Source organism: Aquirufa novilacunae, assembly GCF_045310505.1.
Lineage (GTDB): Bacteria > Bacteroidota > Bacteroidia > Cytophagales > Spirosomataceae > Aquirufa > Aquirufa novilacunae.
Genome location: NZ_JBEWZG010000001.1, coordinates 351321 through 582006, shown reverse-complemented (window position 1 = coordinate 582006; position 230686 = coordinate 351321). Strand labels below are relative to the sequence as shown.

Sequence of the window (230686 nt, the reverse complement as noted above, 5' to 3'; positions counted from 1 at the left end):
TATTTTTGAAAATATTTGGGGCATGTTTGGGGGTATTTGGACGTAAAATTATCATTTTTGTAGCTAAATCGATGGAAATAATTTGAGTACCCTACAAATCGAACGTATTGACACCTTTTCAGGACATCGTGGTCCTGTTTACGCCCTTGAAACGGGGGAGGATTCCTTGTTTTATTCTGCGGGATCCGATGGCTGGGTGGTTCAATGGAATTTAGCGAAACCTGACTTAGGCAAGGTAATTGCCCAAGTAGAAGGTTCGGTTTATGCCATTAAATTAGATTCAGAAGGTATTTTATGGATAGGTCATAATTACCAAGGTATTCAGGGCGTTCGAGTCGCAGATCAAAGCTTGGTTTTTTCCATTCCTACCACTGGCTTTTCTATTTTTTCCATTGAATTTGTGGGTTCCACGGCTTGGATAGGTCATAATGATGGTTTGATAACGGTGATTGATCTAGCCACAAAGGCGGTGCTGAAGCATGTCAAAGCGAGCGAAAAGAGCGTTCGATCAATACTGCAATTAGCTGATAATAAGATTGTTGTAGGTTATTCTGACGGTTTTATTCGAATTTTTGATACAGGTTATCAATTAGTAAAGGCATTTCAAGCACATGAATCTTCCGTTTTTTCGCTCGCAGAGAGGGGAGGGGTTTTGTATTCCGTAGGTAAAGATGCTCGAATTAAGCAGTGGGATGCTGATTATGCGCTTGTAAATGAGGTGGTTGGACATATTTATGCCATTCATGATTTACAATTTTCACCGGATGGGAATTGGTTAGCGACAGCAAGTATGGACAAGACGGTAAAGATTTGGGAAACACAGGGATTGAAATTGCGCAAGGTGTTGGATGCATCAAGACATGGGGGGCATAAGAATTCGGTTAATAAACTAATCTGGAGCTCATTCGACAATTTACTGATCTCAGCATCGGACGATAAAAATCTTTCTATTTGGAAAATTCACTAAAATTTTTCCTATTTTAGCATTTGTATACCTAAATCTATCAATATTGGAAGCTTCCTTTTCAAAATCATTTCGCGGTTATGATGTCTCAGAAGTAGACGCTTACGTTCAAAGTGTGCAGAACTTTGAGACCGAATCCCAAAATGCTTTGGCAAAATCGAATCAAAAAACAGCGGAATTAGAGGCTGAAGTGGTTCGATTAAGAGAAATTGAATCAAGTCTATTTAGAGCGTTAAAGTTAGCGGAGGAAAGTCAACAAAACTTTTCCGCAAAAATGGAAAAAGAAGCCAAATCCATTCTAGATAAGGCCAATAAAGAGGCAGAAGCGATCAAAAAGAAGGCAGATTCAGATGCCCAAAAGCAAGCTTTGTTGACAGAAAATGAGCGTAAACAAACCTTAGCGCAAGCTAATCAAGAGCTAAAAGAGCAAGAGCGCCAATTACGTAATCTACAAGAAGCTCAGAAAGAGATAGCTTCACAATTAAAGTCTATTTCGGAACAAACCTTAGGGTCCATTGCGAACTGGTTAACGACTGATTTAGTAGCCCCTATAGCTCCATTAACACCTGCTGCACCTAAACTTACCTCTAAAAGAGGTCGTAAGCCAGGTGTGAAAAATAAGCCGAAAACGAAAGCTAAACCTACCGCTAAATCAGTGGCAAAAGTAAAGCCGGCTCCTAAGGCAAAACCTGCTACGAAAGTAGTGGCAAAAGCAAAACCTGCGGCAGTAGCAAAACAGGCCGATAAAGCAATTCCTGCGAAAAGAGGACCTAAACCAAAGGATAAAACAGCTGCCGTTAAAACTGAAAAACCGACACCTGCAAAGCGTGGTCCAAAGCCTAAAATTAGTCTAGAAACAGTTTCTGATGAGGGTTTGCCAACGTTAAACAAGGTTTTAGAGGCCTACGCAAAATCATCTGGGCCTCGTGGTAAAGTAGGGGAGATCAACTAGCACATGGCGAATTACCAGGTTTCTATTGAAGATATTCGGATTTTTGCTTTTCATGGATTGTATCCAGAGGAGCGTATTTTGGGGAATTGGTATACCTTAGACGTGATAGTAGAATCTGAAACCCAGCCTAATTTTTCTGACGACATTGCCAATACCATCGATTATTCTCAGATATATGCCATTTGCAAGCAGATAATGGCTATTCCGGTGGATTTATTGGAGACGGTAGCTGAAAAAATTGCACAGAAAATTCGGGATGATATTTCAGAAGAAGTGTCCATTCTAGTTCAAATTTCAAAGGAAAACCCACCTATGGGACTTTCTTCAGGTAGAAGCACTGTCGTTTATCGCCTCGATTAATTTTTGTATAGATTTATTGTTTAAATTTGGCATAGTTAAACTGAATTTATGCGTCACCAAGTTACCATCAAAGATATTGCCAAACAGCTGGGAGTTTCAGTTGCGACCGTATCGAGGGCTTTACGTGATTTGCCAGATATTCATCCTGATACGAAGAAAATGGTTTTGGATTTAGCCAAAGAGCTAGATTACCAACCCAATGTACTCGCCACCAGTTTAGTTAAATCGAAGACCAAAACACTCGGTCTCATCGTCCCTGATTTAGGTTATTATTTCTTTTCTACTGTCGTAAAAGCCGTAGAAGACGCCGCAATCGCTGCAGGATATTCCCTTTTGATCGCTCAAACACAAGAGTCATTTGAACGTGAATTAACGAATATTCAAAACCTTTCTCGGTCTCAAGTAGAAGGGATTATTATCTCCTTATCGCGAGAGACTGTCAATTTTGATCATTTAACTCGCTTGCAGAGACGTGGGATTCCTCTTGTATTCTTTGATCGCGATAGTGACGAAATTGATGCGTCTAAAGTGATGGTGGATAATGAGCAATCAGCTTATGAAGCAGTTAAACATCTGATTGAGAATGGTTGCAAGCGCATTGCTTTTTTAGCAGGGCCCAAAAACGTATCTGTCAGTAACCAGCGTCGAATGGGTTATTCCAGAGCCTTACAAGAAGCAGGAATTGAATCAGATCCTTCCTTAATTATTCATAGTGATTACTTCCAAGATTCCGCGATTGCCAAAACGCATCAATTGATGAAGGAAGCAAATCGTCCTGATGGGATTCTGGTGGTTTCTGATCGTTTGGCAATCGGCGTATTGATTGCTCTTCGAGAATTGAATATCTCCGTTCCGGATGAAGTAAAAATGGTTAGTTTCAATAACGAACCGATCTGTTCTTTAGTTTCTCCTACGATTTCTTCAATTGCGCAGCCTTTGGAAGAAATAGGCCGTTTATCTGTAGAATTATTGCTTGAACAAATCGAGCATAAAACCGATAATCCGACCCCGAGAGTGGAAGTTTTAAAGACAAAATTGATTGTACGGGAGTCTTCTGTTCAGAAAAAATAAACCCCATTTTTTACCCTCATTTTTTCTTGGAAAAATAGGCAAAATTTAAGATATTTGTTCTATTGAAAAATACCGCTTTTCGCTGTGTTTTTCTCTTGAATCAAAACAGTTTTTATGTCATTACAAAGCAATGTTATCCCTATAAACATCGAAGATGAAATGAGGGGAGCGTACATCGATTATTCGATGTCAGTTATTGTGTCTCGTGCGCTTCCAGACGTACGTGATGGATTAAAGCCAGTTCACAGAAGGGTGTTATTCGGAATGGAGGAACTGGGAGTTAGTTACAACAAATCCTATAAAAAGTCTGCTCGTATTGTCGGAGAGGTACTCGGTAAGTATCACCCACACGGTGATTCTTCTGTATATGACACGATGGTACGTATGGCCCAAGATTGGTCTTTACGTTATCCTTTAGTGGATGGTCAAGGTAACTTTGGCTCAGTGGATGGTGATTCTCCGGCAGCGATGCGTTACACGGAGGCTCGTTTGAAGCGTATTGCGGATGAGTTGCTTTCTGATTTGAACAAAGAAACGGTTGATTTTCAGCCTAACTTTGATGATTCCCTAGAAGAACCGACGGTTTTACCAGCTAAGATTCCTAATCTATTATTGAACGGTACCTCCGGTATCGCGGTAGGTATGGCGACGAATATGGCGCCACATAACCTAAACGAAGTAGTGGATGGTATTTCAGCCTATATCGATAATCGGGATATTACGATTTTAGAGTTGATGCAATACATCAAGGCGCCAGATTTCCCTACGGGTGGAACAATTTATGGTGTTCAAGGTATTCGCAATGCTTTTGAAACAGGTCGTGGTCGTATTGTGGTTCGTGGAAACGCGACTTTTGATACATCGAAAACGGGGAAAGAGCAGATTGTCGTTTCCGAGATTCCGTATATGGTTAACAAGGCGTCATTAATCAAGCAATGTGCTGATTTAGTGAACGATAAGAAGATCGAAGGTATCTCTGAGATTCGCGATGAGTCAGACCGCCAAGGTATGCGTATTGTATTCGATTTAAAGCGTGACGCAGTAGCGAATGTGGTATTGAATAACTTGTACAAGCATACGGCGCTACAATCATCGTTCTCGGTGAATAACGTTGCCTTGGTGAAAGGACGTCCAATGATGTTGAATCTGAAGGACTTGATTCATCACTTTGTAGAGCATAGAAATGAGATTATCGTACGTCGTACACAATATGATTTACGTGAGGCACGTAAGCGTGCTCATATTTTGGAAGGCTTTATTATTGCCCTAGATAACCTAGATGCAGTGATTAAGTTGATCCGTGAGTCGAAAGATCCGAATGCGGCTCAAGAAGGCTTGATGTCTAAATTCAACTTATCAGAGCTTCAATCGAAAGCTATCCTGGAGATGCGTTTACAACGCTTAACTGGTATGGAGCGGGAGAAGATCATGAATGAGTTCGCTGAGATTATGAAGTTGATTGAAGATTTGGAAGATATTTTGGCCAAACCTGAGCGTCAATTACAGATCATCAAAGACGAATTAAACGACATCAAACAACGTTATGGCGATGATCGTAGAACGCAAATCAACATGACGGATGAGGAATTCTCTGTAGAAGATATGATTGCGGATGACGAGATGTTAATCACCGTTTCTGCACAAGGTTATATTAAGCGTACGCCGATCACAGAATATCGTTCACAATCGCGTGGGGGAGTAGGTTCTCGTGCGGTAGCTACGAAAGATGATGATTATACCGAGCATTTGTTCTCTGCAACGATGCACAATTGGTTATTGTTCTTCACTGAACGCGGTAAATGCTTCTGGTTACGTGTTTACGCGGTTCCAGAGGGCTCTAAAGTATCAAAAGGTCGTCCTATCCAAAACTTGATGAATATCGAGAACGGTGACACGATCAGAGCCGTTATCAACGTGAAGTCAATCACAGATCCAGATTACATTGATAATAACTTCATTGTGATGTGTACGGAAGACGGTACAATCAAGAAAACATCTCTTGAGGCTTATTCTCGTCCGCGTCAAAACGGTATTATCGCGATCACGATTCGCGAAGGAGACCGTTTATTAGATGTAGCCTTAACAAATGGTAACAACCAAATCGTTATCGCTACGAACACGGGTCGTTCTGTTCGTTTCGAAGAAACACGTGTTCGCCCAATGGGTCGTTCAGCCGCTGGTGTGAAGGGAATTTGGATCGATGAAGACATCCCGACGGAGAAAGTAATCGGAATGGTTTGCGTTTCTGAGCCAGAAGTACAGCAATTGTTAGTGGTTTCTGAGAAAGGTTTTGGTAAGCGTTCTGAAGTAGAAGATTACCGATTAACGAATCGCGGTGGTAAAGGGGTTAAGGCCTTAAATATCACAGAGAAAACGGGTAACTTAGTCGCTATCAAGGAAGTAAATGATAATAACGACTTGATGATTATTACCAAAGCTGGTATTTTAATCCGTACAAGTGTCGCTGAACTTCGTGTGATGGGACGTAATACGCAAGGGGTTAAATTGATTCGCTTGAAGAATGAATCTGATGAGATTTCATCTGTAACGAAGATCGAAAAAGAACCAGAGCCAGAAGAGGTAGAGGTTGTAGACGGTGTTGAGTTAGTGGATGGCGTTGAGGCAACTAGTGCCGTAACTGAAGCTCCAGAAGGAGGGGAGGAGACTGCATCTGAGGCATCTGCTGAAGAAGTAACTGAAGAATAATTTTACAGGCTCGTATGAAAATACGAGCCTTTTTTTTAATTAAATAAAACAATGAAAAAACTACTTTTATCCCTGTTTACGGTGGCTTTGGCGATGAATGCTTCATTTGGCCAAGCAGAAAAAGCATTAGTTGATGCACAAAAGAAAAGCATCAGCGACGCAATTAAGAAATCTGACGAAGATGTAAAGAAAGCCCCTACAAAAGCTCGTTTATGGTTGACTCGTTCTCAAGCTTATTTGGATTTAGCTTCTTTCCCTGATTCAACATTCGCTTTAACGAATCCAGAGGCAGCTTTCCAAGCTTTGGAATACGCTAACGAAGCTATCAAATTAGACACAAAAGACGGCAAAAAAGGTTCTGTAGCAAAAGAAGCAGACCAAATGATGGTAGAGAAGAAATTCTCTAACGCTTTCTTAAACATGGGTGTAGTGAAATACCAAGGTAAAGACTATAAAGCTTCTTTACGCTACATGTCTAAAGCTTCTGAAGTAGCTCCCAATGACACCATTACAGCGATGTACACTGGTGTAACGGCGCAATTATGCCAAGAAGATAAGATTGCTCAGGCAGCTTATGAAAAATATATGTCTATTGGCGGTAAAGACTTAGCCATCCTGTATGGTTTGTCTCAAATCTACAAAAACAACAAGGATGAAGACAAAGCTTTAGGTATTATCGAAAAAGCCATTTCAATTTATCCAGCAAACAAGGACTTGAAAGGGGAGAAGTTCAATATGTTAATTGCTTTCAATCGCATCGATCAAGCTATTACACAATTAACTCAAACAACTGCGAATGATCCTAAAGATGGTATTTCTTGGTTAAACCTAGGTTTATTATACGAAAACAAGGTTTCAGGTATAAATGATGAAATCAGAAAGATTCAAGATAAATCATCTAAGGTACAAGAAGTAGAACGTCGTTTGACTGCTCAGAATGATCAAATCTCTGCTTTCCAAGATGAAGTTAAGCGTACAAAAGCGAAGTTGAAAACAGCAACGACACCGAAGGCAAAAGCTTCAGTCAACTCACAAGTGGCAAGTTTAGAGGCTAAAGTGAAGGATTTAAATGACGTATTAAAAGGTATTCAAGACGAGAAAGCTGCAGCTGTTGCTGCTGCTGGTGATGCTGCTGCTAACAAGGCTAGAATCGATGAATTGTCTGCTAAAGTGAAGGAAATTCGTACAAACTTGCCTACTTATTATACAAAGGCATTAGAAGCTGATGCAAACAATTATGACGCTTTATATCAAATGGGTGCATACTATTATAATGACGCTGTAGAAATCAAACGTCAGGTGAATAGCATGGATATGAACGAATACAAGAAGACTGGTAAAGATTTAGAAGCTAAATTAGCCGTTAAATACAATGAGGCTTTGCCGTACTTTGAGCGTGGATTTAAAGTGAAGAAAGACGAAGACTTGAAGGAAATCTTGAAGCAAGTATATCGTGAATTGAAAGACGAAGCTAAATTAGCTGAGTTAGAGAAATAAGTCACTAGTTGAGAGTCGCTAGTCACTAGTTGATAATGGAAAGGGCTGCTTAGAAATAGGTAGCCCTTTTCTTGTGGTTTATATTCTATTTAACATAATATAAATTATATAACATTTAGTCGCTAGCTGTCAGTCGCTTGTCTAGAGCGGTTTAATTATATATTCTCTCAGTATTCTAGTGACTCTCGACTAGAGACTAGAGACTAGAGACTAGCGACTAGCGACTAGTGACTAGCGACTAGCAACTAGTGACTAGCAACTGAGAAGCTCACCGTAAACTCCGTAAACGAATCAGGCACAGAAACTACAGAGATTTGGCCATTGTGAAGTTGAATGATGCGTTCTACGAGTGATAAACCAATGCCATAACCCTTAGAGGATGCGGTATTTTCGCCTCTAAAGAATGGTTGGAAGATATAAGGTAAATCGTTCGCTGGAATGCCTTTTCCTTCGTTTTTGACGAAAATTTGAATGGAATTACCGGAATTTTTGAAGCTAACTTGGGCTGATTTTGAAGGGCTGAATTTGCAGGCATTCTCCATTAAATTCTTCAAAGCCGTTAAGATGAGCTTATCATCGCCTTTTACCAATAACATTTCTTCGTCCTCTGGCATGTGTGAAGTATCGATGCTGACCTTGTAAGCGCTGTTTAGCTTTTGGGTTAAGCTTCTCGCTTCCCAAAGTATTTCATCAATTCTCCACTCATTAAAGCCCGCCTGGCTGTCAGAAAGGCTTAGTTTGTTGAGTTCTAAGAGTGATTCAGTGATGGCAGCTAAATCCTGGGTGTCTTCAAGTACCGAGCTGATGGTTTTTTTGTAATCACCTGTTTCTCTTTCCTTTAGTAAACTCACTTCTAATTGGGAAGAAATTTTGGTTAATGGATTCTTTAACTCGTGCGAAACGTTAGCGATGAATGTTTTTTGCAATTTAAAGGCGTTTTCGATACGTTCTAGTAGTCGATTGACTGTAGACACCATCTTCCCTATTTCGTCCTCAAAATCAGGCGATTTCAGGCGTTCTTCTAGACGTTTTGGTGATAACTTATCTACTTGTTGGATTACTTCTGAGATGGGATTAACGGCTTGTCCGGCAAAAAACCAGCCTGAGAGCACTACAATGAGGATAAATAAGAGGAATAAGGCGATGAGGATGTTCTTTAGATCTTTGGCATTTTCCGCGGAATACTGATCTACAGCACCTGCAAAAACGACCAAACGACCTTGTGGTGTCGCAAAAACGGTTCCTAAAACCTCGATATCCTCGCGTTGGAAGCGTATTTCTTGCTTTTGGCGTACTTGTTTAATTAAATCTACATCAATATGTAAATTGATACTATCGTTTGAAGCATAGATACGTTCGTTGCATAAATCATACACTAAAATGCTTTCTCGGTACAGTAAATCACGGTTTGTTTGACCGATGATCCCCATTAATTTGGAGTCAACCTGGTTTACGTTGACTAATAACTGGGCAGTGGTGTTCGCTTTTTGGCGTAAACGACTATAAAATTTATCCTTGTAATTTTCTTGAGTGAAAATGTAGATAATGAAATAAGATACGAATAGAATCGCAGAAACGAGGTAGGTAAACTGATAAGTCAGCCTGGATCTAATCTGCATTTTATTCGTTTTTTAAGATATAACCTCTGCCAAATTGGGTGTGAATTAACTTACTCGCAAAGCCTTTATCGACTTTCTTACGCAGGTAATTAACATATACTTCAATCAAATTGGAGCTATTTTCATCTTCTACTTCCCAAATATTCTCCGCAATTTGTGCCTTCGAAATAACCATCTCTTGGTTACGAAGGAAGTATTCCAATAGTTGAAACTCCTTAGAAGTTAAGTTAATCGACTGACCAGAACGAGTTACTAATTTGGAAATAAGATCCATTTCTAAATCAGCAAATTTTAACGTTTGGGCGTCTAATTGGGTTTGGGAGGAACGCTTTAATAAGGCCTTTATGCGAGCTAAAAACTCCTTGAAATCAAATGGTTTACCTAAATAATCGTCAGCACCTGCCTCAAAACCAACCAATTTATCATCCGTTGTACTCAAGGCGGTGAGCATTAATATGGGGGTTTGAATCCCCTCAGCTCTTAATTGTTTACAAAGTTCAATACCATTGATACCTGGTATAATGATGTCGGAAACGATTAATGAGTAGGTATTTCTCAAGGCTAATTGCTTCGCGATGGTACCATCATAAGCTACTTCTACCTCATAGTTGTTCTCTTCTAACCCTTGTTTCAAGGATTGAACCGTTTTCGGTTCGTCTTCTATGAGGAGTATTTTAATCATTATTTTAAGATAGATAGTAGATCTGCAGGCGAGTAATTGATGGATTTCAATACTTTATTATCTGAAATACGATAGACCTTCCAAACCCCATTCTCTTCCTTAATTTCTGCCTCTGTGCCATCTTTATCCCGGTAAAATTTCACCGTATTTTCGGCTTCTTCTAGGCTAGCGCATGCTTTGGACATATTAGAACGTTGCACCTCATTGAATAATTCGACGAATTTTTCACCCATTCCAAACTCTAAAACAGCCCCTGATAATACATATTGTAAGTCACAAAGCGCATCTGCAATCTCTACAATATCATTTGCTGCAATGGCTTCCTTTAATTCATCCAACTCCTCTGCTAGTAAACTAACGCGTAGATTACAACGTTCAATTGCAGGGATTGTGGGTTGAGCTAAAATAGGAGCTCCAAAAGTCTGGTGGAATTGCGCCACCTGGTTTAATGAATCTAATTTTTCCATATCAATCATTCAATTTATTAAAATTAAACAATTAATCGGGCTCTTACAATATGAAGGGAAAGGTCGATTTTCGAAAATACAATTGTGCACAAGTGTGGATAACTTGTGGATAACTTTAAGAGATTATGTGGATAAGTCCCGTTTTGTTTACATTCCTTAATTACAAAGGTTTGCTTTCGGTGAATGTTCCATCAGTATAAAAGATCAATACTCGCTCAATTTTCTTAGCTAGGTGTGCGGTTGTAGCAGGTGCTACTGCTGGAACCACCGTTTTTGGACTGCTTTCTCTAGGCCGTCTGAGATTCGATTGTACGATCGTTTGTTCAGCTAAAGAATTTTTAGGCGATTCTGAGGCGCTAGGAATTACGGCATCAAAAAGTGAGGGAGTAACAGATGTCGGAGTGCTTGTCACCTTGGGTGCAGAAACAGTAATTGACAAATCTCTTTTATCGTCTAATAATTCCTCTGCAGGAATTTCAGGGAAGGCGATGAGAATCTTTTGTACAACATCTAAGCTAGGTTTGTTTCTCCCTGAAAGAATATGAGAGATACTGCTACGAGGAATACCTAAGGTATCAGCAAATTGAGAGGCACTTAGTTTCTTTGCCTGAATTAACAATTCTATTTTAGCGCTTAGATTCATTTTTGTAAACAAGATTGTTGTATTACAAAATTAACCAAAAGCGAATTATTTACAAATCTTAATTCAAGAAAATATAAGTTTACAAAAGTGACACACAATCAGAGTGCAATGTAATCAGTTTACTTTTGTACAAACCACCAATCGCCTTTTTGAAGTCCTTCTTCGACATACCTAATTGATCATAGATATCTTCAGCAGGGCTTTTATCATGCAGGTAAAGCACGCCATTATTATCTTTAATTGCCTGCAATACTTTCTCCACTTGTGAATCCAAACGCAACCTTCCTACCGGTTCCAAACGTAAATCAAGGCGTCCATCTTCACGTAAGTTTTCGATGTACACAAATGTACTTTGGCCTAATATTACATTTGTAAATATTTCATTTTTGAATAGCATCCCAATTTTACAATTGTCAACCAAGCATTTTATACCTAAGTCTGTGTATTCAAATGGAACAGCTTCGATCTTAGTTCCTGCTGCAAAGCGATTCTCTTCGTCTTCAATAAAAGCAGGTAGGAAATTCTCGATTCTAGCTGAGGCTACGATTCGATCTGTTTGGGCATCTAAATAAATATAGACTAGGTAGGATTTCCCAACCACCATTTTTTGGTATTGCTGGCTAAATGGAACAAAAAGGTCTTTTGCTAATCCCCATTCTAAGAAAACGCCCAAAGGAGTAACGGATTTTACTTCTAAATAAGCGAACTGCTTAATCGTTGCAAAGGGTTTTAATGTCGTTGCAATAATTCGGTCTTCTGAATCACGGTAGATGAATACATCTATATAAGCATCGATTTCATACGTTTCAGGCACGTATTGCAAGGGTAATAAGATTTCGTCCTCATAGCCATCTAAATACAGGCCAAAAGGTACTTCTTTAATGATGCGAAGATGATTGTACTCACCAATTCTTAATTCATTTTCCATAAAAAAAGCCCGGCTATAAACCGGGCATTAATTCGTTGTGATGTGTTAAACGACTACGTTATTCTCTCTTAACGCTTGGTTAAGCGAGGTTTTTAAGTCTGTACTCTCTTTTCTTTTGCCAATAATTAAAGCGCAAGGAACGCCATAAGTACCTGCAGCAAAGGTCTTTTGGATACTACCAGGAATCACTACTGAGTTCTCAGGTACATAGCCGATGTATTCCACTGGTTCAGGGCCCGATACATCGATAATCTTAGAAGACCCTGTAATGGTTACTCCAGCGCCTAAAACGGCTTTTTTGCCGATATGTGCTCCTTCCACTACGATACAACGTGAACCAATAAATGCTCCGTCCTCAATAATCACTGGAGAAGCTTGAGGTGGTTCTAAAACGCCGCCGATACCCACACCACCACTTAAGTGTACGTGTTTACCGATTTGCGCGCAAGAGCCAACTGTTGCCCAGGTATCTACCATGGTTCCCTCATCTACAAAAGCACCAATATTTACATAAGAAGGCATCAAGATCGTTCCTTTCGCTAAGAAAGCACCATAACGGGCTACAGCTGGAGGAACCACACGAACACCTAATTCTTTGTAGTTTGATTTTAAACGCATTTTATCGTGGAATTCGAAAATACCCACTTCTGATACGGACATTTGGCGAATAGGGAAATACATCACAATAGCTTTCTTAACCCATTCGTTTACTTGCCAGCTTCCATCTGCCTTAGGCTCAGCCGTGCGTAACTCGCCTTTGTCTACTAAATCAACGACTTTTTCAATCGCTTCGATCGTCTCAGCTTGTGAACGTAGCTCTGTATTGTCCCAAGCGGCGATGATTATTTTTTCTAGAGAATTCATAAAAATGGTATGCAATAAATGAAGATGCAAATTAATCAAAAAAGCCTTGGCTTCCCGAGATTGGACGAAATAAAATACAGGTCCATTGCCTAGAACACGGGAAAATGCTCTAAAATTCAGGATTAATTTAACTTTAACTTTAATAAGTCATTTAACTGATTATCAATCAGTTGCACTCGATTGCAAAATAATATTTCGGTAAATTTCGCTAGAAAATTAGCTAAAAAGACAAGTGACATTCTGTCACTCTCCTACCCCATCGATCTAGAGCAATGATTTCTTATACAAATATGCGAAATATTTTTGAATAAAAAACGTATCCGAGTGATTTTTATGTAAAAATCATTTAATTAGCAATAAAGCTAAATTAAAATATCCTGATTTACTTTTGTAAAATAGGCCTTTTAAACGTTTAATAACGTTTATTTAATCCTATGGTTCTTGGAATAATACATTTTAAATGCTATATTTGGTCTTTGTATGAAATCAAATTAATTTATTCAATGAAAAAAATTAAAGTTGCTATTAATGGTTTTGGTCGTATCGGTCGACTTACTTTCCGTCGTTTATTGGAAAAAGAAAATGTGGAAATCGTTGCTATTAACGATTTAACTGACAATGCTACTTTGGTACACTTACTAAAGTATGATTCAGTTCACGGTCGTTTTAATGGAACTGTTACTTCTGATGCTGACAGCATTACTGTTAATGGTAACGTGATTAAGGCTTTCGCTGAGCGTGATCCTAAGCAATTGCCTTGGGGTGCTTTAGGAATTGATGTAGTTTTAGAATCAACTGGTCGTTTTATCGATCAAGATGGTGCTGGACAACACTTAACTGCTGGTGCTCGCAAAGTAATTATCTCTGCTCCTGCTAAAGGTGATATTCCTACAGTTGTTTTAGGTGTTAATGATGATACATTAACAGATGACATGACAATTATCTCCAACGCTTCTTGTACTACTAACTGCTTAGCTCCAATGGCTAAGGTATTAGATGATGCGTTTGGTATCGAAAAAGGATTTATGACAACTGTTCACGCTTACACAGCGGATCAGAATTTACAAGATGCACCACACTCTGACTTGCGTCGTTCTCGTGCTGCAGCTTATTCAATTATTCCTACTTCAACTGGTGCTGCGAAAGCAGTAGGTTTAGTTTTGCCTCACTTAAAAGGTAAATTAGACGGAAACGCGATGCGTGTTCCTACACCAGATGGATCTGTAACTGACTTTACAGTAGTTTTAAAGAAAGAAGCTACAGTGGCTGAAATTAATGCTGCTTTAAAAGCGGCTGCTGATGGTCCAATGAAAGGTATCCTAGAATTTACAACTGATGAGATCGTTTCTATCGATATTATCGGAAACCAACACTCTTGTATCTTAGACTCTAAGTTAACAACTGCGATGGGTAACCTAGTGAAAGTGGTAGGTTGGTATGATAACGAGTTTGGTTATTCTTCTCGTGCAGCTGATTTAATCGCTCGCGTAGGATAATCTGATTAGCTTAAATTGAAAAAGCCTCTCGAAAGAGAGGCTTTTTTTATTTAGTGTTAGTAGCTCTGAGGTAGTTGATGTTGAAACCTTTTTCGTAGAACATCTCCTCAAATCGAGTTTTGATGCCATAATGATCATCCATCCATTCGGAGGTATACAGATCATTCGTTTTGGCGATAATTTTCCAGTCATTCTCCGCAAGTGATCCTTCTGAAAATTCAAAGAAGGGCAAAGAATCTGTTTTTAGGTGTAACACTCCACCTGGCTTTAAAATCCTTTTATAACGGTTCAAAAAGGTATGGAAGGTAAGTCGACGTTTCTCATCGCGATCTCGTAGACGGGGATCTGGGAATGTAATCCAAATTTCGTCAACTTCGTTTTCCGCAAAATGCTCATCAATCACTTGCATATGAATGCGCAGAAACGTCGTATTCGTTAATTCCATTTCCCGAGCTGCTCTTCCTCCTTGTGCTAATCGATCTCCTTTTACATCGATTCCCACAAAATTCATATCCGGGAAAAGCTTTCCTAATCCATTGGTATATTCACCCCTGCCGCATCCAAGTTCTAAAACTAGTGGGTGGTCGTTTTTAAAGTAAGCTGATTTCCATTTGCCCTGAAGATTTCCCCATATGGGTTTCGGGCTTTGGATGACATTGTCTAATTCGATAGCCAAATTGTATTTGGCTGTTTTTCGTCTACTCAATTTGAACGCTAATTAAAATTTATTTCACCTATTAAATACGTGCTCCCGCAAATGAGAATTCCATCAGCCGGACCTGCTACTGATTTAGCACGCGCTATAGCTTCGTTTACGTCGGTAATGACTTCTCCTTGAAGGCCTTTTTCCAAGGCAAGTTTTTGTAAGTCCAAAGCTGAGATGGCTCGCGGATTATTCGCTTGGGAAAAAAAGTAGGTGGCTTCTTTAGGGAATAAGGACAAGACGGAGTTTATGTCTTTATCAGCTACCATTCCTAGAATGATATATACATGGGAGAAGGACTCTTTTTCAATTTGTTGAATGATCTCGCTAACTCCGCTATTATTGTGACCAGTGTCGGCAATGATTTTAGGTCTATCACCTAAAATTTCCCAACGGCCTTTCAAGCCAGTATTTAATCGAGTTTGTTCGATTCCAGATTTGATTTTGGCCGCCTCCAAAGGAATGATGGATTGAATCTGCTCACACCAAGCTAGTACGCCTCGAATGTTTTTTTGTTGGTATTGTCCTTGATAGGGACTTTTGATGGTCATTTCTCCCCAGGTGGGACTTGTAAATGTGAATCCAGAGGCGCCTATCCGATCAGCTGCAAATTGTAGAGGGGCGTTGACGGATGCGGCTTTGGCCATAAAAACCGCTGACGTTTCCTCTTGCTTTTCGCTAATCGTAACCGGAGTATTGTTTTTAATGATACCCGCTTTTTCGGACGCAATTTTCTCTAATGTATCCCCTAGTAAATCCTGGTGGTCAAAACTAATGTTTGTAATCAAGCAAGCCAAGGGCCTAATGATATTAGTCGAATCCAATCTTCCTCCTAAACCTGTTTCAATGATGGCATAATCCACTTTTTGTTCCTTGAAATAGGAGAAAGCCATGATGACCGTCCATTCAAAAAAGGAAGGTCGTACTTTTTCAATCAGGTGTAGGTGCTCCGTTACAAAAGCAGCTACCCATTCCTCAGGGACCTCGTTACCATTTATTTTTATCCTTTCCGTGAAGGAGTGCAAATGTGGAGAGGTATATAATCCCACCTTAAATCCATGTTCCTGTAAAATAGAGGCCATAAAATGGGAGGAACTCCCCTTTCCATTTGTTCCGGCTATATGCAATGATTTAAAGGAATGCTCTGGATGACCAATCAGGTCACAAAGTGCTTCAATGTTATCTAAACCTGGTTTATAGGCCTTTGCTCCTTCTCGGTGAAAAACGGGAAGCTGTGCATACAAAAAGGAAATAGACTCTAAATAATTCATGGAATGCCTATCTTTCTCCTACTCGGAAGGTGATAGACCCGGTCGCTTCCTTTGGACTAGGTCCGGAAGAGGTTTTGATGAATTTTGATTTCTCGATGGCTCTTTTGTATTTCTGTGCCAAAGAATTAGAGAATGAGTTCTCCGCTATCACTAATTTGATAATATTACCGTCTTCATCGATTTTAATCGTAAATCGAATCATACCCGTTTCGCCTGTATCGTCTTTTACATTTGGACGATTAGCAATTCTCCAGCCGGAGATATTTACCGAAGAGCTACCAGAGCCCTCGCCAAAGCCTCCGTTGCCAGAATAGTTAGTTGAATTATTGATGGTTCCGTTTCGGCTTCCCTTGTCTCCTATTTTACCTGCATCAGGTCCATTCGAATTTCCTCCGGGATTCGGATTCGTGCCTCTGGTTCCGTTACTCGTAGTTTTCTTTTTAAATAAAGCGCCTTCGTCGATCTTTTCCTCTGGTTCAGGTGTTGGTTTGGTTGAAACCACGGCAGTCTTTTTCGTATTCTCTGAAATACTAACAGGGCTTTTCACCACCGATGAAATAACCGTTTCCTTTGAGCTAGGTGTTGGCTTCGCTTTCGTTACAGAAGCTACTTCTGTTTCTTTCTCTGCCGGTTGAGACTCGTCATTATTAGGAAGGTCACTCGCTTGATTATAGGATTGAACGTTTCCGCCACCTTCATCATCTGTCCCATAATTCACTTCGAAACCTGGTTCAGGCAATTCCAGCTTCATTTCTTCGGCAGACCAAATTTTCGCATACCAAAACAGTAAAAACAACAACCCTTGAATCACGAGCGTGATCGCTAACGCTTTGCGTTGGTTTTGTTTTTCTACTCGTTGTTGTTCGATGCGTTGGTTCATTTCTTATAGTGCCTTATAAACCCAGATATCAACTTTCTTTGCTGCCTTCAATTCTGACGCTTTCGCATAACCCGCATCCATAGAATGCTCCGTTCCAAGTGAAATTCGATAGAATTTCGTCTGTTCATTTTTTAGAATAATCTCAGCTTGATTGAAACCACGTGATTTAAACTCTTTTAAGCCTTTTTCCGCCTGCTTCAAGGATTGAAAACTAGCCGCTACCAAGTAAATGACGTCCTCATCATTAATTTCTGGCGTATTCAAAGGTGCTACGACAGGTTCTTCAATTGTTTTAACAGATAAAGTATCCACCACCGCTGGAGCAACCGTTTTCGCGGGAGCAACGTCTACCTTTTTCTCGATTTTAATCGGGTTTAGGGAACTTTGCGATTGATTCGTGGCAGGTGCTGTTAAAAAGAAGGCACCCAATCCACCTATTAAAAAGGCTAATAAGGCATATACATAAACTGACTTGGTCAATTTTACCTGTTGATGTCCTGTAGAACTGATTTCTGGTAAATCTTCAGTCGTAATGGCTGGAATAAGTACGGGTTTCTTCTCTACTCGCGCAGGAATTTGCCCTAATCCTACTGGAAATAGGCCAAAAACAGATAAATCAGCATTAAAGTCTGGATTAGGCAAATATGAAATACGATTTTCTTGATTCAGTGTAAAGGTACCTAATACGCCTAATTGAACTGTACCGGAAGAGGTTAGTTCGCTTTTTATACGTTTGCTTAGCTCAGCAATCTCTAATGACGCTTCTTTCAATGAAATGGCTCTTTTCTTAGCCCATTCCGTACTTAATAAGCGATCATCCGTTTTAAGTTTCTCATTAAATGCCACATACTTTTTCTTAGGATAAATTTTTCCCTCCTGTTCATTGAACGTAAAGTCTTTTGCATTTACAACGAAACCACCCAATTGCGGAATAATCACGCATTCGTTTTCGTATAATAAGTGCTCAAGAAAGGAATAAAATTCAGTCATTATTAGAATGAGTATGCTAGAGTTGCTGTAAAGTTAAAACCTTGTGTCGGATAAAATAAATATCGTTGGTAATTTTTTCCTAGGATATTATTTGCTGATAATGAGGCAGTGAATTTCTCCGTAATAGCATACTCCCCTTTTACATTGATATCTAGGATGTTATCCAAGGTGCTTGCTTTTTGAGTTCTTGGATTAAATCCATAAAGGCCACCTAAATAATATAGCTCAGGTAATACGTTGAATTTTGGAAGTACTTTAATCGTGTTTTTTAACGCGATTTGGATATTAGGACGGTGGTAGGCGTATAATAAGTTTCCTAGGTTAGCGTAATTCGTATATTGAACATTCAGGTCGGATTGAATTTTATCTGTAATGGACATCTTAACATCTGCTTGTAGATCTAGCACTGAAATAGCGGCATCTGCATTTGAATAAGTTATATCGAATTGGGATAAGTCTGCAGCAGATGAAGTAAAGAAGGCCATTTTAGTATACTCACCGTAGGAAGCTTTTAATTCATACGATACGTTTCTTTCATTGCTACCCATTAATCCACCTGAGACCATCCATTTTTGCTGCGTATTTTGAAGCGTTACAGCTTGGGTTAACCAAGGGTTAATTTGTAAGCTGCTGTGGTAAGAATTGAATTGGGTATTTCCTTCTAGGCCTGCAAATAATCGGATAAAGTCATTTGCTCTATATCGAACTTGTACATTCGGATATAAGCGTAGTTCATCATCTTGTACTGCATTTAATCCAGCGACTAGGTTCAAACGAGGTAAAACATCGTATGAAATGCTAGGCTGTAAGCGGAAGAATTGGCGATTAGTGGAGGTGTTGCTAGTAAAATTCGAAAGGATAGCTTCCCCATTAACACGTAAGGCAAGTCCTGAGCTGATGGCATAGCTTGATCTCACATAGTTTTTAAATAACCATTCTTTAGGAGCAAGATTCCCAGATAAAGAGGAAAACTCAGTGCCCGCTTGGTAGCTAAACTTCTTACCTTCTGTTGCGCTATAGATGTCGCCGTTGAACTTTAATTGGTCATAATGAACTCCATAGGCATCTTCAGGTGTATTCGCCGGGAAGCTTTCTTTGCCATAGAAATTAGTGGCCGTACGGCGGTAATCAAGCGCCCCTTTTAATAAGGCTTTTGACCAAAGCGATTGGCTATACACCTTTACTTCATTCTCAGAACGGCTAGAAAAGGCATTATCCGTAGGTCCGTTCGAGTTTGCATCGTGGTTGATGTAAATTCCTCTTGATTCTTTTTCAGTCGGATTATAGCCAAAATGGCCATTTAGAAGGTTGTGGCCGTAATTACCCGCTCCGATTTTAATGGAGTTTTTTGCCTTAGCGCCGTAAAGAGATTTTAAATCCTCTCCTGCTCTTGGGCCTATAATGTTCGTTTTAATGCTCGGCAATAAGAGGGATTGCGGCTTATCGATCGCAAAATCATAGTCTATTTTGTGATCCTTACTGTAATCCGGTACTTCATTAAGTGCTTCGAAAGAGCGACTCATCGTAGGTTGCACTTCGATTTTACGCACTTTTTCAGTAACGAATTCTTCGTTTTGAATGGTACCTTCCTTCTTCTGTTGACCATAACTTATCATGGAAACCAGGCTTAATGAGGATGCAATTACGATCTTATATGGGAATCTCATATGCATTATTTAGGGAAATAGGTTTTCAAAAGGGCTTTTGCTGCTTCTACGCTTTCTTTGTCCTCTGAATTATCAATGATGGATTTTAAGGTAGCTCTTGTTTGAGCTAGGTTTTTCAACTCGAATAAGTTTTTAGCTAATAAGAGATAGGCCTTACCTAAGGTGGCATCTGAAACCTCTGCAAACTCATTTCTGAATTTATCTAGGATCATTTCATTCGAGGTGGCATAATTTCCTTTGGCATTATTTAATTGAATAATATCGAGGTACAATAAGGCAGCTTGTTCTACGCTTTCAGCCTCTTTTCCTGCACTTGCTTGGAACTCTTGGTAGGCAATCAGGGCTGAATCTAATTCACCAAATTTTAGGTAAGATTCTAAAATGCGTTTGTTTGCGCGTTGAATTACGGTAGAGTCAACACCTTTCTCTTTTAATAGACGGTAATGACCGATGGCTGGTGTGTAAGCTGCTGAATCAAATTCGATATCAGCTACTTTAGCAATCACTGAGTTAAGCGAAGGATGAACGTTTTGCTCAATCACCTTTTTATAGAATTCGAAAGCTAACGCCTTGTTATTTGATCTATTCGCTGCATCTGCGATTAGGTAGGTTACTTCACTTACGCGTTCATCTGCTGGGAAGTGAGCCACGAAGTTTTTCAAAGGTTCGATTGCCTTATCGTATTTCTCCCCTAAATAGATTCCTTTAGCAGCTTGGTACTCTAAATCTATTTTTTCCTCTTCATTTAAGTTCCCATTTTGGTACATACTTAAATAAGCCGTCATTTCCTCTGGTCGCCCTACCCCATTCAATTCTTCCTGTAAACCAGCCACTGCATCTTTGGCAAATGCCTCTTTTGCATACTTTTCAATCACGATTTTATAATCAGTGATCGCTTTTTCTGGTTGTTTCGCATTTGAATACGACTGAGCTCTTTTCAGAATCGACTCAGCGTAGTATGGACTATTTGGTTGATTATTAATCAGTTCGGTGAAACCATCAATCGCCTCTTGGTATTTGCCCGTGCGGAAGGATATCAAGTTTTCTTGGAAGCTAGCATCGTCTCCAAACTTCGTGTTCGGATACGACTTCTTTAATAATTGGAAAGTTGCTTTGGCTTCTGCATCGCGTTCTAAATAGACAAGCGTGATCCCTTTTTGGTACAAAGCATAGTCTTTTTCCGTTTTAATATTTTCGATAGCTTGATTATAATAGGTCAAAGCTTCGCTGTAGTTTTTTGCAACTAAATAGGTGTCTGCTAGACGTAAAAGCGCGTTAGCATTCGCTTTGCCTGTTGGATTAGCCTTTAATTGATCTACATAGGTTTTAAAGTATGTATTCGCATTCGTGAATTCCTTAACAGAGAAATAGGCATAGGCGATACCGATGCGGTTTCTTTGTAAGAAATCCGATGAATGTTTTCCACTTAGTAATGGCTTGTAGATCTGAATGGCTGCTTCAAAGTCTTTTAATTGAGAAAGACATTCCGCTTTACCGAAGGAAGCTTCGTCTGTCAAATTTTGATTCGCAGCCTGTGCAATCGCTTGATCGAAATAAGTAATAGCCTCTTTGTATTGCTCCTGATTGTAGGCCTTGATTCCTAAATTATAGGTTAGGGTTTGATAGGCTACTTTCATCTCTTCTGACACTGGAATGCCTGATTTGATAAGTGTTGTCGCTGGTTTTAAGGCAGGTAATTTAAGGATGGCATCTGCCGCAAAGCTTTGGTAAGCTGCAGTGAATGAACTTTTCGGATAGGTTTTCCCAAATCGCTCAATGGCCAAAAGACTCTCAGACCACTTACCTATATCCACAGAAATAGAGATCGATTTAAATTGTGCTTCTTCTTGTTGTGAAGCATCGAATGCTAGGGCACCTGATTGAGTGAAGCTGGCAGCAGCTTCCATTTTCTTACCTAGTTTTAAATTGGCTAATCCTTGCAGATAATAGGCTTTTTGGCCTAATGAATCCTGTTTTAATAGACCCGATATGGCTTTGATTGCCTCTTCGAATTTATCTACTGAATACAAGGCATAGCCTTTTTTATAGCTGGCTGCCTCATTTTTATGTTCTTTTAAATAATCATCAAAGCTTTTAGCTGATTTTGCGTACAAGCCTTTCTTGAATTGAACCTCGGCTACTAATAAGGCCAAATCCGGATGTGTTGAGATGATAGGCTCCGCATATTTTAATAATTCATCCCATTGAGCCGTTTGTTGGTAGGAAGAAATTAACCAATAAGGTAGGTCTTTGCGGTATTTTGAATGGCCGTTGGACTTTTTGAAATCAGCAATCGCGTTTAGGTAGTTTTTTTGCTGGTACTGAATAACACCCGCATAATAGGCTGCAGAAAAGGCATATTCCTCGTCTGGATCTGTTTTTACTTCATTGAATAAGGCTAATGCATTTTCAAAATCCTTTGTCTCAAAATAGGCAACCCCTAATTTATACCGAGCCTCTACATTCCCCAAAGAGGAATTTTCTAAGTAGCGAATGGATTTAGCGTAATTAGCGATATCATAGAAGTACAAACCTATTTTTCTGAACAATAAATTACTCTGAGGGCTATTCGGGTGATTTAAGTTAAAATGATACCCTAAAACGTCAATTTCTGGTTGATTTAGATAAAGTGAGCATAAAACTTGGTAGTATTCCGCTAGAATTACCTCATTTTTTTGCCCATCCGATTGTCTGCTTACATAATTAGCAAATTCTTCGCGCGCTGCCACATAGTTTGCCGCTTCAAAATACTCTTTCCCCTGATTGAAATGAATCAAGCTATTCTCAAAGGCAATGGATTGCTGGGAAAATGACGAGAAAGTTAGCGAAAGAAATAAGACGAGGAAGTAAAAGGATGATCTAAATACCATAGGTTTATTGTCAATTATCACGACTAAACAATAATACGATTTTTATGTTAAATAATTGTCTAGTGATTTAGAATTATTTGGAAAAAAATAGCATATGCTAGACTATACGGCTGATTTTTATAATTTTACTAAAATCTATTTCTCAACAAATATTCCAATGAATATAAAACTTCTATTATTCAGTGTGCTTATGTCATTCTGCACGCTAGCAGGGCCTATCAAGCACCAAATCAGTATGTCAGAACCGTTTTCTCATTATTTTGAGGTAAAAACGACGGTTGATGTCAGTAAAGAGACCAATTTTATTGACCTTAAAATGGCTGCTTGGACGCCAGGATCCTATTTAATTCGTGAATTCGCGAAAAATGTGGAATCCGTAACGGCTGAATCTAACGGTCAAAAAATCGCCATCTCGAAGATCAATAAAAACACGTGGCGCGTTGCCTTGACAGCGGGAATGAAGCAAATTTCGGTGCATTACCGTGTTTATGCTTATGAAATGTCTGTTCGTACGTCGTTTTTAGATGATGCACATGGCTACATAAATCCAGCGAGTGTTTTGATGTATGCCCCAAAATTCGCTGCAGGACCGCAGGAAGTGAGCATTATTCCACATAAAGATTTCAAAAAGGTTTCTACTGCGATGAAGAATGTAGGCGGCTTCAATTACATCGCGAAGAATCTAGATGAATTGATTGACTCCCCTATCGAGATTGGAAATCACAAGGTTTGGGACTTTAAAGTGAATAATATTCCTCATCAAATTGCCTTTTATGGTCCTGCTAAAGTCGATTCTGTGAAATTCTTAGCGGATGTGCAGAAGATGGCAGAGGAAGCCCAAAAAGTGGTAGGAGAACATCCTTGCGATCATTATTTATTCATTATTCATAATTTAAATCGCGGTGGTGGCGGTTTAGAGCACTTGTATTCAACGACTTGTCAAGTCACTCGTTCTAGCTATGAAACGCCGAAAGGCTATCAAGGTATTTTGAACTTATTAGCGCATGAGTATTTCCATTTATGGAATGTGAAGCGTATTCGCCCGAAGGCTTTGGGACCATTCGACTACGAAAATGAGAACTACACACATAATTTATGGTTCTCAGAGGGCATCACGAGCTATTATGCTGACGTGATTAATCAGCGTACGGGATTAGTTTCTACATCGGATTATATCAAAGGTTTAGGCGACGATATTTCTGGAGTAGAAAATACGCCTGGGAATCAGGTAGAATCTGCGGCTGAATCTAGCTGGGATGCTTGGATTAAGTATTACCGTCCGAACGAGAACTCGCGCAACGCGTCTGTGTCCTATTATGACAAAGGGGCTTTATTAGGAGGAGTTTTAAATATGTGGATCATTCAACAAACGAAAGGAACTAAATGCCTAGATGATGTTTTCAAAATGTTATACCAAACATATTACTTGAAAGCTGGGCGTGGCTTTACGGATCAGGAATTAGAAGATGCCTTCTCTAAAGTAGCGGGAACTTCTGCTGCTGAGTTCTTTAAAACACATATTTATGGGGTGAAGACACCAGCGTATGCTTCTCTATTTAAGGCTTTTGGCTATCAATTTACGGATGCGAATCTAGCTAAAACAGTTCCGTATATTGGTGTGACTGTAGCAGGTGGACGTGTAACCTCCGTTTATAAAGGTGGTGCAGCGTATGTGGCCGGCTTAAATGTGGGTGATGAAGTGTTAAAAGTGAACGGAGCTGATTTTCCGGGAATCGATAAATTGCTAACTGATAAGAAACCGGGTGATTCTTTGGTGTTCTCTGTTAAAAGAGATGGCATAGAGCGTACGTTCTTAGTGGCTGTGCAACAAACTCCCTTAAAGGCTTTTGTGATTGAATCGGAGGCTAGTCCTTCAGAGGCGTCATTGAAATTACGCCACAAATGGTTAGGAGGTAATTAAAAGGTATGTTTTGCCATTTCGGCATACATATTTTTGAAGGTCTGTAAGACGAAATCTTGAAAGGAGGAGCTGGATACCAGCTCCTCTATTTCTTTTTGGGAGGAAAAGTCCAAAACAGAATACTTGTAGCTCTGCTCTAAATGAGGAGTCTCGAACTTCACAATGTATTTCGAATTCCACTCAAAAAGTGAGATTCGCATCTGTGGATGGGTTATTTCCTTGATAAAATGCATTAGTCTTGAATGATTTTAACGCTTTGGATTTTATCTCCTTCACGTACTAAATCAATAACTTCTAAACCTTCTACTACTTTACCAAAACACGTGTGGCGACGGTCTAAATGTGCCGTGTTGTTACGTGAGTGGCAAATAAAGAATTGAGAACCACCTGTGTTAGGTCCACGGTGTGCCATAGATAAAACGCCACGGTCGTGGAACTGGTTATTGCCTGTTAATTCGCAAGGAATCGTGTAGCCTGGGCCACCTGCTCCTGTTCCGTCTGGGCAACCTCCTTGAATCACGAAATCCGCGATAACACGGTGGAATGAAAGGCCATCATAAAAGCCTTTTTCAGCTAAGTCGATGAAGTTTTTAACGTGGATTGGTGCATCCTCTGTGTAGAATTCGATTTTCATTAACCCTTTGTCGGTTAACATTTCTGCGTATGCCATAATTTTACATTTAATTAAGCTACAAAGATGCGAATGAAATTTGAATTATTTAAATTGAACTTTCTTTTAGATCGATGAAATACCTACTATTCTTTTTTGCCTCTTTCTTCCTTTTTGCCTGCAGTAACTCTTCTGAAGAGGAAAAGCGGGAGTCGTCTGCGTTCTTCTTGCGAGGTAATGCAAAATGGAAGGAAAAAGAATACCACGAGGCTATTAAATGGTATTCCGAGGCGATTGAGAAGCGTCCTGATTTCTCGGATGCGTATTACAACCGAGGTTTAGTCTACCAAAGTTTAGAGAAAAATGACGAAGCCTTAGCGGATTTCTCCAAAGCTGTTGAATTAGATCCCAAATTTGCCCCTGCCCTTTTCAAAAAGGCCGAATTGCTTCAGACCTTGACTCGTTTTGATGAAGCTTTAACTAGTGTGAATGCGCTGGTGAAGACTTTCCCTGATTCTGCGGCTAATTGGACTTTAAAAGGTGATATTCTGTTGCAAAAAGAGGATTTAAATGGCTCTCTCGCCTCTTATGAGCGTTCTTTATCGATTGATTCTTCCCTGATAGAAACCTTGATTAATAAAGGGGTGGTTTTACAGGAGATGAATGAAATTGATCTAGCGGAGCAGGTATTTCAAAAAGCGCTTAAAACTGGGAAATACACCGATTTACTGTATAATAACCTGGGTTATTTAGCAATTCAGCGGATGCAATGGGATTTAGCGGCGTCTTATGTGAAGAAAGCGCTGGAGAAAGATCCTAAGAATGAGTTGTATTTGAAGAATTGGGCCAAAATTCAGGCTAAATCAAGCCTTAAATAAGGCCATATACTTTTTCAATTCGGCTGCATTTTCGATGGAGTTCGTGTGAATTTCTAATAATGCGGCACCCTTATTGTTAAAAAAGGCATTCAGATCTAATTCTTTCTCGTTCTTTGCTGAGAAATAGCTGATATGCGCATCTTTTGCCGTATTCTCGGCTGTAAAACCTTGCTGCGTTTCCATGAATTCATCTAGTTCAGGCAGATTTTTTGCCCCTTCTAGATTTCGGAAAATGCCCCCACCTCCATTATTGAAGACGATGATGCGTAAATTATCTGGGATGTATTTGTTCCAAAGTGCGTTCCGATCGTATTGAAAGGCCACATCTCCGATTAACGAAATACATAATTTATCCGTTTTTTGCGCAGCTCCTACCGCCGTACTTAAGCAACCATCAATTCCTGATGTACCCCGGTTTGAAAAAACTTCTGTTTTAGTAAATTTTGCCAAAGTCCAATTTATGTACCTCACAGCCAATGAATTAGCTACATGTACTTCCGCCTCTTGTTCTTCAATGGCTTCGGTGATTGCTTGGTAAATATGGATTTCTGTCCAATTTTTTTCAGCAAAAAAAGCTGATTGCTTTTCTTCTACATTTATATCCCAAGCCGTCCAGTTTTTCTTCGTCCAGTTTACACCCGCTAAAAAGTTTTCAGCGTTCGTGTTTATTACGTGGCTTAAACACAAGAAGGGATCCGGTCTTCCGATGGGATTAGGATGAATGAGCCAAGATTGCTTTGGCTTGTGTGAGCGCAAAAACTGTTTAATTCGCTTAGAAACGAATGATTTACCGAAATGTATGTGTAATTCGGGTTGCAGTGAAGGCCACCTAGATTCGTCTGCTAACAGTAAATCATGCGCAATCGTACTTCCGCAATTCGACGTGGCATCCCCTATGACAGGAATTCCATAGGCTTTCAACGTTTCGAAGATCGAATTGTCTTCCATTTGACCTACTGTAACTAGAATTTTCTGCGCTGATGCAATCTCTTGATTGAAATAAGCAAAGTCAACCTTATTCTTTGTGCTTTGTTCTTTGTTCTTTGTCAGATTTTGTCGCAGGGAAAAAGTCTCACTTTTTTCCAAGACAAAACCTGGCTCAGGGTAAAACGGCTCACTAATCGGCACATTAATCTGTACCGGACCTTTCGGCTCCGCTAATGCGGTCAATGGAGCAATTGTACAATCATCCGTTTCGAAATCATAAAAGGCCTTGGCGTGTTTTCCAAAGAGGTTTTCCTGGTAAATGGTTTGGCCATCCCATTGTCCAATCCATTCTTTCGGGCGATCTGCCGTTAAAACGATTAGTGGAACTTCTTGGAAAAAGGCTTCGACTACGGCTGGGGCAAAGTTTAAACCCGCTGAACCAGAGGTACAGCAAAGGATGACAGGGCGAACTGTTTTTAGGGCGATTCCTAGGCCAAAAAAGCCTGCTGAACGTTCATCCGCAATGGAATAGCACTTGAATCCGCCGTGGCGGGTTAAGGCAATCATTAAGGGAGCATTTCTGGATCCAGGGCATATAACCGCCTCATTTACACCTTGTTGGTATAAAGAGTCTACTAATTCGATGATGCCTTTTGGGAATGCCATAGCAAAAAAAAGCCTCATAAGAGGCTTTTAAAAATTATCCAAGATATGTTTTTAGTGCTTTGCTTCGAGAAGTGTGTCGTAAACGACGGATCGCTTTCTCTTTAATTTGTCTCACACGCTCGCGAGTTAAATTAAATTTCTCACCGATCTCCTCTAAAGTCATCGCATGTTCGCCATTTAAGCCGAAATACAAGGTAACTACATCTGCCTCACGTTGAGTTAAGGTAGATAAAGCGCGTTGTACTTCACGACGAAGTGAATCGTTAATCAAACCAGAATCTGGTTTGTCTTCTGAATCGTTCTCTAATACGTCTAAAAGCGAGTTTTCTTCTCCTTGAACGAAGGGTGCATCCATAGAGACGTGACGACCTGAAATCTTCAACGTATCTACCACTTCACCCGTAGAGATCTCTAAAACCTCTGCTAGTTCTTCTGGAGATGGCTCACGCTCGAACTTTTGCTCTAATTCAGAGAATGTTTTTGAAATCTTGTTCAAAGAACCTACTCTGTTTAATGGCAAACGTACGATACGAGATTGCTCCGCTAATGCTTGAAGTATCGATTGACGAATCCACCAAACTGCGTATGAAATGAATTTAAAACCACGAGTTTCATCAAAACGTTGTGCCGCTTTGATCAAACCTAAGTTTCCTTCGTTAATTAAGTCACCTAAGCTAAGACCTTGGTTTTGGTATTGTTTTGCAACAGATACCACGAAACGAAGGTTCGCTTTCGTTAAACGCTCTAATGACAATTGATCCCCATCGCGAATTTTCTGCGCTAGGATTACCTCTTCATCCGGAGTCAATAAATCGACTTTACCGATCTCTTGAAGGTATTTGTCTAGAGATTGACTTTCCCTGTTGGTAATTTGTTTGCTAATTTTTAGCTGTCTCATAAGATCTTACAACAGAATGAAAGCGTCACGCACGAATGCGCGACGCTTGGATAAACATTTTATTATTCAGCTGATGCAGCTGGAGCCTCTGGTTTTTCTGGCTTAGGTAAAAGAACCTTAGCAGATAAACGGAATTTGCCCGTTTTCTTATCTACTTCGACTAATTTAACCTTTACTTTATCTCCTTCTTTGAAAACACCGTCCATCGTGTCGATGCGATCCCATGAAATCTCAGAGATATGTAATAAACCATCTTTACCTGGTAAGAATTCCACGAATGCTCCGAATGCTTGAATATTCTTCACTTTTCCTTCGTAAATCTCTCCTACCTCTGGTAAAGTAACGATTCCACGAACCATGCTAACCGCCTTCGCCATCGCATCTCCGTTCGAAGAGAAGATACTTACGTATCCACCATCTTCTTTTTCTTCAATCGTTACCGTAGCACCTGATTGCTTTTGGATATCTTGAACTACTTTACCACCTGGTCCGATTACCGATCCAATTTGGTCTTTCATAATTTTGATAACCGTTGCACGAGGAGTTTGAGGTTTGAAATCTTCTCTAACGGCAGGAATCGCCTTCTTCATCTCGTTTAAGATGTGTAAACGACCTTCTTTTGCTTGAGAAAGAGCTTCTGCTAAAACTTCGTAAGATAAACCTTGAACTTTGATGTCCATTTGGCAAGCCGTGATACCGTTTTCAGTACCCGTTACTTTGAAGTCCATATCGCCTAAGTGATCTTCATCACCTAAGATATCAGATAATACAGCGTATTTACCTGTTTTTGAATCAGAAATTAATCCCATCGCGATACCTGAAACTGGCGCTTTGATTTTTACACCTGCGTCCATTAAAGCCAAAGTACCAGCACAAACTGTTGCCATGGAGGACGAACCATTTGATTCTAGGATATCAGAAACGATACGAAGTGTGTAAGGGAATTCTTCCATTTTAGGTAAAACCTTCTTAATCGCACGCATCGCTAAGTTTCCGTGACCTACTTCACGACGACCTACCCCACGGTTTGGTTTAACCTCACCTGTAGAGAAGCCTGGGAAGTTGTAGTGCAACATAAATTTGTTGTACCCTTGTGTCATCGGTTGGTCGATGATTTGCTCATCCATTTTCGTACCTAAAGTAACGGTAGTTAATGATTGAGTTTCACCACGAGTGAAAACAGACGAACCGTGTGGTGTAGGTAAATAATCTACTTCACAAGTGATTTGACGGATTTCATTCAATTTACGACCATCTAAACGGTAGCGCTCTTGCAATACTAATTGACGAGCTGCTTCTTTTTCGATATCGTGTAAGTAATGCTTCGCTAAACCGATGTTCACTGTGTGATCTTCTGGTAATGAAGCGATAAATTCGTCTACGATTGCCTTGAAACCAGCTTTACGCTCCTCTTTCTTCGGATTAGCTAATTTAGCTACAGCTAAATACTTCTCGTAGTAGTTTTTCCACAATTCAGCACGCAACTCTTCGTCGTGTGTTTCGTGTGAGTAAACGCGCTTTTCAGTCTTGCCACAAGCTACTGTCAATTCGTTCAATGCTTTACATTGTAATTTGATAGCGTCGTGAGCGATACGTAAAGCCTCTAACATTTCAGTTTCAGAAACTTCGTCTCCTTCACCTTCTACCATTAGAATGTCGTTCTCGTTAGCCGCAACGATTAATTCTAAGGAAGCACCTGCTAATTCGCTTACGCTTGGGTTTACTTTATATTCACCGTTGATTTTCGCTACGCGAACCTCAGAGATAGGACCATTGAATGGGATATCTGATACGGCCAAAGCTGCAGCTGCCGCTAAACCGACAAATGCATCTGGTAATACTTCTGAATCTGCTGAGATCAAGTTGATTAAAACCTGAACATCTGCGTGGTAATCATCTGGGAAAGTAGGGCGCAAAGCGCGGTCTACTAAACGAGAGATCAAAATTTCATAATCAGAAAGGCGAGCCTCTCTTTTTAAGAAAGATCCTGGGATACGTCCGTTAGACGCAAATTTTTCTTGATAGTCTACTGATAAAGGAAGGAAATCTACTCCTTCTTTGGCCTCCTTGTTAGCCACTACAGTAGCTAACAACATCATATTTCCTGACTTAATAACGACAGCTCCGTCCGCTTGCTTGGCTAACTTGCCTGTTTCAATCGAGACTTCTTTGCCGTCTGGCATTGAAATATGCTTTGTAATGATGTTAAATGACATACGTTTTTGAATAAATTTCACGCAACCTCGCGTGATTTAAGTTTTGTTTGAACGATTCAAACGTTTACAGCGGGGGAATAAAAGAGGGCTCCATCGAAATGAAGCCCTTTTTTTATTATTTACGAATACCTAATTCCGCAATGATCGCACGGTAACGTGAGATATCAGTACGAGTTAAGTAATCTAATAAGCTACGACGCTTACCTACTAATTTCAAAAGTCCTAAGCGTGTGCTGTGGTCTTTCTTGTTTTTCTTAAGGTGCTCAGTCAAGTGATTGATTCTGTACGTGAATAACGCAATTTGCGACTCAGCAGAACCAGTATCGATCTTAGACTTTGCTTTCCCTTTTGCTTCGAAAATTTCTTGTTTTTTCTCAGGTGACAAATACATCTTTTACCAGTTTTAAGTTAAAATAATTATTGAATTTGCAAAAGTACTCTTTTTATTACGAATAAGCAAGCGAATTAAGCTGCTGTTTTTGTGCGAACCAGTTTACTTTTTAATCTGTCCCAAACCACCTTATAGAAGTCTGTTTCAAACAAGCGAGAATCGGCCAGAGCGATCTTCAGGAAGTAAGCTCCGATTAATGCCAAAACAGCATTTGCCAGCCACGCTCCTACTTGGAGGATTAAAGCACCTTCTTTGGCCATCTTATCTCCTTGCTGGGTAAGAATATATAATAAGATGAAGAAAGAAACCGCCACCACAACCGGCACACCAAATCCCCCTTTCTTAATAATAGCACCTAGCGGCGCACCGATCAAGAACATCACTAGGATGGCAATCGCGTTCGTAAACTTGTGGTGCCATTCTAGATTCGTCTTATTCAATTTAGATTCATAGTCCTCTAATATTGCCTTATTCGTCTCACCGGCGGTAATCATATTTTTCGCCTGTTGCGATGCGAGATCAAATGGCACGGGATTTTTAGCCGCTAATCCCTTCTTTAGGCGTGGTTTTATCCAATTAGTCTGTTTGAAAAACTGAATGGTTTTCTTCACCGGGGTCACATGGTATAGGAAATTGGAAGCGGTAGATTTGAAAAAGCCCTTTTTAACGACGCTAATTGTGTTTTGCAACGAATCAGCATCATCAGCTAATTGATTATTGTTGCGCATAATCTCGTGGTGAGCGAATTGTTGTTCATCCGTTTTTTGGAGATCAAAAACCGCCAAAGACATCACCACCTTACTTTTCTTAAAATCATGCACGGCTAATTCCGTTGGATTTACCACCGACCCTTGATCTGCATCCTCCAAATAGTCCTTGCCATTAAACAATTCAAAGACTAAATACCGCTTATTTAGGATCGTGTACATCAAGGCAGAATCCGCCAAGGTCACATGGCGATTCCCGTCATTGTTCGTATGATCATAGATAATCAAATTTTTCAAGGATTTATTATCTGGGTACTTCTTCCCTACTTTAATGGAATAACCGGTCAAATCCGTATAAAAAATGCCCTCCTTTATATTTAAAGTCGTTTTTGTCGTCTTGATATCATACAGTAAACTCCAGCCTTTGATGTTTGCCCAAGGCAGAGCCACGTTCATAAACCAAAACATGAAGAGGCTCAGGAATACGGTTGACACTAAAATGGGCCGCATGATTCGAAAAATGGAGATACCCGCACTTTTCAAGGCTGTTAATTCGAAATTCTCCCCTAATTTTCCGAAAGTCATTAGTGAGGATAATAAAACCGCCAAAGGAAGCGCCAGCGGAATCGTAATTAAAGAGAAATAGAAAAACAGTTCTACGTAGACAAACGCACCTAAGTCTTTGCCAAATAAATCAGCAAAGTAAAACAACACTAAACGCAATAGGAAAATGAAAATGACAACGAGAAGTGTCAAAGAAAATGGACCCAAAAACGCCTGAAGTACTAATTTATCAATCTTACGCATCCTAGCTCCCTACTATTTCTTTCAGTTTGTCGATTAAATAATCCCATAATTCGGCTGCATCTGCGTCCGTTTTGAAGGTAGATGCTCCATCAATAATTGTCAAATAAGTCGTGTTCGAAATCTCACTGACATCCAAGCTCATCTCAATAATGTGCTTACCCGGTTCTGAATCGCCTCTTTTGAAGTCAAATTTGACAGATTTATTCGCCTTTGCTGGCAGAACTAAGGCAGGATGATTTTCATTATCCCAGTAAAAGTGTAATTCTGAGCTACCGCGAACAATCACCTTGTCAGCAAACCATTGTTGTAATCCAGATGGACTACTTAAATAAGGGAAAAGCACCTTAGGCGACGCTTTTAACTCATATTCAAACGTGTAAGGAGTTTGTGACATATTGACTGCGGATTAAATTACCTGTAAAACTACCTGTGAACAAAGGTATTAACTCTGGGCTAAATCCCAAATCCTGTGCAAAATTAATAAGTATTGTGAAAATATTTGTGTTCTACGGACGGAACGCTTACCTTTGCACCATAATTTGGCGGGGTAGCTCAGATGGTTAGAGCGTTGGATTCATAACCCAAAGGTCGGCAGTTCGATTCTGCTCCCCGCTACTAGAAATCCCTTTATGGGATTTTTTTATGCCTATGAACAAGCCCTCGTTTGATGTAATCTTTATGGAACTGGCTCAGAATCTGGCGCTTCGTTCTCATTGCACCCGCGCTCAAGTGGGTTGCGTATTAACTAAGGATACCCGTATTATTTCCATCGGTTATAACGGTCCACCAGCAGGAACCCACAATTGTGATGATGAATTTGGCGAAGAGGGTTGCCCTCGCGATTCCAAAGGAAGTTGTTCACTTGCCTTGCACGCAGAGCAAAATGCAATTTTATACGCTTCTAAAAATGGTGTTTCTGTCGAAGGATCTACCATTTATGTGACTCTATCCCCTTGCATCTCCTGTGCGCGTATTATTTACAGCATGAAAATCAAAAAAGTAATCTTCTTGAATTCCTATGCGGCCTATAAAGGCTTGGCTTCGGATGAAGGAGTTGATTTCTTGAGGAAGTTTGGGGTGGAAGTGGTGGCTTATGCGGATCTTCAATCTTCATAAAGCATAGAGCATAAAGCACAAAGAATAGGAATTAAAAATGGCGCTAACAGCGCCTTTTTTAATGATTATAGAAATGTCAAAAGGAAAGCATAGAGTATAAAGCATAAAGAATAAAGAATAATGATAAACCATTTCATATACTCATCGCCGTAGGCGAATCGACCATTATTCTTTATGCTTTATAATCTATGTTTTTAATGATGCACCCCACCCTCACCGTGCACGTGGCCGTGAGCGATTTCTTCTGGAGTCGCTTCTCTAATTTTTAAGATCTTTCCTTGGAACATCAAGGTTTTCTCAGCTAATGGGTGGTTAAAGTCCATAGTAACTGATTCTCCTTCGATGGCTACGACTAAACCTTGCATGCGGTTTCCTTGATCGTCTGTCATCGGGATGAAGTTTCCGATTTGAAGGATATCGTCAGCTGTTTGGCCTTCTGCTTGGAAGATAGATTTAGGTAATTGGATGATCGCATTAGGATCAACGTTACCGTATGCGTCCTCAGCGGAGATGCTGAAATCGAAGGTATCGCCTTCGTTTAAGCCCAAAAGGTTTTTTTCAAACGCTTCGGGAAGACCGCTAAGGCCGTGAATGAATACCATTGGCTCATTTTCGTCCACGATTTCAACCACATCGGGTTGTCCGTTTTCGTCTGGGAAAGCTAATTGGTAAGAGATAAATACAACGTTATTTTGTGCAATTGGCATATTTGAGCTTTTTTTTGCCTGCAAACCTACGGGAAATACTTGAGATATTTTTCCATCCCTTTGGTTTTACCTATTTTTGTTTAAATTAATTTACACATGCAACAAAGCGCTTCAGAGGTTTTAAAGGATATAAAGCAGAAAAAACTGGCTCCTATTTATTTGTTGCATGGCGACGAGCCCTACCTAATTGATCAATTAGTGGATGCTTTTGAAAAGCAGGTTTTGCCGGAGGATCAGCAGAGTTTTAATCAATTTGTGCTTTTTGGAAAAGATCATAGTCTCGGTGCTATCATTGCCACGGCGCGGCGATATCCGATGATGGCGGAGCGTCAGGTGGTCATTGTGAAGGAGGCTGCCTTTATTGAGGCGATGGCTAAGGCGAAGGAAAATGCGAAGAGTAAGGAGGATGATTTGAAGGTTTGGGAAGAGTATTGTGCAAATCCGACGCCCTCTACCCTACTAGTATTAACGGTGAAATCCTCGCTTTCTGATAAATCAAAGGTGTTTTCTGCCCTGGTGAAGCACGGAGTTATCGTTACTTCGAAAAAGGTTTCGGAGGATAAGTTAGGTGCTTGGTTAGTGGATTATTTAGGCCAAAGAGGGATCAAAATCCAGCCTTCCACCGTCGAGTTGATGGTTTCGTATGTAGGTGCAGATTTATCTCGCATGGCGCACGAGGCCGATAAATTAGTAGTGAATGTGCCTGCTGGTTCAGAGGTGGGGTCTACTGAGGTAGAAAAATACATCGGGATTAGCCGGGAATACAATTATTTTGAGTTCCAAAAAGCCATTATCCAGCGCAACACCGAAAAAGCACAGAAAATCGCTTTTCATTTTGCAGAAAATACTAAGCAAAACCCCGCAGCTCCCATGCTGGTGTTACTTTTTAACTTCTTTTCAAAAGTCTTACAGGTACACGATGTAGGAAATGTGTCAGATGCCGAGATTTCAAAACTTATCGGTGTGAACCCTTATTTCGTGCGAGATTACACGACAGCGGCAAGAAATTATCCTTTAGCGAAAGTGGTTCGAATTATCGAGGCCATTAAAAATGCTGATTTGAAAGTAAAGGGAGTAATTGGTAGTGCAGAAACGGATCGCGAGATTATTTTGGACTTAAGCTTCCAAATCTTACACCTCTAGTTAATGGGCAGAAAATCATCTTCCTTGACGTATCCTTGCTGATTTTCAATCAAGCTATATACCCAAATGTCCCGGTTAAACCAATAATTGATTCGGTTCCCCTTCTTTAATAGGCGTTCCACAGGGGCGGCGGATGAGGGAAAGTCGCGCATGTAGGACTTGTCTTTGGTAATAATCCCATAATTTAAGAAGCCCGGAAAATTTGCAAAAAGGCCAATAAACACGATGTAGAGGATTAAATACGTGAATTGACTGCTTCTGATGCTTTTTTTCTGAAACACGGAATACGTCAATACACCCGTAGCATAGAGGGCAATCAGCAGTAAGAATCCGATTATCCAGGCAAAATATTTAAAGTATAACCAATAGATTTGATCCCAAATACTCATCTTAAAGCCGTTCAAGCCCTGCTTCTCTCCTATTTCTTCTAGTCGTTTCGAGATTTCTGGTCTGGCATTCGTCGCCTGAATGCTGGATAAATAGTATAATTCCTTTAGCCAGTCGTTTTTTACTTTCGCGATGTAGGCAAGTTTTAATTTAATATTTTCTGAATCCTGCGGTTTGGTCTTTAAATTAGAGACGTAAATTTTCTCTGCACTCAAAAGTCTATTCGCTTTAAACAAAGAATCTGCTAATGCGAGTTGATTTCTATCTATTTGGCTATAAGCCCTTTGGCCAAAACCCAAAAGAAAAATAATCAGAAATGTAATTTTATTTAGACGAATGACTTGCATTATTTAAAAAAGGGTGCTAGTTTTGCACCGCAATAAGGGGAAAAAGTTACTCTTTTGCAAACGAAGATCAACCAGTGGTTGAACTTCCTTTCGGTTCCAGAGTGGACCATTTTACATATACAATCTTCGGATTGAATGATTCCGTAGCTCAGTTGGTAGAGCAATACACTTTTAATGTATGGGTCCTGGGTTCGAATCCCAGCGGGATCACTTCTAAATGAAAAGCCTCAGAGAAATCTGAGGCTTTTTTTATGGAATCATCCACTGAAAACTCCCCTTCTCATAATCAAAGAAAGCCCTGCGATGCCCCGCATGATTCAACCATAACCAATCGATGGATTGAACTTGGATGGAGACAATTCCAAAGTTGGAATATCCGCTTTCACTCTCGGCTAAAGTAAAGTTTTCGTGTTCTATATCATCAGTAAGTCCACTCGTAGACACATCCGTATAACTAGATGGGCTAAAGCGAGTTAAATAACATTTTCTACTCGATAACGAGGTCTTTTGCCAGGCTTCGGCTGTAATTTCATTCGTATGATGTAATACGGCTTTTCCTTTGACCCGTAACTGAATCCGATCTACTGCATCATAGAATAAGGCTGAAATAGAGGGATTTTGGGATAATTCTTGCCACTTCGGGCTACGAATATCGGTGTGGAAGCGTAGTTCTCGTTCGGTAGCTAATGTTTTACGTAACACCACTGTACGTAGATTCACTTCACCCTGGTGAAGCGTCGCAATACTGGGTGTGTGAAATGGAGTTCTACTTTTAACGGCACCGCTTACTAGGCGGTCCCAGCAGTCTTGCTCAAGCTCAGGTAAATGGTAGGTGGTGTAATCGATTCTATTGTTTTCCATTCTCTATGTTAGCCATCACATTCACCATTTATCATTCACCATTTACCATTACTTCTGAAAAACGCGTTTCAACAAATCGCTTGATCTGGCTAATGGATTAACTCGAATTTCCTTTTCTTGTTTTGCAATTTCGCTGTAAATACCTTCCATGGCCTTTTCGGTTACGTAGGCACTTAAATCTGGGTTGATCTTTTTATTGCTAAATGGGATGGCATTATAAGCTGTGATGGCCTTTTCCCAGTATTTGGTGGCATTGACTTTTTCGAGGGAGTTTTTAATGATGGGATTAAAGCTGGATTTTAATTCTGTGCTCGTTTTTGAGCGAAGGTAAGTTGTAGCTGCCGTTTCATCTCCGCGAAGGATATTGATACCATCAGAAATCGTCATTTGCTTGATGGCATTCACGAAAATCGGTGCTGCTGTAGCCGATGCGTCTTCTGCTGCCCGGTTCATACTTAGGATGAAATCATCTGCAAATTGGTTTAATCCAACGCTTCTGAGAGTGCTTTCGACTTTGGCGGCTTCGGGTGGCATCAGGATTTTCAAAGCGGCATTTTTAAAGAATCCATCCGGTTTTGCAAGATTCGAGCAACCCTTTTCTGCTCCGGTGGTTAATGCCTCTTTTAAACCATTCGCAATGTCATCTGAACTTAGAGAGGTGCTACCAGTTGAAATGATTTTAGTGGCTTTGTTGAGGAGTCCTTGGATGTTTTGAGCTTGAGCGGTTATTGAACAAAGCGTTAAAAGTAGTAGTAGTTTTTTCATTTTATTTTAAAGAATAAAGCATAAAGCACAAAGAATAGATTAGAGATAAGAGAGTATAGAGTAGAGATAATGGTGAATGGTAAATGGTGAATGGTAAATTTTCTCTCCGGACTGCCTACTGTCCACTGCCCACTGCCCACTGCCCACTGCCCACTGCCCACCGTCTAAATTTACCGAATAATTACTATCTTTAATCACACTTTTTATTAAATGACTATGAAATTACGTTTCCTCCCTCTCCTATTGCTACCCCTGTTTTCTAACGCGCAATTGAATGCTGATAGCCTTTTTATTAAGAAAATGTCAGATGAGATTATGACTAACGGGAAGGCATATGACTTATTGTATGAGTTGACCAAAAAGATAGGTGGACGTTTAGCCGGATCTCCACAGGCACAGAATGCGGTGGTTTGGGGTAAGAAGAGTTTAGAGGCAATGGGTCCGGATAAAGTGTTCTTGCAGCCTTGCAAGGTGCCCAATTGGAAAAGAGGCGGGAAAGATTTTGTGGCGATTGTGGGGGTGAATGGGGAAGCGAGAATGCAGCCTTTGGCGGCTATGGCCCTAGGTAATTCGCTGGGATCGAATGGATTAATCGAGGCAGAGGTTGTTGCAGTGGCTAGTTTCGAGGAATTAGAGAAACGCAAGGATGAGGTGAAGGGCAAGATTGTGTATTTCCACAGTATTTTTGATCCGACGAAGATTCAGACGTTTAAGGCTTATGGCGAGAGCGGCGCTTTTCGCCGTTCTGGAGCGAGTAAAGCCGCGAAATATGGTGCTGTGGCAGTGTTGATTCACTCCTTAAGTACGGCGCCAGATAATGAGCCTCACACGGGTGTCATGGTGTATGATGAGGTATATCCAAAGATTCCGGCAGTGGCTTTAGGTCCGGATGATGCGAAGATGCTGTATTCTTTGGCCAAAAAAGGATCCATCAAAGCCCAAGTACAAACGTACGGTTTCTTCCTTCCAGATGCTGACGACAACAATGTGATCGCCGAAATCCGCGGATCCGAGTTCCCAGACCAATACATCACCTTAGGCGGCCATTTAGACAGCTGGGACGTCAATGAAGGCGCACACGACGACGGGGCAGGCATCGTTCAAACGATGGAAGTTTTACGCGTCATGAAAGCCTTAAACTACAAGCCAAAGCGCACAATCCGTTTCGTTCTATTCGCAAACGAGGAAAATGCAGCCCGCGGTGGCAAGGAATACGCAAATCAAGCGAAGATCAACAACGAAAACCACATCTTTGTCATCGAAAGTGACGAAGGCGGCTTCACCCCTCGCTCGATTGGAATAACAGCCCCTCCGGCTCAATTCGCTCGTTATCAAACCTGGAATCCCCTATTGAAACCCTACGGATCTGAGATTACTTTTGGCGGTGGCGGTACTGACATCGCTCCTATGGCCGGAATCAACAAAGAATCTATCTTAGCGGGACTTATTCCTGATAGCCAACGCTATTTTGATTTACACCACGCGAAGACAGACGTATTCGAAAACGTGAACAAAAGAGAACTACATTTAGGCGCCGTGAACATGGCGGCCATCATCTATTTAATTGATAAATACGGCGTAAAATGAGATTAACGACATTATTTCTGCTTTTTGCTTTTGCTACTTTTGCGCAAAAGACTTCTTATTCAGTTCTTGTCTACACGAAAAATGGCCCTGGTTACGTGCACGATAACATTTCGTCTGCCGTGGCTGCCATCCAGAAATTAGGTGTTGAAAAACGTTTTAAAGTGGATGTATCGGATAATCCAAGGGTGTTTGAGGAACAGAATTTGGCCAAATACAAAGTCATCATTTTCACCTCCACAAACAACGACGTCTTCGACACAGACACTCAGCGTCTCGCTTTCCGCCACTACATCGAAGCCGGCGGCGGATTCGTGGGCGTACACTCCGTAACAGGCACAGAACGCAAATGGGACTGGTTCAAAATGATGGTGGGCGAAACCTTCACCTGGCACGCAAAATTCCAACCTTTCTCCGTCATCAACATCGACCCAGCACACCCATCCATGAAAGGCGTGCCCACTAAATGGACAAAAGAAGACGAATGCTATTTTGGCTCGGAACTCTACCCAGGCATTAAAACCCTGCTAATGCACGATGTTACCACCTTAGATCAAGCACAAAAAGACTTAATCACAAAACACAAAGGCATCTACGGCAATTATTTCCCCGCAGCCTGGACCCAAAACTTCCAAGGCGGCCACATCTGGGTCACCACCCTAGGCCACGCTAAGGAAAACTACCAAGAACCGGTTTATTTGAACCACCTATGGCAAGGCATCAACTACATCGCTGGCCAAGTGAAGACGATCGATTACTCGAAGGCTACTTCAAAAGGAAGAGATGAGGGGTTGAGGTTTTAAAGGTTAAATTTTTCCTTTTTTCGTGAAAAATGCCCATTTTTGCATCATGATTAGAGTTTTCTTTGTTTTACTAGCCTTCGTGTTCGTTCTAAATTCCTGTTCCAAATCCTCGGATGAAATCGAATCTGAGGTGCGTGATTTGTGGATGCAAAACCTTCAAAAAGAGCAGGTTAAAGGAGTAAATGTGCTGGATGTTTCTTTGGTTCAAAAGAGCGATTCACTGTATATCGGAATACTGAAAACGAAGGAACCTGAAGGTACTTTCCTGTATAATGTAGAAGTTACACTCGCTGGCAATTCACTTTCTTACGAAGTAATCGGTGATGGTATTCCGACCGATGGCCGAAATACCCATGAACCTGATGACCAACCCGTCGCTCCAGATTCGCTACACCAATAATATTTTTCCAGTTCTTCCCTGCTTTTGATAGGCAATTAGTGCCTCTTTGAAATCCGATAAGGGATAAGTAGCTTGAATATCTACCTTTACATCTTGCTTCATCAAGTGGGTGAACACTTCTTTAATAGCCTTTTGAATTCCTTCATTGCTTAATTGCTCCCACCAAGAACTTAGCCACCAACCTTCTACGCTGAGGTTTTTGAATATGAGAATCCCTGAATTTAAGGGAATGGGTTCCAGGCTTAATAGGCCAAAAACAAGCATCTTTCCACCAGATTTCAGGCAAGTCAATGCTTTGGCCCCCTGATCCCCTCCTACCGCATCGAACACATAGTTCACTCCTTCTGGAAATAATTCTTTCACTTTTTTCGTCACGCTTTCCGTCGCCACATCGATGACAGCTGTCGCACCTAAATCCAATAAGGTCTGCTTCTGATCTTGTCGTCTCACCGTCGCAATCACATGTATACCGCGCATCGCCGCTAATTGAATGACCACTTTACCCCAAGCAGAAGCCCCAGCCGTAATTAATAACGCACCGCCTTTACCTAGACCAGAAGTTTCCAGCATGCCATAAGCTGTTACCGGATTCACAAAGGCTTGACAGGCCACTTCATCCGACATTCCATCCGGAATGGGAATTAACCCCGCATCAGGAATACAGGTATATTCTTTCCAGGTTCCTATAGAAGTAAATAATACGCGGGTGCCCGTAAGGAACTTCTCCGATTTCTCGATAACACCAGCTGCCTCAAAACCAGCACTGCTCGGTAATTTAGGTGTGATTCCATATAATCCTTGGACAAACATCACGTCTGAAGGATTGATATTGCGAGCGGTGACGCGAATGAGTGCTTCTCCTTTCGCAGGAGTGGGCATTTCGACTTCCTCTAATTGAAGGACATTTTCAGGTAAACCGGTTTCGTAGAATACGACTTGTTTCATGGCGTGTTTTTTCGGGCGTTGATGGTGTAAATTACCATATTATTTCTTTAAATTGTTTAAAAATAGATTAGAATATGCAGGCATTTTCATTGAAGAATCAAGTAGCACTTATTACAGGGGCAAGTAAAGGAATCGGATTCAGTATTGCGGAGTTTTTTGCGGAGGCTGGGGCGAAGGTGGTCATTAGTAGTAGAGACCAGGCGGCTTTGGATTTGCTGGCCCAGGAGTTGCGCACTAAAGGATATGAGGCAACGGGGATTGCCTGTCACGTGGGGAAGATGGATCAGCTGGCTCACTTAGTTTCGGCGACGATTGCTAGGTACGGTCAAATCGATATATTGGTTAATAATGCGGCGACGAATCCGACTTTTGGTCCTATTCACGATACATCGCTGGATGCCTTCGATAAGATTATGAATGTAAACTTGAAGGCGCCATTTGAGTTAATGCGCTTATGTTTGCCTCATTTGCAGAAATCCTCAAATGCCTCTGTGATTAATATCAGTTCTGTGGGTGGAATTTCTCCTGAGCCAGGGTTAGGCATCTATAGTGTCAGTAAGGCGGCGCTTATTTCGATGACGAAGGCTTTTGCCAAAGAATGGGGCTCTTTCAACATCCGCGTCAACGCCATTTGTCCAGGCTTGATAAAGACCAAGTTTTCGGAGGCACTTTGGTCAGATGATAAAATACTGCAACATACGCTTCGTCAATTACCTATAAAGCGCATTGGAACTCCCGAAGAGATTGGAGCTACCGCTTTATATCTGGCTGCACCAGGAGCTTCTTACACAACGGGCGCAGTCATTACCGCTGATGGCGGCTTAACCATTTAATGTATGTTTGAATCAGAAAAAGCACTTGAGCTTGTACCTCGCTATCGGGAGTTTCTCGAGAAACACATCATTCCTTTAGAGCAAGGAGCCATTTATGGTTCATTTAGAGCGCATTTACCTGCTTTACACGCTCTACGCGCAAAAGCAAAAGAAGAGGGATTGTTTGCCCCTCACCTGCCAGTTTCCCATGGAGGCTTAGGTTTAAGCCTAGTAGAGTTTGCTTCGATTTCTGAAGTGTTGGGTACGAGTCCTTTAGGACATTACGTATTTAACTGCAACGCTCCAGATATCGGAAACATGGAACTGATGCATCAGTTTGCTTCTCCCTATTTACAAGAGACTTATTTACGGCCTTTAGAGCTTGGAGAGATTCGTTCTTGCTTTGCGATGACAGAACCAGAACATTCGGGAAGTAATCCGGTGCACATGTCTACAACTGCCGTTCGGGAGGGAGATGAATACGTCATTAATGGGCATAAATGGTTTACTTCTTCTGCGGATGGGGCTTCCTTCACGATTGTGATGGCGGTGACGAATCCTTCTGCTGAGAATCCGCATGCTAAGGCGAGTATGATTCTCGTGCCTTTGGATACGCCAGGCTATCGAAGGATTCGCAATATTTCCATCATGGGTGATGAGGGCGAGGATTACCTTTCTCATAGCGAGGTGGAATTTGTGAATTGCCGGGTACCGGTATCTCATTTGATAGGCGAAGAAGGCTCCGGTTTTCAATTAGCGCAAGTACGCTTAGGACCAGGGCGTATTCATCACTGTATGCGTTGGATCGGTATTTGTGAACGTGCGTTAGGAATGATGTGCGACCGGGCGATAGAGCGAGAATTAAATCCAGGTCATTCTTTAGCGATGCAGCAAACCATCCAAAACTGGATTGCCGAAAGCGCCGCAGAAATCAAGGCCTCTCGCCTATTAGTGCTGAATACCGCACACAAGATTGAAAAAGACGGCGCTAAAGCCGCAAAAGAAGATATTTCGACGATTAAGTTCTTTGTCTCGGATGTGTTAATGAATGTAATTGATCGTGCGATACAAGTGCACGGAGGATTAGGAATTACAGACGACACACTATTATCTTTCTGGTACCGCCATGAGCGCGGTGCGCGTATTTATGATGGGCCGGATGAGGTGCACAAGACGGTGTTAGCGAAGAGCATTCTTAAATCACGGAGAGGCTAATGGAAGGCTTTGAAAAATTACCTGCCTATTTAGGAGTTGACTCTCTTGAGATCACCGCTTTTCCAGGAGGATTTTCGAATCTGACCTATGAAGTGCAGGTTAGTGACGCTTCTTACGTCTTACGGAGACCACCTCATGGTTTGAAGATTGCCAAAGCCCACGATATGATTCGGGAGTTTCGCGTGCTTCAGGCTCTAAAGAAAGCCGGATATACAAGGATGCCGCATCCCATTTCGGCTTGTGAAGATGAGTCCGTTATCGGTGCTCCCTTTTTTCTAATGGAGAAAGTTGAGGGAATGATTATTCGGAATCGTCCGCCCTCTGAGGCGACACCTGAGTTTTTCCGCAGCCTCTCTCAATCCGCTCTGGATGTGTTAATTGAATTACACTCTCTGGAGTTATCTGAATCAGGTTTAGGCGCTTTAGGCAAACCCGAGGGTTATGCTCTACGCCAAGTGCAAGGCTGGGCCGAACGTTTTCAAAAGGCGAAGACTTCAGAGGTTCCTTCGATTGAGGAGGCATTTCATTGGCTTTTATCTTCGATTCCGTCAGAGTCTGATGTAGCCTTTATTCACAACGACTTCAAATACGATAATTTGGTCATTTCTTCCTCGGGCGAAGTGCAGGCTGTTTTAGACTGGGAGATGGCTACGGTGGGCGATCCGTTGATGGATTTAGGGACGACTTTAGCCTATTGGGCAGAGGCGGAAGATGAAGATATCTTGAAGATGTTCAATCTGTCCTATGTGCCAGGTAATTTTACCCGCAGCGAGTTAATTGCCTATTATGGCGCTAAGACAGGACGCGATTTGCGGGAGATGAACTTTTATTATGTGTTTGGGCTGTGTAAGGTGGCTACCATCGCACAGCAGATATACCAGCGTTATAGTTTGGGGTATTCGAAAGATCCTCGATTCAGTGTATTAAATCAAGTCGTGGAGGCCGCGGGTAGAATGGCCATCAAATGTATTCAAACAGGAAAAATATGAAAATCAACAAGGTGTGCATCTTAGGTGCAGGGACATTAGGTACAAGAATTGCTTTGCAGGCTGCTTTGTCAGGCTTTCAGGTGACGGTGTATGATATTAACGCGGAGGCTTTTGTGTCATCTAAAAAAGTGATGTCTAAGATTCTTCGAATGCTTACCTTGAGTGAAGACGTGATCGCAACGATTCAATTTACAACTGATGCGGCGGAGGCTGTGGCGGATGTTGATATTATCTCGGAGTCTGTGACGGAGGAATTACCTTTGAAACGTCAGGTTTGGGCTCAGTTTTCTGCTCTGGCGCCGGCTAAAACGATTTTCACGACGAATACCTCGTATTTATTACCTTCTATGCTAGTGGATGTGGTAGATCGCCCTTCCCTATTTTGTGCTTTCCATTTCCACGATGTGTTTACGGCTAAGGTGGTAGATATTATGCCGCATGCGGGGACTTCAGAAGAGGTAATTACGCTGTTAGAGGAATTTGGCAGAGCTTTGCGACAAGTACCGGTTATCGTGCGGAAAGAAAATCCGGGATACGTGTTTAATTATATGTTGATGGCGGTAATAGGTGCTGCTGGTAAGTTAAGAACGAAAGAAGTGGCTAGCATGGAGGATATTGATAAATCCTGGATGGTGAATTTCCACATGCCGATGGGTCCTTTTGGGATACTTGACAGTATCGGTTTAGATACCGCCTGGCACGTGACGCATAACTTAGAGGACGCCGGGTCTCAAGCTTTTGCCGCCTTATTGAAGACCTATGTAGATGCAGGGAAGCTAGGAGAAAAAACAGGGGAAGGATTTTATAAATACCCTGCCCCTGCGTTTAAAGAACCCGATTTTTTAACCTAATTATTCGGGCTGGTAGATTCTTTCTGCATTTTTTAATACTTCGGCTTTATCCAAAGTCATACGTTTCGTTTTTTGTGCCTGATACAATTTGCGTTGATCTGCGAAGTGCTTTGATTCTGGATGAGAACTAGCCCCAAAGGTATTGACCGTTTCGATGAGAGGCAAACCTCCATCTTTTGGAAACTTCACAAAACCGATATAGGCATCACCGGAATTCATTTTGCGTTGTGATTGGCCCATTGGCTCAGACATCACAGCAGCTAACACATCCGGCATTCCAGCTTGTGGCCAGTCTTGATCTCCCCTTTTTAGGCGCTGAAACTCACCTAAAGTGACATCCAAACGGCCGTAGTGCTTTTGAAGGAAGTCATGTACATATTGAACCAATTCAACAGCTTCAGCTTCCGTTAAAGGATCTTTGGAAGCGGATTTGCGGATTTTGGAAGCCTGGTAATAGGCGATATTATAATACAAGGCCCCTACGCTCTCGATATTCGTCACGTGATCCCATTGTTGAATTCCTTTGATGATGGTAGTCAGCGTGGGATATTTAGAAGCATCCAGTGTAAATAACACCGAGGCATCTAAGCCATACGGATATAAAATCTTCGAAGGTAATTGGCGATCGAACTTAATACGCTTTAAATCCTCTAGACTAATCTTGTCATAGGTATCAATTAAATCCTTTGCGCGCTGAGAACGGTTATTGTGGTAGGTCTCATAGCCGTCGTATTTATCATAGTTTGCCGGATTCAAATTCTCATTCACCGCTGTAGCCATAAAAGGCGAGTGATTTGTATTAAATAAATAACCTGATGCCGGGTTTAAATGCTGAGGTAAGGCGTCCAGTGGTTTAAACTTTTCCCAAAGTGTCTCCCGCGTATTCCCTGGCAGTGTGGAGGCCCAATTGTATTTGGCATTACGATACGGCATCTTTCCATTCGAGATATAGAAGATATTATCGTCTTTGTCCGCATACATGATGTTAAACATCGGTAAATGATTTTGATTTAATGCAGCCTTGAACTCCGTAAAGTTCGTAGCGCGGTTCATGGCATACCATTGTTGTAAGGCACCCGCGTCCATTAGGGATGGAAGTCGAAGTGAGAAATAGGCTCCAGCAGGTGATTTTACCGTAGGACCATAGATTGATTCGTAAGCTACTTTAGTAACAGGGAAAGGGATGCCCTTGATGTTCAGTTTAATTTTACGTTTTTGAAGAGTTAACCATTCGCCGTCCACCTTATATTGTCCTGGATGCGCTTTGTCCATCTGTAACTGATATACATCGATTTTATCCTGGAAATTCACGGTATGAGCCCAAGCCAGATTAGGCGTAGTCCCGTGGAAGATTAACGGACCTCCCGGGAATAAACCTCCCAAGATATTCCAACCCTCATCACTCTGCACATGCGCCTCGTAGAAAGCGGTAGCTCCTTCAATAGGTTGATGGGCGTTTATGACTAACATAGGCTCGCCGGTAGCAGATTTAGAACTCTTAATCGCGAAGGCATTACTTCCCTCTCCTGTGAAACCAGGTAGAGACGGTATCGATCCGTCCAGAATCTTAGGAAGTGTTTTATCTACGCCACAAAAGATCGCCACAGAGAACATGGTCGTCGCAATGTAATCCTCAAGGGCAATCGGAAATACGTGTTTGTTCAACACTTCGGAAGGATGCGCTTTTCGATAGGCTTCTAAACCCATCAAATACCCCTGCACTAATTGCAAGAATTTAGGATCCATCGACTTGATCTGTTGATCTACGACTTTACGCGTATTCAATAAACCAAATACGAAATCTACTGGAGCACCTTTCTTGCCTAAATATGTACCTAGTTTACCTTTACCCGTTAAGATCAAGGTCTGAATTGTTTTAAAATCATCTTCTGAATGCGCATAAGCTAAACCATAGGCGACTTCAGGATCCGTAGGTGCGAAAATGTGAGGAATGCCATAGGAATCGCGGGCGATCGTGATTTTATCTTTTCGAATCAAGGGCTGTTGAGCTTGAGCAATAAAGCCGATGAGGCATAAGGCAAGTACGCGTAATTTCATTAGTCAGGTTTTGCGAGTAAGTTAGCTAATAAGCGGTAAGCTCCGGGAACACCGGCTGGAATCTCTCGGAAGAAAACGAGTCCTGTGTAGATGAACTGTCCTTTTCCGTATTTAGTCACAGCGATGTTGCCTTTGTTTTCCGATTCATTTGGATCCGAAAATCCTAAAGGAAACTCGAAGTGTGGATCATTTGTTTCAACCGTATAAATACTGCGCTCTTGAATCCAATCTGCAAAATCAGCTTCCGTGATTTTATTCGGTCGGTTAAGTAGCGCGTGAGCTGGAAGCAAGAAATTCGGTTTTGCTTCTTCTTTCGTGATCCGGTTACGGGTCACCAATAAAGGATAAGGCGACATGTTAGATTTCATAGGGCCTAGATAGCTCGCGGTATTGTATTGCACCACATAATTTCCCCCATCCTCCATGTATTTCATGATTTCAGTAAAGACATTCCCCCAGTACTCGTTGGTATTATAGGCTCTCACGCCTGTCATCACTACATCGTATTGTTTTAGGTTCGCTGCAGTTAAATCTTTCTCTGTTAGGAAATCCACCTCATATCCCATCTGTTTTAGACCTTCTGGTACTTTATCTCCAGCACCTTTGATGTAGCCTAGTCGATTACCTTTCTTCGCAAAATCAATATGAAGCAGGCTTAAATTCACGGGTGTGAAATAGCGTTGAGTAGGAATGTGTGCATATTCAATGGTTTGTAGTTCCAAAGAGTCTACCCATTGCTCAGCCCCAGAAGTAATATGCAATTGAACCGTAGACGAACTCTTACCTTCTTTTAGGTTAGCTTCTGTGAAAGAAATAGGCCATTCGCGCTTTTCACCTGCTTTCATTCCTTCTTTTAAATCAATCGTGCTTAGGGAAGTTGCTCCTGTCTTTACTTCAATTTTACCCGGTTTTAAAGCTGCTAGCGCAGTAATCGCGATTTGGATGCTTTTCGTAGTCTTCGATCCGCGTGGCAATAAAACGACGTTTGAGCTGAGGCTAAAGACGGTTTTAGGACTGATGGTGATGGGTTGAAGAATCTCCCCTTTCACAGGATCTATGATAAGTTCTTGAACGGGTCTTTCAATGTTGAATTCTTCCCCTTGAATGCTGAAGGTAGCTTTCGCGGTATAGGCAGCATCTACTTTTGCCTGACCTATTTTTTGCTGATCAGCTACGTTAAAGTGGCCTGTCGACTTCGTCTCTTGAATCCAATAAGGCTGAGTAATGAATGCGGAGGCCAAGATGCTGCGTTGTAAAGGGTATTTTTTGTAGGGCTGTATTTTACCTACGAAAGTAGTATCCTGTCCCGCAAAAGAAACAGCTACATTCTCAACAGAGATAGGCGCACGCACGATAAATTCCGTTTTGATGTTCAGTTTTTCACCCGTGGCAATGATTCCTTGCGTTGTTGTGGCACCGAGGTAAATACCTGCAGCTTGAACTACCCAGGCGTCGATTTCGTCGATTTTTTTCTGAGTCCACGAATTAGATGGTAAAGCTTTTATTGCTTTTTTTAAACCGATGAGAGCGGAAATACTTTCGTATGGCTTAGCTGGATTGTATTGCTGTATGATGGGTGTGATTAGGGCATCAATGGAGGGATTCACTCGATTCCAAGTCGCATCTACCCCATCCCACAAGTTGTCTTTCGGTGCATCACCCGCTAAAGTCGCAAAATACTCGGTGCTTCTGCCCCGGTCAACCGCAAAGCCAAAACCCTGAGATTTATGTTGTGAACGGCTGAAGGCGGCTAATTCACCGGTGCTTTGGCCTAAAAAGGGCAAATAATCCCCAATTTCTACCTTAAACTGCGTATCGCTGATAGTCGAATTCCCCGAAGAACCAGGAAAGCGGAAGGTATTCCATAGTAAGCGTTTCGCCTGCCAAACCTCCACGCCTTTTTTCAATTGTTCCGGAAACAACTTCGGGTCAGCGGCAGCTTTGTAGGCTTCAATCGCTAAAGCCGCGGAGGCAGAATGGTGCCCGTGACCAGCGCGTGCATCCGGTGGAAAACGCGTAAAAATGATATCTGGACGTGTTTTTCGAATGACCCACACCAGATCGGATAAGATGAGTTGCTTATCCCAAAAACCTAAAGCTTCCTCCGTCGACTTCGAAAAACCAAAATCAAAGGCACGAGAAAAATATTGATTAGCCCCGTCGATACGTCTTGCTGCCAACAATTCTTGTGTTCTGATCAGCCCCAAGGGTACTCCTTGTTCGTCACCGATGAGGTTTTGGCCGCCATCCCCTCGTGTACAAGCAAAATAATTCGTCTCCCAATGTTGCTGCTGAGCAAACCAGGTTAACATGTGCGTGCTTTCATCGTCTGGATGTGCAGCGACGTGCAATACGGATCCTAGGACACGTAATTTCTGCAAATCTTCCCCTAATTGGGCAGAATTGCGTTGTTGTGCGGTGGCAGTTAAGGTAATTAGGGCAAACAGAAATATCTTTTTCATTAGCTTAACATGTTTCTATTCCATGGACCACGGTAGTTACGGGCAAGCAATGCCGTTGCTTCTGGATCGTTTAGGACGGTTTTCGTACCAGGATCATAGGAAAGTGGACGCCCTAATTTCATAGATAAATTCGCCAGAATACAAGATGCCGTCGAAATATGACCTTCTGCGATGTCTGCTACAGGTTTTGTGCCTTTGTCGATCGCCGCTAAAAAGTCTAACATGTGACCGCGGGTAGCGGGAGCTGCATTCAATTCAATGCGATCTTCTTTTAAATCTTCCGGGTATTTTTCTTTCTCATATACGACGTCCTTATGCAATTTCTCTGCTTTGGGATCCGTGGGCGTGAAATCGTATTTCATCGTACTCATTCTCAGCGTTCCCTTTTCACCATAAATGGTTAAACCCCACGGATATTCCGGATCTGGCGCTGTTCCCCAGGTTCTATGTTGCCAAACGCAGTTCAAGCCATTGTACTCAAAAACGGCAGTTTGTGTGTCAGAGATATTTGATTTGCCTTCTTTTTGGACATATATCCCTCCTTCTGAACTCACGCGATTAGGCCAGCCTAGATTCAGCATCCAGCGCGCCGTATCGAACATATGTACGCACATATCACCGACAATACCATTTCCATATTCCTCAAACGTTCTCCACCAGCGGGTATGCGGTAAGCCGTCATAGGGACGCAATGGAGCAGGTCCTGTCCACATATCATAGTCAAAATAGTCTGGAACTGCTTGAACTGGTGGATTTCCGTTATTGCGCATGTGGTAATAGCAATACATTTCCACATGAGCGATTTTACCAAGCAATCCTTTGTCAACGATTTCTCGTTTCGCTTCAATCAAGTGCGGCGTACTTTTGCGCTGCGTTCCCACTTGAACCGTTTTACCGTATTTTCGAGCCGCTGCCACCATGGCTTCGCCCTCTAATACATCCACGGAAATTGGTTTTTGAACATAAACATGTGCTCCCGCTTTTACAGCATCGATCATTTGCAAAGCATGCCAATGATCTGGGCTTCCCACGATCGCAATGTCCACTTCATTTTCCTTCAAAAGCTGGCGATAATCACCATATAATTTGGGCGTTTTACGGGACTTCTGTCTTGCCGCCACTAGTTTACCAGCTTCTGTTAATTGATTTCGATCCGGATCACAGAGTGCCACCACTTCTACCGGAACTACCTGCATTAAACGGAATAAATCACTTTTTCCATACCATCCGGTACCGATTAAGGCAACGCGATAAGGTCTATTCGGATTCACTAAGTCTAATCCATAAGCGCCAAAAGTCGATAAGGCCAAAGCGGCTGAGGCCCCTTTCATGAAGTGCCTGCGATTGATATTGAAGTTGTTCATAGGATGATCGTTAAGACTGATTCAGCCGGTATTTCTAGGTTTAGTTTTTCAATCGTAAGGTTCTTTTTTCGTCCTTCATTTTGAACGAGAAGCACTGTTTTTCCATCTGGACGCTTAAAGGCAGCCGCTTGAATTCCTTCCGGAACTTCTATTCCTAATCGAATAGAACCTGCAGGTACGAATTTGGCCGCCTGCATAACAATATAGTAAGATTGATTTTTTACGATTTCCTGACCTGAGATAGTCAAGGCACCAAGGCATTCAGTGCAACCGCCAGGAGTATGCGGACCATAGCTCGGATCATTGGCTAAATTCCATTCAATCGCCGTTTTTGCGTGATTATTTACCGCTCCCAAGATGACATTCTTTACATGCCACATAAAATCCCCCGTAAAATCTCCTTTATAGCCCGTCCATTGCTCGGTGAAATAGAGGTCTTTATCTGGATGGGCAGCTTTCACTTTACTTAAGGCAGCAATATCCCCATTGTACAGGTGAAAGGCGGATCCGTTCACGTATTTTCTCGTTTCAGGATCATTTAATAAATCAATCGCATATTCTGGATGATCGCAATTGTGATCGTAAACGATGATTTTAGTTTGGATGTTTTGTTTTTGAAAGACAGGTCCCAAAGCCGTTTTAATAAACTTCGATTGCATTTCAGAACTCATGTACATACTGGGATTATTTCCAGGATGTAAGGGTTCATTTTGAGGCGTTAGGGCCCAAATATTGATTCCCTCTTTAGCCATCGCTTGGATGTATTTTGCTAAATAATTTGCGTAGGCCACGTAATGCTTTTCTAACAAGGAACCTCCTTTGCTATTCGCATTATCTTTCATCCAAACCGGTGGAGACCAAGGCGTTGCCATGATTTTGATCGCAGGATTAAGGGCAATGATTTGCTGTAAAACGGGGATTAAATCCGCTTTAGAGGGTTCTAGGTTAAATTTTCTCGGTTTGTCTTCATAAGAGAAAACAGTGGCATCTAGATCGGTTGCTCCTACTCCGATGCGCAAAACGGAAATCCCGTTAGGCCCAAATAAGTCCTGTAGTAAAGTGGCTCTTTTACTCGGTTCTAGTTGTTGAATTAGTTGGGCACTGCCACCTGTTAAGGTAAATCCAAAGCCATCGATGCTTTGAAAGCTTTGCTCTGGATGTATTTTAATCTTCGCACCTGTGAAATCTGCGCTCAGTTGATCCGTTTTTTGAAAGAAGGATTTTTGCTTAGGTAGACTTAAAAATAGTTCTGTTTGCGAAAAACAAAAGAACGGCAAGCTAAGCAGCAGCACAAGTTTTTTCATAGGTTTATCTTATTTAAGTGAAGATAGGTACTCTACCACATCTCTGATTTCTCTTTTACTCATCAAACTTCCCATGGGTGGCATTCCCGATGGAAGGTTTTCTCTTGATTTTATTCGAGAAACCGGAATTCGCAAAGGCTCGGCATCATTGGTCTTTAATTGCACAAGTTCATCCGTTTCTGAAATAATGGACCCTGTTACTTCTTGCCCATCTGTTAAAACGAAATTTGTGCTTCCATAACCTGGTGCAATACGAGCACTTGGTTCGATAAGAGCCTGAAGTAATTGTTCTCTACTTAAACGAGACGCAACCCCCTTTAGGTTAGGGCCTACCATCGTTCCCTCACCTCCTACGATGTGGCAACGAACACATTGTACGGTAGAATTGTATTGGAAAATCATTCGGCCATCTGTGACAGATCCTCCATACAAGGCTTCCATGTATTCATCTGTTAAAGTACCTTTGACTTTTAGTGCATCTAATTTTGCCACCAACTTTTCTTCATTACTTGCTTCTACGGCTTCCATTAGGTCTAATTTAATCCCCGTAGGCAATTTATTGTCGACCATTTTATCGATTAATTCGGATAAGATGGCGGAAGTATTGGCCGGCTTCATCTTCGCCATACTCTGCAATAAAGCTTGTTGTTCGGACTGTGAACCCTTCTCAAAAATCGGTTTTGTAATGGCAGGCAATTCTTTTGCCCCTAGTTCAATTTTATTTAAGTTACTCAGCGCAATTCCGCGAACCACTTTACTTGTGTCATTCATACCTGTTTCTAGAATCGTAGCAAGTTTAGGAGAGTTTAATGCGGCCAAAGAACTCAAAAATGCAGCTCTCACCTTCGAATTGATATGCTGTTGGAATAGCGTGATCTCTGTTTCTGCAAAATCTTTCAATTGCAATTCGGCTATTAACTTGGCCGTTGAGATTAATACATCTGGATTTTCAGAAGCTAAAAATGCAGGGATTTTATTTTGAATTCGAGCGATAACATCTACTGGATTACGATCCAATACACCACGGTGGCGACCATCTACACGATCCATGACCGAAGGGTTTGCCCAAGATCCTAAAGTCGCGATGGCTTCAGCCCTCAACTCCTCTGAAATACCATTTCTCTCCGCATAGGCAATTAATAAATCAATTTCTTTCGCAGTACCCACTCGTAAACAAGCATTGATGGCTCTTCTGATGATGGCTTCCTCTTTTAAATTAGTATTGCCTAGAGTAGCAGCTAAGGCTGGTAAAGCTGCCGGAATAGACTCATCGTCGTTAATTGCTCTTGCGGCTTCTGCAACGATGTATTCGTCTTTATCCCCTAAGAAAGCCTGAATTCCTGGGTGTGCTAATCTTCTTAAAACAAGCACTGCAGCGATACGCAAAGAGCGATTAGGTGAATTTTGTAAAGCAAGCATTGGTTCTGCTTGTCCGATTCTGGAAAGCGCTAAAACTGCAGCATGACGGATATATAAATCTTGATCTGCATTCTTTTCAATTTGCTTCAATAAAGCAGGAATGGCTTGCTCTGATTTAACACGACCTAAAGCCTGTGCTGCAAAGAAGGCTACTCTCGGATTAGATGAGGCAATCAAAGGAATCATTTGCGCTTCCGCTGAGGCATCATAGATATCGCCTAATACCTTTAATGATTGGGCTATAATTTCCTCATCTGAATCGCTTAAAAGTGGAGAAATCGCTTTCGCTGCCTTCAATTGACCTAATCCCCAGATGCCATGAACGCGGGCTAATTGGTTCTCTTTCTGTTGCACCGCTTTTACAAAAATGTCTGCCGCTTTTCTTTCAGCTAATTCATATTGTGCTTTTAAACGAATGCGCTGATCTGCATAAAACAACAAGTCATAAAGCTGTGTCAAGCTCTGTTTCGAATAATCTTGTTGAATGTATTTTTTCGTTTGCTCGCGTTCTGCTTTTAAATCATTTTCCTTTTCGTTCACATCAATTTTCCAGATGCGACCGTAGTTCTTTGTATCCCATCCGAAAATCCAGTCGGAGGCATACAAAGCTCCTTCAGGACCAAAACGAATCCCTGTAGGCAAAATTCCACTCACCACATCTTCTTCTGATTTAAAGTCGAAAGAAGCACCTTTGGGCTTTAGGTCAAATGACCAAATGTGGGAATTGTTCGCATTACCCACGAACTCTACCAAGAAGAATTTGTTTGTCCAGCGCTTTCCTAAAGCGGTTCCAGGATTCCAAAGCATTCCCGTAGGTCCATTGTGGAAATTGCGAATCGGAGGAATGATATAGGCTGCCTGACCTTCCCAGCGAGGCACATATAATTTTTCATCCATCCAAACCTTATAGGAGTTGTTTCTCGGATCTGTATACTTACCATATTGCCAATTCGAACGCCATCCGGCATCAGAACCTTCCACTACGTGCACTAAACGCTCACTTTCACCTGGATGATCACCATCATTATCGGAGCTGATTAAGTTGCCATAATTATCAAATACAAATTCGTGCGTATTGCGTAAACCACTAGCATAGACTTCAAACTCAGAACCATCTGGATTCGATCTTACAATCACTCCTGAATTAGGATTCTTGTATTTTTTACCATCTTTTGCGGTGATATTTGCACCTATATCTCCAATCTGCCAGTATATTTTACCATCCGGGCCCTCCGTTAATCCGGACATTCCATGTCCGCCAAAACCAATGTGAACGGCATAACCCGTTGAGATCGATTCCGGGTTTTTCCATTGCCCATTATTATGCTTTAAACGCATCAAATCAGGTCCGATAGCCACGAATGCATCTTTCTTACGAACTAATAGTCCACCAGCTACGTCTGTTATTTCTTCATTGAAACCATGGAAAACACGGGTCGATTGATCGGCATATCCATCGCCATTCAAATCTTCCACCTTATAGATCTCCTCTTTTTCCACTTTCAAATCCAACCAATCGTGAGATCCATCCCCATTCATGTCTGGAAGCCAGGTGTTTTTAGCTGAGTTTTCGGGTGCAAAAGTACGTCTTAAAAAGGAACGACGGTCTTCCACCGTTTGAAATCCAATTGATTCCGTCATCCAGTCGCGGTGTCCACGGATATCAAATTCAGATGCTTTGTTTCGGTTCGTGCTATTGACGAATATGGCCCCTTTGTCATCTACTGCTATTGCCACCGGATCTTGTAATAAGGAATCAGATGCCCATAAATCAATTTTTAGGCCATTAATTAATTTAATTGGCTGCTTGTCTTTAATGGCTTTTGCATTTTCAACGACTTTGGCTTGATCTTCATAAATAATTTTGAAGGTGTCATCTTTTCCTTGTTTAGAACACGAAAAAAGGGCGAATGCAGTGCAGGAATAAAGTAAAAATCGTTTCATAGGTTTATTAATTTTCTTCATCCATCATACTGCGGCGTTGTTTGGCCGCTTGTTTGGTGGTTTTGAATCGGTAGTTAAATGTTAAATTAAAAGAACGTAAACGCCCTTGTGATTCTCCGCGCGTATAAAATCCGGATCCATCTCTTGGTTCTAGGAATCGAGACTCGTAGCGATTAATTCGGGAGTTAAAGATATCTAAAATACTGAAAGTTAGTGTTCCGTTACCTTTCAAAATATCTTTTGAAGCAGATAAATCCATCCAAGCCATGTAGCCTCTAGAACCCTGTGGAGTTAACTGTGGAGCTTCGTAGTTAGCTCGAATTTGGAAGTCTGTAGCCCCTATTTTAATGCGGGAACTATGTCTTGCAAACCAAGAATACGTGTCACTCTTGAAGGCAGCATTCACATTTGAGGCATCTGTAATCGCTCGGAAGGCATTAAAACTTAAATCCGCTTTGTAGGATTTAGTGAAATTCCAAGAACTCGCCACCTCAATTCCCATGGATTGTTGGTCTGATAGATTGGCGGGTAATGTTCTTGCAAATCCTAAGGTATCTACCGTTCTGAAACGTTCGATTTTGCCAAAAGTTTGACGGTAATAAACCGATGAACTGATGCTTCCTTTATCAAAATACTTTAAGTGCCCTAAGTCAAATGAATTCGTGAATTCAGGATTCAAATTAGGATTTCCAGAGAAGAAATTACGGTTATCAGAGAAGGTTACAAAGGGACTTAAGTCATTGTATGTAGGCCTTCTAACCCGTCGTGAATAACTGAATTGAAAGGAATTATCCGGCGTGATGGTATACGTAAAATGGGCACTAGGGAACAGATTGGCATAATTTCGAGGATTCTTCTCCCCTGTTTCTTCCAATACGGTTTGAATATCCGTCGTCTCAGCTCTTAACCCGAATTGATAGGAGAACTGCTTCATTTTATTGCCAAAAATCAAATAGGCCGCGGAGATATTCTCTTGGTAATTAAATACATTTTTTAGTCCTGGCACGACAGTAAATGCACCTGAGGCTTGTTTTTCAGTTACCATATAATCGTTGATCATATTTCTGAAACTAGTGCGCAAACCCATTTCGATTTTTGCATCCTTTCCGATCGGATTTACATAATCCGCTTGAAGTATCCATTGTCGCTCAAACTCATCATTTAAAGCTTTTTGAACTTTTGTTAATTCAGGAAAGGCAGACCCGTCTCCTTTTTTGCCATATTGAGTGTAAGTTTGATCAGAACGTTCCCAATAGTCTAAATAACGCAAATCGGCTGAAAATTCTTTTCCTTTTTTAGCGAAGCTTTTCTTGAACGTAAGTGCATATTCTCCATTGGGTTCAGCTTCCGTTTCGTCCTGTTGACGATAGGTATCACTAAATAGGTTGAATAAATTACCTCGGTAATCCAAGTAATTAAAGTCCGTAATTCGCTGCACATCTGTTCTGCGGTAAATATAGGAAGCAGTTAAGATTGTTTTGTCATTAAAGAAATAATCGGCACCTCCCCTCACGTTATTGACTAATCCAGTCACATTACTGGAGGAATTCTGGTTTAAATAATTGGTTTGTTTACCAGTATATACTTCTTGGTATAGGCTGTTTCTGCCGGGAGTTCTGCGGTAAAAAACACCATAATTCACAAAGAAATTGAATTTGTTTTTGCGGTAGTTGACAATGGCTGTTCCACCAAAATTCTCTGGATATCCTGTCGTCGTTTCAATCGCCCCATTGAATCCTTGGTTTTGGTTCTTTTTCAGGACAATGTTGATGATACCAGCCATTCCTTCTGCCTCATATCGCGCAGAAGGATTCGTTATGATTTCAACTTTATCGATGAGATTTCCTTGCAAGGATTGCAAACCGGATGAACCATTAATTCCAGCTAATGTAGAGGGTTTTCCATCGATTAAAATCCGAACATTATCGCTTCCGCGGAGTTTAATGACTCCTTCAGGGTCTACTTGGATAGAGGGTAGATTGCCTAAAATTTCAGAGGCAGTCACCCCTTTATTAGCTAAATCAGTCCCTACATTGAAAATTCGCTTATCTAGGTTGAGTTCCATGGAGGCTTTTTGGCCCTTCACAACCACCTCATTCAAGGTCTGATTACTCTCTTTTACGGTGATTAAACCCAGATTTACGGAAGCGTTAAATGTCTGATTCGCTAATTTCAGCGGCTCATAGCCGATACTTTCTATCAAAACATCATACAATCCTGGGGCAGCCTCGAGGGTAAATTTACCCTTCTCATTTCCGATGGTGCCTGTCACTAAGGAAGTACCTTTAAATAGTCGAATGCTTGAAAATGGGACATTGACTTCTCCTTGAATTTTAATTTTAGATTGCGCAAAAAGGCTGTTAGCACACAATAAAGCAAGTATCGGAAGAAGCCGAAGTAGTTTCATAGGTTTGGTTTAGAATATTCTTGTAAGTTAGAAAGACAATTTTACATTGTTTATACCCTCCTGACCCGATTTTATTCTTATTTTTAGCTAATAAATTTTGAAAATGAAAAAGGTATTCTTCTTCCTATTTATCCCCTTTTTAAGTCTAGCAAATCCGTATGCGGATCAAGCCAAACGAGTAACGATCTACCGCGATCAATGGGGAATTCCTCATATTTATGGAAAGACGGACGCTGACGCGGTTTTTGGCCTTTTATATGCGCAATGTGAAGATGATTTTGCTCGGGTAGAAATGAATTACATTGAAAAATTGGGACGGATGTCGGAGGTGAAGGGTGAGAAAGAACTAGCCTACGATCTCTATATCAAGTTATTAATAGATGAAAAGGAGGCCAAAGAAGAATACAAAACAAGCCCTCCTTGGCTTAAAAAACTGCTCAATGCCTATGCGGATGGGATTAATTATTATTTACTAAAACATCCAGAAGTTAAGCCTCGATTAATCACCCATTTCGAACCTTGGTTCCCTCTTTTATGGACGGATGGCTCCATTGGTGCCATTTCAACGGGTGATGTGACAGAACAGGAAACAGCCCTTTTCTATGGATTATCTGCCCAAGTGGCGAGTGTTAAATACCAAAATCCGGATGAAAAGCTCACGGGTTCTAACGGTTTCGCCGTAGGACCAGCTTTATCTACATCCGGCAATTCCTTACTTTACATTAACCCCCACGTTACTTTTTATTTTAGACCGGAGGTGCACGTTGAAAGTGAAGAAGGTTTGTCTGTTTATGGGGCTATCACTTGGGGTCAATTCTTTATCTATCAAGGCTTTAACCCTTACAATGGGTGGATGCATACCTCTTCTGAAGTGGATGTGGCAGATGCGTATATGGAAACCACACGTTCGCGGGAGGGCCAGATGGAGTACCTGTTAGATGGTAATTGGATTCCCTTTAAGACGAGATGGATTACGTTAGGGACTAGAAAAATTAAGACCTATTATAACCACCGAGGGCCTGTTTTAGCCGCTAGAAATGGGAAATGGATTTCGGTTCGCTCCTATAATAGGGCTAGAAAAAGTTTAGTTCAAAGCTGGTTACGAACGAAAACCACCGGTTTCGCTGACTTTAAGCGAGTGATGGAAATGCGCGCCAATACCTCTAATAATACGGTTTATGCAGACAATAAAGGGAATATCGCCTATTGGCATGGGAATTATGTGCCACGTAGAAATCCTACGCTAGATTGGGGGATTCCGCAAGATGGCTCCACCTCAAAGAATGATTGGAGAGGTTTACACAATTTAGATGAGATTGTTCATTCGTATAATCCGGTTTCCGCGTGGATTCAAAACTGTAATTCAACTGCTTTTACCGTAGCTGGACCTTCCAGTCCTTTGCGCGCTAACTACCCCGTTTATATGGCGCCGGATGGGGAGAATTTCCGGGATCGGAATGCGGTACGTTTATTTTCTAAAACGAGTAAATTGGATTTGTCAGGGTTAATTGGGCTGGGATATGATCGTCGATTAATGGCCTTTGAGGTGTTAATTCCTTCTCTTTTAGAAGCGATCGCGGGTGAAGCTGATTTTCAGGAAGTGGCGAATGAATTGAAAAAATGGGATTATAATGCCTCAGTGACTTCTATTGCCCAAACTATCGCTGTTCGTTGGGGGCTGAAAATTATGCCTAAAATGACTAAAACGAAGCAATTTGGGGGAGAAACCGACGTGGTGCAGAATATGGAAAATTATGCAAAAACGGGTTCTCGGGAGGAAATGCGCCAAGCTTTACGAGTAGTGATGAAAGAACTTGAATCTGATTTTGGAACTTGGAGAGTGGCTTGGGGGGATCTAAATCGTTTCCAACGGATTTCCAATCAAGAGGTTTTGCAGATGGATGATGCTCAGCCGAGTATTCCCGTTCCATTTACTTCCTCGGCCTGGGGACAGCTTCCCTCCTACACGAGTCGCTCGATTCAGGGAACTAAAAAATGGTATGGGGTGAATGGAAATAGTTTCATTGCCGCCGTGGAATTTGGCCCTAAAATTAAGGCCTATTCTCTACTCGCAGGTGGCCAAAATGGTAGCCCGTCTTCCCCTCATTTTTTCGATCAGGGTAAAATGTACGCTGAGGGTCAATTTAAAGAGGTTTATTTTTATAAATCGGATGTTTTGAAGCACGCTGTATTTTCCTATCATCCTTAAATCTTTGTATATTTAAGTCTAAATTAAAACCAATGCCTAATCAAATACAAGCTGGATTCGAATTTGAAGCGATCTTTCAGGAGGCCGCTATTGGTATTTTGGTAACGAATTCTCAATTCGAAATTATCTTATCCAATAAGTTCGCTGATAAGCTTTTTGGTTTTGAAACCGCTGAATTATTGGGAGAAAATATTTCCCTTTTGATTCCGAACCACCTGAAGGACAGACATCACGGGCATTTAGCGAATTTAGGCCACGAAAAACCTATTTCTAGACCTATGGGTATCGGTTTAGATTTGAAGGCCAAACGAAAGGACGGTTCCCTCTTTCCCATTGAAATCTCTTTATCTCACTTTAAAGCAAGTGATAGTATGCACTACATCGCTTTTGTGAGTGATGTGACGTTAAAGCGCAAAGTGGAAATGGAGTTGATTTTAAAAAATCAACAAATTAATCAACTGAACGAGACCTTGGAGCAAGAAGTCGAGGCGAGAACTCAGGCGCTTCAGAATACACTGAACAAGTTGGAAGTGAATGCGAAGGAGTTGGAAATTTCGCTGGAGAAAGAAAAAGTGTTAGGGGATTTAAAGACGCGATTTGTGTCGATGGCCTCCCATGAATTTAGAACACCTTTGACGTCCATTTTAGGTTCAGCAACACTCATTGAGAAATATACCAAGGAAGAAGATCAACCTAAGCGAGAGCAGCATATTAATCGAATTAAATCTTCCGTGAGTCATTTGACGGAGATATTAGAAGAGTTTCTCTCAGTTGGCAAATTAGAGGATGGAAAATTGGAAATTCATCCCACTGAATTTATTTTCAGCGATTTTATCAATGATATTCTATCTGACTTTAGTACTTACAAGCGTATTATTCGATTAGATATTGGGGAAGATTTTACCTGCTGCCAAGATCCGTCTATATTAAGAAAGGTTGTTTTTAATGGACTTTCGAATGCCTTAAAATTTTCGCAGAAAGAAGTGGTCTTACAAGTTAAACGAAAAGAATCTTTCGTTGAATTGTGCATCATTGATCAAGGAATTGGGATTGGTGAGGAAGATAAAAAACATTTATTTGAACGTTTTTTTCGAGGTGGAAACGCTACGGTAATTCAAGGAACAGGTTTAGGATTACATTTGGTAGATAGATATATGAGATTATTGGGTGGGAATGTAGAAATTAGGAGTGAGTTAAATAAAGGCACAGAACTTTGTTTACAATTGCCTATAAACAAAAATTTATGAGCAAGCGCATTTTGATCATTGAGGATAGTGTGGATATTCGGGAGAATACCGCTGAACTCTTAGAATTATCTGGATTTACGGTTGAAACGGCCTCGGATGGCCTGGAAGGCGTTCGATTAGCTCGGACTTGGAGTCCAGATTTAGTTATCTGTGATATTATGATGCCTAATTTAGATGGATTTGGGGTTCTGCAAGTCTTCTCCAGTCAGGCGGATTTAGCGTCGATACCATTCATCTTTTTAACCGCGAAAACGGATCGTGCAGACATGCGCAAGGGTATGGAAATGGGGGCTGATGATTATTTGACCAAACCTTTTCAGGAGGTGGAATTATTAAAAGCGATCGAGGCGCGTTTGAAGAAGTCCAAAACAATTAATCCCTTGTTTGAATCTATTTCTGATGTATCCGCGGTGCATGAGGCTTTAGCTTTTTTAGAGTTACCTAGCTGGGAAGGAGAAAAGAAGACACAAACACATGCAAAAAAGCAGGTAATTTATTCTGAGGGTGATCATCCGATTCGTTTGTATTATTTGGCCAAAGGAAAAGTAAAAACCTACCACACAAACAAGGATGGCAAGTATTTCATTACCTCTTTTGTTCAGGAAGGAGAATTTTTTGGTTTTGTGGATCTATTAGAAAATCAAGCCTACCGTGAGAGTGCTGAAGCCCTCGAGGAAGTTCAAATCTTGAGTGTTTCCTCTGCCGACTTTCTGCAACGAATAAAAGAAAACATTCACTTAGAGGTATTTTTCAGAAAAGCGTTGACCGCCTATCTACTTAAAAATGAAAAGCTTTTAGTTGAGATGGCTTACCAAAGCCTTAGAATGCGTGTCGCTATGGTCCTCGTTGAATTAGCAGACACCTATGGTAATAACCATTCAGAGCCCTTAGTTATTAAATTATCTAGAGAAGATCTTGCTTCTCGTGTGGGGACGGCCACAGAATCAGTTATCAGAACGCTGAGTGACTTTAAGAAAGAAGGCTACGTAGATGTTAAGGGTGGCGAAATGACGCTAAAAAACATAGAAGGATTAGCGAAACTCAAATACTAAACGGATGACAGATAATCGGACTTAGGCTTGAATGCGCTAAATAGTCTGAATAGGCCATCCCAATTCCCCAAGCACCTCTAAATAGTAGCACAGCTGCTACTAGCCAGCCTAGGTATTGAAAAACGGCCTGTTTTTTTAGTTTTCCAGTTCCCCATAGGTATAATTGTAAAGCGGGCAAAGTCGCAATTCCAAGCAAAAGCATGCTGAAAGAACCATAAAGTGGATTCGGTTGGATTAAAGCGACACTTAAACCTGCGACCACAAGTCCACAAGGCAATAATCCATTGGCCATTCCTAAGACAAAATAGCCTATAGGCCCCATTTTAGACCCTATTTTCTGAAGTCTTTTCCCGATGGTTTGATGTAAAAAAGCGAGAGGCCCCTCTCCTATATTTTGGCTGATTAATAACAAAATAATCACACCTGCTAATAGGTAATAATAGGACCATAAATTAGGGAATAACCAAATAGACCCGATTCCTGCCACAAAATAGCCTAATACGCCATACATGAATATTCTTCCCAAGGGATATAAAATCATTCGGGCAGGTGATTTTCCTCGTGCATTAATTTGTGCTACGATGGGACCGCACATGGCAAAACAATGCCAGCTTCCGGCTAATCCAATGAGAAAGGTATAATACCAAGTGTACATTAGGGGATCAAAATGCGTTGTTCTTCTACATAGTTTTTACCTGCTTTCTCCCATTGCAAGCTTACATTCCAAGGTCCCTTGATCAAGAAGTCTGTTTGGATGAATGACAGTCCAGACGAATCAGATGTGATTTTTAGCGTTTTATCTAAAGTAGCATTGGAAGGACGGTAAAAAACAAGGGTTCCTTTTTGGATAGAGGATGGAAATTGAATTTTCGCTTGTTTGAAATCGTCAGCAAATTGGATGCTTGCTTTTTCTGCCAAAGCTTCCGTCTGTTTCCGCTCATTAATTTTTCGTTGAAATTCTTGCCCATCCGCATAGTAGTTCTTGCCCACTAATTCGATAGATTCTTTGGACATATTGACATAAAAATAAGCCATAAATGCGCCAAAAAGCACAAATGTGACGATAATTCCGTGTCCCCAATTAAAGTTAAATTTATTCATCTGGTTGTATAAAACTCGTTTTGATTATTTCTTCTTTTCCACTGGTTTCTGTAATCTGTACCGGAACCTTTTCTCCGTTCTTCCACTTGCCTAGTTTGATTTTTAGGAAGAACTCCCCTTTCGCCATTTTTCCCGGGTTCACTAAATTGATGGGTTTTCCCACCCACACAATTTGAAATGGTTCTGGCGCATCTATTCTAAAACTTTGCTTCTCCATGGACTTATTCAGCACTTCCATTTGGTATAAATTACTTACCTCGTTCTTCTTTTCATCCACTTGGAAGATCATTCCTGGAGTTCTTAATAAAGTAGTTTCAAAGTTCGTTCGGGTGATTAATAAATAAGCGAGACCAGCAATTATTAATGCTAAAACAGTGCTATATGCACCGATACGCAAGGTAAATTTGAGTTTTTGTCCAGAATTTACTCCATTTAAAGAATCATAGCGAATTAAACCGGTAGGTTGATGCGTTTTTTCCATGACCATATCACAAGCATCTATACATGCCGTGCAACCGATGCATTCTAATTGATTGCTACCATTTCGAATATCAATTCCGGTAGGACAAACGCGTACACACCAATGGCAATCTATGCAAGAACCTTTCTCTTCGCCTTTTCCACGCGGTTCCCCCCTTTTATGATCATATTGAACCAGAATGGAATTATTATCTAATAATACGCCTTGCAGACGACCATAGGGACAAATAACCATACATACCATTTCTCTGAAACGGGCAAATACAAAGTAAAAGACCGCTGTAAAAATAAGAATGGCGACTAGACCTACTACGTGATTTAATGGGGGTTCTGTGACTAATTTTAGCCATTCCTTTTTGCTAATGATATACATCAAAAAGGTATTGGCAATGGCGAATGATAATAGAACGAATAAGGTATGCTTTGTCGCTCTTTTAATAACTTTCTCTGTATTCCAAGGGGATTCTGACAGTTTTCTTTGCGCTTTGTCATCCCCCTCAATCCAATATTCAATCTTCCGAAAGAGCATTTCCATGAAGATGGTCTGAGGACACGCCCAACCACACCAGATGCGACCAAATAATACCGTAAACAAACTGACAAATAGGAGAAACGCGACAAGTCCTAAGGCCACTAAATGGAAGTCTTGTGGGAAAAAGGGCACACCCCAGAAGATAAATTTCCGCTCCAATACATTGAATAGAAATATCGGATTTCCATTATATTCGATCCAAGGTAAACCGAATAATAGCGTTAATAATAGATACGAAAAGTACGTTCTTAGGCGATAGAATTGACCAATAATTCGACCGGGATAAATCCAAAGTCGTTTCCCATCCTTAGTCTGGTTGTACAGATGGTTTCGGTAATCCTCATTATCTAAATTAAATTGTGACATAAAAAAAGAGGGTCCGTTGCCGGACCCCTTTACATTAAAATGGATTCTTTTCTCGGCAGGTACTAATTCCAAATGGTTTATATAATAAACACACTCGAATGATTCCAGTAAGTGCAATAACTGCAGCTACGATGTAGACTGTTAAGGCTAGATTAGCTGGAATAATTTTCGAATAAGCTAGAATGGCTAACACTACTGCAATGGCTAGACGAAAGATTCGGTCCATTTTGCCTACGTTTTTTTTCATAATTAAGGTGTTTTAGTTTCTGTTCCTTGTGGTTCTTTCGCACCAGGAGGGTTAGTTCCTTGCAGCGTCAGAATATAGGAGGCAACTTTCTGAATTTGTAAAGGATTCAATGACTTATTCCAAGCGATCATCCCCTTTTCGGGAATTCCATGAGTAATCGTCTTAAATAAATCTTTTACACCCCCTCCGTGAATCCAAAACTTGTCAGTTAGATTAGGACCCACGCCTCCTTGCCCCTTATCTCCGTGACAAGCTACACAATTTGTAGAATAGATTTGTGAGCCCTCTGTTAAATCTTTCGCAGCGGTTACAATAGTTACATTGTCCTCATTCACCGAGTTGGCAAACTTCTTCATATACTCCTCGCGTACTTTTTCAGCTACAGCCACCTCATTTTTGTATTCGGTCTCTTGGATATTTCCATCTTGGTAAACGTGGTAATATGCACCATAAACAAGTGCAAATAGGATAGATAAATAAAACAAATACATGAACCAGGGTGGTGTAGGATTATCTAATTCCGAAATACCATCGAATTTATGATTCATTAAAAGATCCTTCTCTTTCTCTAAAGGTTTTAATCCCGTAAAGTTATCCCACCAGCTAAGCTTCTCAATAGGTTCGGGCGAAGCCTGGTCAACTAGTTTTTTTATGGTCACCTGTAATTGAAGTGTAACCACTAAAATGACAACTCCTGTCATTAGGATCATACTTACTAACCAAATTTCAAGAACATTCACTGACATAGTATTACGATTTTAATGGCTCATTTAGGTTATTTCCCTCATTGAAAGGCATTTGTTTCATTTCAACAAGGTGCTTTTTGTCCATCCAAATCAAGTAGATGCCCACTAAGATGAAGAAGGTTAAAAAGGTCAAAAGCGAGAATATCATATAATTATCTGCTCCTGGTATATTAGATATAAATTGCTTAAACATGGTAGCTATTTTTTAGAGATGTCAGTACCTAAACGTTGTAAATAGGCAATCAAAGCAATAATTTCTTTGTCTTGACTTACTTTAATTTTCTCTGCTGCTAAGTTAGCTTGAATGGCTTTTGCCTGGGTATTCAAGTCTTTAACTGCATCATTCACTTCTTGAGTAGAATACGGAACCCCTAATTTTTTCATGGCCGCTAATTTATCCTGCGTTTGTGAGGTATTCAGCGTTTGTTCAAGTAGCCAAGCGTAATTAGGCATAATTGATCCCGGAGACATGCTGCTAGGCTCTCTCATATGGTGGTAATGCCAAGAATCTGGATATTTTCCACCCTCCCGGTGCAAATCAGGTCCCGTACGTTTAGACCCCCAAAGGAAGGGATGATCATACACAAACTCCCCAGATTTCGAGAATTCGCCATAACGTTCTGTCTCACTTCTAAAAGGACGAACTAATTGTGAGTGGCAACTAACACAACCTTCACGGATATAAATGTCACGTCCTTCTAATTCTAATGAAGTATAAGGTTTAACTGATTCAATGGTAGCTACGTTTGATTTCACCATGAATGTTGGAATCAATTCGACAAGAGAACCCACTAGGATCATCACTAAAGAGGCTACTAGTAATTGGATGGGGCGTTTTTCAATCCAACGGTGCCAATGTCCATCACCGTCGTGTTTTTCCTCTATGATCGCTAATGGTGCGGCTTCTGCTTTTTCATTAGCTAACAATGATCCTTTCGACATGGTCTTAAACAAGTTGTAGGCCATTAAAATGGCTCCAGTTAGATATAAGGTGCCTCCAAATGCGCGCATCATATGCATGGGTAATAATTGCAGCGTAGTATCCAGGAAATTACCGTATTGTAAGGTTCCTTCTGCTGTGAATTGCTTCCACATCATCCCTTGAGTAAAACCTGAGATATACATGGGGATCGCATAGAAGGCGATACCGATGGTTCCGATCCAAAAGTGTGTTTTGACTAATTTTTCCGAATAAATCGTAGTTTGGAAGATTCTAGGGAAAAGCCAGTATAACATGGCGAAGGTTAAGAATCCATTCCATCCTAAAGCCCCCACGTGTACGTGTGCTACGATCCAGTCGGTAAAGTGGGCAATGGCATTGATGTTTTTCAAAGACAACATGGGACCCTCGAAAGTCGCCATACCATAACTTGTAATACCCACGACCATAAACTTCAAAATGGTATTCTCCCGAACTTGATCCCAAGCCCCTCTCAAGGTTAAAAGGCCATTGATCATACCTCCCCAAGATGGCGCAATTAACATGATAGAGAAAACGACCCCTAGGGATTGAGCCCAATCAGGTAAAGAAGAATATAATAAGTGGTGAGGCCCCGCCCAGATGTAAATAAAGATTAAGGCCCAAAAGTGTAAAATGGATAGTCGGTACGAGTAAACGGGACGATTCGCCATTTTTGGCAGAAAATAATACATCATCCCCAGGAAAGGAGTCGTTAAGAAAAACGCCACCGCATTATGGCCATACCACCATTGAATTAAGGCATCTTGAACACCTGCATAAACGTAATAGGATTTTAAAAATGAAATGGGTAATTGCACCGAATTAGTCAAGTGTAAAACGGCCACGGTAATGAAAGTCGCAATGTAAAACCAAATGGCTACATATAAGTGACGTTCTCTTCTTTTGAAGATAGTTCCGAACATATTCATGCCAAAGGCTACCCAAACCAATGTTATGGCGATATCTATGGGCCATTCCAATTCCGCATATTCATGCGAAGTAGTGATGCCTAAAGGTAAAGTAATAGCCGCTGCAACGATAATTAATTGCCAACCCCAAAAGTGAAAATTGGACAAAAAGTCACTGTACATACGCGCTTTTAATAATCGCTGAAGGGAATAATAAACACCGGCAAATATGGCATTTCCAACGAAGGCAAATATCACGGCATTTGTATGCAGTGGACGTAAACGGCCAAAAGTACCATATTGAGTCAAATTCCATGAGGGGGCAAATAATTGTGTAGCAATAATTACACCGATTGTCATTCCGACTACTCCCCAAAGGATTGTGGCAAGGGAAAAATTTCGAACAATTTTATTATCGTAATAAAATTGCTCTAATGAGGTAGATTTTGTGCTCATAGATTCTTAGTTTTTTCGTCTTCGTGTAAAATGCGCATTGCGGGAGTAATTAAATCCTCTTGTTGCCCAGATCGAATAGACCAAACAAAGGCTACCACAAATCCAATCGCCATAAAAAGGCTCAATCCGATCATTAGGTACATTATTTCCATTGGGCGTACAATTTATTTGTTGCAATTTCGGGACAATGCATCCCCTAAAACCTGACCTTAATCAGCTTTTAATCTGATTTTTTCACGTGTTAGGTTTTGCCCCATCCAATTCATACCTACGTTCGCAATGACTAGCATACTAATCGAATTCACCGGCATTAAGATGGCCGCAATTAACGGGTATAAATTAGCCTGAATGGCATAGCTTAATCCAAATCCATTATAGACTAAAGAGAGCAAAAAGCTAGCCTTGATGAGTTTTAACCCAAATTTTGAATAGTTTAAATACGTCCCTAATTGAGCTAATTCCGAACCCTTCAAAATGGCATCAGATGAGGGGGTAAAATGTAAGTGGTCATCTGAAACGGCAATGCCCACATGGGCTTGTTTTAAGGCCCCAGCATCATTCAACCCATCTCCTATCATGGCAACAATTTTTCCCTGTTGTTGGAGCTTTTGAATGTATTCCATTTTCTGCATGGGGCTACATTCGAATTTTAAATGATCTTGATTGTCAAACCAATCTACTAGATGACTTGCATGTTCTTTTTTATCACCTGAAATCAAGTGAATTTCATAGGTATGTCTTAATCGATGTAAAAGCGCTTCTATGCCTGGCCTATTTTCCCAAGGGAACTCTAAAAAACCAATCGATCGATGGTTGATTGAAACGAATAAACGCGATTCGGAGCTGATAAATCCCTCTGGTGAAACGAGATGATTGTTAGTGTATTTAGCACTTCCTATTTGGACAAATAATTCTTCAAAATGAGCCTCTAATCCTTTCCCTGTTACTTCTTTGAATTGGGTCATAGGAAGGACAGTGCGTCCTTGTAAAAACTTTTTTACTTGTTTGGATAAGGGATGTGTAGATTGAAAAACGAGAGAATAAATGGCATTCCATTCTCTTTCGCTTAATTCTCGATTAAAATGGATGCTTGGTTCCGTTTTGCCTTGTAAGGTTAAAGTGCCCGTTTTATCGAAAACCAAGGTGTTCACTTGGGCCATTCGTTCAAAAGTCTGAATGTCTTTGATGAAGAACTGGTGTTTTGCTAGCCAGCGAATACCATGACCCAGTGCAAAAGGATAAGAGACGGCCAAAGCGCAGGGACAAGCAATCACTAAAATACTCACCACAGCATTTGACCATCTATTAGGATCCACGTTATACCAATAGATCCCTGCTGCGGTGGCTAAACTCAACAGAATGATCGTAAAATAGAAGCCCACCTGGTTTGCGAAATTTTCCCAATTCTCTGATTTGTGGTGAGGATCCTTAAAGGCTTGCTGCTCCCAAAGTTGCGTTAAGTGGCTTTGATTCAAATCTTTACTGATTTGAATTTCGATCGCTTCTCCCCTATGTTTGCCTCCCGCATAAATAGACTGTCCTGCCTCTATGGAAATGAGTTCACTCTCCCCCGTTACAAAACTATAATCCATGTCACTTTTGCCTTTTAATAAATAGGCATCTGCTGGAATGATTTCTTGATTTCGAATGAGCAGGCGATCCCCTATTTTGATCTCTTCTAAGGGAGCAGTTACTTCTTTGCCGCCTGCGATTTTGGTCATCACAAGAGGGAAATAGGCCTTGTAATTTCGTTCAAAGGAAAGAAAGTCAAACGATTTCTGTTGAAACCATTTCCCTATCAATAAAAAGAAAATCAAACCAGAAACAGAATCAATGTATCCAGCGCCCGTATGAGAAAGAATTTCATAGGCACTTCGACCGTAACCTACCAGAATTCCTAACAAGATGGGCAACTCAATAGTCATTTTGCCCAATTTTAGGTGTGCATATACATTGCGGAAATAATCGGATCCGGAATAAAATACAGCTATCGTTCCTAAGGCTAAATTTAGATACCCAAATAGCTGTTGTAGTGAACCATCTTCGATTCCTAAATATTCTGGAAAACTAAATAACATGGCATTTCCTGCACAAAATCCGGCGATGCCTAATTGTAGGAAAAGGTGTTTTTGGTCGTTATTTTGCGGTTTTTCCTCCTCATTCGAAATATGCGGTTCGTAGCCTAAGCGAGATATCAAGCTAGCGAGCGCACCTAAACTCAATTGATCTTCTTTGAACCATACAGTTAAATCCTTCTTACCAAAATTTAAATTAGTTTTGATGATATTTGGATTCAGTTTTTGCAAATTCTCTAATAAATACAAGCACGATCGACAGTGTATGGCGGGTAAATGAAAGCTTACTTTGGAAAACTCTGAATTAGAAAATGTGATCAATCGATTGCGAAACGCCGTATTATTCAAAAAGTCAAAATTCTTTTCTGTAGGAGAAATGCCAGGATTGATATCACATGCATAATAATCGGCTAGTTGATTATCATTCAAGAGCTCAAACACCTGTTCACAGCCATGGCAGCAAAATGTTTTGTCCTGTTTCTTAATCGGATGTTCTCCACAGGCATCGCCGCAGTGGTAACAAACCGTTGCTTGGTCAACTATAGGCGCTTCTAGGATTTCTGAGTACATATTTACTGGATAATGTCTCAAATTTCCGATGAATGTAGATTGCTTTACGTGACAAATACTAGTTTGAAAACTGATCAATGTCAGGAATTAAGCTGAATAGAACCGCTACTTTCGCATTGTCAATAAAGCCAATGAACGATTTTTCAGATACAGAACGGAAAGTACTAGCGAGTGGGATTGAACTCCGCTATTTACCTGATGAATATTTATTTCGTCAGGGTCAAAAAGCGGAATTTGTTTTTTATCTCCAGGAAGGAAGTCTTCTTCTGGAAAGTCCAGCAGGTTTCGTGACCATTGAAAGAAAAGGAGTATTTATTGGAATTGAAGAGGCAATCGAGGAAAAAAAACACCATTTTTCTGCGTTGACATCTAGTTATGCGCAGTTTTTGGTTTTTGAACGGAAGTATTTTCAGCTCTTGATCGATGAATTCGATTTAGCACTTCCCTATTTTGAGTATAAAAAAGCGGAATTAAATGAACTCTTACAAAAGGTTCAAATGAATTACGCTACGATATAAAGGTTTAGAGTGGTATTTAATTGGGTTTTGGCTCCCTTTTGCTTTTAGCGGAAGGGAGCTTTATTGTAAGGGGCTATCCTTTTCTTTTTTCAGTGTATTATAGACCAAACGATCCGTAAAACCATTCAGCCACTTGTTCAAGAATACCGTTAATTTGCCTTGCAGGGTTAAAACGAGGGTTTTCTTTTTAGCCTCATACGCTGCTGCAATTCGAGAGGCCACTTCCTCCGCAGACATCATTTTGCCTTCATCCCGCATCGTTTCGCCCGTTATCTTTCCTTCACTATTTAAGGAAGCTGCTCTGATATTTGAAGCGGTAAAGCCTGGACAAGCGATTAATACATGTACTCCTGTTTCTAATAACTCTGTTCTTAAGGCTTCTAAGAAACCATTCATGGCGAATTTAGAGGCTGAATAACCCGTTCTTACAGGCAATCCTCGGTAACCCGCAATCGAAGAAATGCCGATGATTCCTCCTTTTACAGCTTTAATATGGGGTAATGCGGCATGGGTGGCATACACTGTCCCCCAAAAATTAATATCCATTACTTGTTTTAAAACAGTCAAGTCAACATTTTCAAACATCGAACGCATGGAGATTCCTGCATTATTGATTAGCAGGTCGATACGACCATAAAGCTCCACTACCTCGGCAACCATCGCTCGACTTTGTTCTTCCGAGGCAGAGTCACAAACAATACCTTTAGCAGAGATGCCTTGGGCTTGTAATTCCGCTTCTGCAGCTAGTAGATTCTGTTCATTTCTACCTGTTATGATGATTTGAGCTCCTTTTCTGCCATATTCAAAGGCTAAAGCTTTTCCGATTCCAGAACTAGCTCCCGTGATGATTACTACTTGATTCTTCATGTGAATTAATTTCATTGCGAAGTTAAGGTTTTATCTTGAATTGGTTGGCTTGCCCACATAAAGCCGTATTTTTGTGCACATTTTTAGCAGCATGAGTAAGAAAAAAGAAAAGAAAGCCCCGGTGGTGTTGGAACAAATTGCCATTTTGGATTTTGCCGCAGAGGCAAAGTGTATTGCCAAAGTGAACGATGAAGTGATTTTTGTACAAGGTGCAGTCGCTCCCGGTGATATCGCGGATTTACGCATTTTGAAGTCGAAGAAAAGTTTCAAACAAGCGCAAGCAATTAACATTCAACCGCTTTCAAAGCACCGTAGTGAGGTGGCCTGTAGTCACTTCGGTATTTGCGGTGGCTGTAAATGGCAACATGTTTCTTACGAATCCCAAACTGCTTTCAAAGCGCAGCAAGTCAAAGATAATCTGACGCGTATCGCAAAAGTGAAGTTGCCTGAATTTCAGCCCATTCTAGGCTCAGAAGAGACTTATTATTACCGCAATAAATTAGAATTCACCTTTTCTTGTGCGCGTTGGCTTACGGAAGATGAAATTGGAAAGGAAGATTTAGGTACGATGAACGCTCTGGGTTTCCACGTTCCGGGTCGTTTTGATAAGATTTTGCCTGTTGATCATTGTTATTTACAGCCTGATCCATCTAATGCTATTCGCAATGGAGTGCGTGATTTCGCAGATGTGAACGGAATCTCCTATTATGAATTGAAAAACCAGCAGGAAGGCGCCTTGCGGAATTTGATCATCCGAAACACAGTTACCGACGAATGGATGGTGACAGTTCAGTTCGCCTATGCCACAGAGGATGAAATCAAACTGGTGATGGATTATTTGAAATCTACCTTTCCGATGATTACATCTTTGAATTATGTGGTAAACCAAAAAGGTAACGACACCTTCCATGATTTAGAAGTCGTTTGTTACCACGGTAAGCCTTTCATGGTGGAAACAATGGAGGATTTGAAGTTCCAAATAGGTCCAAAATCCTTTTTCCAAACTAACGCCAAACAAGCCCTTAAACTTTACCAATTGGTTCGTCAATACGCTGACTTACAAGGTAATGAAGTGGTGTATGACCTATATACTGGAACGGGAACAATTGGCCTATTTTTAGCTAAGTACGCTTCCAAAGTAGTTGGACTAGAATACGTCGAAATGGCTGTGGAAGATGCACGAATCAACGCAGAACTGAATGGCATTAAAAATGCCGCCTTCTTCGCAGGAGACATGAAAAAAGTCTTGACGGAAGAATTCATCGCTATCCACGGAGCTCCTGACGTGATTATCACGGATCCACCGCGTGCCGGAATGGACCTTGATGTAGTCAACCAAATTCTAGCCGTAAAGCCAAAGAAGATTGTATATGTTAGTTGCAACCCAGCAACGCAGGCACGTGATCTTGCCCTATTGGATGTGGCATACGAGGTGGATGTCGTTCATCCGGTGGATATGTTCCCTCAGACGCACCATGTGGAGAATATAGTTCGGTTGAAGTTAAAGCACAAAGAATAGAGCATAAAGCATAAATATGGAATCAAAAATGGCGATTTATCGCCTTTTTGGTATTTCAGAAATGTATTCCCGAAGGGAATTCCAACTCTGTTCTTTTTGCTTTGTTCTTTGAACTCTATGTTTTAATAATTGCGGAGCAATTATTAAAACGGAGTGTTTAGCGGATCATAATCCTCCGGCGGCAAGTTCATCTTACTCCCCTTAAATACCGCGTCAGAACTCGATTCGAAAGCCGAAGTTTGATCCCCTAGGGCACTTAAATCAAAGTTTCCTCCTTCATTATTAGAGAAAGGTTGGAAGTCTAGATCACAATATTTCGTGAACTTACCGATGAATTTTAGCCAGACACTGTCGAGAGATCCGGAACGGTTTTTGGCCATAATAATCTCTCCCATTCCTGTAATCGAGTTCCCTTGATCATCAGCTGTAATACCATAGTATTCAGGACGGTAGATAAACATTACCTGATCGGCATCCTGCTCAATGGCTCCCGATTCACGAAGGTCAGAAAGTTGAGGTTTCTTATTCCCGCCACGTGTTTCCGTAGAACGATTTAATTGAGAAAGTGCGATCACGGGCACATCTAATTCTTTGGCTAATTGCTTTAAGGCACGGGAAATTTGAGCAATTTCTTGCTCCCGATTACCGCTGGCCCCTTTTCCTGAACTATCCCCTGTCATTAACTGCAAGTAGTCGATGACGATGAGGTCGATGCCTTTTTGTGCTTTTAAACGACGACATTTTGCTCTTAATTCTAGAATCGATAAAGCGGGGGTGTCATCGATAAACATATTGGCTTCGAAAAGCTTATTGATCTTTGTATGCAATTGCTGCCACTCATGTGGTTCTAACTTGCCTTTACGGATTTTCTCTGCTTCAATTTCTGCCTCAGCTGAGATAATACGATTAACAAGCTGTACGGCACTCATCTCTAGTGAGAATAGCGCAACAGAGTGACCAAAATCTACTGCTGCATTTCTACAAGCTGACACGACAAATGCCGTTTTACCCATACCTGGACGTGCCGCGATGATAATAAGTTCCTGTCTTTGCCAGCCGGAAGTCAAACGATCTAAATCAGTAAACCCAGACGGGATACCCGTCAAACCGCTTTTTTGCAATTGTTTCTTTTCTAATTCATCCACCGCTTTCTTCAAAATATCCGACATGCTTTCGTAGTTCTTACGAATGTTGGATTCTGCGATGGTAAAGAGCTCCTGCTCCATCTTATCTAAAAGATGAAAAACATCTGAAGTATCTTCATAAGATAAACGTTGGATTTCGGAGGATATTTGGATGAGCTGGCGCTTTAAATATTGCTCAATGATGATTCTGGCGTGGAATTCAACGTTAGAAGTTGAACTAACGCGAGAGGTTAATTGGGCTAAATAACTAGTGCCTCCTGCTTTTTCTAGCGAACCATTTTGCTTTAAAAAATTATTAACCGTCAATAAATCGACAGGTTGAGATGCCTGAAATAGCCCTTGAATGGCTTCGAAAATCAATTGGTGGCCTTCTTTGTAAAATGAGGCAGGTCTTAATAATTCGATTACGTTAGCTAAAGGCTCTTTTTCTAACATTAAGGCACCTAACAACGCTTCCTCTAAGTCAACGGCCTGTGGAGGTAATTTCCCAAGGCCTAAATCGCTTAAACGAGTAGGACCTGCTTGAGAACGAATTCCGGCAGATGACTGATTTCCTTTTTTGTAAATGGATGAAGGGGTGTTAGATTCCATACCACAATTTTACGTTAAATTTTCAAAATTATCTTATTCTCGAAGGTATTAAATTTCAAGAATTTCTTATTTTTACCTCTGTACGATTTAAACCCATTTTTACTTGTTAGAAAAAATAATTTCCCTCTCAGAGGTCTCTCTAATCGACTTTTTAGGCGTAGCGAATGTCAATATCAATTTATTGATTCATGCCTTTCCCCAATCAAAAATCATTGCTCGAGGCGAGCAATTAACGGTTCGTGGATCCAATGATCAAATCGCCTTGGTGGAAGCCATCGTTAACTCCTGCATTGCGCATTTAGAGAAGCACCATACCCTGTCCGAAAAACATATGCAGGCCTACATTGATGCGGTATTAAATCCGACTGGAGAGGAAACTTCTCAGCCCTGGGTGGAGGATAAAGACGTGCTTCTTTTTGGCAATAAAGGAATCGTTATTAAGGCCAAAACTCCGAATCAACGAAAACTGGTCGATGCGGCCACTGAGAACGACATCGTCTTTGCCATCGGTCCAGCTGGAACTGGTAAAACGTATACGGCAGTGGCTTTAGCGGTAAAAGCGTTAAAGAACAAAGAGGTTAAGAAAATCATTATCACGCGTCCTGCTGTGGAAGCAGGCGAAAACCTAGGTTTCTTACCAGGAGATTTGAAGGAAAAAATTGATCCCTATTTACGCCCTATTTATGATGCGTTGGATGATATGATTCCGGCTGAGAAATTGAAATTCTATTTAGAAAATCGGACGATTGAAATTGCACCTTTGGCCTATATGCGCGGTCGTACTTTAAATAAAGCATTTATTTTACTCGACGAAGCCCAAAACACTACCTCCATGCAAATGAAGATGTTTTTAACGCGTATGGGTATTCAATCGAAGACGATTATTACAGGTGATAAATCTCAAGTTGACTTACCTAAGAACCAAACATCTGGTTTAGGAGAAGCGGAACGTATCCTTTCAGGAATCAATGGAATTGCGTTTGTCGAATTAGATGGATCCGATGTGGTTCGTCACCGTTTAGTGCGAAAAATCATCGAGGCGTATGGAAAGCAAGATAAATAAGATTATTCAGGCAATCAGCCAGGAAGAAATTGATCAAGTTTTCGCCATTCGGACGGAGGTTTTTGTCAAAGAGCAAAAATGTCTGCCTTCCGAGGAATTTGATGAATTAGATGCGGTAGCTAATCATTATCTTTTATTAGAAAATGATATCCCCGTCGCCACTGGACGTTATCGAAAAACCGAAAAAGGCATTAAAGTGGAGCGCATTGCCACTTTAGAATCGGCAAGAGGCAAAGGTTTTGCCTCTTTAGTTGTGAACCATATAATTACTGAAGCCACAGCTGCTTATCCTGATTGCAATTATTTCTATCTGCATGCACAGGTTTCAGTAATGCCGCTTTATGCCTCTTTAGGTTTTGTACCCTATGGAGGGAGGTTTGTTGAGGCGGATATTGAGCATCAAGCGATGGGGTTAACAGTCGCTAGTTGCTAGTCACTAGTCGTTAGTGGGCAGTGACAGAAAAAATCTGAATTCAAAGTGCGCGAATATTAAAAAAGCCAGAACGATGTCCTGGCTTTTATTTTTTTCTACTAGTGACTAGCGACTAGTGACTATCGACTAGAATGGCAAATCATCTCCACTCTCCGCCGCTAATGGAGGGAATTGGTAGCCACCCGCTGCTGGTGTAGGTTCCACTCCTGCTGGAATAGATCCAGTGCGATCTAAACGATAGGCACGAATTTCTGTATACCAGCGCTCGTTGTATTCTCTTGATTCTACGTTGAATTGAACTTTTACGATTTCGCCTTCTTGAACTGGCGATAAATCTTGTGTTTTATCTCCCCAAACCGACATACAAACCTTCTTAGGGTATTGATCTTGTGTTTCGATCACGAATTCTTGCTTGATCCAGTTGGTGCCATTTTTACCTGTTCCTGTAACCTCAGGTAATTTCTTGATTAATTTTCCGCTTATTTCTAAAGCCATTTTACTGATATTTTTGAGTTCTGTAATTGTTGGCAAGTAAGTAAATAATTGGTAATTTTACTAACCGTTTTTGGCGATGTGGTGAAATTGGTAGACACGCTACCTTGAGGTGGTAGTGCCGTTAAGGTTTGGGAGTTCGAATCTCCCCATCGTCACTTAATATTTTGTTTAATCTGTAAATCATGTTGAAGATGAAACCTTACAGTGTATTGCTTTACTATAATTATACTCCTATCCCGAATCCGGAGGAGTACCGTGTAAAACATCACCTATTTTGTATTGAGAATAACCTGTTAGGGCGCGTAATTGTGGCTGCTGAAGGTTTGAATGGAACCGTTTCTGGGCTTAAAGCGGATTGCGATGCCTACATGAAGTGGTTAGAAAATGATCCCATTTTTGCGGGTTCTGATTTTGATTTCAAAATCGAAGAAAATGAAGCTCATACGTTTAACAAGCTTCACGTTCGCGTGAAGAATGAGATTGTTCACTCGGATTTACCGGTGGACCCACGTGTCAGAACCGGGAAACATTTAAAGCCAAAAGAATTCAAGCAATTATTGAAGAATGACCCTGATGTCGTTTTGGTCGATATGCGTTCGAATTATGAACACGAATTAGGCCGTTTTAAAGGGGCTTATACCTTTGACATGGAAAACCTTCGGGATTTACCTGATCATGTGCAGGAGATTGCCCATTTGAAAGATAAAAAAGTGATTACCTACTGTACGGGTGGTATTAAGTGCGAGAAAGCGTCTGCTTATTTAATTGAAAAAGGATTTAAAGATGTGTATCAATTGCACGGAGGTATTATAAAATACGGTTTAGAGGAAGGTGGAGAGGATTTTGATGGTTCTTGTTACGTGTTCGATAACCGAGTGGCTACGGCAGTTAATTCGGTGAATCCGGAGGTAATTTCGGAATGCCATATTTGCCACACGAAGTCGGATCACATGGTCAATTGTGCGAATCCAGAATGTAATGAGCATTTAGCCATTTGTCCTTCCTGTTTAAAAGAAATGGAAGGCGCCTGCTCGCAGGAATGTAAAGAACATCCTCGTAAGCGTCCTTATAACGAGAAGGGCTATTATTCCAAAAACTCAGTGGGATATTCTCCTGAATTAGGATTCAAGTCCTTTAAACGGACAGAGAAGATCGAAAAACAAAAAAAGGCTCAATTATGAGCCTTTTTTCTTTTTGGCTAAATTCTCCTGAACTCTAAATAAAGTGATCTCTTTTATCAGTTCCAAAGGCATAGGCGAATGGTAGGGGAATTTGATTGCCCCCTTAGAACCTTCGTAAGGCGCTAATTCTTGAACAAAATTCTTTATCCCACTAGGTGTCGGATAAAAGCCCAAATGGTTGTTCCAGGCCGCAAAATGCACTAAATTTCCATAGAATTTAAAAGTAGGCATGCCATAAGACATCGTTTCTTCTGTTCCCTCTGGAACCATAGAACGAATGGCATCGCGCACCTCGATCAATATTTTTTGTGTGGCCTCCGGAAAGGTCTTGATATATTCTTCCATTAGTTTTTGGCTAGTTTTTGATGTCTGAAAAATAGAAATAAGGGGAATGCGAACGCAAATCCAATTAAAACGGTCGCTAATAAATACAGGTACAGGTTTTTGATTTTGATACGTAATCCTTCAACTAATATAAAAAAGGTCCCTGTTATGGCCCCCGTCCAAAAATCACAGCTTAAACTTTTAGCGTAAGGGTTTGATGTCCAAGTACTTTTAACAAAATCATAGACATCGAATTTTCCATTGTTTAACATCATGCCTTCATAAACATAATAAAAGGTGATGCTCCCCCCTACTAAGGAGAGAAATAGATAGAAATAGTGTGCGTTTTTCATCGTATTGACTTTATGGTAATTATTTTTCCTCTCATTTCGACGCTCTCCCCTATCTTTTTCCCTTTTAATAGGGCACCTAATGGGGATTCGACCGAGATGGCATAGACGTCGTCCATTTTGCCAAAACCAATTGAAATAAAGTATTTCTCTTGATCCGTTTCCACCAGACTCCCTTCGCAGACGAAAGCGGCTGCTGCCGAGGGCAGGGATTGTAGTTTTTTTAATGAATTTTCAGTCGTATCGATTAAGGCACTTAATTTGTCCATCTCGCGCTGCATCATTTCGCGGCCGGTTTCAAACTTATCGCCTGCGCTACTTTTGGTATCTGAATCCCTTGACTCTTTGGCTAATAGATAGTCTCTTCGTGCTTCTTCAAGCGATTCGGATAAACGGTCACGTAGTTTTGAAAGGATTTCTGACTTTGTGCTGGACATGGTCGGTTATTTAATTGGAAAATTATCAATAAATTCGCGGATGACCTATTTCTCTCCTACCGACTTAATTATTAATCCAGACGGAAGTTCTTACCATTTGAATTTGCTACCGGATCAAATCCCTGATACGTTGATATTAGTGGGAGATCCAGAACGCGTTCCCAAGGTGTCTCAGTTTTTTGATGAGGTCACCGAAATCGTGCATAAACGTGAATTTGTGACGCATTTAGGTACTTTAAAGGGGAAGCGAATCGCTGTGTTATCAAGTGGAATAGGCGCAGATAATGTAGAAATAGTGATGAATGAGTTGGATGCCTTGGTGAATATTGATTTCCAAACTCGCCTCGAGAAAGAAGTAAAAAGATCGTTGAATTTAATTCGAATAGGTACCTCTGGAAGTATTCAGGCACACATTCCAGTGGATTCGATTTTAATTTCAAATGCAGCTATTGGATTCGATAATCTGGCACAATTTTATGGATTTGAGTCTGCCCAATCTATTTCAGCTGCTTCTTTGGAAAAATGGACACAAGCCATTGATTATCCTCTACCCCTGTATGCGGCGAAAGCAAGTACCCATTTGCTAGAAAAATTCAAGCCATTAAACGCTTTCGAAGGAATTACTTTAACGGCACCTGGCTTTTATGCGCCTCAAGGCAGGACTATCCGCCTGCATTCCATCAGGCCAGATTTTCTACAAAAGGTAGCGGGGGCTACATTAGAAGGTCATGAAATCACCAATATTGAGATGGAAACAGCCGCTTATTATGCCTTTGCAGGAGCCATGGGGCATGAAATGATTTCATTGAATGCCTTATTAGCCAATCGAATTACCAACGAATTTTCGAAGGATCCAGAGGTACAAATCATGTCTTTAATAGAAAAAGCTATAGCGTTAATCGCATAACGTAATCATCCATTACGTAGCCATTGCCTATATCTAGAATCATCTCGCGGTCTTTTGTGAAGCCTTTTTTGAGGTAAAAATCTACCGCAGAATTATACTTATTTACATTCAGGATAATCGATTCTAAGCCTAAGGCACGAGCCTGATGACTAATTTCGTTGATAATAAAAGTGCCGGCACCTTTTTGCTTCAGCGATGGTCGTAAATACAGTTTATGTAATTTTCCCTCGGTCTCTGATATCTTTTCAAATGCACAATAACCAATAGCTTTTGCATCGACTTCTAGCATAGAGAAAAGTTCGATTTGTGAGCTAATTAATTCCGTATTATACATCATTGGAATCATGTATAAGGTCTGCTCTTCGGTTAAAATATACCCGTAAGTAGGTCTCCAGGCTTCCTCCGCAATTTCTTGAATGGTGGGAATATCTTCGAGCGTGGCTTTGCGTAAAATCATGCCCAAAATTTGTAAATTGCAGTCAAAATAGCAAAAATGAAGCCACTTATTCTCATCGCAAACGACGATTCTATCTATTCCAAAGGCATTCGTGTCCTCACTGAAATTATGTCCGAGATGGGCGAAGTGGTGGTCGTTGCTCCAGATACGCATCAATCTGGAATGGGTCATGCCATCACATTAGGCGAACCGCTTCGTGTAGTGAAGACGAATGATTTTGGTGATCAAATTCAATCCTATAAGTGTTCTGGAACACCCGCAGATTGCGTTAAGATCGGAAAACATCAAATATTGAAAGACCGCAAAATTGATTTAGTCGTTTCTGGCATAAATCATGGTTCAAATGCATCTATAGCCGTTTTATATTCAGGAACCATGTCAGCTGCCATTGAGGCTGCTATGGAAGGAATTCCGGCAATTGGTTTTTCTTTGTGCGACTTTGCAGCAGATGCGGATTTCTCGCATTGCCACGATTACATTATCAAGATTTGCCAACAAGTTTTAGTACACGGCTTGCCTAAAGGTTTGACCTTGAACGTGAATTTTCCTGCGCATTCTTCGATGCCTTTGCAAGGGGTTAAGGTGGTAAAACAAGCGAATGCGATCTTCAGAGAGCGTTTTGAAGAGCGTAAAGATCCTTATGGAAAGCCCTATTATTGGATGGATGGAGATTTACACAACGAGGATTTGAATAACAATACCGATTTAGATGCGCTAGCTGAAAACTACGTGAGTATTGTTCCTGTCAAATACGATTTAACGGATTATGATGAATTAAAGCAGATGCAGAGCTGGGATCTTTAATAAGGTCAAAACGCTCAACGCATCCGTGATAGTGCCATTTTGCGCCATTTCGATCGCTTCGCCGAGCGGTAATCTTTGTATTTTTAATTGTTCCGTTTCTTCTGGGCAGGCTTGTTGTTGAACTAGGTTTTGGGCTACATACATCACCGCTTTTTCATCACTTACTGAATTAGATAAGTAGACCTCCCCTAACTGTGTCCATTTTGATGCCACTAGACCGGTTTCTTCGAGTAATTCGCGTTTAGCAGCCTCTAAAGTAGATTCCCCCGCAGCGATGGAACATCCACCTTCAGGAACTTCCCAAGAATATTCGTTTAAGGTATAACGATATTGCCCCACTAGATAGGTAAATCCCTCCGAATCGATCGGAACAATCGAAATAGCGGTGTTTTTAAAGTGCACTTTGCCATAAATCCCCGGATTACCAGCGGGATTTAAAACTTCATGGTGTTCTACTTTTATCCAGGCATTCTCGTAGGCCGTTTGTTGGCTAATCGTTTTCCAGGGATTGATTTCCTTTTCCATCCGGTAAAAATACTATCTTTGTCCTAATGAAACAGCGGCTTGTCCTTCTTTCTTTCGTCTTATCAGTGGCCATTATGGCTGCTAAGTTTTATGTCTACTTTTTAAGTGGATCGACTACTTTGTTAACAGACGCGTTGGAATCCATTATAAATGTGGTTGCTGCCAGTTTTGCCTATTATTCGATCTATTTAGCCTCCCTTCCTAAGGATTTAAACCATCCGTATGGTCATGGTAAAATTGAATTCTTTGCCTCTGGTCTAGAAGGGGTCCTTATTTTATTGGCATCTGCCTATATTTTCTTGCATGCCACGCAACATTTGTATGCTTCGCCCGCTTTATCGAGTTTAGATCTAGGGATGGCAATTTCCTTCGTATCTGCGGCCATTAATGGATTATTAGGTTATTATTTAGTCCAAAAAGGACGTTCTAGTCATTCCCCCGCACTTGTTGCGGATGGTAAGCATTTACGTTTAGATGCCTATAACGGAATTTTAGTCGTTGTAGCGCTCGCGATTACGTATTTTACCAATTGGTTTTGGGTCGATTCAGTCGCCTCCTTTTTGTTTGCGGCTTTTATGTGCTGGCAAGGTATTCACCTGATTCGCGAATCGGTGGCAGCTCTGATGGACGAGACGAATCCTGCTTTGTTTGAGAAAGTAACAAACTGGGTGGTGTCAAACAAAAAAGCCGAATGGATTGACTTACATAATCTCCGGGTTCAGCAATACGGAGGAGATTTGCATATTGACTGCCACTTAACGCTTCCTCGGTATTGGGATTTGAGTAGAACTCACGAGGAGATTCATGAATTCGAAGAGATGTTAGGTAAACTACAAGAAACCCACGTGGAGATTTTTGTCCACGCGGATCCTTGTTTAGATGAATGTTGTAATCACTGTACGATAGCCGATTGTGCGATTCGCAAGGCTGCTTTTTCGAAGAAAATAGAATGGAATAAAATGAATTTGGCCTTAAACCAAAAACATTTTAACGAAACCCTAGCTCGTTCTTAAAGAGCCAATTCCGCCATCTACTCCTATAATTTGTCCTGTAATCCACGAATTCGCTGGATTCAATAAGAACATAGCCAGATTAGCCACATCTTCTGATTGTCCCACACGTCCTAGTGGATGTCTTTTTCCGCCTGCTTCGATTTTCTCTGGAGAATTCAATAAAGCTCCAGCTAAAGGTGTTTGGGTTAATGAAGGTGCGATGGCGTTTACTCGAATTTTATTTGCTGCTAATTCTGCTGCTAAAGAACGTGTCAAACCCTCAATCGCTCCTTTTGAGCTAGCAATCGAAGCATGGAAACCCATACCCGTTTGCACAGCCACCGTACTAAATAGTACAATTGATGAAGTCGCAGAAAGTTTCAAGGCAGGTAAAAGTGCTTGAATCACTCGAACAGCGCCTAGCACATTGATTTGGAAATCTTTTTCAAAATCAGCTGACGTCAATCGGTGGAATGGTTTCAAATTAATACTACCTGGACAATAGGCAATTCCATCGATAGGTCCCGTTAAGAAAGCAAATGCAGAATCATCCGATGCTAATGCATCCCAGCTATAGTTCTCCACACCAGCAATGGATGAAGGATTTCTGGAAAAGTTAATTACTTCGTGTCCTGCGGCTACCAAAGAAGACGCAATGGACTCACCAATTCCTTGGCTAGCGCCTACAATTACGTATTTTCCCATGATTAACCTTGGATAGATTGTAAGAATTCTCTTCTCGTATTGTCTTCATGGAATTTGCCTCCATAGAATGAGGTAATGGTCGAAGTCGCATCATCCTTAACCCCTCTAGATGAAACACAAAGGTGTTTTGCATCAATGAAAACAGCCACGTGATCTGTTTTCAAAACACGTTGCAAGTGCTTCGCAATCTGCATCGTTAAACGCTCTTGAACTTGAGGTCTTTTCGCGTAATATTGAACGATGCGGTTCAATTTCGATAAACCAATTACTTGGCCGGAAGAAATATAAGCGATGTGAGTTTTACCCACGATCGGCACAAAATGATGTTCGCAGTTCGAATAGAATGAAATATTCTTTTCAATTAACATCTCATTGTACCCGTATTTGTTCTCAAACAAGGCTATTTTAGGCTCATTTGCTGGGTTCAGGCCACTGAAAATCTCTTCAATGTACATCTTTGCTACGCGCTTAGGCGTACCGCGAAGAGAGTCATCTGTTAGGTCTAAACCTAAGGTTAACATGATCTCGCGAAAGTGAGATTCAATGATGGCAATTTTCTCTGAATCAGAAAGATCAAAAGCATCCTCCCTCATCGGTGTCTCGATTGAGGTGGCTACATGATTATCTCCAATTTCCTCGTCTGTTAACAAGAAATGGTCTGAATCAATTAGCAGGGAATTCAACGAAATTTCTTTCTGTTTCATACAATCTAATTTTTAAATCTAGTTTAGAAGGGAGTTTAGCCCTCAATTTATTGTAAATAACGATGACGATATTTTCTGCAGAAGGATTTAAATCAGCGAATTCTGGTACGTCTAGATTTAAATTCTTATGATCAAACTTTTTGCATACTTCTGTCTGCGCTAAATCTGATAAAAACTTCGTATCGATTACATAACCCGTTTCAGGGTCAATTGTTCCGGTTACCTGGATAATTATTTCATAATTGTGTCCATGGTAGTTCGGATTGTTGCATAAACCGAAAATTTCTTTGTTTTTCTCTTCTGTCCAAAGTGGATTGTGCAAACGATGAGCAGCGTTGAAATGCTCTTTTCGGAATACGCTAACGCGTGGGGCTTCAGTCATTTTTTCTAAATTCTTATAAAATTAAAGTATTTTCCTTAATTTTCATCTTTATTAACCTATTGTTAACCTATGAAAAGAAGGAAGTTTATTTCTGATTCCTTGATGTATACCTCTGGTACCGCTTTATTTCCCACATTTCTGAAACAGATACCTGAAGAACAAAAAAAAGTACGTTTAGGTTTTATCGGCGTCGGATTAAGAGGTCAAAATCACCTTGAAATGGCCATGTATCGCCCAGATGTGGAGGTGGTTGCCATTTGTGATATCGATCCTAAAGCGATTGATATCGCTTTAAAGATGATTTCAGACAAAAGTCGCCCCGCTCCTGCCGTTTACGGAAAGACCGAAAAAGATTTCGAAAACTTAGCTAAACGCAACGATATTGATGGTGTGGTAATCGCTACTCCTTGGGAATGGCATGTGCCTATGGCCTTGGAAGTGATGAAGCAAGGTAAATATGCAGGCGTTGAAGTTTCTGCCACCGTTACCTTGAAGGAATCTTGGGATCTGGTGAATATGTATGAGAAAACAGGTTCGCATTGCATGATCCTAGAAAACGTTTGTTATCGTCGTGATGTCTTAGCGACCTTACATATGGTGCGTCAGGGCATGTTTGGTACCTTGAATCACGTTCAATGTGGTTATCAGCACGATTTGCGCGAAGTGAAATTTAATGATGGAAAGCAGGCCTACGGCGGTGGAGTTGAATTTGGTGAGAAGGGTTTTTCAGAGGCCAAATGGCGTACCCAGCATTCTGTCGATCGCAACGGTGATTTATATCCTACGCATGGTTTAGGGCCAGTTGCTGAGATGTTAAACATTAACAGAGGAAATCAATTCGCTTATTTAACGTCGATGGCGACACCTTCTTTGGGACTACATAATTATATCGTGGAAAAAGGTGGTGCAGATCATCCGAATGCGAAAGTGAATTTCAAATGTGGAGACATCGTTCAGACGATGATCAAATGTGTGAATGGCGAAACCATTTTAATTACGCATGATACGAATTCCCCTCGTCCTTATTCTCTAGGTTTCCGCGTGCAGGGAACAAAAGGATTGTGGATGGAAGATAATAAATCGATCTATTTAGAGGGTGTTTCGCCTAAAGCTCATCGCTGGGAAGAAGCTAAACCCTATTTAGAGAAATACGATCACCCATTGTGGAAAGCACACGCTGCTGATGCAGAGAATGCGGGTCACGGTGGCATCGATTATTTTGTGTTAAGAGCCTTCATAGAGGCAATTAAGGCGAAAGTGGCCCCTCCTATTGATGTATATGATGCGGCCGCTTGGTCTGCAATTGCTCCACTTTCGGAGGAATCGATTAAGAAGGGCTCCGCTCCTATTCAAATACCAGATTTTACCCGTGGAAAATGGAAAACGAATCAACCAATTTTTGCTTTAAACGATCAATACTAAACCTATGAACCAATCAAAAAACGTAAACGGACCTCTTTTAATTATCGGTATTCTCTTCTTTGTCTTTGGTTTTGTGACCTGGGTGAATTCAGTTTTGATCGCTTTTTTCAAGGATGCATTTCATCTAAATAACTTCGACTCGCTCTTAGTCACTTTTGCCTTCTTCATCTCCTATTTCGTGATGGCGATTCCTTCTTCATGGGTTTTAGCAAGAACCGGTTTTAAGAAAGGGATGTCATTAGGCCTCTTAGCAATGGCTGTTGGAACTCTTTTGTTTATTCCAGCCGCCCAAATGGAAAATTATCCGATGTTTTTATTCGGTTTATTTGTGATTGGAACAGGTTTGGCCCTATTACAAACCGCTTCTAATCCCTATGTTACGATCTTAGGACCCGCTGATTCTGCAGCTCAAAGAATCTCCGTCATGGGTATTTGTAATAAGGTGGCTGGTATTTTGAGCCAGTTTATTTTTGGTGGCTTATTCCTATCTAGTGCGGTGGGTGGTTCTTCGAAATTAGCGATTGTAATTATGCCTTATGGTATAATGACGGCGGTTTTAGTGCTTTTAGCTGTTTGGGTTTGGTTTTCGTCACTTCCTGAAGTTGAGGCGGAAGAAACGGTAGAAGAAGCAGGAAATGCGAAGTCGAGTGTTTGGGCTTATCCTAGTTTAGTTTTAGGCCTAGTGGCATTCTTCGTTTATGTAGGTGTGGAAGTGATTGCGGGTGATACGATCATTAATTATGGTGTATCCCAAGGATTCAGTCAAGATGTTGCGAAGAGCTTTACAACCTATACCTTATATGGTATGTTAGCGGGTTATATCATTGGTATCTTCTTTATTCCCAAATACTTATCACAACAAAAGGCCTTGAACTATTCGGCTATTTTAGGCGTATTATTTTCGATAGGCGCTATTACTTTCACGGGTTTTATGTCTGTGCTTTGTTTGGCCTTATTAGGATTAGCTAATGCCTTAATGTGGCCTGCCTTATGGCCATTAGCAATTAATGGATTAGGTAAGTTTACCAAAATCGGATCAGCCTTCATTATCATGATGATCTCAGGTGGAGCTTTGATGCCTTTATTGTATGGTAAGATTGCGGACCAAATAGGCAACACACAGTCTGCTTATCTGATTTTGATCCCTTGCTATCTTTTTATCTATTATTATGCAACAATTGGTCATAAAAAGAGTTCTTGGAAGTAGAAATACCTATTTTTGTGTTTTAATTCAACTATGTCTATTCTTTCCTCGAACACGGATCCTTTAATTGCAAACGGTAATCGCTATGCAACTTCTTTATATGCCTATGAAAGAAGGAAAACGATTCCAGTTCAAATCGGCGATCTGTATTTAGGTTCTGATTTCCCGATTCGAATTCAGTCGATGACGACGATAGACACGATGGATACGCAAGGATCTATCGAACAATCCATCCGAATGATTGATGCGGGTTGCGAATTAGTTCGAATTACGGCCCCCTCCGTTAAAGAGGCGCAGAATTTAGAGAATATTCGCAAAGGATTGCGCGAGCGCGGTTATACAACGCCTCTCGTGGCAGATATTCACTTTACACCGAATGCGGCTGAATTAGCGGCAAGAATCGTGGAAAAGGTGCGAATTAATCCAGGTAATTACGCAGATAAAAAACGTTTTGAGACGATTGACTATACCGATGCCTCTTATGCATCCGAATTAGACCGTATCCGAGATAAATTTTTACCATTAGTCAAGATTTGCAAGGAATATGGGACGGCGATGCGCATTGGTACGAACCATGGTTCGCTTTCTGATCGTATTTTAAGCCGTTATGGGGATACGCCTCATGGAATGGTGGAATCCGCTTTGGAATTCCTTCGTATTTGTGAGGATGAGAACTATTTCAATATCGTCCTTTCGATGAAATCATCGAACACGCAGGTGATGGTCGAAGCCTATCGTTTATTAAGTAAGAAGCTAAAGGATGGTGGATTTAAAGACTATCCAATGCACTTAGGTGTGACAGAAGCTGGTGAGGGTGAAGATGGTCGAATTAAATCGGCAGTTGGTATTGGTACTTTATTAGAGGATGGTCTAGGAGATACGATACGAGTTTCTTTGACGGAAGATCCTGAATTCGAGATTCCGGTGGCACAAGATTTAGTGCGTCGATATGACAGCCGGGCATCATCTCAAGATCCCATACAGGCTTTTGCAGGTCAATCGGAGGCTTTTGACTCCCCTCTTCATCCTTTTGCTCATACACGCAGAAAGACTACCGAGATTTTTTCGATCGGAGGACATCAAGTGCCGCGAGTAATTGCTGATTTTTCTACACGTGCTTCGATATCGATTGCAGACTTAAAAGCGATCGGTCACTACTATTTGCCAGAACCAGATAAATGGGCGATGAATGATTTAGGAGCTGATTTTATCTATACGGGTAAGGCTTCGCTTGATTTTATGTTACCTAACGGTTTACGTCAAATACAAGATGCCTCCGTTTGTACTCCGTCTGATTTCGTTTATCCCTTATTTACTTATACAGAATACCAATCCGCATCGACTAAGCATCCGGTGTTGAATTTTGTTTCAGTGGATGCGGCAGAATTGTGTTCAGGGAATGATTCATTCGATCCGACTTGTGTGATTGTTTTGAAATCATCGAATGCGCATCAGATGCCTGCTATTCGAAGAGGTTTCTTTCATTTGATGCAGAATGAGATCACAAATCCGGTGATCATTCATTTGAATTATGGGTCGATTTCGGATGATCAATTCCAATTGTTTGCTCCTACCGATGGTGGAGCCTTATTTATTGATGGATTAGGGGATGGATTACTGTTAAGTCTGAACCATTCGAAGAATAAAGAGGCTATATGTAATACGACGAATTTTGGGACGCTTCAGGCGAGTCGTATGCGTATTTCCAAAACAGAATATATTTCTTGTCCTTCTTGTGGTCGGACTTTGTTTGATTTACAAGAGACTACGGCGATGATTCGCCAAAAAACGGATCACCTAAAAGGGGTTAAAATCGGTATTATGGGCTGTATTGTAAATGGTCCAGGTGAGATGGCGGATGCCGATTATGGCTATGTGGGTATCGGAAAAGATAAGATTGCCTTGTACAAGGGCCAAGAGGTCGTTAAAAAATCCGTACCGGCAGATTCAGCGGTGGATGAATTAATTCAATTGATTAAAGAACATGGAGACTGGCGTGAGCCGTCTGTAAACGAATAGAAAATGAGCAGATTAAGAGAGCAATTCAAAGTAGGCGAAGTATTCACGTATTTTATTCGTGTTTTTCAAAAACCTAAGCCAGGGGCACCCGCTAATTTCAACATCCGTGCGATGCACACGATTAATAAGATTTCGATCTTAATGTTTATCGTATGTTTGATTGTGATGACGTACCGCGCCTTTATTCGCTAATTATTTAGTCCCGTACAGACACCAATTTTTTGCTTTCTTCAAAGCAGACGCATCTTTCGTCTTTCCTTTGACATAATCACACAGGAATTGATTTTCCTTAGGCCCTAGTGCACTCGGCATGGAGTTGATTAATTCATCAATCACCTTCATAGCTTGTGTGGCTTTACGCTGTTTGAACAACATATCAGATTCCACCATCCAAGTTCTCCGAACAATACTAGAGCGATCGAGCCCCGTACGCGCCATTTGAGATTTTAATTTCATCAATCCTGCTTCACCTAATCGTGTTGAACGAGAGCTTGTTAACGTGATTTGGAAGATATTCTCGTAGATCATTCGTACGGTCGAAGGATCATAAATGGAATTATAATAGTTTAAATTCCGTATAAAATAATCAAATAAGCGATTATCTGGGCTCATTAAGGCCACCTGCATTAAATTGAAGGTAGATTGTGAACTATATTGTGCTGGCTTTAGTAAAGCGATATACGCATTCATTGCATTAATATTTGCTAACGTATCTCCCGTAATTCTCGCATACTCCGCATAATTCACGAGCATACCCGGATTCTTTTCACCAGCTGCTAGGCGCTTAGGAAATTGTGAAGCTTGCTCGGCTGGATTGGCCGCTTTCGTAGCTATGGCATTCACCATAGTTACTGTATTTTCTTTTTCTCCAAAGATTCTCGCCTGAACGATTTTCATCGTTTTAGGTTCAAAGAACACGAATGTAGGTGTCGCATTTACAATGATCCCAGCTTGCTTTAAAGCCATCTGATTTGCTGGATTGCGAATATCTAATTGGTAATTTACAAAGTTCTTATTGTACACCCCACCTACCGCTGCTTGCGTGAATACCCCTTTGAAGGAATTGCAAATGTGGCAATCCGGCGCATAAATTTCCATGAAAAGCAATTTGTTTTGCTTGATGGCTTCAGCACGGGCTTCCTGCAAAGAATTAACTTGTAGGAAATTAATTCCTTGAGCTGGGCTCAAAAAGGGTAATAGCAGCGTAATTAGGATGTATTTCATTAGTTGTTTCCTTTTTCAGCAGCAACGATTTCCTTCTGCAAATGAGAAGATAAGGTGCGGCAAACAGCTTCTAATTCTTGAGCAAAGAAGTTATCTCCTGTGGCTTGCAATGACGCATCAGCGACAGTACCCACTACCTCGATGAAAAAGCGCTTCATATCTAACACTTCCATGTCTTTTGTCCAAAGAGGCAATGTCAAAGTTCCTTTGTGGTAAGGATCCCAAGTAGCTACTAAAATAGCCTTTGTTTCTTCGATGCCTTCGTTCGGATTATCTGTTGCTGACCAAGAGATTTGCTCGGGGATGTTTTGGTCGTCTAATTGTATCTTAAAATTGATTTCAGAATGTTTCATGGATGTAAAATTAATCGTATTTTCGTATAAATTAAGGAAATTAATGGTCAGGGCTGAAATTATTACCATTGGAGATGAGATTCTGTACGGGCAGATTCTAGATACGAATACCCAATGGATTAGTCTAGAATTAGATAAGCTTGGGATCAAAACCGTTCGGAAGTCTTCCGTAGGTGATCAAAAATCAGAAATTCTTCAAATCTTGAATGAAGCCGCACAGCGAGCTGATGTCGTTTTTATTACCGGAGGATTGGGTCCCACGAAAGATGATTTAACCAAAAAGATTCTAGCAGAATACTTCGACTGTGAATTAGAAATGCATCCAGTTGCCTTGCAAGATGTGACTGAATTCTTCGCTAAACGCGGCCGTGAATTATCCGATATCAACCGAGATCAGACTCTATTACCTACAAAAGCCGAATTTGTCCGCAACGCACAGGGAACTGCACCCGGTATGTGGTTTAATGAAAAAGGAGTGATTTGGGTTTCAATGCCTGGTGTTCCCTATGAGATGAAGAACATCATGGAGAAAGAAGTGCTACCCCGTTTAGTCACTCATTTTAAAACGCCTGTTATTTTTCATAAAGTGATCAAGACTGTGGGAATCGGTGAATCCTATCTTTCTGAATTGATTGAAGACTGGGAGTTGCAATTGCCTGCGCATATCAAATTAGCTTATTTACCTTCCATTGGGATAGTCAAATTGCGTTTAACGGCCGTGGGTGGAGATTTAGCTTTGTTGAAGTCGGAGGTGGACGCTGAGTTAGCCAAAGTCAATCCATTAATTCAATCCTATATTTACGGCTATGAAAAAGATGAATTAGCCGAGGTTGTAGGACGTTTATTATTGGATCGAAAAGCTACTTTAGCCATTGCAGAGAGTTGTACGGGAGGACATTTAGCCCATCAATTCACGCAAAATCCTGGAAGTTCCGCCTATTTCGTTGGAGGAATTTTGTCGTATGCGAATCAGGTGAAGATAGATCAATTGGGTGTTTCGGCTTCGATATTAGAAAAATATGGAGCCGTTTCAGAGGAATGCATTCAGGCCATGGCTATTGGAGTTCAAAAAAGATTGGGAACTACCTATGCCTTAGCTACTTCTGGCATTGCGGGTCCAGATGGTGGAACGGAGGAGAAGCCTGTTGGGACCGTTTGGATTGCCTTAGCGCACGAAAATGGCGTGGTAACTAGAAAATTAACTTTAGGAGGAACAAGAATGCAAAATATTTATTTAAGCTCTCTAGCTTGTGTAAATTTGCTTCGTAGATATTTATTAAACGATTTAACCTAGTCCTATGGCCGTTACAGAGGTGATTATGCCCAAAATGGGAGAAAGTATCATGGAGGCAACTGTTTTAAATTGGTTAAAACAGCCCGGTGATTACGTGGAAGCGGATGAGTTTATTTTAGAGGTGGCTACCGATAAAATTGATACGGAAGTTCCATCGCCGGTGGCAGGTTATTTACAAAAGATATTAGTTCCTGTCGGATCTGTTGCTACGATTGGAAAGGCCATTTGTGTCATTGATGCGGTAGAGAGCGGCTCTGCCTCTACTGAGGAGTCTTATTCTTTAGATGAGTCGATCAGCTCTTTAATTGATTTAAGCCTAACTCCTACTGAATTAAGCACGGAAAAGTCGACGAATCCCTGGATTAGTCCCTTGATTAAGCAGATTTGTCAGTCGGAACATGTTTCCCAAAGAGAATTAAGCCAGATCCCCGGTTCTGGACTCGATGGTCGCATTACGAAGAAAGATGTATTGAATTACATCGCGGTGCGGAATGCAAAAAGAACTATTTCTTCAGGTACCTTGAGCCAAGGTGCAGGTATGCGTCTTCCAGGTGATGAGGTAATCGAAATGGATCGCATGCGCAAGATGATTTCGGAGCGTATGCTCGATTCTAAGCGCGTGGCACCTCATGTCACGTCGTTTTTAGAGGCCGATGTGACGAATTTAGTGACATGGCGTTCTAAAGTAAAGCAAGAATTCCAAGACAAATACAAGGAAGCCTTAACGTTCACCCCGCTCCTATTTAAAGCGACTGCTGATGCTTTGAAAGACTTTCCTGGAATGCTTATCTCCGTGGAAGGCAACTACATCGTTCAGCATGCGCAAATAAACATTGGAATGGCAGTCGCATTGCCTAATGGCAATTTAATTGTTCCAGTTATCCACGAAGTAGATAAGTTATCTCTAGAAGAATTAACCCAGAAAGTTAACGATCTCTCCGCTAGAGCACGTGCTAATAAATTAAAGCCCGCTGACTTAGAGGGAGGAACTTTCACTATCTCTAATATTGGGGGTTTTGGTAATTTGATGGGCACACCTATTATCGTACAACCACAAGTAGGTATTTTAGCCTTCGGCGTGATAGAAAAGAAACCAGCTGTCATCACAAATGACAAAGGCGAAGATGTTATTGCTATCCGCCAAAAGATGTTTATTTCCCATTCCTACGATCACCGGGTGGTAGATGGTTCATTAGGTGGTGGATTTGTAAAGCGTGTGTCAGATTACCTAGAAAAGTTTAGTTTAGAAACTCAGATATAAAAAAAGAGCCTCATTCGAGGCTCTTTTCATATAGGATTATGCTGTCTTAAAACTTAGCGTCTTCCGGTTTTACATTCGGACGGATGATCTTTAACCAAGTTAATAGTTTAATCATCGGATAAGTCGGGTCAAATTCAAACCATTTTGTGGCAAAATTAATGCGATTTGGTAGTTTGTGGTGGTTGTTTTGGAACAACTCGCCCATCATCACTACGTCAAAGATTAAGGAGTTCTTCGAGTGATCATGGTTGTCATAGTTTTGGTAACCATACTTGTGCCCTGACCAGTTAACAATCGCACCGTGTACAGGTCCCATTAAGAAATGCACAGGTAAAAGGAAGAAAAATGCCCAGTGCATATCGAAATACATGAATCCAACGATGTATAGAGAAGAATAAGCAACTCCCCAGCCAATACGTGAAATCCAAGAATCACCGATTTTTTCAATGGTTTTAGATACGGGGTAGTCATGCTCAAAGCGCTCTTCTACCGTTTGTTTTCTATTCAATACCGCATTGTAGATGTCTTTAGTCTTCCACATCATGGTGAACACGTTGCTCGAGAACATCGGTGAGTGTGGATCTTTCTTTGTATCAGAGAACGCGTGGTGCATTCTATGTAAAATGGCGTAGGCTCTTGGGCTTAAGAAAGAAGAACCTTGCGATAAATAGGTCAAGAAATAGAAGAATTTTTCCCAAAACTTGCTCATCAAAAACATCTTGTGAGCAGAGTAACGGTGAAGGAAAAAGGTTTGGCTAAACAAAGAAACATACCAGTGTATGAAGAAAGCCGGAAGTACTAATTGCATAATAGAAGGAGTAATTTTAATGTTTTAACAAAAGTACGAAGCAAAAGTTTCTAATTTAACCTGAATTCGCATTAAATAACTGATTTTAGTCAATATTTAGGATGTGAAGCCCGTGACAAACAGCTATTCCAGCCGTTTCCGTGCGCAAAATGGATTTTCCTAAGCTAAATGCTTTCCATTGATTATTTTTCAAGGTAGCGGATTCCTCCGGCGTAAAATCTCCTTCCGGACCCACCAGGACGTGGTATTCCTTACCCGGTAGGGCAGTTTTTGATAATTCAGCCACGGGAGGATTCGAAATGAAGGCAAACAGCTTCTCCTCTCCTTCTATCGCGGCTATTTCTTTAAATGCGTGTAATCCGGTGATTTTAGGTAAATACAGATTCTTCGATTGCTTTAAGGCTGAAATCGCTGTTTTCTCCAAACGATGAAGTTTAATCTCTTTCCGTTCCGAGTGTTTCGAAGCAAAGAAATGAATTCCATGAATTCCAAACTCCCCACATTTCTCCACCATCCATTCCATGCGTTCCATTTGTTTCGTAGGGGCCACATATAAATGAATAGTATAGGAAGGCTTTGGTTCTGAATCGATTAATTCCAATACTCCGAATGATACTTTTTTGCCTTCGATGGTAGAAATTTTAGTGGAATACTTTGAACCCCGACCGTCCAATAGGTGAATGACCTCTCCTACTTTTAATCGCAATACCCGTATAGCATGAAAGGATTCCTCTTCAGATAGATAAGAGGAATCCTTTGCATTAGGAGCATAAAAAACAGCTATACTCATTTTTATTCTTCGTCGTCCTCGTCCTCATCATCTGAGTTAAAGGTATACAGCGATGGATCTAGGCTTAATGTATTGCCATTGAAGTCTGCCACAAATTGAGATAACATATCGTCATCTAAGGCAGGCACATATAAAGCGGCCTCAATACTAACACCATAATCGAATTCAGGATCGATTTCAATGTATTCCGCTACTTTGATTTCTTCGTTCTCTTCTAAGTCCTCGATCACCTCTAGAATCAACATTTCAACCTCCTCATCTAATTCTTCATTAGGCTCGTAGTTCTCATCGCGATTTTCCAAAGGAACATATAAAGGATACTGCTGAATGATTTCGCGTTCAGCAGCTTCGTACAATAAGCTCGAATAATGCAATTGAAGTGTACAAACGATAGCATCGTATATCACTTCTTGCTTCTCATATTGACCCACAAATTGAATGTGGACCATTTCTCTTTCATTTCCAGAGGGTAAATCTTCGTCTAAAATATAGACAAATGAGCGATTCTCTGCTTCACATTGCTTTTTTAGGCTGGCAATTTCAGCAGGATCAAACCCTGGATTCGTGGTTTTTGACATGTTTTGTTTATTTGATTAACAGTAATTCACGGTATTTCGGTAATGGCCACTCATCATCGTCGATGATTAATTCAAGTTTATCTACACTGTAACGAATCTCTTCGAAGAAACCTTTCACTTTTGTACTGTATAAAACAGCTCTTTCCTCTAAGTCTTCGATGTTATTTGCTTCCTTACGAGCTTCTGTCATGCCATTCTGTAATCGAACAATAGACGAAGTGTATTCAGAGATTTTCTTAATCATCTCGATCGTAGGTGCATAATATTGTGGGTCGATTCCGATTTCTTTTTGACCCTTCACATTCTCCACTAATTGCGTCTGGTACTTCAATGAAGTAGAAACGATGTGGTTGATTGCCATATCTCCGATAACGCGTGACTCGATTTGAATCTTTTTCACGTAGTTTTCTAATTCGATTTCGTGACGCGCGTGCATCTCTTCTTTCGAGTAAATACCGTGCTTTGTGAATAATTCAATCGATTCTGGACGAGCATAAACGGCTAAAGCCTCTGGTGTAGTCTTTAAATTAGACAAACCTCGACGTGCCGCTTCTTCCACCCACTCATCCGAATAACCATTTCCTTCGAAACGAATGTTTTTCGACTCTTTCACGTAGCGCTTTAACACTTCCATGATGGCTAATTCCTTCTTCACTCCTTTTTCCAACACCTCTTCCACCTCTTTGCGGAATTTGATCAATTGGTCTGCCACGATTGTATTTAAAACGGTCATCGGTGCGGCCGAATTCGCAGAAGAACCTACGGCACGGAATTCGAATTTATTCCCTGTAAAGGCAAATGGAGACGTTCTATTCCGATCGGTATTATCTAAAATCAACGAAGGAATCTTGTTGATACCTAATTTAAGGTACACATTATCCCCTTTTTCTAATTGGATTTCGTCTAGACCATCCATGTTTTCCATGTCGTCCAAAACTTGGCTCATCGTACTACCCAAGAAGGCAGATACAATCGCTGGAGGCGCTTCATTTGCTCCCAAGCGGTGTTCGTTTCCAGCAGACGCAATCGATGCGCGTAATAAATCAGCGCGATCATGAACTGCTTTTAAGGTATTCACAAAGAAGGTTAAGAAACGTAGGTTCTCCTTCGGTTTAGAAGACGGCGCTAATAAATTAATGCCAGTATCTGTAGCTAATGCCCAGTTATTGTGTTTTCCAGATCCATTAATACCTGCGAAGGGCTTTTCATGGAAAAGGACTTTGAACTTGTGTTTCGATGCTACTTTAGACATTAAATCCATCAATAAGGCATTATGATCACAGGCTAAGTTTGCTTCCTCAAAAGTAGGCGCCACCTCAAATTGTGCTGGTGCCACCTCATTATGACGTGTTCTAACCGGCATTCCTAATTTAAGTGCCTCGATTTCAAAGTCTACCATAAAGGCATTCACGCGGTTTGGAATAGATCCAAAATAGTGATCTTCTAATTGCTGTCCTTTCGCTGGAGCATGACCGAAAACGGTACGACCCGCCATCACTAAATCAGGGCGTGCATTAAATAAAGCTTCGTCTACGACGAAATATTCTTGTTCCGCACCTAAGGTAGGAATGACTTTGCTTACATCGCGGTTAAAGAATTCTTTAATCACGGCTGTGGCAGCCTTATCCACTAATTCGATGGATTTTAATAAAGGTGTTTTATAATCGAGTGCTTCCCCAGTGTAAGAAACGAATACCGAAGGAATACATAAAGTAGCTGTACCTGCTGCATTTTCCATGATAAAGGCAGGTGAAGATGGGTCCCAACCCGTGTACCCACGTGCCTCGAAAGTCGAGCGAATACCTCCATTCGGGAAGGAAGAGGCATCTGGTTCCTGTTGAACTAAGGCAGATCCTTTGAATTTCTCAACGGCTTTTCCGTTACTTAAATCAATGTCAAAGAAAGAATCATGTTTCTCTGCGGTAGTTCCCGTTAAGGGTTGAAACCAGTGAGTATAATGGGTTGCTCCTTTTGAGATAGCCCATGATTTCATCGCTGCTGCCACTTCGTCTGCTGCGTCGCGGTCTATTCTAGAACCGGTTTGAATCGCAGTATTTATCTTTAAATAGGCTTCAGGAGACAAAAGAGACCGCATTACTTCATCATTGAAGGTCATGCTGCCATAATAATCCGAAACTTTCTCCGTAGGAAGTTTCACTGGTGTTCCAGTGCGGGATTGAGCTAATTCTAAGGCTTTAAAACGAGTGATTGCCATTCTTTTGTTGATTTAATTTCTTAAGTAAAAGTAAGGAATTGTGCCGGGATAAAAAATGAGAAAAAAGGAAATTTGCGATTCAATTTTTCGATTTTAATTTGGATTTTTCGGATTTTTACAAAATCTCCGATTGTTTTTGCTGGTTTTTTTGGCTTAAATTATTGTTTTTCCTAAAAAGAGGTTTATTTTTGCTATACGAATTCCTAAAAAAGTATTTTTGTTTCAAAATCAAGTATAAAAATCATGGCTAAATCAAAATTAGAGTACATTTGGTTAGATGGCTACAAGCCAACACAAAGTTTACGTTCTAAGACTAAAATTGAGAACAATTTTAGCGGCAAATTAGAAGACCTTGATATGTGGTCTTTCGATGGTTCATCTACACAGCAGGCTGAAGGTGGTTCTTCTGACTGTTTATTGAAGCCAGTTTATGTTTGCCCAGATCCAGCACGTCGTGATGGCTATTTAGTAATGTGTGAAGTGTTGAACGCTGATGGTACTCCTCATGAGACTAACGGTCGTGCAACAATTGACGATGATGATAATGATTTCTGGTTCGGTTTTGAGCAAGAGTATTTCCTTTGGGATCCAGAAACAAACAAGCCTTTAGGTTTCCCAGCAAATGGATACCCAGCACCTCAAGGACCATACTACTGTTCAGTGGGCGCAAACAACGCGTTTGGTCGTGAGATTATTGAAGAGCACATGGATTTGTGTATCGACGCAGGTTTGAACATCGAAGGTATCAATGCGGAAGTAGCTGCAGGTCAGTGGGAATTCCAAATGTTTGCTAAAGGTGCGAAACAAGCAGGTGATGAAATCTGGTTAGGTCGTTATATCTTAGAACGATTAGGTGAGAAATACGGTGTAGCAGTAAACTGGCACTGTAAACCACTAGGTGAACTTGACTGGAATGGTTCAGGTATGCACGCTAACTTCTCTAATACAGCTCTACGTACAGCAGGTAACAAAGAAGTTTACGATAAAATTTGTCAATCATTCGCTCCGTTTGTGAAAGAACACATCGAAGTGTATGGTGCAGATAACCACATGCGTTTAACAGGTAAGCACGAAACAGCTTCGATTCACGATTTCTCTTATGGAATCTCAGATCGTGGTGCATCGATTCGTATCCCTATCGCAGCGGTAGAAAAAGGATGGAAAGGTTGGTTAGAAGACCGTCGTCCGAACTCAGCGGCAGATCCATACAAAGTGGCTGCTCGTATTATCAAGACGGTTAAAACAGCCAAATTATAATACATTTATTAAGCATTTATATACTTTTATAGACAAGATGGCGGGTTTTCCCGCCATTTTTGTTTTACCTTTGCAACCTGATTTCAGGTATGAAAAAAGTCGCTTTTTACACATTAGGATGCAAGCTGAATTTTGCAGAATCTAGTTCAATCGCTCGGTCTCTCGAGCCGATGGGATTTGCGCGCGCAGAATTTCAAGATAATCCGGATTTATTTGTGATTAATACCTGTAGTGTCACTGAACAGGCAGATAAAAAGTGCAAGAAAGTGGTTCGTGAGGCGAAGAAAATAAATCCTGCATCCACTGTTGTCATTATAGGCTGTTATGCTCAGTTAAAACCGGAGGAAATTTTAGCCATTCCGGGTGTTGATTTAGTTTTAGGTGCGAATGAAAAATTCCAATTGCCAGAACTGCTTCCCCCCTATTTAAATCGCGTTTCAGCTGATCTTCCTAAATTATTAGCTTCGGAAATTCGATACGATTTAGATTACCATGCTTCTTATTCAGTGAATGATCGCACGCGCACCTTTTTGAAAGTGCAGGATGGCTGCGATTATCCTTGTTCCTATTGCACGATTCCATTAGCGCGTGGTCAGTCTCGTTCAGATACTGTTGAGAAAGTGTTAGGTTTAATAGAAGAGATTTCTGCCAAAGGTGTAAAGGAAATTGTTCTTACCGGAGTGAATATCGGTGATTTTGGTATTCAAAATGGGAAAAGAGTGGAGACCTTCTTTCAATTAGTTCAAGCGATTGAAGAAAAGTCTTCTATTCAGCGTTTCCGTATTTCTTCTATCGAGCCTAATTTATTGACATCGGAGATGATTACCTTTTTAGGTGCTTCGAAGAAGTTTGTTCCGCATTTTCATATACCGCTTCAATCTGGATCTAATTCTGTATTGCGTTTGATGAAACGTCGGTATCAGCGTGAATTATATGTAGATCGAGTGACATCTATCAAAGAGGTGATGCCCAATGCTTGTATTGGGGTCGATGTGATCGTGGGTCATCCAGGTGAAACACCTGAATTGTTTCTAGAGACTTATGAGTTTTTGAACTCGCTAGATATATCTTATTTACACGTTTTTCCTTATTCTGAGCGTCCTAATACCTATGCGGTAGACATTAAGCCGAAAGTGGATGGGATGCAAAAAGCGGAGCGTTCTAAAATGTTACATATTTTGTCTGACAAAAAACGCCGCGCCTTTTATGAGTCACAAGCTGGATTAAAAGGTCAGGTTTTATTTGAAGAATCAGCTGTGCCGGGAACGATGGAAGGTTTCTCGGAGAATTATGTGCGCGTGGTGGTTCCTTTTGATCCTTTGCAGATTAATACCATTCAAGAAGTGAAGTACAAGGCGGTAAATGAGAATGGGGAGATGAGTGGCGTGGTTTTAGAGCATAAAGCATAAAGTACAAATAATAAAGTTTGATTTCAAAAGCGGCGATGCCGCTTTTTTTGTTTCTGAAGAGTTAATCGGCGAAGCCGATTCCATCTTTATGCTTTACTCTTTGTGCTTTATACTTTTACTTTTGTTTTTGCGCCATCGGTTCAAAAACAAAAAAGTCGAAAGCTAGTAGCCTCCGACTTTTTGATTGAAACAAAACCACAAGAACCATTACTTGCGGCTCTGCTGTTGTTGAATTACTCAGCTAACGACTCATCGTGTTGTGAGATATCCAAACCTAATCTTTCTTCTTCCTCGTTCACACGTAACGGAATGATTTTGTCCGTAATGATCAAAAGGATATAAGATAAGCCAAAAGCAAAGGCCGAAACGATTGCTAAAGCTAATAAGTGCTTTAAGAACAAGGTAGTTTCTCCGTAGAACAAACCTTGCTCTGCTACTGCTGCGTTTACAGCTGATGTTGCGAAAATACCTGTCATCAACATACCTACCATACCACCTAAACCATGGCAAGGGAATACGTCTAATGTATCATCTAAGTTTGAAGAAGCTCTCCAGTGTGCAGCAATGTTAGAAACAATCGCAGCAATTACACCGATGAAGATCGCTACTGGAACAGTTACAAAACCTGATGCTGGAGTAATAGCTACTAAACCTACTACTGCACCGATACAGAAACCTAAGGCAGAAACCTTCTTGCCACGAGTTACATCAAATAAAATCCAAGATAAACCAGCCGCTGCTGCTGCTACGTGTGTAGTAGCGAAAGCTGTTACTGCTAAACCATTAGCTCCTACTGCAGAACCTGCGTTAAAACCAAACCATCCGAACCATAATAAACCTGTACCTAATAATACGTAAGGGATGTTAGCTGGAGGCAAGATGTTAGACTCGATGTGAGACTTACGGCGACGTAAGTACAAAGCACCTGCTAATGCAGCCCAACCTGCAGACATGTGAACTACGGTACCGCCTGCAAAATCCAATACACCTAAGTTGAATAAGAATCCATCTGGGTGCCATGTCCAGTGTGCTAATGGAGCATAAACCACGATGCAGAAAAGAACCATGAATAAAACGAATGCACGGAAGTTAATACGCTCAGCTAAGGCACCAGAGATTAACGCTGGAGTGATAACGGCGAACTTCATTTGGAAAAAGGCAAATAAAGCGAAAGGGATAGTGAACTTTAATTGATCAGCTGATCCTAAAGATAATTTGTGATCAAATACGCCATTGAACATGAAGAATGTTCTAGGGTCTCCAATCCAGCCACCTAATGAATCACCGAAGGCTAAAGAGAAACCGAATACAATCCAGATCACTGAGATAACTCCCATAGCGATGAATGATTGCAACATCGTAGAGATCACGTTTTTGTGATTCACCATTCCACCGTAGAAATACGCTAATCCAGGTGTCATTAATAGAACTAAGCCAGAGGCTACAATCATCCAGGCTGTATCACCTGTGTCTAACCCTTCTGTCGGCATTGTGCCAGGCACAGAAGTAGTGAACAATGCAAGGACGGCTACCGCTAATAAAACTAATAACGGGATCCAAGTTGGTTTTTGTGTCGTCATGTTTTTTAAATGTTAAGGGTGGATATAATTAAAACTTATAGATGAAGTGCATTCCTAAGGTTGTTTGCGATTTTTGGTCCTTACCATCTCCATCAACGAACTGAGCTGTCTTGTAAGAATCCGTACGTAATTCTGGTTTGATTAATAAGTGACCTTCTGCTGCAGTGAATGTCGCTGTTAATGTAAATGAGCTAACATCGGTACCTGATCCATCTGCTGCACGTAAAGCACGAGCTCCTGATGTATTATCGAATACTTCGTAACGACCACCTACGCTGAATTTATCTGTGAAAGCATAGTTAGAGTACAAGGCAACGCCACCCCAAGTTTTGCTATCTCCTACGTTTCCACCACCTTGGAAATCACCTGTTTGTGAACCGTATGCTGCGTTTAAACCAAGTAGGTATTTAGGAGTGATTTGGTATGAAGTGGTTAAGTCTAACAAGTTATAGCTACCTGAATCATCTTTTCCGCTTGATAAAGGAGCAGACTCGTTAGAACTAATTCCATTTACGTATAGATTCCAACCCGCTGCTGGCGAAGTAAATACTTGGTAAATGAATCCTTTAGAAGCGTTGTTGTCATTTAGATTATCCACATTGTTGACCAATCCAACCATGGCAGAAAATTTGTCAGAGAATGCGTAATTCGCTTTAGCACCAATATGATAGAACGGTCCATTATTGAAGAGGTTAGAAAGTGAATAGTTGTAGTTAACTGGAGCATCGATTACTTCGTATCCGATATGTGTTCCAAATTGTCCGGCAGTGAAAGTTAATTTATCACTTGCTTTCCAGTTGAAGTAGGCTTGTTTGATGGCCAAAGCAGTACTTGCTTTACCTGCCCCTAAAGGACCTACTACGTTTCCATACTGACCAAGGTCTGCGTTAGGTCCAAATGTTAAATCAACTACTACATCTGCTGATTTGGTTGCGTACCCAAATTTCGTTTGAACTAATCCTAATGAAAATTGGCTTGACTTCTGGTCGAATGCTCTTTCGTATCCAGATGCGCCTAAGTTACTTCTGCTTGACGGGCTATTGAAATTCAACATATAGTATGAATCAATGTAACCTGAAAAAGTGAACTTCGGAGCTTCCGCTTCTTTTTCTTGGGAAAATCCACAAAATGCTGTTGCGGCAAATAGGGCTGTTAGGATCGTTTTTTTCATGTGGGTAATTGTTTAAGAGTAAATAATGCTTGATTACGATTCAAAGATGGAGCCTTAAATTGTACTTTCCAAATATTTTGGACAAAATTTTAACCTATTTTTTAAGTTTTTGCAAAAAAATCATGAAAAGTGGTTGAAAATTAAACCTAAAAATGAAGATTTTGCAAAAATGAAATAAAATGACAGCTAAATTTTAACTTGAAATTTGAAATATTGGAAAAGTATAAATTTAGTCGAGAGTCGCTAGTCGGGAGTCGATTGACTTATTTTGAGAATAGAGCATAAAGCATAAAGAATAAAGAATAAAGTAGGTATCACCTGTAGTGATAATCTCATGAAATGTTTGGATATAAAAAATGGGGCCTAAGCCCCATTCAATATTTATTCTTTATGCTTTATTATTTATAATAAAAAGCTTCGCTTTTTTATTCAGCATGCAACCATGCCTTCTTCGCCAATAACGTTTCGTTATCTTCTTCGCGATCTGGATCTGGTACGCAGCAATCTACTGGGCAAACCGCAGCACATTGTGGCTCCTCGTGGAAACCAGTACATTCTGTACACTTATCAGGAACGATATAATAGAATTCGTCTGAAACAGGTTCTACTGGTGTTTTCGCATCCATGGTAGATCCATCTTCTAATTCAATTTCAGTTAAGGCTGTCCCACCTGCCCATGTCCATTCTACACCACCTTCATAAATAGCTGTGTTCGGGCATTCTGGTTCACAGGCCCCACAGTTAATACATTCGTCTGTTATGATAATTGCCATACCACTATTTTTGTTTGAAGCCGCAATTTACGAACATAAATTTGAATAGTATATAATTTATATGGACTAACCGAAAAATTTTCGACCTTTGTGAGGTAAAATCTTTATTTATATGCCAAAGGCTTCTTTTTTGCAACTTATCTCCTATTTAAAGCAATTCTTCTCGGATGAATTGAATCGAGAAAAAATAGAATTATTTATAGATAAGTCCGTTAATGAGAATCCTTGGTTTTCAGAAACCTTGGTTCGTCATGCGATGCAGGCCATCGAGGAGCAGTTTTTTTCTGTTGAAGCTTGGGAAGCATTTTACGAAAATCATCCGGGCCAAGTTGCCACATCTAAAAAGGTAGGGATTGTATTAGCTGGTAATTTACCGGCTGTTGGTTTGCATGATGTTTTGATGGTTTTAGCGTCTGGAAATGCTGCTCATTTGAAAATGAGTTCTCAGGATAAAGCCTTGATGCAATTATATGTTTTGGCGATGCAGTCTTTTGATTCAGCAGTACCAGTTTATGTGATAGACCGTTTGCAAGGGATGGATGCCGTCATTGCGACGGGAAGCGATTTCTCTGGCGGTTATTTTGCACATTATTTTTCGACTATTCCTCACATTATACGTAAGAATAGAAGTTCTTTAGCGGTGTTAAAGGGAAATGAAACGGTAGCCGATTTCAAGGGGTTAGCGCAGGATATCTTTACGTATTATGGATTAGGTTGCCGAAATGTGTCTACGCTAGCTGTGCCTACCACGTATGATTTGACCCCATTATTTGATGAATTGACGAAGGAAACTTGGGTGTTAGATCATTCTAAGTATTCAAATAATTTTCAATACCACCGCACTTTGTTCTTATTGAATCAGATTCCACATTTTGATTTAGGGAATCTGCTTGTGACAGAAAATGATGATTTGGTTTCTCCTGTGGGTGTTTTATATGTTCACCGGTATAGTGATGAGGCGTCTTTACAGTCTTGGATTTCTGAGCGCGAGGAGAAGATTCAGTGTAAGGTAGGTTTGGAGATTGGTTTTGGCCAAAGTCAACATCCAGCCCTCGATGACTTCGCGGACGGAATCGATACTTATGACTTTTTAATTAACCTTTCATAGACCTGAAATAGTCCCCATGCTCCTATTCCGCCCACAAAGGCCCCTGTGATAACATCTAATGGATAGTGTGCGCCTAAATAGATTCTACTGTAGGAAATGATTGTAGCCCATAGAACCAGGGCAATACCAGCTGACTTCTTCTTAGTCAACAAATAAAAACCTACGGCAATGGCAAAGGAATTCGCTGCATGTGAGCTACAAAATCCAAACATTCCTCCACATCCTGCCGGTAAGTTTATCCAAGATTGGAATTCTTCTACATGGCAAGGTCTTAAGCGTTTAAATAAGGGCTTTAAAAGACTCGAACTGAATTGATCAGCGAAAACCACCGTTGAAATTAAATAGATGAGGGCTTTCCTAGAATTGGTCTGAAAGCGCTTATGTAATAAGTAAATTAGTAAACCGTACAGAGGAATCCAGGTGAGTTTGCCTGAAATGATTTCCATAGGGCCATCAAGCCAAGGCTGATGTGCCTCGTTAATGAACCTGAAAAGATCGGAATCCCAAGCTGGAAACATAGATTAGAATTTGAATTCTGCTCGAATACGTGCGATTGTTGCTTCAGCGATGGGTTGTACTTTTTGTTCTCCTATCGCTAATTTCTCTTCAATGATTTCTGGGTGCGCGATGAAGTAGTCAAACTTCTCTCTCGCCTCTTTGAAATAGCCTAGCATCAATTCGTGTAAGGCTTGCTTTGCATGTCCATAACCATAACCACCTGCTTCATAATTAGCGCGCATTTCTGCCACCTGAGCTGGAGAGGCCATTAATGAATAAAGCTTGAAGGTGATATCGTTGTCTGGATTTTTAGGCTCTTCTAAAGGAGTCGTATCAGTCACAATTTTCTTGATCTGCTTCAATAAATCCTTTTCAGGCAAGAAGATGTCAATATAGTTGTTCAAGGACTTACTCATTTTAGCTCCATCTAGACCCGGAATTGTCATGACATCTTCGTTAATTCGAGCCTCTGGTAGGACAAAAATATCTTTATTGTAGCGCTTATTCACCGAATTCGCGATGTCGCGGGTCATTTCGATGTGCTGTCTTTGGTCCTTACCCACCGGAATAAGATGCGCATCATATAGAACGATGTCAGCGGCTTGTAAAACGGGATAGGTGAAAAGGCCAGCATTCACATCAGATAATTTATCGGATTTATCCTTGAAACTGTGCGCATTTGCCAGCATCGGGAAGGGTGTGAAGCAATTTAGGTACCACATTAATTCGGTGTGGTAGGCAGCTAATTTAGATTGACGGTAGAAGAAATTTTTCTCCGTATCAAAACCAAAAGCTAACCAGGCAGCTGCGATAGATAAGGTATTCGCTCGAATACTTTCCCCATCTTTTAAGGAAGTAAGGGTGTGTAAGTCAGCAATAAATAAAAAGGATTCGTTGCCTGCCTGCTTTGAAAGCTCAACCGCTGGCATGATCGCCCCTAAAATATTTCCTAAATGGGGCTTTCCTGAAGCCTGAATGCCCGTTAATATACGCATAGCTTGTTTTAATAATTTATGCAAAAATCAGTAAAATAGACCATAACTCCAAAGGATTTGCGCTTGGGCATTCGAGCTAAATTCGCTAAATTCGTTTTTACAATTACACTCCTTTTTCGATGTCCCTATCTCCTAGCCTTTTGGCCTTTTTGCGTGATCTCCGTGTAAATAACACGCGGGAATGGTTTGCGGAAAATAAGGCGATTTATGAGAAAGAGAAAAAAGGTTTTGATGCCTGGACGACGGAATTGATTTCGGAATTTGCGGATTTCGAGAATATGGATGGCGTGTTATTGAAACATTGCTCCTATCGAATATACCGAGATGTCCGCTTCTCTAAAAATAAGGAACCTTATAAGACCTGGTTTTCGGCGAGTTTCTCAGAAGGTGGGCGTAAGTCCGGTTTGATGGACTATTATGTGCACATTGAGCCGAATGGAGCGTCTTTTTTAGGTGGTGGTATGTATTCGCCTACACCAGAACAATTAGCTGCTTTTCGCCAAGAAGTGGATTATAATGCGGCGGGATTGCGTAAGATTATCAAGAATCCTACGTTTGCAGCCATTTTTGGGGAGGAAGTGGGTGAAAGTCTAGTCAGAATACCGAAGGGATTTGATGCTGATCATCCCGATGCCGAATTACTGAAGAAGAAACAATTGTTTTTCTGGAAGAAATATACCGACGAGCAAGTGGCCTCTCCTGATTTTACTAAACAGTTGATATCTGATGCGAAGGTGTTAAAGCCTTTCTTGGATTTCTTGAATGCTGTATTTTTTGAAAAAGAACCTTTTATAAAAGAATAAGCCTCTATGCAGTTTTCGCATTTGCACAATCATTCCCAGTTTTCACTCCTAGATGGTGCGTCTAAGATTTCGTCTATGTTCAAAAAGGCGAAGGAAGATAATATGCCAGCGGTGGCTATTACGGACCACGGGAATATGTTTGGGGTGTTTCAATTTGTGGCAGAGGCGGGAAAGCAAGGAGTTAAACCGATTGTGGGTTGTGAGTTTTATTTAGTGAATGACCGCCACAAGCAGGTTTTTACGAAAGATTTAAAGGATAAGCGTTATCACCAGTTATTTCTAGCTAAGAATCCGGAGGGTTATCAGAATTTAGTAAAGCTATGTTCGCTGGGTTTTATGGAGGGGATGTATTCCAAATACCCTCGAATTGACAAAGAACTCGTTTTAAAATACCACAAAGGCTTAATCGCGACGACTTGCTGTTTAGGTGCTTCGGTTCCGCAGGCTATTTTACGAGATGGCGAGGAAGCGGCGGAGAAGGAATTTAAGTGGTGGTTGGATTTGTTTGGTGAGGATTACTATATCGAGGTGCAGAATCACTTCATTCCGGAGCAACAGACGGTGAATGAGGTATTATTGCGCTTTGCGAAGAAGTACAATGTGAAGGTTATCGCGTCGAATGATAGCCATTATTTAGACCAAAAAGACGCTAACGCCCACGATATTCTACTTTGTATCAATACTGGCGAAAAACAGGCCACTCCTACTTACAAGGATATTGAAGGTGATTTTGACATGAAAGGAAAGCGTTTTGCGTTCTATAATGATCAATTTTATTTCAAAACGACCGAGGAGATGACCAAATTATGGTCGCATGTTCCGGAGGCGATCGATAATACGAATGAGATTGTAGGTAAAGTAGAAACCTTGAAATTAACCAAGGATGTGCTTTTGCCTAATTTCCAAATACCGTCCACTTTCCTGAGTCAGGATGATTACCTGGAACATATCACGATGGAGGGCGCGAAAAAGCGTTATATTGATATTGATCAGGTGGTAGAAGAGCGTTTGCGATTCGAGTTGCATACAATCAGAACCATGGGTTTTGCCGGTTATTTCTTGATTGTAGCCGATTTCATCCAGGCAGGGCGTGATTTAGGTGTTTATGTAGGCCCAGGTCGTGGATCTGCCGCGGGTTCCGTGGTCGCCTATTGCCTTGGAATTACGAACATCGATCCGATTAAGTACAATCTCCTTTTTGAGCGTTTCTTAAATCCAGATCGTAAGTCATTGCCCGATATTGATACGGACTTTGATGATGAGGGTCGCCAAAAAGTCATCGACTATGTCGTAGACAAGTACGGAAAGAACCAAGTGGCGCATATTGCTACTTATGGAACCATGGCGGCCAAAATGTCCATTAAAGACGTTTCGCGTGTGTTAGACCTCCCCTTACAGGAATCCAATGCGCTAGCGAAACTCGTTCCTGAAAAACCGAAAATTACCCTGGATCGTATTTTCAATGCGGCTTTGACGGGAGATAAGAGCTTAGCGGATAAAGAAGGCTTGAATCCAGAAGAATTAGAGCAAGTAAAAGAATTGCGTCGGATTAAAGAGGCGGGTGGTTTACCGGCTACAGTGATTGAGAATGCGCTCGTTTTAGAGGGTTCTGTTCGCGGTACGGGTATTCACGCGGCAGGTATCATCATCGCTCCTTCTGATTTGACCGATATCTTGCCCGTGGCTACATCAAAGGATGTGAATCTCTTGATTACCCAATACGATGGCTCAGTGATTGAGAATGCGGGGGTAATTAAAATGGACTTTTTGGGCCTAAAAACCCTCTCTATCTTAAAGGAAGCGGTTCGCTTAATTAAGCAGAATCACAACGAGGATATCATTTTAGATGATTTGCCTCTGGATGATAAGACGACTTACGAATTATACCAACGAGCGGAAACAAACGGAACATTCCAGTTTGAATCCCCGGGTATGCAGAAGCACTTGCGTGATCTGAAACCCGATCAGTTCTCCGATTTAATTGCGATGAATGCCTTGTTCCGTCCAGGACCGATGGTGTATATTCCGAATTACATTGCGCGTAAACACGGTCGTGAGAAGATTGAATACGATTTGCCAGAAATGGAGGAGTATTTAAGTGATACCTATGGTATTACGGTCTACCAAGAGCAGGTAATGCTTCTTTCCCAAAAGCTCGCGAATTTCACCAAAGGTGATGCCGATGTGCTTCGTAAAGCGATGGGTAAAAAGGACAAAGCGACCATCGATAAGATGAAGAGCAAGTTCATGGAAGGTGGAGCGGCGAATAATCACCCGACAGATAAGCTGGATAAGATTTGGACAGACTGGGAAGCTTTTGCTCAATATGCCTTTAACAAATCGCACTCAACTTGCTATGGTTTAGTGGCTTACCAAACAGGCTACCTGAAAGCAAACTACCCTCCTGAGTTTATGGCGGCGGTGCTTTCGAACTCCTTGGGTAACATTGAGAAGATTACCTTCTTCATGGACGAGTGTAAACGGATGGGCTTGAGTTTATTAGTTCCAGATGTGAATGAATCATCTCGTTCTTTTGCTGTAAATAAGAAAGGCCAAATTCGTTTCGGCTTAGGCGCTATCAAAGGCGTGGGTGATGCAGCGGTGGATGCGATTGTGGAAGAGCGTCAGAAAAATGGCGAATACAAAGATATTTTCGACTTCGTTTCGCGTATTAACGTGCGTCAAGTAAATAAGAAGAGTTTAGAGTCCTTAGCTTTAGCGGGTGCTTTTGACTGTTTCCCTGAGGTTCAGCGTTCACATTATTTTGCGCTAGATCCACAGGACAATACGAACTTTATTGAGAAAATCGTGCGTTATTCCTCTCGCATGGCAGAATTGAAGGCGGAAGCAACTGCTTCTTTGTTCGGGGAATTAGGAGCTGGAACGGGAAATGACATTGCACAGCCTCGTATTCCAACGGCCGAGCCTTGGTCTGTGATGGAGCAATTGAAGAATGAGAAAGAAGTGGTGGGGGTCTATATTTCAGGACATCCTTTGGACGAATACAAAACTGAAATTGCTAACTTCTGTAATTCGAATACAGGTCAATTAGAATCACGTCCTAACGTGGCTCAGACCTTTGCAGGTATCGTCACGAAAGTCAACGTCAGAACATCTGCAAACGGAAATCAATTCATGATCTTCACGATTGAAGATTATGCAGGAAATTATGAATTTGCCTTATTCTCCAAGGATTACATCCAGTTTGAGCGATTTATCGCCTTAGACCGACTCTTATTTATTAATGGTTCTTACCAGTTGAAGAATCGCCACATGGATCAAATGGTCTTTAAGATTCAGTCCATCGAATTATTGTCTGAGATTTTAAGTGACAGAACGAAAGAAATCAAATTACGTTTAGATTTGAATCGACTAAAACCAGCCTTATTAGATTTATTGCAAGAGACACTTGAACGCAATAAGGGAGATAAAAAATTGACCATCGAGGTGTATGATGAGCAGGAGAAAATCGGAATGGACTTTTTATCGCGCAAAATGCAGGTTTCGATAACAAAAGACCTGATTTCTGAGTTGAAAGAGCTTGACAATGTGGGCTTTAAATTAATTTCTTAAATTTTTTATCCGGGGAACTAATTCTTCTGCTGGTTTTGTTTTAATTTTGAATTTTATAAAATATATCAAACAATGGGAAAATACGTAGAGGCAACAGATGCTAATTTTCAAGAATTAATCAGCTCTGATACACCAGTTTTAGTAGATTTTTGGGCAGAGTGGTGTGGCCCATGTAAGATGATCGGACCGATCGTAGAGGAGTTAGCTGGAGATGTGGAAGGTCAAGCGATTGTAGCAAAGATGAATGTAGACCAAAATTCTGCGGTACCTGCTTCTTTAGGTATTCGTTCGATTCCTACTTTAATGGTTTTCAAGAAAGGTGAAATGGTAGAGCGTTTAGTGGGTGGAAATATCCCTAAGTCAGTTTTAGCTGAGACTTTATTGAAGCACGCTTAATTTTAAAGCGCATAAACTTTATTCATAGCCTGTAACAAAATGTTGCAGGCTATTTTTATTTCCTCCTCTGTGATCGTTAAAGGAGGTGCAATTCGTAGTGAATTATCGCAGAATAAGAACCAATCCGTAATCAAACCGTTCTGAATGCATTCATCAATGACGGCTTTCACGGTCTTGAAGTCTTTCATTTCCACAGCTAACATAAATCCGATACCTCGAACTTCCTTAATAATAGGATGAGCTAAGAGGCTATGGAATAATGCGCTTTTCGCAGGAATTTGATCCATTAAGTTTTCATCCACAATGTAATTCAAGGTGGCCAATGAAGCTGCACAGGAAACGGGATGTCCACCAAAAGTCGTGATATGGCCTAAAACCGGCTCAAAACTCAAGGTTTTCATTACTTCTTCGTTCGCCATAAAGGCCCCAATGGGCATTCCGCCACCCATTCCTTTCGCGGTTAACAAGATATCAGGCACAATTTCCATGGCTTGAAATGACCAGAAAGTTCCAGTTCTACCAAAACCCGATTGGATTTCGTCAACAATCAACAGAGTCCCCATTTCATCACATCTCTTTCTTAACGCTTGAAAATAGGCTTTAGTAGCTGTTTTAACTCCCGCCTCCCCTGCGACAATTTCAATAACTACGGCTGCCGTTCGCTTGGTTATCTTTTTTAGATTCCCTATACAACCGTGGTGAATATGCTGAATATCGGGTAATAAAGGGCGAAAAGCGTTTTTGAAGTTCTCATCCCCTGCGATTGACAAAGCACCTTGACTGGCGCCATGGTAGGCATTGAAACAAGAAATGAATTCCGTTCTACCCGTATAGCGTTTTGCTAATTTCATAGCTCCTTCTACCGCCTCCGTGCCTGAATTCGTGAAATAGACTTGATTTAAGGTGTCTGTTCCGGTGGACTTAACTAGAGCTTGGGCTAGTTTTACTTGCGGGCTTTGGATATATTCCCCGTAGACCATCAAATGCATGTAGTTGTCAACTTGGTCTTTAACGGCTTTTACAACGGCTGGATTACAATGCCCCACATTAGATACGGCGATTCCGGAGATTAAATCCATATAGGATTTGCCTGCCGTATCATATAGGTATACTCCTTCTGCTTTGGTAATTTCCAAAGCCAATGGCGCATCCGAGGTGGGCGCCATAAATTTTTGAAAGAGTTGTCTATGTGTGAATCCCATAAGCTGCAAAATTACGTTAATTCTTGTTAATCATTCGCCGTTTATCAAATTATTCAAGCCGTATCCATCGATTCGTTTATTTTTGCTTTATGAAAGTAGTCATACTCCTCTTCCTCACTTGTTTTAGCCTTCAGGCTCAAACGCTTTCCGGTACTATTCGCTCGAATAAAGGTGAATTAATGCCTTTTGCAACGATTTGGATCAATGATCTGAACAAAGGTTCATTAGCTAATGAAGAAGGAAAGTATGCGATTAATTTGTCTAAAGGTGAGCACGAAGTCGTCTTCCGATTTTTAGGTCACACGCCTAAAGTGCATAAAATTTCCATGGCGGGAGATCAGTCTTTAGATGTCGTTTTGTCTGAAGAGGCTGTGACGCTTCAAGATGTGAATGTGGGAGGTTTAAAAGAAGATCCGGCGATCGGTATGATGCGTCGTATGATTTCAATGGCTCCGTTTCATTTAAAAGAAATTGATCGGTATACTGCCAAAGGCTATGTCAAAGGCGCAGGTAAAATCACCTCCATCTCGAAGGTCATGAATGCACTGGTGGGAAAGAAAATGGAGAAAGAGGCCGGTATAAAGGTGGGTTCTACCTATGTTTTGGAAGGTATTAATCAGATTACGTATACTCGACCTAATAAAATAGAAGAAAAAGTGCTTTCGAATCGCAATAACTTACCTGCTGTGCTTCGAAATTCAGGAGCACCTAATTTACGTATTACGCAAACGAATTTTTACCAGCCTAAAGTTTGGGGTGGCCTGATTAGTCCCTTATCTCCTTCCGCTTTCTCTTTCTATAAGTTTGCTTATATCGGTAGCTTCCAGTTGAATGGACAAACCGTTTCTAAGATTCAGGTTAAGCCGAAAACAACCGCAGATGATTTATTTGAGGGTACCTTATCTATCGTAGAGGACACCTGGAGTATTTACTCCTTTAGTTTAGCATTCCGAAATTCACAGGGCTATTATACGTTTCAGCAACAGAATGCCTTATTTCAGGGTGTTTGGATGCCCATTAATTATGATGTGAATGTGAATTTTGATGCGATGGGCTTTGGCGCGACGTTTCGCTACATTACGCAGGTAAAAGAATATGCGATTAAAGTTAATCCAACGTTTGTCGTAAAGCCTACCATTATAGAGGAGCGCTTACACAAAGATTGGGCGAAAGAAATTAATAAGGAAAAAATAGCCACGCCTAAATTAGCCCTCGGGAAAGAATTGACCCGTAAAAAGCTTCGTCAAGTATTGAAACAGGTGGAGAAAGAGGATAAAAAAGAACAGAAAGAGGAGTTTAGTTCGGATTACACAATAACGGTAGATTCGAGTGCGGGATTAAAGAAGGAGTCTTTTTGGGAGGCGGAACGCCAGGTTCCACTAACGGAGGCTGAGGTGAAAGGCTACCAGGAGGCTGATAGTTTATCTGTGCAAGATGAGAAGAAACGACTGAAGGATTCGATCAATGCTTTACCTCGTTTCCGATACAACGATCTATTTAATGCTAGAACCTATACCTATGGTCAAAAAGGATTAGGGGCAAGATTAAGCCTCAGTGGATTTCAATCCGGTTATAATGCCGTGGATGGTTATCAATTGAGTCGCCGTGTAGATTATCGATATACGTATAAATTAGCTGATTATATTGGGACGGGAGTAGATATACGTTATGCATTTTCACGGAAGGCTTGGAATGGCATGGCCTATATCGAGCGTAATTGGGATGAGAATCGCCAGTTTTTGCAGTTTGCTGGGGGATCTACGGTCGAACAGATTAATTCAACAGAACCTATCTCAACTACAGTTAATCTATTTTACGCGTTGTTTCTGTCTCAGAATTACCTGAAACTTTACCAAAAGGATTTTATTAAAGGGAACTATGCCGTTCAATTGAATTCGAAATGGAATGTGAATTCGACCTTAGAATACCGTTCCCGATCTTCTTTGGAAAATCACGAAGAGAATGGGTTCTTTTATAAAGAAAGGCGTTTTGAGTCAAATGGAAATCCTTTTACGACGAGTCAGCAGGTTTTTGGTTCCATTTTAGTGCGCTATCAGCCATTCGCAACTTGGAGACGCTATAATGGAGCTAGACGTCTATCGAATGAGTCAGGTCCAACCTTTCAAGGGATGTATGAACAGGCGTTTGGTGATAATGACTATAGTAAGGTATTCTTTCAGGTGTTCCAAACAATACCTTTAGCAAATTGGGGATCAATCAATTACCGTATTTCAGGTGCTCACTTTATCAATAAGCCTAGCTTAATTTTGGATTATCAACACTTTAGGGGAAATGAAATCAATGTTAGCTCAGGAGACAATCGATTTTTAGCGCTTCCGTATTATGCTCTTTCAAATCCAGGAGGGCATTTTAAGGCATTTCTTCAATGGGAACCTCGCAAGTTTGTGTTGACACAAAATGCGTTATTATCCATGTACGGATTGAAGGAAAAAGTAGGCTATGCTTATTTACAAACTTCAGTTCATTCTCAAGTAGTTAATTACCAGGAACTTAGTTATGGTATAACGGGAATCGGTAAAATTTTCGGAGTAGATTTCGTCTATCCGATGGGTTCAGTCGTTCCAGAAAAATGGAAAATTCTAGTCAGATTGCCTTTCTAATTGTTTATTTGCACTCATTTACCTAAATTGTGCTAAATTTTTTTGGAATAATCTAAATCAACCTTTATGAATCAAATTGTTTACCTAGTTCCTGCTTTTGGTTTAGTAGGATTGCTGTACACAGCATGGAAGTTTAATTGGGTGTCTAAACAAGATGCCGGAAATGAAAAAATGCAGGAGTTGGCTGGTTATATCGCAGATGGTGCGATTGCCTTCTTAAAAGCAGAGTGGAAAATTTTAACTTATTTCGCTATTCCAACTGCTATTTTATTAGCTTGGTTAGGTTCTCAAGAGGGAACACCGGAAAATCCGATTCACTCCTCCCCTTTAATTGCCGTAGCTTTCTTAATCGGAGCAGTTTTCTCTGCAACGGCTGGTTATATTGGTATGATCATTGCTACAAAGGCAAACGTTCGTACGGCAGAAGCAGCAAGAACTTCTTTAGCTAAGGCTTTATCTGTTTCTTTCACTGGTGGATCCGTGATGGGAATGGGTGTGGCTGGTTTAGCTATTTTAGGCCTTGGTGGTTTATTTATTGCCTTCTATCAAATCTTCGCACAAGGTCAAGCCTTAACATCTGTAGAGATGAAAACGGCAATCGAAGTATTAGCTGGTTTCTCTTTAGGAGCTGAGTCTATCGCTTTGTTTGCGCGTGTGGGTGGTGGTATTTATACTAAAGCGGCTGACGTAGGTGCTGACTTAGTAGGTAAAGTAGAAGCGGGTATCCCAGAAGATGATGTGCGTAATCCAGCAACTATTGCGGATAACGTAGGTGATAACGTGGGTGACGTGGCAGGTATGGGAGCTGACTTATTCGGTTCTTACGTAGCTACAATTCTAGCAACGATGGTTTTAGGACAAGAAATCTCGGTTACAGATAATTACGGTGGCTTCTCTCCTGTATTATTGCCGATGTTAATTGCAGGTGTAGGCCTACTTGCTTCTTTAGTAAGTACGTTCTTTGTACGTATCTCTAGCGAAACGGCATCTGTTCAAAATGCGTTAAACGTAGGTAACTATACTTCTATCGCGATTACGTTTGTGACGTCTTATTTCTTAGTGAAGAACATTTTACCAGAATACTTAACGCTTCGTGGTACTACTTTCACTTCAATGGATGTATTCTATGCGATCATCGTTGGTCTTGTAGTAGGTGCTTTAATGTCAATCATTACTGAATATTACACAGCAATGGGTAAGCGTCCGGTTGATTCAATCGTTCAGAAATCAGGTACTGGTCACGCAACAAACATCATTGGTGGTTTAGCGGTAGGTATGGAATCAACGGTTTTACCTATTCTTGTTTTAGCGGCAGGTATTATCGGTTCTTATCACTTTGCTGGTATTTATGGTGTTTCTATCGCTGCAGCAGGTATGATGGCAACTACAGCAATGCAATTAGCGATCGATGCATTCGGTCCTATCGCAGATAACGCTGGTGGTATTGCAGAGATGTCTCAACTTCCAGGTGAAGTTCGTGAGCGTACAGATAATTTAGATGCGGTTGGTAATACTACAGCGGCTACAGGTAAAGGTTTTGCGATTGCTTCTGCAGCCTTGACTTCCTTAGCTTTGTTTGCTGCTTTCGTAGGTATTGCAGGAATTAGCCACATTGATATTTACAAAGCAGATGTTTTAGCTGGTTTATTCGTAGGTGGTATGATTCCATTTATCTTCTCGGCTTTATGCATCTCTGCGGTAGGTAAAGCGGCCATGGAAATGGTGAACGAGGTTCGTCGTCAATTCCGTGAGATTCCAGGTATTATGGAATACAAAGCGAAGCCAGAATACGAGAAATGCGTAGCTATTTCTACAGAAGCTTCTATTCGTCAAATGATCCTTCCAGGTGCGATTGCATTAATTGTTCCGGTAATCGTAGGATTCACGATGGGACCTGAAGTTTTAGGTGGTGTTTTAGCGGGTGTAACCGTTTCAGGTGTTTTGATGGGTATTTTCCAATCAAATGCAGGTGGAGCTTGGGATAACGCTAAGAAATCATTTGAAAAAGGCGTTTTAATCGATGGCCAAACTTACAAGAAAGGTTCTGAGCCTCACAAGGCTGCCGTTACAGGTGATACGGTAGGTGATCCATTCAAAGATACGTCTGGTCCATCTATGAACATCTTAATTAAATTAATGTCGATCGTATCGTTAGTTATTGCTCCTTACATTCACGTAGGTGACAATGATCATGCAGCGAAGATCGAAAAAGCTCCTATCGTTAAGGCGATTGTAGCAAAGAAATAGTCCTTACACATCAGGCATGAAAAAAGCCCCGCATTTGCGGGGCTTTTCTTTTATCTATCAATCTGTGAAATCCGTTTGAGAAATTAAGCGTTGATTTTTCCTCTTAATGCTCTTGGGATATCGATTGTTGCTACTGGGTTAGACATTGGATTTAAGATCTCACATCCTTCCACAGCTAATTTGTTTACTTTCACTGTTTGACCTAAGTCTAAACCAGAAATGTCAACTGTTACGAAATCAGGAATGTTTTCTGCTTGACCACGTAAAGTTACCTTACGTAATTTTTGCACCATTTTACCCCCTTTGATAACACCTGGCGAATTTCCAGTTACTTTAATTGGCACAGCAATCTTGATTGCTTTACCTTTTTGAATTTCTAAGAAGTCTACGTGGTAGATCATCTCGTTTACTGGGTGGAACTGTGCATCTTGTAAGATTGCACGGTATTTCGTACCCTCAATGTTTAATTCAACTTCATACACATCCGATGAATATAATAATTCACGGAAAAGGATCATTGGAACAGCAAAGTGAACTTGCTCAGAACCACCATACAATACACATGGTGCCATCGCTTCGTTACGTAAATCATTTGCGCTCTTCGTACCGAGATTCGCTCTTTTAAACCCTACAATCTCTAATTTTTTCATTTTGTTTTTGTTAATGCTTCTAGTCTTTCGCAACAAGGCTATCCCCTAGAAACGGTTGAAATTAATATTTAATAAATAATGAACTGATAGATTCGTGATCACGGATACGACCAATCGCTTTTGCAAATAGTTCAGCCACTGAAAGTACCTTAATTTTGTCACAAGCTTGTTTTTGAGGGATTGTATCCGTCACTAATAATTCTGTCAAGACAGAATTAGAAATGTTTTCATACGCTTTACCTGATAAAACTGGGTGGGTGACAACCGCCCTTACAGAATTTGCTCCTTTGTCCATAATTAACTGAGCGGCTTTGCACAAAGTACCACCGGTATCAATTAAGTCATCGACTAAGATCACATCTGCTCCTTTTACGTCACCAATTAATTGCATGGAAGCAATCTCATTCGCGCGTTTACGGTGCTTATCGCAAATAACCATCTCCGCATTGAAGAATTTAGCCATATTGCGAGTACGAACAACACCTCCCACATCCGGAGATGCGAAAAGAATGTTTTCTAAATTTAAAGACTTTAAATAAGGCACAAAGATGGCATTTCCTTCCAAGTGATCTACTGGGAAGTCCATGAAACCTTGAATTTGGCCTGCATGAAGATCAATTGTCATTAAACGATCTGCTCCAGCGGCAGTCAATAAATTACCAATTAATTTAGCGCCAATACCCACACGTGGGCGATCCTTACGATCTTGACGAGAATAACCAAAATACGGAATCACAGCTGTTACGTAGTGAGCCGATGCACGTCTAGCGGCATCGATCATTAACAATAACTCCATTAAATTATCCGCAGATGGGAAAGTAGACTGAATGATAAAAACATCGCAACCACGCACAGATTCATCAAAACTAGGTGACATTTCACCGTCAGAGAACTTTAAGTTAGTTACGGCGCCCAAATCTTTGCCATAATACTTAGCGATATCCTTCGCTAAATAATTAGATGCAGAACCAGAAAATATTTTAACCGCGTTAATCGCTGCCATGGGTTTGTTAGGGCTTTATTTTTTAATAAGGGGCAAAATTAAGCAATTTCGCCCCTATTTCAAATTATTTTACTGAGGCACGGATGATGTTTAGGGCACCACCTGCTTTGAACCATTCGATTTGTTGTTCATTATACGTATGATTCACAGCAAAACTTTCTGTGCTACCATCTGCATGAACTAATTCAATCGTTAATGATTTTTCTGGAGCAAAGCTTCCTAAACCAACGATGTTGATTGAATCATCCTCTTGGATTTTGTCATAATCAGCTTCGTTAGCGAAAGTCAAGGCTAACATACCTTGCTTCTTCAAGTTGGTTTCGTGGATACGAGCAAAAGACTTCACTAATACCGCGCGAACGCCTAAGTGACGAGGCTCCATGGCTGCGTGCTCACGAGATGAACCTTCACCATAGTTGGTATCTCCTACTACGATCGTTCCGATACCTGCTGCTTTGTAAGCACGCTGCGTAGCTGGAACCGGACCATATTCACCTGTTAATGCGTTCTTCACGTTATCTGTCTTCTCATTAAAGAAGTTTACCGCACCGATTAACATGTTATTAGAGATGTTATCTAAGTGACCACGGAATTTCAACCAAGGACCAGCCATGGATATGTGATCCGTTGTACATTTTCCTTTGGCCTTAATTAACAATTTCAAACCTTTCAAATCAAAACCTTCCCAAGCTGAGAATGGATCTAATAATTGTAAACGATCTGATGTAGGAGAAACTTTCACCTGAACACCTGAACCATCGGCAGCAGGAGCTTGGTAACCAGCATCTTCAGCAGCAAAACCTAATTTAGGCAATTCATCACCTGTAGGTGCATCTAATTTTACTTGCTCTCCTTTATCGTTTGTTAACGTATCCGTTAATGGATTGAAGGTTAAATCACCCGCAATCGCTAAAGCAGTAACCATTTCTGGTGAAGCTACGAATGCGAAAGTATTTGGATTACCATCTGCACGCTTCGCAAAGTTTCTGTTGAAAGAGTGAACAATCGTGTTCTTCTCTCCTTTTTCAGCACCTGGACGAGCCCATTGACCGATACAAGGTCCACAAGCATTCGAGAATACCGTAGCACCAATCGAATCAAACGTAGAGATAAATCCATCACGCTCAATTGTATAACGTACTAATTCAGAACCTGGTGTGATTGTGAATTGTGCTTTTGTTTTTAAACCTTTTGCCGCTACTTGCTTCGCTAAAGATGCAGCACGTGCGATATCTTCATAAGAAGAGTTCGTACAAGAACCAATTAAACCAACTTCTACTTTCGTAGGCCAGCCATTCTTCTCCGCTAATTCCTTCATTTTAGAGATAGGAGTCGCTAAATCTGGTGTGAATGGACCGTTTAAGTGTGGTTCTAATGTATCTAAATCGATTTCGATTACTTGATCGAAGTATTTTTCTGGATTCGCATAAACTTCTGGATCCGCTGTTAAGTGTTCTCTCACTCCGTTGGCTAAAGCAGCTACATCAGCACGACCTGTAGACTCTAAATAACGAGCCATTGAATCATCATATCCAAAAGTAGAGGTAGTTGCACCGATTTCGGCACCCATATTACAAATCGTACCTTTACCTGTACAAGACATTGAAGTAGCACCTTCACCGAAATATTCAACTACGGCGCCTGTTCCACCTTTTACAGTTAAGATACCTGCTACTTTCAAGATTACATCTTTAGGAGATGTCCAACCATTTAATTTACCTGTTAATTTAACACCAATCAACTTAGGGAATTTCAATTCCCAAGCTAGGCCTGCCATTACGTCGCAAGCATCTGCTCCACCTACACCGATAGCGATCATACCTAAACCACCCGCGTTAACCGTGTGTGAGTCAGTTCCGATCATCATTCCGCCAGGGAAAGCATAATTCTCTAAAACTACTTGGTGAATGATACCCGCACCTGGTTTCCAGAAACCGATACCATATTTGTCTGAAACAGACGATAAGAAGTCATAAACCTCTTTATTTTTATCCACTGCTACTTGTAAATCCGTAGTAGAGGCTACTTTTGCTTCAATTAAGTGATCACAATGCACAGTAGAAGGAACTGCCACTTGTGGACGTCCTGCCTGCATGAATTGTAATAAGGCCATTTGAGCTGTTGCATCTTGCATCGCCACACGGTCTGGTGCAAAATCTACATAAGAAGCTCCTCTAGCATACGCAGATGAGGCTGTTCCTTCCCATAAATGGCTATAAAGAATTTTTTCAGTTAATGTAAGCGGTTTACCTGTTAACGCACGAGCCGCAGCAATGCGAGCCGGCATGCGATCATAAACAGCTTTAATCATTTCAATGTCAAAGGCCATGGTAAAAATGTTTGGTAAAAAATGTTCACAAAATTAATAGATTAGCTTCAATTTTGCCACTATTTTATGATAACATTTCCTTTGTTACCGTTTTATTAAGAACTTTGCTTGATTGCTTAACTTAACCTATTTTAAATAGGATTATTTATACATTTTAATCACCCGTTCGCTTGAAGCATTGGAGAATATTCTTCTTGATTTGTTCCCTTTTTCATTTTCTCTCAAATGAAATTCAAGCACAATCTCCCTCATCTATCCTAGATAAAGCCATTCAGCTGGCAGAGGAACATGGACAAGCCATCGGTTCTTTCAAGATTCGGGTTAAGGTGCAGGAGAAGGCTAGATTTACGAAAGTGATTGGAATTGGGAAAAAGCGATTAGCCTTTAAAGAAGGAATACAAGAAGGGCAATGGTATGGTAATCAGACCGTTTCAGAGGTTCAGGTGGGTCATTTAAATCAATTGATTCATGGCATAGAATCTGTTCAAACCTTTCATAAAAAGTATTCGAAGCCTACCCTATTTCTTTGGCCGGACCTGTACCAGGATTATGTAGGAACCTCTTGTGTTTCCCCTTTGAATTATCAGGCTAAGTCTTATTATCAATATAATTTCAAGGGAGATACACTTGTTGATGGAAAATGGTGCGTTCAATTCCAAGTAGAACCTAAAATACGACGAGACCGCCTTTTCAAGGGAATACTAACGCTAGATGGCGAAGGTTGGATCGTTCGCTTTGAAGGTGCGGTTTTTGCTGACGCGATTGATTATCAACTAGATTTACTGAATCAAGCTTTTCAAGGTAAATGGATTCCTAAAAGTGGACACATTCATATGATAGCAGGTTTATTAGGTAGTCAAGGTGAATATGTATGGGATCAAGAGACGGTAGGGAAACCGGAGGAATGGAAAATGGATCCTCGTTTGTTTGTCGAGCCTACAAATGTAAAGGAGACGCTAAACATCTCTGCTGTGGCTTTCGATGAGACATTTGCGAATCAATTTTTAACTAACCTGCACGGATCATTACTTAGAAAGTGGAAGCAGAGACCAACGTCTAATCTAGTGATGATTGATTCGGTATACTACAAAAGCAAACAAGAATCGACGGTTTTGGATCCCTCCTTTTTTGCTGAGGTTCCGGGAATGAAACAGAAAGAGGTCGTGATCGATAGTTTTAAGGTTACTCCTTTTAATCCCTCTCAATTGATTCTGAGTAAATCCTTTTTCTTCGGGGAGTTTAAACGCGATTATTACCCTTTCGAGATCTATTATAAATCTCCTGTATTTGATTCGAACTTTAATACGGTAGAAGGATTTGTAGCGAATTCAGGACTTGTATTTAGGAAGCGATGGTCAAGATACCATATGTTAGAGGCGGAGGTTTTAGGACGTAGAGCTTTTGGGATTAATCGAAATTCAGGTCTATTAAAATTACGGTATAGAGCGGATTCGTATGATTTATTGCTCTCAAATGGAGATTATGTAGCTCAGTATAATCCAGAAAATACCATTTCACCCGAGATGAATTCTTTATCTACTTTGTTGTTAAAGAACAATCAAATGAAGATTTATCGTTCTCAATTCACCACATTGAATTTTACCAAACGATTTTCTGCTCGCTTTTTCCTTAAATCTTTAGTAGAGTATTCTGAACGAAGTCAAATGGATAATACGACGGATTATTATTGGATTAACTTCTTAAATCGGGAGTTTCAGCCTAATAATCCGATCAATGCAGAGTACAAACAAGCGGGTTTTGCTACGCATCAATCCTTTATTACACAGTTGCAACTTGGTTTCAGACCTTTTTTAACCCAAAGTTACCGGGCAAATACACGGCTGTCAGATTGGGGTTCCTCCCCTTTACTCTTAGCGAAGTACCGAGCGGGCTGGAAAGACGTAGGTGGATCTACGACGGATTTTAATCAAATTGAACTCTCTTATTTGCACAATATTGAATTGAATCCTTGGATTAAAATGGGTTTACTGATTAATGCGGGTACTTTTATCGGTAATAAACCAAGCTACTTCATTGATTATAAACACTATAACGGAACATTGAATTTAATTCAAGCGGGCGAAATGCTTGCCTCCCATCGACTAGTAGGTTATTATCAGAATTTTACGAACGGGTCTAACCAGCGCCTAAATGTGAATCATTATGCGAATTCAACAGCCGGAAACTATGTTGAGGCTTTGAGCTTTTTTCAATTCTCTAATTTGTGGTTGAAGCCTTTACTAGGTATGAAAAAACTCTATGTGAAGGAAGTATTGATCGCGAATGCCAATTATGTGCAGAATCAGAATTTGATGTATAATGAACTAGGATATGGTTTAGATGGAGTGTTCAAAATTTTCCGCTTAGAAGCCATTGCTAATTTTATTAATGGACAATTTAGTTACATCGGAATTAGGGTAAATATTAATTCCCGAATTCGGATCGGAAATATCCCAGATTAATTTTTTTTTATCTTTTCGATCATTTTTGCCTCTTTGTTAAAAATAGAGCCCTTATATTTGGGGTCATTTTAAGAATTTCATCTTTTAACCAGCATAATGGCAAAAAATTTAGTCATCGTCGAGTCTCCAGCGAAAGCGAAGACCATAGAAGGGTATTTGGGAAAGGATTTCGTGGTGAAGTCTTCTTTTGGTCACGTACGAGATTTGCCTCTTAAAGGGGATAAAGCGATTGATGTGAATAATGACTTTGCTCCTACTTATGTAGTTTCAGCGGATAAGACCAAAGTTATTTCTGAGTTAAAAAGTTTAGCGAAATCATCTGAGGAAGTTTGGTTAGCAACGGACGACGACCGCGAGGGAGAAGCGATTTCATGGCACTTAAAAGAGGCTTTGGGATTAAAGGATAACGCAAAACGGATTGTTTTTCGTGAAATTACGAAACCTGCTATTTTACAGGCCATTACTCAGCCGCGTACCATCGATATGGATTTAGTGAATGCACAGCAGGCACGCCGTATTATGGATCGTTTGATTGGTTTTGAATTGTCTCCGGTGCTTTGGTCTAAAGTACAGAAAGGCTTATCTGCTGGTCGTGTTCAATCCGTTGCTGTCCGTTTAATTGTAGAACGTGAGCGGGAAATTGAGAATCACGAATCGATTGCTACGTTTAAGGTGGTAGCTCATTTTGATCTTCCAGGTAAGAAAGTGTTAAAGGCAGAATTGTCGAAGGCTTTTGCCAAAGAGAATGATGCTTTAGACTTCCTTAAAAAATGCGTAGGTGCTGCATTTAGCATCAAGAGTTTAGAGACAAAACCTGCGAAAAAGTCCCCTGCTCCCCCCTTTACGACGTCAACTTTACAGCAAGAGGCTTCGCGTAAATTAGGTTTTGCGGTAGCAACGACCATGTCAGTGGCTCAAAAACTATATGAATCTGGTCGTATTACTTATATGCGTACCGATTCGACGATGTTGTCACAAGAAGCGAGAGATAAAGCGAAGGCGGAAATCGAATCAGCATATGGAGCGAAATTCCACCACAGCCGTCAGTTTAAGACAAAATCAGAAAGTGCTCAAGAGGCTCACGAAGCCATCCGTCCGACGGATTTTGCGAATCATAGTATTACCGGTGATGCGCGTGAGAAGCGTTTATACGAATTAATTTGGAAGCGAGCTATTGCGTCTCAAATGGCTGATGCCCTTATTGAGCGCACAACTGCTTTAATCGATATTTCAACGACTCCTGAGTTATTATCGGCTCAAGGTGAAGTGATTGCTTTTGAAGGTTTTTTAAAGGCCTATTTAGAGGGAAGAGATGACGAGGACGAGGATGAGAACAAAGATATGTTACCTCCATTGGCCATTGGTCAGGTACTTGCTTTAGACGAAATGAAAGCGCAAGAGCGTTTCTCTCGGGCAGCTCCGCGTTATACAGAGGCGAGTTTAGTAAAGGCTTTGGAAGAAAAAGGAATCGGTCGTCCTTCGACCTATGCTCCGACCATTTCCACTATAATTAAGCGTGCTTATGTGGTAAAAGAAGATCGTCCAGGTAGAGAACGCGAGTTTCAAACATGGGTGCTCTCGAATAATGAGATTTCAGGCACAAAAGCGACAGAAACGGTAGGTACAGAGAAAGCAAAGCTCTTCCCTACGCACATTGGTACCTTAGTGACAGATTTCTTAGTTGAGAATTTTGAGAATGTAGTCGATTATACCTTTACCGCAGAGATGGAGGATGAATTTGATAACATCGCCAAAGGTAAATTAGAGTGGACAACCTTGATGAAGAACTTTTATAAGTCGTTTCATCAGACGATTGAGGATTCTAAATCGATTAACCGCAGCACCGTAGGTGGTGGTCGTGAATTAGGAGTAGATCCGAAGACCGGACGTTTAGTTTCTGTGCGTCTCGGTAAATTTGGTCCATTTGTACAGTTAGGGGAATCTTCGGAAGAGGAGAAACCCGTTTTTGCTAACCTGACTAAGACGCAGGCGGTTAGTACGTTGACTTTTGAAGAGGCTTTGGCCCTTTTAGAACGCCCTAAATTACCGCGTGAATTAGGTATCCATAATGATATGCCGGTGATTATCGGAGCGGGTAAATTAGGCCCTTATATCAAATATGACGGCAAGTTTACTAGCCTTCCAGATACACATGACCCATTCACGATTGAGATGGATCAAGCCATAGCTGTGATTGCTCAAGCCTTGAAAGATGCCGAAGCAGGTGGTCTAGGTTATTTCGAAGATTCATTGATTGAGACGGGTAAAGGACGTTTTGGTCCTTATGTGAAGCACAATGGAAAGTATTATTCTCTTGCTAAAACGGATAATTTAGCGACGATTGATCAAGCCCGTGCTATCGAATTAATCGAGGCGAAGCGTAAAGTAGAAGCGAATAAATTTATTAAAGAATTCGCCGAAAACGAGTCAGTAAAAGTCGTTAACGGCATGTATGGTCCATATATTCAAATTGGAAAACGGAATGTGAAGATTCCAAAAGGAACGGAACCAGCAGATTTAACTTTAGAGGACTGCTTAGCTTTAGGCGATGCGGCTCCTGCCCCTAAGAAAGCACGTAAAAAATAAGTATATGAGTCAGATTATTGATGGCAAGATGGTGGCCGAAACGATGAAAATCGCCATCGGTGAAGAAGTAAAACAGATGATAGCTGCTGGACAAAAAGTCCCGCATTTAGTGGCTATTCTAGTCGGTAATAATGGTGCTTCAGAGACGTATGTAGCGAATAAAGTGAAGTCCTGTGAGGAATTAGGTTTTGCTTCTACCCTGTTGCGTTTTGACCCGTCTATATCTGAGGCTGATTTATTAGCTGAGGTTCAAAAGGTGAACGATAATCCTGATATGGATGGTTTAATCGTTCAATTGCCCCTTCCTGCGCACATTAATCCGGACAAAGTGATGGAGACGATTCATCCTTCGAAAGATGTGGATGGTTTCCACCCGATCAACATTGGTCGTATGGCGAAAGGTTTACCGGCTTATATTTCAGCTACACCTCAAGGGGTATTGGATTTATTAGCCTACTATAAAATCGAAACTGCCGGAAAGCATTGTGTGGTCGTAGGTCGTTCCCAAATCGTGGGTTTACCGATGTCCATCTTAATGCAACGTAATCACCCGGTGGGTAATTGCACCGTGACATTAACTCACTCGAGAACACCTAATTTAGAAGAGATTTGTGCTCAAGGAGATATCGTAGTCGCAGCCCTAGGAAAACCAGAGTTTATCAAAGCAGCACACATTAAACCGGGTGCTGTCGTTATCGACGTGGGTTTAACACGCGTGGAAGACGCAACTAAGAAGTCAGGATTTGCCTTAAAAGGCGATGTGGACTTTAACGATGTGGCTCCTAAATGTTCTTATATCACACCAGTTCCTAAAGGCGTAGGTCCTATGACCATCGTTTCTTTAATGAAAAATACGCTCTTAGCTGCTAAGGGTGTGATTTATCCGAAAAATTAAGACTGATATAGATAGCGATAAAAGACTCCTAATGGGAGTTTTTTATCGTATTCATCATTCAAATAGATTTCTCCCGATTCTGCCATTTCTGGCACATTAAAAATCCCCTTCATTAAGTTTTCGACCACCAGCGTAGAGAATCCCAGCGAGTACACATTCGTTAACAAAATATGTTCTTTCGGATCTAGAATCTCTTTTACGGAACGTAACATGTCGTCAATCTGCTCCTCTAAGACCCATTTTTCGCCTTCTGGACCACGTCCATAGGCAGGAGGATCCAATAGAATACCTTGGTAAAAATTGCCACGTCTAGCTTCGCGTTTCACAAACTTCAAAGCATCTTCTGCCATCCAACGGATATTGTCTAGTTTAGAAACTTCCATATTTTCTCTCGCCCAGGATAAAACGGGTTTCACAGAGTCCACGTGCGTCACATCTGCTCCTACTTGTTTGCAGGCTAAGCTGGCTCCGCCCGTGTAGGCGAATAGGTTCAGAATTTTGGGTTTGGGTGTTTTTAACAAGGGTATGTTTTTCGCCAAAAACTCCCAATTAGATGCTTGCTCAGGGAAAATACCTACGTGCTTGAAAGATGACAAGGATATTTTAAAGTTCAGATCTAAAGCTTCTGATTTATAGGGCATAAACCATTTATCGGGCACCCCTTTCTTTACTTCCCAAACTCCACGCTCAGAACTACCTTTTTCTTTCTTGAAATAAGCGTTTGCTTTAGAAGCCCAAAATTCCTCTGACAAGGTTTTCTGCCATACCGCTTGAGGTTCTGGACGACGCACAACAAATGCGCCAAACTGCTCGAGTTTTTCAAATCCACCAGAATCGATTAATTCATAATTTTTACCCCAGAATTCGGGTGTCTCAATGGCAATGGAAGCTAAATTTTTCAAATGCTAGGGGTTCAATGGAATTTTAGTCAGGAAATACACGGAGCGTCTTCCTTCCTCTGAATTATTAATGGTCTGATTTCCAGACGCTAAGAAATGGTTGCTAAACCAATAGTTTAAATCTGACTTTTCTTGACGGCGAATCCGATCTCCTTCATTGTCGGTGCTCAACTCTTGGACTTTTTCGTCTCCAGATTGACCTTCCGCTGTGATATATTTAGAAATGATGCTGTTGCCTCTTTGGTAGGATAAGGTTAATACATCGCCCTGAAGGGAGGTTTTAATCTTCTGGATTAATTTATCCTCTTTTATGTTATTCAAATCAATCGAGTGATCCCACACTAAATTTCCTTTTTCATCTAACTCCGCGATTACCGCATGCGTGTAAATCCAACCATCGAACTGCTGAGAGTTACTAAAGGAATTAAAACCTCGATACCCCCAGGGGCTGTAGTAACTAGAGAATGGAGAGTATAGGCCATAATTCCCATAGCCCCATCGGTAGGGATTGTACAGCATATTCCAAGGCGAATAAAGACCTCCGGCTAACAAACCCATGGTACCCCCAAATGGAGAATTATTTATGTACTTATAATCTGGATAGAAGGCTTCAGCAACTACGATGTAATGATCCCCTTTCTTCCTGATTTCATGCATTAACAGGCGATAATCCAAACGCAGTTCCTCGCCTTTTTCTTCTTTGCTTTTGATCTTTTTTTCTTGCTTCGATTTCTGTTTTTCGCCTAAAAAATTAAAAAAGTTGTCGAATTGAGTGAAGCTATGGAATTTTGAATCCTGTAATTCTCCATCTAAATAAGAGCTGAAGTACAATCCTTGTGAGCTAGGACCTTTGGATGAACCGATCGTATTTTTATGTCCATAGGTTCCCACAACCACTTGTAAAGAATCGTTTAATTGAGTGGATTTTGCATTCATTTGAGCGTATTGCTCTGTGGGATTCATACTGATTTGCCCTAATTGATTTCCATCCTCATCAAATGATTTAAGTAGCAATTGGTAGTTTTTTGCCTTCTTTCCTACCGAATAAACGACGTTTATCTGTTGATGAATCGTGTCTAAATCCATCGATTGGATTTCAGCTTGACCATTCACCACGGCTGGCAGGATACGGGTTCTTTTTTCGGATAAATTCGTGAATAAAATAACGGGTGTGTTATTTACGACTCCGCCGATGAATAGTGATTGGTTAAGCGCTTTAAAATTTGAAATCTCCATTTTCTCCACCGAGAAGATTTGGAACTTTTCAATTTTCCCGTCTTGTGGATTCACCCGAACAATGTAATAATTATTGCTTTTAAAGCGGCTAAATAAGAGATGTAATCGACTGCCATCGTAGCAATGCGTCACATAATCTAAATTACCTTCTACAGATCCTTTGTTTGACCAAACCTGGTCTAAATTCGTATTGAATTTTCGAAGAAGGAATTCTGTTTTACCCACATGGGTTAATACGATGACTCCCTTTTCGCCGAGTGGTATCGAAAAAGATTCTAATTGCCCTGATTGTTGAATTTCAATTCGCTTCGTTTCTTGAGCGAAAGAAGTTAATGTACACATGGCAAATAGAATGACTAGGCGGATCGATTTCATATTTATTCTGCTAGGCTTAAAATAATATCGAATTCTGCTTTTGCAACGGGCGTAACGGACAAACGGGATTGTTTGATCAAGGCTAAACTCGATAAACGATCGTCTGCCTTCATCGCTTTTAAAGTCACCGTTTTTGCGAATTTCTTCACAGGAATCAGTTCCACCACCACCCAACGCGGATCCTCCGTCGTCGGATCGGGATAGTGTTCTTTGCTTACTTCGGCAAGGCCTATAACCTCCATCCCTTCATTTGAATGGTAAAAAAAGACCCAATCGCCTTTTTTCATCGCCATCATATTATTCCGAGCTTGGTAATTTCGTACCCCATCCCAAACAGATTTCCCCTCTTTAACGAAATCATCCCAAGAATATTTGAATGGTTCTGATTTTACTAACCAATAATTCATGATTATGGGAATTTAGGGAATTTAGAGAAGTCAGGTTTACGTTTCTCCAGGAAGGCATTTTTTCCTTCTTTGGCCTCATCTGATAAATAATACAGAAGCGTTGCGTTTCCTGCAAGCTCTTGAATACCAGCTTGTCCGTCTAATTCTGCATTAAAGGCAGATTTTAACATGCGCAAGGCTAATGGGCTCTTTTCTAAAATCTTTTCACACCATGCCACTGTGGTTTTCTCCAATTCTTCTAAAGGAACGACTTTGTTCACCAATCCCATCTGAAGCGCATCGGCAGCGTCATATTTATCACACAGGAACCAAATTTCTCTGGCTTTCTTTTGACCTACCACGCGGGCTAAATAAGAAGCACCGAATCCACCATCGAATGAACCCACATTAGGTCCAGTTTGCCCGAAACGTGCATTTTCAGCAGCAATAGATAAATCACAGATGACATGCAAAACGTGTCCACCACCAATAGCCCATCCAGCTACCATGGCAATAACAGGTTTAGGAATCGTTCTGATTTGCCGTTGTAAATCCAATACGTTTAAACGAGGCACAGTGTCTTTTCCCACGTAACCACCATCTCCACGTACGCTTTGATCTCCTCCAGAACAGAACGCTTTTCCACCTTCACCGGTTAAAATAATAACACCAATTCGGGTGTCTTGGCGTGCTAATTCCATCGCCTCTGACATCTCCTGCACGGTTAATGGTGTGAAGGCATTGTGTTTATGAGGTCTATTAATGGAGATTTTTGCAATCCCATTATAATATTGAAAAAGGATATCCTCGTAGGTCTTGATGGTTTCCCAAGGGAAAGATGAAATCATATGTTTAATCGTTTTTATCGTTGTATTCAACCTCCCAAGTATGGTCGGCTAATAATTTTACTTTGGCTAAATAACGGCTATATTTAAAGGAACGGCCCCATTCTTCTGGTGCCACTAAGGACATCAAGTCAGAACCATCTTCTTTTTCGTATAAATAATAAGTCTCGCTGATGATAGGTTCGAATCCCATGGCTGCGTCATAAATACGCTCGGAAATTTCTTTTCTGTCTGCTAATAATTTAGCCTGACGAGCTAGAACCTCCATTTGTTCGTATAATTGGTTCATTTGTCGATCAGTCTGCTGGCGCATGGCTAAAACAGAACGTCCTTTTACTTTACCCATATCATCGGGTTTGATGACAGCTCCTCCAGCCGTATGGGCGTACGGTAAAAGGCCGGGATTTTCGGCTACTTTGTCTGGATTAATGGGATTTAAGAAAGGGTCTTGAGACATAATGGGTTGGGCTTAACGATTACCCTTTATTAACTTACGAAATTAGATAATGTTTGGTTAATTTTGGAAAGAATCTGTGATTATATGCGCATCCTGTCCTCTCTTTTATCAGAATTACCTCCAGCTGAATCGGAATTCGAACAACTCGTGTTCGATTTTTGTCAGTTATGGCGTTCAGGGACGAAATCGTTCTTATTTCATTCATCAGGTTCAACCGGAGATCCGAAACCGATTCACCTTTCACGAGTGCAGCTCTATTCCTCTGCAATAATGACCGGTGAATGGCTTCATCTGGAAAAAGGTGATGTCGCATTATTATCCCTTTCTCCCTCTTACATAGCGGGTGCGATGGTTTTAGTTCGTGCATTGGTACATGATTTATCGCTTATTTTAGTGGAGCCCTGCCAAAACCCGCTTCTTCAAATTCCTCCCACTCCGATTCATCTCGCTTCTTTTGTGCCTACCCAATGGTCGACAATTCTAGATTCTGATGTAGACTTGAATTTGTATTTTATGGAGGCCAAAGGTATTTTATTAGGAGGCGCGTCCGTTCCAGATTCTCTAAGAAGGGATTTTGGGTTTCCAGTATATGAAACCTATGGAATGACCGAAACCGTTTCACATATCGCGTATAGAACTTGGAATCAACCTGAATTTAAAATCTTACCAGGAGTTCAAATCGCACAGAACGAGGAGAATTGCCTTCTAATTTGTGCGCCGATGACGGAGAACAGGTGGATTGAAACGCGTGATGTGGTGGAAATTATAGAACCAGGGCGATTTAAATTAAGAGGACGTTTAGATCTAATCATTAATTCAGGTGGAGTAAAGATTCAGCCGGAGAGAATAGAAGAAGTATATCGATCTATAATTAACGCTCCCCTATTTGTTGCCGGGATTCCAGATGAGTTTTGGGGCCAAAAGGTGGTCTTGTTTATCGAAGCATCTCAAATGCCTCTTTATAATGAGGAAACGGTTCAAGAACTCTTGAATTCTTACGAAGTCCCCAAACAGGTGGTTTGTCTCCCCTCTTTTATAAAAACCCCGAGTGCTAAAATTGATACGTTGAAAACCGTAGCTTTGTATCTTAATTCCATTTAAATGAATCCGAATAAATTATCTCGCAGCTTTAAACTGTTTTACGAGTCGCCTATCAATGTGCCTGCTCCTTATCATTTAGAGGCTGTTTTTACCTTTTTTCAATTTGATACATCTAGCCCAGGTGTTGAGATTGAAATACAGTACATCGATCGTTCGGATTTTTCTCGAGAAGAATTAATTGCAGACGGTTTAGTGCCAGATGATCAATGGACATACAAAGGTGAATTGCCCTTAGTTTGGCGTGATCGATTATTGCCACAGTTTCAAGAGTATGTGACAGGATCTTGTTCTCCAAAGGACCAAGAGCCCTTTATAACCCTCGAAGCAAATGATACGACGCCTAATGTACCCTTGTATTTAGAGCCACAGGAGACCTTGATTCAGGAGTTTATGCAGGCTATGTTTGAAATTGATGGGCGTGAATTACCACTTTATCTTGGATTTCAATTCAAAGATCGGGCTGGAAATTGGCGCAAGATTGAGGGAGAAATGTCATTCGCTTCCTTGAGTTTTTCGTATCTTGATAGTGAAGAAGGGCAAAAGTCGTTTTCAAATTGGGATGAATTACAGGAATTAATGAATCACGTATTTATTGCCGAATTTCAGGCGGACAAGGCCAATCAAAACTGTAAATCAGCTAGTTTAGCGGTTTACCCAGGAGATGGTTTGTGGTATGTGGCGGGTCATTCCTTGCGCAAGCCGAGTGGAAACAATTATTATTTTGACGAGTTAGAGGAAAAATTACAATTCATTTTTTAACTATGGAAGATCAAATTTTAGAAGTCCTTGCCTTACAAAAGACTGCTTTATTACGTCTGAGCACCTCTAGTGCAGAAGAGCGAATTTCTAAGTTGCATAAAATTGAATCGTATTTGCTGCAGCACAAGGAAGAATTGTGTGATGTGATGTACCAAGATTTTAAAAAACCAGCCTCAGAAGTGGTTATTGCTGAGATGCTAGGTGTTAAGCGAGAAATCAATCACACGATCAAGCATTTGAAGTCATGGATGAAACCGAAATCTGTTTCTACCCCTTTGATGCTTTTAGGTACAAAAGGTCTCGTTCAATATGAAGCAAAAGGACTTTGTTTGATTATTTCACCCTGGAATTATCCATTCAATTTATCTATTTGCCCTTTAGTGCATGCGATTGCGGCAGGTAATGCGGTGATTTTAAAACCTTCAGAATTAAGTCCAAACACGTCAGGCTTTATTAAAAAGATGATTTTATCGCTTTTTGATAAAAGTGAAGTGGCTGTTTTTGAGGGTGATGCAACTGTTTCTACGTTTCTTCTGGAACAAAAATTTGATCATATCTTCTTTACCGGAAGCCCGGCTATCGGAAAAGTCGTTATGGCAGCGGCAGCGAAACATTTAACCTCAGTTACCTTGGAATTAGGGGGTAAATCTCCGGCCATTGTCGGTCCAGACGTGAATGTCGAGGAAGCGGCGGCTAAGATTGCTTGGGGTAAGTTTTTGAATAATGGCCAAACTTGTATCGCACCCGACTATTTATATGTGCACGAAAAGAATTATTATTCTTTCTTACAGGCTTTAGAAGCTACAGTGGATATTTTCTATGGGGCGAATGTCGCGAAAAGTAAGGATTATGCGCGTATTGTCAACAGACCCCATTTTGATCGCATCGCCTCGCTTTTAGAAGATGCGAAAGAAAAGGGCGCTCAAGTGTTATTTGGTGGTATTACCGATGCAGATGACTGCTTTATTTCCCCTACCGTGTTGACTAATTGCACTCCGGATATGCGCATTTTGCAAGAGGAGATATTTGGCCCTATCCTACCTATTATGTCTTTCAAAGATGAATTTCAAGTAACGGCTGACATTCGTTCTGGGGATAAGCCACTCGCTCTATATGTCTTTTCAACGAATACCGAATTCAATCAATATATCTTGAATAATACAAGTTCAGGCACGTCCGTAGTGAATGATTGTTTGATTCAATTTGGTCATAATGAGTTACCATTTGGCGGTGTTAATCACTCAGGGATAGGTAAGTCAGGTGGACACTATGGTTTTGTGGAGTTCTCTAACCAAAAATCGGTAGTGATTCAGCGCACGAATTTGTTAAAGAATTTCTACCCACCCTATGGGGTTAAAGTCCGTTGGATGATTGATTTTGTATTGAAATGGTTATAAGGTTTCTGTTACTTTTAGGTAGTTTATTTTTATCCGCTTGCAGTACTTCTCCCGACTCTAAAGGAGAGAACATTCCAGATAAAGCGGCGATTCAAAGTGGCCAAAATCCCTTAAAAAACGTTCAGTTTTTATCACAACAGATTGAAGATCAGCCGAGTGCTAATTTGTATTTTCTGCGGGCTAAAAATTACCTACTTTTGCATGCTTACGGTTTAGCGGATCAAGATCTGGAAAAAGCCTTGCGAGATAATCCCGGAGAGCCCGCTTATTTAGATTTATCTGCCCAAATAAAGCAGAAAGTGGAGGATTATGCTACCTCCATCGATCGCGCAAAATTAACAGAGGCATCTGAGTTGAATTCCATTCGGAATAGCCTTTTATTAGCTCAGAACTACTTTATTACGAATCAGAATAGCTTAGGTCGTTCTTATTTAAAGAAAGTGGAAAGTTCCCTTTTATCCGAAAAAGAGCGTCCTATTTTAAAGGCGGTTAAGGATTTTGCTGTATCTGATTCATCTCGCTTGTATGCACTCATGAATGGAAAGCCGTCGGATGAATCTCCTTTAGTCTACGTGTATTACGAGCAAGGCTTATCGTCCATTCCTGCCTTAAAATTCCAAAAAGAAATCCTCCAAAGCTGGAAGAAATACCCAATGGATCCGTATTTTATGCGCTTTTGGGCTCGTTTTTTAGTTAAAATGAAGAAATATGAACAAGCTGCTTTAGTGTACAAGCAAGTGTTGAAGATCTATCCGAAAACCAAGTCTTTAAAGGCGGAGCTTGTTTACTTTGATTTAGCTAAGCAAGGATTGTTACCCACTAAACGTAAAGAATCCCTTTCTGACTCTTTGGTCAACCCTATTGATTCTATTTCCCAAAATTAATCAGGTGCTCAATTCAATACATTGCGCCTTAATTTGTACCTTTGCACAAATTTTTTTAGAATGATAAAAATTACCTTTCCCGACGGTCAAGTCCGAGAATTTGAAAAAGGAATCACTCCTTATCAGGTTGCATTACAAATTTCAGAAGGTTTAGCACGTAATGTGTTAGCGGCTAATTTAAATGGTGAAGTAGTGGATTCTTCTACTCCTATTGATGCAGATGCCTCATTGCAATTACTTACTTGGAATGATACGGAGGGTAAGAAGACTTTTTGGCATTCATCAGCCCATTTACTTGCTGAAGCCATAGAAGCTTTATATCCAGGAACTAAATTTGGTATCGGTCCAGCCATTGAGCAAGGCTTTTATTACGATATTGACTTAGGAGATCATGAGTTCGGTTCAGATCAATTCAAGGCTATTGAGGATAAAATGCTCGAATTAGCTCGGGAAAAGAACGAATACGTTCGTACTTCAGTTTCGAAAGCAGATGCGATCTCCTATTTCAAAGAAAAAGGCGATGAATATAAATTAGAACTAATCGACGGTCTAGAGGATGGTTCGATTACCTTTTATAATCAAGGAAACTTTACAGATTTATGCCGCGGACCTCATATTCCTAATACGGGTTTTATCAAGTCTGTTAAGTTGATGTCTGTCGCTGGAGCCTATTGGCGCGGTGACGAGAAGCGCAAGCAGTTAACGCGTATTTATGCGATTACCTTCCCTAAGGCCAAAGAATTAGAAGAGTATTTGACTTTATTAGAAGAGGCGAAGCGCCGTGACCACCGGAAGTTAGGTAAGGAAATGGAATTATTTGCCTTCTCTGAAAAAGTGGGTTTAGGATTACCTCTGTGGTTACCTAAAGGTACTTTATTGCGTGAACGATTGGAGAATTTCTTGCGTCGTGCTCAAGTCCGTGCTGGCTATTCCCCTGTTATTACTCCGCACATTGGAAGCAAGCAATTATATGTGACTTCTGGTCACTATGAGAAATATGGAAAGGATTCTTTTCAACCAATTCATACACCTGATGAGAATGAAGAATTTTTATTAAAGCCGATGAATTGTCCTCACCACTGTGAGATTTACAAGACGAAACCTCGCTCCTACAAGGATTTACCTTTGCGTTTGGCAGAATTCGGTACGGTTTATCGTTACGAGCAAAGTGGTGAATTACATGGATTAACTCGTGTGAGAGGATTTACGCAAGATGATGCACATATTTTCTGTCGTCCGGATCAAGTGGAAGAAGAGTTTATGAAGGTAATTGACTTGGTATTATATGTCTTCAAGGCTTTAGGTTTTGATTCGTATTCTGCTCAAGTATCCTTACGAGACAAAGAAAATAGAGAAAAGTATATCGGTAATGATGAAGATTGGGATCGTGCCGAATCTGCAATTATTCGTTCTGCTGAAGCAAAAGGTTTACCTACTGTCGTGGAATATGGCGAGGCAGCTTTTTATGGTCCTAAACTAGATTTTATGGTGAAGGATGCCTTGGGTCGTAAGTGGCAGTTAGGAACGATTCAAGTGGATTACCAATTACCGCAACGATTTGAATTGGAATATACGGGTGCTGATAATTCAAAGCACCGTCCTGTGATGATTCACCGGGCTCCTTTTGGTTCCTTAGAACGTTTTGTGGCTATTTTGATCGAAAATACAGCGGGTAACTTCCCTTTATGGTTATCTCCTGATCAAATTGCGGTGCTTCCTATTTCTGAGAAATACGAGGATTATGCGAATGAATTGTATTTACGTCTACAGGAAAAGGATTTACGTGGTTACGTCGATCACCGGAATGAAAAGATGGGACGTAAGATCAGAGATGCAGAAATCGCGAAAGTGCCTTTCATGATTGTGGTAGGTGAAAAAGAGCAAGCGGAAGGTATCGTTTCCGTTCGTAAGAAAGGCGATGGAGATGTAGGATCGATGACTTTGGATGCTTTCATCGCTATGGCGCAGGAAGAAATCCAGTCTTTAACCTATGAAAAATAAGTGCTAATGCGTGATTTGCTTGCAATTGCGTTAATTTTGATTTAGCTTTCGATTTAATATATATTAAACCCATTTTATTTTATGGCTTTACGCCCGAATAACAATTACAGAGGAAATAAAAGAGAAGAAGAACCTTATCGTATCAATCAATTGATTCGTGGTGTCGAAGAAGTTCGATTAGTAGGTGAGAATATTGAGGTGGGTGTTTATCCCTTCGCGAAAGCGCTAGAATTAGCGACAGCGCAGAGTTTAGATTTAGTGGAGATTTCTCCTAAAGCGGTACCTCCTGTTTGTAAGATCATTGATTATGCTAAATTCAAGTATGATCAAAAGAAAAAGCAAAAGGAAATCAAGGCTAATGCTACCAAAACAGTGATCAAAGAAATTCGTTTCGGTCCTAACACGGATGAACACGATTTTAATTTCAAATTAAAGCACGCGGTTAATTTCTTGAAAGAAGGTGCAAAAGTGAAAGCTTATGTACACTTTGTGGGTAGAACGATCGTGTTTAAAGAGCGTGGTGAAATGTTATTATTGAACTTCGCTAAAGGTTTAGAGGACGTAGGTAAGCCAGACGATATGCCTAAATTAGAAGGTAAGCGTATGAGCATCATCTTCTCCCCTAAAGCAATCAAGAAATAATTTTCAAACGGATGCTGGAATTATAGGGTATTTTTCATTACTTTTGCATTCCAAATTTCAAAATTTAATTTTTACATAATTATCAAACAATGCCAAAAATTAAAACTAACTCTGGAGCGAAAAAACGTTTCAAAGTAACGGGAACTGGTAAGATTAAGCGTAAACATGCTTTTCACAGCCATATCCTAACTAAAAAAACAACTAAGCAAAAGCGTAATTTAGTTCACGCAACCTTAGTTCACCCATCTGATATGGACCGCGTTAATTTAATGCTAGGTCTTTAATTAGAATTTAAGTTATTGTTAAACCAGAAAGAAGGCCTAAAAAAGTAATCAACAGATTCGCCTCATTTCAAAAAACAAAAAATTATGCCAAGAAGTGTCAATCACGTAGCCTCAAGAGCTAGAAGAAAGAAAATCCTTAAGTTAGCCAAAGGATTCTACGGTCGCGGAAAAAATGTCTGGACAGTAGCAAAAAACAAAGTAGAGAAAGGTTTGCAATATGCATACCGTGACCGTAAAGTTAAGAAAAGAGATTTTCGTGGTTTATGGATACAACGTATCAATGCAGCCGCTCGTATCGAAGGTCTTTCTTACTCAGCATTCATGGGTAAATTCAATAAATCTGGAATGACTTTAAATCGTAAAGTTTTAGCTGACTTAGCGATGAATCACCCAGAAGCTTTCAAAGCAGTTGTGAAGAACTTGAAGTAATTCCTGTTCCTACATAAAGAGAGCCTCGAATTTTTCGAGGCTTTTTTTTATGCCTATATTTGCCAAAGAATGAGGAATCAGCCAATCTATCTTGATTATGCAGCCACTACACCGGTTCATCCGGATGTGCTTTCGGCTATGCTCCCCTATTTCACGGAAATTTTTGGCAATGCGGGATCAAGTTCTCATATATACGGCTGGAGGGCTTCAGAAGTAGTGGAACAATCCCGAAACACCGTTGCTAGTTATTTTCAAGTAAAACCAGCAGAAGTAGTTTTCACTTCTGGTGCGACCGAATCCATTAATTTGGGAATACGTGGTTATCTTCAAGGTAGACCCAAAGGTCATCTTATCACGAGTGCGCTTGAACATAAAGCTGTATTAGAAGTCTTTCATTTATTAGAGAACGAGGGTTGGGAAGTGACCTATATAAAGGAGGTGTCAGAATTAGCCTCCGTGTTTAGACCGGATACAGCATTAGTTTCATTAATGCTTGTAAATAATGAGTTAGGATCCATTTTGCCTTATCAGGACGTACTCAAGCTTTGTGAAGCAAGGGATGTTTGTTTTCATTCGGACGCAACACAGTCTTTGGGTAAAATGGAATTGGATTTAAAGTTTTTACCTCATTTAATTAGCTTTAGCGGACATAAAATTTATGGACCTAAAGGTATCGGTGGATTGATTACAAGAAAGCCTATTCAAGCTATTTCCTATGGCGGTGGTCAAGAACGAGGGTTAAGACCAGGGACTTTACCAGTACCGTTGATCGTGGGTTTAGCGAAAGCCATGGAGTTAATTCCTGAGTTCTTATCTAAATCTGCTTTTTACAAGGCATCTATTGAAAAGTTAAAGACGATTATACCTGCCGATTCCCTTAATACACCAACGAATTCAGTGCCCTCCATCTTGAATTTCACGCTGAAAGGAGCTGATGGGGAACGCATGTTTCAAGTATTGAATGCATTTGCCTTTTCCAATGGTTCGGCTTGCAATGCCAAAACTGAACTACCTTCGCACGTTTTAAAAGCTATCGGTCATTCTGATGAGGATGCTTTAGCGAGCGCTCGATTTAGTTTAGGTTATTTTACAACCTCTGAAGAGGTAGATGTAATTTGTGAAGTTCTGTCTCAAAAAATACCCCAGCTCCTATGAAAGAAATAATTCAAATTATTCAGCAAGTCAAGGAGCTACAAAAGACCGAAAGGAAGTTTGTTTTAGCCACAGTCGTGCAAGTGGATGGCAGTGCCTACCGTCGTCCAGGTGCACGAATGTTGATTTCTGAAGAAGGAGATTGGTGGGGAGGAATCTCTGGAGGGTGTTTAGAGGGTGATATTTTAAAAAAAGCGCAATTAGCGCTCTATTCACAAGAATATAAATTGATTACCTATGATACACGAGAGGAAGATCCTTTTGCTTTAGGTATCGGATTAGGATGTCAAGGTGTGATAGAGATTCATATAAATCCTTTTCAAGATCAGATTAATCACCTTGTAACAGCCTTAGAAGATCACATTCAAGGAAATGTAGCTCATACTTTATCCATCTGTTATGCTGGAGATTTTCAAATTTCGCTAGAAGAAGCGGCTGAATCTCATGCAAGTAAATGGGCAGAGGATACTTTCACTGAATTCTTACCGGCTCCGATGACGGTTTGGCTTTTTGGGAATCAGTTTGATTCACATGCTTTTATCCAACAAGCCGCTTTATTGTCTTGGCGCATAAATTGGGTGGGTATTTTGTCTAAAATGAAGGCTAATTTGCCAGTTAATGGACGAACTAGTTATGAGGATTTTGGGACTATAAATAACTCCGATTATGTCGTGATGATGACCCACGATTTAGATAAGGATGTTAAGATTTTACAACGATTAATTGAATTGCCTTCAAAACCTGCTTATGTAGGAATTTTAGGACCAAAGAAAAGATTTGAAAAGCTTCAAAACCATTTTGAAGCAGATTTAGTTACACAATTACCTATTGCTACTCCCATCGGATTAGATCTAGGTGCTGAAGGCCCAGAAGAGATTGCGATCTCTATTATGGCTGAGATTTTATCCATAAAAAACAATAGAAACGGACAGCGATTGCATTTACGTGATCGAGCTATCCACGAATAATATGAGTACACAAATAGACCGCCTAAAAAATACGATTGCGCCCCTACGTGAGGCATTAGTTCAACATCCGATTAATTCCTTCATTCAGAGTCCAGCTGAATTAGAGGTGTTTATGCAGCATCACGTTTTTGCTGTTTGGGATTTTATGTCCTTAGTCAAGAAGTTGCAGCAGGAATTTACTTGTGTGGAACTTCCTTGGAATCCAAAAGGCCCTGCTGAAGTTCGTTACTTAATTAACGAAATTGTTTTAGGTGAAGAGTCGGATGTAGACCAAAATGGTGTCTATATCAGTCATTTCGAGCTTTATTTACGTGCCATGGAAGAATTATCTTTCATGCCCTCTCCTTTTCTACAAGAGTTGAGAACGTATGCAAGTTTAGATGAATTGCTTTTAGCCATACCTAAGGCGTCTATTCCGGATTCTGTGAAGCAATTTTTAAGCTTCACTTTTTCTGCGATTCAAAATAGAACTCCTGAGGAGGTGGCTGCCATTTTTACCTTTGGAAGAGAAGATATTATCCCTGAAATGTTCCAAGTGATTGTAGATCAATTGAAAAGAGATGCGCCGGAGAAGGTAGAAACCTTAGTCTATTACCTAGAACGGCACATTGAAGTAGATGGTGGTCATCACAGTGAATTAGCGTATCGCATGATGGATTATCTGTGCGGTGATGAAGAGGAAAAATGGGCACGCGCTACGCAAGCCGCCGTTGAATCCTTACAGGTGAGACTTAAGTTGTGGGACGGTATAGTAAAGCATAAAGAATAAAGCACAAAGAATAAAAAAGCAAAAAGCCCGATCTAGTGATAGACCGGGCTTTTATTTTACCACTTAGGCTTATTTTACTTCTTCGAAAGAAACATCTTCCGCGCCGCCGTCAGAACTATTTGCATCCGCATTTGCTGTAGGTTCCCCACCTTCAGCGCCAGCACCTGCTGCATACATCTCTTGAGATGCTGCTGTCCAAGATGCGTTTAATTTTTCTAAACCTGCATCGATACCCGCTAAATCTTGTGAAGCATGTGCCACTTTCAATTCTGCTAAAGCACCTTCGATTGCTGTTTTATTTCCTTCTGATAATTTCTCACCATATTCTTTCAATTGCTTGTCCGATTGGAAAATCAAGGCATCCGCTTGGTTTACTTTTTCTACTTTTTCTTTTTCTAATTTATCCGATGCTTCGTTTGCTTTCGCTTCGTTACGCATCTTCTCGATATCCTCATCTGTCAAGCCACTAGAAGCCTCGATACGGATTTTTTGCTCCTTACCTGTTCCTTTGTCTTTCGCAGATACGTTTAAGATACCATTCGCATCGATATCAAAAGTAACTTCGATTTGAGGTACACCACGTTGTGCTGGTGGTAAACCATCTAAGTGAAAACGACCTAATGAACGGTTATCTTTCGCCATAGGACGCTCTCCTTGAAGTACGTTTAATTCTACGGAAGGTTGGTTATCCGCTGCCGTTGAGAATGTCTCCGACTTCTTCGTAGGAATTGTTGTGTTTGCTTCGATCAATTTTGTGAACACACCACCCATTGTTTCGATACCTAGAGAAAGAGGTGTTACGTCTAATAATAAAACGTCTTTCACTTCTCCTGTTAATACACCACCTTGAATAGCAGCTCCAATCGCAACTACCTCATCTGGATTCACTCCTTTTGAAGGCTTTTTGCCAAAGAATTTCTCTACTTCCTCCTGAATACGTGGAATACGAGTCGAACCACCTACTAAGATGACCTCATCGATATCAGAGTTTGTGTAACCAGCATTTTTCATCGCACGCTTACATGGTTCTAAGGTACGTTGGATTAAGCTATCAGCGATTTGCTCGAATTTAGCACGTGTTAATGAGCGTACTAAGTGCTTAGGGATACCATCTACCGGCATAATGTACGGTAAGTTGATTTCTGTAGATGCACTAGAGCTTAATTCGATCTTCGCTTTTTCAGCCGCTTCTTTTAAGCGTTGTAAAGCCATTGGATCTTTACGTAAGTCGATGTTCTCGTCAGCGATGAATTCTTCTGCTAACCAGTTGATAATCACTTGGTCAAAGTCGTCACCACCTAAGTGCGTATCACCGTCAGTCGATTTTACTTCGAATACACCATCACCTAATTCAAGGACTGAAACGTCGAATGTACCGCCACCTAAGTCGAATACAGCGATTTTCATGTCTTTACCACCTTTGTCTACACCGTAAGCTAAAGCAGCTGCTGTAGGCTCGTTGATGATACGTTTTACTTCTAAACCAGCGATTTGACCTGCTTCTTTAGTCGCTTGACGTTCTGCATCGTTAAAGTAAGCTGGAACCGTGATAACGGCTTCTGTTACTGTTTGGCCTAAATAGTCCTCAGCTGTTTGCTTCATTTTTGTCAAAATCTGCGCTGAAATCTCTTGAGGTGTGTATAAACGATCGCCGATACGAACACGTGGAGTATCATTGTTTCCTTGCTCTACTGAGTAAGAAATCGTTTTTAATTCAGAGCTTACCTCTGAGTATTTTTTACCCATGAATCGCTTCACAGATGAAATTGTGTTTTGTGGATTTGTAATCGCTTGTCTTTTTGCAGGATCTCCTACTTTACGTTCGCCGTTCTCTAAAAATGCAACGATCGATGGAGTCGTACGTCTACCTTCTGAGTTTGCAATAACGACTGCCTCGTTCCCTTCCATTACCGCCACACATGAGTTGGTGGTTCCTAAGTCAATTCCAATAATTTTTCCCATGATTATTTTTAAATATTTTGTGAGCATTTATACAAGGAATATGCCATTTTAGATTGCCAAAGCCTTTTGTGACATATTGTCACCTTTTGATTTAAAATCTTTTATCGAACGGAAAAAATGGCGAGATGTGGTATATTTACAATCTAAAATTGAGATCATTATGTCAGAAGTGAAAGATTTTAATTGGGTGGAAGGCCCAGAGCCACATAGAGTTCGAACGCGTGCCATCGTAAGAGCGCATCCGGAGGTGAAGAATTTGATAGGGAAGAATCCGATGACTTTTGTTTGGATCTTAGCCTGTGTAGGAATGCAAATTGCCATGGCCTACTTTATCAAAGATTATCCTTGGTGGGCAATTGTAAGTGTGGCGTGGATTTTTGGGGCTTTCCCTACGCATACCCTATTCGTATGTATTCACGAATCAGCACACAATTTGATATTCAAAAAGGATGGATGGAACGTATTTGCGGGGATCATTGCGAATTTCCCCTCTCTTTTTCCTACCGCTATTTCATTTAAAAATTTCCACCTGAAGCACCACGCTTTTCAAGGTGTACACGAATTAGATGCTGATTTACCTGATTATTGGGAAGCCAAATTGATCGATAATTATTTCATTGGAAAAATGATCTGGTTATTATTATTCCCCTTCTTCCAAGGGATTCGTACAGCTCGTTGCATTGAATTAGCAGTGTTTGATCGTCCGGTGATTTTGAATATTATTGCCCAAATCGCTTTTGACGCTCTTATCGTGTACTTCTGGGGTTGGTCAGCGTTGGCTTATATGGGATTAAGTTTTTTATTTTCTGTAGGTCTTCATCCGTTGGGAGCTCGTTGGATTCAAGAACATTTTCTTGTTTTAGACAAGAATCAAGAGACTTATTCTTATTATGGTAACTTGAATGGTATCAATATGAATGTAGGATACCATAACGAACACCATGACATGCCTTCTATTCCTTGGAATAATTTACCCAAATTAAAGGCAGCTGCTCCCGAGTTTTATGATAATTTAAAATACCATACTTCCTTTGTGAAGTTGTTCTTTACTTTTCTATTCTCCCAAGAAATTGGCTTGTATTCTCGTATTGCCCGCAAAGAACGCGGTGGTGTGCCATTGACGGATAAGTCGATGCCGGATATTGAGCTAGTAAATAAAGCTTAGTGCTCTATTTAAAGCATAAAGTATAAAGTACAAAGAATAGAGATGGTATCGCCGCTGGCGATAAGTATAGGAAATGTTTTTCACGCATTAATTAAAAAAGGGATCCATATGAGTTCCCTTTTTTAATATGTACTTTATACTTTATTATTTATGCTTTCTCGAGCACCCTCGCTTCCCCATGCACAAACACCGTCAACTCAGGACCAGCCAGGTTCGTGATTTCTACTCCTGTTTGCTTCACGGCAATATTTAATTGGTTTGCACGGAAGTTGATTTTGAAGGAGAACTCGGTCCATTGTTTTGGCAAGAATGGATTAAAGTGTAATGAATGACCTCTTAGACGCATTCCACCAAAACCTTTGATGATCGACATCCAGGTTCCTGCCATACTCGTAATGTGACAACCGTCTTCTGTGTCGTTATTATAATCATCTAAATCTAAGCGCGCGGCACGTGTGTAGAATTCGTATGATTTATCTTCTTTTCCTAGTTTTGCAGCCAAGATGCTGTGAACACAAGGACTTAAAGAAGATTCGTGAACGGTAATCGGTTCGTAAAAATTATAATTGCGTTCTAAGTCTTCCAAGCTGAAATCATCCTCAAAGAAGTACATTCCCTGTAATACGTCTGCTTGTTTGATGTAGCAAGAGCGTAGAATGCGATCCCAAGACCATTTTTGGTTGATCGGACGTTCTGCAGCTATCGTTTCAACGGGAGCAATTACTTTGTCTAAGAAACCATCTTGTTGTAAATAAATACCTTTATTCTCATCAGAAGGCAGGTACATATTTGCAATGATATGCTTGAATTGATCGATTTCTGAAGCAGTAAAGGCTGTTTTAGTGATTTTATCCGCAGCCTCTGAAGGATAATTATTTTGAATTTCTGCGTAAACCTCTAAGGTATATTTTAGACACCAAGTAGCGATGTAATTCGTATACCAGTTATTGTTAACGTTATTTTCATATTCATTAGGGCCAGTAACGCCTAGCATTACGTATTTCTGCTTGTCTTCTGACCAGTTAACGCGTTGAGCCCAGAAACGCGCGATGCCGACTAAAACCTCCCAGCCGTACTCGACTAAATGCTTGCGATCATCTGTGTAATTCACGTAATCCATGATTGCATATGCGATAGCACCATTACGGTGGATTTCCTCGAAAGTGATTTCCCACTCGTTGTGACACTCCTCTCCGTTCATCGTCACCATCGGATAAAGCGCTGCACCCTTGTTAAAACCAAGTTTACCCGCATTTTCGATAGCTCGATCTAATTGCTTCCAACGGTAAATCAACAAGTTCTTAGAAACTTTTGCTGGTGCAGTACCTAAATAGAACGGAATACAATACGCCTCTGTATCCCAATAGGTAGATCCACCGTATTTTTCACCTGTAAATCCTTTAGGTCCAATATTCAAACGATCGTCCTCCCCTGTATAGGTTTGGTTCATTTGGAATATATTGAATCGAATACCTTGTTGTGCAGATGCGTCGCCCGAAATGATGATGTCATTAATTGACCATTTAGCCGCCCAAGCTTCAGCTTGTTCAGCTAACATTTTGACGAAACCTTTTGCCGAAATACGCGCTAGGTAATCAGAAGCGATTTTTTCGAACGAAGCGGTTGGGTGATTCTCAGAAGAAATATTAACCGCATACTTAATGATGGTTAATTTCTCCCCTTGCTTCGCAGCTAGTGTATAGGCAAGTTCACTGTATTTTTCTCGGGTGGTAGAGGATGCTTTTGCCTCGATTTTTTGCCCGTTGGATTGTATTTCAATCTGTTGAGCGGTGATAACTTCGAAACCGGTTTTCTTGGTTTTGGACCAAACAAAGTTCGAACCTACTTTTACCTCGTCCCAAAACTTCTCATCGTAATTCGAATCCTTATTTTTGATATCACCATCAATGAAGGCTTTCACTTGTATTTCTTCGGTGAAGTTGATGGGTGTAATCGTATAAGAGATAACACCTGATTCGTCATCCGCCATACTATTTAGACGAATGGACTCGATGGCTAAACGCCTTCCGTTAGGAAGGGTGATTTCACAAGTACGAAGGATATGACCTTCTTTCATGTTTAATTCACGGTAGAAGGAATGAATTTCACTGGTGTGTAAATCGACTTCCTCACCTCCTATTTGGATAGATAAACCATTCCAGTTAGCGGCATTCAATACTTTAGCAAAATATTCTGGATAGCCATTCTTCCACCAGCCTACACGGGTTTTATCTGGATAATAGACTCCTGCTACGTAATTTCCTTGTAAAGTTTTTCCTGTATAAGTTTCTTCAAAAGAGCCTCTTTGCCCCATTCGGCCATTGCCAAGAGAAAAGATCGATTCTGTTATTTCATTGTAGGCAGGATGGAATTGATCTTCGATGACCTTCCATTCATCTATTTTTAAGTATTGCTTCATTCGGTTTATTCAGGTAAAATTTACAATGCTACAAAAATAGAAAATTGTAAATTTTGGACATTTCTGTGCTACGGTGTTTCTTTAAAATTTTAATAATTCGGTCGCTTTAACTCCTAAAAATGTAGGAATCACCTTATCTGCTTCGCTTAAAACATCTGCTTCACCTATTCCGATTGCTTTCATTCCCCCTTTTTTTGCTGCTTCTACCCCAGCTTGCGCATCTTCAAATACGATGCATTCTTCAGGTTTGAAACCTAAACCCTCGGCTCCTTTCAAGAAAACTTCTGGATCTGGCTTACTCTTCGTCACCTTGTTACCATCAATAATCAGGTCAAACCAAGGTAAGAGACCTGTTTTTGTCAAAATGACCTCCGAATTTTTGCTGGCAGAACCTAAAGCGATTTTATACCCTAACTCTTTTATTTGGCCTAAAAAATCCAAAACGCCTGGCAAAATTTCAGCGGGATTCATAGTAGAGATCAATTGAAGATAATTCTCATTTTTCTCGATTAACCAGGCTTCTTTTTGCTCAGAAGTGGCTGAATAATTTGCCCAATCTAAGATACGATTTAAAGACTCAACACGTGAAACCCCCTTTAATTGCTCATTTTGCTCTTCAGTCAATTGGTAATTGAAGTTTTCGCCTAACATTTTCCATGCTTGAAAATGGTAAATCGCAGTGTCAACTAATACACCATCGAGGTCAAAAAGGCAGGCTTTGTACGTCATATTTAGGTAGGGATTGTTTTAAAGATTAACAAAATTATTACATTTACATCTGCCAAAAAACCTTTTTCTGCTGTGCTAGACAGTTTATTTTGAAAAATATGCGTAAATTCTATCTCTTACTGTTAACTGCCGCCTTACTGCATCCACTTATGGCTCAAGACAAATCGAAATCAGATAAACATGTTGTTTACCAAATGATGTTTCATCTTTGGGGAAATCAACAAACTCAAGTTAAAAGAAATGGTTCTGCTTCTGAAAATGGAGTGACTAAATTCAAGGACATTTCTGAAAAAGGTTTGAAGGCCTTGAAAAAGAAGGGTTATTCGCATTTGTATACCACTGGAATCTTAGAGCACGCGACGATGGAGGATATGACCGCCTATGGTTCTCCTCTGGATCATCCTCACGTTGTTAAAGGTCGTGCAGGCTCCCCTTTCGCTATTAAGGATTATTATGATGTGAATCCTTTTTTAGCAGATAAACCGGCAGAGCGTATGCAGGAATTCGCTGCGATGTTAGATCGCGTGCACAAAGCCGATTTAAAATTAGTCTTGGATTTCGTGCCTAATCACCTAGCGAGAGCTTACCATTCAGATATGAAGCCGGCGGGTGTAGTTGATTTTGGCCAAAACGACAACAAAGACCTCTCCTTCTCTTCCAATAATAATTTCTATTATTTGCCAGGTACGCAATTTACGGTTCCAGCGGGTGTAAATCCGCCTGTTCCAGTGACGGTACCTTATACTGAAATTCCAGCCAAAGTGAGTGGTAACAATGTATTCTCTGCACAACCTTCTATACATGATTGGTTTGAAACAGTGAAGTTGAATTATGGAGTTGATTTACAACACGGAAATCAAACACATTTTGATCCGATTCCTGATACCTGGTTGAAAATGACGGAAGTGTTGCTTTATTGGACAAAGAAAGGGGTGGATGGATTCCGTTGTGATATGGCAGAGATGGTGCCGGTGGAGTTTTGGGCCTATGCTATCCCTAAAGTAAAGGCTCTTAATCCTGAGGCCATTTTTATTGCGGAGATTTACAATCCGGCGGAATACCGTAATTATATTTTCAAAGGTGGTTTTGATTATCTCTATGATAAAGTGGGTTTATATGATGGTATACGCCATATTATGGAGAAGAAGCCAGGTGCAACTACGGCTGATATTACGCGCGTTTGGCAACAAGAATCGGGTGATTTTGCAAACCACATGCTACGCTTCTTGGAGAACCACGATGAGACGCGTTTAAATACGCCTGCTTTTGCTGCGAATAATTTCTGGTCGACTATCCCTGGTATGGTTTTAACCGCTAGTATGCACGATGGTCCATTGATGATTTATTTCGGTCAAGAGTTCGGTGAGAAAGCGCAGGAAATTGAAGGATTTAATGAAGCGGATGATCGCACTACGATGTTCGATTTCTACCGTGTGGATACACACCAGCGTTGGGTGAATGGCGGCAAGTTTGATGGGGGGGAATTGACGGCTGACGAAAAGGTAATTGATTCTTTTTATACGGATTTATTAGCTTGGGTTAATTCAAGCTGTGTGATTCAATTAGGTAAATTTTTCGATTTACAATATGCCCAAAATGCAGGGTATCCTAAAGATAAAGTGTACTCCTATTTGCGATACTTAGAGAAAGATCGAAATTTAATTATCTGTAATTTTGATTCAGTTGATCATTCTTTTGCGGTGGAAATTCCGACTTTGGCCCTTGATATGATGGGTGTTAAATCTGTTCAATGGAAGGAAGAGAAAGCTTTTTTACCTCCTGCTAGTTCTGCTGTGAAAGTAGAAGGCAATCACATTCAAATACCGGCTAATTCAGCCCTCATTATTACCTTATAAACTCGATGAAAAATTTTACTAAACCTCGTTTAAGTATTGGCCAAATCTTCAATATGAGTGTTGGATTCCTAGGAATTCAATTTGGCTTTGCGCTACAAAATGGAAACGCCTCTCGTGTTTTACAGAATTTTGGTGCGGATGTGGAGCAATTATCGTGGTTTTGGTTAGCCGCTCCATTGACAGGGATGCTTATTCAGCCTATCATTGGTTTCTATTCTGATCGTACTTGGAATGGATTAGGTCGTCGTAAACCCTTCTTTTTAACGGGTGCTATTCTAGCTGCTACGGCTTTATTCTTTTTCCCGCATGCAGGTGCTTTAGCGAATTTTATTCCTCCAATGATTGTGGGAGCGGGTATTTTAATGATGATGGACGCCTCGTTTAATGTAGCGATGGAGCCATTTAGAGCTTTAGTGGCAGATAATTTACCCGAAGAACAAAATACCTTAGGCTTCTCTATTCAAACTTTTTTAATTGGAATAGGTGCTGTCGTGGGTTCGTGGTTGCCTTACATGTTTGGAAATTGGTTTGGTATCTCGAAAGTCGCAGCAGAAGGTCAAATTCCTGATAACGTTTTATATAGTTTCTACGTAGGAGCTGTTGTGTTTATCTCAGCTATTGTGTGGACCATTGCGACCACAAAAGAATATTCGCCCGCTGAACGCGAGGCGATGGGCTTTCAAGAAGAAGGTTCGACTGATACGATTTGGTCTGTTTTCCGTTACATCAAGGAAATGCCCTTTACCATGCGTCAATTAGGTGTGGTTCAATTCTTCTCTTGGTTTGCCTTATTTTCGATGTGGGTATTCTCTACTCCTGCTATTGCGCAGCACGTATATGGCTTACCAATGAATGACCACAGCTCTCCGGAATTCCAAAACGCAGCGAACTGGGTAGGTATCATTTTTGGGGTTTATAGTGGTGTTTCGGCTATTTATGCCATCTTTTTGCCACGTATCGCCAAGGCAATTGGGAACAAGGCTACCCATGCCTTTTCTTTAACAGCAGGTGGTATGGGTTTGATTTCTATCTATTTTATTTCTGATCCTCAGCTGTTGATTTTGAGCATGGTAGGTGTAGGTATGGCCTGGGCTTCCATTTTAGCTATGCCTTATGCGATTTTGGCAGGTTCTATTCCGATGTCCAAAATGGGCGTTTACATGGGAATTTTCAACTTCTTCATCACACTTCCTCAAATCGTCAGTGGTATTATCGGTGGTTCATTAGTGAAACACGTGTATGGTGGAAACGCTATTTATGCGATCGTGGTAGCTGGATTTTTCTTTATCGCTGGATCTGTCAGTGTGCTTTGGATTAAAGAGAAGGCCTAATGAAGATCGTTTTCTTTCTTTTATTCTCATTTATCGGCTTTTCGCAGGTTATTCCTGGGGCTATAAAGGATAAAATTAAGGAAGCTCGTTTACAAAAAGATCCTTTATTACTAGCTACTCAATTCACTGGTTTACCCTACGCTTCTCACGCTTTATCGAAAGAGAATCCGGAGAAGTTTGTAGTGGATTTCTCTGGTTTTGATTGTGTTACTTTCGTTGAAAACATTTGGAGTTTGTATCGTTCCAAAGGTTTAGACAGTCTTTTTCTTCAGGAATTAACCCAAATTCGATATCGAAAAACGCCCATATCTTTTGAAAACAGAAATCACTATTTAAGTGCTACTCTAGATCAAATGGAAGACAAAGGCCTTTTTAAGCAAGTGATTCCTTCCAAGTATTTAAAGTTGGCCGTTAAGAAGGTGGAGTTTTTATCTCATTATTTGGCCCCTAAAAAATACGTGATCGTGGTAGATTCTATCAAGGCTACAGAAGCAGCCTTAGGTCCTATAACCTATGTTCCAAGTGCTCAATTTGCTGCTGTAAGTTCTTTTGTGCGTACGGGTGATCTAATTGCGTTTGTTTCTAAAAGGAAAGACCTTGATTATCAGCATGTAGGATTTGTTCGCGAAATGGGTGGAAAATATTATCTCGTTCATGCTTCTCAAGATCGCCGTAAAGTGTGTCAATCAGTTGAATCAATTTCCGTATATTTAAAGAATCATCCTAGTATGATAGGATTTAATGTCTTTAGACCGGAATATGAGCCATAAAGTATACGATTTTGATCAGGTTATTGATCGCCACCATACCCACTCCTTCAAATGGGATAACGTAACTTATCCAGCTAACTCAGATATGCTACCTATGCCGGTGGCAGATATGGATTTCGTGGTAGCGGATGAGATTTTAGCTGCTATTGATCAGATTACTTCCCATGGAATTTTAGGTTATTCGATTGTTCCTGAAACACTTAAAGAGGCCGCACAATCCAAAATAGCGCGAGATTATAAGTGGTCTACCTCCCTAGAATCACAAGTTTGGATTCCTGGAATTGTCCCTGGGATTACGGCGGCTTGTGCTGGATTAACGAATGAGAAAGAAGGAATCATTACGGCAGTTCCTGTGTACCACCCCTTTCATTTAGTTGCAGGATGGGTGAATTGTCCTTTGATTACTTTTGAAATGATAAAAGACGGCGATCGCTGGAACTATGATTTTGAAGATTTTGAGAGAGGTTTGCAAAAGGGACCCAAAGTCTTTTTGCTCTGCAATCCCCACAATCCGGGTGGCACTGTATTTAACGAATCAGAAATTAAACGCATCGTTGAATTATGCGCTAAATATCACGTGACTATCGTTTCAGATGAGATTCATGCAGATTTGCGATTAAGAGCGGCATCTGAACACATATCGATAGGGCGTTTTGAGCAACAGCCAATTATAAGTTTTTTTGCTACTTCTAAAGCGTTTAATACGGCAGGATTAGGTGGCGCGGTGGCTGTTATTCCCGATAAAGATCTAAGAGATAAATTCATTAAGGCCTCCAATGGCTTTTTCTCCATGCTTTCGAGACATAGCATTGAGGTGATGCTAGCCACTTATGCTTCTGGTGAATCTTGGTTAAGTCAGCTTCTACCCTATTTACAGGTGAATCACGACTTGTTATATGATTTTGTGCAATCTACTCCTGGTTTAGCTATGCAGCCTTTAGAGGCTACTTACCTAGCTTGGATTGAATACGATGAGGCTATTTTAGGTGATTTCCAAAAGAAATGCTGGGATGCCGGACTCCATGTTCTTCGTGGAGAACAATTTAAGGGACGCAATTTTGTTCGCTTAAATTTTGCTTGTCCTCGCTCTGTTCTTGAAAAAGCAATTAATCGCATGAAATCCATTAGCAATGGCTAAACTGTTGAAGTTTTTTCTGTTTGTTATTTTGTTGGGCTTTTTGGCCTACATATTTGTCTATATTTCAGAATTAGATGATGAGCCAGAAAAAACAGAAGTAGTTGATATCGATGTTGTAAAGGCCTATGGGGATTCTTTAGCCTTAATTGCAGTGGATGATACGACATCTAAGCCCCTATCTAGTTTGAAGAGTTCAGCTTTCGAGGATTTTACTATTTCGGTGGATAATGGCCATTTGCAGGTAGAAAAAAGCCATGAAGTGATTATGGATAAATCTATTCAAGGATTTAAATCACAGACTGTCCTAGCTACCGATTTGAACGGTAATGGATTACCTGAATTTTGGGTAGCTGGATTCGAGGGTAAAAAATACCGAGTTTTCGCTTTTGAATACAAAGCTGGTAAATTAAATACTGTTCGTTTTCCAGGTATAATGGGAAGGCAACAATTAGGTTATGCTGGTGGAGATAGTTTGTATCTTGAAAAAGCTGCCATCGTACATTCTTTTGACTATGAAAATGATCCTTACGCTGATATTTCCAGTGGGGTTCGAAATTGTTATTATAAATATGGTGTGGATGGGAGTTTTGTCCTCACTAAAACCTTAGACCTAGATAAAAAACAAGATGAGTAAAGTTCAATTGCGTTCGCAGCAGTGGTTTGGCAAGACGGGTAAAGATGGCTTCATCTACCGTGCTTGGATGAAAAATCAAGGTATTCCAGACGATTATTTCCAAGGCAAACCGGTGATTGGTATCTGTAACACCTGGTCGGAATTAACTCCATGTAATGCTCATTTCAGGGAATTAGCGGAGTTTGTGAAGAAAGGAATTATCGAAGCGGGTGGATTTCCGGTGGAATTTCCTGTGATGTCTTTGGGCGAAACCTTAATTAAACCTACTGCCATGTTATACCGCAATTTAGCGAGTATGGACGTGGAAGAATCTATTCGGGCGAACCCGATTGATGGGGTGGTTTTAATGTGTGGTTGTGATAAAACGACTCCTTCCCTTGTGATGGGTGCGTGCAGTGTGGATTTACCTACTTTGGTTATCTCCGGTGGTCCCATGATGAAGGGTAAGTTTAAAGGAAAAGAGATTGGTACTTCGGATGTTTGGCGTTTTGCCGAAGCTTATAAGCTAGGTGAGCTAACTCAGAAAGAATTTATAGAAGCGGAAGCTTGTATGGCTAGAACCCCAGGCCACTGTGCCGTGATGGGAACGGCCTCTACGATGGCAACGATGGTGGAAGCTTTAGGTTTGAGTTTACCTCAAAATGCGGCGATTCCTGCGGCTGACGTGCGTAGAAAAGTATTAGCACAGCATTCAGGTCGTCGGATTGTGGAGATGGTGAATGAGGATTTGAAGATGTCCAAAGTCTTAACGCGTCCCGCCTTCGAAAATGCGATTCGTGTTAACGCGGCAACGGGTGGATCTACGAATTTTGTCATTCACTTAACAGCCATCGCTGGTCGATTAGGTGTTGATTTGAAATTAGATGATTTTGATGAGTTCTCTCGTAACATTCCTTTGTTAGCGAACATTCAGCCCTCTGGAGAGCATTTCATGGAAGATTTATACTATGCCGGAGGACTTCCAGCCTTGATGAATCAAATGAAAGAACATCTTCATACCTCGATTGTGACGGTCAATGGTAAAACAGTAGGTGAAAACATTGAGAATACACCTATTTATGAATCATCGATCATTTCGACGTTTGATGCTCCCTTTAAGCCTGATTCTGGTATTGCTGTTGTTCGCGGTAATTTAGCTCCTAATGGGGCGGTTTTGAAACCCTCTGCTGCATCGAAGGAATTGTTTAAGCATCGGGGTAAAGCGGTGGTATTCGAAAATATTGAAGATTACCATGCCCGTATTGATTCTGAAGAGTTAGAAGTGGATGAGAATTCAGTGATGGTGTTAAAGAATGTAGGACCGAAAGGTTATCCTGGTATGGCCGAAGTGGGCAATATGGGTATTCCCAAAAAACTCTTGCAAAAGGGTGTGAAAGATATGGTGCGTATTTCAGATGGCCGTATGAGCGGAACAGGTTTTGGTACCGTTATTTTGCACGTTTCTCCTGAGTCTGCCGCAGGTGGGCCATTGAATTGGGTTCAAAATGGAGATTATATCGCTCTGGATGTGGAGAATCGTACGATTAATTGGGAAGTATCAGAAGAAGAATTAGCTGCTCGTAAAGTCGCTCATCCTTTTGAAAAGCCAAAAACGATTCGTGGATATGTCGGTTTATTTATTGACCATGTGGAGCAAGCCGATCAAGGAGCTGATTTTGATTTCTTGAAAGGTGGATCAGGATCTGTTGTAACTCGCGATTCTCACTAAGATGAAAAAGTATATCGTTACTGGTGCGGGACAAGGTATTGGACATCAGATTGCGCAGCAATTGATGGCTGAAGGACATGTCGTACTTGTAAATGATATCGATGCTACCTTATTAAAAGGTAGCTATGTAAGGGCTGGAGATGTTAGTTCTCCAGCCTTTATTCAAGAGCTAGTAGCTTATGCAGAGACGCTTCCTGGCGATTTAGCTGGTTGTGTGTGTAATGCCGGGGTAACGACATTTGGGAGTTTTTGGGATTACAGCCCAGATTCAATGAAATCATTACTTGATTTAAACATTCAGGGTACTTTCTTCTTAATTCAGGCGGTGGCTAAGTCTATTCGTAAATCTGGAAAGGCGGGGTCGATTGTGGTGACTTCCTCTGTGACGGGACACCAAGCACATCCGGATTTAGCGGCCTATGGCATGACGAAAGCTGCTTTGAATCAATTAGTGCAGAATTTAGTGATCGACCTATCTCCTGTTCAGATTCGCATTAACGCGGTTTCTCCAGGTGCTACGATGACGGAGCGGACAGAGAAAGATGCAAATTATTTGAAAGAATGGAGTCGATTGACGCCTCTAGGCAAACCGGCAGACGTCCAAGATATCGCAGAAGCGGTATGTTTCTTTTTAAGTGATAAGGCCAAACACATTACAGGTCAGACATTAATCGTCGATGGTGGCTGGACGAGTGTCAGCCCCGCTCCTCAGTCTTAGGCCCAAGTTTTTTCTAGGAAATTAAGCCAGTTTTGATGGCAGAATTTGACGATGTCTTTGTTTGAGAATCCTCTTTTTACTAGTAGATCGGGCAGTTTTTGAAGATCAGCGATGGTTTCAATATCTGCAGGACATTGTTCTCGACCAAATCCTCCATCTAAATCCGTTCCTAATCCCACTTGGTTCGTATTTCCAGCCAAACTGCAAACGTGGACCAAATGATCGATGAGTGTATCCATTGTCACATTTTTATTTTGTGGAGTGGATTCCCCTCTCACCCATCCCGGTACCATCATCCAAGCATCCATGGGCATTCCGATGACAGCACCTCGGCTAAGGATCTCCTTTAATTGTTCATCGGAAAATTGACGGTTATGATCCACTAAGGCACGGCAATTCTGATGACTCGCCCAAACTGGCCCCTGGTGATTTTCCATCGCCTCCCAGAAACTATCATCACATAAATGTGTCGCATCTAAAATGATATTCAATTCCATCATTTTACGCAACAAATCTTTGCCAGCAATTCCCATTCCTCCGGTGGCATTAGTTCCTTGCGCATAACGTCCTGGTCCATAATGAGCTGGTCCTAATGCACGCAATCCATAGGCATATGCTATTTCTAGGTATTCTAATGAAATGATAGAATCCGCTCCCTCTAGGCTTAAAATATAGCCGATGGCTTGCTTGGATGCCTCCCATTGGATGAGGTGATCCTTTAATTCAGATAGATTTCGGATAGGCCGTAAATCACCGGAACGCTCTAAGGCCTTGTAATAGGCTAATTGGCCTTGAGTCTGTGCCCATGCTTGCTCTGGACTATTCCAACCCGGCAAACTAGAACCTGGAGCTACATAACGGGCAATTTGAGTTGCTACTACTAACCCGATGTTTCCTTTGCGTAATTCGTCTAGACTGACTGTGGCATTCCCTCGATCTGGTTTATCGGTTAATCCTTTTTCTCGCTCATTGATTTCTAAAATGCTTGAACGCAAATCTCGATTCCATTCGAGCGCGTTCATACTTAGATCTAAATGAGCGTCGATTAATAACATAGTCGTCTGTTTCTAGCTTTTACTTCCCAAAGACCTCCATCCATTACCTGTAGATGCGAGTGTAAATTTACTGTTGGGCAAATGTGATAGGGAACCATGGTGACGATTTCACCAATCTGATAGGCTGAACTATTTCCCACCTCTACAATACCATGCTCCTCACTTTGTGATTTCAAGATCCACTCAGGTCTGTCAATGAATCTCACTCGGTTATCGATTGGATTTTCTGCCGCCACTGATTTATGTCCTAAATCAAGGCAAATGGTCGTTTCTGTGGGTTTTGAAATGATTCTGGAAATGATTTCTACTCCAAATTCAAAAGTGTTTTCCGGAAATAGGGCTGCATATCCCGCGTCAAAAAACACAAAGGTTCCCGGGCTGCAAGTAAACAATGGATTCTTATGGTGTACTAAAAAACTAGGAGTTCCAGATACCACTAGTTCTAAATCTTTTGTGTCTAATTGATCTATTAATTGATAGAATGAGACAAAATCGGAGTTAACGTGGTTTTCACGATCTTGATACTCTTTATCACGGATATGTCCATCGTAGGCATGTAAACCTCTTAAGCTTATATGAGGTAATTTATGTAGTTGTTGAATTAAATCGAAAGCCTTTTCCGGACGAATACCGGTTCGATTCATCCCCATATTTAAATCGATATAGACTCCTGTATTATTTCCTTCAAATGCCTCATTCAAAGCTTCAGCAGCCTGTATATCATCAATAATGGAGGAGAATTGAGTGGATGGATATGCCTCCTTTAATTGCAGAAAGCGGGAAATATTGGGCCCAATTAATTGCATTGATAGTAATACATCTGGTGCATTAGATAGGGCTAAAAGTTCTGCCTCTGCTATAGTGGCGCATTTGAATTTAGTGATTCCTGCTTCTAAAAGTAGTTCGTTTACCTCCTTTGTTTTGTGCGTTTTGATGTGTGGACGTAATCGAAATGGGTTTCCATCTACCATCTCAATGGCTTTGGCGATATTTCGTTTCACTCGATCCGGATAAACGAGCAGGCCTGGGCTCTCAAAAACGTCTAAATTGATCATAAAACGGCACGGTCTAAATGAACATACCCTCCATCCACGTGGATAATTTGTCCGGTGGTATGACTAGATTTGGGTGATAGTAGAAACGTAACCATATCCCCTATCTCCTCTTTTGTAGTCATACGTTTGCCTAAGGGAATGTTATTGATTATGCTAGTTAATTTCTCCGACGGATTATCCAATGTTTGAATCCATTTCTCGTACATCGGAGTAAAGCATTCCGCTACGATAACGGAATTAACACGTATACCAAAATTTCTCAATTCTAATGCCCATTCTCTTGTAAGCGCATTTCTGCCCCCATTGGATGCGGCATAGCCGGAGGTGTTTCCTTGACCGGTTTCAGCGGTTTTAGATCCAATGTTTACGATCGCTCCTTTGCTCTTTTTTAAATAAGGCAAACAAGCCTGAGCCATTAAATAATAGTGTGTCAGATTCGCGTTGATGGATTGAATGAATTTCTCATAATTGCCTGATTCTAAGCCCACTCCATCATTAAGGCCCGCATTATTCACTAGACCATCAATTTTACCAAACATGGTAGCAATCTTTTCTACCACCTTTGCACATTCTGATGGATTACTCAGATCAGCCACAAATGAAAAAGCTTGTCCGCCAGTTGCCTGTATCTTTTCGATGCACAACTGATTGTCCGCTTCATTTCTTCCCACAATAGCCACCATCGCAGATTCTAGGGCTAATGACTCAGAAATTCCTTGTCCAATGCCTTTAGCGCCTCCGGTTACTACAATGACTTTTTCTCTTAATCCTAGATTCATAGTGTTTCTAATTGATAAAATTCGATGGCGTTGCCTTCGTAAATTTTTGCTTGTTCAGTGTCACTTAAACCACCTAATTGCTTTTTGAATGTACTCACCCAGCGTTCCAAGGTTGAATTTAATAAAACAACAGGATAATCACTCCCGATCAGTAATCTAGATGGGCCAAAAACGTCCAATGACACCTCAATAATCTCATTTACCTGATCTGTAGTCCAGTTTTGATCGCTAGCCTCAGTAACTATTCCCGATATTTTGGCAGAAACGTGATCTAAATCTTTAAATCCAGAAATGTGGCTTTTCCAGGCAGAGATATCACCAGATTTAAGGGGAGCTTTCGCTAAATGATCTAAAACGATACGTTGATCATTGCAGGTTTGGCAAAAGGAAATAGCCGATTCGATCTGATGAGGATAGATTAATAAATCATAGCTCAAATCAAAACTAGCAAGTGCTTTGACCCCTTTGATGAATTCCTTTCTAGCTAGAAATGCGGGATCTTTTTCTCCTTGAACGATGTGCCGAAAGCCTTTTATTGCTTCGAATTGGGAGAAATAAGCTAAGCGATCTTCAATGTTTGAACTTTGGAGATCTACCCATCCTACTACGCCTTGAATGAATTCATTTTGTTCAGCTAAGGCTAAAAGAAATAAGGTTTCTTCCTCAGATGAGTCTGCTTGAACGGCTACGCAACCTGTAAATCCATTCTCTCTAAAGAGACCTTCGCTGTAGGATGGATAATAATCTTTTCTGAGAACGGACATTTCAGGAGTAATCCAGGTGTCTCGTTCTTCGTTATAATTCCAAAAATGTTGATGCGAATCAATCATCCCTGATAGGCTACAGCAGTTTGTTTTTGTTCTCCTAAACCTTCCATTCCTAAGGTTACCACGTCTCCAGCTTGTAGATAGATCGGTGGATTAAACCCTAATCCTACTCCGTGTGGTGTCCCAGTACTGATGACATCACCCGGTAAAAGTGTCATAAATTGAGAGATATATGAAACGACCTGAGGAACATTAAAGATCAATTGGTTCGTATTACTTGTTTGAAAACGCTTCCCATTGACGTCTAACCACATAGATAGTTGATGAACATCAGCAATCTCCTCTTTGGTCGCCAAAAATGGCCCTAAAGGCGCGAAAGTATCACATCCTTTGCCTTTTGACCAGTTTCCACCTCTTTCTAATTGGTATTCGCGTTCAGATAAATCGTTGTGTAAACAATATCCAGCCACATAATCATAGGCATCAGTTTCTGAAACATAAGATGCTTTTTTGCCAATAATAATGGCTAATTCCACTTCCCAATCCGTCTTAGTCGAGTTTTTGGGAATGATGATATCATCATTTGGTCCCGATAATGCGGTGGTACTTTTAAAGAAAAGAATAGGTTCAGTCGGGATAGCAGCACCTGTTTCCTTCGCATGATCCGCATAATTCAATCCCACACAGACGATTTTGCTAGGTCTTGCTACGCAGGATCCTACTCTTCCAGAGATTTTAGGGAAATCGGTTGCCTTCAAATTCCTCATGGCAGTTAATCCCCCTCTTTCAAAAAAGGATTCATTGAAATCTGGAAAAATGGAGGATACGTCATAGTATTCTCCATTTTCAAAAATCGCCGGTTTTTCTTGGCCTACAGCTCCTATTCTAGCTAATTTCATTTTATAACTTTTTAATAACGTCCCACATCGTATCAGCTAGGAATTGATTTCCTGCTTCATTCAAATGAACTCGGTCTGTTGTCAAAATGCCAGACGCTTTGTTTTCGATATTATTTTTTGCCTCGTAATCCATGAATGCCTTGCGAAGATCAATTAATTGCACGGAATTATCTTTTGCAATCTTTTTGATGATTTGGCTGTACGCATTTAAGTCACCATCGTTTTCATTCGTGTTGTCGAACTTCTCTCCGATCACGGTAGGTGTGCAGATAACTACTTGAGCGTTAGCTTTTTGAATCTTCTTGATTAAAGCATTGTAGAAGCGCTCAAACTTGTCAGCATCTGTTCCAGTACGGGATGTTGTCTTATGCCAAACATCGTTAATTCCAATGTAGATAATTACTAGATTAGGATTCTTTGCGACTACATCGTCTTCGTGACGTAAGTACAAATCGTATACTTTATTTCCTCCGATTCCGGCTCCAATTAATTCATATTGATTAGATAGACCTTGCGCGGCAATCATCTCGGTCATTTTGGTAATATACCCCGTCTTATTTACCCCAGCTTGCGTGATCGAATCTCCGAAGAAAATAATACGCTTAGGTCCATCCTTCTTAAAGGAGCTTAAAGAGGTTCCCAAAATCAATAAAAGGCAAATCAGTTGTTTTTTCATAGGTTTAGTTGTTTAGATAAATGAATCCACCGTCAATAGGATAATCACAACCTGTGATAAATGCGGCTTCATCGGAACATAAATATAAAGCTAAATGTGCAATTTCTTGTGGTTGGGCCATACGACCTATTGGTTGAGTGGCTGATAATTTGGCAAACATCTCCGCTTGATTGTCTGGGTAGTTTTTCGCGATAAATCCATCCACAAAAGGCGTATGGACTCTTCCAGGTGAAATGCAATTACAACGAATCCCTTGGTTAATATAATCTTTCGCTACAGATTGCGTCATCGATTTTATCGCCCCTTTTGTCATTGAATAGCCAAAACGATCGGGTATTCCCACCGATGCAGCCACCGATGCCATGTTTAAAATCACCCCCGACTTTTGCTGAATCATGCCTGGAATAAAGGCATACATGCAGTGATATGCCCCTTTTACATTCACATCAAAGATGATTTGAAAATCTGAAGGACTCGTTTTCTCCAAATTACCAATTTGTGGAATCCCTGCATTATTCACTAAAATATCAATCGAACCTAATTCAATAGCAATTGCTTGAACTGAATCTATATTCGTAATATCCGCTAAATGTAAGGTAATATCAGCTGGTAATGGCTCAGCAGGAGCTTTCAAATCAATCACATGTACCTCTGCCCCTTGTGCTAAAAAGGTGATCGCAATTGATTTTCCGATGCCAGAGCATCCGCCGGTAATGACGACTTTTTTGTGGGTTAGTTTGAACATAGTTATCAGTCGCTAGTCGTAAGTCACTAGTCTGTTTTTATCTCTACTCTCTACTCTATAATCTCTACTCTATACTCTCTACTCTATAATCTCTACTCTACTTTATTCTTTATTCTTTATTCTTTATTCTTTATTCTTTATTCTTTATTCTTTATTCTTTATTCTTTACAAGGATACCCCTCTTCTCCAGAACATGAAATCATCCTGTCCTAGATCCATGGCTTTGGTATTAATTTCTCCTGAGGCTAATTGAATAATGTATTCCAAAACTTCCTCTCCCATCTGCTCTACCGTTTTCTCACCAGAAATGATAGGTCCACAGTTAATATCAATAATTTCAGGTAGCTTTTCAGCTAGCTTCGTGTTAGTCGATAATTTAACCATAGGGCTGATTGGATTTCCGGTAGGAGTTCCTAAACCAGTCGTAAACAGTTGAATAGTGGCTCCAGCACCCGCCATTCCGGTGGTAGCAAGGACATCATTTCCTGGCGTACAAACTAGGTTTAAGCCCTTTTTAGTCACATACTGCCCATAACCTAACACGTCTTCAATTGGTGAAGATCCGGCCTTCTTTGCGGCTCCTGCTGATTTAATGGCATCTGTGATTAAGCCATCTTTAATATTTCCTGGTGAAGGATTCATATCAAAACCTGCTCCTACCAAGGCAGCTCTGCGTGCATATTCGCGCATCAAGAAACCGAAATTATCCGCGATTTCTTTTGTGACAGCTCTGTTTTGTAATTCTTGCTCTACGCCACAAAGTTCAGGGAATTCAGCAATCATTACCGTGCCTCCTAGACCTACCACTAAATCAGCGGTATGTCCAATGGCTGGATTGGCTGAAATACCTGAGAATCCATCTGAACCGCCACATTTAACACCTACGCGTAAGGCTGATAAAGGAGCTGGTTTACGTGTTTGTTTATTGATTTCAACCAGACCTTTGAATGTTTGAAGGATCACTTCATTCAACATATTTTCAACCCCACTTCCATTATCTTGTTGTTGCTCAAAAATGTAAAGAGGTTTAGAGAAATTCGGATCTTTTTCCTTTAATTTCTCTTTAAATACTTCGATTTGAGAGTGTTGGCATCCAAGGCTTAGCACCGTGATACCTCCCACGTTCGGGTTCAAGCAATAGCCTGCTAATAAAGCACACAAGTTTAGAGAATCATCTTTGTTCTCCCCGCAGCCACTTTCATGTGTTAAGAATTTGATACCATCTACATTAGGGAATTGAGCTGATTTATGAACTAAAACGGATGCCGTTGATTCTGTATCAATTTCAAGTGGTTTTCCTTCGGCTAATTGGGCCCCTAATTGTTGTACTTTCTGAGTGAATGGATCTAGTTTTTGGAAGCCTAATCCATTAAGGAAGGCATTTTTTAATAGTTCAATGTTTCTGTTTTCACAGAATACCAAAGGGATAACTAACCAATAATTTTGTGTCCCTACTTGGCCATCAGCTCTATGGTAGCCATTGAACGTACGGTTTTGGAACTTGGAAACATCAGGTGCTGTCCAATGATAATCCTCTTGCTTACCCTTGAAATCGGTAGCAGCATGATGCAGATTAAACGTATGAATCAATCCGCCTTTTGGGATATCTTGACTTGCGATACCTACTAAAACACCATACATAGTTGCTTTTCCATCCTTAGCAATCGCCTCGGTGGTGAATTTGTGTTTAGCCGCAATATCATCTTGTAAGGTAATTTGATTCCCATGGTGGTTAATCACGGTACCTTTTGGTAGATCTTGTAGGGCTACTAATAAATTGTCTGTAGGGTTGATTTGTAAATACGTTTGACTCATGATGTTAGGCTAAATATGTTTTTGGCAAGAACCCATTTCGCGCCTTCTGGCGTTCCTGGGATTAATTTTTGGTAGTTAGACATTAAAGTTTCCCAGGCCTGCACTGCAGGATTAAGGGTATCCATTTCGCCTTTTTTGGCAAAACTAAATGATTCATCTGCAATGATTTCCATACAAAGGCGATTCTCAAATCGGAATATATGCATCGACTTAATTCCCGAATCAAGGATACTCTTTTCAATTTCAATAGGAATTGACTCGTGGTATTTCTCATATTCCCGAATCAATCCAGGATCATCATGTAAATCAAGAAATAAGATAAATCGTTGCATTAGTCTCTAATTTCATAACCTTTATACGCATAATAAATGATGTAGGTAAAGCACAAAAGAGGTATGCTTAATGCTGCAACTGTGCTTATTTTGAATAGTGAGGCTGTTAATGGTGGAATTAAAGCGCCTCCCACGATCGACATAATGATTAAGGAGGATGCTAATTTTGATCCATCGCCCAAGCCTTTGCAGGACAAGGCAAAAATGGTTGGGAACATAATGGATTGGAAAAAGTATACGGCAATTAAGGCAACTAAAGCGGCTAATCCACCGCCAAACATCGCGATTATAACAGATATCACCGAACCAATGGCATAGGCCCCTAGTACTTTGTTCGAGGCTATTTTACCCATTAAATAGGTTCCAAGAAATCGACCGAGTAGGAATAAGATGAAGGCAAATGACGCATGAAAACTAGCAATCTGCGTTGGACTCATTGACTCGCTAATTTGGTAGATCTTTTCAACTAACCATAGATTGTCATTCTTGGCTAAATCTAATTTCAAGTCTACAAAATTACCCCATAAGGAAACTTGTGCCCCTACGTTTAAAAATTGGGCAATAATACCCAATACTAGATGTTTACGTTTTAATAAGCTGGCTATGGTAATCTTAGAGTTGGATTCTTCTGAAGATTGTAATTCCGGCATTTTGGTAAACACAAATAACAAAGCTACCAAAGCCACCACTAACCCGATGAGCAAATAAGGCATTTGAACGGAAGCGGCTTGACTGACACGAATGGCTTCAGCTTCTGCTGCAGGCATTGCCTGAATCATTTCACGAGAATATTCTTTATCTGAGAAGATGAATAAACCACCAATGATGGGCCCAAGGATGATACTCATTCCATTAAAAGATTGTGCTAAATTTAAACGAAAATCTCCTTTTTCAGGATCTCCAAGAACAGTTACATACAGATTGGCAGCAGTTTCAAGAAAGGCAATACCAGACGCGATTAAGAAAAGTGCTGCTAGGAAAAAACCATAAACACGCACCTCAGCAGCTGGATAAAATAAGAAGGAGCCTGCCGCATACAATACTAATCCCATTAAAATTCCTGCTTTATAGCCCATCTTTTTCATGACATACCCAGCAGGCAAGGCCATGGCAAAATAGCCAAAATAGAAGGCCGTTTCTACGATATTGGCCTGCCAACGTTGTAAATCTAAGGCAGTTTGGAATTGCTTAACTAAGGAGCCATTTAAGCTATTAGCGAGTCCCCAAAGGAAAAATAAACTAGTTACTAAAATTAACGGAATCGTATATGACGTCGATTCTGAATTCTTTAAGCTTGTTTTGTTGTCGTTTAGAGGTAATGCCATGTGTATTTATTTTTTATAAAAGTCAAAAGACTGCTGAATTTACCGCCTTTTATTTAATTTTATTCCTAACCAAATTAACAGCATGAAAAAAATAATTGCCTCCCTCTTATTATTAGTTTCAATTAGTCTTTCAGCTCAAATTAAGACACCTTCTGAATTTCTAGGTTATACGATAGGATCCAAATTTACCTACCACCATCAGATTGTAGCTTATAGCCGATATTTAGCCTCACAAAGTAATGGATTAGCGAAATGGCAAGTATATGGTTATACTAGTGAGGGACGTGAGCAAGGCCAAATGGTCATTGCGAATTTACCTTCAAGTCTTACTTTAGAGCAAGTGCAAATAAATCATCAAAAGCGGATCGCCGGAGAATCGGCTGATCCAACCCTTCCGGTGATTATCAACTTATCGTTTAATGTTCACGGTAACGAAGCCGCGGGAAGCGAGGCGGCATTAAACACCTCATATGCCTTAATTTCAAATCCCAACAAATCAATTTCGTACGTTATTTTAATTGATCCGTGCATTAATCCAGATGGTCGTGATGCCTATGTAACCCAATACAATCGTCGTAATTTTATTGCTGGTGGAAATCCGGATCCTAATGATCAGGAACATTATGAGGGCATTACCTCCGGCCGTTATAATCATTTTTCATTTGATCTAAATCGCGATTGGGTTTGGCAGACACAGAAAGAAACGCAACAGCGTTTGAAGTTCTACCGCTCTTGGATGCCCATGATGCATGCTGATTTTCATGAACAGAGTTTTCAACACTCCTACTACTTTCCGCCTGCAGCGAAGCCTTATTTGAATTTCATCGCTAAATCGACTAAAGATCTTCAGGGAAGTGTAGGTCGATCATTCTCTAAACTTTTTGATGAAAAACAGTGGCCTTATTTTACCTCTGAAGTTTACGATTTACTCTATCCTGGTTATGGTGATACCTATCCTGTATTAAATGGGGCTTTAGGTATGACATTAGAACAAGGAGGTATTAGAGGGGGATTAATTTCTGCCAAAAGTGACGGCGACACAATTTCTCTCGTAGACCGCGTAAAACATCATTCCGCTTTGGCTTTAAACTTAGTTGAATGGTCCCTATCGAATGCTGGTGCGTTGAAAGCTTCTTTTTATGGCGTACACGATAAGTCAAGAACGAATCCGACGAATCAATTTGCCTATTATTTTGTACCTGAAAAGGAAATGGAGAAAGCACAAGAATTCATGCAATTATTAGATAAAAATAATATCACTTACAATGAAGATATGAGTTTGTCTAAAACAATTCAGGCTTATGATTATTCATCCATGAAACAAGTGACTTTAGCCGTTGAATCAAGGGGATTACTCATTCCGGCAAAACAGACATCTGCTCCTTTGGTTCAAGCACTATTGGATCCTACAATCGCTTTAGAAGATTCGCTAACTTATGATATTACCGCTTGGAATTTATTCCAATTGAATGGACTGAAAGCATATGGTATTAATGAAAATGTCTTTAATGAGATTAAAGTTGATTCTGAAATAATATCTTTTACTGATACAACTAATCATTTAGTTTACTTACACAGACCATCTAATTTTAAATATACACAGACCGTTATAAACGAAGCGGTGAAAGCGGGTGCATTGGTATCCTTTTCAGATGTGCAGACAGGTGATTTAGCTATCTCGTTTTCTAAAGAGAATAACGCTAATCGATTATCCTTTTTACGAAAAACTGGTGGAGGTTATCAGTCATTAGATTCCTATCGTTCTAATACGAGTTATGACCTTGGTTCCACCCACTATAAATCTGTATTCGTACCTAAAATAGCTGTAGTAGTAGACCCTGCAAACGATGTGAACCAACAAGGGGAATTGGCCTATTTTCTAACTCAGAAATATGGTTTAAAGCCATCCTTTATTCCATCTACGCAATTGTTCCGCTCTAATTTATTCAATTACACGCACATCATTATTCCAGATGGTAAGCATTCCCCGCTATCTAATACGAATTCAATTCTTTTACAAGATTGGGTGAAAAAAGGGGGTAAATTGATTTTGTTTGAAGGGGCGCGGAAGATTTTAGAGGATAAAGATTTAGTGGTAAAAGAGGATACTTCGCGTCATACTTCTACTTATGCGATGCGCGAGAGGGCTGAATTGTCTAATACAACATCGGGTAATTTATTGCAAGTGGAAGTGGAAAAGACGCATCCTTTGGCCTTTAGAATTAATGAATCATCGATGTATATTCTAAATCAAGTAAGTGATTTTGTGAAGCTTCCTAAAGATTTTACTCCGGTGCTTAAAACTGGTTCAAAGCCGAATATAATAGGTTTTGTGGGAGCTAATAAGAAATCTCAATTAACTAATTCACTCCTTTTAGGGGTGAAAGAAGTGGATAAAGGAAAAATCATCTGGTTCGGATTTAACCCTTTATTCCGTGCGATTCCGAATCAGGGTCAAACTATTTTTGAAAACTGCTTTTTATATTCTGAATTCTAATGAAGAAAGTTCTCTTATTCCTATCCCTCTTAAGTATGTCGGTTTATGCTCAACAATTTAAGCCGGTCTACCCTATTCCTTCCGCTAAGCAATTAGCTTGGTCTGAATTAGAATATTATGGATTCATACATTTCAATATGAATACCTTTACTAATGTAGAGTGGGGTGAAGGAAAAGAGAGTCCCTCGTCCTTTAATCCGACGGCATTGGATTGTAATCAGTGGGCAAGGATTGCGAATATGGCGGGAATGAAGGGATTAATTTTGACTGCAAAGCACCATGATGGTTTTGCCTTATATCCTTCTAAATACACGTCTCATTCGGTGGCGAAGTCACCTTGGAAAAATGGGAAAGGCGATGTGGTAAAAGAATTGTCATTAGCTTGTAAGAAATACGGTTTGAAGCTAGGCATCTATTTATCCCCTTGGGATCGTTTCCATCCTGCCTATGGAACGGACGAGTATAATCAGGTGTATGCCAAAATGCAGGAGGAATTACTCACTCAATACGGCCCTATTTTCGAGTTTTGGTATGATGGAGCCAATGGAGAAGGTCCTAACGGGAAAAAACAAGTGTACGATTGGCCACTTTTTCATTCCATGGTCAATAAGTACCAGCCAAATGCAGTTCAATTTTCGGATGCTGGGCCAGACATTCGTTGGGTAGGTAACGAACGTGGTTTTGCCTATGATACGATGTGGAGTCCTATCTTGCGGGATAAGATTTATCCAGGTTGTCCAGACTTCGATAATTATAGAAATGGCCAAGAAAATGGGACGCATTGGGTTTCACCAGAAGTAGATGTGTCGATTCGTCCCGGTTGGTATTACCACCCGGATCAAGACAATAAAGTGAAGACTCCTGATTCCTTATTGAAAATCTATGCTGCCTCTGTAGGGCGTAATGCGAATCTTTTATTAAATATCCCGGTAGATACACGTGGATTGATTCATGAAAATGATTCAGCCTCATTGATGGGCTTTGCTCAATTACGTGCGAAGTCTTTAGTGAATCTGTTGAAAGGAAAGACAGGTCCCTTGTTTGATGGAAATAAATCCACCTATTGGATGGCCACTGAAAAGAATAATCAAATCAACGTAACCTTGAAAACGGCTGAAAAGATCAATACATTGATGCTTCAAGAACCTATTGCTTTAGGACAACGTGTTCGTTCTTTTGAAGTAGAATTAGAAGATGAAGCTGGAAATAAGGAGGTCATTAAAGCAGGAACCATTGGCCATAAACGAATGATTACCTTCAAAGAGCGGAAACTAAAAAGCTTCCAAATTAGATTTACCGGTTCCAGAGGACCCGTGTTAATTTCTAATTTAGAAGCCTATCGGTTTATTTCAACACGTAACGAACCGCTTTTCCAGTAAAGGTAAAGCCACTCGCGGTTTGTGTGCTATAAACAGAATATTTGACGTCAATAAGTGCGGTAGCACCTAATTCTTTGGCCTTTTCTACCATTTGACGTAAGATTTCCTGTTTTTTGTCTTGGTGATTGCCGCGGTAAAGCATCTTTCCGTTTTGGGTTTGCTTATCCTCTAAAGGAACCTCGCCAGACATTTTGATCGTCTCGATGTCCTCATAGCTTTGCTTCGGGTGTTCATTAAAATACAATACATCGATATCATATTTTACTGGAACCTCGAAACCTAAGCCATCGTGACGCTCTACGCCCCCATTTTTGAAATCATTCGAATAATAGGTAGTCGGCTGTACGTGTTTCGAACAACTGACCGCTCCTACTACAAGAAGAAGCTTATATGCTTTCTGAATCATAGATCAATACTTTATCCCAAAGGTGGGCACAGTTTTTAATGAATTCTAAGTGGATGGGTGCAGTTTGGTAATAATCATGCCCTTTCTCCTCCTCAAACGTAGTCAATAAACAGTAGTCATACGAACGATCGATAACGGGACGATCCGTTTTAGCAGGTTTACCTACGCTAAATACATCCACTGTCTCCACGTCCGCTAAGGACTGAACACCTGCCTCGAATAAGGCGATATCTTCTTGACTTAAACCTTTTTTTAACCAAAAATTAACAACGTGTACAAACATAGTTTATTTATTTAATCCTTCTTGTGAACTGATTTGAGCTAATTTATTTCCTAATTCTTTCGATGCACTAGCTAATGGCATACGCACTTGCCCCCCAAACAAGCCCTGGTTCTCTAATAATTTCTTCACCCCTACTGGATTGCCTTCTTCATATAAGAATGGGTCAATCGTCAAGAATTTTCCTAATTCCTTCGATGCTGATTTAAAGTCACCCGCTAAAGCGTGGTGGATCATCGTTGTAAATTGCTGAGGGAAGGCATTGGCAATCACTGACATCACCCCTACGCCACCGATTGAAATAATGGGCACCGCTTGTACATCATCACCAGAGATTAATAAAAAGTCTTCTGGCTTGTGGTAAACGATCTCCATACATTGTTCGATGATGCAAGACGCCTCTTTAATACCAATGATATTTTTGTGTTCCGCTAATTTTAAAACCGTCTCAGCGGACATATTAATCCCCGTTCTTCCCGGAATATTGTACATAATCACCGGAACTGGGCACGCATCTGCAATGGCTTCGTAATGAGCAATCACTCCCCTAGCACTTGGTTTATTATAATAAGGGCAAACGGATAAAATCGCATCAATCCCTTCAAACGAAGTGTTTTTAATTTGAGCTAGTAATGATTCTGTATTGTTTCCACCTAAACCGTAAACGATCGGGAGATTCTTTAAATTCGCTTCTTGGATGGTTAAAACGATTTGTTTCTTTTCATCTGAAGTGGTGGTGGCAGATTCTCCAGTAGTTCCTTGAACGACTAAATAATCCACTCCTCCTGTGGTCACGTGTTGAATTAATTTCTTTAGACCTTCCCAATTGATTGAACGATCTTCGTTCATCGGTGTAACTAAAGCTGGCGCAACGCCGTGAAATTTAGGTAATGATTGCATAATCTAAGAAAGGAGGGCTATAAACTCGTCCTCCGAAATAATTGGTATGGATAATGAATTGGCTTTTTCCAATTTAGCTGGACCCATATTTTCCCCAGCTACGAGGTAATCTAATTTGGCAGAAATACTGGAAACGACTTTGCCGCCGTTAGCGATGATTTTTGCTTTTAACTCATCTCGGTCGAAATGGGTAAATACTCCCGAAATTACAAAACTTTTACCTTCTAGTGCGGTCGTTTCTAAAACTATTTCGCTTATTTCTTCAGAAAATTGTACGCCAGCCTTTTTCAATCGCTCGATAATAGCCTGGTTTTCGGGGTTTTCAAAAAAGGAAAGAACACTGACTGCAATGCGCTCCCCTATTTCAGGAACAGCGATTAACTCTTCTAAACTCGCTAGAATTAGGTTTTCTAACGAGTGGAATTGTAGAACTAATTTCTCTGCGATAGTGGCCCCTACGTGTCTAATGCCTAAGCCGAAAAGTACTTGTCTGAATGGAATAGACTTTGATTTTTCGATGCTAGCTAAAATGTTTTGAATCGACTTGGCTTGAAAACCTTCCAATCCAATGAATTTCTCCGCACTTAAATCATATAAATCTGCCACATTTCTGACAATACCTTTTTCAAATAACAGATCAACCGTCTCGGTTCCTATATTCTCAATATTCAGTGCTTTACGAGCAATGAAATGCTCAATCTTTCCTTTAATCTGTGGTGGGCAGCCTGTGTCGTTTGGACAATAGTGGTTTGCTTCTCCTTCCATGCGTATTAATTCTGTTTCGCACGAAGGGCACGTGAGCGGGAAGATAAACGAAGAACCTTCTTTTCTAGCCGAAGTATCTACACCGGTTATTTTCGGGATGATTTCTCCCCCTTTTTCAATAAAAACGGTATCTCCTTCGCGTAAATCTAGACGCTCCATTTCATTCGCATTGTGAATGGATGCACGTTTAATAACGGTTCCTGCCAAATAAACAGGCTCTAAATTGGCCACAGGTGTAACATTTCCGGTTCGTCCCACTTGGTATGAAACGGAGTTAATACGTGTGCGGGCAATTTCAGAGGGATATTTGAAGGCGATGGCCCAGCGAGGAGATTTGGCCGTAAAACCTAAACGTTCCTGCTGCCCAAAATCATTTACCTTAATAACAATTCCATCCGTATTCAGGGGAAGATCATTTCTTTTATCTGCCCAATCTTCAATATAGGCAAGTACCTCTTCGATAGAAGCGCAAACTCTGTAGGTAGGCGAAACGCTAAATCCGACCGATTTTAAATGCTCTAAGGCTTCCGAATGGCTATTAAAGGGATTTTCATTGCCTAAATAAGAATAGATAAAGCATTCCATATCCCGTCGGGCAACCTCTGCCGAATCCTGCATTTTAAAGGTTCCTGAAGCTGCATTACGCGGATTAGCTAATGGTTGATCCCCTTTCGCTACCTTCTCTGCATTGATGCGATCGAAGGAAGTGATAGGCATATATCCTTCGCCCCTAATTTCATAGGTCGCGGGTAAAAGAGTCGAATTAACCCGAGTAGGCAAACTTTTAATGGTCTTCACATTAGCGGTGATGTCATCGCCTCTTGTTCCATCGCCTCTTGTTACCCCTTTTTGTAAGACGCCATTCGTGTACCAAAACGACAGGGCAACCCCATCAAATTTCAATTCACATACATATTCAAATGACTCTCCATCCAAACCCTTTTTTACCCGCTCATCAAAATCCCTTAAATCACTTTCATTATAGGTATTTCCTAAAGAAAGCATGGGGAATTGGTGGGTAACGGATTTGAATTCTTTTGTGATGGTGCCGCCCACTTTTTGGGTAGGGCTATCAGAGCGAGCAAAAAGTGGATTCTCCGACTCTAATTTGATTAATTCAGCTAATAATTGATCGAAAGCCTGATCTGAAATTAGACTCTCATTTCTCTGATAATAAGCCTCATTGTAAAGATTGATCTTCTCAATGAGTTCATTCATTCGCTGATTAATATCCATAATCGAAATTAAAACTTAATTCATTTGGAATCAAGCGGGAAACAAGGTTTGGGAATATTTTATACCTTTGTCTTATGAGAAATTTGATCATTGCCCCCTCGGTTTTAGCGTGTGATTTTTTGAACATAGGTTCAGAGGTACAAATGTTAAATGAATCCGCTGCAGAATGGATTCATATTGATGTGATGGATGGGGTTTTTGTTCCTAATATATCTTTCGGTTTTCCCGTGCTTGAGGCAATTAATAAGGTAGCAACGAAGGTTTTAGATGTTCACTTGATGATCGAAAAGCCGGAGCAATATATTACGACTTTTGCTAAAGCAGGCGCTAAAGTCATCACCGTTCACTACGAAGCTTGTCCTCACGTTCACCGTACGATACAGCAAATTAAAGATGCTGGTTGTTTAGCAGGTGTAGCCATCAATCCTGGTACGCCAGTTGAAGTGTATCAAGATATTATTGCTGATTTGGATTTAGCCTTAATTATGTCGGTTAATCCGGGTTTTGGAGGACAAAAATTCATCCCAAATGCTATCAACAAAACAAAACGTTTGGCTGAAATGGCTGCGAAAGCGGGAAATACTACCTTAAAGATTGAAATCGATGGTGGTGTAACGATGGCAAATGCGGCTGATTTATACCAGGCTGGTGCGGATGTTTTAGTCGCAGGTAGTTTTGTGTTCTCATCAAAAGATCCTAAGGCTACGATTGCAGAATTAGTTTCCGTAGCTAAGTAACTGAATGGGCATAAGAATCTTCATCTTGTTGATTTTTATCTCGCTCCCCTCTTTGGCTCAAAAAGTCAAGTGGGCATCTCAAATCATTTCTGTTTCCAGTGAATACAAAGATCCCCTATTAGGTAAGGAATATCGAGCTTTGCATGCCCTTGGGCGGCCAAGTAAGTATCCGAAAATGTCTGCCACGCCTAGTGCTTGGCAATCTATGACGCCTGATAGCCCGGATGGGGAGTATCTATTGGTTGGATTTGATACGACGATGGCTATAAAGCAAGTGGCCATTTTCGAAAATTCCGGTGCAGGCAGTATTATATCTGTCGATGGTTTGGACCAAAACAATAAGATTTATCCACTTAGAACCTTTGCACCTGGTTACGCATTGTCTTCCTCACAAGTAACCTACATTCGTCTACCTTCAAAGACATCATTTAAGTTAAAAGGCATCAAGATTTCCTTTAATTCACTTCGGGTGAAAGGGTATTCACAAATTGATGCCATCGGTATTTCTGATAGTGATGAACTTATTGAAAACTCCTTAAAACTAAATTCAGATGCGAATGCGTTTCAAGCACGGGAGAATTTAGGCAACGCCATCAATTCGAAGTTTAATGAAATCTGTCCTGTAGTCAGTCCTGATGGCCAGAAACTCTATTTTACGCGGTGGAAACACCCCGATAATTTAGGGGCAAACAAGAATCAAGATATTTGGGTGTCTAATTGGCAACCTGACCGTACCTGGTCAAAGGCCACACTTTACCCCGCTCCCATAAATAATGACGAGAATAATGCCGTTTGTGGAATTACCCCGAATGGTAAAACCTTGCTATTAAATAATGTATACGGGAAAGATGGCACGATGGAAAAGGGCGTATCTTTTTCCTTTCTATTAAGAACTGGGGAATGGAGTTTCCCAAAAGCCCTAAAGATTCTCAACTTTAAGAATAAATCTGAATTCTCAGAATATACCTTAGCTCCTAACGGTAAGGTATTAGTAATGACCACGGAAACGAAGGATACCTACGGTGGAAAAGATATTTATGTTTCCTTCTTGAATGCGGATGATTCTTGGTCTGAGCCTAAGAATGTAGGTCCAGTGGTGAATACTGGCGAAGCAGAATCGACTCCTTTTATTGCTCCAGATGGCGTTACGATGTATTTCTCCTCCAGTGGTCATGTAGGTTATGGGAACAATGACATTTTTTTATCACGTCGATTAGACGATACTTGGCAAAATTGGTCAGTACCTGAAAACCTAGGCCCTATCGTTAATACGCCTCAGTGGGATGGCTATTTCTCTGTTTCGGCTAAGGGTGATTACGCCTATTTCAGTTCTACCGAAAACTCGATTGGAGCTGAAGATATTTACCGCATTAAGATTCCAGAAAAAGCGAAGCCACTAACGTTAATTCAACTGACGGGTCAAGTGATTAATCAAAAGACTAAAGAACCGATGGCGGCGCGTATCGTCATTAAGGCGAAAGGAAACCCTTCTGATACGCTTTCAATTGACTATGACCCGTATGTAGGTGATTATAGTTTTATGTGGCCTGCAAAAAAAGCCTTCACTGTTCAAATAAAGAAAACAGGTTATTTCTCCAAAGTGGAGCATTTTGATTTCACTTCAGAAAAGAATTTTTTACAGGTGAATCGAAATTTCTTCCTTCAAATGGTCGAGAAGAATAAGGCTTATGCTTTAGCTAACATCAGTTTTGATCAAGGGAAAGCCGATTTAAAACCCGGCTTTGAGGCTGAATTAGAAAAGGTGATTGCTATTCTTTCAGATAATGATCAATACACGCTTTTATTAGAGGGACATACCGATAATCAAGGAGATTGGAATGACAATTTGAAGCTCTCCTTAGAGCGGGTTGAAATCGTGAAAGCCTACCTGGTTTCTAAAGGAGTAAACGCGAATCGTATTGAAACGAAGGGATGGGGCGGTTCTAGGCCTTTGGCAAATAATTTTATAGAGGAAACAAGGAAGAACAACCGGAGGGTGGAATTCACTATAAAAACCGTGGAATAAAAAAAGAGGGAATTGCTCCCCTCCTTTTAAACTCAACCTAAACTATTATTAATTATAAAAGAACGATCAAACTCTTAATGATCGCCGTTAGACGGATTGCATCTAATATTCTCGCTTCTGTCGCTCCGTGATTCTTCACTGATTGCTCATGAGAAGTTACACACATCTCACAACCATTGATGGCTGAAACCGTTAAGCTAGCTAATTCAAAGAATTCTTTTCCTAATACGGGATTCATCATGATGGACATGCGAATTCCAGCCGGAGCCGTATTATAATATTCTTTGTCTACCATGTGCTTAAAGCGGTAGAAGATATTGTTTGCATTTAATAAAGAAACCAAGGCATGGATTTCGTTGATTTCCGCATCTGTAGCTCCTTTTGTAAGTGCTAGTTCAGTAAGGGAGTCAATGGTTCTCGTGTGCTTTTGGTTTACGGATACGGCCAAAGCTAATAAAATAGCCTCTTTCTCCGTTAATGTTTGAGCGCGCAAAGCGTTCGAAACATTGATTTTTAGATCTTTGATGTAGCGGTGATCCGCAGCATCTAAGGTATCTAAAAGGGCGAACGATTCTGTAGCAGGGATATTGATCTCTGCTAATAAGTTGTCTTTAGTTTCACTCATGGTGGATGAATTTAATAGCCCCAGGGGAATCCTGGGGCTAAAAGATAATTATAAAGTTGCGTCGCCAGCTTTCCAGTTACATGGGCAAAGCTCGTCAGTTTGTAAAGCATCTAATACACGTAACACTTCGTCTACGTTACGTCCTACTGAAAGGTCGTTTGCAGATACCCAACGTACAATACCGTCTTGGTCAGCGATATAAGTAACACGGTAAGCTACTTTCTCACCTTCTGTTAAAATACCTAATTCTTCAGCTAAGCTCTTAGAAGTATCCGCTAACATAGGGAATTTCAATCCACGTAAATCGTCGTGATCTCTTCTCCAAGCCGCGTGAACGAATTCTGAATCGGTAGATGCACCGATTAAAACCGCATCGCGATCAGAAAAATCTCCTGCACGACGGTTAAATTCAGCGATTTCTGTAGGGCAAACAAAAGTGAAATCTTTTGGCCACCAGAACATTACTAACCACTTACCGTCTTTCTTGTGATCTTCTGAAGTAATCGTTGCGAATTCTTTTCCTTGTTCTAAAGAAACAACTGCAGTTTTTGAAAATGAAGGAAATTGACTTCCTAATCCTAACATGTGATTTGCCATTTTATTTTGTTGGTTTATTGTTCTATTTAAATTGTGGTACAAAGATCTTTCAAAAAAGTGTATTAGTCAAATCTATATTTTCTATATTTGTATAGTTTTTAATTATAGTATGACCATCACTCAATTAGAGTACATAGTAGCGCTCGCTGACTTTCAAAGTTTTTCCAAGGCTGCTGATTTTTGTTGTGTTTCACAACCTAGTTTAAGTATGCAAGTGCAAAAGCTAGAGGATGAATTAAATATGACCTTGTTTGATCGCAAGGCGAAACCTTTAGTCCCTACCTTAGAGGCGAGGGATATCATCAACAAGGCAAGAGCTATTTTAAGTGAAAGCAAATCGATCCTCTCTTTGTCTAAAGGTTGGTCAAATCAGGTGAATGGAACCGTTTCTATTGGTGTTATTCCCACAATTGCGCCCTATTTAATGCCCAAGTTTTTAGCCGATTTTCAATTGAAATATCCAGACTTGAGTATTCAGATTGCGGAAACAACCACTGCCAACATTAAGAATGGGATTAAGGATGGTAAAATTGATATCGGAATTCTAGTCACCCCCTTAAATGATTCGCTAGTTGAAATACCGCTCTATTATGAGGAGTTATTTCTGTATTCGAATGTATGGGAGGAAGATGGTTCAAAATTAAAGTCAACATTAGATCCAGCTAAATTATGGCTTTTAGAAGAAGGTCATTGTTTGTCTAGTCAGGTAAATTCAATTTGTAATTTGCCCACTGGTCCTTTAATTGGGACCAAGATGACCTACCAAACAGGAAGTATGGAGACGATTGTACGTTTAGCTGATCAGGGTTTTGGCCAAACGATCATTCCACAAATGTTCGTGGATTACCTAGATCCTAAATTGAAGGAGAAGGTATATACTTTACCTGAACCGAAGCCTGTTCGTGAAGTAGCGCTTGTACATGCACCGTCTTATTCTAGAAAGGCCATTGTTAAGGCATTAGAGGTCGAAATCCTCGCTCACATTCCTGATTCCTGGAAACAGGCGGCAGAACGAAATATTATCCCCATATAGCCTTTGCCTTCGGGCTAAGCAATAAGGGTCTTAAAAAGACTAAACTTGCGCCAAAAACAAAAGTAAGAACCAATATACTGATGCGCATATTGCCTGTTAATTGTATAATTAGGCCAAACATAAACGTCCCTATTACCGTCGACATCCGATCGCATACATCATAGAAGCTGAAGTAAGAGGCTGTGTCTTTCTCCCCTTTAGGACATAATTTTGCATAGGTGGCTCTACTATTCGATTGAATTCCTCCCATCACGAAACCGATGGCGGTAGCTAATAAATAGAAATTGAATTGTGTCGTAACCGTGTAAGCATAAGCGCAAACGATTATCCAAACGAGGACAATTAAACCAAGGGCTTTAATATTCCCTACCCAACCAGATAAACGGGCGCAGAAATAAGCCCCAGGGATGGCTACTAATTGAATTAATAAAATCGTAATGATCAAGGCATCCTCCGGTAAATGCAATTCTTGGCTTCCGAATAAGGCACCTAAATACATCACCGTTTGAGCCCCCATATTGAATAGGAAGAAGCTTAATAAGAAATTTTTAATCTCTTTATTTATGGTTACCTCTTTAAAAACCTTCTTCAGTTCATTGAAACCGCCTAACCACCATTGATTGGTGTCTTTTTCCTTTGCTTTTGAATTAGGTAAATAATGAAGCGGTATTTGTGAAAAAATTAACCACCATAAACCTACAGTTAAGAAGGAAACTCGTGCAGCCATTTCACCACCGATACCGCCATACCATTCTGGTTTTAACAGCATGGTCAGATTTTGGATTAATAGTAAGACCGATCCGATATATCCTAATGTAAAACCTTTCGCACTAAGGCGATCAAAACGGTCTGGGGTGGCGATTTCGGGCAAAAAGCTATTGTAAAAGACCATACTTCCTCCCCAGCCAATGATTGAAAACAAGAATCCGAGTGTGCCGATATAATAATGTCCTTTACTGAAGAAAAATAAGGCGATGCAACTAAGTGACCCTAGATAGCAGAAGAAACGCATGAAGCTTTTCTTTGAACCTGTATAATCTGCAATTCCCGAGAGGAATGGCATTAAAAAAGTTAGTGCTAAAAAAGCGAGTGAAATCGAATAGGAAAAAACAACCGTGTTGCTTAACTCAAAACCTAGTATATTAATTATTCCTGGTGTGTCACTACCTAAAGTGACAGCCGCATTCGGAAAATAAATGGGAAAAATGGCTGAAGTAATCGTTAAAGAATGAACTGAATTTGCCCAGTCGTAAAAGGCCCAGGCATTCAATGTTTTCGGATTATTCAGCTTTAATTCCATTAAAATAGGCCTAACTGCTCCCCAGTTGGTGGATTTTTGATTTCAAATGGTATGTCTTCCTTCTCCTCTGTCTGTATTTCATCTTTCTCAGAAGGGAAATTAACAACAAATTCGGGTTCGTCGTTTGTCACGTTTACCTCCTCTGTTTCTATTTCGACTTCTGCTTGAACCTCTACTTCTTCTGCTTCTGCTTCTGTCTCGATTGGTGTCGCTTTTTCGCTAACTGGAGGCTCTTCTTCCGTTTCTAAGAAAGTTAGGTCTACTAGTTTCGGATAATTCAACTTACTACCTAACGCCTTCCATCCACGAACTTCAGCTAAGTCATCGATGGGGATTATTTCAAGTTCGTTTGTCTTACCATCAGGTTTGTGCTTAATCTGCACATTAGGGGCGTAATTATCGGTTACGGCGATGAGTTTACTTGCTTTGTGATCTGAGATGAACAAGAATTTCTTGTCTAATGAAGTGGTTTCTAAATGGAAACGCTTGATCAAGTGTGTTTTATTCGAACCGTCGAAATAGGCAGCAGAAATAATCGCCTGAGGCTCAAATTTCTTCAGGTACATGATTTCCTCTGCTGGATAGCGATTCGTTAATTCGAAATTCGTCAGTTCGTAGTTACCAGAAGAGTAGATGGCTAAAATGCTATCGTTTGGCTCGAAATTGCCAATGTGGTCGCCATGTCCATCGCGATTTAAACGACCGATAGTCGGATCATACCAAATATCTACCCCACCTAAGGTCGAAACACCCGCAGATTTCATCGTAATCTTGCGGACTGGATATTTAGTCAGCATGTTACCTAAGGACTCGCGACCTTTGATGGCTAATTTCGCGAAATCATAGTCAAATTGCTTGATTTTAGCGGTGCAATTAGCTGTTAAGCTGATTTGGATTACCTCCGCTTCTCCATTCTCATTGGCAGTGAAATAGGTAATCTTCGATTTTGCGTTATCGCTGCTTACTTTGTATTCGCGATCTCTTGTTACCGAAGTAACTTTGAAACGTTTTACGTAAGAAGTGCCTGATTTGCCATCTAGGTAGACTAAATTGTAGACTTTGCGGTCATCGTTCTTTTTAAATACTGAACAATAGATAATGTCACGCCCCACGAATACCTTCTCCTGTACCTTCGTGACTACGCAGGTACCATTCGAGCGGAACACGATGATATCGTCGATATCCGAGCAATCCATTACGTATTCGTCTTTCTTTAAGCCATAACCGATGAAACCATCTTCGCGGTTAACGTATAGTTTTTGGTTAGCTGCCGCAACAACGGTCGCTGAGATGGTGTTGAAATTCTTGATTTCTGTACGTCTCTCTCTTCCCTTGCCGTATTTAGCTAATAAGTTTTTGAAGTAATCAATCGCGAAGCGTATCAAATTAGCTAAGTGGTCTTCCACTTCGGCTAATTCGTCTAATAAACGCCTCATTAATTCGTCTGCCTTAAAGCTGTCGAATTTCGAAATACGCTTGATACGGATTTCTAATAACTTTAAAATATCTTCTTCCGTAATCTCGCGGTAGAAATCTTTCTTATAAGGTTCTAAGCCTTTATCAACCGTTTGAATCACTAATTCGAAGGTTTCGCATTCTTCGATATCGCGGTAGATGCGGTTTTCGATGAATATTTTTTCCAAAGAGCTGAAGAGCACTTTTTCCATCAACTCCCCTTTGCGAATCTCTAATTCTTGGCGTAATAAGTCAACCGTTTGATTTGTCGAAACACGTAAGATTTCCTGAATACCCATGAAATGTGGCTTTTCATCGATAATCACACAGGCATTGGGAGAAATGGATACTTCACAATCTGTAAAGGCATAAAGCGCATCAATCGTGACGTCAGGTGAAATTCCCGGAGCTAATTGGATTTGAATCTCTACGTCTTTGGCCGTATTATCAATCACCTTCTTAATCTTGATCTTACCCGTATCATTTGCTTTAATGATCGAGTCAATCAAAGAGGTGGTGGTAGTCGTGTAAGGAATCTCAGTGATAACAAGCGTCTTCTTGTCTAATTCATCGATTTTAGCGCGAATACGGATCTTTCCACCCCGTAAACCATCGTTATAGTTCGATGCATCCATCATTCCACCTAATAGGAAATCAGGATATAATTCTACTTTCTTGTTATTTAAAATATCAATCGAAGCCTGAATAATTTCACAGAAATTATGCGGCATAATCTTCGTAGCTAAACCTACAGCGATACCTTCTACACCTTGCGCTAATAATAAAGGGAATTTGATTGGTAAAGTAACCGGTTCGCGCTTGCGACCATCGTAGGACATCTGCCATTCCGTGGTCTGGTTGTTGAAAACAACGTCATTCGCGAACTTAGATAGGCGAACCTCAATATAACGAGCAGCTGCAGCGCTATCTCCCGTACGGTTATCTCCCCAGTTACCTTGGCAATCGAATAGAAGATCTTTTTGGCCTAAATTAACAATCGCATCATTTATCGACGCATCCCCGTGTGGGTGGTATTGCATCGTTTGTCCGATTACGTTTGCAACCTTGTTGAAACGGCCATCGTCCATTTCCTTCAAAGCGTGCAGAATACGACGTTGAACCGGCTTCAAACCGTCTTCCACGGCTGGTACCGCACGCTCTAAAATAACGTAAGAAGCATATTCTAAGAACCAATTCTCATACATTCCTGCTACCGCAATCTGATTCTGTAGTGCGCCGTCCGCTGTTTCACTCATAGTTTATTTGCTATTATCTTCCTGGTGGAAAAGTTGGTACATAATTAAGGCTGTGGCTCCCCAAATCAAATTTCCTTCGTAGCTAAAGGAAGGACTTAGGATCTTTTGTCCATGGTAACTCACTTCATGAGGAAGTAGGTTAGCCGGATCTTGAAAGAATGACACAGGTATTTCAAAAATACGATTAATTTCTCTTTTATTTAAATCGTAGCTCAGCTTTTTATTGATGCGCACAGAAAAGGCGGTAATCCAATAATTGGAGACGTTTATCCAATGTTCTGTCACATAGTTGAGCGAATCGGAATCGATCGCCACTCCTATTTCTTCCCAAACTTCCCGTGCTGCTGTCTCCCGTAAATCGGTATCCGTAGGATCCATCTTTCCACCTGGGAACGCCATTTGGCCACTGTGATGTCCGTCGTATTGATTTCGTTCTATGATGATAAGTTTAGGTTCTTCCTCTAGATCTTCTAAAATTATCGCAACAACGGCCGCAGGTTTCGCCTGTTCTTTTATATCAGGCCGATTCAGGACTTCTTGCTGTAATTGTTTGAAATGGGCAAAATCCAGCATGTTAGAATGAATTAGCAATGGCTTCCGCACATCGAATACCATCTAAGGCGGCTGACATAATACCTCCGGCATACCCTCCACCTTCTCCACACGGGTATAATCCCTTAATCTGTGGATGCTCTAAGCTCTCTTTATCTCGTGGTATTTTGACTGGCGATGAGGTACGACTCTCTAAACCGATGATTTGGCCTAAATTCGATGAGAAACCGGGGATTTTTTTGTTGAAATCTTGGAAACCTTGAGCTAAGGGTGCTGAAATATAATCAGGTAAGAATTCGCGCATTTCGCCTGGCTCTAAACCCGGTACATAAGAGGTCGGATGAGCAGATTTACTCGCTTTACCTTGGATAAAATCAAGAGTATATTGGGAGATGGCTTTTTGGGACCCTCCTACTAAAGTTCCAGCTTTTTGCTCGATCTCTTCCTGCATTTGCATACCCGCCAAAGCCCCGAATTCCTTGTATCTCGCTAAATCCTGTTCTACAATGCTCACTACAATTCCTGAATTAGCATACTTTGAATCACGTCTGGATGGCGACATTCCATTCACAACCACTTGGTTAGGTGAGGTAGCAGAAGGGACAATAAAACCACCTGGACACATGCAAAAGGAGAAAACGCCTCTTTGAATGCCTTCGAAATTACTTTGGGTTACTAGACTGAAACTAGCTGGGGGTAAATATTCTGGACGTTTTTTTACTTTGTATTGTGCTTGATCGATGAAAGATTGTTGGTGTTCAATTCTGACCCCTATGGCGAAAGGCTTTGCCTCGATGGCCACCCCTTTGTCTTGTAATAATTGGAAAATATCACGCGCAGAGTGTCCCGTGGCTAATAATAGTCGATCAGCTAGAAATTCTGCCTCATTCTGGCAGATTACGCCTTTAATGGATTTATTTTCAATAATGAAATCAATCACCCGGTGATTAAAATGTACTTCTCCGCCTGCCGCAATCACTGCGTCTCGCATCGATGCGATAATACCTGGTAATTTATTCGTGCCGATGTGTGGATGTGCTTCAAATAAGATGTCGCTATTCGCACCATGCGCTACAAAGGTTTCTAAAACACCTTTGATATCGCCTCTCTTTGTACTTCTGGTATAAAGTTTACCATCGGAATAGGTTCCTGCCCCACCCTCACCAAAACAATAATTCGAATCAGGATCCACTAAATTGAAGCGGTTAATCGCAGCTAGATCTCTCCTACGTTCTCTTACGTCCTTACCTCGTTCGATGACGATGGGTTTAATCCCTTTCTTTACAAAGTCAATTGCGGCAAATAATCCAGCCGGACCTGAACCAATAATCAAAACTTTTTTTGCTGACTTAGGTAAAGAGGGTAATTGAGCAGAAAGACTAAAATCGTAGTCTTTTTCATAGAACCCTATGCGAAGATTTACTTTGATTTGTCTGCTTCTAGCATCGATTGACCTCTTTTCAATACGGTATTTTGAGTTCGATAAAAACCCAGCACCCATCTCCGCAGTCAGAAATTCAGCTAATTTTTCAGGCGAATGGGCAATTTCTGGGCTAAGAACGAAATCTCTTTGGTCAATCATACAAGTATTTTGTGCAAATTTACGAATCTATTTTTACTATTTCGGATGAATAAGCTCGGCTCAGAAGTTTCCCCCTATTTATTGCAACATAAAAACAATCCAGTTCATTGGGAACCTTGGGGTCCTGAGGCTTTAGAACGCGCTAAAAAGGAGGATAAACCCATTTTAGTCAGTATTGGGTATGCCGCTTGTCATTGGTGTCATGTAATGGAGCACGAATCATTTGAAAACGAGGAGGTTGCTTCTATCATGAATGCATATTTTGTCAATATCAAGGTAGACCGAGAAGAACGCCCAGATGTGGATATGGTATACATGGAAGCTTTGCATCAGATGGGATTAAATGGTGGATGGCCTTTAAATGTAATTTTAATGCCAGACCAAAAACCTTTTTATGGTGGCACCTATTTTAAACGAGCTAATTGGATTCAATTATTGCATTCGATTCATAATGCCTTCAAGAATAACCGAGAAGAATTAGCTAAATCGGCTGATGGATTTGCCGATAGCCTTTCTGAAAACGCCTCTTTCTTCGCTCATACGGATTTGAATGAGGTTTCACTCGTCATTCCGGCTGCAGTCAATAAAATTAAGACCGCATTGGATCCCATATTCGGTGGTATTAACAAAGCACCTAAATTTCCTCTACCCTCTTTAATTCAGTTTTTATATACGCTTCCCGCTAGTCTCTCCGTAGAATTAGGAGTGCCTGTTTTAGCCCAAACTTGGTTAGAAAAGATGGCACAAGGAGGTATTTATGATGCAGTGGGTGGAGGTTTTTCGCGCTATTCAGTCGATTCAGAGTGGTTTTGCCCTCATTTTGAAAAGATGCTTTATGACAATGCGCAATTGCTTTCTGCCTATACAAAAGCCTATAAAAGAGAGCGAAATCCACTCTATCAAGAGGTGGTATTTGATACGATTGATTTTTTGAAACGGGAATTATTGTCGCCTAAAGGACTTTATTATTCTTCTTTAGATGCTGATTCAGAAGGTGTAGAAGGTTTATTTTATACGTGGACTTACGAGGAATTAGCGGCATTAAATAATGAAGATTTCTTGAAGACATACGCTATCTCTAAACACGGTAATTGGGAAGAAGGACGTAATATTTTGTTTAAATCGAGCCCCGTTTTGAATGCGTATTTTAAGAAAGAGATGTCGCAGTTAATGGATTGGAGAAAATTAAGAGTACGTCCAGGAACGGATACAAAAGAGATATTAGTTTGGAATGCCCAGTTAGTGAGTGCTTTTTTAGAGGCTTATCAGGTATTTGGTCGCCCTGAGGATCTAAGCTCAGCTATAGAGTTATTAAATGCAATTGAAGTAGAATTTAAGTCTGGTTCTATTTGGCTTCATCAAGCCTCTTATGCGAAAGAACCGATTTATGCCTTTTTGGATGATTTATCCGCTTTATCTCTAGCCTATATTCAAACCTATCTTCAATTAAAAGATTCCGCTTATTTAGCGAAGGCGGAAGCTATTTTAGTGCAAATTCAACAAGATTTTAGCCATAAAGAATTGGCGCTTTATGCCTATCGTTCGAAGAAGGCTGATTATTTAATCGCAGAAAAAGTAGAGGTCATGGATTCGGTGATGCCATCCTCAAATTCGATGTTATGTGAATCCTTTTTGTGGATGGGTATTTTAAGGAATAAGGCTGAATTTACGTTGGAAGGCCGTGAAATGTTATCCCAAATATTAGATAGAGCCATCGCTCATCCCGCCTATTTTGCCAATTGGTTACGCGTCTATTCGGATTGGGTGGAACATCCGAAAGCTCTGCTGAAATATGGGGGGGGCGTTGAAGGATTAACCGAATTTGACTGGTGTATTGATAAAGATCAGCTCGTTTTTATTCCTTACGAAGGTATGGAGGGCTATTTATTGTGTATCGGAGATTATTGCTTCTCCCCTGTTACATCTTTGGAAGAAGTGGATAAACAATTAGCTACACTTATTTAATTCGATCTGGATTCTCCGTGACAAAGGCTCCCCAGCCTTTTTTCGTCCCTTTTATCGTAGAGCTAATGTTTTTGTTGTGAAAATGATGGCAGATGGCAATTCCGAGCGCATCGGTGGCATCGTGTAATTTGGCATCTAATTTTATATTCGCAATGATTTCGACCATTTTAGCCACTTGCTCCTTCGAAGCATTCCCATTTCCGGTAACCGATTGTTTGATTTTTTTAGGTTCGTATTCGGCGATGGGTATCGATTTAGAAAAGGCCAAAGACATCACCATCCCTTGAACACGACCTAATTTGAGCATTGACTGCACATTTTTGCCAAAGAAAGGCGATTCAATCGCTATCTCATCTGGTAGAAACTCTTCAATGATTCCCAAAACACGCTCGTGAATCTTCAAAAATTTAGCTCCCTGAGTCGTGTATTTAGTTAGGTTTAATACACCATATTGTAAAATGGTCACCTTGTCTTGATTAATTCGCAATAAACCATAACCTAGGAATCGCGTCCCTGGGTCGATGCCTAAGATTATTTTTTCTGAAGTGGAAGTGTTAATTTGCGTCATTAAATCAGCTCATGTTTATTCATCAAATTCCGTCGTTTATTCCTTCTCTTTTTCCCCGTTTTACGTGGTCAAAGGATTCTGAACGTCAGATCTATTTAACCTTTGATGATGGACCAACTCCTGAAATTACGGATTTTGTGTTAGAATGCTTAGCAGAATACCATGCGAAAGCTACTTTTTTCTGTATTGGCAAGAACGCAGTTTCGTATCCTACTATCATGGATCGAATTAAATCGGAAGGTCATAGCATTGGAAATCACACGATGAACCATCTAAATGCCTGGTCTTTCGATTTTAACGCCTATCTAGCAGATGTGGAAGCATGTGAGGCAGTTTTCCAAAAACAAGGCATTCAATCTATTGGTTTCCGTCCTCCTTATGGCCGAATCACTAGAAAAATGTATAAAGACATTCCAAATATCTTTTTATGGTCTGTCTTAACAGGTGATTATAATGCCTCATTGAACTCTGAATCTATACTTCAATCCGTTTTACCCCTTTTAAAACCTGGTGCCATCGTTGTATTTCATGACAGTGTAAAAGCAGCTCCTCATTTGAAAGCAATTTTACCTGCGATTTTAGCGCATTGTGCCTCGCAAAATTTAACCTGTTCCGCCTTATGATCGATACCCACGCACATCTATATGATGTTCATTTTCAGGAAGATATGCCCTTTCATATAAAGGAAATTCAAGAGGCGGGTGTAACTGGGGTTTGGTTGCCTAATTGTGATTTGGAATCATGGACTGACTTAAAGAAATTAAGTACAGCCTATCCTGATTTTTTACTTCCCATGATCGGATTGCATCCTACTTATGTTAAAGAAAATTACCTAGCTGAATTAGCTGCATTGAAAGCAGAGTTGGAGCAAACGAAAGTTTTAGCCATTGGGGAAATAGGCCTCGACTATTATTGGGACACCACCTTCGCTTCGGAACAGATGGATGCCCTACAACAGCAATGTCACTGGGCTTTAGAAAAAGGGCTGTGGGTAGATATACATTGTCGTAAAGCTTATGCAGACTTGATAAAGACTTTTAAATTACCTGAATTCAAGGGATTAAGAGGAATTATTCACTGCTTTTCTGGCGATGCAAGAGAAGCAAAGGTTTTAACTGATTTAGGATTTTTATTAGGTATAGGTGGAGTAATTACCTACAAGAATACGACACTATTTCAAGATATTAAAGATATACCTCTTAGCCACATCGTATTAGAAACAGATGCTCCATATTTAAGTCCGGTGCCATATAGAGGAAAACCTAATTCTCCTAAGAATATACCCCTCATAGCACAAAAATTAGCAGATTTATTCGAAATAACTTTAACAGAATTGGTTCAACAAACGAATCAAAATGCGAATAAGTTGATGGCTACCTCAGGTTATTAATCAAACCTTTCATTTGATCATCCCAAGATAGGATCGCTTGTTTTAATCGGATAACGACAGCGTTAGGTGAGTTTTTAAATTTATCCCATGATCCTTGGAAGACTAATTTCCCTTTTTCCATGATACCTACGCTTTGGCTTAATTGAAGTATATCGGTCAAATCATGGCTAATCAGCACACATGGAATGGCTCTCTCTGCGACCACAGAGGCAATAATTTGGGAAAATTCTAGTTTTTGTTCGGTATCTAATTGACTAAATGGCTCATCGAGCACCAAATAAGAAATAGGTTGACTGATGGCCTCTAATAAGGCCAGTTTTTGCCGTTCTCCACCCGATAAAGAAGCTACTTTGGTGTCTTTTTGTTTAATTAAATAGAACTGCTTTAAATACTTTGTAATGATTGTATCTTGTTGATTATTAGGCAGGTACTGGAACAATACTTGCGCATAATTGTAGACAGTATGATGCGGTTTTAGATGTAAGGTTTGAGGAACATATCCTGCCTGTTTGAATTGGGGAATCAAACGGTCTAATCCATCATTTAATTCTTTGGAATTGATTTTTATGGAGTATTCCGTGTCAATACTTAAACCGACCAATAGTTTCGCAATGGTACTTTTACCGGAACCACTTTTACCGATTAATGCGTAGATTTCACCTGATTTTACCTTTATTTGAATATTGGATAAAGCAAAATGACTAGTAACTTGGTGTTTCTTTATGCCGATTGTTAACATTAAACCTATTTAAAATGATTTTGTGCGGAATTGATGTGGGAACTTCTTCCATTAAAGTTAGTATTGTTGATGCTGCAAACCAACAATTAATTTATTCATGCTCATTTCCTGAGATTGAAAATGAGATATCTTCCCCTCAGCCCGGATTTGCGGAGCAAGACCCAGAACATTGGTGGTATTGCGTGAAACAAGGTATTTTAAAAGCGAATTCGACAGGATTATACGATCCTGAAAGAATTGGTGCCATCGGTATTTCTTATCAAATGCATGGCTTAGTAGTGGTTGATAAGGAGGCCAAGGTATTGCGTCCATCGATTATTTGGTGTGATTCCAGAGCTACTCCTTATGGAGAAAAAGCGTATGCAGGTCTTGGAGAATCGTTTTGCCAAACACATTACCTCAATTCTCCTGGAAATTTCACCGCAGCCAAGTTAGCTTGGGTGAAGGAAAATCAACCTGAAGTTTTTGAGCAGGTTGCACAAGTATTATTACCTGGAGACTTTATCGCAGGTAGATTCACCTCCCAATTTACTACTACAGCTTCTGCCCTTTCCGAAGGTATTTTATGGGACTTTAAAGAGAATCATCCGGCTAAAGATTTGATGCAGTTTTATGGATTTCCTTCCGAAATATTCCCACCGGTTCAAGATTTGTTCTCTGATCACGGCACGGTCACATCAATGGTAGCGGCTGAATTAGGATTGAATACAAATGTCAAGGTTACTTATAAAGCCGGTGATCAACCGAATAATGCCTATTCATTAGGCGTTTTACATCCTGGTGATATTGCGACCACGGCAGGTACGTCTGGTGTGGTGTATGGTATCTCGGATGAATTGAAATTCGATAAGGAGAATCGGATTAATTCTTTCGCTCATGTGAATCACAGCGCATCAAAAGCGAGTATTGGTGTTTTAATGTGCATTAATGGAACGGGTATTTTGAACCGTTGGGTGAAGCAGAATTTCTTCCCGACTATGTCCTATACCCAAATGAATGAGCAGGGTGCAAAAGCAGCTATTGGTTCTGGCGGATTGGTATGTATGCCTTTTGGAAATGGTGCTGAGCGTATTTTCCAAAATAAAACCATCGGAGGTAGTTTCGTTCACCTTGACTTCAATCGCCATCAGTCTGCTGAGATTATTCGTGCAGCACAAGAAGGTATTGCCTTCTCCATGGTTTATGGGATTGAATTATTAGGTAATGTGGGTGTTCGACCTAAAAAATTAAAAGCTGGTTTAGCGAATATGTATTTGAGTGATTTGTTTACTCAAGCCATCGTCAATTCCTCTGGAGCTTCGGTTGAGTTATTAGAATCAGATGGAGCGTTTGGCGCTGCATTAGGAGCGGGTGCTGGAGTAGGTTATTATGCAAATGAAGATGAAGCGGTGGCTAACATTAAGTTGTTAAAAACAATTGAACCTGCGGCTGCATTAAAAGGGGAATACGAAGAGGCTTACGGGATTTGGAAAAATAACCTAGCCCATTAGAAATGGTAAAGCCTCTCAATTGCTTGAGAGGCTTGTACCCAGAGCCGGAGTCGAACCGGCACGGGCTTGCACCCACGGGTGTTTGAGACCAGCGCGTCTACCAATTCCGCCATCTGGGCAATTCAAAATTGCAATGCAAAACTAGGCTAAATCATTCGCTTTCGCAAGAGTGCCTAGAATAAATTCTAGTTTACTCGTAACGTAAAGCCTCTACTGGGTCCATTTTGGAAGCCTTAAATGCAGGATAAATTCCTGAAAATAAGCCTACTAAAACACAAATAATAATACCTGTCATCATCCAAAGCCAAGGGATAATAAAGCTAGCCGCTCCCGAACTAATTCCTTGAGCAATTAAGTTTCCAATCGGTATAGCTAATATAATCCCTCCTATTCCTCCTAATAAGCAAATTACAATAGCCTCAATGAGGAATTGTTGCAAAATTCGTCCTGGCGTCGCACCGAGTGATTTTCTAATCCCAATTTCTCTCGTCCTTTCGCTAACAGACACCATCATGATATTCATTAATGCGATGGCAGCACCTAATAAGGTGATAAAGCCTATCACAAATCCTCCGATACGAAGTGAACCTGTAATACTTTCAAAGCTTTTAGCCATAGAGTCTGAGCGGTCGATACTAAATGAATCTTCAGTTCCTATCGGATCCATTCGCACTTTACGCATAGCTCCTCTTGCCTCTTCCATGAAGTCATCTAGGTTTTTAATTTTAGCTGCAGAGGTAGTAATGTCAAATGTCAAATTTCTACCAACGGCCATTTTACGACCTGTTTCCAAGGGAACTACCACGACGCGATCATCTCCACCCCCCATCATGTTACCCTTCTTTTCTAGTACCCCGATTACTTTTAATTTAATACCAGATACGATAATTTCAGATCCAATGGGACTTTGCTTTTCATATAATTGATCAATTACATCCACACCTAGAATACACACATTGATGGCATTCGTTTGTTCATTCGCTGAGAAATTTCGCCCGGCTCCTACTTTATAGCCTTTTAATTCCATAAAGTTTTCATCGATTCCTAAAACTCGGGTATTGGGATTTGTTTTCTTGGAAGCGAATTTGGCAATGGCATTATTATTGACATTGGTTTTTAAAGAGACTTTGCCTTTGTTAGAAAACAACGTTTTATAGTGTATCGCTTGACGATAATCGATGTTTTTGAATCTTTTCTCCTTCTGCCCTTCTCTTCTTACTTGCATCATCGGTCTATTACGAATATCAAAAGAATTGGCACCTAGACCAGAGAATGAGTTGTCAACTGAACTTTGAATTCCATCAATAGCCGTTAATATACCCACCAAAGAGGTGATTCCCAAGGATATAATGAGCGCGGTTAAAACCGTTCTTAATAAATTTCCCTTGATGGAACGAAGACCCTCTAAAACGTTTTCCTTTAAATTCATATGTCTATTTGACTAAGCCGGAATAGTCCGGCGACTTTTTGACTAAGTCACACAGTGACGACTAAATCGCATCGCGATGACTAAGTCACGCAGTGACGACTACTCAAGCGCAAGTTATCCTCTTTTTTACAGCATTAAAAACCAATGAAACAGGCTTTTAATCCGCTAGTCCTTTTTTTACCTGATTAATTCAATCGCACCTCTTTCTTAAACGCAAAATCTTTGATAATTTAGTGTAAAATTATGTCAGTGGAAGAAAATCAAAATAACGCACCTGTTTATAACGACGATAGTATTCGTTCCCTAGATTGGAAAGAACATATTCGGTTACGTCCGGGTATGTATATTGGTAAATTAGGCGATGGTTCATCAGTTGATGATGGTATCTATGTGCTCGTGAAGGAAATCATGGATAACTCGATCGATGAGCACATGATGGGAAATGGCAAGTCGATTGATGTAAAGATTTCTGATCATAAAGTAGAAGTACGTGATTATGGCCGCGGTATTCCATTAGGAAAGGTGATCGATTGCGTTTCTAAGATTAATACGGGAGGTAAATATGACTCAGGTGCTTTCCAAAAATCCGTAGGTTTGAATGGTGTAGGTACAAAGGCAACCAATGCTCTTTCAAACTACTTTAAAGTACAATCTTACCGCGATGGTCAAACCAAATGGGCTGAATTTTGTAAAGGTGAATTAACGGCAGAATCGAAAGGTATTGAACCTTCCAATGCAAAGAGTGGTACGCATGTTCAGTTTGAGCCGGATAATACCATCTTCAAAAATTATCACTTCATTCCTCAGTATTTAGATTCCCTATTTTGGAATTATGCCTATCTAAATGCAGGATTGACCATTAATTTCAATGGAGAGAAGTATTTCTCACAAAATGGTCTCTTCGATTTACTTTCAAAAAAGACCAATGCAGAGGAAAATCGCTACCCTATTATTCATTTAAAGGGTAATGATATTGAATTAGCGATCACTCATAATAACCAGTACGGAGAGGAATACTATTCCTTCGTTAACGGTCAAAATACCACACAAGGCGGTACTCACTTAGCGGCTTTTAGAGAAGCGATTGTAAGAACCGTCCGTGAATTCTTTAAAAAGGATTTCGATCCTTCAGATGTGCGTGCTAGTATCGTAGGTGCTATCGCCATTCGAGTACAAGAACCCGTTTTTGAGTCACAAACTAAGACTAAATTAGGAAGTACAACAATTTCTCCTGATTCAAATTCTACCTCCATTCGTACGTTTGTAGGGGACTTTGTCAAGACGGAATTAGATAATTATTTACACCAAAACCCGGCTTCAGCGGATGCTTTATTAAAACGTATTCTTCAATCAGAACGGGAACGTAAGGATATTGCGGGTATTAAGAAGTTAGCGAATGAGCGAGCTAAGAAAGCGAACCTTCACAATAAGAAATTACGCGATTGCCGTGTCCATTTATCGGATGAGAAGTCGGAGACAAGACATGACACCACCCTGTTTATAACGGAGGGTGATTCGGCTTCAGGAAGTATTACAAAATCGCGTGATGTGCAATTACAGGCGGTATTTAGTTTACGAGGTAAACCTTTGAACAGCTTTGGCCTAACAAAGAAAATTGTTTACGAAAATGAAGAATTTAATCTATTGCAACACGCTTTAGATATCGAGGATTCTTTAGATAATTTACGCTATAATAAGATTGTGATTGCTACAGATGCCGACGTGGATGGAATGCACATTCGATTACTTATTTTAACGTTCTTCTTACAATTCTTCCCGGATTTAGTGCGTAATGGTCACTTGTATATCTTAGAGACTCCCCTATTCAGAGTACGTAATAAAAAGGAAACACGTTATTGCTATTCTGACGAAGAGCGCCGTAATGCCATTGAGGCCTTGGGACCTAAACCAGAAATTACCCGATTTAAGGGATTGGGTGAGATTTCACCCGAGGAGTTTGGCAATTTTATAGGTGAAGATATCAAATTAGAACCTGTGATTTTGGAAAAGGACTTTACAATTCCACAACTTCTGACTTATTACATGGGTAAAAATACTCCGGAGCGTCAGAAATTTATTATTGACAACCTCGTAGTAGAAAAAGATCTAGAAGAAGTATTACTAGGTTAATTAGAAATTCAATTCAAGGAGTTGCTTAAGTTCTTTCAAAGCTTTCGCGGCTCCTTTTTTTTCAGCCTCTTCTATACCTTTCCGTATAATTTGCTCAGCTTTATCTTCCGCATCACTTGCTAACAAGGCATTCGCATACGTGTAGTAAGTAGCCACGTAGTCTGGAAATTGGGTAATAATCTCCTCAAACAGATCGAAAGACTCTTTTAATGCCCCCTCTTTCTGATATTCAATAGCTAATAAATAATGATTAAAAGGATCCATTGGATCTTGATTAATTTCATTTTTAATAAATTCTTTGCGATCCATTTTGCTAAATTAAAAACAAATTAGTATGCTTGCATAACAATTTAATCTGCCATGAAAATACTAGTCTGTATCTCCTGTGTCCCAGACACTACTTCAAAAATAGCAATAGATCCATCAACCTCCCAAATAAGTAGTCAAGGATTAACCTATATCGTAGGACCCTATGACGATTATGCCCTTTCTAGAGCCATTGAATTAAAAGAAAGCAATGGTGCTGAGGTGATTGTTCTACACGTAGGTGGTTCTGAATCTGAAGCTTTAATTCGTAAATGTTTAGCCTTAGGTGCTGATTCTGCCGTTCGTATTGATGGCAATCCTATCTCCTCTACCCAAATAGCTGATGCCATTGTTGACTACGTCAAACAAAATCCAGTAGATCTAATCTTAATGGGTAAAGAATCCATCGATTATAATTCTGGAATAGTTCATGGATTAGTGGCTGGTGCTTTGGGGTATGTTCACTTCAATCCAGTGATGCATTTAGATTTAGCAGGAAATAATTTGCAATTAGAAGTTGAAATAGACGGTGGTAAGATGGAAGTCTCTTGCGCTTTGCCTGCTGTTTTAGGTTGCCAAGAGCCAATTGCTGAATGGAAAATCCCTTCGATGCGGGGTATTATGACAGCTAGAACGAAGGAAATAAGTGTAATACCGTTAATTCCGACAGATTCGGTAAAACTAGTGAAGGCGAGTATTGCTGAAACAGCTCGTCGAAATAAGATGATTGATGCGGCTGAAGCAGAGACTTTAATTGATTTATTAAAAACAGAAACAAACGTTTTATAAGATGAAAAATGTAGCCATTATTGCCCAAGCCAAAGAAGGTCACTTAAACGAAGCCACAAATCTTCTTCTATCCTTTGTTTCGAAATTTAATCCAGAAAAAATTACCTTAGTCGTTCTGGGTGAAAATCATTTATCATCAGTCGGTTCTTCGGTTCCAGTAGATGTTATTTCTCTATCTGATGGCTTATGGACGGATACCTCAGCTGTTAGTAGTTTAGCAAATGCGGTAAAAGGATATACCGTTTTCGGTATTAAGTCTATTCAAATCGATAATTTATTAAGTCTTTTAGCGTCTTGTTTAAAGGCTGAAGTAGTTTCAGGTGTTCAGCATTTGGGCTATTCAGCAGGTGTTTTTTTCATCGTTAAGTCGATCTTTTCTGGAAAAGCCTCCTTAGAAATTAGCAGCTCAACAGCTTCGATTTTTAGTTTAAATCGCAACTTTGATTTTACCGATGTGGCCGAATTACCTGCGAAAGCGGTCAATTCAACCTCTGTTCTCACCTATTCATCAGATAGTAAATCTGCTATAACTGCATTAAAGCCGATTACAGGTTCTATTCCATTGCCAGATGCAGCACTTGTTGTTAGTGCGGGAAGAGGACTTAAGGATCCATCGAACTGGACGATTGTAGAAGATTTAGCCAATGCATTAGGCGCAGCTACCGCTTGTTCAAAGCCTGTTTCTGATTTGAATTGGCGTCCTCACCACGAACACGTGGGGCAAACGGGGGTAAAAGTATCGCCTAATCTGTACATAGCTTGTGGTATATCAGGTGCTATCCAGCATTTGGCAGGAGTTAATGGTTCTCGAATTATAGTGGTTATTAATAATGACCCAGAGGCACCTTTCTTCAAGCATGCTGATTATGGAATTGTAGGAGATGTAAATGATATCCTTCCAAGACTAACAAAAAAGCTCCAATCACATTAATATTAGCGGTCTAATTGGTACATTTGTGTTTTAATGTAGGCCTTTGAAAGAATTTATTCCTTTACGAATTTTGTCAGTCAACCCTAGTTCCGTTGGAGCTAGTTCGTATATATTATTGTTAGAGTCAACTGATTCTAAAGCTTTGCGTTTTCCTATCGTTATTGGAAGTCAAGAAGCGCAATCTATTTCTGTATTCTTAGAGCATATTACGCCTAGTAGACCCTTAACACATGATTTGTGTGTGAGTCTACTAGGATATACTTCCCTATCCGTTCAACAGGTGATTATTACCGATTTCAAAGATGGTATTTTTTATGCTCACCTTGTGATTAATAAAGACGGAGAAATTATCCATGTAGATGCTAGGCCATCTGATTCTATTGCGATAGCCGTGCGATTAGATGTTCCTATTCTTATTTCCGAAAAACTATTACATGATATTTGTATTCCCGACGAGGAGTTTTTGGATGAATTAGAGGAAGAGTATGAGAGTGTAAATAAACCTTCCCCTGTGCGTTCTAAGGCAGAATTAGAGGGATTATTAACTAAGGCTTTGGCAGAAGAGAATTACGAAGAGGCTGCCAAGCTTAGAGATGAAATTGAAAAATTATAGGTATGAAATATTCTAAAAGTCGTCCACAGTCTACCCAATTAACTTTAGTCATTTCGATGGCTAGTTTGGCGTTTATTATTGCCTTATTCTTTCAATTATTTGTAAGCGTAAGATCCTGGGGAAATGAGATTAAGTCTCAGATGAAGATTTATGTCTATTTAAGTGATTCGTTACAAACAGCAGATTTAGCATCGACCATAACCTATTTTAAATCTCGCCCCTATCTTGGAGGTAAGGAATTAAAACCTGACTTGGAATTTAAGTCTAAAGCTGCGATAGCTTCCGAATTCCTTACTTCCTCCCAAGAAGATTATAAATCGCTTTTAGGCGAGGAAAACCCATTCAAGAATTGTTTAATCTTGGGTATTAAAGACGAATTCAAAAATGAAGCTTCTTTCAAGAAAATTGTTTCTGAAATTCAAGCTAGACCTGAGGTTTATGAGGTTACCTATCCGAATACTTTTTTAGGATCGCTATTAGGTAAAATTCAAGCTGTAGGTTATGTGGGCTTAGTATTAATCTCTTTATTGACATTATTTATTTATCTGCAATTAGCTAATAGCATTCGGTTGCACATTCATGGTAATCGGGTATTAATTAAGACGATGCAACTTTTAGGAAGTACAAATGGATTTATTCAAAAACCTTATTTATTAAATGCTGTTTTGGTTGGTTTCCTTGGTGGATTCATCGGTTTTGTATTAGCCGATGGAGCATTTTACTATTTTTCAACTTCTATTCCAGAAATTAAATCGGTGTTTTTTGATCAATCAAATCAAGTTCAATTAGTGCTTGTTTGTGTAGGTTTTTGTACACTATTTAGTTTAGTAGCGTCTTTCTTTTCTTTATCGAAGTATTTAAAAATTCAACATACAAACCTTTTTTAATATGAGTCAATCTAATATGCCACTAGGCGCGAAGGACATAAAAATTCTATTAATTGGAATTGGAATTATGTTAGTTGGTTTTTTTGTGATGACTATGGATAAGGAGGAATTCGGTTTTGGTTTCTTGGGCTTAACCCTAGGTCCCATTTTAGTCTTAATCGGAATTATCATTCCTATTTTTTCGCTATTTAAGTTAAAGCGTTAATGACTGAAATAGTAAAAACAATCATTTTAGGTATTGTAGAAGGTTTAACAGAGTTTTTACCCGTCTCATCTACTGCCCATTTAATTATTACAGAGAATTTATTAGGAATAGAAAATTCTAAATTCTTGAACTTTTTCACGGTTTTTGTACAACTAGGTGCAATTGCAGCCGTTCCATTACTTTACTTTAAGCGTCTCTTCAGTTCAGGATTATCTATTTACTTTACGATCATCTTCTCCTTCATTCCTGCGGTTATCTTAGGCGTATTATTGGATGATTTCTTAGAAGCTCTATTTCAAGGATATTGGTTCATCGCTGGATCCTGGATTGTTGGTGGTTTAATTTTGATTCGTATCGATACCTGGTTACCCGCAAAATCAGATGCTTTAGAAATCCCTTCTATTTCGTATTTAAAAGCTTTTAAGATTGGCTTATACCAATGTATAGCCATGATACCGGGAGTTTCTAGGTCAGGAGCCACTATAGTAGGTGGTCGTATGCTGGGTCTAAGTCATTCTGCTGCTGTGGAATACTCCTTTTTATTAGGCATCCCCACGATTTTAGGAGCCTGTGCGAAGAAGTTATTAGATTACCGGCATGATTTTGATGTGTTATTTACCAAAGAGCACATTCAGTTTTTAAGCATTGGTACTTTTATCAGTTTTGTCATTGCGTTGTTAACAATTAAATGGATGGTGGGTTTTGTTCGTCAACACGGATTCACCTTGTTTGGATATTATCGGATCATTATTGGTGTCGGTTTAAGTATTTACTTGTGGATGAATTAACAGAAGTTCAAGATAAATTTTACGTTATCAATAAGCCCAGAGAATGGTCTTCATTCGATGTAGTTAAAAAGATTCGTAACCTAGGTCGATTTAAGAAAATTGGCCATGCAGGAACTCTAGATCCTTTGGCTACGGGTATTCTGATTATGTGCGTAGGTAAATACACCAAGAAGATTGATTATTTTCAATCTCTTCCTAAGACCTATACAGGTAAATTAGTTCTAGGAAAAACTACCCCTTCCATTGATTTAGAGACTGAATTTGATGGTGAATATCCGGTAGATCACATCACAACAGATAGGCTTGAAGAAGTTCGTCAATCATTTCTTGGTGTTATTCAACAAGTCCCTCCTATTTATTCTGCTATTAAGTTAAATGGACAACGTTTATTTACACATGCCCGAAATGGGGTGAATGCGGAGGATTTAGAAATCAAGATACGCGAGGTGGAAGTTTATCGAATGGAAATCGATGCGACTCTTTTTCCGGAGATTAGTTTTGAGATTGAATGTAGCAAGGGTACTTATATTCGAAGTATTGTTCGAGATTTTGGCATTAAATGTCAATCAGGAGCTTATATGAGTGAATTAGTTCGAACAAAAATTGGTGATTGGGGTTTAGATAAGGCGCAAGAGGTGTCGGAATTTACTAGTGATAAATATGAAGTGCTTTTATAGCTTTGATACGGTTGAAATTGCTGACTCGACAGCCGTTACCATCGGCATGTTTGATGGCTTGCATATAGGCCATTTAAAGGTGCTAGAGGGATGTGTGTCTGTTTCTAAATCGAAAGGTTTGAAAACCTGCGTGATCACCTTTTCTAATCATCCTGCAGATCATTTTACTGGAAAACGAAATGAGCTATTGATGCCAATGCAGGAAAAGATTCAATCATTTGAAGGCTTAGGTATCGACTATTTAGTAATTCTACCTTTTGATACCTACTTGGTAGAAATGCCAGCAAACCATTTCATCCAAGATTTGATCATTCAAAAGTTAAAGGCGAAGAGTGTCGTATTAGGCTATGATAATCATTTTGGAAAGAATAGAGAAGGTTCGATTTCCTATATTCAAACGAATTATGCTAGCCAATTAGAAGCTGTATCGATTGATGTAGCTAAAGTGGATGATATTATTGTTAGTTCCTCTCAAATCAAAAAGTACCTATCTGAAGGTCAAGTTTCGAAGGCCAAAGAAATGTTAGGGCATCCTTATGATATTTCTGGAACTGTCGTTCATGGCAATCAAAATGGTCGAAAAATAGGCTTTCCTACCGCAAATATGTCTCTAAATGCGGACAATAAGTTTATCCCTCAATTGGGCGTGTATTTAGTTCAGGTAGAAGTGGAATTAGGTTCTTATTATGGTTTGACAAATATGGGTTACCGCCCTACCCTGAATAAGGATGAGGGAATTCATATTGAAACCCATATTTTAGGTTTTGATGGAGATATCTATGGGCAACCTATTAGCTTGAAATTTATCGAAAAAATTAGATCAGAAAAGCGATTCGATTCTTTTGATGAACTAAAGAATCAAATCGCAGCAGATTTAGCTTGGGCTAAGTTATTTTTAGCACAAATTCATATAGCTTCCTAAGAAGACTAGCTCGTCTTGTCGTTTTTCCAAAAGTTCTTGAATCTTTTGATCTAACTTATTCCCTTCAATATCGATGAAGAACCAAAACTTGAATTCATTAGTATCCTTTTGAGGGCGAGATTCAATCTTTAATAAGTTTATTCCTCTCGTTTCAAAATCCTGTAGTAGAGATAATAAAGCCCCTGGCTTATCATCATTTTTTAATTTAACGGCTAGACTTGTTTTGTCTTTATCCGTCTTCTTTAAATTTTCTACTTTGGAAATGATAAAGAAACGCGTTTGATTCGAATCATTATCTTGAATATTATCAAACAAGATAGGAAGCGAATAGATTTTAGCGGCTATGTGTGAACATAAAGCTGCGCCATCTTCCTCCTCTACGGCTAATTTAGCTGCACGTGAGGTAGAATCTACCTGAACAAAGAAATCCTCTTCCTGACCAGAGAAATAGTCATTTAAGAAACCTTTGCATTGTTGGAAGGCAATGTCTTTAGAATAGATCTTTTTTATTCCCTGAATACCATTGTGCTTAGAGGCTAAGCAGAAATTTACCGGGATAATAATTTCAGATATAACGAATAGATTTTTCTCATTTAAAAGATCCATCGTCTCTTTCACCATTCCTTCTTGGTTGTTCTCAATCGGAACAACGCCATACTTAGCACGACCCGTTTCGACTGATTCAAATACAGATTTGATTGAAGGAAGAGAAATGTAATCTGCTACTGCACCAAAACGCGTTTCAGCCGCCTGATGCGTGAAACTACCCTCGGGACCTAAGAAGCAAATAATTTCAGGTAATTCTAAATTTCTAGATACACCGAAAATTTCTAGGAAAATGGCTTCTATAGCCTCTTTTCTTAGTTTACCCGTAAACTGATTAGCTAAACGATCGATAATTTCTTTCTCTCTATCGGGATGGTAAATAACCGCGTTAGACTCACGTTTTAATTTACCAATCTCCTCAACGAATTCCATTCTCTGTACGAGTAAAGAAAGTATGGAGTCATCGATCTGATCTATTTTGCCTCTTAATTCAGGTATATTCATGCGTATTGTGCTAATTAGCTCAATTTACTAAAATATGAAGATTTAAGGAAGGGAAATAAAAAAAGGATTTGAATAAATCCTTTCCTTAGACTAACAAGATGTGATTCCGTTTGGATTCGAACCAAAGACCTACTGCTTAGAAGGCAGTTGCTCTATCCAGCTGAGCTACGGAACCTTAATCAAAATAAAAAGTCAATTTATAATTGGTGTAAAACACGTCCTCATAAATTGACTTTTGTCGGGGTGGCAGGATTCGAACCTACGACCTCTTGGTCCCAAACCAAGCGCGATACCGGGCTACGCTACACCCCGAAAATTGACTGCGGAGAGAGAGGGATTCGAACCCTCGGTACCGTTACCAGTACGCATGTTTAGCAAACATGTCCTTTCGGCCTCTCAGGCATCTCTCCTAGCATTTAAGAGAGCACAAATGTACTAAATATATTTAGTAAATGAAATAAATGGCGAAAAATTTATTTCGCCATTAGGTCAAAACTAGACACTGATTTACCTTCAAGGGCTGTTTTACCCATTAAATATAAGTCAATATTTCTAGCCGCTTCACGTCCTTCAGAGATAGCCCAAACCACTAATGATTGGCCTCTTCTTGCATCACCTGCAATGAAAACTTTCTCATTATCAGATTGATAAGATGCATTCGCAACTAAGTTTCCTCGCTCATCAGACTTCACTCCTACGGCTGTTAATTGTTCAAAAAGTGAACCATGATCCGTGTGTAAAAAACCTGCAGCAATTAAAGCTAAATCACATGGAATTTTTCTTGTGTTGATCACTTCTTGCTCCATTTTACCATCCTTCATGTTATAAACGATGTCACCGATGATCAATGCTTCCAATTCACCTTTGTCATTCTTCACAAATTCTTGCAAAGAAATAGACCATAAACGCTCAGCTCCCTCATCATGAGAAGTCGATGTACGTAGCATGGATGGCCAATTGGGCCATGGCGTATTCTCAGCCCTGTTTACTGGAGGCTTCGGCATTACTTCAATTTGAGTAATAGAAGCAGCTTTATGGCGATTAGATGTACCTACACAGTCAGATCCCGTGTCACCACCACCAATGACCACCACATGTTTGCCTTCAGCTAAAATGTTATTATTCGTGTAAGCCTCACCTTTGTGATTTACCTCTAAAGCGATAGAGGCATTACGTTTATTTTGTTGAGAAAGGAATTCCATGGCTGGATAAATACCTTTAGCATCATTTCCTTTCGCAGTAATGAAACGAGGAGTTGTACTACCCGTTGCTACTAATACGGCATCAAATTCATTCGTCAGATTAGCCAACTTCTCAGTAGTTCCTATGTTAGCATTCGTTACAAAAGTGATTCCCTCCTTCTTCATGACATCCACACGTCTTGAAACAACCGTTTTGTCTAATTTAAAATCAGGAATACCATAACGTAATAAGCCACCAATTTGATCCGCACGCTCATAAACAGTCACTAGGTGACCTGCTTTATTTAATTGTGCAGCTGCCGCTAAACCTGCTGGTCCCGAACCGATCACTGCAATTTTCTTACCTGTACGTGTTTTGGGGATAAATGGAACAACCCATCCTTCTGAATAGGCTTTTTCGATAATTGACTTCTCGATTAATTCAATAGCAACTGCTGGCTTGTTAATACCTAGTACACAAGCTGATTCGCAAGGTGCAGGACAAATACGGCCTGTAAATTCAGGAAAATTATTAGTTGTACTTAAAATATCATAAGCATATTTCCAATTTTGCTCGTATACAGCATCGTTGAATTCAGGGATGATATTTCCAAGTGGACAACCATTATGGCAAAATGGTGTACCACAATCCATACAACGACTAGCTTGCGCTTCTGTATCCGCAATCGAATTCAATTGTTCAATTTCTTTGTAGTCATTAACACGCTCAGCAACCGCTCTTTTAGGAGCTAATTTGCGGTCAATTTCTAAAAATCCTGTAGGCTTACCCATTCTATCTTATTTTAAATCTACTTTAATATCTTGATACACTCTGTCTTTATCAGCTAATACATCTGATATGCTCAATTGACGAGAACTTAAGGCGTTTTTGTAGTCAATTGGTAGCACTTTCTTGAATTGACTAGCTAAGGCACTGAAGTTATCATAAACTTGTTTCCCTTTCACTGAACCAGTTAATGATACATGTTTTTCTAAGTACATTAGGATGATATTCTTATCCTCTGGAGTTAAATCAGTGATTTCAACCATCTCGCGATTTACCTTAGCATCAAACGTGTTTTGCTCATCTAAAATATAAGCAACACCACCTGACATACCTGCACCAAAGTTTCTACCCGTATTGCCTAAAATAATCACTAAACCACCTGTCATATACTCGCAGCCGTGATCACCAATTCCTTCTACGACTACTTTCGCACCAGAATTTCTAACACAGAAGCGTTCACCAGCCATACCAGCTAAATAAGCTTCTCCTGAGGTAGCTCCATAGAAAGATACGTTACCTACGATTGAATTTTCAGAGGCCTTAAAGGAAGCCAACGGCGAAGGATAGGCCACTAAGGTAGCACCGCATAAACCTTTTCCTACATAGTCATTCGCATCTCCTTCAATCTCAAATTTAATCCCTTTTACAGAGAAGGCTCCGAATGATTGACCTGCTGTACCTTTAAACTTAATGTTAATCGTATCAGCCGCTAATCCCTTCTCACCATATTTTTTCGTGATCTCATTCGATAAAATAGTACCAACGGAACGGTTTACGTTAATGATGTCTAATTCACCATGAACGACCTCTCCTTTTTCAATCGCTGGCTTAGCAATTTTCAATAACTCCCAATCTAACTGGTCTTCTAAACCGTGATCTTGCTCTTCTGATTTATAGACAGCTACTCCTTCTGAAAGAACTGCTGGAGCTAAGATTGGGTTTAAATCAACATTCTTGAACTTCCAGTGATTTGATAAGTCTTTCATTTCTAATAAATCAACACGACCTACCATTTCTTCTAATCTACGGAAGCCTAGCTCAGCCATTATCTCACGTAATTCTTGCGCTAAGAAATGGAACAAGTTAACTACGTGATCTGCTTGACCCGTGTAAAGCGCGCGCAATTCAGGATTCTGAGTTGCCACACCTACTGGACACGTATTTAAGTGACACTTACGCATCATAATACAACCCGCAGTAACTAAGGCAGCTGTTGCTACACCGAATTCTTCCGCGCCTAATAATGCAGCTACGGCGATATCTTTACCTGTTTTGATTTGGCCGTCCGCTTGGATAGTCACACGTCCGCGTAATTTATTTTTTACAAGCGTTTGATGCGTTTCAGCTAATCCAAGTTCCCAAGGTAAACCGGCGTGACGAATAGATGATAAAGGTGATGCACCTGTTCCACCATCGTAACCAGCGATAAGGATATGATCCGCATGTGCTTTTGCTACACCTGCTGCAATCGTTCCTACACCTGCCTCTGACACTAATTTTACAGAAATACGCGCAGCTCTGTTAGCATTCTTAAGGTCAAAGATTAATTGAGCTAAATCCTCAATTGAATAAATATCATGGTGTGGTGGAGGTGAAATTAAACCTACACCTGGCGTACTGTGACGCGTTTTACCAATCCAATCATCTACTTTATGACCAGGTAATTGGCCACCTTCACCTGGCTTAGCACCTTGAGCCATTTTGATTTGAAGTTCCTTCGCATTGGTTAAATAATGCGCAGTTACACCAAAACGACCCGATGCCACTTGCTTAATAGCGGAATTCATTGAATCCCCGTTCGCCATTTTCTCAAAACGAATCGGATCCTCTCCACCTTCACCCGTATTTGATTTACCACCAATACGATTCATGGCGATGGCAAGGGTTGTATGTGCTTCGTAGGAAATAGATCCAAATGACATAGCACCCGTTGCAAAACGAGCTAAAATATTTTCAATCGGCTCTACTTCATCGATAGAGATGGATTTACCCGTTTTAAATTTAAGTAAACCACGTAGTGTGATTGATTTCTTGCTTTGATCATCAATTAATTGAGCATATTTTTTATAAACAGAATAGTCGTTCTGTTTAGTTGCTTGCTGCAATAAGTGGATCGTTGCTGGATTGAATAAGTGCTCCTCTCCTCTTTGTTTCCATTGATAGATACCACCCACCTCTAATTTCGGAGATTCTTGTTTCAATAATTGATAACCTGAAGAATGCTTGATTAGTGCTTCTTTGGCAATCGTATCTAAATTAATACCTCCAATACGTGAAATTGAACCAGTGAAATAGGTATCTACTACATCTTTTCCTAAACCTAGGATTTCAAAAATTTGAGCACCTTGGTAAGATTGTAATGTCGAAATACCCATTTTAGAGAATATCTTCAGTAATTCTCCATTTACCGCCTTGATATAATTATACTCTAACTTATCATAGCTAAGGTCCTTATTAACAAAACCCTGATCTTTCATGGCTTTGATCGTTTCAAAAGCCATATATGGATTCACTGCACTAGCACCATAACCAATTAAGGTAGCATAGTGATGTGTTTCCCAAACATCTCCCGCCTCAATAATAATACCAACTTTCGCTCTCTTCTTCGTACGAATCAAGTGATTGTGCACGGAAGCTAAAGCTAATAAAGAAGGAATTGGCGCATGTGAACTATCAATACCTCTATCTGTCAATAAAATGATAGAATATCCATCATCCACAGCATCTTCTGCATATTGATTAATTCGGTCCAAAGCCTTTTTCAACACACCCTCCTCTTCAGAAGCACGGAAGGTCATGTGAATTGATTTTGTTTGGAAATTCTCATGGTCAATCCAACGAATCTTTTCTACCTCTTTATTGCGTAAAACAGGTTGCTGAATTTCAATTTGACGGCAATGCGTAGGACTTTCCTCTAATAAATTGGATAAACCACCAATATCAGATAGTAATGACATGACCATTCTCTCCCGAATTGGATCGATTGGAGGATTCGTTACCTGAGCAAATAATTGTTTGAAGTACGACGATAAGTGTTGCGCTTTCTCAGATAGAACAGCTAATGGGGTATCGATACCCATTGAACCTAAGGCCTCTTTACCCGTTTCAGCCATTTGAGCTAAAACAACACGGATATCTTCGGTTGTAAAACCAAAAATCTGCTGACGTGAAACTAATTCAATAGCTTTCGGCTGTCTGTATTCACTACCAGCTTCTGGCAAATCCTCTACGCGGATCTTATTATTTACAAGCCACTCCCCATAAGGTTGTTGCTGGCAAATTTTTTCTTTTAATTCTTCATCAGGAATAATACGACCTTGTTCCATGTCCACAACGAACATCTTCCCAGGTTGTAAACGACCTTTTGAGACAATAGTTGCAGGATCTAGATCTAATACTCCTGCTTCAGATGCCATAATTACATGGTCATCGGATGTCACCCAGTAACGTGATGGACGCAATCCATTACGATCTAAAGTAGCTCCGATCATTTTACCATCTGTAAATGAGATACTAGCTGGACCATCCCAAGGTTCCATCATGGCAGCATGGTACTCATAGAAATCTTTCTTGTACTTCTCCATGCTTTCGTTGCCATCCCATGCTTCAGGGATTAGCATCATCATCACATGTGGCAATGAACGACCTGTTAAGTACAATAATTCGATCGCATTATCTAAAATAGCCGAATCAGATTGTCCTAAACTACAAACTGGAAGAATCATATCTAATTCCTCCTGAGTGAAATACTTGCTAGAGAACAAGGCAGACTGCGCTTGCATCCAAGATGAATTTCCTTTTACCGTGTTAATCTCCCCATTGTGCGCAATGAAGCGGAACGGTTGAGCTAACTTCCATTCTGGGAAGGTGTTCGTTGAGAAACGAGAGTGTACAATTGCTAAAGCTGATGTAAAGTTCTCTTGGAATAAATCTAAGAAGTAACCTGGCACCTGCATTGTCGTTAACATACCTTTATAAATGATGGTACGGCAAGACAAAGAAGCGAAATAGAATTTATTGTTTAATCCAGCAATAGTTTCATTTAATAATTTTGAAACATACTGTCTGAAAACATATAATTTACGCTCAAAATCAATTTCTGTAGCACAATCAGCTGGACGTTCAATGAATAATTGTTGAATCGATGGCTCCGCATTTCCAGAATCAGCCCCTGTAATCTCCGAATTATCAACAGGAACTAAACGGTAACCTAAAATGCGTAAACCCAATTTCTTCGATTTGCGCTCAATGACTTCTTTACATTCTTTAATTAAAGTTTCGTCTTTTGGAAAAAAGACCATACCCACGCCATAGTTTCCTAAAGACGGCAAAGCGAACCCTAAAGAACTCGTTTCTTCTAAAAAGAATTCATGTGGAAGCTGTACTAAAACACCTGCCCCGTCCCCTGAGTTAGGATCACAGCCACAGGCTCCACGGTGATCCATTCGAATCAACATCTTAATGGAATCCTGAACAATGCGGTGTGATTTTATGCCTTTTAAACTGGCTACAAAACCAATACCACAAGCATCATGCTCGAATTCTTTTCTGTACAAACCTACTTCATTCGGATTTCTCATAGGAAACTATAAATATTCTAATAAAAATAATAATAAATCAAAAACAGCTATGACCGCAGAAATGTATATTTCAGGTAGATAATATAGCTAATTTCAAATTTAATTAAAAATAAATTTGGCAAAACGATCTAATGACAAAATATTCTTCGGATTCACAAATATCAAAATTGCAACACAAAAAATCTTGATATTATACAATTTTAGTCGTAATCCTCTCCGTAAGACTCGCCATATTCCTCCCCAGACTCCGTATCATCTTCATCTTGGAACTCATTTTCTAGATCATTTAAATAGATAGCATCTACACCCTCTTGAACGGTATTCAACAGAGTTAAATATTCAATTTTGGCAGTATCTAATCTTTCAGCTATTTCTTCATTTTTAGTTACAACGACGAATAAGCCGCCTTCATTCGTGCAAATCTTAGTGCCTTTACGAATGGCAGAAACTCCGTAACCATCAATTTCAGCTGTTTTAGAAAGATTTAAGATAATGTTAGCATAATCTTTTTTAAACAAAAGGCGAATTGCATTTTCTAATTCCTCTGAATTAGCAGCCGCTAATTGTTCAGCTTTCCAATCAATAACGGCATAACTTTCGTTTTGTTCGAGTTGAAATGAATTAATATTAGACATGTTTTAAATACTGAATGGTGTTAGTGTAAATACGGTTGTGTAAATCATCTTGTGGTTCTTTATTAAATTTCAAACCTGTGATTTCTTCATATAAAAGAATATATCTTTCTGATATTTGTTGAACGAACTCATCGGTAATCGTGGGAACTTGTTGCCCCTCTTTTCCTTGAAATCCATTGGCGATAAGCCATTCTCTGACGAATTCCTTCGATAATTGTTTCTGTGCTAAGCCCTTCGCAAATAATTCCGCATAAGGTGTTTTGTAGAAATAGCGGGAAGAATCAGGTGTATGAATTTCATCCATCAACATAATTTTACCTTCATACAACCCAAATTCATATTTAGTATCCACTAAAATAAGGTCTTTTTCAGCAGCCATCTCCTGCCCTCTTTGAAACAAACGATGCGTTATTTGGCATAATTCGTCCATGTATTCTTTAGATACAATTCCCTGAGAGATAATCTCTTCCACTGAAATATCTTCATCATGTCCTTCGCTCGCCTTTGTTGTGGGAGTAATAATTGGAGAAGGTAATTGTTGATTTTCTACCAAACCTTCAGGAAGTGAAACCCCGCAAACACTACGTTTACCAGCCTTGTATTCTCTCCAAAGATGCCCTACTAAATAGCCTCTAATCACCATTTCAATTGGAAACGGCTGGCATTTAAGACCAAATGCCACATTGGGGTCTGGGGTAGCTAACAACCAATTAGGAACAATATCTGCTGTTTTTTGTAAAAAATAACTCGCAATCTGATTTAGCACTTGCCCTTTAAATGGAATCAAACGAGGTAAAACTACATCAAATGCAGAAATACGATCAGAGGTAATCATTAACAAATGATCTCCAATTCCATAAACATCACGCACTTTTCCTCTATAAAAAGAGGTTTGATTAGGGAATTGATAAGGGACATTACTCATGGTTTGTATTGTTAGTAAATGAAATTCTTTTGCTTCTTTTTCATCAAATCAAGTAAAGATAACGCTTCTTGCGTATTTATTTTTTGAGTTTGACTGATCATTTGCGTTGATTTAGCTTGTTTCTTTAATTTGTTCTGAGGAAAATTGAATGCGTACAATTCGTATGTTTTAACTAAAGTATCCACATTCCCATTTTTCTTGATCGAATTTTGTAAATCAACTAACCCTTTCTGTTGATCACCAACATTGGCGGAAAAATGACTCAGTAATATATCAATCTCCATACTTTGGGAATTCAACCTCAAAGTTTGTTTATCCATCCCATTCTTTCTCGACTTCAATTCCAGAACAGCAATTAATCGCTCGATCTCGGGATTAACAAAAATCGTAGCTTGTTTAATACTTTTAGCACCTTTTAAAGCCTGAACGTAATTTTTTGACTGAACTTGCTGGTTAATTTCTGCCACTGCAACATTATACTGCTTCGAAGAAGCGTTGAATAAACCTTCGTAGAATAAAATAAAGATGTAGAATAGCGTTGTAAACATTTACATTTTGATTGCTTTTGCCGTAAATACACTATCTATGAACAATAAAAGCACTATTAAAATTACTAAATATATTTTTACGTAAGAACTCGTAATCCAGTTATTCAATTCACTCGTATTAAACAAGGAATTGGAAGTACTTAAATCTCCTAATTTTTGCCACTTATTTTTACTTTTCTGAAACTGTAAAATGTCCTCTTTATTTGGTACTGAAAGTCCTATTCCCTCATACTTTCTATGATGAAATTGAGTAGCATTGAAAGCGTGTTGCTCAATTAAATTCAAAAATGATTCTTGATCAGTCTGTGGTAGTACTTGCACCCATTGTCTTTCCAAAGGATCGTAAACAATTAATCCTAAATTACTATTACTTGACATATCCTGAACTTTCTTTTGTAATTGGTTCCAAGTTAAGCTGGAGGCGTCTTTTGATATGCCGAATAAATAGGATTGCTCATTTTGAATGGACTTAGAATAGGTTTGCTTTACCTGTAAACTATAAAAAGTCAATAGCATAAAGGAGGAAAGAAGCACGAATCGTAACAAGTACCTAAATACCACGAATCTAGAGACTTGATAAACCGACCCTTTGGCTACATAATATTTATACGCCATTAAAAGAGATGTAATGAGGTAAATTCCAACCAATAAGACACCTATTTCCTTTAAATTCATAAAATCGGTTAAATTCAATAAAATTTAATTGCTATTTTTACAATTCTATCAAAAATAGCATGGATATATTAAAAAGTAAACGACTTGATCACCTCAAGTATGAAATTCGTGGGCCTGTATATGATAAAGCGTTGTCGCTTCAAAATCAGGGTTACAAGATCACTTCGTTAAATATTGGTAATCCTGCCGCCTTTGGCTTTGAGACTCCAGATGAAATCGTCCATGATATAATCGTAAATATACGAAATGCTCAGGGATATGTAGATTCCAAGGGATTATTTGCAGCGCGTAAAGCCGTGATGCAGTACTATCAGAATTTAGGAGTTAAAAATATATTAATTGAAGATATCTACATCGGAAACGGAGTAAGCGAATTGATCTCTTTGGTCATGACGGCTTTATTGAACACGGATGACGAAGTATTAATTCCTTCTCCAGATTACCCTTTATGGACTACAGTGGCAGGATTAGCCGGTGGGAAAGCAGTTCATTATACTTGTGATGAGGCCAAAGATTGGGCTCCAGATCTAGTGGATATGGAAGCGAAAATCACGTCTAAAACAAGAGCAATTGTTTTAATTAATCCCAATAACCCGACAGGTGCAGTTTACTCGAAGGAAACGGTGAAGCAGGTTGTTGCTTTAGCTGCTAAACACCAATTAGTGGTATTTGCGGATGAAATCTATGATAAAATATTGTTTGACGGAACCTGTCATCATACAGCTGCCGGATTATCAGATGACATTTTAATCATCACGATGGGTGGATTATCTAAAAACTACCGCGCGGCAGGTTTTAGAGGGGGCTGGATGATTTTAACAGGTGCGAAACATAAAGCAAAATCATATATTGAAGGTCTAAATTTCCTATTTAGTACGCGTTTATGTGCTAATGTGATTACACAATATGGTATTCAAACCGCCTTAGGTGGATACCAGTCTGTCAATGATTTAGTTGCTAAAGAAGGACGCTTAAACCGTCAGATGAACTTAGCTTATGAAAGAATGAATGCGATTGACGGTGTTAGTGCAGTTAAACCGAAAGGGGCACTCTATTTATTCCCGAAAATTGACTTATCGAAGTTTAACTTCGAGGACGATAACCATTTTGTGATGTCTTTGTTAGAGGAACAAAAGATTCTTGTGGTAGGTGGCCAAGGATTTAATTTCAAAGAGAAGGATCATTTTAGAATTGTGTTTCTTCCCCATGTAGAGCAATTAAGTGTGGCATTAGATAAAATAGCGCTTCATTTTGAAAATTACCGCAAATGATTTTTGACCAATTTTCTCGGAAGCAAAAGTTATTTATATTTCTATTCGGAATATTTTTGACGAATGCTATTGTAGCCGAGATTATTGGTGTTAAGATAGTTTCTATCGAAAAAACACTTGGATTCTCTCCTTTGCATTGGGCTACACCTTGGGGTGATTTTTGGGATTTAAATCAAACGGCAGGAGCTTTGAATTGGCCCTTGGTTTTTATAACGTCAGATATCATTAATGACTATTTTGGAAAGAAAGGCGTACGTTTTATTTCCTTTACCACTGCCCTATTCATCGCATTCTCTTTTTTTATTATTTACACCGCTACCTTACTAGTTCCTGCTGATTTTTGGGTAGAGGTGAATAAGGGCTCTGAGAATTTTAATATTAATCAGGCTTTTTCACGGATTTTTAGACAAGGTTTAGGAATCATTTTAGGATCCTTATCAGCCTTTTTAGTTAGCCAAATTATCGATGCACTTGTTTTTGAGAAAATCAAAGCAAGAACAGGTTCGAAACATATCTGGTTAAGAGCTACTGGATCGACACTTATTTCTCAATTATTAGACAGTGTGCTGGTAATTGGAATTGCTTTTTACCTTTTTGGAAATTGGACGTTCAGTCAATGGATGAACGTTTCTTTCAATAATTATTTCTACAAATTCTTTGTAGCCATACTTTTTACCCCGCTATTGTATGTGGCTCACTGGGCGATTGAGAAGTATTTAGCTCAAGATAAAACGTCTTAAATTATCAGCTATAATTGCGGTAGAGATACTTACGTTTAATGATTCAGCTTCACCAAAAGCAGGTATTGTTATTTTTTCATCCAAAGTATCAATTATCTCTTCCCTTATTCCGTTTGATTCATTACCTAGAATAATAAATGCATTTTCTGGGAACGAATACGTATGGATATTTTCCCCATTCAAAACGGCTCCTATTTTCTTTATCTCAGGATGACTTTTAAAGAATGTTGGCAAATCAACATAGGTAAATTCAATTCTTGAAAATGAGCCCATGGTTGAAATAATGACTTTGGGATTATAAAACTCTGTACAATCCTCCGATAAGACTAATTGTTTGAAGCCATACCAATCACAAATCCGAATAATTGTACCTAAATTACCAGGGTCTCTGATCCCATCTAATACAATGGTATAAGGTGAGTTGATTTTAAATTGATTGAATTGCTTTTGCTTAACAACGGCTAATCCAACTTGATTAGTAACTAGTGTACTTAGTTTAGTTAATTGCTCCTCGCTGACTGTGTAGATGTAAGCAGGGGATTTAAGGCTTAATTCATGAAGTAAATCGGATTGATTTTCAGCTAGCACAAAAAACTCAACTGAAAAATCAGATTTAACCAATTCAAGCAGCGACTTCTCCCCTTCTACTAAAAATAAATCATTCTCTTTTCTACCTTTTTTAGAATGTAGGGAATTAATTAACTTTATTTGTTTATTACTTAGCATCTCTTGAAGAATCAATCAATTATCGGTTTTATTGTTTTGTGTTTAGGTTTGTTTTCATGTAGCCAATATCAGGCATATGAAATGAAAGAACCTATCATCAATCAAATTAATCTGGTAGGTAATCAGCAAATTTCCAGTGTTGAATTACGTAACAATGTGTTAGGTATTAAAAACTCGTACAAAAGATTGCTGCCTGCAAAATTATATACTTATCTGGGCAATAAAAGAAAAAGAAAAGATTCTCTGGGAATAAAGCCAAGTTTTATTCAATTCTTCAAATCACCCAATCCAACTTATAATACCACTTGGTTAAAAAGTAATCAAAATCAGATCCTTCGTTATTATCGGGAGAATGGCTTTTTAAGTGCACAAATCTCACCAGAAATTGACTCTGCTGGTAATTTAATTACTATTACTTTCCGAATTCAAGAAGGGGAACCAAGTTATTTTACTAAAGAAGATTCAGTCTCGGTAGACAATCCTATTTTGGCCACTCATGTCAGTGAGTATTTAAAAGAGAATAGTCTCATCCGACCAATGGAACGTTTGAAATTAGCTGTGATTAAACAGGAAAAAGAGCAATTAAGTCATCATTTACGAAATGAGGGGTATTATTATTTCTCACCTGATGCGGTAGGTATTCGATTAAACGATAGAAAAGATTCTACTTTACGAAATGTATCTCTTTTCTATAAAATACCTGAATTCAAGAATCGGACTTCCATTCCTAATTACGATCGTCTCTATCGCATCGGATTACCTGAGTTCATTATCCTTGACCCCTTTGGTAATCCGGCCTTATATCCACCTATAAAGAGTTTAAGTAAGTTAATTAACCTCAAAGAAGACGATTTGTACTCGGTTGATCTATTCAACCAAAGTTTAAAGAATATCTATCTCACCGATCAGTTTAAAACGGTTTCTATTCGTTTTGACTCTACTAGGACGCGTTTATTTCCTAAGATAGAGTTGTTTCAAAATGAGAAATACAATTTTAGTTCTGAACTAGGTGGAAGTGTATTTAGAGGTATTCCTGGGCCCTTTTTAACAAATTCGTTCAAAGTAAGACGCCTATTTTCAAGTCTAGATTATTTAGATTTCTCTGCTAGATTAGGTTATGAGGCACAATCTGGGTTCATTAATACCGATGAAACCAGAAATAATTTAGAACTGAATTTATCTGCCTCGATTAATTTCCCTACCCTCTATTTACCTTCTTCTATCATTCGAACTTTAGGAGCTTATTATGGTGCCAAAACATCGGTAGGAATTGGCTATGATTTTATTAATAGACCAGAATATCAACGAACCAATTTCAATTTATTTCAGCGATATACGTGGCAAAAGAAGGAAACAAGCTTCTTTACGCTATCTCTTGTTAATCTTAATCTCCTAAATAGTAATTATCCTGAGACGTCAACTTCTGATGCGTTTAAATCGTATCTACAAGAGTTAAAATTAAAAGGGAATAATTTATACCGAAGTTTCAATCCCAGCTTTGTTAGTAGCGTATCGTTTCAATACGTTTATCGAGATCTTCTCCCCTCCAACGAATTAAAGGATGGTTCTATCTTTCAATTAGGATTAGAATCAGGTGGAACTACTTTGAATTTTATACAAAGTCATAAATTCAATTTTGTAAATGATTTATTAAGCTCCGGTCAAGACATTCAATTTTATCGTTTTTTGCGACTTAATTTTGATTACCGTAAATATAAAATGCTGGGACGAAATAGGACTTCTCAACTAGCTTTTAAGGTCTTGGGTGGTGTTGCTTATGCGTATGGTGATGAAAATGAATATCAATTACCTTATGAGAAAAACTTCTTTATAGGAGGGCCTTCCAGTGTTAGAGCGTGGAAACCGAGAAGATTAGGGCCCGGTTCCTATGTTTCTTCCTCTAATTTAGTAGAGCAACCGGGTAGCATTCTTCTTGAATCGTCTCTAGAATATCGTTTTAAACTCTTTTCTTTATTTGGCCAAATGAATGGTGCATTCTTCGTTGATGCCGGAAATGTATGGAATATGAGCCAAGGAAACACAGATGTTACGACTCAGTTTAGGTTCGATGAATTTTATAATCAGATAGCTGTGGGAACTGGGTTTGGGTTACGTTGGGATTTCGACTTTTTCTTGTTGCGCCTCGATTTAGCCACTAAAGTGATTAACCCCGCAAATCCTGTAAATGAAAAATGGGTTTTGCCGCAGACTTCTTTCGAAGGAGGACAAAACCCAATTGAGTTTAATATTGGTATTGGATATCCTTTCTAGGGATTATTTACGTGCCATTACTTTGATTGCTTTTTCTACAATCGCATTCGCATTTAAGCCGTATTTCTCCATTAATTCAGCTGGTTTTCCTGATTCACCGAATGAATCGTTTACACCTACAAATTCCATTGGTGTTGGGTGATTCATCGCTAAAAACTGAGCTACTGAATCGCCTAAACCTCCATTGTATTGGTGTTCTTCAGCCGTAACCACACATCCCGTCTTTTTCACTGAAGCTAAGATAGCTTGAACGTCCAATGGTTTGATTGTATGAATATTGATTACTTCCGCATTAATTCCTTTTTCCAATAAGGCTTCAGCAGCTTGAATAGCTTCCCACACTAAGTGTCCAGTCGCTAAAATAGTCACATCTTTACCTTCTACTAAATGTAAAGCCTTACCGATTTCGAATTTCTGATCTTCTGGTGTAAATACCGGAACTACTGGGCGTCCAAAACGTAAGTAAACAGGACCTTCATAATCTGCAATAGCGATAGTAGCTGCTTTCGTTTGATTGTAATCACATGGATTAATAACCACCATTCCTGGAAGCATTTTCATTAACCCGATATCCTCTAAGATTTGGTGCGTAGCTCCATCTTCTCCTAGTGTTAAACCAGCGTGAGAGCAACAGATCTTTACATTCTTTCCTGAATAGGCTACTGATTGACGAATTTGGTCATATACACGACCCGTTCCAAAGTTAGCAAATGTCGTTGCATAAGGAATAAAACCACCTAACGTTAAACCTGCTGAAATACCAATCATATTAGCTTCAGCAATACCTGTTTGGAAAAAACGCTCCGGGCTATTTTTAATAAAACCTTCTAATTTTAATGAACCGATTAAATCAGCACATAAAGCCACCACCTTAGGATTATATTGACTTAAATACTCCATTCCTGCTCCAAAACCGGAACGTGTATCTTTTTTTGTTTCGTAGGTAAATAATGCCATTTCTATCTGATTAATAATCTCCTAAAGTTTCTTCTAATTGCGCTAAAGCGTCTTGTAATTGCTGGTCGTTAGGTGCAACGCCATGCCATTTATGCGAATACATCATAAAATCAACCCCAGCACCCATTTCTGTCTTCATGATAATCATGATAGGAGAACCATTTCCTAAAGCAGCTTTTGCTTTGATTAAGGTATTTTGGATATCCTCCGCATTATTTCCGTCCATACGCATCACATTCCAGCCAAAAGCCTCATATTTTGCTTGTAAATCACGGTTGCTCATTACTTTCTCCGTAGGACCATCAATTTGCTGACCATTTTCGTCAATGAAAGCGATCAAATTATCTACTTTATGGTGAGGCGCATACATCGCTGCTTCCCAAACTTGTCCTTCATTCTGCTCTCCATCCCCCATTAGACAGTAAACAGTCGATTTATCACCATTCAATTTCTTTGCTTGTGCTGCTCCAATTGCCACGCTTAGGCCTTGACCTAAAGAACCTGAGGCAATGCGAATACCTTCTAAATGCTCATGTGGTGTCGGGTGTCCCTGTAAACGCGTATTAATTTTTCTGAAGCTAGCTAACTCAGACGTAGTGAAATAGCCACGACGTGCTAAAACACTATAAATCAAAGGAGAAATATGTCCATTAGACAAGAAGAATAAATCTTCATTAGTTCCATCCATATCAAATACAACTTTACCAGCTGCATCTGTTTTTAGATTCATTGTGCTAAAATATAGATCTACTAAGAGATCTGTACAACCTAATGATCCACCTGGGTGACCTGATTGACAGGCATGAACCATTCTTAAAATGTCCCTACGTACTTGAGAGCTAATCTTTTTTATTTCTTGTGTTTGCATGGTAGAATATTAGTGAATTTGAGAACTGTGGTTCTTTGTATCCACTTTTTCGATAATGTCTGTAATAATTCCTTTTTCGTCGATGATGAAGGTGGTTCTAGCTACTCCCATATATTGTTTTCCATACATGGATTTCTCCACCCATACACCAAAAGCTTCCGCAATTTCATGCTCCGGATCTGATAATAAAGGAAATTGAAGATTGAATTTAGCTTTAAACTTTGTGTGAGAAGCATTGCTGTCAATACTAACTCCTACTACCTGAAAACCTTTAGCTTTTAAAGCATCTAAATTCTCATTTAAATTACAAGCCTGAGCCGTACATCCTGGAGTATTATCTTTTGGATAAAAATATAATACTACCTTATTGGATCCAGGAATTGCAAATGAATTTCCATCAGAATCAAGCATTTGGATACTTGGAGCTTGATCGCCTATTTTTAGCTTCATATTAGGAGATAGTTAATTCGAATAATTTTTGGCCTTCTAATGATCCTTTTAATACATCACCAATGGCAATGGGACCAACACCCGCTGGAGTACCAGTAAAGATATAATCACCTGTTTTCAGTGTGAAATATTTCGATACATCTTCAATCAATTCAGCTACATTCCAAATCATTAATCCAGAATTTCCATCCTGAACTAAGGTTTCATTTTTATATAAACTGAAATGAATTGGGTTTTCTAAAAGACTAGCTTTAAAAGGTAACATAGTGCTAACGAAAGCGGAGCCATTAAATGCCTTTGCCTTCTCCCACGGTAAACCTTTCTCTTTTAATTTGCTCTGCACATCACGTGCTGTGAAATCAATACCTAATCCGTAAGAATCAATGTATTTATGCGCAAATTTTGCTTCTATATTTTTGCCCACTTTGCCTATCCTAAAAACTAACTCTAGTTCATAATGAACATCAGAGGAGAATTTAGGATAGTAAAAGTGACTATTTGCATCTAATAAAGCCGTATCAGGCTTCAAAAAGACCACAGGTTCTGTAGGTCTCTCATTCGATAATTCGGTGATGTGATCTACGTAATTACGACCGATGCAAATAATTTTCATGGCTTATTTCAATACTTCTGATACTAAACGAGCTGCATCTTTCAATAAAACGGCAGAGAATACTTTCAAGCCTGAGTTATTAATAATCGCCGCACCTTCTTCCGCATTGGTACCTTGAAGACGTACAATGATTGGGATATTAATCTCACCAATGTTTTTGTAAGCTTCAACAACTCCATTTGCTACACGATCACAACGAACAATACCACCAAAAATATTGATAAGGATTGCCTTCACATTAGGATCTTGTAAAATAATACGGAAACCAGCTTCTACTGTTTTTGCATTAGCTCCACCCCCTACATCTAGGAAGTTAGCGGGATCTCCACCTGATAATTTGATAATATCCATGGTTGCCATCGCTAAACCAGCTCCGTTCACCATGCAACCAACGTTACCATCTAATTTAACGTAGTTCAAATCATTTTCTGATGCTTCTACTTCTAATGGATCCTCTTCTTCGATATCACGTAAAAGAGCTAAGTCTTTGTGACGGAATAAAGCGTTATCATCTAAGTTTACTTTCGCATCTACAGCTAAAATCTTATCATCTGAAGTCTTCAACACAGGGTTGATTTCAAACATCGATGAATCAGTCTCTACATAGGCACGGTAAAGTGATTGGATAAATTTAACCATCTCTTTTAAAGCCACTCCGCTTAAACCTAATGCAAAAGCTACTTTGCGAGCTTGGAAGTCTTGAAGACCTACACGTGGATCAATCCATTCCTTAATGATTTTTTCTGGGCTATGCTCAGCTACTTCTTCGATATCCATACCACCTTCAGTACTTGCCATGATTACATTGCAAGCTTTAGCGCGGTCTAATAAAATCGATAAGTAGTATTCTTTCGGCTCAGAATCTCCAGGATAATACACATCCTCAGAAATTAAAACCTTGTTAACTTTCTTACCTTCTGGGCCAGTTTGATGTGTAATTAATTGCATTCCCAAAATCTGAGAAACGCGCTCTTTTACTTCATCCAAGTTTTTAGCTAGTTTAACACCGCCCCCTTTTCCACGGCCACCCGCATGAATTTGAGCTTTAACAACAAACCATCCTGTTCCAGTTTGAGCTTTTAATTGCTCAGCCGCTGAAATGGCGTTGTCCACAGAGTCAATCACAATTCCTTCTTGAATGCGCACTCCGTAACCTTTTAAGATTTCTTTCGCTTGATATTCGTGAATATTCATTTAGTAAAATTTTAATTTCGTGAAATTACTATTTATTTGCGTAAATATTAAACAACGCGTCATTCATTCGTATTTTCTTAAAAAAAGACAAAAAAATGTTAGAATTAAAAAATATTTCCAAAAGTTATGGAACTCAATTAATTCTAGATAACATCTCTTTGCAAGTGAAAGAGGCTGAAATGGTTAGCATTTTAGGTCCATCAGGCTCTGGTAAAAGTACTTTATTGCAAATCATTGGTCTACTCATGAAGCCAGATAGTGGCCATATCCACTTAGACGGAGTTTCTTACCAAGATTTAACGGAGAAAGATCAAGCGACTTTTAGAAATCAACAACTAGGTTTCGTCTTTCAATTCCACAATTTACTAGGTGAATTTTCGTGCGAGGAAAACATTAAGTTTCCTTTATTTATCAAAGGCTCAGCACTTTCAGCCTCTGATGAAGAATTGTTCACGAAAATTATAGAAACCCTAGGAATAAAAGATATCCTGAAAAAATTGCCATCTCAAATCTCAGGTGGAGAGCAGCAACGTGTAGCAGTAGCAAGAGCTTTGATTAACCGTCCTACCCTATTATTAGCCGATGAACCTACGGGAAATCTAGATAATAAAAACGCAGAAACACTTTACGCGCTGTTTGTTGAATTGAAGGCTGTTTGGCAGCAAAGGATCATCATGGTTACTCATAACGATAAATTAACGTCTCATTCAGATCAAGTTATTTATCTAAATTCTGGTAGAATCGAATAGATTTACTGCCAAAATGTCATAAATTTGCAATCTAAATTTCATTGATTGTAAAATGCAAGATTTAAAAGTTTTGACGAAAGAGGAAAAGGACGGCTTGGATATTCCGAGAATTTCGGAGGATCAAAAGACGGCTAATTCACTTGGTAAAAAGGTCTATATCGAAAGCTATGGCTGTCAAATGAATTTTGCTGATTCAGAGGTTGTTACTTCTATCCTTTTGGAAAACGGTTATTCGACCACTTCAAATCTAAAAGAGGCCGAAACTATTCTATTAAATACCTGTGCCATCCGGGAGAATGCGGAACATAAAATACGCCATCGTTTGCAATTATTTACGCACATGAAAGCGAAGAATCCTGGATTAACTATCGGGATTTTAGGTTGTATGGCCGAGCGTTTGAAAACCAAACTAATTGATGAGGAGAAAATCGTCGATTTAGTTGCAGGACCTGACGCATACCGTGATTTACCCTCTTTGTTAGATGAAGTTTCAGATGGCCAAAAAGCCATTAACGTATTTCTTTCCCGCGAGGAAACCTATGGAAATATTGAGCCAGTACGCTTAAATTCTAATGGAGTTACAGCCATGGTCAGCATTATGCGTGGTTGTGATAACATGTGTACTTTCTGTGTTGTACCTTATACGAGAGGCAGAGAGCGTTCACGTGACTTACCTTCCATTTTAGTTGAATGTGAAAAGTTATTTGCGCAAGGATATAGAGAAGTGACATTATTAGGCCAAAACGTGGATTCTTATAAATGGACTTCAGAATCAGGTACCTTAGTCAATTTTGCTAATTTACTTGAAGCTGTAGCCAAAGTTAATCCTCTCCTGCGCGTTCGTTTCTCAACCTCCCATCCTAAGGACATCACAGATGAGGTGTTGTACACGATGAAAAAGTACGATAATATCTGCAAGAATATCCATTTACCTGCTCAGAGTGGAAGTAATCGTATCCTTGAGTTAATGAATCGTTCTTATACAAGAGAGTGGTATTTAAATAGAATTAAATCGATTAAAGCTATTCTTGGTGATGAATGTGGAATATCACAAGATATGATCGCCGGATTTTGTACGGAAACAGAGGAAGATCATCTAGATACTTTGTCGCTTTTAGCAGAGGTTGAATATGATTTTGGGTATATGTTCGCTTATTCAGAAAGACCGGGTACCCCAGCAGAAAAGAAATTGGTTGATGACGTACCAGAAGACGTAAAAATGCGTCGTTTACAGGAAATTATTGATTTGCAGCGGATTCATTCCGCTAAACGCAATGAAATTTGGGTGGGTAAAAAAGTGCAAGTATTAGTGGAGGGAGATTCTAAGAAATCGAGCTTACACCATTATGGTAAAATAGATTCAAATAAAGTAGTCGTTTTCCCGAAAGGAAACGAAGTTAAAGGAGATTACGTATTTGTAAACGTAACTCATTGTACATCAGGAACTTTATTAGGTGAATTATGTTAGATACGAGTCATCTTTCGAGTATTAAAGCACGCTTTGGCATTATTGGTAATGCTCCAGCCCTTTTACGTGCTATTTCTGTTGCAGAACAAGTAGCTGCCACAGATATGACAGTGTTGATTACAGGGGAAAGTGGATCAGGTAAAGAATCCTTTTCTAAAATTATTCATTCCTTATCGAAGCGTAAACACGGTGCATTTATTGCTGTTAACTGTGGCGCTATTCCAGAAGGAACGATTGATTCAGAATTATTTGGGCATGAAAAAGGTTCCTTTACAGGCGCTATTGAAGCCAGAAAGGGTTATTTCGAAGTAACAGATGGGGGTACTATTTTCTTAGATGAAATTGCCGAAATGCCCTTAGGGACACAAGCGAGGTTACTTCGTGTATTAGAAAATGGTGAATTTTACCGGGTTGGTTCTTCTAAAGTTCAAAAAACCAACGCCAGAGTTGTTGCAGCCACTAATTTGAATCTCCAACAAGCTATCGAGAAAGGGAAATTTAGAGAGGATTTATATTACCGTTTAAGTACAGTACCTATTTACGTTCCTCCTTTGAGAGAACGAGGCGATGATATTGAATTGTTGTTCAGAAAATTCACAACCGATTTTTCCGAATCACATCGGGTTAAACCAATTATGCTAACGAAGGAGGCTAAGGAACTACTTCAAAAACAACGTTTCCCAGGTAATATTCGTCAATTAAAGAATTTAGCGGAGCAAATTTCGGTTTTGGAGGTTGGCGATCGTATCATCGATGAATTGCAGCTTCAGTATTATTTAGACTTCAATGAACCGAAACTAGGGAATTCAGTCGTTAAATCAGATGCTTTTTCGAGTCCTGAAGGGATGAATGAAAGAGAAATATTGTACAAGATCTTATTTGATTTAAAGCGCGATGTGACGGAATTAAAGAAGATATTGCTAAAGGTGGTTGAATCTGATCAGTCAAAAGCCTACGAGATTTTGCACGATAACATGGCCATCTTCGAAGATGTTCGTAATATCGCCGATATCCCCAGCCCTTCTACAGGTTTATCTTTACCTATTCATACACAGGAAGAAACCAAATTTGAGGAGGAACCAATCGATTCACTTTTTGAAGAAGTAATATCACCTGCCACTGATGTGACTCTTTCTTTAGAGAAACAAGAGAAAGAGATTATTATTCGTGCATTAAAGAAGAATAAGAACAAACGAAAATACGCGGCTAAAGATTTAGGAATTTCAGAGCGTACCTTGTACCGTAAAATCAAACAATATGATTTGGAAGAATTGGATTAATTTTCTGGTTATACTATGTGTTAGTGTAGGTCTTAGCTCTTGTTATAGCTTTAAAGGAGCGAGTCTGGATCCTAATTTAAAGACTTTGCAAGTAAGCAATATCCGCATGGAAACGGCCGGAGGACCAGCCAATTTAAGTTTAGAAATTAATGAAAAGTTGAAAGAGTATTTTCAACGGAATACTTCATTAAAAATAAATAATAAGAATCCTGATTTGACTATTGAAGGAAGTATTACAGGTTATGAATTAACGCCACAAGCCCCTACCGGTGACGATAAAGCAGGTTTAAACCGTCTTACGTTACGTATTCAATTTCGGTTAACGAATCGCTTAGATGAAGACAAGAACTTCGAGCAAGAGTTCTCTTTTTACCAAGATTTCCCTCAAAGCCAAACACTTTCACAAGTGGAAAAAACACTAATCCCTAAATTAGTAGATCAAATTATCTTAGATTTGTTTAATAAAATAGCCGGTGATTGGTAATATGGATTCCTCAAAAGCGCAGAAATTGTGGTTTTTATTAAACAAGATTGATCGTTTCGATCAGTCGGATTTATCGCAGGATAAGGTAGCCTTCCCCTATTTTTATTTATTGCAATGGAATGAGCGATTTTCGGTTTTAAAACAACAGAGAATTGCTTTATTGTCCACACAGCGTAAGCAATATTTTCAATCTGTGTATGATATAGAGGAGGAATCGCAGGAATTAGTAATATCGAAGCCAGCAGAGGAAATTAAAGCATTACAGGAATCAATTATTGATCAGTTCATTCAAAATCAGCCTAGTCTATCAAAACCTAAAAAAAATAGAGAAGACGATGAACCAATAGAGGATTTAGCTGCGGTGGAATTTTCACTCCCTGTCTCTGAAACGATTGCTATACTTCTAACAAAGCAAGGTAAATATTTACAAGCGATTGAATTATATGAGAAGTTAAGTTTGATTAAACCTGAAAAAAGGGTTTACTTTGCATCTCGAATAGAAGAATTACAAAAAATACTAACAGAATAAATATGTTTACTTTATTGATTTCATTGATTATTATCTTTTCTGCTCTATTAGTAGTGCTTATTTTAGTACAAAATCCAAAGGGTGGTGGAATTAGCGGGGAGTTTTCTTCTTCAGGTGCTACTCAAATGTTTGGTGTACAAAAAACAGGTGACTTGGTTGAGCAATTAACGTGGGGTTTCTCTATCGCTATTTTAGTTTTAGTTTTAGCGACTAACTTCACTTTATCAGGAACAGCAGAAACGAGCACTTCTGTAAACGTAGAAAAGGCAGCAACTAAATCTGTACCTGTTGCACCAGCTCCAGTTGCTCCTAAGCAATAAGATTTTAGACTATATTTTTGATTAATACTGCCAAAATTTCAGCAATGAGTTTTGGCATTATTATTGTATAAGGTTTTGTGCCATGCTTGCATGGATGTATTATCTCTAATTTAAAAATTAAATTTATAACACATGTCAAATTTAAGTATTAAGCCCTTAGCGGATCGGGTTGTTGTAGAACCAGCTCAAGCTGAAGAAAAAACAGCATTTGGTATTATTATTCCTGACACAGCGAAAGAGAAACCACAAAAAGGATTAATCGTTGCGGTGGGAAATGGAAAGAAAGACGAGCCTATTACTGTTAAAGTAGGAGATTCTGTTTTGTATGGTAAATACTCTGGAACAGAGATCACTATCGACGGTAAAGATTACCTAATCATGCGTGAGTCTGACATTTTTGCAGTTTTATAATTTTAACAAATCATTAATTACAAAATCATATGGCAAAGGAATTATATTTCGACAGCGAAGCGCGCGAAAAGATGAAAAGAGGGGTTGATACCCTTGCAAATGCGGTTAAAGTAACATTAGGACCAAAAGGTCGTAACGTAATCATTGATAAAAAGTTCGGTTCACCTTCAATTACGAAAGATGGTGTATCTGTGGCGAAAGAAATTGAATTAGAGGACGCTGTGGAAAACATGGGTGCTCAATTGGTTAAAGAAGTTGCTTCTAAAACGGCTGATCAAGCTGGTGATGGTACAACAACTGCTACTGTATTAGCTCAATCAATTTATACGATTGGTTCTAAGAACGTAGCAGCCGGTGCTAATCCAATGGATTTGAAACGTGGTATCGAGAAAGCAGTAGATGCTATCGTTTCTGATTTGAAAAAACAATCACGTGCAATCACTACTTCTAAAGAAATCGCTCAGGTTGCTACTATTTCTGCAAACAACGATTCTGAAATCGGAACGATGATTTCTTCAGCAATGGAGAAAGTAGGTCGTGAAGGTGTTATCACGGTGGAAGAAGCTCGTGGAACAGAGACTGAAGTGAAGACGGTAGAAGGTATGCAGTTCGATCGCGGATATTTATCTGCTTATTTCGTAACAAATACAGATAAAATGGAGGTTGAATTAGAGAAACCTTTCATTTTAATTTCTGAGAAGAAAGTATCTTCTATGAAGGAATTACTTCCTGTATTAGAAGCAGTTGCTCAAACTGGGCGCCCCCTATTGATTATCTCTGAAGATGTAGATGGTGAAGCTTTAGCAACGTTAGTTGTTAACAAAATGCGTGGAGCATTGAAAGTGGCGGCTGTTAAAGCTCCAGGTTTCGGTGATCGTCGTAAAGCGATGTTAGAAGATATCGCCATCCTAACAGGTGGTACTGTTATCGCTGAAGAAAGAGGATTCAAATTAGAGAATGCAACGATCGAATACTTAGGTCAAGCGGAGAAAGTAATCATTGACAAAGACAATACAACGATTGTAAATGGTGCTGGCTCAAAAGATAATATCGAGAATCGTGTAAATCAGATTAAAGCTCAAATTGAGAATACAACTTCTGATTACGATCGCGAAAAATTACAAGAGCGTTTAGCTAAATTATCTGGTGGTGTGGCTATTCTTTACATCGGTGCTGCTACGGAAGTAGAAATGAAGGAAAAGAAAGATCGCGTAGATGATGCATTACACGCTACTCGTGCTGCAGTTGAAGAAGGTATCGTTGCTGGTGGTGGTGTAGCGCTAATTCGTGCTATTCAATCATTAGACAAATTGAAAGGTGATAATGAAGATCAGTTGACTGGTATCAATATCATCCGTCAAGCAGTGGAGTCTCCATTACGTACGATTGTATCAAACGCAGGTGGTGAAGGTTCTGTTGTCATCAATGCAGTGAAAGCTGGAAAAGATGATTTCGGATATAATGCACGTGAAGATAAATATGAAAATATGATCGCTGCGGGTATTATTGACCCTACTAAGGTTACACGTTTAGCATTGGAAAATGCAGCTTCTATCGCAGGCTTGTTGTTAACAACAGAATGTGTGATTGCTGACAAACCAGCAGCTGAACCAGCTCATGGACACGGCCCAGGTGGCGGTGGAATGGGTGGAATGATGTAATTTTAATTAGATTAATCCTTGAAAACTCCCCATATTTGGGGAGTTTTTTTTTGAAATAAAATATGAAGAGAATTGCAATTGACATGGATGACGTTTTAGCTAAAACAACCCATGTAATTATTGATAAGATTAATGAGATCACTTCTAGTTCCTATACATATGAGGAATTAATGAATGGAAGCGAAAGCTTGAAGTTGGAATTTTATGGTCATTATACGAAGCACAACTCATTTTTATGGGAGCCTGGCTTCTTTGAACATATCCCTGTCAATGAGGATGCGGTCGAAGTAGTTGAAAAATTGCATAAGCAGTATGAAATTTTCATTGTATCCGCAGCGACTGAATTTCCCAATTCATTAAAAGAGAAATTAACTTGGATGGAAAAACACTTCCCATTTATTACCTGGAGACATATCGTTTTCTGTGGGCATAAGCATATGATTCAAGCGGATTATTTGATTGATGACCACGAGAAAAACTTGCATTCGTTCACTGGGACTCCTCTCCTATTTACGGCCCCTCATAATTTACATATCAACGATTTTAAGCGGGTAAATAATTGGAAGGAAATTGAATCACTTTTGTTAGATTAATGAAGAAGGCGCGTTTTAGTATTGGTATTCTATTTTTTATTTGTGGTTTAAATTTTGCCACTTGGGCTACACGTATCCCGGATTTTAAGTCATTTCTACAGTTATCAGATGCAGAATTAGGAACCGTATTGATGGGACTACCCATTGGTTCTTTAGTCTCTCTACCCATTGCAGGATGGTTGTTAACCAAGTATGCGTCCAAATGGATATCATTAATGGCCATTGCGATGTACGTTATTGTGATACCAGCTTTAAGTCTGGCCGCATCAGCTTACACTTTATTCATAGGACTATTTTTCTTTGGGATGTCTGGTGATATTATGAACATCGCCATGAATACACAAGTAGTTAGTTTAGAGGCTAAGATGAATAAAATTATCATGTCCTCTTTTCATGCTGTTTTTTCCATTGGCTTGATGGCTGGCGCTTTCTTAGGAGGTTATTTAGAGAAGGAAAGTTATAGTCCCTTTGAACACTTTAGTATCATAGCTTTTCTAAACATAGCTTTGGTCCCTTTAATAATAGGGAATTTATTAAAGGATAAACCAGTCCAAGATGAAAGTAAACCTAATTCCTCAATTTTAAATTTAGGACCCTATTTAATCGTATTATCCTTAATTGCCTTTTGCGGTATGTTGTGTGAAGGAGCGATGGCTGATTGGATATCCTTGTATTTTAAAGAATATAGTCCAAATTCAACTTTCCCGATCACAATAGGATTTTCTTCTTTTGCAGCAGCTATGGTGATTGGCCGATTTATGGGGGATAAAATTTCTTTAAAATATGGAATTAGTTCGATTCTAGTTTTAAATGGCCTACTCTTGAGTGTCGGTATGCTACTTACTTTATTAGTTCCTTCTATTTATTTTAAGATAGGCGGATGTTTTATTATTGGTTTGGGAATTTCAACCATCGTACCATTAGTCTATTCTCAGGCCGGAAATCAAAAAGAAATCATGCCTTCTATTGCGATAGCAGGCGTATCTACGATTGCTTATATTGGTTTTCTATTAGGTCCAGTAATTATTGGGTATTTATCTGATTTTGTTGGTTTAGATAAAGCACTGTATCTTCTTGTGATTTTGGGTTTTGTTGCAGCATTTATTTCAAAAACTTTTGCCTCAGCTAAATGATCATCGAATACCGTAAACCATCTGAAGCATTAGCGCCATTTGTAGATCACTTGTGGGAAAAACAGGTGGACGAATCGGGTATTATTCCCTATGAAATTGAGACTATTTTTCCAGAAGATCAGGCGGTATTGACTTATTCTTTTGGAAAAGATTATTATCGCTCCCACGCAAATACATCTGATTTTAAATCGATAAATGGGATACAATTAGAGGGTTTGCATCAAGCGCCTAATTTTTACAAACATCAACCTGGTATTCATATTTTCGGGGTTAAATTTAGGGCTGGTGGATTATATCCCTTTTTAACTTCTCCAGTTGCAGCTACAAATAATCTGAGTACAGATGCGGACAGTATTTTCTTAAAGCTTCCAGCATTAAATTCAACTATGAACTTTAACGAGAGGTGTGAACAGATAGAAGTTTTTTTATTTGCTCACCTCATCGATAAACAAGCGAAGAAATACATCAAGCTATTAATGTGGCTTGATGAATTAGAATCAGAAACCACCGCTTCTTACAAAACCCTATCTCGTTTGTTTCAAGAAGTGATAGGTATAAGTCCAAAAGAATATGTTCAAATAAAACGAGTGAATCAATCACTGGCGTTATTTGCATCTTCCAAGGATATCAAAAGCCAAGATTTAGCGGATCAACTAGGTTATTATGACTCGGCGCATTTTATAAATGAATTCAAAAAATACACAGGTAAAACGCCCAAAAGCCTGAAGAATAGTCTATTTGAAATGAAGAATTCAGAGTTCATCAACGAATTCAAACAATACATTTCGCCAGAACATTTACTTCATTATACTTCCATATTTCGGAAGAATTCATAATTGTCCAAATTTTACAATTTATATCCCGTAAAATTTATAAATTTTGTAAGGAATATAAATCATATGAACAAACACGTAATTTTTTGGTCGATCACCGTTGGTTTAGGTGGCCTTTTATTTGGAATGGACGTTGCCGTTATCTCTGGGGCAGAATTAGCTATTCAACAATTGTGGCATCTAGATTCATTTACGCATGGATTGGCTATTGCTGCTGCTTTATATGGT

The 230686-nt window shown here is 40.1% G+C and carries 210 protein-coding genes and 7 tRNA genes (2 of these 217 only partly in view); 101 read left to right on the top strand and 116 right to left on the bottom strand.

Features of this window, described 5'->3' with window-relative positions; genetic code table 11:
- A protein-coding gene (locus V7S74_RS02650; protein WP_406777220.1) for a 4'-phosphopantetheinyl transferase family protein crosses the window boundary here: on the bottom strand, window positions 1–24 show its 5' portion. The gene continues 579 nt to the left of window position 1, outside the view; the window shows 24 of its 603 coding nt (coding positions 1–24); it begins with the start codon at window positions 22–24; its stop codon lies beyond the left edge, outside the window.
- A 58-nt stretch (window positions 25–82) separates the two neighbouring features.
- On the opposite strand from V7S74_RS02650, the gene V7S74_RS02645 reads away from it, so the two are divergent.
- From V7S74_RS02645 to V7S74_RS02620, 6 genes are all read left to right on the top strand, one after another.
- Window positions 83–967: a WD40 repeat domain-containing protein gene (locus V7S74_RS02645; protein WP_406777219.1), complete on the top strand. Its 885-nt coding sequence runs from the start codon at window positions 83–85 to the stop codon at window positions 965–967.
- Between the two features lie 43 nt (window positions 968–1010).
- Window positions 1011–1916, top strand: coding sequence for a DivIVA domain-containing protein (locus tag V7S74_RS02640; RefSeq protein ID WP_406777218.1), 906 nt, complete (start codon window positions 1011–1013; stop codon window positions 1914–1916).
- Between the two features lie 3 nt (window positions 1917–1919).
- On the top strand, window positions 1920–2276 hold the full coding sequence (gene folB / locus V7S74_RS02635) for a dihydroneopterin aldolase (RefSeq protein ID WP_406777217.1): 357 nt from the start codon (window positions 1920–1922) through the stop codon (window positions 2274–2276).
- A gap of 48 nt (window positions 2277–2324) precedes the next feature.
- On the top strand, window positions 2325–3347 hold the full coding sequence (locus V7S74_RS02630; protein ID WP_406777216.1) for a LacI family DNA-binding transcriptional regulator: 1023 nt from the start codon (window positions 2325–2327) through the stop codon (window positions 3345–3347).
- Between the two features lie 114 nt (window positions 3348–3461).
- Window positions 3462–6053 carry a DNA gyrase subunit A gene (gene gyrA, locus V7S74_RS02625; protein ID WP_406777215.1) on the top strand — a complete coding sequence of 864 codons (2592 nt, stop codon included), beginning with the start codon at window positions 3462–3464 and terminating at the stop codon, window positions 6051–6053.
- Window positions 6054–6104: 51 nt separating this feature from the next.
- The gene (locus V7S74_RS02620) at window positions 6105–7550 is read left to right on the top strand and encodes a tetratricopeptide repeat protein (RefSeq protein WP_406777214.1); all 1446 of its coding nucleotides are present in this window, start codon (window positions 6105–6107) and stop codon (window positions 7548–7550) included.
- Between the two features lie 245 nt (window positions 7551–7795).
- Here V7S74_RS02620 and V7S74_RS02615 read toward each other — a convergent pair whose 3' ends face one another.
- The 6 genes from V7S74_RS02615 to V7S74_RS02590 all read right to left on the bottom strand — a co-directional run bounded on the left by V7S74_RS02615 (window position 7796) and on the right by V7S74_RS02590 (window position 12753).
- The gene (locus V7S74_RS02615) at window positions 7796–9169 is read right to left on the bottom strand and encodes a sensor histidine kinase (RefSeq protein ID WP_406777213.1); all 1374 of its coding nucleotides are present in this window, start codon (window positions 9167–9169) and stop codon (window positions 7796–7798) included.
- A 1-nt stretch (window position 9170) separates the two neighbouring features.
- On the bottom strand, window positions 9171–9848 hold the full coding sequence (locus V7S74_RS02610; protein ID WP_406777693.1) for a response regulator transcription factor: 678 nt from the start codon (window positions 9846–9848) through the stop codon (window positions 9171–9173).
- 2 nt (window positions 9849–9850) lie between these two features.
- Window positions 9851–10318 (bottom strand): pyrophosphohydrolase domain-containing protein, encoded by a 468-nt coding sequence (locus V7S74_RS02605; protein ID WP_406777212.1) that lies wholly within the window; start codon window positions 10316–10318, stop codon window positions 9851–9853.
- A gap of 160 nt (window positions 10319–10478) precedes the next feature.
- Window positions 10479–10961: a helix-turn-helix domain-containing protein gene (locus tag V7S74_RS02600; RefSeq protein WP_406777211.1), complete on the bottom strand. Its 483-nt coding sequence runs from the start codon at window positions 10959–10961 to the stop codon at window positions 10479–10481.
- Between the two features lie 79 nt (window positions 10962–11040).
- Complete coding sequence (locus V7S74_RS02595; protein ID WP_406777210.1) at window positions 11041–11889, bottom strand: CvfB family protein; 849 nt, start codon at window positions 11887–11889, stop codon at window positions 11041–11043.
- A 45-nt stretch (window positions 11890–11934) separates the two neighbouring features.
- Window positions 11935–12753: a 2,3,4,5-tetrahydropyridine-2,6-dicarboxylate N-succinyltransferase gene (locus V7S74_RS02590; RefSeq protein ID WP_406777209.1), complete on the bottom strand. Its 819-nt coding sequence runs from the start codon at window positions 12751–12753 to the stop codon at window positions 11935–11937.
- 503 nt (window positions 12754–13256) lie between these two features.
- Between V7S74_RS02590 and gap the strand changes: the two genes are divergently transcribed.
- Window positions 13257–14249, top strand: coding sequence for a type I glyceraldehyde-3-phosphate dehydrogenase (gap, locus tag V7S74_RS02585; RefSeq protein ID WP_406777208.1), 993 nt, complete (start codon window positions 13257–13259; stop codon window positions 14247–14249).
- A 46-nt stretch (window positions 14250–14295) separates the two neighbouring features.
- Here gap and trmB read toward each other — a convergent pair whose 3' ends face one another.
- Genes trmB through V7S74_RS02555 form a run of 6 tightly spaced genes read right to left on the bottom strand, consistent with a single transcriptional unit; the run spans window position 14296 to window position 22630 of the window.
- On the bottom strand, window positions 14296–14955 hold the full coding sequence (gene trmB, locus V7S74_RS02580) for a tRNA (guanosine(46)-N7)-methyltransferase TrmB (RefSeq protein WP_406777207.1): 660 nt from the start codon (window positions 14953–14955) through the stop codon (window positions 14296–14298).
- Window positions 14956–14963: 8 nt separating this feature from the next.
- Window positions 14964–16223 carry a bifunctional folylpolyglutamate synthase/dihydrofolate synthase gene (locus tag V7S74_RS02575; RefSeq protein WP_406777206.1) on the bottom strand — a complete coding sequence of 420 codons (1260 nt, stop codon included), beginning with the start codon at window positions 16221–16223 and terminating at the stop codon, window positions 14964–14966.
- Between the two features lie 7 nt (window positions 16224–16230).
- Window positions 16231–17103: a hypothetical protein gene (locus tag V7S74_RS02570; protein ID WP_406777205.1), complete on the bottom strand. Its 873-nt coding sequence runs from the start codon at window positions 17101–17103 to the stop codon at window positions 16231–16233.
- A 3-nt stretch (window positions 17104–17106) separates the two neighbouring features.
- Window positions 17107–18093: an HU domain-containing protein gene (locus V7S74_RS02565; RefSeq protein WP_406777204.1), complete on the bottom strand. Its 987-nt coding sequence runs from the start codon at window positions 18091–18093 to the stop codon at window positions 17107–17109.
- 2 nt (window positions 18094–18095) lie between these two features.
- Window positions 18096–19760 (bottom strand): TonB-dependent receptor, encoded by a 1665-nt coding sequence (locus V7S74_RS02560; protein WP_406777203.1) that lies wholly within the window; start codon window positions 19758–19760, stop codon window positions 18096–18098.
- 5 nt (window positions 19761–19765) lie between these two features.
- Window positions 19766–22630 (bottom strand): tetratricopeptide repeat protein, encoded by a 2865-nt coding sequence (locus V7S74_RS02555; RefSeq protein WP_406777202.1) that lies wholly within the window; start codon window positions 22628–22630, stop codon window positions 19766–19768.
- A 190-nt stretch (window positions 22631–22820) separates the two neighbouring features.
- On the opposite strand from V7S74_RS02555, the gene V7S74_RS02550 reads away from it, so the two are divergent.
- Complete coding sequence (locus tag V7S74_RS02550; RefSeq protein WP_406777201.1) at window positions 22821–24551, top strand: M61 family metallopeptidase; 1731 nt, start codon at window positions 22821–22823, stop codon at window positions 24549–24551.
- On the opposite strand, the gene V7S74_RS02545 is transcribed toward V7S74_RS02550, so the two are convergent.
- Together V7S74_RS02545 and V7S74_RS02540 are read right to left on the bottom strand one after the other, a co-directional pair.
- A complete protein-coding gene (locus V7S74_RS02545) occupies window positions 24548–24784 on the bottom strand; it encodes a hypothetical protein (RefSeq protein ID WP_406777200.1) in 237 nt (78 codons plus the stop codon). The genes V7S74_RS02550 and V7S74_RS02545 overlap by 4 nt on opposite strands.
- A complete protein-coding gene (locus V7S74_RS02540; RefSeq protein ID WP_406777199.1) occupies window positions 24784–25221 on the bottom strand; it encodes a peptidylprolyl isomerase in 438 nt (145 codons plus the stop codon). The genes V7S74_RS02545 and V7S74_RS02540 overlap by 1 nt, the downstream gene beginning before the upstream one ends.
- 74 nt (window positions 25222–25295) lie before the next feature.
- Here V7S74_RS02540 and V7S74_RS02535 point away from each other — a divergent pair, with 74 nt between their 5' ends.
- Window positions 25296–26039: a tetratricopeptide repeat protein gene (locus V7S74_RS02535; protein WP_406777198.1), complete on the top strand. Its 744-nt coding sequence runs from the start codon at window positions 25296–25298 to the stop codon at window positions 26037–26039.
- On the opposite strand, the gene menD is transcribed toward V7S74_RS02535, so the two are convergent.
- From menD to V7S74_RS02505, 6 genes are all read right to left on the bottom strand, one after another.
- Complete coding sequence (menD, locus tag V7S74_RS02530; RefSeq protein WP_406777197.1) at window positions 26025–27632, bottom strand: 2-succinyl-5-enolpyruvyl-6-hydroxy-3-cyclohexene-1-carboxylic-acid synthase; 1608 nt, start codon at window positions 27630–27632, stop codon at window positions 26025–26027. The two genes, V7S74_RS02535 and menD, sit on opposite strands and share 15 nt — an antisense overlap.
- Window positions 27633–27666: 34 nt before the next feature.
- Window positions 27667–28530, bottom strand: coding sequence for a sigma-70 family RNA polymerase sigma factor (locus V7S74_RS02525; RefSeq protein WP_109323139.1), 864 nt, complete (start codon window positions 28528–28530; stop codon window positions 27667–27669).
- Window positions 28531–28592: 62 nt separating this feature from the next.
- On the bottom strand, window positions 28593–30746 hold the full coding sequence (gene pnp, locus V7S74_RS02520; protein ID WP_406777196.1) for a polyribonucleotide nucleotidyltransferase: 2154 nt from the start codon (window positions 30744–30746) through the stop codon (window positions 28593–28595).
- 115 nt (window positions 30747–30861) lie between these two features.
- Complete coding sequence (rpsO, locus tag V7S74_RS02515) at window positions 30862–31137, bottom strand: 30S ribosomal protein S15 (protein WP_223130500.1); 276 nt, start codon at window positions 31135–31137, stop codon at window positions 30862–30864.
- Window positions 31138–31211: 74 nt separating this feature from the next.
- Window positions 31212–32651 carry an LptF/LptG family permease gene (locus V7S74_RS02510; protein ID WP_406777195.1) on the bottom strand — a complete coding sequence of 480 codons (1440 nt, stop codon included), beginning with the start codon at window positions 32649–32651 and terminating at the stop codon, window positions 31212–31214.
- A 1-nt stretch (window position 32652) separates the two neighbouring features.
- The gene (locus tag V7S74_RS02505; protein ID WP_406777194.1) at window positions 32653–33045 is read right to left on the bottom strand and encodes an START-like domain-containing protein; all 393 of its coding nucleotides are present in this window, start codon (window positions 33043–33045) and stop codon (window positions 32653–32655) included.
- Window positions 33046–33192: 147 nt separating this feature from the next.
- On the opposite strand from V7S74_RS02505, the gene V7S74_RS02500 reads away from it, so the two are divergent.
- Both V7S74_RS02500 and V7S74_RS02495 read left to right on the top strand, forming a co-directional pair.
- Window positions 33193–33266, top strand: a tRNA-Met gene (locus V7S74_RS02500).
- Window positions 33267–33299: 33 nt separating this feature from the next.
- Window positions 33300–33767, top strand: coding sequence for a deoxycytidylate deaminase (locus tag V7S74_RS02495; protein ID WP_406777193.1), 468 nt, complete (start codon window positions 33300–33302; stop codon window positions 33765–33767).
- A 194-nt stretch (window positions 33768–33961) separates the two neighbouring features.
- Here V7S74_RS02495 and V7S74_RS02490 read toward each other — a convergent pair whose 3' ends face one another.
- Complete coding sequence (locus V7S74_RS02490; protein ID WP_406777192.1) at window positions 33962–34474, bottom strand: FKBP-type peptidyl-prolyl cis-trans isomerase; 513 nt, start codon at window positions 34472–34474, stop codon at window positions 33962–33964.
- Between the two features lie 96 nt (window positions 34475–34570).
- On the opposite strand from V7S74_RS02490, the gene holA reads away from it, so the two are divergent.
- Window positions 34571–35617 (top strand): DNA polymerase III subunit delta, encoded by a 1047-nt coding sequence (holA, locus tag V7S74_RS02485; protein WP_406777191.1) that lies wholly within the window; start codon window positions 34571–34573, stop codon window positions 35615–35617.
- Here holA and V7S74_RS02480 read toward each other — a convergent pair.
- On the bottom strand, window positions 35614–36351 hold the full coding sequence (locus V7S74_RS02480) for an SH3 domain-containing protein (protein ID WP_406777190.1): 738 nt from the start codon (window positions 36349–36351) through the stop codon (window positions 35614–35616). The two genes, holA and V7S74_RS02480, sit on opposite strands and share 4 nt — an antisense overlap.
- Window positions 36352–36488: 137 nt before the next feature.
- Here V7S74_RS02480 and V7S74_RS02475 point away from each other — a divergent pair.
- Window positions 36489–36561: transfer RNA gene (locus V7S74_RS02475), tRNA-Lys, on the top strand.
- Between the two features lie 39 nt (window positions 36562–36600).
- Here the strand turns inward: V7S74_RS02475 and V7S74_RS02470 are convergent.
- Window positions 36601–37212: a pyridoxamine 5'-phosphate oxidase family protein gene (locus V7S74_RS02470; RefSeq protein WP_406777189.1), complete on the bottom strand. Its 612-nt coding sequence runs from the start codon at window positions 37210–37212 to the stop codon at window positions 36601–36603.
- Between the two features lie 48 nt (window positions 37213–37260).
- A complete protein-coding gene (locus V7S74_RS02465) occupies window positions 37261–37977 on the bottom strand; it encodes a DUF4197 domain-containing protein (RefSeq protein ID WP_406777188.1) in 717 nt (238 codons plus the stop codon).
- A gap of 216 nt (window positions 37978–38193) precedes the next feature.
- Here V7S74_RS02465 and V7S74_RS02460 point away from each other — a divergent pair, with 216 nt between their 5' ends.
- The 3 genes from V7S74_RS02460 to V7S74_RS02450 are packed head-to-tail and all read left to right on the top strand — an operon-like array spanning window position 38194 to window position 40764.
- Window positions 38194–39564 carry a M20/M25/M40 family metallo-hydrolase gene (locus tag V7S74_RS02460; RefSeq protein ID WP_406777187.1) on the top strand — a complete coding sequence of 457 codons (1371 nt, stop codon included), beginning with the start codon at window positions 38194–38196 and terminating at the stop codon, window positions 39562–39564.
- Window positions 39561–40364 carry a ThuA domain-containing protein gene (locus tag V7S74_RS02455; protein ID WP_406777186.1) on the top strand — a complete coding sequence of 268 codons (804 nt, stop codon included), beginning with the start codon at window positions 39561–39563 and terminating at the stop codon, window positions 40362–40364. Before V7S74_RS02460 ends, V7S74_RS02455 begins: the two co-directional genes overlap by 4 nt.
- Window positions 40365–40410: 46 nt before the next feature.
- Complete coding sequence (locus V7S74_RS02450) at window positions 40411–40764, top strand: hypothetical protein (protein WP_406777185.1); 354 nt, start codon at window positions 40411–40413, stop codon at window positions 40762–40764.
- Here V7S74_RS02450 and V7S74_RS02445 read toward each other — a convergent pair.
- Window positions 40753–41709 (bottom strand): zinc-dependent alcohol dehydrogenase family protein, encoded by a 957-nt coding sequence (locus tag V7S74_RS02445; protein ID WP_406777184.1) that lies wholly within the window; start codon window positions 41707–41709, stop codon window positions 40753–40755. The genes V7S74_RS02450 and V7S74_RS02445 overlap by 12 nt on opposite strands.
- Before the next feature lie 74 nt (window positions 41710–41783).
- On the opposite strand from V7S74_RS02445, the gene V7S74_RS02440 reads away from it, so the two are divergent.
- From V7S74_RS02440 to V7S74_RS02425, 4 genes are read left to right on the top strand one after another with little or no spacing between them, the layout of a single operon-like run.
- On the top strand, window positions 41784–42542 hold the full coding sequence (locus V7S74_RS02440; RefSeq protein ID WP_406777183.1) for a glucose 1-dehydrogenase: 759 nt from the start codon (window positions 41784–41786) through the stop codon (window positions 42540–42542).
- A gap of 3 nt (window positions 42543–42545) precedes the next feature.
- Entirely contained in the window at window positions 42546–43736 is a 1191-nt protein-coding gene (locus V7S74_RS02435; protein WP_406777182.1) for an acyl-CoA dehydrogenase family protein, read from the top strand.
- A complete protein-coding gene (locus V7S74_RS02430) occupies window positions 43736–44725 on the top strand; it encodes a phosphotransferase family protein (protein WP_406777181.1) in 990 nt (329 codons plus the stop codon). Before V7S74_RS02435 ends, V7S74_RS02430 begins: the two co-directional genes overlap by 1 nt.
- On the top strand, window positions 44722–45576 hold the full coding sequence (locus tag V7S74_RS02425) for a 3-hydroxyacyl-CoA dehydrogenase NAD-binding domain-containing protein (protein ID WP_406777180.1): 855 nt from the start codon (window positions 44722–44724) through the stop codon (window positions 45574–45576). The genes V7S74_RS02430 and V7S74_RS02425 overlap by 4 nt, the downstream gene beginning before the upstream one ends.
- On the opposite strand, the gene V7S74_RS02420 is transcribed toward V7S74_RS02425, so the two are convergent.
- Genes V7S74_RS02420 through V7S74_RS02395 form a run of 6 tightly spaced genes read right to left on the bottom strand, consistent with a single transcriptional unit; the run spans window position 45577 to window position 58534 of the window.
- Window positions 45577–47634, bottom strand: coding sequence for a penicillin acylase family protein (locus V7S74_RS02420; RefSeq protein ID WP_406777179.1), 2058 nt, complete (start codon window positions 47632–47634; stop codon window positions 45577–45579).
- The gene (locus V7S74_RS02415; RefSeq protein WP_406777178.1) at window positions 47634–50096 is read right to left on the bottom strand and encodes a PIG-L family deacetylase; all 2463 of its coding nucleotides are present in this window, start codon (window positions 50094–50096) and stop codon (window positions 47634–47636) included. Before V7S74_RS02415 ends, V7S74_RS02420 begins: the two co-directional genes overlap by 1 nt.
- Window positions 50096–51460: a Gfo/Idh/MocA family protein gene (locus V7S74_RS02410; RefSeq protein WP_406777177.1), complete on the bottom strand. Its 1365-nt coding sequence runs from the start codon at window positions 51458–51460 to the stop codon at window positions 50096–50098. Before V7S74_RS02410 ends, V7S74_RS02415 begins: the two co-directional genes overlap by 1 nt.
- Window positions 51457–52764 (bottom strand): glycoside hydrolase family 30 protein, encoded by a 1308-nt coding sequence (locus tag V7S74_RS02405; RefSeq protein ID WP_406777176.1) that lies wholly within the window; start codon window positions 52762–52764, stop codon window positions 51457–51459. The genes V7S74_RS02410 and V7S74_RS02405 overlap by 4 nt, the downstream gene beginning before the upstream one ends.
- A gap of 9 nt (window positions 52765–52773) precedes the next feature.
- The gene (locus tag V7S74_RS02400) at window positions 52774–56127 is read right to left on the bottom strand and encodes a HEAT repeat domain-containing protein (RefSeq protein WP_406777175.1); all 3354 of its coding nucleotides are present in this window, start codon (window positions 56125–56127) and stop codon (window positions 52774–52776) included.
- Window positions 56128–56134: 7 nt separating this feature from the next.
- Window positions 56135–58534, bottom strand: coding sequence for a TonB-dependent receptor (locus V7S74_RS02395; protein ID WP_406777174.1), 2400 nt, complete (start codon window positions 58532–58534; stop codon window positions 56135–56137).
- 103 nt (window positions 58535–58637) lie between these two features.
- On the opposite strand from V7S74_RS02395, the gene V7S74_RS02390 reads away from it, so the two are divergent.
- Genes V7S74_RS02390 through V7S74_RS02380 form a run of 3 tightly spaced genes read left to right on the top strand, consistent with a single transcriptional unit; the run spans window position 58638 to window position 63042 of the window.
- Window positions 58638–60743 carry a penicillin acylase family protein gene (locus V7S74_RS02390; protein ID WP_406777173.1) on the top strand — a complete coding sequence of 702 codons (2106 nt, stop codon included), beginning with the start codon at window positions 58638–58640 and terminating at the stop codon, window positions 60741–60743.
- Between the two features lie 32 nt (window positions 60744–60775).
- Entirely contained in the window at window positions 60776–61990 is a 1215-nt protein-coding gene (locus V7S74_RS02385; RefSeq protein ID WP_406777172.1) for a PAS domain-containing sensor histidine kinase, read from the top strand.
- Window positions 61987–63042 carry a response regulator gene (locus V7S74_RS02380; RefSeq protein WP_406777171.1) on the top strand — a complete coding sequence of 352 codons (1056 nt, stop codon included), beginning with the start codon at window positions 61987–61989 and terminating at the stop codon, window positions 63040–63042. The genes V7S74_RS02385 and V7S74_RS02380 overlap by 4 nt, the downstream gene beginning before the upstream one ends.
- Here V7S74_RS02380 and V7S74_RS02375 read toward each other — a convergent pair.
- From V7S74_RS02375 to V7S74_RS02335, 9 genes are read right to left on the bottom strand one after another with little or no spacing between them, the layout of a single operon-like run.
- A complete protein-coding gene (locus tag V7S74_RS02375) occupies window positions 63032–63697 on the bottom strand; it encodes a sulfite exporter TauE/SafE family protein (RefSeq protein ID WP_406777170.1) in 666 nt (221 codons plus the stop codon). The genes V7S74_RS02380 and V7S74_RS02375 overlap by 11 nt on opposite strands.
- Window positions 63697–64143: a FixH family protein gene (locus V7S74_RS02370; protein WP_406777169.1), complete on the bottom strand. Its 447-nt coding sequence runs from the start codon at window positions 64141–64143 to the stop codon at window positions 63697–63699. Before V7S74_RS02370 ends, V7S74_RS02375 begins: the two co-directional genes overlap by 1 nt.
- Window positions 64136–65521 carry a cytochrome c oxidase accessory protein CcoG gene (gene ccoG, locus V7S74_RS02365; protein WP_406777168.1) on the bottom strand — a complete coding sequence of 462 codons (1386 nt, stop codon included), beginning with the start codon at window positions 65519–65521 and terminating at the stop codon, window positions 64136–64138. Before ccoG ends, V7S74_RS02370 begins: the two co-directional genes overlap by 8 nt.
- 34 nt (window positions 65522–65555) lie before the next feature.
- Entirely contained in the window at window positions 65556–65768 is a 213-nt protein-coding gene (locus V7S74_RS02360; protein ID WP_406777167.1) for a YgaP family membrane protein, read from the bottom strand.
- A gap of 2 nt (window positions 65769–65770) precedes the next feature.
- Window positions 65771–66514, bottom strand: coding sequence for a cbb3-type cytochrome c oxidase N-terminal domain-containing protein (locus V7S74_RS02355; protein ID WP_406777166.1), 744 nt, complete (start codon window positions 66512–66514; stop codon window positions 65771–65773).
- 4 nt (window positions 66515–66518) lie between these two features.
- Entirely contained in the window at window positions 66519–66707 is a 189-nt protein-coding gene (locus V7S74_RS02350; protein ID WP_406777165.1) for a hypothetical protein, read from the bottom strand.
- Window positions 66708–66712: 5 nt separating this feature from the next.
- Window positions 66713–68839, bottom strand: coding sequence for a cytochrome-c oxidase, cbb3-type subunit I (gene ccoN, locus V7S74_RS02345; protein WP_406777164.1), 2127 nt, complete (start codon window positions 68837–68839; stop codon window positions 66713–66715).
- On the bottom strand, window positions 68836–68991 hold the full coding sequence (gene ccoS, locus V7S74_RS02340; protein ID WP_406777163.1) for a cbb3-type cytochrome oxidase assembly protein CcoS: 156 nt from the start codon (window positions 68989–68991) through the stop codon (window positions 68836–68838). The genes ccoN and ccoS overlap by 4 nt, the downstream gene beginning before the upstream one ends.
- A 57-nt stretch (window positions 68992–69048) precedes the next feature.
- Window positions 69049–71484, bottom strand: coding sequence for a heavy metal translocating P-type ATPase (locus tag V7S74_RS02335; RefSeq protein ID WP_406777162.1), 2436 nt, complete (start codon window positions 71482–71484; stop codon window positions 69049–69051).
- Between the two features lie 77 nt (window positions 71485–71561).
- Between V7S74_RS02335 and V7S74_RS02330 the strand changes: the two genes are divergently transcribed.
- Window positions 71562–72002 (top strand): cyclic nucleotide-binding domain-containing protein, encoded by a 441-nt coding sequence (locus tag V7S74_RS02330; RefSeq protein WP_406777161.1) that lies wholly within the window; start codon window positions 71562–71564, stop codon window positions 72000–72002.
- 60 nt (window positions 72003–72062) lie between these two features.
- Here V7S74_RS02330 and V7S74_RS02325 read toward each other — a convergent pair whose 3' ends face one another.
- Window positions 72063–72869, bottom strand: a complete 807-nt coding sequence (locus V7S74_RS02325) for an SDR family oxidoreductase (RefSeq protein ID WP_406777692.1) — start codon at window positions 72867–72869, stop codon at window positions 72063–72065.
- A 91-nt stretch (window positions 72870–72960) separates the two neighbouring features.
- Here V7S74_RS02325 and rlmD point away from each other — a divergent pair, with 91 nt between their 5' ends.
- Window positions 72961–74388 (top strand): 23S rRNA (uracil(1939)-C(5))-methyltransferase RlmD, encoded by a 1428-nt coding sequence (gene rlmD / locus V7S74_RS02320; RefSeq protein WP_406777160.1) that lies wholly within the window; start codon window positions 72961–72963, stop codon window positions 74386–74388.
- Window positions 74389–74531: 143 nt separating this feature from the next.
- Here the strand turns inward: rlmD and dnaB are convergent, their stop codons facing one another.
- Window positions 74532–76124 carry a replicative DNA helicase gene (gene dnaB / locus V7S74_RS02315; protein WP_406777159.1) on the bottom strand — a complete coding sequence of 531 codons (1593 nt, stop codon included), beginning with the start codon at window positions 76122–76124 and terminating at the stop codon, window positions 74532–74534.
- A gap of 103 nt (window positions 76125–76227) precedes the next feature.
- On the opposite strand from dnaB, the gene V7S74_RS02310 reads away from it, so the two are divergent.
- Both V7S74_RS02310 and V7S74_RS02305 read left to right on the top strand, forming a co-directional pair.
- Complete coding sequence (locus V7S74_RS02310; RefSeq protein WP_406777158.1) at window positions 76228–77187, top strand: PhoH family protein; 960 nt, start codon at window positions 76228–76230, stop codon at window positions 77185–77187.
- Window positions 77168–77620: a GNAT family N-acetyltransferase gene (locus V7S74_RS02305; protein WP_406777157.1), complete on the top strand. Its 453-nt coding sequence runs from the start codon at window positions 77168–77170 to the stop codon at window positions 77618–77620. Before V7S74_RS02310 ends, V7S74_RS02305 begins: the two co-directional genes overlap by 20 nt.
- 126 nt (window positions 77621–77746) lie before the next feature.
- On the opposite strand, the gene V7S74_RS02300 is transcribed toward V7S74_RS02305, so the two are convergent.
- The gene (locus V7S74_RS02300; protein WP_406777156.1) at window positions 77747–78115 is read right to left on the bottom strand and encodes a DUF3127 domain-containing protein; all 369 of its coding nucleotides are present in this window, start codon (window positions 78113–78115) and stop codon (window positions 77747–77749) included.
- Between the two features lie 72 nt (window positions 78116–78187).
- Between V7S74_RS02300 and V7S74_RS02295 the strand changes: the two genes are divergently transcribed.
- Window positions 78188–78270 (top strand) — tRNA-Leu (locus V7S74_RS02295).
- A gap of 36 nt (window positions 78271–78306) precedes the next feature.
- Entirely contained in the window at window positions 78307–79296 is a 990-nt protein-coding gene (gene trhO / locus V7S74_RS02290) for an oxygen-dependent tRNA uridine(34) hydroxylase TrhO (protein WP_406777155.1), read from the top strand.
- On the opposite strand, the gene V7S74_RS02285 is transcribed toward trhO, so the two are convergent.
- The 3 genes from V7S74_RS02285 to V7S74_RS02275 are packed head-to-tail and all read right to left on the bottom strand — an operon-like array spanning window position 79291 to window position 80407.
- Window positions 79291–79641 carry an iron chaperone gene (locus V7S74_RS02285; RefSeq protein ID WP_406777154.1) on the bottom strand — a complete coding sequence of 117 codons (351 nt, stop codon included), beginning with the start codon at window positions 79639–79641 and terminating at the stop codon, window positions 79291–79293. The genes trhO and V7S74_RS02285 overlap by 6 nt on opposite strands.
- The gene (locus tag V7S74_RS02280) at window positions 79641–79973 is read right to left on the bottom strand and encodes a DUF2834 domain-containing protein (protein WP_406777153.1); all 333 of its coding nucleotides are present in this window, start codon (window positions 79971–79973) and stop codon (window positions 79641–79643) included. Before V7S74_RS02280 ends, V7S74_RS02285 begins: the two co-directional genes overlap by 1 nt.
- Window positions 79970–80407 carry a hypothetical protein gene (locus tag V7S74_RS02275; RefSeq protein WP_406777152.1) on the bottom strand — a complete coding sequence of 146 codons (438 nt, stop codon included), beginning with the start codon at window positions 80405–80407 and terminating at the stop codon, window positions 79970–79972. The genes V7S74_RS02280 and V7S74_RS02275 overlap by 4 nt, the downstream gene beginning before the upstream one ends.
- Window positions 80408–80447: 40 nt before the next feature.
- Here V7S74_RS02275 and V7S74_RS02270 point away from each other — a divergent pair, with 40 nt between their 5' ends.
- A complete protein-coding gene (locus V7S74_RS02270) occupies window positions 80448–81314 on the top strand; it encodes a nucleoside phosphorylase (RefSeq protein WP_406777151.1) in 867 nt (288 codons plus the stop codon).
- Here V7S74_RS02270 and V7S74_RS02265 read toward each other — a convergent pair.
- Window positions 81295–81771 carry a GNAT family N-acetyltransferase gene (locus V7S74_RS02265; protein ID WP_406777150.1) on the bottom strand — a complete coding sequence of 159 codons (477 nt, stop codon included), beginning with the start codon at window positions 81769–81771 and terminating at the stop codon, window positions 81295–81297. The genes V7S74_RS02270 and V7S74_RS02265 overlap by 20 nt on opposite strands.
- A 36-nt stretch (window positions 81772–81807) precedes the next feature.
- Here V7S74_RS02265 and surE point away from each other — a divergent pair, with 36 nt between their 5' ends.
- Window positions 81808–82575, top strand: a complete 768-nt coding sequence (gene surE / locus V7S74_RS02260) for a 5'/3'-nucleotidase SurE (RefSeq protein WP_406777149.1) — start codon at window positions 81808–81810, stop codon at window positions 82573–82575.
- Here the strand turns inward: surE and V7S74_RS02255 are convergent.
- Window positions 82546–83100, bottom strand: coding sequence for an NUDIX domain-containing protein (locus V7S74_RS02255; RefSeq protein ID WP_406777148.1), 555 nt, complete (start codon window positions 83098–83100; stop codon window positions 82546–82548). The two genes, surE and V7S74_RS02255, sit on opposite strands and share 30 nt — an antisense overlap.
- Before the next feature lie 26 nt (window positions 83101–83126).
- Here V7S74_RS02255 and V7S74_RS02250 point away from each other — a divergent pair, with 26 nt between their 5' ends.
- A complete protein-coding gene (locus V7S74_RS02250; protein ID WP_406777147.1) occupies window positions 83127–84113 on the top strand; it encodes a cation diffusion facilitator family transporter in 987 nt (328 codons plus the stop codon).
- On the opposite strand, the gene V7S74_RS02245 is transcribed toward V7S74_RS02250, so the two are convergent.
- Genes V7S74_RS02245 through V7S74_RS02235 form a run of 3 tightly spaced genes read right to left on the bottom strand, consistent with a single transcriptional unit; the run spans window position 84099 to window position 85883 of the window.
- Complete coding sequence (locus tag V7S74_RS02245) at window positions 84099–84797, bottom strand: SDR family NAD(P)-dependent oxidoreductase (RefSeq protein WP_406777146.1); 699 nt, start codon at window positions 84795–84797, stop codon at window positions 84099–84101. The genes V7S74_RS02250 and V7S74_RS02245 overlap by 15 nt on opposite strands.
- Before the next feature lie 2 nt (window positions 84798–84799).
- Window positions 84800–85501 (bottom strand): GTP cyclohydrolase I FolE, encoded by a 702-nt coding sequence (folE, locus tag V7S74_RS02240; protein WP_406777145.1) that lies wholly within the window; start codon window positions 85499–85501, stop codon window positions 84800–84802.
- Window positions 85461–85883, bottom strand: a complete 423-nt coding sequence (locus tag V7S74_RS02235) for a 6-pyruvoyl trahydropterin synthase family protein (RefSeq protein WP_406777144.1) — start codon at window positions 85881–85883, stop codon at window positions 85461–85463. Before V7S74_RS02235 ends, folE begins: the two co-directional genes overlap by 41 nt.
- 69 nt (window positions 85884–85952) lie before the next feature.
- Here V7S74_RS02235 and V7S74_RS02230 point away from each other — a divergent pair, with 69 nt between their 5' ends.
- From V7S74_RS02230 to V7S74_RS02215, 4 genes are read left to right on the top strand one after another with little or no spacing between them, the layout of a single operon-like run.
- Window positions 85953–87305: a Gfo/Idh/MocA family protein gene (locus V7S74_RS02230; RefSeq protein ID WP_406777143.1), complete on the top strand. Its 1353-nt coding sequence runs from the start codon at window positions 85953–85955 to the stop codon at window positions 87303–87305.
- A 4-nt stretch (window positions 87306–87309) separates the two neighbouring features.
- Window positions 87310–88512 carry a sugar MFS transporter gene (locus V7S74_RS02225; protein WP_406777142.1) on the top strand — a complete coding sequence of 401 codons (1203 nt, stop codon included), beginning with the start codon at window positions 87310–87312 and terminating at the stop codon, window positions 88510–88512.
- A 30-nt stretch (window positions 88513–88542) separates the two neighbouring features.
- Window positions 88543–90528 carry a (E)-4-hydroxy-3-methylbut-2-enyl-diphosphate synthase gene (gene ispG, locus V7S74_RS02220; protein WP_406777141.1) on the top strand — a complete coding sequence of 662 codons (1986 nt, stop codon included), beginning with the start codon at window positions 88543–88545 and terminating at the stop codon, window positions 90526–90528.
- Between the two features lie 3 nt (window positions 90529–90531).
- Window positions 90532–90720: a DUF6728 family protein gene (locus V7S74_RS02215; RefSeq protein ID WP_130896603.1), complete on the top strand. Its 189-nt coding sequence runs from the start codon at window positions 90532–90534 to the stop codon at window positions 90718–90720.
- On the opposite strand, the gene V7S74_RS02210 is transcribed toward V7S74_RS02215, so the two are convergent.
- Together V7S74_RS02210 and gldC are read right to left on the bottom strand one after the other, a co-directional pair.
- Window positions 90721–91752: a thioredoxin family protein gene (locus V7S74_RS02210; RefSeq protein WP_406777140.1), complete on the bottom strand. Its 1032-nt coding sequence runs from the start codon at window positions 91750–91752 to the stop codon at window positions 90721–90723. It abuts the gene before it with no gap.
- Entirely contained in the window at window positions 91752–92105 is a 354-nt protein-coding gene (gene gldC / locus V7S74_RS02205; RefSeq protein WP_406777139.1) for a gliding motility protein GldC, read from the bottom strand. The genes V7S74_RS02210 and gldC overlap by 1 nt, the downstream gene beginning before the upstream one ends.
- Window positions 92106–92148: 43 nt before the next feature.
- On the opposite strand from gldC, the gene V7S74_RS02200 reads away from it, so the two are divergent.
- Together V7S74_RS02200 and V7S74_RS02195 are read left to right on the top strand one after the other, a co-directional pair.
- Window positions 92149–93399 carry a competence/damage-inducible protein A gene (locus V7S74_RS02200; protein WP_406777138.1) on the top strand — a complete coding sequence of 417 codons (1251 nt, stop codon included), beginning with the start codon at window positions 92149–92151 and terminating at the stop codon, window positions 93397–93399.
- A 4-nt stretch (window positions 93400–93403) separates the two neighbouring features.
- Window positions 93404–94660 (top strand): dihydrolipoamide acetyltransferase family protein, encoded by a 1257-nt coding sequence (locus V7S74_RS02195; RefSeq protein WP_406777137.1) that lies wholly within the window; start codon window positions 93404–93406, stop codon window positions 94658–94660.
- A gap of 46 nt (window positions 94661–94706) precedes the next feature.
- Here V7S74_RS02195 and V7S74_RS02190 read toward each other — a convergent pair whose 3' ends face one another.
- The 4 genes from V7S74_RS02190 to V7S74_RS02175 form a co-directional block, all read right to left on the bottom strand.
- Window positions 94707–95468: an acyl-CoA desaturase gene (locus V7S74_RS02190; protein ID WP_406777136.1), complete on the bottom strand. Its 762-nt coding sequence runs from the start codon at window positions 95466–95468 to the stop codon at window positions 94707–94709.
- A gap of 85 nt (window positions 95469–95553) precedes the next feature.
- A complete protein-coding gene (locus tag V7S74_RS02185) occupies window positions 95554–96258 on the bottom strand; it encodes an RsmE family RNA methyltransferase (RefSeq protein ID WP_406777135.1) in 705 nt (234 codons plus the stop codon).
- A gap of 2 nt (window positions 96259–96260) precedes the next feature.
- Window positions 96261–96836, bottom strand: coding sequence for a hypothetical protein (locus V7S74_RS02180; RefSeq protein WP_406777134.1), 576 nt, complete (start codon window positions 96834–96836; stop codon window positions 96261–96263).
- Between the two features lie 7 nt (window positions 96837–96843).
- On the bottom strand, window positions 96844–99051 hold the full coding sequence (locus tag V7S74_RS02175; RefSeq protein WP_406777133.1) for a glutamine synthetase III family protein: 2208 nt from the start codon (window positions 99049–99051) through the stop codon (window positions 96844–96846).
- Between the two features lie 243 nt (window positions 99052–99294).
- Here V7S74_RS02175 and V7S74_RS02170 point away from each other — a divergent pair, with 243 nt between their 5' ends.
- Window positions 99295–100308 (top strand): glutamine synthetase beta-grasp domain-containing protein, encoded by a 1014-nt coding sequence (locus V7S74_RS02170; RefSeq protein ID WP_406777132.1) that lies wholly within the window; start codon window positions 99295–99297, stop codon window positions 100306–100308.
- An 89-nt stretch (window positions 100309–100397) separates the two neighbouring features.
- Complete coding sequence (gene mtaB / locus V7S74_RS02165) at window positions 100398–101717, top strand: tRNA (N(6)-L-threonylcarbamoyladenosine(37)-C(2))-methylthiotransferase MtaB (RefSeq protein WP_406777131.1); 1320 nt, start codon at window positions 100398–100400, stop codon at window positions 101715–101717.
- 233 nt (window positions 101718–101950) lie between these two features.
- Here mtaB and V7S74_RS02160 read toward each other — a convergent pair whose 3' ends face one another.
- From V7S74_RS02160 to V7S74_RS02150, 3 genes are all read right to left on the bottom strand, one after another.
- Complete coding sequence (locus V7S74_RS02160; protein WP_406777130.1) at window positions 101951–103297, bottom strand: ammonium transporter; 1347 nt, start codon at window positions 103295–103297, stop codon at window positions 101951–101953.
- A 28-nt stretch (window positions 103298–103325) separates the two neighbouring features.
- Window positions 103326–104468, bottom strand: a complete 1143-nt coding sequence (locus tag V7S74_RS02155) for an outer membrane beta-barrel protein (RefSeq protein WP_406777129.1) — start codon at window positions 104466–104468, stop codon at window positions 103326–103328.
- 425 nt (window positions 104469–104893) lie between these two features.
- Window positions 104894–105241, bottom strand: a complete 348-nt coding sequence (locus V7S74_RS02150; protein ID WP_406777128.1) for a 4Fe-4S dicluster domain-containing protein — start codon at window positions 105239–105241, stop codon at window positions 104894–104896.
- Window positions 105242–105353: 112 nt separating this feature from the next.
- On the opposite strand from V7S74_RS02150, the gene V7S74_RS02145 reads away from it, so the two are divergent.
- Window positions 105354–106349 carry an aldehyde dehydrogenase family protein gene (locus tag V7S74_RS02145; protein ID WP_406777127.1) on the top strand — a complete coding sequence of 332 codons (996 nt, stop codon included), beginning with the start codon at window positions 105354–105356 and terminating at the stop codon, window positions 106347–106349.
- On the opposite strand, the gene V7S74_RS02140 is transcribed toward V7S74_RS02145, so the two are convergent.
- Both V7S74_RS02140 and trpS read right to left on the bottom strand, forming a co-directional pair.
- Entirely contained in the window at window positions 106322–106867 is a 546-nt protein-coding gene (locus V7S74_RS02140) for a phosphatase PAP2 family protein (RefSeq protein WP_406777126.1), read from the bottom strand. The two genes, V7S74_RS02145 and V7S74_RS02140, sit on opposite strands and share 28 nt — an antisense overlap.
- 3 nt (window positions 106868–106870) lie before the next feature.
- Complete coding sequence (gene trpS / locus V7S74_RS02135; RefSeq protein ID WP_406777125.1) at window positions 106871–107842, bottom strand: tryptophan--tRNA ligase; 972 nt, start codon at window positions 107840–107842, stop codon at window positions 106871–106873.
- 119 nt (window positions 107843–107961) lie between these two features.
- Here trpS and V7S74_RS02130 point away from each other — a divergent pair, with 119 nt between their 5' ends.
- The 3 genes from V7S74_RS02130 (at window position 107962) to trxA (ending at window position 112614) form a co-directional block, all read left to right on the top strand.
- Complete coding sequence (locus V7S74_RS02130; protein WP_406777124.1) at window positions 107962–108645, top strand: DUF2461 domain-containing protein; 684 nt, start codon at window positions 107962–107964, stop codon at window positions 108643–108645.
- A 6-nt stretch (window positions 108646–108651) separates the two neighbouring features.
- Window positions 108652–112218 (top strand): DNA polymerase III subunit alpha, encoded by a 3567-nt coding sequence (gene dnaE, locus V7S74_RS02125; protein ID WP_406777123.1) that lies wholly within the window; start codon window positions 108652–108654, stop codon window positions 112216–112218.
- Window positions 112219–112290: 72 nt separating this feature from the next.
- Window positions 112291–112614: a thioredoxin gene (gene trxA, locus V7S74_RS02120; RefSeq protein ID WP_406777122.1), complete on the top strand. Its 324-nt coding sequence runs from the start codon at window positions 112291–112293 to the stop codon at window positions 112612–112614.
- 2 nt (window positions 112615–112616) lie between these two features.
- On the opposite strand, the gene V7S74_RS02115 is transcribed toward trxA, so the two are convergent.
- The gene (locus tag V7S74_RS02115; RefSeq protein WP_406777121.1) at window positions 112617–113780 is read right to left on the bottom strand and encodes an aspartate aminotransferase family protein; all 1164 of its coding nucleotides are present in this window, start codon (window positions 113778–113780) and stop codon (window positions 112617–112619) included.
- 125 nt (window positions 113781–113905) lie between these two features.
- Between V7S74_RS02115 and V7S74_RS02110 the strand changes: the two genes are divergently transcribed.
- Window positions 113906–116437, top strand: a complete 2532-nt coding sequence (locus tag V7S74_RS02110) for a DUF5686 and carboxypeptidase regulatory-like domain-containing protein (RefSeq protein ID WP_406777120.1) — start codon at window positions 113906–113908, stop codon at window positions 116435–116437.
- Between the two features lie 66 nt (window positions 116438–116503).
- Window positions 116504–118684 (top strand): sodium-translocating pyrophosphatase, encoded by a 2181-nt coding sequence (locus V7S74_RS02105; RefSeq protein WP_406777119.1) that lies wholly within the window; start codon window positions 116504–116506, stop codon window positions 118682–118684.
- An 83-nt stretch (window positions 118685–118767) separates the two neighbouring features.
- On the opposite strand, the gene V7S74_RS02100 is transcribed toward V7S74_RS02105, so the two are convergent.
- From V7S74_RS02100 to V7S74_RS02090, 3 genes are all read right to left on the bottom strand, one after another.
- Window positions 118768–119334, bottom strand: coding sequence for a 50S ribosomal protein L25/general stress protein Ctc (locus V7S74_RS02100; protein ID WP_406777118.1), 567 nt, complete (start codon window positions 119332–119334; stop codon window positions 118768–118770).
- A 61-nt stretch (window positions 119335–119395) separates the two neighbouring features.
- A complete protein-coding gene (locus V7S74_RS02095) occupies window positions 119396–120337 on the bottom strand; it encodes a ribose-phosphate pyrophosphokinase (RefSeq protein WP_406777117.1) in 942 nt (313 codons plus the stop codon).
- Window positions 120338–120401: 64 nt separating this feature from the next.
- Window positions 120402–122666, bottom strand: a complete 2265-nt coding sequence (locus tag V7S74_RS02090) for an aconitate hydratase (RefSeq protein WP_406777116.1) — start codon at window positions 122664–122666, stop codon at window positions 120402–120404.
- 170 nt (window positions 122667–122836) lie between these two features.
- On the opposite strand from V7S74_RS02090, the gene V7S74_RS02085 reads away from it, so the two are divergent.
- The 3 genes from V7S74_RS02085 (at window position 122837) to V7S74_RS02075 (ending at window position 128609) form a co-directional block, all read left to right on the top strand.
- Entirely contained in the window at window positions 122837–125128 is a 2292-nt protein-coding gene (locus V7S74_RS02085; protein ID WP_406777115.1) for a DUF5686 family protein, read from the top strand.
- A gap of 96 nt (window positions 125129–125224) precedes the next feature.
- Window positions 125225–127714: a type I DNA topoisomerase gene (topA, locus tag V7S74_RS02080; protein WP_406777114.1), complete on the top strand. Its 2490-nt coding sequence runs from the start codon at window positions 125225–125227 to the stop codon at window positions 127712–127714.
- A 4-nt stretch (window positions 127715–127718) separates the two neighbouring features.
- Window positions 127719–128609: a bifunctional 5,10-methylenetetrahydrofolate dehydrogenase/5,10-methenyltetrahydrofolate cyclohydrolase gene (locus V7S74_RS02075; protein WP_406777113.1), complete on the top strand. Its 891-nt coding sequence runs from the start codon at window positions 127719–127721 to the stop codon at window positions 128607–128609.
- Here the strand turns inward: V7S74_RS02075 and V7S74_RS02070 are convergent.
- Genes V7S74_RS02070 through V7S74_RS02050 form a run of 5 tightly spaced genes read right to left on the bottom strand, consistent with a single transcriptional unit; the run spans window position 128606 to window position 132807 of the window.
- Window positions 128606–129511, bottom strand: coding sequence for a class I SAM-dependent methyltransferase (locus tag V7S74_RS02070; RefSeq protein ID WP_406777112.1), 906 nt, complete (start codon window positions 129509–129511; stop codon window positions 128606–128608). The two genes, V7S74_RS02075 and V7S74_RS02070, sit on opposite strands and share 4 nt — an antisense overlap.
- Before the next feature lie 3 nt (window positions 129512–129514).
- Window positions 129515–131119 carry a hypothetical protein gene (locus V7S74_RS02065; protein WP_406777111.1) on the bottom strand — a complete coding sequence of 535 codons (1605 nt, stop codon included), beginning with the start codon at window positions 131117–131119 and terminating at the stop codon, window positions 129515–129517.
- A gap of 2 nt (window positions 131120–131121) precedes the next feature.
- Window positions 131122–131526 (bottom strand): EVE domain-containing protein, encoded by a 405-nt coding sequence (locus V7S74_RS02060; protein WP_406777110.1) that lies wholly within the window; start codon window positions 131524–131526, stop codon window positions 131122–131124.
- A 2-nt stretch (window positions 131527–131528) separates the two neighbouring features.
- On the bottom strand, window positions 131529–132353 hold the full coding sequence (menB, locus tag V7S74_RS02055; protein ID WP_406777109.1) for a 1,4-dihydroxy-2-naphthoyl-CoA synthase: 825 nt from the start codon (window positions 132351–132353) through the stop codon (window positions 131529–131531).
- Between the two features lie 4 nt (window positions 132354–132357).
- Window positions 132358–132807 carry a DUF2452 domain-containing protein gene (locus V7S74_RS02050; RefSeq protein ID WP_406777108.1) on the bottom strand — a complete coding sequence of 150 codons (450 nt, stop codon included), beginning with the start codon at window positions 132805–132807 and terminating at the stop codon, window positions 132358–132360.
- 84 nt (window positions 132808–132891) lie between these two features.
- On the opposite strand from V7S74_RS02050, the gene V7S74_RS02045 reads away from it, so the two are divergent.
- From V7S74_RS02045 to V7S74_RS01995, 11 genes are all read left to right on the top strand, one after another.
- The gene (locus tag V7S74_RS02045) at window positions 132892–133908 is read left to right on the top strand and encodes an AMP-binding protein (RefSeq protein WP_406777107.1); all 1017 of its coding nucleotides are present in this window, start codon (window positions 132892–132894) and stop codon (window positions 133906–133908) included.
- Window positions 133909–134667 carry a hypothetical protein gene (locus V7S74_RS02040; protein WP_406777106.1) on the top strand — a complete coding sequence of 253 codons (759 nt, stop codon included), beginning with the start codon at window positions 133909–133911 and terminating at the stop codon, window positions 134665–134667.
- Window positions 134668–134669: 2 nt separating this feature from the next.
- Window positions 134670–136064: an aldehyde dehydrogenase family protein gene (locus tag V7S74_RS02035; RefSeq protein WP_406777105.1), complete on the top strand. Its 1395-nt coding sequence runs from the start codon at window positions 134670–134672 to the stop codon at window positions 136062–136064.
- Window positions 136055–136948: a tetratricopeptide repeat protein gene (locus V7S74_RS02030; RefSeq protein ID WP_406777104.1), complete on the top strand. Its 894-nt coding sequence runs from the start codon at window positions 136055–136057 to the stop codon at window positions 136946–136948. The genes V7S74_RS02035 and V7S74_RS02030 overlap by 10 nt, the downstream gene beginning before the upstream one ends.
- 60 nt (window positions 136949–137008) lie before the next feature.
- Complete coding sequence (gene thrS / locus V7S74_RS02025; RefSeq protein ID WP_406777103.1) at window positions 137009–138949, top strand: threonine--tRNA ligase; 1941 nt, start codon at window positions 137009–137011, stop codon at window positions 138947–138949.
- A gap of 81 nt (window positions 138950–139030) precedes the next feature.
- The gene (infC, locus tag V7S74_RS02020; RefSeq protein WP_406777102.1) at window positions 139031–139591 is read left to right on the top strand and encodes a translation initiation factor IF-3; all 561 of its coding nucleotides are present in this window, start codon (window positions 139031–139033) and stop codon (window positions 139589–139591) included.
- A gap of 89 nt (window positions 139592–139680) precedes the next feature.
- The gene (gene rpmI / locus V7S74_RS02015) at window positions 139681–139875 is read left to right on the top strand and encodes a 50S ribosomal protein L35 (RefSeq protein WP_406777101.1); all 195 of its coding nucleotides are present in this window, start codon (window positions 139681–139683) and stop codon (window positions 139873–139875) included.
- Window positions 139876–139959: 84 nt separating this feature from the next.
- Window positions 139960–140304 (top strand): 50S ribosomal protein L20, encoded by a 345-nt coding sequence (gene rplT / locus V7S74_RS02010; protein WP_406777100.1) that lies wholly within the window; start codon window positions 139960–139962, stop codon window positions 140302–140304.
- Between the two features lie 69 nt (window positions 140305–140373).
- A complete protein-coding gene (locus tag V7S74_RS02005; RefSeq protein ID WP_406777099.1) occupies window positions 140374–141459 on the top strand; it encodes a cysteine desulfurase family protein in 1086 nt (361 codons plus the stop codon).
- Complete coding sequence (locus V7S74_RS02000; RefSeq protein ID WP_406777098.1) at window positions 141456–142424, top strand: XdhC family protein; 969 nt, start codon at window positions 141456–141458, stop codon at window positions 142422–142424. The genes V7S74_RS02005 and V7S74_RS02000 overlap by 4 nt, the downstream gene beginning before the upstream one ends.
- A gap of 1 nt (window position 142425) precedes the next feature.
- Window positions 142426–143193, top strand: coding sequence for a DUF3050 domain-containing protein (locus V7S74_RS01995; RefSeq protein WP_406777097.1), 768 nt, complete (start codon window positions 142426–142428; stop codon window positions 143191–143193).
- Window positions 143194–143262: 69 nt separating this feature from the next.
- Here the strand turns inward: V7S74_RS01995 and dnaK are convergent, their stop codons facing one another.
- Window positions 143263–145155: a molecular chaperone DnaK gene (gene dnaK, locus V7S74_RS01990; protein WP_406777096.1), complete on the bottom strand. Its 1893-nt coding sequence runs from the start codon at window positions 145153–145155 to the stop codon at window positions 143263–143265.
- 160 nt (window positions 145156–145315) lie between these two features.
- Between dnaK and V7S74_RS01985 the strand changes: the two genes are divergently transcribed.
- Complete coding sequence (locus V7S74_RS01985) at window positions 145316–146320, top strand: fatty acid desaturase (RefSeq protein WP_406777095.1); 1005 nt, start codon at window positions 145316–145318, stop codon at window positions 146318–146320.
- Window positions 146321–146468: 148 nt separating this feature from the next.
- On the opposite strand, the gene V7S74_RS01980 is transcribed toward V7S74_RS01985, so the two are convergent.
- Both V7S74_RS01980 and pgmB read right to left on the bottom strand, forming a co-directional pair.
- On the bottom strand, window positions 146469–148739 hold the full coding sequence (locus V7S74_RS01980) for a family 65 glycosyl hydrolase domain-containing protein (protein ID WP_406777094.1): 2271 nt from the start codon (window positions 148737–148739) through the stop codon (window positions 146469–146471).
- Between the two features lie 81 nt (window positions 148740–148820).
- Entirely contained in the window at window positions 148821–149468 is a 648-nt protein-coding gene (gene pgmB / locus V7S74_RS01975) for a beta-phosphoglucomutase (RefSeq protein WP_406777093.1), read from the bottom strand.
- A 98-nt stretch (window positions 149469–149566) separates the two neighbouring features.
- On the opposite strand from pgmB, the gene V7S74_RS01970 reads away from it, so the two are divergent.
- From V7S74_RS01970 to V7S74_RS01940, 7 genes are read left to right on the top strand one after another with little or no spacing between them, the layout of a single operon-like run.
- A complete protein-coding gene (locus V7S74_RS01970) occupies window positions 149567–151324 on the top strand; it encodes an alpha-amylase family glycosyl hydrolase (protein ID WP_406777092.1) in 1758 nt (585 codons plus the stop codon).
- Window positions 151325–151329: 5 nt separating this feature from the next.
- Complete coding sequence (locus V7S74_RS01965) at window positions 151330–152655, top strand: MFS transporter (protein WP_406777091.1); 1326 nt, start codon at window positions 151330–151332, stop codon at window positions 152653–152655.
- Window positions 152655–153425 carry an N-acetylmuramoyl-L-alanine amidase-like domain-containing protein gene (locus V7S74_RS01960; protein ID WP_406777090.1) on the top strand — a complete coding sequence of 257 codons (771 nt, stop codon included), beginning with the start codon at window positions 152655–152657 and terminating at the stop codon, window positions 153423–153425. Before V7S74_RS01965 ends, V7S74_RS01960 begins: the two co-directional genes overlap by 1 nt.
- Window positions 153415–154563, top strand: coding sequence for a MalY/PatB family protein (locus V7S74_RS01955; protein ID WP_406777089.1), 1149 nt, complete (start codon window positions 153415–153417; stop codon window positions 154561–154563). The genes V7S74_RS01960 and V7S74_RS01955 overlap by 11 nt, the downstream gene beginning before the upstream one ends.
- Window positions 154556–155197, top strand: a complete 642-nt coding sequence (locus V7S74_RS01950; RefSeq protein ID WP_406777088.1) for a hypothetical protein — start codon at window positions 154556–154558, stop codon at window positions 155195–155197. Before V7S74_RS01955 ends, V7S74_RS01950 begins: the two co-directional genes overlap by 8 nt.
- Window positions 155190–156905, top strand: a complete 1716-nt coding sequence (locus V7S74_RS01945) for an IlvD/Edd family dehydratase (RefSeq protein ID WP_406777087.1) — start codon at window positions 155190–155192, stop codon at window positions 156903–156905. Before V7S74_RS01950 ends, V7S74_RS01945 begins: the two co-directional genes overlap by 8 nt.
- 1 nt (window position 156906) lies before the next feature.
- On the top strand, window positions 156907–157623 hold the full coding sequence (locus V7S74_RS01940; protein WP_406777086.1) for an SDR family NAD(P)-dependent oxidoreductase: 717 nt from the start codon (window positions 156907–156909) through the stop codon (window positions 157621–157623).
- On the opposite strand, the gene V7S74_RS01935 is transcribed toward V7S74_RS01940, so the two are convergent.
- The 10 genes from V7S74_RS01935 to fucP all read right to left on the bottom strand — a co-directional run bounded on the left by V7S74_RS01935 (window position 157620) and on the right by fucP (window position 167071).
- Window positions 157620–158678 carry a dipeptidase gene (locus tag V7S74_RS01935; protein WP_406777085.1) on the bottom strand — a complete coding sequence of 353 codons (1059 nt, stop codon included), beginning with the start codon at window positions 158676–158678 and terminating at the stop codon, window positions 157620–157622. The genes V7S74_RS01940 and V7S74_RS01935 overlap by 4 nt on opposite strands.
- Complete coding sequence (locus V7S74_RS01930; RefSeq protein ID WP_406777084.1) at window positions 158669–159733, bottom strand: D-TA family PLP-dependent enzyme; 1065 nt, start codon at window positions 159731–159733, stop codon at window positions 158669–158671. Before V7S74_RS01930 ends, V7S74_RS01935 begins: the two co-directional genes overlap by 10 nt.
- A complete protein-coding gene (locus V7S74_RS01925; protein WP_406777083.1) occupies window positions 159730–160512 on the bottom strand; it encodes an SDR family oxidoreductase in 783 nt (260 codons plus the stop codon). The genes V7S74_RS01930 and V7S74_RS01925 overlap by 4 nt, the downstream gene beginning before the upstream one ends.
- On the bottom strand, window positions 160509–161342 hold the full coding sequence (locus V7S74_RS01920) for an amidohydrolase family protein (protein WP_406777082.1): 834 nt from the start codon (window positions 161340–161342) through the stop codon (window positions 160509–160511). The genes V7S74_RS01925 and V7S74_RS01920 overlap by 4 nt, the downstream gene beginning before the upstream one ends.
- A complete protein-coding gene (locus V7S74_RS01915) occupies window positions 161339–162178 on the bottom strand; it encodes a fumarylacetoacetate hydrolase family protein (protein ID WP_406777081.1) in 840 nt (279 codons plus the stop codon). Before V7S74_RS01915 ends, V7S74_RS01920 begins: the two co-directional genes overlap by 4 nt.
- Before the next feature lies 1 nt (window position 162179).
- Entirely contained in the window at window positions 162180–162854 is a 675-nt protein-coding gene (locus V7S74_RS01910; protein ID WP_406777080.1) for an SGNH/GDSL hydrolase family protein, read from the bottom strand.
- A gap of 4 nt (window positions 162855–162858) precedes the next feature.
- Window positions 162859–163599 (bottom strand): SDR family NAD(P)-dependent oxidoreductase, encoded by a 741-nt coding sequence (locus V7S74_RS01905; RefSeq protein WP_406777079.1) that lies wholly within the window; start codon window positions 163597–163599, stop codon window positions 162859–162861.
- Between the two features lie 165 nt (window positions 163600–163764).
- Window positions 163765–165414: a UxaA family hydrolase gene (locus V7S74_RS01900; protein ID WP_406777078.1), complete on the bottom strand. Its 1650-nt coding sequence runs from the start codon at window positions 165412–165414 to the stop codon at window positions 163765–163767.
- Complete coding sequence (locus tag V7S74_RS01895) at window positions 165411–165746, bottom strand: L-rhamnose mutarotase (protein WP_406777077.1); 336 nt, start codon at window positions 165744–165746, stop codon at window positions 165411–165413. The genes V7S74_RS01900 and V7S74_RS01895 overlap by 4 nt, the downstream gene beginning before the upstream one ends.
- Window positions 165746–167071 (bottom strand): L-fucose:H+ symporter permease, encoded by a 1326-nt coding sequence (gene fucP / locus V7S74_RS01890; RefSeq protein ID WP_406777076.1) that lies wholly within the window; start codon window positions 167069–167071, stop codon window positions 165746–165748. The genes V7S74_RS01895 and fucP overlap by 1 nt, the downstream gene beginning before the upstream one ends.
- A gap of 82 nt (window positions 167072–167153) precedes the next feature.
- On the opposite strand from fucP, the gene V7S74_RS01885 reads away from it, so the two are divergent.
- Both V7S74_RS01885 and V7S74_RS01880 read left to right on the top strand, forming a co-directional pair.
- Window positions 167154–169568 carry a M14 family zinc carboxypeptidase gene (locus V7S74_RS01885; RefSeq protein WP_406777075.1) on the top strand — a complete coding sequence of 805 codons (2415 nt, stop codon included), beginning with the start codon at window positions 167154–167156 and terminating at the stop codon, window positions 169566–169568.
- Window positions 169568–170947: an alpha-L-fucosidase gene (locus tag V7S74_RS01880; RefSeq protein ID WP_406777074.1), complete on the top strand. Its 1380-nt coding sequence runs from the start codon at window positions 169568–169570 to the stop codon at window positions 170945–170947. The genes V7S74_RS01885 and V7S74_RS01880 overlap by 1 nt, the downstream gene beginning before the upstream one ends.
- On the opposite strand, the gene V7S74_RS01875 is transcribed toward V7S74_RS01880, so the two are convergent.
- From V7S74_RS01875 to ligA, 4 genes are read right to left on the bottom strand one after another with little or no spacing between them, the layout of a single operon-like run.
- On the bottom strand, window positions 170913–171353 hold the full coding sequence (locus V7S74_RS01875; RefSeq protein WP_406777073.1) for a heavy metal-binding domain-containing protein: 441 nt from the start codon (window positions 171351–171353) through the stop codon (window positions 170913–170915). The genes V7S74_RS01880 and V7S74_RS01875 overlap by 35 nt on opposite strands.
- The gene (locus V7S74_RS01870; RefSeq protein WP_406777072.1) at window positions 171334–171636 is read right to left on the bottom strand and encodes a Dabb family protein; all 303 of its coding nucleotides are present in this window, start codon (window positions 171634–171636) and stop codon (window positions 171334–171336) included. The genes V7S74_RS01875 and V7S74_RS01870 overlap by 20 nt, the downstream gene beginning before the upstream one ends.
- 3 nt (window positions 171637–171639) lie before the next feature.
- Window positions 171640–172533: a 4-hydroxy-tetrahydrodipicolinate synthase gene (gene dapA, locus V7S74_RS01865; RefSeq protein ID WP_406777071.1), complete on the bottom strand. Its 894-nt coding sequence runs from the start codon at window positions 172531–172533 to the stop codon at window positions 171640–171642.
- 3 nt (window positions 172534–172536) lie between these two features.
- On the bottom strand, window positions 172537–174516 hold the full coding sequence (gene ligA, locus V7S74_RS01860; protein WP_406777070.1) for an NAD-dependent DNA ligase LigA: 1980 nt from the start codon (window positions 174514–174516) through the stop codon (window positions 172537–172539).
- 92 nt (window positions 174517–174608) lie between these two features.
- Between ligA and rpe the strand changes: the two genes are divergently transcribed.
- On the top strand, window positions 174609–175271 hold the full coding sequence (gene rpe, locus V7S74_RS01855; protein ID WP_406777069.1) for a ribulose-phosphate 3-epimerase: 663 nt from the start codon (window positions 174609–174611) through the stop codon (window positions 175269–175271).
- Window positions 175272–175275: 4 nt separating this feature from the next.
- Window positions 175276–177297, top strand: coding sequence for an OmpA family protein (locus V7S74_RS01850; RefSeq protein ID WP_406777068.1), 2022 nt, complete (start codon window positions 175276–175278; stop codon window positions 177295–177297).
- Window positions 177298–177349: 52 nt separating this feature from the next.
- Here the strand turns inward: V7S74_RS01850 and V7S74_RS01845 are convergent, their stop codons facing one another.
- Window positions 177350–177922 carry a carboxymuconolactone decarboxylase family protein gene (locus V7S74_RS01845; protein ID WP_406777067.1) on the bottom strand — a complete coding sequence of 191 codons (573 nt, stop codon included), beginning with the start codon at window positions 177920–177922 and terminating at the stop codon, window positions 177350–177352.
- Window positions 177923–177970: 48 nt separating this feature from the next.
- Window positions 177971–178519, bottom strand: coding sequence for a peroxiredoxin (locus V7S74_RS01840; RefSeq protein WP_463672920.1), 549 nt, complete (start codon window positions 178517–178519; stop codon window positions 177971–177973).
- Between the two features lie 109 nt (window positions 178520–178628).
- Between V7S74_RS01840 and V7S74_RS01835 the strand changes: the two genes are divergently transcribed.
- Window positions 178629–179552 carry a LysR family transcriptional regulator gene (locus V7S74_RS01835; protein WP_406777066.1) on the top strand — a complete coding sequence of 308 codons (924 nt, stop codon included), beginning with the start codon at window positions 178629–178631 and terminating at the stop codon, window positions 179550–179552.
- On the opposite strand, the gene V7S74_RS01830 is transcribed toward V7S74_RS01835, so the two are convergent.
- Genes V7S74_RS01830 through V7S74_RS01815 form a run of 4 tightly spaced genes read right to left on the bottom strand, consistent with a single transcriptional unit; the run spans window position 179539 to window position 185697 of the window.
- Window positions 179539–180852: an MFS transporter gene (locus tag V7S74_RS01830; protein WP_406777065.1), complete on the bottom strand. Its 1314-nt coding sequence runs from the start codon at window positions 180850–180852 to the stop codon at window positions 179539–179541. The two genes, V7S74_RS01835 and V7S74_RS01830, sit on opposite strands and share 14 nt — an antisense overlap.
- Window positions 180852–183563 carry a DNA gyrase/topoisomerase IV subunit A gene (locus tag V7S74_RS01825; RefSeq protein WP_406777064.1) on the bottom strand — a complete coding sequence of 904 codons (2712 nt, stop codon included), beginning with the start codon at window positions 183561–183563 and terminating at the stop codon, window positions 180852–180854. The genes V7S74_RS01830 and V7S74_RS01825 overlap by 1 nt, the downstream gene beginning before the upstream one ends.
- 3 nt (window positions 183564–183566) lie before the next feature.
- Window positions 183567–184136: an NUDIX hydrolase gene (locus V7S74_RS01820; protein WP_406777063.1), complete on the bottom strand. Its 570-nt coding sequence runs from the start codon at window positions 184134–184136 to the stop codon at window positions 183567–183569.
- 1 nt (window position 184137) lies between these two features.
- Entirely contained in the window at window positions 184138–185697 is a 1560-nt protein-coding gene (locus V7S74_RS01815) for an NAD(P)/FAD-dependent oxidoreductase (RefSeq protein WP_406777062.1), read from the bottom strand.
- A gap of 45 nt (window positions 185698–185742) precedes the next feature.
- Here V7S74_RS01815 and V7S74_RS01810 point away from each other — a divergent pair, with 45 nt between their 5' ends.
- Window positions 185743–187662, top strand: coding sequence for a thioredoxin domain-containing protein (locus tag V7S74_RS01810; protein WP_406777061.1), 1920 nt, complete (start codon window positions 185743–185745; stop codon window positions 187660–187662).
- Here the strand turns inward: V7S74_RS01810 and ruvC are convergent.
- Window positions 187655–188230, bottom strand: coding sequence for a crossover junction endodeoxyribonuclease RuvC (gene ruvC, locus V7S74_RS01805; RefSeq protein ID WP_406777060.1), 576 nt, complete (start codon window positions 188228–188230; stop codon window positions 187655–187657). The two genes, V7S74_RS01810 and ruvC, sit on opposite strands and share 8 nt — an antisense overlap.
- Window positions 188231–188241: 11 nt before the next feature.
- Between ruvC and V7S74_RS01800 the strand changes: the two genes are divergently transcribed.
- Window positions 188242–188853, top strand: a complete 612-nt coding sequence (locus tag V7S74_RS01800; protein WP_406777059.1) for a polysaccharide deacetylase family protein — start codon at window positions 188242–188244, stop codon at window positions 188851–188853.
- On the top strand, window positions 188850–189620 hold the full coding sequence (locus V7S74_RS01795; RefSeq protein WP_406777058.1) for a TatD family hydrolase: 771 nt from the start codon (window positions 188850–188852) through the stop codon (window positions 189618–189620). The genes V7S74_RS01800 and V7S74_RS01795 overlap by 4 nt, the downstream gene beginning before the upstream one ends.
- On the opposite strand, the gene V7S74_RS01790 is transcribed toward V7S74_RS01795, so the two are convergent.
- On the bottom strand, window positions 189604–190359 hold the full coding sequence (locus tag V7S74_RS01790; RefSeq protein ID WP_406777057.1) for an ATP-binding cassette domain-containing protein: 756 nt from the start codon (window positions 190357–190359) through the stop codon (window positions 189604–189606). The genes V7S74_RS01795 and V7S74_RS01790 overlap by 17 nt on opposite strands.
- Before the next feature lie 14 nt (window positions 190360–190373).
- On the opposite strand from V7S74_RS01790, the gene V7S74_RS01785 reads away from it, so the two are divergent.
- Window positions 190374–191849, top strand: a complete 1476-nt coding sequence (locus V7S74_RS01785; RefSeq protein WP_406777056.1) for a xylulokinase — start codon at window positions 190374–190376, stop codon at window positions 191847–191849.
- A gap of 35 nt (window positions 191850–191884) precedes the next feature.
- Here V7S74_RS01785 and V7S74_RS01780 read toward each other — a convergent pair.
- Together V7S74_RS01780 and V7S74_RS01775 are read right to left on the bottom strand one after the other, a co-directional pair.
- Window positions 191885–191968: transfer RNA gene (locus tag V7S74_RS01780), tRNA-Leu, on the bottom strand.
- Between the two features lie 71 nt (window positions 191969–192039).
- Window positions 192040–193278, bottom strand: coding sequence for an ABC transporter permease (locus tag V7S74_RS01775; protein WP_406777055.1), 1239 nt, complete (start codon window positions 193276–193278; stop codon window positions 192040–192042).
- 243 nt (window positions 193279–193521) lie between these two features.
- On the opposite strand from V7S74_RS01775, the gene V7S74_RS01770 reads away from it, so the two are divergent.
- A complete protein-coding gene (locus V7S74_RS01770; RefSeq protein ID WP_406777054.1) occupies window positions 193522–195408 on the top strand; it encodes a DNA topoisomerase IV subunit B in 1887 nt (628 codons plus the stop codon).
- Here V7S74_RS01770 and V7S74_RS01765 read toward each other — a convergent pair whose 3' ends face one another.
- Entirely contained in the window at window positions 195409–195717 is a 309-nt protein-coding gene (locus V7S74_RS01765) for a tetratricopeptide repeat protein (RefSeq protein WP_406777053.1), read from the bottom strand.
- Window positions 195718–195768: 51 nt separating this feature from the next.
- Here V7S74_RS01765 and V7S74_RS01760 point away from each other — a divergent pair, with 51 nt between their 5' ends.
- The 8 genes from V7S74_RS01760 (at window position 195769) to V7S74_RS01725 (ending at window position 201526) form a co-directional block, all read left to right on the top strand.
- Entirely contained in the window at window positions 195769–196503 is a 735-nt protein-coding gene (locus V7S74_RS01760; RefSeq protein WP_406777052.1) for an electron transfer flavoprotein subunit beta/FixA family protein, read from the top strand.
- Window position 196504: 1 nt separating this feature from the next.
- On the top strand, window positions 196505–197434 hold the full coding sequence (locus V7S74_RS01755; RefSeq protein ID WP_406777051.1) for an electron transfer flavoprotein subunit alpha/FixB family protein: 930 nt from the start codon (window positions 196505–196507) through the stop codon (window positions 197432–197434).
- Between the two features lie 70 nt (window positions 197435–197504).
- On the top strand, window positions 197505–198047 hold the full coding sequence (locus tag V7S74_RS01750) for a bifunctional nuclease family protein (RefSeq protein WP_406777050.1): 543 nt from the start codon (window positions 197505–197507) through the stop codon (window positions 198045–198047).
- 2 nt (window positions 198048–198049) lie between these two features.
- On the top strand, window positions 198050–198934 hold the full coding sequence (locus V7S74_RS01745) for a cell division protein FtsX (protein WP_406777049.1): 885 nt from the start codon (window positions 198050–198052) through the stop codon (window positions 198932–198934).
- A 1-nt stretch (window position 198935) separates the two neighbouring features.
- On the top strand, window positions 198936–199139 hold the full coding sequence (locus V7S74_RS01740) for a DUF3098 domain-containing protein (protein WP_406777048.1): 204 nt from the start codon (window positions 198936–198938) through the stop codon (window positions 199137–199139).
- Window positions 199139–199927: an undecaprenyl-diphosphate phosphatase gene (locus tag V7S74_RS01735; protein ID WP_406777047.1), complete on the top strand. Its 789-nt coding sequence runs from the start codon at window positions 199139–199141 to the stop codon at window positions 199925–199927. Before V7S74_RS01740 ends, V7S74_RS01735 begins: the two co-directional genes overlap by 1 nt.
- Entirely contained in the window at window positions 199915–200604 is a 690-nt protein-coding gene (gene truB, locus V7S74_RS01730) for a tRNA pseudouridine(55) synthase TruB (RefSeq protein ID WP_406777046.1), read from the top strand. Before V7S74_RS01735 ends, truB begins: the two co-directional genes overlap by 13 nt.
- Window positions 200588–201526 carry a bifunctional riboflavin kinase/FAD synthetase gene (locus V7S74_RS01725; RefSeq protein ID WP_406777045.1) on the top strand — a complete coding sequence of 313 codons (939 nt, stop codon included), beginning with the start codon at window positions 200588–200590 and terminating at the stop codon, window positions 201524–201526. The genes truB and V7S74_RS01725 overlap by 17 nt, the downstream gene beginning before the upstream one ends.
- Here the strand turns inward: V7S74_RS01725 and pheA are convergent.
- The 10 genes from pheA to V7S74_RS01675 form a co-directional block, all read right to left on the bottom strand.
- Window positions 201500–202576, bottom strand: coding sequence for a prephenate dehydratase (pheA, locus tag V7S74_RS01720; RefSeq protein ID WP_406777044.1), 1077 nt, complete (start codon window positions 202574–202576; stop codon window positions 201500–201502). The two genes, V7S74_RS01725 and pheA, sit on opposite strands and share 27 nt — an antisense overlap.
- A 101-nt stretch (window positions 202577–202677) precedes the next feature.
- Window positions 202678–202751: transfer RNA gene (locus tag V7S74_RS01715), tRNA-Arg, on the bottom strand.
- A 63-nt stretch (window positions 202752–202814) separates the two neighbouring features.
- Window positions 202815–202888 (bottom strand) — tRNA-Pro (locus tag V7S74_RS01710).
- An 11-nt stretch (window positions 202889–202899) separates the two neighbouring features.
- Window positions 202900–202986: transfer RNA gene (locus V7S74_RS01705), tRNA-Ser, on the bottom strand.
- 63 nt (window positions 202987–203049) lie between these two features.
- Entirely contained in the window at window positions 203050–204549 is a 1500-nt protein-coding gene (locus V7S74_RS01700; protein WP_406777043.1) for a glutamate synthase subunit beta, read from the bottom strand.
- 6 nt (window positions 204550–204555) lie between these two features.
- The gene (gltB, locus tag V7S74_RS01695) at window positions 204556–209124 is read right to left on the bottom strand and encodes a glutamate synthase large subunit (protein WP_406777042.1); all 4569 of its coding nucleotides are present in this window, start codon (window positions 209122–209124) and stop codon (window positions 204556–204558) included.
- 200 nt (window positions 209125–209324) lie between these two features.
- The gene (locus tag V7S74_RS01690) at window positions 209325–209759 is read right to left on the bottom strand and encodes an STAS domain-containing protein (protein WP_406777041.1); all 435 of its coding nucleotides are present in this window, start codon (window positions 209757–209759) and stop codon (window positions 209325–209327) included.
- Window positions 209752–210684 (bottom strand): phosphoribosylaminoimidazolesuccinocarboxamide synthase, encoded by a 933-nt coding sequence (locus V7S74_RS01685; RefSeq protein ID WP_406777040.1) that lies wholly within the window; start codon window positions 210682–210684, stop codon window positions 209752–209754. The genes V7S74_RS01690 and V7S74_RS01685 overlap by 8 nt, the downstream gene beginning before the upstream one ends.
- An 11-nt stretch (window positions 210685–210695) precedes the next feature.
- Window positions 210696–211232, bottom strand: coding sequence for a hypothetical protein (locus V7S74_RS01680; RefSeq protein ID WP_406777039.1), 537 nt, complete (start codon window positions 211230–211232; stop codon window positions 210696–210698).
- The gene (locus V7S74_RS01675) at window positions 211233–211907 is read right to left on the bottom strand and encodes a hypothetical protein (protein ID WP_406777038.1); all 675 of its coding nucleotides are present in this window, start codon (window positions 211905–211907) and stop codon (window positions 211233–211235) included.
- A gap of 59 nt (window positions 211908–211966) precedes the next feature.
- On the opposite strand from V7S74_RS01675, the gene V7S74_RS01670 reads away from it, so the two are divergent.
- Both V7S74_RS01670 and V7S74_RS01665 read left to right on the top strand, forming a co-directional pair.
- Window positions 211967–213178 carry a pyridoxal phosphate-dependent aminotransferase gene (locus V7S74_RS01670; protein WP_406777037.1) on the top strand — a complete coding sequence of 404 codons (1212 nt, stop codon included), beginning with the start codon at window positions 211967–211969 and terminating at the stop codon, window positions 213176–213178.
- Entirely contained in the window at window positions 213175–213918 is a 744-nt protein-coding gene (locus V7S74_RS01665; protein ID WP_406777036.1) for a queuosine precursor transporter, read from the top strand. Before V7S74_RS01670 ends, V7S74_RS01665 begins: the two co-directional genes overlap by 4 nt.
- Here V7S74_RS01665 and V7S74_RS01660 read toward each other — a convergent pair.
- Window positions 213895–214659, bottom strand: coding sequence for a TrmH family RNA methyltransferase (locus V7S74_RS01660; protein WP_406777035.1), 765 nt, complete (start codon window positions 214657–214659; stop codon window positions 213895–213897). The genes V7S74_RS01665 and V7S74_RS01660 overlap by 24 nt on opposite strands.
- Here V7S74_RS01660 and tamL point away from each other — a divergent pair.
- On the top strand, window positions 214648–216915 hold the full coding sequence (gene tamL / locus V7S74_RS01655; protein WP_463672919.1) for a translocation and assembly module lipoprotein TamL: 2268 nt from the start codon (window positions 214648–214650) through the stop codon (window positions 216913–216915). The two genes, V7S74_RS01660 and tamL, sit on opposite strands and share 12 nt — an antisense overlap.
- A 3-nt stretch (window positions 216916–216918) precedes the next feature.
- Here tamL and V7S74_RS01650 read toward each other — a convergent pair whose 3' ends face one another.
- The 5 genes from V7S74_RS01650 to sucC are packed head-to-tail and all read right to left on the bottom strand — an operon-like array spanning window position 216919 to window position 220997.
- Window positions 216919–217872 carry a transketolase family protein gene (locus tag V7S74_RS01650; protein WP_406777033.1) on the bottom strand — a complete coding sequence of 318 codons (954 nt, stop codon included), beginning with the start codon at window positions 217870–217872 and terminating at the stop codon, window positions 216919–216921.
- 10 nt (window positions 217873–217882) lie between these two features.
- Window positions 217883–218740 carry a transketolase gene (locus tag V7S74_RS01645; protein WP_406777032.1) on the bottom strand — a complete coding sequence of 286 codons (858 nt, stop codon included), beginning with the start codon at window positions 218738–218740 and terminating at the stop codon, window positions 217883–217885.
- A gap of 9 nt (window positions 218741–218749) precedes the next feature.
- Window positions 218750–219190: a thioredoxin-dependent thiol peroxidase gene (gene bcp, locus V7S74_RS01640; RefSeq protein ID WP_406777031.1), complete on the bottom strand. Its 441-nt coding sequence runs from the start codon at window positions 219188–219190 to the stop codon at window positions 218750–218752.
- 1 nt (window position 219191) lies between these two features.
- Window positions 219192–219803, bottom strand: coding sequence for a fumarylacetoacetate hydrolase family protein (locus V7S74_RS01635; RefSeq protein WP_406777030.1), 612 nt, complete (start codon window positions 219801–219803; stop codon window positions 219192–219194).
- Between the two features lie 3 nt (window positions 219804–219806).
- The gene (sucC, locus tag V7S74_RS01630) at window positions 219807–220997 is read right to left on the bottom strand and encodes an ADP-forming succinate--CoA ligase subunit beta (RefSeq protein ID WP_406777029.1); all 1191 of its coding nucleotides are present in this window, start codon (window positions 220995–220997) and stop codon (window positions 219807–219809) included.
- 95 nt (window positions 220998–221092) lie between these two features.
- On the opposite strand from sucC, the gene V7S74_RS01625 reads away from it, so the two are divergent.
- The 12 genes from V7S74_RS01625 to V7S74_RS01570 form a co-directional block, all read left to right on the top strand.
- Window positions 221093–221746, top strand: coding sequence for an ABC transporter ATP-binding protein (locus V7S74_RS01625; protein WP_406777028.1), 654 nt, complete (start codon window positions 221093–221095; stop codon window positions 221744–221746).
- A 52-nt stretch (window positions 221747–221798) separates the two neighbouring features.
- The gene (miaB, locus tag V7S74_RS01620; protein WP_406777027.1) at window positions 221799–223214 is read left to right on the top strand and encodes a tRNA (N6-isopentenyl adenosine(37)-C2)-methylthiotransferase MiaB; all 1416 of its coding nucleotides are present in this window, start codon (window positions 221799–221801) and stop codon (window positions 223212–223214) included.
- Entirely contained in the window at window positions 223208–224494 is a 1287-nt protein-coding gene (locus V7S74_RS01615; RefSeq protein WP_406777026.1) for a sigma-54 interaction domain-containing protein, read from the top strand. The genes miaB and V7S74_RS01615 overlap by 7 nt, the downstream gene beginning before the upstream one ends.
- Window positions 224472–224978, top strand: coding sequence for an LptE family protein (locus V7S74_RS01610; RefSeq protein WP_406777025.1), 507 nt, complete (start codon window positions 224472–224474; stop codon window positions 224976–224978). The genes V7S74_RS01615 and V7S74_RS01610 overlap by 23 nt, the downstream gene beginning before the upstream one ends.
- A gap of 1 nt (window position 224979) precedes the next feature.
- Complete coding sequence (locus V7S74_RS01605) at window positions 224980–225507, top strand: hypothetical protein (RefSeq protein ID WP_406777024.1); 528 nt, start codon at window positions 224980–224982, stop codon at window positions 225505–225507.
- A gap of 2 nt (window positions 225508–225509) precedes the next feature.
- Complete coding sequence (secG, locus tag V7S74_RS01600; protein ID WP_406777023.1) at window positions 225510–225827, top strand: preprotein translocase subunit SecG; 318 nt, start codon at window positions 225510–225512, stop codon at window positions 225825–225827.
- 132 nt (window positions 225828–225959) lie between these two features.
- Window positions 225960–226238 (top strand): co-chaperone GroES, encoded by a 279-nt coding sequence (locus V7S74_RS01595; RefSeq protein WP_406777022.1) that lies wholly within the window; start codon window positions 225960–225962, stop codon window positions 226236–226238.
- Window positions 226239–226267: 29 nt separating this feature from the next.
- Window positions 226268–227899, top strand: coding sequence for a chaperonin GroEL (gene groL, locus V7S74_RS01590; protein WP_406777021.1), 1632 nt, complete (start codon window positions 226268–226270; stop codon window positions 227897–227899).
- A gap of 62 nt (window positions 227900–227961) precedes the next feature.
- Window positions 227962–228492, top strand: coding sequence for a 5' nucleotidase, NT5C type (locus V7S74_RS01585; RefSeq protein ID WP_406777020.1), 531 nt, complete (start codon window positions 227962–227964; stop codon window positions 228490–228492).
- A complete protein-coding gene (locus V7S74_RS01580) occupies window positions 228492–229625 on the top strand; it encodes an MFS transporter (protein WP_406777019.1) in 1134 nt (377 codons plus the stop codon). Before V7S74_RS01585 ends, V7S74_RS01580 begins: the two co-directional genes overlap by 1 nt.
- Window positions 229622–230461 (top strand): helix-turn-helix domain-containing protein, encoded by an 840-nt coding sequence (locus V7S74_RS01575; RefSeq protein WP_406777018.1) that lies wholly within the window; start codon window positions 229622–229624, stop codon window positions 230459–230461. The genes V7S74_RS01580 and V7S74_RS01575 overlap by 4 nt, the downstream gene beginning before the upstream one ends.
- A 63-nt stretch (window positions 230462–230524) precedes the next feature.
- Window positions 230525–230686, top strand: the 5' end (the start) of a protein-coding gene (locus tag V7S74_RS01570) for a sugar porter family MFS transporter (protein WP_406777017.1). Its footprint extends 1146 nt past the window's final position; only the first 162 of its 1308 coding nucleotides appear in the window; the start codon lies at window positions 230525–230527; its stop codon lies beyond the right edge, outside the window.

Bases quoted from the DNA above. Each gene is read 5' to 3' on its own strand.
- V7S74_RS01725 (WP_406777045.1), top strand. From the start codon at position 200,588: ATGAAGTGCTTTTATAGCTTTGATACGGTTGAAATTGCTGACTCGACA.
- ispG (WP_406777141.1), top strand. From the start codon at position 88,543: ATGTCTATTCTTTCCTCGAACACGGATCCTTTAATTGCAAACGGTAAT.
- V7S74_RS01945 (WP_406777087.1), top strand. From the start codon at position 155,190: ATGAGTAAAGTTCAATTGCGTTCGCAGCAGTGGTTTGGCAAGACGGGT.
- V7S74_RS01700 (WP_406777043.1), bottom strand. From the start codon at position 204,549: ATGGGTAAGCCTACAGGATTTTTAGAAATTGACCGCAAATTAGCTCCT.
- V7S74_RS01770 (WP_406777054.1), top strand. From the start codon at position 193,522: ATGTCAGTGGAAGAAAATCAAAATAACGCACCTGTTTATAACGACGAT.
- dnaB (WP_406777159.1), bottom strand. From the start codon at position 76,124: ATGGAATCTAACACCCCTTCATCCATTTACAAAAAAGGAAATCAGTCA.
- V7S74_RS01930 (WP_406777084.1), bottom strand. From the start codon at position 159,733: ATGATCAATTTAGACGTTTTTGAGAGCCCAGGCCTGCTCGTTTATCCG.
- V7S74_RS02525 (WP_109323139.1), bottom strand. From the start codon at position 28,530: ATGAGACAGCTAAAAATTAGCAAACAAATTACCAACAGGGAAAGTCAA.
- V7S74_RS02620 (WP_406777214.1), top strand. From the start codon at position 6,105: ATGAAAAAACTACTTTTATCCCTGTTTACGGTGGCTTTGGCGATGAAT.
- V7S74_RS02450 (WP_406777185.1), top strand. From the start codon at position 40,411: ATGATTAGAGTTTTCTTTGTTTTACTAGCCTTCGTGTTCGTTCTAAAT.
- V7S74_RS02075 (WP_406777113.1), top strand. From the start codon at position 127,719: ATGAGTCAGATTATTGATGGCAAGATGGTGGCCGAAACGATGAAAATC.
- V7S74_RS02090 (WP_406777116.1), bottom strand. From the start codon at position 122,666: ATGGCCTTTGACATTGAAATGATTAAAGCTGTTTATGATCGCATGCCG.
- V7S74_RS02100 (WP_406777118.1), bottom strand. From the start codon at position 119,334: ATGAAAAAATTAGAGATTGTAGGGTTTAAAAGAGCGAATCTCGGTACG.
- V7S74_RS01885 (WP_406777075.1), top strand. From the start codon at position 167,154: ATGAAAAAAATAATTGCCTCCCTCTTATTATTAGTTTCAATTAGTCTT.
- V7S74_RS02390 (WP_406777173.1), top strand. From the start codon at position 58,638: ATGAAAAAGGTATTCTTCTTCCTATTTATCCCCTTTTTAAGTCTAGCA.
- V7S74_RS02490 (WP_406777192.1), bottom strand. From the start codon at position 34,474: ATGCCAATTGCACAAAATAACGTTGTATTTATCTCTTACCAATTAGCT.
- V7S74_RS02280 (WP_406777153.1), bottom strand. From the start codon at position 79,973: ATGAAAAACGCACACTATTTCTATCTATTTCTCTCCTTAGTAGGGGGG.
- menB (WP_406777109.1), bottom strand. From the start codon at position 132,353: ATGATTTCATCTTTCCCTTGGGAAACCATCAAGACCTACGAGGATATC.
- V7S74_RS02460 (WP_406777187.1), top strand. From the start codon at position 38,194: ATGAAATTACGTTTCCTCCCTCTCCTATTGCTACCCCTGTTTTCTAAC.
- rpsO (WP_223130500.1), bottom strand. From the start codon at position 31,137: ATGTATTTGTCACCTGAGAAAAAACAAGAAATTTTCGAAGCAAAAGGG.
- V7S74_RS01615 (WP_406777026.1), top strand. From the start codon at position 223,208: ATGTTAGATACGAGTCATCTTTCGAGTATTAAAGCACGCTTTGGCATT.
- V7S74_RS02420 (WP_406777179.1), bottom strand. From the start codon at position 47,634: ATGAAATTACGCGTACTTGCCTTATGCCTCATCGGCTTTATTGCTCAA.
- V7S74_RS02380 (WP_406777171.1), top strand. From the start codon at position 61,987: ATGAGCAAGCGCATTTTGATCATTGAGGATAGTGTGGATATTCGGGAG.
- V7S74_RS02180 (WP_406777134.1), bottom strand. From the start codon at position 96,836: ATGTCAAAAACCACGAATCCAGGGTTTGATCCTGCTGAAATTGCCAGC.
- V7S74_RS02630 (WP_406777216.1), top strand. From the start codon at position 2,325: ATGCGTCACCAAGTTACCATCAAAGATATTGCCAAACAGCTGGGAGTT.
- V7S74_RS02445 (WP_406777184.1), bottom strand. From the start codon at position 41,709: ATGAAACAAGTCGTATTCTACGAAACCGGTTTACCTGAAAATGTCCTT.
- V7S74_RS02355 (WP_406777166.1), bottom strand. From the start codon at position 66,514: ATGTCAGTGAATGTTCTTGAAATTTGGTTAGTAAGTATGATCCTAATG.
- V7S74_RS02110 (WP_406777120.1), top strand. From the start codon at position 113,906: ATGAAAGTAGTCATACTCCTCTTCCTCACTTGTTTTAGCCTTCAGGCT.
- V7S74_RS01645 (WP_406777032.1), bottom strand. From the start codon at position 218,740: ATGCAAACACAAGAAATAAAAAAGATTAGCTCTCAAGTACGTAGGGAC.
- V7S74_RS02230 (WP_406777143.1), top strand. From the start codon at position 85,953: ATGAAAAGAAGGAAGTTTATTTCTGATTCCTTGATGTATACCTCTGGT.
- V7S74_RS01575 (WP_406777018.1), top strand. From the start codon at position 229,622: ATGATCATCGAATACCGTAAACCATCTGAAGCATTAGCGCCATTTGTA.
- gltB (WP_406777042.1), bottom strand. From the start codon at position 209,124: ATGAGAAATCCGAATGAAGTAGGTTTGTACAGAAAAGAATTCGAGCAT.
- V7S74_RS02470 (WP_406777189.1), bottom strand. From the start codon at position 37,212: ATGGAAAACAATAGAATCGATTACACCACCTACCATTTACCTGAGCTT.
- V7S74_RS01915 (WP_406777081.1), bottom strand. From the start codon at position 162,178: ATGAAATTAGCTAGAATAGGAGCTGTAGGCCAAGAAAAACCGGCGATT.
- V7S74_RS02370 (WP_406777169.1), bottom strand. From the start codon at position 64,143: ATGAATAAATTTAACTTTAATTGGGGACACGGAATTATCGTCACATTT.
- V7S74_RS01605 (WP_406777024.1), top strand. From the start codon at position 224,980: ATGGATTCCTCAAAAGCGCAGAAATTGTGGTTTTTATTAAACAAGATT.
- V7S74_RS01875 (WP_406777073.1), bottom strand. From the start codon at position 171,353: ATGATTCAGAAAGCATATAAGCTTCTTCTTGTAGTAGGAGCGGTCAGT.
- V7S74_RS02155 (WP_406777129.1), bottom strand. From the start codon at position 104,468: ATGAAAAAAACGATCCTAACAGCCCTATTTGCCGCAACAGCATTTTGT.
- V7S74_RS01985 (WP_406777095.1), top strand. From the start codon at position 145,316: ATGTCAGAAGTGAAAGATTTTAATTGGGTGGAAGGCCCAGAGCCACAT.
- V7S74_RS02535 (WP_406777198.1), top strand. From the start codon at position 25,296: ATGAAATACCTACTATTCTTTTTTGCCTCTTTCTTCCTTTTTGCCTGC.
- V7S74_RS02245 (WP_406777146.1), bottom strand. From the start codon at position 84,797: ATGGGAAAATACGTAATTGTAGGCGCTAGCCAAGGAATTGGTGAGTCC.
- trxA (WP_406777122.1), top strand. From the start codon at position 112,291: ATGGGAAAATACGTAGAGGCAACAGATGCTAATTTTCAAGAATTAATC.
- ccoS (WP_406777163.1), bottom strand. From the start codon at position 68,991: ATGGAAATAATGTACCTAATGATCGGATTGAGCCTTTTTATGGCGATT.
- V7S74_RS01685 (WP_406777040.1), bottom strand. From the start codon at position 210,684: ATGAGTAATGTCCCTTATCAATTCCCTAATCAAACCTCTTTTTATAGA.
- V7S74_RS01900 (WP_406777078.1), bottom strand. From the start codon at position 165,414: ATGAGTCAAACGTATTTACAAATCAACCCTACAGACAATTTATTAGTA.
- V7S74_RS02605 (WP_406777212.1), bottom strand. From the start codon at position 10,318: ATGGAAAAATTAGATTCATTAAACCAGGTGGCGCAATTCCACCAGACT.
- V7S74_RS01765 (WP_406777053.1), bottom strand. From the start codon at position 195,717: ATGGATCGCAAAGAATTTATTAAAAATGAAATTAATCAAGATCCAATG.
- V7S74_RS01895 (WP_406777077.1), bottom strand. From the start codon at position 165,746: ATGCAACGATTTATCTTATTTCTTGATTTACATGATGATCCTGGATTG.
- V7S74_RS02210 (WP_406777140.1), bottom strand. From the start codon at position 91,752: ATGAAATACATCCTAATTACGCTGCTATTACCCTTTTTGAGCCCAGCT.
- ccoG (WP_406777168.1), bottom strand. From the start codon at position 65,521: ATGTCACAATTTAATTTAGATAATGAGGATTACCGAAACCATCTGTAC.
- V7S74_RS02150 (WP_406777128.1), bottom strand. From the start codon at position 105,241: ATGGCAATTATCATAACAGACGAATGTATTAACTGTGGGGCCTGTGAA.
- gap (WP_406777208.1), top strand. From the start codon at position 13,257: ATGAAAAAAATTAAAGTTGCTATTAATGGTTTTGGTCGTATCGGTCGA.
- V7S74_RS02570 (WP_406777205.1), bottom strand. From the start codon at position 17,103: ATGAACCAACGCATCGAACAACAACGAGTAGAAAAACAAAACCAACGC.
- groL (WP_406777021.1), top strand. From the start codon at position 226,268: ATGGCAAAGGAATTATATTTCGACAGCGAAGCGCGCGAAAAGATGAAA.
- V7S74_RS02105 (WP_406777119.1), top strand. From the start codon at position 116,504: ATGAATCAAATTGTTTACCTAGTTCCTGCTTTTGGTTTAGTAGGATTG.
- V7S74_RS01925 (WP_406777083.1), bottom strand. From the start codon at position 160,512: ATGAATCTAGGATTAAGAGAAAAAGTCATTGTAGTAACCGGAGGCGCT.
- V7S74_RS02395 (WP_406777174.1), bottom strand. From the start codon at position 58,534: ATGAAACTACTTCGGCTTCTTCCGATACTTGCTTTATTGTGTGCTAAC.
- dnaK (WP_406777096.1), bottom strand. From the start codon at position 145,155: ATGGGAAAAATTATTGGAATTGACTTAGGAACCACCAACTCATGTGTG.
- V7S74_RS01950 (WP_406777088.1), top strand. From the start codon at position 154,556: ATGGCTAAACTGTTGAAGTTTTTTCTGTTTGTTATTTTGTTGGGCTTT.
- V7S74_RS01850 (WP_406777068.1), top strand. From the start codon at position 175,276: ATGGGCATAAGAATCTTCATCTTGTTGATTTTTATCTCGCTCCCCTCT.
- rpmI (WP_406777101.1), top strand. From the start codon at position 139,681: ATGCCAAAAATTAAAACTAACTCTGGAGCGAAAAAACGTTTCAAAGTA.
- rplT (WP_406777100.1), top strand. From the start codon at position 139,960: ATGCCAAGAAGTGTCAATCACGTAGCCTCAAGAGCTAGAAGAAAGAAA.
- V7S74_RS01910 (WP_406777080.1), bottom strand. From the start codon at position 162,854: ATGAAAAAACAACTGATTTGCCTTTTATTGATTTTGGGAACCTCTTTA.
- surE (WP_406777149.1), top strand. From the start codon at position 81,808: ATGAAGCCACTTATTCTCATCGCAAACGACGATTCTATCTATTCCAAA.
- fucP (WP_406777076.1), bottom strand. From the start codon at position 167,071: ATGGCATTACCTCTAAACGACAACAAAACAAGCTTAAAGAATTCAGAA.
- V7S74_RS02040 (WP_406777106.1), top strand. From the start codon at position 133,909: ATGAATCCGAATAAATTATCTCGCAGCTTTAAACTGTTTTACGAGTCG.
- V7S74_RS01825 (WP_406777064.1), bottom strand. From the start codon at position 183,563: ATGAGTGAAACAGCGGACGGCGCACTACAGAATCAGATTGCGGTAGCA.
- V7S74_RS01835 (WP_406777066.1), top strand. From the start codon at position 178,629: ATGACCATCACTCAATTAGAGTACATAGTAGCGCTCGCTGACTTTCAA.
- V7S74_RS02195 (WP_406777137.1), top strand. From the start codon at position 93,404: ATGGCCGTTACAGAGGTGATTATGCCCAAAATGGGAGAAAGTATCATG.
- V7S74_RS02415 (WP_406777178.1), bottom strand. From the start codon at position 50,096: ATGAAAAAGATATTTCTGTTTGCCCTAATTACCTTAACTGCCACCGCA.
- V7S74_RS02555 (WP_406777202.1), bottom strand. From the start codon at position 22,630: ATGGTATTTAGATCATCCTTTTACTTCCTCGTCTTATTTCTTTCGCTA.
- V7S74_RS01870 (WP_406777072.1), bottom strand. From the start codon at position 171,636: ATGTTTGTACACGTTGTTAATTTTTGGTTAAAAAAAGGTTTAAGTCAA.
- V7S74_RS02275 (WP_406777152.1), bottom strand. From the start codon at position 80,407: ATGTCCAGCACAAAGTCAGAAATCCTTTCAAAACTACGTGACCGTTTA.
- V7S74_RS01650 (WP_406777033.1), bottom strand. From the start codon at position 217,872: ATGGCATTATTTACCTACGAAACAAAAAAAGATACACGTTCCGGTTTT.
- V7S74_RS01970 (WP_406777092.1), top strand. From the start codon at position 149,567: ATGCGTAAATTCTATCTCTTACTGTTAACTGCCGCCTTACTGCATCCA.
- V7S74_RS02600 (WP_406777211.1), bottom strand. From the start codon at position 10,961: ATGAATCTAAGCGCTAAAATAGAATTGTTAATTCAGGCAAAGAAACTA.
- V7S74_RS02300 (WP_406777156.1), bottom strand. From the start codon at position 78,115: ATGGCTTTAGAAATAAGCGGAAAATTAATCAAGAAATTACCTGAGGTT.
- V7S74_RS02005 (WP_406777099.1), top strand. From the start codon at position 140,374: ATGAGGAATCAGCCAATCTATCTTGATTATGCAGCCACTACACCGGTT.
- V7S74_RS02405 (WP_406777176.1), bottom strand. From the start codon at position 52,764: ATGAAAAAACTTGTGCTGCTGCTTAGCTTGCCGTTCTTTTGTTTTTCG.
- V7S74_RS01955 (WP_406777089.1), top strand. From the start codon at position 153,415: ATGAGCCATAAAGTATACGATTTTGATCAGGTTATTGATCGCCACCAT.
- V7S74_RS01740 (WP_406777048.1), top strand. From the start codon at position 198,936: ATGAGTCAATCTAATATGCCACTAGGCGCGAAGGACATAAAAATTCTA.
- V7S74_RS01755 (WP_406777051.1), top strand. From the start codon at position 196,505: ATGAAAAATGTAGCCATTATTGCCCAAGCCAAAGAAGGTCACTTAAAC.
- sucC (WP_406777029.1), bottom strand. From the start codon at position 220,997: ATGAATATTCACGAATATCAAGCGAAAGAAATCTTAAAAGGTTACGGA.
- dnaE (WP_406777123.1), top strand. From the start codon at position 108,652: ATGCAGTTTTCGCATTTGCACAATCATTCCCAGTTTTCACTCCTAGAT.
- V7S74_RS01965 (WP_406777091.1), top strand. From the start codon at position 151,330: ATGAAAAATTTTACTAAACCTCGTTTAAGTATTGGCCAAATCTTCAAT.
- V7S74_RS02270 (WP_406777151.1), top strand. From the start codon at position 80,448: ATGACCTATTTCTCTCCTACCGACTTAATTATTAATCCAGACGGAAGT.
- V7S74_RS01690 (WP_406777041.1), bottom strand. From the start codon at position 209,759: ATGTCTAATATTAATTCATTTCAACTCGAACAAAACGAAAGTTATGCC.
- V7S74_RS01785 (WP_406777056.1), top strand. From the start codon at position 190,374: ATGATTTTGTGCGGAATTGATGTGGGAACTTCTTCCATTAAAGTTAGT.
- V7S74_RS01735 (WP_406777047.1), top strand. From the start codon at position 199,139: ATGACTGAAATAGTAAAAACAATCATTTTAGGTATTGTAGAAGGTTTA.
- menD (WP_406777197.1), bottom strand. From the start codon at position 27,632: ATGGCATTCCCAAAAGGCATCATCGAATTAGTAGACTCTTTATACCAA.
- V7S74_RS02335 (WP_406777162.1), bottom strand. From the start codon at position 71,484: ATGTACTCAGAAATCCTAGAAGCGCCTATAGTTGACCAAGCAACGGTT.
- V7S74_RS02255 (WP_406777148.1), bottom strand. From the start codon at position 83,100: ATGGAAAAGGAAATCAATCCCTGGAAAACGATTAGCCAACAAACGGCC.
- V7S74_RS02265 (WP_406777150.1), bottom strand. From the start codon at position 81,771: ATGATTTTACGCAAAGCCACGCTCGAAGATATTCCCACCATTCAAGAA.
- V7S74_RS02095 (WP_406777117.1), bottom strand. From the start codon at position 120,337: ATGGCAGCGATTAACGCGGTTAAAATATTTTCTGGTTCTGCATCTAAT.
- V7S74_RS02425 (WP_406777180.1), top strand. From the start codon at position 44,722: ATGAAAATCAACAAGGTGTGCATCTTAGGTGCAGGGACATTAGGTACA.
- pgmB (WP_406777093.1), bottom strand. From the start codon at position 149,468: ATGACGTACAAAGCCTGCCTTTTTGACCTCGATGGTGTATTAGTTGAC.
- V7S74_RS01635 (WP_406777030.1), bottom strand. From the start codon at position 219,803: ATGAAAATTATTTGCATCGGTCGTAATTACGTAGATCACATCACCGAA.
- V7S74_RS02360 (WP_406777167.1), bottom strand. From the start codon at position 65,768: ATGAAAAAAAACGTAGGCAAAATGGACCGAATCTTTCGTCTAGCCATT.
- V7S74_RS02035 (WP_406777105.1), top strand. From the start codon at position 134,670: ATGGAAGATCAAATTTTAGAAGTCCTTGCCTTACAAAAGACTGCTTTA.
- V7S74_RS02225 (WP_406777142.1), top strand. From the start codon at position 87,310: ATGAACCAATCAAAAAACGTAAACGGACCTCTTTTAATTATCGGTATT.
- V7S74_RS02430 (WP_406777181.1), top strand. From the start codon at position 43,736: ATGGAAGGCTTTGAAAAATTACCTGCCTATTTAGGAGTTGACTCTCTT.
- V7S74_RS02060 (WP_406777110.1), bottom strand. From the start codon at position 131,526: ATGAATTATTGGTTAGTAAAATCAGAACCATTCAAATATTCTTGGGAT.
- V7S74_RS01595 (WP_406777022.1), top strand. From the start codon at position 225,960: ATGTCAAATTTAAGTATTAAGCCCTTAGCGGATCGGGTTGTTGTAGAA.
- pnp (WP_406777196.1), bottom strand. From the start codon at position 30,746: ATGTCATTTAACATCATTACAAAGCATATTTCAATGCCAGACGGCAAA.
- V7S74_RS01840 (WP_463672920.1), bottom strand. From the start codon at position 178,519: ATGGCAAATCACATGTTAGGATTAGGAAGTCAATTTCCTTCATTTTCA.
- V7S74_RS02435 (WP_406777182.1), top strand. From the start codon at position 42,546: ATGTTTGAATCAGAAAAAGCACTTGAGCTTGTACCTCGCTATCGGGAG.
- mtaB (WP_406777131.1), top strand. From the start codon at position 100,398: ATGAAAAAAGTCGCTTTTTACACATTAGGATGCAAGCTGAATTTTGCA.
- V7S74_RS02235 (WP_406777144.1), bottom strand. From the start codon at position 85,883: ATGACTGAAGCCCCACGCGTTAGCGTATTCCGAAAAGAGCATTTCAAC.
- V7S74_RS02545 (WP_406777200.1), bottom strand. From the start codon at position 24,784: ATGCATTTTATCAAGGAAATAACCCATCCACAGATGCGAATCTCACTT.
- V7S74_RS01665 (WP_406777036.1), top strand. From the start codon at position 213,175: ATGATTTTTGACCAATTTTCTCGGAAGCAAAAGTTATTTATATTTCTA.
- miaB (WP_406777027.1), top strand. From the start codon at position 221,799: ATGCAAGATTTAAAAGTTTTGACGAAAGAGGAAAAGGACGGCTTGGAT.
- V7S74_RS02045 (WP_406777107.1), top strand. From the start codon at position 132,892: ATGCGCATCCTGTCCTCTCTTTTATCAGAATTACCTCCAGCTGAATCG.
- thrS (WP_406777103.1), top strand. From the start codon at position 137,009: ATGATAAAAATTACCTTTCCCGACGGTCAAGTCCGAGAATTTGAAAAA.
- pheA (WP_406777044.1), bottom strand. From the start codon at position 202,576: ATGAATATACCTGAATTAAGAGGCAAAATAGATCAGATCGATGACTCC.
- gldC (WP_406777139.1), bottom strand. From the start codon at position 92,105: ATGAAACATTCTGAAATCAATTTTAAGATACAATTAGACGACCAAAAC.
- V7S74_RS02400 (WP_406777175.1), bottom strand. From the start codon at position 56,127: ATGAAACGATTTTTACTTTATTCCTGCACTGCATTCGCCCTTTTTTCG.
- rlmD (WP_406777160.1), top strand. From the start codon at position 72,961: ATGAGTAAGAAAAAAGAAAAGAAAGCCCCGGTGGTGTTGGAACAAATT.
- gyrA (WP_406777215.1), top strand. From the start codon at position 3,462: ATGTCATTACAAAGCAATGTTATCCCTATAAACATCGAAGATGAAATG.
- V7S74_RS01940 (WP_406777086.1), top strand. From the start codon at position 156,907: ATGAAAAAGTATATCGTTACTGGTGCGGGACAAGGTATTGGACATCAG.
- topA (WP_406777114.1), top strand. From the start codon at position 125,225: ATGGCAAAAAATTTAGTCATCGTCGAGTCTCCAGCGAAAGCGAAGACC.
- V7S74_RS01800 (WP_406777059.1), top strand. From the start codon at position 188,242: ATGTTTATTCATCAAATTCCGTCGTTTATTCCTTCTCTTTTTCCCCGT.
- V7S74_RS01980 (WP_406777094.1), bottom strand. From the start codon at position 148,739: ATGAAGCAATACTTAAAAATAGATGAATGGAAGGTCATCGAAGATCAA.
- trhO (WP_406777155.1), top strand. From the start codon at position 78,307: ATGAAACCTTACAGTGTATTGCTTTACTATAATTATACTCCTATCCCG.
- V7S74_RS02550 (WP_406777201.1), top strand. From the start codon at position 22,821: ATGTCATTCTGCACGCTAGCAGGGCCTATCAAGCACCAAATCAGTATG.
- V7S74_RS02285 (WP_406777154.1), bottom strand. From the start codon at position 79,641: ATGGAAGAATATATCAAGACCTTTCCGGAGGCCACACAAAAAATATTG.
- V7S74_RS02175 (WP_406777133.1), bottom strand. From the start codon at position 99,051: ATGGCAATCACTCGTTTTAAAGCCTTAGAATTAGCTCAATCCCGCACT.
- rpe (WP_406777069.1), top strand. From the start codon at position 174,609: ATGAGAAATTTGATCATTGCCCCCTCGGTTTTAGCGTGTGATTTTTTG.
- V7S74_RS01920 (WP_406777082.1), bottom strand. From the start codon at position 161,342: ATGATTGATTCGCATCAACATTTTTGGAATTATAACGAAGAACGAGAC.
- V7S74_RS02440 (WP_406777183.1), top strand. From the start codon at position 41,784: ATGCAGGCATTTTCATTGAAGAATCAAGTAGCACTTATTACAGGGGCA.
- ruvC (WP_406777060.1), bottom strand. From the start codon at position 188,230: ATGACGCAAATTAACACTTCCACTTCAGAAAAAATAATCTTAGGCATC.
- V7S74_RS01830 (WP_406777065.1), bottom strand. From the start codon at position 180,852: ATGGAATTAAAGCTGAATAATCCGAAAACATTGAATGCCTGGGCCTTT.
- V7S74_RS02385 (WP_406777172.1), top strand. From the start codon at position 60,776: ATGCCTAATCAAATACAAGCTGGATTCGAATTTGAAGCGATCTTTCAG.
- V7S74_RS02505 (WP_406777194.1), bottom strand. From the start codon at position 33,045: ATGTCACAAACTCCTTACACGTTTGAATATGAGTTAAAAGCGTCGCCT.
- V7S74_RS01775 (WP_406777055.1), bottom strand. From the start codon at position 193,278: ATGAATTTAAAGGAAAACGTTTTAGAGGGTCTTCGTTCCATCAAGGGA.
- V7S74_RS02170 (WP_406777132.1), top strand. From the start codon at position 99,295: ATGGCTAAATCAAAATTAGAGTACATTTGGTTAGATGGCTACAAGCCA.
- V7S74_RS02575 (WP_406777206.1), bottom strand. From the start codon at position 16,223: ATGAATTATTTAGAGTCTATTTCCTTTTTGTATGCACAGCTTCCCGTT.
- V7S74_RS02160 (WP_406777130.1), bottom strand. From the start codon at position 103,297: ATGACGACACAAAAACCAACTTGGATCCCGTTATTAGTTTTATTAGCG.
- folE (WP_406777145.1), bottom strand. From the start codon at position 85,501: ATGAAACAGAAAGAAATTTCGTTGAATTCCCTGCTAATTGATTCAGAC.
- V7S74_RS02330 (WP_406777161.1), top strand. From the start codon at position 71,562: ATGTCAGGAATTAAGCTGAATAGAACCGCTACTTTCGCATTGTCAATA.
- V7S74_RS01670 (WP_406777037.1), top strand. From the start codon at position 211,967: ATGGATATATTAAAAAGTAAACGACTTGATCACCTCAAGTATGAAATT.
- V7S74_RS02375 (WP_406777170.1), bottom strand. From the start codon at position 63,697: ATGTACACTTGGTATTATACCTTTCTCATTGGATTAGCCGGAAGCTGG.
- V7S74_RS01790 (WP_406777057.1), bottom strand. From the start codon at position 190,359: ATGTTAACAATCGGCATAAAGAAACACCAAGTTACTAGTCATTTTGCT.
- ccoN (WP_406777164.1), bottom strand. From the start codon at position 68,839: ATGAGCACAAAATCTACCTCATTAGAGCAATTTTATTACGATAATAAA.
- holA (WP_406777191.1), top strand. From the start codon at position 34,571: ATGCAACAAAGCGCTTCAGAGGTTTTAAAGGATATAAAGCAGAAAAAA.
- V7S74_RS01905 (WP_406777079.1), bottom strand. From the start codon at position 163,599: ATGTTCAAACTAACCCACAAAAAAGTCGTCATTACCGGCGGATGCTCT.
- V7S74_RS02215 (WP_130896603.1), top strand. From the start codon at position 90,532: ATGAGCAGATTAAGAGAGCAATTCAAAGTAGGCGAAGTATTCACGTAT.
- V7S74_RS02145 (WP_406777127.1), top strand. From the start codon at position 105,354: ATGCCAAAGGCTTCTTTTTTGCAACTTATCTCCTATTTAAAGCAATTC.
- V7S74_RS01680 (WP_406777039.1), bottom strand. From the start codon at position 211,232: ATGTTTACAACGCTATTCTACATCTTTATTTTATTCTACGAAGGTTTA.
- V7S74_RS02560 (WP_406777203.1), bottom strand. From the start codon at position 19,760: ATGAGATTCCCATATAAGATCGTAATTGCATCCTCATTAAGCCTGGTT.
- secG (WP_406777023.1), top strand. From the start codon at position 225,510: ATGTTTACTTTATTGATTTCATTGATTATTATCTTTTCTGCTCTATTA.
- V7S74_RS01845 (WP_406777067.1), bottom strand. From the start codon at position 177,922: ATGAGTGAAACTAAAGACAACTTATTAGCAGAGATCAATATCCCTGCT.
- V7S74_RS02455 (WP_406777186.1), top strand. From the start codon at position 39,561: ATGAGATTAACGACATTATTTCTGCTTTTTGCTTTTGCTACTTTTGCG.
- V7S74_RS02115 (WP_406777121.1), bottom strand. From the start codon at position 113,780: ATGGCGCCCACCTCGGATGCGCCATTGGCTTTGGAAATTACCAAAGCA.
- V7S74_RS02615 (WP_406777213.1), bottom strand. From the start codon at position 9,169: ATGCAGATTAGATCCAGGCTGACTTATCAGTTTACCTACCTCGTTTCT.
- V7S74_RS02200 (WP_406777138.1), top strand. From the start codon at position 92,149: ATGGTCAGGGCTGAAATTATTACCATTGGAGATGAGATTCTGTACGGG.
- V7S74_RS01585 (WP_406777020.1), top strand. From the start codon at position 227,962: ATGAAGAGAATTGCAATTGACATGGATGACGTTTTAGCTAAAACAACC.
- dapA (WP_406777071.1), bottom strand. From the start codon at position 172,533: ATGCAATCATTACCTAAATTTCACGGCGTTGCGCCAGCTTTAGTTACA.
- bcp (WP_406777031.1), bottom strand. From the start codon at position 219,190: ATGAAGCTAAAAATAGGCGATCAAGCTCCAAGTATCCAAATGCTTGAT.
- V7S74_RS01580 (WP_406777019.1), top strand. From the start codon at position 228,492: ATGAAGAAGGCGCGTTTTAGTATTGGTATTCTATTTTTTATTTGTGGT.
- V7S74_RS01810 (WP_406777061.1), top strand. From the start codon at position 185,743: ATGAATAAGCTCGGCTCAGAAGTTTCCCCCTATTTATTGCAACATAAA.
- V7S74_RS02325 (WP_406777692.1), bottom strand. From the start codon at position 72,869: ATGAAGAATCAAGTAGTAATCATCACGGGAGCTAGTTCTGGAATCGGA.
- V7S74_RS02465 (WP_406777188.1), bottom strand. From the start codon at position 37,977: ATGAAAAAACTACTACTACTTTTAACGCTTTGTTCAATAACCGCTCAA.
- V7S74_RS02190 (WP_406777136.1), bottom strand. From the start codon at position 95,468: ATGCAATTAGTACTTCCGGCTTTCTTCATACACTGGTATGTTTCTTTG.
- V7S74_RS02185 (WP_406777135.1), bottom strand. From the start codon at position 96,258: ATGAGTATAGCTGTTTTTTATGCTCCTAATGCAAAGGATTCCTCTTAT.
- V7S74_RS01625 (WP_406777028.1), top strand. From the start codon at position 221,093: ATGTTAGAATTAAAAAATATTTCCAAAAGTTATGGAACTCAATTAATT.
- V7S74_RS01745 (WP_406777049.1), top strand. From the start codon at position 198,050: ATGAAATATTCTAAAAGTCGTCCACAGTCTACCCAATTAACTTTAGTC.
- V7S74_RS02305 (WP_406777157.1), top strand. From the start codon at position 77,168: ATGGAAAGCAAGATAAATAAGATTATTCAGGCAATCAGCCAGGAAGAA.
- V7S74_RS01610 (WP_406777025.1), top strand. From the start codon at position 224,472: ATGATTTGGAAGAATTGGATTAATTTTCTGGTTATACTATGTGTTAGT.
- V7S74_RS02410 (WP_406777177.1), bottom strand. From the start codon at position 51,460: ATGAACAACTTCAATATCAATCGCAGGCACTTCATGAAAGGGGCCTCA.
- V7S74_RS02065 (WP_406777111.1), bottom strand. From the start codon at position 131,119: ATGAAATCGATCCGCCTAGTCATTCTATTTGCCATGTGTACATTAACT.
- V7S74_RS01820 (WP_406777063.1), bottom strand. From the start codon at position 184,136: ATGCTGGATTTTGCCCATTTCAAACAATTACAGCAAGAAGTCCTGAAT.
- folB (WP_406777217.1), top strand. From the start codon at position 1,920: ATGGCGAATTACCAGGTTTCTATTGAAGATATTCGGATTTTTGCTTTT.
- infC (WP_406777102.1), top strand. From the start codon at position 139,031: ATGGCTTTACGCCCGAATAACAATTACAGAGGAAATAAAAGAGAAGAA.
- V7S74_RS02030 (WP_406777104.1), top strand. From the start codon at position 136,055: ATGGTTATAAGGTTTCTGTTACTTTTAGGTAGTTTATTTTTATCCGCT.
- V7S74_RS01935 (WP_406777085.1), bottom strand. From the start codon at position 158,678: ATGTTATTAATCGACGCTCATTTAGATCTAAGTATGAACGCGCTCGAA.
- V7S74_RS02350 (WP_406777165.1), bottom strand. From the start codon at position 66,707: ATGTTTAAGCAATTTATATCTAATATACCAGGAGCAGATAATTATATG.
- V7S74_RS02495 (WP_406777193.1), top strand. From the start codon at position 33,300: ATGAACAAGCCCTCGTTTGATGTAATCTTTATGGAACTGGCTCAGAAT.
- V7S74_RS01960 (WP_406777090.1), top strand. From the start codon at position 152,655: ATGAAGATCGTTTTCTTTCTTTTATTCTCATTTATCGGCTTTTCGCAG.
- ligA (WP_406777070.1), bottom strand. From the start codon at position 174,516: ATGAATGAACTCATTGAGAAGATCAATCTTTACAATGAGGCTTATTAT.
- V7S74_RS02050 (WP_406777108.1), bottom strand. From the start codon at position 132,807: ATGTCTCAAGACCCTTTCTTAAATCCCATTAATCCAGACAAAGTAGCC.
- V7S74_RS02250 (WP_406777147.1), top strand. From the start codon at position 83,127: ATGAAACAGCGGCTTGTCCTTCTTTCTTTCGTCTTATCAGTGGCCATT.
- V7S74_RS02130 (WP_406777124.1), top strand. From the start codon at position 107,962: ATGTCCCTATCTCCTAGCCTTTTGGCCTTTTTGCGTGATCTCCGTGTA.
- trpS (WP_406777125.1), bottom strand. From the start codon at position 107,842: ATGCGTATATTAACGGGCATTCAGGCTTCAGGAAAGCCCCATTTAGGA.
- V7S74_RS02480 (WP_406777190.1), bottom strand. From the start codon at position 36,351: ATGCAAGTCATTCGTCTAAATAAAATTACATTTCTGATTATTTTTCTT.
- V7S74_RS01675 (WP_406777038.1), bottom strand. From the start codon at position 211,907: ATGAATTTAAAGGAAATAGGTGTCTTATTGGTTGGAATTTACCTCATT.
- V7S74_RS02595 (WP_406777210.1), bottom strand. From the start codon at position 11,889: ATGGAAAATGAATTAAGAATTGGTGAGTACAATCATCTTCGCATCATT.
- V7S74_RS01795 (WP_406777058.1), top strand. From the start codon at position 188,850: ATGATCGATACCCACGCACATCTATATGATGTTCATTTTCAGGAAGAT.
- V7S74_RS01815 (WP_406777062.1), bottom strand. From the start codon at position 185,697: ATGATTGACCAAAGAGATTTCGTTCTTAGCCCAGAAATTGCCCATTCG.
- V7S74_RS02140 (WP_406777126.1), bottom strand. From the start codon at position 106,867: ATGTTTCCAGCTTGGGATTCCGATCTTTTCAGGTTCATTAACGAGGCA.
- V7S74_RS02565 (WP_406777204.1), bottom strand. From the start codon at position 18,093: ATGACTGAATTTTATTCCTTTCTTGAGCACTTATTATACGAAAACGAA.
- V7S74_RS02000 (WP_406777098.1), top strand. From the start codon at position 141,456: ATGAAAGAAATAATTCAAATTATTCAGCAAGTCAAGGAGCTACAAAAG.
- V7S74_RS02540 (WP_406777199.1), bottom strand. From the start codon at position 25,221: ATGGCATACGCAGAAATGTTAACCGACAAAGGGTTAATGAAAATCGAA.
- V7S74_RS02510 (WP_406777195.1), bottom strand. From the start codon at position 32,651: ATGCGTAAGATTGATAAATTAGTACTTCAGGCGTTTTTGGGTCCATTT.
- V7S74_RS01995 (WP_406777097.1), top strand. From the start codon at position 142,426: ATGAGTACACAAATAGACCGCCTAAAAAATACGATTGCGCCCCTACGT.
- V7S74_RS02590 (WP_406777209.1), bottom strand. From the start codon at position 12,753: ATGAATTCTCTAGAAAAAATAATCATCGCCGCTTGGGACAATACAGAG.
- V7S74_RS01760 (WP_406777052.1), top strand. From the start codon at position 195,769: ATGAAAATACTAGTCTGTATCTCCTGTGTCCCAGACACTACTTCAAAA.
- V7S74_RS01880 (WP_406777074.1), top strand. From the start codon at position 169,568: ATGAAGAAAGTTCTCTTATTCCTATCCCTCTTAAGTATGTCGGTTTAT.